This window comes from Yersinia hibernica (assembly GCF_004124235.1).
GTDB lineage: Bacteria > Pseudomonadota > Gammaproteobacteria > Enterobacterales > Enterobacteriaceae > Yersinia > Yersinia hibernica.
Genome location: NZ_CP032487.1, coordinates 113,780 through 344,465 on the forward strand (window position 1 = coordinate 113,780; position 230,686 = coordinate 344,465).

A 230,686-nucleotide genomic window follows, 5' to 3' on the forward strand; every position below is an offset into this window, starting at 1 on the left:
TGACCGGAGGTTTGATGGTCACAGCAGAGCGTGGCACCTGCATACCTTGGTTATAAGGCACCTCTGAAAGCTGCGTCGGTTGCTGGCGCATATCAGCCTGCATCTGCTCAAGCAGTTGGCGTTGCTCATTGGTTAGCTGTGTCTGGGAATTGACTTCGCCACCAGCAGACGGCTCTGTTGGTGTTGGTACGCCAATCTGACGATTTTCCAGCTCTTTAATATAACGCCAGCGTTCTTCCGGTTTCGGCGGTAGCCCATTGCCAGTGCGCGGGTCATGACTGGGCAGTAACGGAAGCTCACCCGGTTTATTGTGGGTGATAAAATACAGTCCGCCAACAAATACCACTAATAGCGCCACGGCCAGTGCCATCACGGTTTTGGATACTGCTGGAGCACTGCGTTTTTTTCGGCTAGTGCTTTTGCGCCGCGCTCCTGAGCGCCCTCGGCTTACATAATCTCTTTGTGCCACTATCGTTTCGCTGCGTCGTGATGATGGAATAAGTCCGTCATGTTACTGAACCCCTGGATATTTGCCTAGCGTTTAGGCGCAGCAGTACTTTCCCTGACAATTAATTCGGTGTCTAACAAGCGGGAGCCACTTTGTACTGAATGCCCTTGTAGCTGCTCAAGTAATAGTAACATGGCTTGCTGACCAATTTGATAACGTGGTTGCGCTACAGTGGTCAAGGGTGGATCACAATACTGTGACAATTTCAGGTCGTCAAAGCCGACGACCGAGACATCCTGCGGGACGCGGAGCCCCATTTTCTTGGCTTGCCACATCGCCCCTATCGCCATCACATCATTGTGACAAAATATTGCGGTTGGCGGATGAGGCAACTCCATCAGTGTCGCAAAGGTTTCGGCGCCAGCCTCATAGCTAAAATCGCCGCGGATAATATAGTCACTGTCAACCGCGATACCATTACGGCGCAGCGCCTGAACATAACCCTGTAGCCGATATTGGCACAGCGGAAAATTCTCCGGCCCGGCAACACAGGCAATGCGTTTGTGGCCTAACTCATGCAGATAATTAACGGCCTCATAGGCGGCGGTCAGATTGTCGATATGCACGGTCGGCAGCTCCAGTTCCGGAGCAAACTCATTTGCCATCACCATCGGCGGCAAATTGCGTTGTTCTTCTTTACTGGCATCAAAAGGAAGATTAGAACCTAGCAGCAACATGCCATCAATTTGCTTGGTGATGATCAGGTTAAGGAAAGTGCGCTCCTGCTGGGTTTGTTGGGCGCAATCACCAATCAATATTAGATAATCTTGCTCGGCTGCGGCATGTTCAATGCCCTGGATGATGTCAGCAAAAAACGGGTCGCTGATATCAGGCACAATAACCAAAATAGTGCGCGACTCGTTACGTTTAATATTGCGAGATAAAGCATGGGGAGAGTAACCGACAGCCAGAACAGCTTGCTCCACTTTTTGCCGAGTCACGGTTGACACCTTTTCCGGGTTCATCAATGCGCGCGATACCGTTGCAGTTGAAACACCCGCCATTTCGGCAACGTCTTTCATGGTGGCCATCGTGAATTCTTTCTTATGTTCCAACGCCTTTCTCCTTGCTCTGGCTCCGAGCCAGCACTCATGCTTGAGATATCCCGTGGCCTGTGGCTCAGAATATTAACGGGTTGCCACACGTAAACCGGTATTTCCGGTCAGCGCGCTCATATCCTTTCAGGGCAGTGTGGTTTCGGTTAAATACAGACTTTCCGTCATTCTATACAGATAGTGGGGGCAATTTGTTACCTAATTTGCAGTAAAAGTGTGACGGAAGTAGGTTTTTTCGAACTGGCTCGCACAAAGCAGGGTAAACGATTGCTTTGAGTGGCAAATCAAACAATAAATTACGTCAATAACCGCAGTGACGACTGCAAGTCAGCTGGGTATTTAGCTGTCGATGGGATCGACATCCAAAGTCCACTTCACTTTTCGCGCCTGCGGCAATGTATTGATAAGTGGCTGAGAAGTTTTCATCAGCCGCTGTAGTAATTGCCGAGAAGGGTGCTGTAACAATAGTTGCCAACGAAAACGCCCACTGCGTTTAGCTTGCAATGCCGGAACCGGCCCCATAATCCATAATGCATCGTCTTTCAGCGGGCTAGCCTCCAGCAAATTACGTAATTGTTGCAAGAACAGCGCCGACTGCTGATTATCATGGTCTTCACTGCGCACGATAATATGGCTGGTATAAGGCGGCAAAAATACGCTTTTACGTTCGGCAAGTGCTTGTTTGGCAAAGGCATCGTAGCCCTGTTGTAGTAAAATTTGCAGCAACGGATGCTCGGGGTGGTGAGTCTGTAAAATAACTTCACCTTGCTTACCCGCCCGGCCCGCCCGGCCAGATACCTGGGTATAAAGTTGTGCAAAACGCTCCGCTGAGCGGAAGTCCGCCGAAAATAGCGCGCCGTCGACATCCAGTAATGCCACCAGAGTAACATCGGGGAAGTGATGGCCTTTTGCCAGCATCTGGGTGCCAATTAATATCCGCGCGCCGCCCTGATGCACTTGCGCCAAATGCTGTTCCAATGAACCTTTACGGCTGGTGGTATCGCGGTCAATGCGGGTTATCGGGGTGTCTGGGAACAGCGGGGCAAGTTCATTTTCTAACTGTTCAGTCCCGACCCCCACGGAAACCAGATGCGTCGAGCCACATTTCGGGCACTGTTGTGGGACTGGGCGCTGGCTGTCGCAGTGGTGGCAACGCAATTGGCGGTGATTCTGATGGAGCGTGTAATAGTGGTCACAGCGCTGGCATTCAGCAATCCAACCACATTCATGGCACAGCAGTGCGGGCGCATAACCTCGGCGGTTAAGGAATAAAATGACCTGATTACCCGCCTGCAAATGAGTTTTCATGCGTTTTAGCAGCGGCTGAGAAAGGCCCACTTTTAATGGCAATCCTTTAAGATCCAGCAAGTGCTGCACTGCCGGCTTGGCATTACCGGCCCGCTTCGACAGTGTTAACTGGCGATATTTGCCCAGTTGCACATTATGCAATGTTTCCAGCGCGGGCGTGGCCGTGCCCATGACGATAGGAATATTTTCTTCACGGGCACGGAACACGGCTAAATCCCGAGCATGGTAACGCCAGCCTTCCTGTTGCTTATAAGAGCTATCGTGCTCTTCATCAATAATGATGACTCCCAGCCGGGAGAATGGTGTAAACAGGGCGGAGCGAGTCCCAATCACAATGGCAGCTTCGCCGTTGCGCGCCCTCAGCCAGACCGCCAAGCGCTCGCTATCATTCAAACCGGAATGGAGCACTTCAACCGGTGCATTGAAGCGCTCACGAAAACGGGCAATAGTTTGCGGGGTGAGGCCAATTTCAGGCACCAAAACTAGCGCCTGACGGCCTTGCGCCAGAATGTTTTCCAGCACACTGAGATAAACTTCGGTTTTACCCGAGCCGGTTACCCCCGCCAGCAACCAGACGGCGAACTGGGTATCTTCACTGCGGATCGCCCCGACGGCAGTGGCTTGCTCGGTGTTGAGCCGCAGGCGTTCGCCCAGCACGGAAAAGCCATGCCGCCAGTCGGTGGCGGCCACTTTTTGTGCTCGCAGGTCAATTAATCCTTTGCTGCGCAATGCTTGCAACGCGCTTTCCGTTAATGCCATTTCATTGACTTGATGGCGATAAATCGGCTTTTGTAATAATGCGGCAAGGGCTTGTTGCTGTTTGGGCGCGCGTTTTAAACTTTCTGGCGGTGTGGCGCGGCCCTGTTCTGTGGCGAACCACTGCCACAAAGGGGCGGATTGTGCGGGTTTGCCTTGTCGCAATAAGATGGGCAAAGCATGAAATAGCACTTCTCCGATGGGATAGTGATAATACTCGGTAGCCCAACATAGAATACGCCACAGGCTGGGTGGAAATAAGCTCTCACTGTCCAAAACGGCATCAATGGTTTTGAGTTGTTCAATAGGGAAAGCACTGGTATCACTGATACTTACCACAATCCCAATGGCTTTGCGTTTACCGAATGGCACACTAACGCGAGCACCCACTACCGGGCAGACCATGGTGCTGTCTAGCCGGTAATCAAAGGTTCGGGTCAGAGGAACGGGTAAAGCCACTTGAACGACGGACATGTGTTTTCATCCTGCATAAAAAGATTGAACAGTTTACACCGCGTGCTGCACAATGTGCGGATTCGATTGCGCAGCTTGGTCAAATTCTGTATTATTCGCCGCCTTTGATATAATTCGATATCAAATCCTGTTAACAGCCATTGCTCACTTTGTCAGCGGTTGTTGGTTAACAATCAAATTGTTATTTATCAATCGTGTGGTGTCTGGCGGTACAGGGCTGGATAGCGACACGGCCTAAATATAGAGGTTTTCCATGAAACAAGGTATCCACCCTAAATACGAATTGGTTACTGCTTCTTGCTCTTGCGGTAACGTTATCAAGATCAACTCAACTGTTGGTCATGATCTGAATCTGGACGTGTGCGGCGAATGCCACCCGTTCTACACTGGCAAGCAGCGTGATGTTGCGACCGGTGGCCGTGTTGACCGCTTCAACAAGCGTTTCAGCGTGCCGGGTGCTAAGAAGTAATTATTGCCCGTCAGACGAAAAAGGCGCCTTAGGCGCCTTTTTTCATTTCTACAGTTCAGATCATGCTAAACCACAAACTAAACGGCTACTGGCAATCAATATTCCCAGGTATCGGGGTCAACACCCAACTCACGCATTAAAATCTTCGCGGCTTCCGGGATTTCATCACTGCGCTCTTTACGCAAGTCTTCGTCATTCGGCAGCGGCTGACCGGTAAATGCATGTAGAAAAGCCTCACACAACAATTCACTGTTGGTAGCGTGGCGCAGGTTGTTCACCTGACGGCGGGTCCGTTCATCGGTGAGGATTTTTAACACCTTCAGCGGAATGGATACCGTAATTTTTTTGACCTGTTCGCTTTTCTTACCGTGTTCAGCGTAAGGGCTGACATACTCGCCGTTCCACTCAGCCATGGGACACCTTAAATTTGTCGGAAAAATACAAAGTTCTGAAAACCAGCCAATTATGCCCGATCTTCGCTGTTCTCACTAAATAAATGTCAATTTTACTAGACTAAAGTCACTGAAATAACCTTTTTTGCTATTTATTGATAGCTATTACCTTGCTATGCCATCTTTGCGGTTAAACAAAGCACTATTGAAACCTGACTGACATCATAAGGATAACTAAAGCCTCTACAATTTTAGCGGTTATTATCCCATTGCTCAATCTATACGCAAAGAAGTTTAGATGTCCAGATGTATTGACGTCCGTAATTTGTGCGTCTACTCTGGCGTAACATTTTCTCGATCCGGCTGGTGGAAATCCATATGACGCGTAAACAGGCAACAATAGCAGTCCGTAGCGGGTTAAACGATGACGAGCAATATGGCTGCGTTGTCCCCCCGATTCACCTCTCCAGTACCTACAATTTTATCGACTTTAATCAGCCACGTGCTCATGACTATTCACGTCGCGGCAATCCGACGCGCGATGTGGTGCAGCGAGCACTGGCTGAGCTGGAGGGGGGCGCGGGTGCAGTCATGACCAGCAGCGGAATGTCAGCGATTCATTTGGTATGCACCACATTTCTCAAGCCGGGTGACCTACTGGTTGCTCCGCACGATTGCTACGGCGGCAGCTACCGTTTATTCGATAGCCTCAGTAAGCGCGGCGCGTATCGGGTGCTGTTTGTTGACCAAGGCGATGAAGTGGCTTTGAGTCGAGCATTGGCTGAAAAACCCAAACTGGTATTGATTGAAACGCCGAGTAACCCACTGTTGCGGGTGGTGGATATCGCGGCCATCTGTAAAGCGGCTCATGCTGTCGGCGCTTTAACCGTCTGTGACAACACTTTCCTGAGCCCGGCGTTGCAGCAGCCGCTCTCTTTAGGTGCCGATCTGGTGGTTCATTCATGTACTAAATATCTGAACGGGCATTCAGATGTGGTCGCCGGCGCGGTGATTGCTAAAGATCCAGCGCTGGCGGTTGAGCTGGCATGGTGGGCGAATAATATCGGGGTTACCGGTGCGGCATTCGACAGTTACCTGTTATTACGCGGGTTGCGCACCTTATCGCCGCGTATGGCGCAACAGCAGCGTAACGCGGATGAAATTGTTCGCTATTTACAGCAGCAGCCTTTAGTGAAAAAGCTGTATCATCCTTCTCTGCCACAACATCCCGGCCACGAAATTGCTTGCCGTCAGCAGTTAGGTTTTGGAGCGATGCTCAGTTTTGAGCTCGATGGTGATGAACAGCTACTGCGCCGTTTCCTCTCTGCCCTGGAGTTATTTACTCTGGCAGAGTCTTTGGGCGGCGTTGAAAGCCTGATTTCCCATGCTGCAACCATGACTCATGCCGGTATGGCGCCAGAAGCGCGCACTGCCGCAGGTATTACTGATAGTTTATTGCGAATTTCCGTGGGTATTGAAGACAGCGAAGATTTGATTGCCGATTTGGAAAATGCCTTCCAATTGGCGGGAACGAGGTAAGCATGAATGCAACAGCGGTAGCAGCGGCGGTGACTGGCCGTCAACTGCATAAGTTTGGTGGTAGTAGCCTGGCGGATGTGAAGTGTTACCTGCGGGTGGCTAATATTATGGCCAACTACAGTCATCCTGGCGATCTTATGGTGGTGTCTGCGGCAGGTAGCACCACGAACCAGCTGATTAGCTGGCTGAAACTGAGTCAAAGTGACCGTCTTTCTGCCCATCAGGTGCAGCAAAATTTGCGGCGTTACCAGCATGATCTGATTAGCGGTTTATTGTCGCCAGAAATGGCCGAGCCGCTGATTAGTGAGTTTATCCATGATTTGGAACGTCTGGCTGGCCTGTTGGATAACAAAGTTGATGATGCCATTTATGCTGAAGTGGTCGGCCATGGTGAGATTTGGTCGGCCCGCTTGATGGCTGCGGTATTGAACAAACTCGATATGGATGCTGCCTGGCTTGATGCCCGCAGCTTCCTGCGCGCGGAACGCGCGGCACAGCCACAAATCGACGAAGGCCGTTCTTATCCGCTGTTGCAGCAATTGATGGCGCAACACCCGCACCAACGGCTCGTGGTGACCGGGTTTATCTCGCGCAATAATACGGGCGAGACGGTGCTATTGGGGCGTAATGGCAGTGACTACTCGGCCACTCAGGTCGGTGCGCTGGCCGGTGTCGAGCGCGTCACCATCTGGAGTGATGTGGCTGGGGTTTACAGCGCTGACCCGCGTAAAGTGAAAGACGCCTGTTTGCTGCCATTACTGCGCCTGGATGAAGCCAGTGAATTGGCTCGTTTGGCCGCTCCAGTGCTGCACACCCGCACACTACAGCCGGTTTCGGGCAGTGATATCGATTTGCAACTGCGCTGTAGTTATCAGCCAGAGCAAGGTTCGACCCGAATTGAGCGCGTACTGGCATCTGGCTCCGGAGCCAAGATTGTTACCAGCCATGATGATGTCTGTTTGATCGAGTTACAGATTGCCAGCCACCATGATTTCTCGCTAGCACAGAAAGAAATTGATTTACTGCTCAAACGCGCACAAATCAAGCCGTTGGCGACCGGTATTCACCCTGACCGCAATCTATTGCAGCTTTGCTATACCTCAGAAGTGGTTAACAGCGCATTAAGAGTGCTGGAAGATGCCACCCTGCCGGGGAAATTATCGCTGCGGGAAGGGCTGGCATTGGTTGCCTTGGTGGGGGCGGGGGTCAGCAAGAACCCATTGCATAGCCACCGTTTCTATCAGCAACTGAAAGATCAACCGGTTGAATTTATTTGGCAGGCTGAAGACGGCATCAGTTTGGTTGCGGTGCTGCGTCTTGGGCCGACTGAACATTTGATTCAGGGCTTGCACCAGTCATTGTTCCGGGCAGAGAAACGCATTGGTTTGATGCTGTTTGGCAAAGGTAATATCGGTGCCCGCTGGTTGGAGCTATTTGCTCGTGAGCAGAAAAATATCTCGGCGCGTAGTGGTTTTGAGTTCGTGCTGGCCGGTGTTGTGGATAGCCGCCGTAGCCTGCTGAGTTATGACGGGCTGGATGCCAGCAGGACGCTGGCATTTTATGATGACGAAGCCCAAGAGCAGGATGAAGAATCGCTGTTCTTGTGGATGCGGGCGCACCCGTTTGATGATTTAGTGGTGTTGGATGTGACCGCGAGTGAGTCACTGGCCGAGCAATATCTGGATTTCGCCAGCTATGGTTTCCATGTTATCAGTGCCAATAAATTAGCCGGGGCATCCAGCAGCAATAACTATCGTCAAATCCGCGATGCTTTTGCCAAAACCGGCCGCCATTGGCTGTATAACGCGACGGTTGGTGCCGGTTTACCGGTAAACCACACCGTGCGCGACCTGCGCGATAGCGGCGACAGCATTCTGGCGATCAGCGGTATTTTCTCCGGCACGCTGTCTTGGCTATTCCTGCAATTTGACGGCACAGTGCCCTTTACTGAGCTGGTGGATCAAGCTTGGCAACAAGGGCTGACAGAACCTGACCCGCGGGTTGATCTCTCCGGCCAGGATGTCATGCGCAAGCTGGTCATTCTAGCGCGTGAAGCGGGTTATGATATTGAACCCAATCAGGTGCGAGTGGAATCGCTGGTACCTGCTGGTGCCGATGTTGGCTCAGTGGACCAATTCTTTGAAAATGGCGAAGCATTGAATCAGCAAATGATTCAGCGTTTAGAAGCGGCCAATGAAATGGGATTGGTGCTACGTTATGTTGCCCGCTTTGATGCCAATGGTAAGGCGCGGGTGGGTGTTGAAGCGGTGCGAGCTGACCATCCATTGGCCTCCTTGCTACCTTGCGACAACGTATTCGCCATTGAGAGCCGTTGGTATCGCGATAACCCATTGGTTATTCGTGGCCCAGGGGCGGGGCGTGATGTCACCGCTGGAGCTATTCAGTCCGATTTAAACCGCCTGTCCCAACTGCTGTAAATCCGCACTTATTTGCCTCCTCTACCGGGCGTCGGGGAGGCAAAATATCACCTAATCCCCGCCATGAATTTTCTACATATTGCGTGTGAACAATAATCATCGCTTAAACTTATTTAAAAGTTGACTCTTTCGCCAACTTCGGTCATTTTCTATTTAGACGTCTAAACGTATAGACGCTTATAAAATAAAAATGACAGATAACATCAGTCATCAACACGATGACAACAGGCCATGGGGTAACAGGGTATGAGTTTTTTCCACGCAAACCAGCGGGAAGCGCTGAATCAAAGTTTGGCAGAGCTGCAAGGCCAAATTAATGTTTCTTTTGAATTTTTCCCGCCGCGTACTAGCGAGATGGAAGACACCCTGTGGAATTCAATTGACCGCCTGAGCACACTGAAACCTAAATTTGTTTCAGTGACTTATGGTGCTAACTCCGGTGAGCGCGACCGCACTCACAGCATCATCAAAGACATTAAAGAGCGCACCGGTCTTGAGGCCGCGCCGCATCTGACTTGCATTGATGCATCGCCAACTCAGTTACGTGATATCGCCACTGATTACTGGAATAGCGGCATCCGCCATATTGTGGCACTGCGCGGTGATTTGCCGCCAGATAGCGGCAAGCCGGAAATGTATGCCTCTGATTTAGTGGGCTTATTAAAAGATGTCGGTGATTTTGATATCTCAGTGGCGGCTTACCCGGAAGTGCACCCAGAAGCGAAAAGTGCGCAAGCTGACCTGATTAATTTAAAACGCAAAATTGATGCCGGTGCTAATCGCGCCATCACTCAGTTCTTCTTTGATGTGGAAAGTTATCTGCGTTTTCGTGACCGCTGTGTGGCGGCCGGTATTGACGTGGAGATAGTGCCGGGCATTTTGCCGGTATCTAACTTTAAGCAGCTGCAGCGCTTTGCCACCATGACCAATGTGCGCGTGCCTAACTGGATGACCACTATTTTTGAAGGGCTGGATGACGACCCAGAAACCCGCAAAATGGTCGGCGCATCGGTCGCCATGGACATGGTGAAAATCCTCAGTCGCGAAGGGGTGAAGGATTTCCATTTCTACACCCTGAACCGGGCAGAATTGAGCTATGCCATTTGCCATACTCTGGGAGTGAGGCCGTAGTTAAAATTAAGCCCGCCGGTTGGCGGGTTGGTTATATCAAACTGAAATAGGCTTTTGTTTTAATTACAATCCTGTCTGTGTGATGGTGTGTTGCTACCTAAGCTTAAACTAGGGCTTACATTTAGATTAAAAGAGTATTTATCGTCTTGTTGTTTAATAGCTTTTATTTCCTTGTCGGAAATTGAAGAAATGCCTTTATTACTGTTTTGTGAAGTAATAGATTTTAATTGGGTTTTTAGCTCAGTCAGTACACCCATTTTTTCTTTATGCATGCCTGAACCCTGTGAGTTCAATGTTTTGATCATGCTGTTGATATTATTAGTAAATTTATCAGCATCTTGTTCGGGGATCTGATTGTCCATCTTCATAAAATTACTACTATTTTTTATTTCTTTCATCTGGCCAGCCAGTGTTTTCATATCTGCTTTATGAAAACGGCCATCCGCATTCGTATGCTTAACCGCCGTAGTAATGGCACTTCGGATGCTCGCTACGTTGAAACCCATATTGACTCCTAATAATTTTAATAAAAATGGTTTGTAAGGCGCAATAGTAAGCTCGCAGCCAATAACTCTCTTGCACAAATCGATGCTAAACATAGTGGCTCGTGATGGAATGAATGCCAGCTATTGATTTAGCAATAAAAAAACGGGCACTTGGCCCGCTTTGTATTTTTATGCCCGATAATTCTACTGGCGCTAGCCGGTATTGCGCATCCCCGCCGCCACACCGGCAATCGTCACCATCAATGCTTGCTCAACACGGGCATCCGGGTGTTCTTGTTGGCGCGAACGGTGCAATAGCTCGGCTTGCAGCACGTTTAATGGGTCGGTATACACGTTACGCAACGCGATAGATTCCGCAATCCACGGCAAATCAGCCATTAAGTGGTCGTCGTTGGCAATGGCCAGTACCACTTTAATGTCCGCTTCTAATTGGTCGCGCAATTGCTGGCCCAGCGGCCACAGTGATTTATCCACCAGACGCTGGTCATAATATTCAGCCAGCCACAAATCAGCCTTGGCGAACACCATTTCCAGCATGCCAATCCGGGTTGAGAAGAATGGCCAGTCACGACACATGGCGGCTAATGTTTCTTTCTTACCGGCATCAACCGCTTTTTGTAAACCGGCACCCGCGCCCAACCAGGCCGGCAGCATTAGGCGGTTTTGCGTCCAGGCGAAAATCCATGGGATGGCGCGCAGACTTTCCACACCGCCATTCGGGCGGCGTTTCGCTGGGCGTGATCCCAATGGCAGTTTGCCCAACTCTTGCTCGGGCGTGGCCGCGCGGAAATAAGGGACAAATTCTGGATTTTCACGTACGTAGCCGCGATACATATCGCAGGACGCATCCGACAGCAAATCCATCACCTCACTCCATTCTTTCTTCGGCTCTGGCGGCGGCAACAAATTGGCTTCCAGCACCGCACTGGCATACAGGGCTAAGCTGCTGATAGTGACTTCCGGTAAACCAAATTTAAAGCGAATCATTTCGCCTTGTTCGGTAACGCGTAAGCCGCCTTTCAGGCTACCCGGAGGCTGAGAAAGCAGTGCAGCATGGGCTGGTGCGCCACCACGGCCGATTGAACCGCCACGGCCATGGAACAGTGTCAGCGAAATACCCGCTTTCTCGCAGGTTTTGATTAGCGCATCCTGTGCGCGATATTGCGCCCAAGACGCGGCCATCACCCCGGCATCTTTCGCCGAGTCAGAATAGCCAATCATCACCATTTGTTTGCCTTGGATCAGGCCGCGATACCAGTCGATATTCAGTAACTGGGTCATCACGTCGTCGGCGTTATTCAGGTCATCCAAGGTTTCGAACAGTGGCGCGACCGGCAGAGTGAATGGGCAACCGGCCTCTTTCAGTAGCAAATGCACCGCCAGCACGTCCGATGGCACTTTGGCCATAGAAATCACGTAAGCGGCGATAGAGCCCTGCGGTGCCTCGGCAATCACTCGGCAAGTTTCCAACACTTCTTGGGTGTCGGCACTCGGTTCCCATTTCAGCGGCACCAATGGGCGTTTGGAGTTCAATTCACGAATCAGGAAGGCTTGTTTATCCGCCTCAGACCAGCTTTCATAATCGCCCAAGCCCAAATAACGGGTCAGTTCAGCAATAGCATCGGTGTGGCGGGTGCTTTCCTGGCGCACATCAATGCGCACCAATGGCACACCAAAACAGCGCACCCGGCGCAGGGTATCCAGTAATTGGCCATTGGCGATGATTTCCATGCCACAGGTTTTCAGCGACTGATAACACGCGTAAAGCGGATCCCATAGTTGGTCATTGCTGACCAGCAAGTCGGTTGGCGGCAATACCCGCTCGCCTTTTAAGCGGCTTTCCAGATAGGCCTGAGTGTTGGTCAACTGGGTGCGCACGCGCTTCATCAGTTCACGGTAAGGCTCGAGCACTTCCTCACCGCCCGCCAGCTCGCGCAGTGCTGGCGTACATTCCGACATGGAAAGCTCAGACACCAACACCTGAATATCACGCAGGAACAAATCGGTCGCTTTCCAGCGGCTCAGTAACAGCACATGGCGGGTAATTTCAGCGGTGACATTGGGGTTACCGTCGCGGTCGCCGCCCATCCATGATGTGAAGCGAATCGGCACCGCCTCTACTGGCAAGCGGTAATCAAGGGAGTTTTGCAGCTGCTCGTTAAATTCACGCAAAAAGGCAGGCACACCCTCCCATAGACTATTTTCAACCACGGCAAAGCCCCATTTGGCTTCATCAACCGGGGAGGGGCGGATTTTGCGAATTTCGTCAGTATGCCATGATTGTGCGACTAACTGCCGCAAACGACGCATGATCTTGTTGCGTTCGTAATCGGCTAAATCATTGTGATCCAACTGGCTCAGGCAAGTATTCACTTCGACCAGTTTATGAATCAGGGTGCGGCGGGTGATTTCAGTTGGGTGAGCGGTCAACACCAGCTCAATGGACAACTCATCAACCGCGCGGCGCATGTCTTTGTCACTCAGCTTTTTGTCTTTTAAGCGGGTGAACAGTTGAGCCAGGGCTTCCGGATTACTTGCGGCTTCACCGTGTGGCGAAATACTGTGATATTGCTCTGCCGTATTCGTCAGATTGAGAAATTGGCTAAAAGCACGGGCTACCGGCAGCAGCTCGTCGTTAGATAAATTTTGCAGCGTTGTCAGCAGTTCTTGACGGCTCGCTTCATTACCAGCACGCGAAGATTTAGATAATTTACGGATGGTTTCTACTCTATCAAGGATGTGTTCGCCGAGTGCTTCCTTGATGGTGTCTCCGAGTAGTTTGCCGAGCATACTGACGTTACTTCGCATTGCGGAATATTGTTCGTTCATATGACCCCTGACCCATATCCCCTTCACCCTTGACGCCGCAGGGTGGTTAGCGGCGCTCACTCAACCAAATGACTGACCAGTGTCAGCGCATCGGGATTCGTTCACTTGCTGCCAACCAGCAACACCAATGACTTTGGGTATAAACTTTTATGGTTTCTTTTTGTAAATTAGTTTCATCTAAAAGGCTAAGATGGACAAATCCACTCGCCACGTTCAATTCCATACCCCAATTGACACTATTTTCAGCAAAAAAACATCATTTTTAGGGATATTGCTGAAATTTAATTACTGCAGCCAGATTATCAGCCTAGCTTATCGGCAATATTGATCCGCCTACCCCATACGAGTTATTTTTGCTGACAGAAATGGTCAACTAACTGGCCAATCAGCTCGCGGGTTGGCTCGATAAAGGCCATATCAATAAATTCATCCGGCTGATGGGCTTGATTGATAGACCCGGGGCCTAACACCAATGTCGGGCAAATTTGCTGAATAAATGGCGCTTCGGTGCAATAGTTAACCACTGCCGTGCGCTCACCCAGTAATTTTTCGATAACTCCGACCATATGATGATCCGTCGGACATTCATAGCCTGGAATTGGCGGATGCAGTTCATCAATACTCAAGCGGCCCGGCCAGCGCGCACTCACTGGTGCCAATGCTTCAGTCATCAATTCATTCAGATCACTTAAGGTCAGGCCCGGTAATGGGCGGATATCCATATGTAATTCACAGCAAGCACAGATGCGGTTTGCGGCATCACCACCATTAATATGACCAAAATTCATTGTCGGATAAGGAATGGCAAATGCCGGATTGTTGTAGCGCTCTTGCAGGGTGGTGCGCAGCTTCATAAGCTCGGTAATTGATTCATGCATCAAATCAATGGCGTTAACACCGCGGGCGGGGTCGCTGGAGTGGCCGGACTGGCCAGTAATGCGGATAGCATTGGAAATATGCCCTTTGTGGGCCCGCACCGGTTGCAGTGAGGTAGGTTCACCAATAATGGCGAAGTCGGGGCGCAGCTGGGTAGACGCGGCAAAATAACGCGCGCCTGCCATGGTGGTTTCTTCATCGGCAGTCGCCAAGATATACAGCGGCTTGCTCAGTTTGCTGGCATCAAGATCGCGCACGGCATCGAGAATAAAGGCAAAAAAGCCTTTCATATCGGCGCTACCCAAACCATACAGTTTATTGTCATGCTCGGTCAGGGTGAATGGGTCGCGTGTCCAGCGCCCTTCATCATAGGGGACGGTATCGGTGTGGCCCGCCAGCAGCAAGCCACCTTGACCTTCACCTATAGAGGCGAGCAGATTAAATTTGTGGCGAGCATCAGGCACAGGCTGGATTTCGACACGAAAACCCAGATCAGCAAACCATCCGGCCAACAAGTTGATTAGCGACTCATTACTTTGGTCGAGAGCACTATCGGTTGCGCTGATCGATGGTGTGGCGATTAATGCCCGATACAGCTCAATAAATGGAGGTAATTTCATCTTCACTGTTGACAGCCTTTGGTTAGGGTAGTATCAATATTCATGCATTAATTGTGAATAAAAATACATTAAGCTTGAGCGTAAGGGAACCTAAAAACACCCTTAAACTTACGAAAATGTCAATGCTCAATCACGTGGGGGAACAGTAAAACCTTGCTGAGAACCCAAATAATGGTTTTGAGTATTTATGTCTTTAAACGCATAAATACAATTAAGTCAGAAGGTAAACTAAACCCATGTTGAATACGCTGATTGTTGGTGCCAGTGGTTATGCCGGAGCGGAGCTTACGGCTTACCTTCATCGACACCCACATATGAACATAACCGGTTTAACGGTTTCAGCGCAAAGTGCAGATGCAGGAAAATTACTTTCTGATCTGCATCCGCAACTAAAAGGTGTAATCGATCTGCCGCTACAACCCTTGGTGGATGTGGCTCAGGCGGCAAAAGGTGTGGATGTTGTGTTCCTCGCCACCGCCCATGAGGTCAGCCATGATTTAGCCCCCCAATTCCTGGCTGCGGGCTGTGTGGTATTTGACCTCTCCGGCGCATTCCGGGTTCAGGATGTCGCTTTCTACAGTCAATATTACGGCTTTGAACATCAACATGCTGATTGGCTGGATAAAGCCGTCTATGGATTAGCGGAATGGCAAGCCGAAGAAATTAAACAGGCGCAATTGATTGCCGTGCCGGGTTGCTACCCAACCGCATCCCAATTGGCGCTTAAGCCATTGGTTGATGGCGATTTACTTAATGAAGCACAATGGCCGGTGATTAATGCCGTCAGTGGTGTGAGTGGCGCGGGCCGCAAAGCCAGTATGGGTAATAGTTTCTGTGAAGTGAGCTTACAGCCGTACGGTTTATTTAATCATCGCCATCAGCCGGAAATAGTCGCCCACCTTGGCACGCCGGTGATTTTTACTCCGCACTTAGGTAATTTCGCCCGGGGTATCTTGGCGACCATCACTTGCCGCCTGAAAGCGGGGGTCACAGCAGCAGATATTGCTGAGGCATACCACCGTGCTTATCAGGATAAGCCACTGGTGCGGCTTTATAAGCAAGGTGTTCCGGCACTAAAAGCGGTGGTGGGTTTGCCTTTCTGTGACATCGGTTTCTCGGTACAGGGCGAACATTTAATTATTGTCGCGACAGAAGATAACCTGCTGAAAGGGGCCGCAGCTCAGGCCGTGCAATGCATGAATATACGTTTTGGCTTTGCGCAAACTCAGTCCCTGCTGTAAGTCACAGCAGGGTTTGTCACCGAGTCGAAACTGACATTTTTATCCAATTATATTGAGGCGAAACATGATGAACCCGTTGGTCATTAAATTAGGTGGCGTGTTGCTGGACAGCGAAGAAGCGTTGGAGCGCCTGTTTACTGCATTGGTGACCTATCGTGAGAAACATGAGCGCCCGCTTGTGATTATGCACGGCGGTGGTTGTCTGGTGGATGATTTGATGAAAAAACTCGCCCTGCCGGTAGTGAAGAAAAACGGCCTGCGCGTGACCCCAGCCGATCAGATTGACATTATCACTGGTGCATTAGCGGGCACAGCCAATAAAACCCTGCTGGCTTGGGCGGTAAAACACCAAATTAATGCCGTCGGTTTATGTCTGGGTGATGGTAATACGGTTGAGGTCACACCATTAGATGCCGAGCTGGGCCACGTAGGTAAAGCTTTGCCCGGCTCTGCCGCATTGGTGCAAACCTTACTGGCAGCAGATTACATGCCAATCATCAGCTCTATCGGTATTACTGTTGATGGCAAATTGATGAATGTGAATGCCGACCAGGCGGCGACGGCTTTGGCGGCGACACTGGGAGCAGATTTGATTTTACTGTCGGATGTCAGCGGCATTTTAGATGGTAAAGGCCAGCGCATTGCGGAAATGACAGCACAAAAAGCCGAGCAACTTATTGCTCAGGGCATCATTACTGACGGCATGGTGGTTAAAGTGAATGCGGCGCTGGATGCGGCTCGTTCATTGGGCCGCCCGGTGGATATCGCCAGTTGGCGTCATGCAGATCAGTTGCCAGCATTGTTTAATGGGGTACCGATTGGTACGCGCATTCTGGCTTAATACTGTTCAAACAGACTATTATGAATTTCTATTTAGCGATCTAGGGAAGCAAAATTATGGCATTGTGGGGCGGACGGTTCAGTCAGGCAGCAGATCAGCGTTTTAAGCAATTTAATGATTCTCTGCGGTTTGATTACCGGTTGGCAGAGCAGGATATTATCGGTTCTGTCGCTTGGTCAAAAGCACTGGTCACGGTTGGCGTTTTAACCGCCGCTGAACAGCAACAACTTGAGCAGGCACTCTCTGTCTTATTAGAGGAGGTACAGGCTGACCCACACGCTATTTTAGCCAGTGATGCGGAAGATATTCACAGCTGGGTTGAAACTAAACTGATTGATAAAGTCGGTGATTTGGGCAAGAAATTGCATACTGGGCGCAGCCGTAATGACCAGGTGGCAACTGATCTGAAATTGTGGTGTAAATTTCAGATAACTGAATTACAAACCGCGGTGCAGCAGTTGCAGCAGGCGCTGGTTATCACGGCTGAAGCTAATCAGGACGCAGTCATGCCGGGTTATACCCATTTGCAGCGCGCCCAACCTGTGACCTTTGCACACTGGTGCCTGGCTTATGCTGAAATGCTGGCCCGTGATGAAAGCCGCCTGCAAGATACACTGAAACGCCTTGATGTTAGCCCGCTAGGCAGTGGTGCATTGGCCGGGACGGCCTATGCTATCGACCGCGAACAACTGGCCGGTTGGCTAGGTTTTGCATCGGCAACGCGTAATAGTCTGGACAGTGTTTCTGATCGTGACCATGTGTTGGAATTACTGTCTGACGCCAGCATTGGCATGGTGCATTTATCCCGTTTTGCTGAAGATCTGATTTTCTTCAACAGTGGTGAAGCGGCATTTGTCGATTTATCTGACCGCGTAACATCAGGCTCTTCCTTGATGCCGCAAAAGAAAAACCCAGATGCACTGGAATTAATCCGTGGGAAATGTGGCCGGGTACAAGGTGCATTGACCGGGATGATGATGACGCTGAAAGGCTTGCCTCTGGCCTATAACAAAGACATGCAAGAAGACAAAGAAGGGCTGTTTGATGCGCTCGATACTTGGCTCGACTGCCTGCATATGGCGGCGCTGGTGTTGGATGGCATTCAAGTGAAACGCCCGCGTTGTCAAGAAGCAGCCGAGCAAGGTTATGCCAATGCCACTGAATTAGCTGATTATCTGGTCGCAAAAGGGGTGCCTTTCCGTGAAGCACACCATATTGTCGGCGAGGCTGTTGTTGAGGCGATTCGTCAGGGTAAAGCGCTAGAGGCTTTATCACTCAATGAGTTGCAGAAATTCAGTGCAGTTATTGGTGATGATGTATACCCAATTTTGGCGTTGCAATCTTGTTTAGATAAGCGGGTAGCGAAAGGTGGGGTTTCACCACAGCAGGTAGCATCGGCGATTGCGGAGGCTAAAAAGCGCTTATTTTAATTCGCAGGATATTCTTTAATATTGAAAACGGGCCATATCCAACCTGGCCCGTTTTGCATTATAGCGGTTTAAATATATTGAATTCGTTACTCATCTTATTTATAAAATTTCAATTCACGTAACAGCAACCGCTGTGTGTTGATTATTTATATTTTCTATAAAATCAATATCATTAATTACATGCTGCTTTATCCTTAATAGAGAGTTGAGTTTATAACCAGAGATGATTATAATAATTATTATCAAATAATGGCGGAATGGTAAAATATCAACTAGCATTAATAAATAAAAATACCCAGGTAAAATAACGATAAATCTTACTCGGATATATTAATTTATTGTCTAACAAGGTATTCAATTTCCTTGAGAATTTACACTCTACTTATTTGATAAAGTAACTTACTTCTCTAATAGAAAACAACGTCATTTTAGCTACCGGATATTTTCTGTTATTTGGTAGTAATGCTATGACTAAATTATATTGTACGGTAATGGCTAATAGTTAATGGATATATTGCTTTTATATTAATAAGGATGAAATCTCATAAATGGATAGTATAGCTAGAGATAGGAAGAGAATAATAAATTCAATGAAGAAAGTTGCATTTGGCATATGTGTGGCGCTGACGGCACAAGGCTATTCAGAGAGAACTCAAGCTGACACCAGAGTAATATCTGCTAATGAGCAAGACATGGTATTAGATGAACTCAAAGTTGAAGGTACCCGCCATTCTCATGAGGGGGATTGGGTCTATGATGAGCCCCGCTCAGTGAGTGAAATATCACGCGAGCAAATGGATAATCGGCCAGCCCGCCATGCAGCAGATATCTTGGAGCAAACGCCGGGTGTGTACTCTAGTGTGAGCCAAAACGACCCGGCGCTTTCGGTTAATATCCGTGGCATACAAGATTATGGCCGTATCAATATGAATATTGATGGTATGCGTCAGAATTTTATGAAAAGTGGCCATGGGCAGCGCAATGGCATGATGTATATCGATCCGGAAATACTGGATAATGTGGTGATTGAAAAAGGAGTGAGCAGCGGTATTGGCGGGGCCGGAGTCATTGGCGGGATTGCCACATTTAATACAATTAATGCCAGCGATTTCCTCGAACCAGGGAAAGAAATTGGTGGTAAAGTCCGCGCACTAACAGGTGATAACGGCACTCAGTTTATTGGTAGTGCCGCACTGGCACTGGGTAATGAATATGGTGATATCTTAATCGCCGCCAGTGAACGTAATCTAAAAGATTATTGGCCGGGTAATAAGGGGTATCTTGGTGAATTACGCATGGGGCGGAGAAAGAATAAATTTGATAGTGATGTCAAAAATAATAAAGTTGCCTTTACGTATTATAAAATGCATACACGATTAGCAAAAATAGGCTGGAATTTATCCGCCAATCAACGGCTAGCACTCAGTTATTTACAAACACAAGTATATGCCCCCAATGCCGGTATGTACACCATTTTAGATGATAAAGCGACACCACGTACTTTTAGATATGGCTGGTTAAGTAAAGGTGTTAGTAATGTGATGAACCGTAATATTGGATTGGATTATAGCCTAAAACCGGAACATATTGCTTGGATAGATGCCACTGCCAAAGCCTATTACGTCGATACCGATGATTACACTGATACCCATAATGCTAATGCCGTTTTCCGCAAACAATATTGGACTCAAACCCGCCTCACCACCCATGGTTTACAACTACAAAATACCAGCTTATTAAATTTTGCCGATCACCATCAATTACGTATTAAATATGGCCTTGACTGGTTTAGTGATAACTCCCGTGGGCGTACAACTAATGACTATCTGGATGCGCTAACGCCAGTGGATAAAAGAGTCAATGGACTGACACCCGCGGGTCAGCGCGCCATTACCAGCACCTTTGCTCAGCTTAATTACGATTATAATGATTGGCTGCGGTTAGAGGGGGGGCTGCGGCATGATAAATTTCGCATACAGGGGAATACCTGGATGCTAATAAGTCGCTATCGCCATGCTTATACCCGTGAAAATCCTTGTGATCCAATAATACATGAGCTCGAAGAGAAAGAATATACGCGATGTTCTAGTAATGTAAACTTCCCAATGGCATGGGAGGTCAATCGTCGCGAACAGCGATTATCACCCACCGCAGGTATTGGGATAAAGCCCGGGGTTCCTTGGTTAGAGTTTTTTGGTCATTACGGTAAATCCTGGCGGCCACCGGCGCTGACGGAAATGTTGGCGACCGGTAGTCCGCATGGTCATGGCTGGATTTTACCGAATCCTTTGGCGCAGGGAGAGAATGCCAAAACCTGGGAGGCGGGCCTGAATATTCAGCATACCGGCCTGTTTATTAATGAAGATCGTCTGGCGGCAAAGTTAGCGTATTTTGGGTCGTGACGCAAACTTAGTGTTGGTGTACTCTTTACCCTTTGGATGATTGATGGCAAAGATTGATGTGGTTTGTCCTCGCTGTTCTGAAACTCATGGGGTTATCCGAAACGGCCACTCCGGCTCAGGGGCGCAGCTCTATCGCTGTAACCAATGCCTGAAGACCTTCCAGCTCAGCTATCGCTACAACGGAGCTAAACCCGAAACCCATCAGGCCATCGTTGATATGGCGATGAACGGCTCCGGATGCCGCGATACAGCACGGGTTCTACGGATAAGCCTCAATACCGTTCTGCGTCATCTAAAAAACTTACGCCGCACCAGGTAGCGCAAAACGTAGAGCCTAGCGCAGAGGTGGTTATCTGCTGTGAAGCCGATGAGCAGTGGTCATATGTCCGCTGTAAAGGCAATCAACGCTGGCTGTTTTATGCCTATGACCGCATCCGAAAGCGCGTTATCGCCCATGTATTTGGCCCGCGAAATGCTTTGACATTAAAGCGTCTTCTGGTTTTGCTGAGCCAGTTTAGCATTGCCTTCTACATGACCGATGCCTGGCCGGTATACCGCACTTTATTGTCCTCAACCAGTCATGTTATCAGCAAGAAATACACCCAGAGGATAGAGCGACATAATCTGAACTTGCGAACCCATCTCAAACGGTTAGCCCGCAAGACTATCTGCTTCTCAAAATCAGAAGAAATGCACGATAAGATCATCGGATGGTATCTGACAATTAACCATTACCACTAAATCTGCGGCACGACCGTATTTTGATACTCGGGTAAAAAATTATATTAATCTTGAATTAGCCAAACTAAAACCAAAGTTTGGCGGCGGATCTTTTACTAACGCTACCTATATTAATAACTTGCTGGCTACGCATTTTCGTGGGCTGGAATATCAATTAAGTTATGATGCTGGGGTGTTTTATAGCACAATAAATTATACCAGAATGATTGGTGTCAATGATTTTTGCTCAAAACGGGCGTGGCTAGGTGGTGTACAAAAGCGTGTTACTGTAGGTTATCGGTATATTTCTAAATATCCTTATGCGCGTACTATTGGATATCCCACTGATGATGATTATTCAAATAATAAGATAGAGTGCCTCAGGGGCCGTAACTTATTTGGCTCTTCAGCCTATTTACCGGGGGATAGAGGCAGTTTGGTTTTAGGCGGTAGAATATTTGATCAAAAGCTGGATTTCGGCACCACTATCCGTTATAACAAAGGACATCAAGACCGATCTGCGATAGGTAGACATGGATATCCTACTACCGCCTATGTCGCTGACTGGCCAAAATATATTATATATGATATTTACGCCAGTTATAAGGCAACTAATAATTTAATCTTGCGAGGTACTATTGAGAATATAACCAATCGTGCTTATTTGGTTAATTATGGTGACTCACTCTCGATGACCCCAAATCGGGGGCGAACTATTCAGGGGTCTATTGAATATAGGTTCTAAAGATATTAAATAAATATTTATCATGGTAGGTTTTAATTTTTGGTATTGAATTTAATGTGTTGAATTTAAAGAATTCAGGTGGAATAATTATTTTCATCTGAGGTCACTGTGATTCAATGATGAATCACAGAGTAATTGTTAATTAAAAGGATATTATTATGACAGTAACTATCAAATATAAATATAGAAGTGATTTTGCTGATAGCACCATTTCCTCCGTCACCAAATACTGGGCAACTGAACATGGTGATATAACCACAGCAGAGACCAAAGAATATGGTTTTTTTGCTGGTGGTGACTACTTTGGTGGCACGCAATATGCCTTACCCAGCTCCCATAATATATATACGGGGATGATTATCGAAGGGAATCTAAATTACTCCTTTACCCCCCAGCATACTCTCTCCGGAAGAATCGACAGTTTGGTGCTAGGTCGAGAATTGGTGGAGAATACCACCGGCCTGGGTAGGAAACTTAAAGATCCATTTTTGGAGTTCAGTGGGTTAGATATTACTGGTAAGTTTGATCCCCTTAAAACACAAGCTGAGAACCACCAAGGTGAAACGCATAAGGCGGCTTATGGTTTTATGCGCGGCAATGCCGATCCATTCCTGGATATCCTGAAAGCCAAAGGTATTGATGTCGACACACCGCTTAAGGATATGGCCATCGCCAGCCAGTTTGATAATAATAATGAAATGGTATCGGATGCGCCAATGCCAGTCATTGATGTTATTGGTTCATATGATGAAGCTGAAGTATTAATGGCTGCATGATATCTCGCTTGAAATAGTAATTTTATAAAATAAATGGTGTTATGCCACCACTATTAATTTGGCTATCAGATTTGGTGGTGGCCTCAATAAATTCGTTATGGAAATTTTGAGAAATTAAATTACTAACGCGAACAAGATAATTGCCAGTCATTGATGTTATTTAATGATGGATTTGGCCTTAATGCTAAATATAAAAGGATATTATTATGGCGGTAGAAATATGGTATCAAGCACAAATTGGAGATGAGACCATTTCCTCTTATACTCATAAATGGGTTGCTGGTTTTGGCAATATGATGTCAAGTGATAGTGACAATGAGTATATGTTTCAAACTGGGGCTTACGCTTCTGGGTCGGGTAATTTATATGGATTTAGCCGAATTAACTCGCAACAGGATAGTATAGCAATATCTGTGGGCTATAGAGCCATAATTAAAGAAGTAAAAAACGATTTGTTAGAGCATAAAGTCGTCCCTGGAATAAGTGGTAGTGTGGAATTTGGTGAGCGAATAATACCTCTTGCTGATGTTGATTTATTAGATGAATGCCAGAATGGGGATGAAGTCTATTTTCAAATTGATAATGTGCAATTGGAAATTAACGGGTTGGAAACCGCAGATGATACCGAAAATTCGCTAAGTATGTTATTTCATTTATCCCATCATCGCAATTATTCAGATGATCTGGAAGGGAAAAACCTTGCTATGTTTGGTTTACTCAGAGGAAATGCTGGCCCTATATTGGCGAAATTTAAAAGTCAGGGTATTGATATAGATACTCCCCTTAAAGATATGATTACGGCTAAACAGTTTTATGTCACTAGTGGTGATGTCATGTCCGAACCCATAGTGATTGAAACTGTGGGTGTGATTGAAGGGGGCGAAATATTATCAGCCGCTTAATCATGGTCGCTAAAAAATGATTTTTGGCAAACGAAATAATATTAACACCACCGCCCTGATTTTTTATTGCCTACCGAGTCATAGTGGCGGTGGACAAAATGAGTATTGTTATTGAGAAATAAAATAATACGAACTCAGGTGACAATGCGACTTTCAGTATGGAAATTGATGCCATGGAATCATATAAAACCTCTGAGCTAACACCGATCACGGTTCTCTCTGTGCTCGCTGGGCACAAAAAAATCCTCTGGGGAATCGGGTTATTCACCGCAGTAATTAATATTTTGATGTTGGCTCCGGCTATTTACATGCTGCAAGTTTATGATCGCGTTCTGGTATCAGCCAATACCATGACATTGCTGATGCTGACGATTCTTGTCCTCGGAATATTTGTATTTATTGGCTTACTTGAATGGGTTCGTAGTGCGATAGTTATTCGGCTCGGAACTCGCATTGATATGCAACTTAATCAACGGGTATTTAATGCGGCATTTGCATCCCAGCTTCGCGGACATAAAGTACCTGCCGCCCAAGCTTTGAATGATTTAACATCTTTACGCCAGTTTGCGACCGGCAATGCCCTGTTTGCTTTTTTTGATGTCCCCTGGTTTCCACTGTATTTGCTGGTTATTTTTGTCCTCCATCCTTGGTTGGGTGTTTTGGCCACGGTAGGCGCATGTGTGCTTATTTTTCTGGCCTGGTTTAACCAGTGGGTATGTAAAAAACCCTTGAAAGAAGCATCAACCATCACTTCCCAAGCAACTCAGCAAGCGAATGCCAATTTACGTAATGCCGATGCCATCGAAGCGATGGGCATGCTAGATGCACTGCGCCAGCGCTGGCTCACGCAACATTCACATTTCCTTTATCAACAAAATATCGCCAGTGACAAAAGTAGCCAAGTGACCGCAGTATCTAAATCCAGTCGCCAAGCTTTGCAATCAATGATGCTTGGGCTGGGTGCATTGCTGGTTATTGACGGCGCAATTACGGCGGGGGTGATGATCGCGGGGTCGATTTTAATTGGCCGGGTCTTGAGCCCAATTGATCAGTTAATTGCCGTCTGGAAACAATGGAGCCAGGCGCGGCTGTCTTATCAGCGCCTTGCCCATTTATTGGCTGAGCATCCACCGGTGCCGGTGGGGATGGTTTTGTCTGCGCCAACAGGGAAACTCAGTGTAACGCAGCTCACTGTTTGTCAGCCTGGCACTCATACCCCAATTTTATATTCCATCAACTTTGAACTACATCCTGGCCATGTTTTGGGTGTTTTGGGGCCATCGGGTAGCGGCAAATCTACATTGGCGAAACTATTGGTGGCGTGTAAACCGGCTTTCAGCGGTTCGGTGCGCTTGGATAGCGCCAATTTATCTCAATGGGACAAAGCCCATTTGGGGGAGTTTATTGGCTATCTGCCGCAAGATATTCAGCTATTTCGTGGGTCGATTGCGGAAAATATCGCCCGTTTTGGCAACATCGAGACGGCAAAAGTGATTGCCGCGGCTCAGATGGCGGGGATACACGACTTAATCCTCCATCTGCCACGGGGTTATGACACTCAGCTCGGCGAGGGGGATGAGGTGCTTTCTGGTGGTCAGCGCCAGCGTATTGCTTTGGCCCGGGCGATGTATGGTGTGCCGCGCCTTATTGTGTTGGATGAGCCGAATGCCAGCTTGGACAAAGAAGGTGAAAAAGCGTTGTTGGAAAGCATTCTGCGTCTTAAACAGCAGGGGTGCACTATCGTGATGATCACCCATAAGCCGGAGCTGTTATCGGGTAGCGACTACTTATTGCTACTCAATCAAGGGCGGATGGAATTGTTTGACAGAACCGAAGCCGTTTTGCGGCAGGTTCAGGGGCCGGATAAGTCCGCAGTTAAAACGCCAGTCAAAGTGCCTGCAAGTAAAAAGTCTTGGGATAGCAGCATGTCCTATGGGGTTGCCCCAGCCCGTACAGCATCACAAAAATCATAATATTTAATCACCCAAGGATGGAGAAATAACCGATGTTACCTGAATCAGGTCGTTGTGCGGCTAAGAACTTGGGCTACCCCCCACCGCGGCTACAGACCAATAGTGGCAGATACCTTAGCCTTGGTGGATTATTGGTTTTGGCGGGTTTTATTGGTTCTTTATTTTGGGCTGGGTTGGCTCCGCTGGATAAAGGGATTGCGATTATGGGGCATATTGTCGTCGCCGAAAATCGGAAATTGGTTCAGCCGTTGCAAGGCGGGCGTGTGCAACAATTGCATGTTTCTGAGGGCGATGATGTCACCGAGGGGCAATTACTTATCACGCTGGATGATACCGCAGTGCGTAGCCATCGGGATAACCTACGGCATCAGTATTTAGGCGCACTGGCTCAGGAATCACGTCTTAGTGCCGAACAGCATGAATTACCGGCAATTATCTTCCCGCCCATCTTGCTCCAACACCCGGTGCAATCTTCCGTTGAGCGTAATGTTGTTTTGCAGCAACAGCTTTTTCATCATCGTCGGCAGGCGCAAGTCAGTGAAATTGCTCGATTGTCCGCACAAATTATTCGTTACGAGAGCCGGTTGGATGGGTTACAAACAATACGAGGCCATAACCAGCGCCAATTTGACTTATTTCAGCGGCAATTACAGGGGATCCAATTACTGGCGAAAAATGGGCACGCTTCGGCAAACCAGCTGTTAGAGATGGAGCAGCAAGCGATTTCACTGCGTGCCAATATAGAGAGAAATAGCAGTGAAATATTAGAACTTCATAAGCAAATTAGTGAAACAGAGCAGCATATCTTACAACGCCGTGAGCAGTATAAAAGTGAGAATCGCGAACAACTGGCCACCGCGCAGCAAAGCACTCAGGAGTTAGAGCAGCGTTTGCAGGTGGCAGAATATGAATTAGCCAACACACGTATTTATGCCCCGGTCAGTGGCACAATCATCGCGCTTGCTCAGCACACTATTGGCGGGATAGTCAGTAGCGGGCAAATATTAATGGAGCTGGTTCCCAGTGGTCAGCCACTCTTAGCGGAAGCCCAACTTCCCGTATCGTTAATTGATAAGGTGATGGTCGGGTTGCCGGTAGACCTTAATTTTTCTGCTTTTAATCAAAGCCATACACCGCGATTACAAGGTTCTGTATTACACGTTGGCGCAGACCGTATACAACATCCGCATACTTTAGAGCCTTATTATCCCTTAACTATCGCAATTGATATCACGCAAACTGAGTTGGAAATCCGGCCCGGTATGTCCGTTGATATTTTTATCCGCACGGGGGAAAGGTCGTTACTGAACTATCTGTTTAAACCACTCACTGATCGCCTGCATATTGCCTTTGCTGAAGAATAATTAATTGAGGGTAACTTATTAAAAATAAAGGAATATGGCGATTTAATTTATGAAAAAACGGCAGAATGATTCTAGCACCATCCTTTGGTGGGTAAGTGCCACTTTAATGAGTGGCATTCATATTTATTTAATATGGTTACTGAGCCATACCCATACGCCCCCACTCGATGCCGATATCTCCCCTGTGGCGATGATGCTCGCGTTGTCGACAGAACCGGAGTTTAGCCAAAATGTGGAGCAAGAGTCGGTAGTGGGCATCAGCCAAAATATCAATGAACCGCCGGTCGAGCCGGTGGAACATCAACCCGAAGCAGCGAATCAGCTTGTGGTGGCTCCCGAGCACTCTAATGCTTCATTGATTGTCGAAAAAAAGGTCGATACCAGCCCAAAAGAGCCGACCAAAGCAGAGCGGCGACCACAGAAAGTCACGAAACCGCGCCAACCTATTAAGGAGCCGCCGCCGGAGAGCAGTACACCAGCGATGCCCGCAGTGGCGACCAGCACGCCTTTATCTGGAGAGAGCCACCAAGTTGCGGCGGCGGCGAACAGTGATTCTTTGCAAAATCAACAGAGTCATATGAATTGGAGAAGCCGCTTGCAAGGGCATCTGGCGGGGTTTAAACGTTACCCGCCCACGGCGCGAAAGCAGCGCCAACAAGGCACTGCGATTGTCCATTTTGCGGTCAATCAAGAGGGATACGTATTAGCGACTAAGCTGATTAAGAGCAGCGGAGTGGCGGCCTTAGATCGCGAAGCATTGGCCGTGATTAAACGCGCCCAACCCTTGCCCCAACCACCCGCCGAGTTGTTATTGAATAAACAGATAACATTGATTGTGCCTGTTGTTTTTGATCTCAAAAACAATAAACGATGAATTAGAGGGGCTGGCAGCGGTTCTGAGAAATAAAACAAAAAACCGGGCTTTATGCCCGGTGCAATAATGCGGTCAATATGACGGAGGAATATTATTCGCCTGGGCAGCGCAGGCAACGTTCAGCCTCGTCAGTGCCCAATTTTAATTTGGACTGCAAATCACGCAATGCGGTACGCAAGCCTTCCTCAATAACCGGGTGGTAGAATGGCATATCCAGCATTTGATTAATCGTCATTTGCTGTTGATGAGCCCAAGCCAGCAGGTGCGCAATATGCTCCGCACTTGGCCCCATCATCTCGGCCCCCAGGAAGCGGCCGGTTCCCTGCTCACCATAAACCCTTAAAATACCTTTGTTTTTCAGCATGACCCGTGAACGGCCTTGGTTCTCAAAAGAGACTTCGCCGATGTCAAAACAACCGCAGGCACTGAACTTCTGTGATAATTCACGGAAAGTAGAACCGACCATCGCGATTTGCGGATCAGAAAACACCACAGAAATTGGGCTACGGCGTAACCCCGGCACCACTTCAGGGAAGCCGCCAGCATTGCCCCCCGCGATACGGGCCTGATCACTGGCTTCGTGCAGTAATGGCAGCTGGTTACTGGCATCACCGGCAATAAAAATGTGGGGCACACTGGTCTGCATTGTCAGCCGATCGGCGGTTGGAACACCGCTATCATCAAGGGCCAATGAGGTGTTTTCCAATCCCAGATTGTCGACATTCGGCCGGCGGCCGGTGGCGGCTAAAACATAATCCACCATAATTTCTTGTGATGAACCGGCTTCATCCAGATAGCGGATAAAGACTTTATCGCCCTCGCGCTGCATCACTTCAACTTTTACATCAGGATTGAGATAGAACTCTTCACCCAGCGTTTTGGCAGCATAATTGCGGACAATACTGTCAGTTAGCGGGCCGACACCGCCACCTACACCAAACATTTTGACCTGAACACCAAGCCGATGCAGTGCTTGGCCCAGCTCCAGCCCGATAACCCCAGGGCCGAAAACAGCGACTGATTCGGGCAGGTCATCCCAGTTAAAAACGTCATCATTGATAATGAGCCGATCACCCAGCGCATTCCACGCCGCAGGCCAAGTTGGGCGCGAACCGGTCGCAATCACAATGCGCTGCGCAATAATCTTAGTATGCCCATCAACTTGTAACGTGTTGTTATCAATAAAGCGGGCATAACCCTGAATTTTATCATTGGCTGGAATGCTGTCGACACCCTCCAGGACAAAACCGACAAAACGGTCGCGTTCGCGCTTCACACGACTCATGACTTCACGGCCATTAATCAGGATGTTACCTTGCGGATGGATACCAAAACCGGGGGCTTTTTCAATCTGATGTACAGCTTCAGCCGCCGCAATCAGCAGTTTGGATGGCATGCAACCGACGCGCGCACAGGTGGTACCGTATTCGCCACCTTCAATCATCACCACATTTGGGGTGGATAGTTTGGCAGCGCGGTAAGCGCCAAGCCCAGCAGTACCGCCGCCAATCACGGCGACATCAACGTTTAAGGTTTTCATGGCTACTCCTAGCTGAAAAAAAAGGTAGGCCGAAGCCTACCAAGCATACCCTTTGTACTTGATATTGCAGCGGCGTTCACTTGCGGCCTGGCTGCAATTTCAATGGCTCGGGGTATATTGACTTTATCTTCGTTTTATTAATGTTATTAAGCGGATAAATAGCTTTCTAAATCATCACTGCCACCGATGTGACGGCCACCAATAAATACTTGTGGCACAGTCCCACGGCCGCTCACTGCGCGCAGGCTGACGGTGGTGGCATCTTTGCCCAGCACGATTTCTTCATACTGAACCCCGCGCTCTTGCAACATTTGTTTCGCTTTGGCGCAGAATGGGCAACCTGGTTTGGTAAAGACAGAAACAGATTCCTGTACTTTGAAGTCAGGAGCCAGATATTTCAGCATCGTGTCGGCATCAGACACCTCAAACGGGTCGCCTGGTTTGTTGGGTTCGACAAACATTTTCTCGACCACACCATTACGCACCAGCATGGAGTAGCGCCATGAGCGTGGGCCAAAGCCTAGGTCAGCTTTCTCAACCAGCATATCCATGCCTTTGGTGAATTCACCGTTGCCATCTGGAATAAAAGTAATATTTTCAGCATGTTGATCGGATTTCCATGCATTCATCACGAAAGTATCATTGACTGATACACACAGAATGCTATCAACACCGTGCTGTTTAAATACCCCGGCCAGTTCGTTATAACGTGGCAAATGGCTGGAAGAACAGGTTGGGGTAAAGGCACCCGGCAGCGAGAATACAATTACAGTTTTATTATTGAACAAGTCATCGGTGGTTACATCAGCCCACTGGTCGCCTTGGCGGGTATGGAAAGTGACGTGTGGAATTTTTTTACCTTCGTGATGAGTAAGCATCTGTAACTCCTTAATTAAAAAATGAAATATTTCAATTTTTCTAGGTATCTTTTCGTTGGGACACATTATTCATTTTATCACTTGATAGTTCTAATCACTGATTGCTATCTTATCTATCGTTAATGGCTATCATAAAGCGGAGCAGCGATGAATATTCGTGATTTAGAATACTTAGTGGCGCTGGCTGAATTCAGGCATTTCCGGCGCGCCGCCGACTCTTGTCATGTCAGTCAGCCCACGTTAAGTGGCCAGATTCGTAAGTTGGAAGATGAGCTGGGCGTGATGTTATTAGAGCGCACTAGCCGTAAGGTACTGTTTACACAGGCTGGATTGTTGCTGGTGGAGCAAGCCAGAACAGTATTGCGTGAAGTCAAAGTGCTTAAAGAGATGGCCAGTTTACAGGGCGAGAGTATGTCTGGCCCGCTGCATATTGGGCTTATACCCACGGTTGGGCCTTATTTGTTGCCGCAAATCATTCCTATGCTGCATCAAACATTCCCAAAACTGGAAATGTATCTGCACGAAGCGCAAACCCAAAATCTTCTGGCTCAGTTGGATAGTGGTAAACTGGATTGTGCGATTTTGGCGCTGGTCAAAGAAACCGAGGCCTTTATTGAAGTTCCGCTCTTTGATGAGCCGATGCAATTGGCGATTTATACTGATCACCCATGGGCGGGTCGTGACAAAGTGCAGATGCATGAGTTGGCGGGCGAGAAGTTGCTGATGCTGGAAGATGGTCACTGTTTGCGAGATCAAGCCATGGGTTTCTGCTTCCAGGCAGGCGCTGAAGAAGACACGCATTTCCGTGCTACCAGTTTGGAAACACTGCGCAACATGGTTGCCGCGGGGAGCGGAATTACGTTATTGCCATCACTGGCGGTGCCAAATGAACGAGAACGTGATGGTGTCTGTTATCTTGAATGCTACAAGCCTGTGCCAAAGCGCACTATTGCATTGGTGTACCGCCCCGGTTCCCCATTGCGTGGCCGCTATGAGCAACTTGCCGAGGCGATACGTGAACACATGCAAGAGCGCATGAATCCCACCTTAGAACAGGCGGTTTAATCCATTCAGTGCTGCCACTCGGTAGGCTTCAGCCATGGTTGGATAGTTGAAGGTCGTATTAACGAAATATTCGATAGTATTACCTTCTCCTTTCTGTTCCATGATGGCCTGGCCGATGTGGATAATTTCAGCAGCGCGTTCACCAAAGCAATGAATACCAAGGATCTGCTTGGTTTCTCGATGGAACAGGATTTTTAAACTGCCGGTATCCATACCTACGATTTGCGCCCGCGCGAGGTGTTTAAATTGCGCCCGGCCAACTTCGTAGGGGACTTTCATTGCCGTCAAATCCTGCTCGGTTTTACCTACCGAGCTGATTTCCGGAATAGTATAAATCCCGGTGGGAATATCTTCGATCAGGTGAGCATTTGCTTCGCCTTTGATCATCGCTTGCGCTGCAATTCGTCCTTGGTCATAAGCGGCAGAGGCCAAACTCGGGTAGCCAATGACATCACCCACCGCATACACATGAGACAGTGCCGTCTGATACATGCTGTTGACCTTCAACAAACCCCGGCTATCGGCTTCCAGCCCGATATTTTCCAGCCCCAAACCATGGGTATTTCCGGTGCGGCCATTGGCATATAACAAGCAATCCGCTTTAACTTTTTTGCCTGACTTCAGATGAACAATAACTCCATCAACAGTGCCCTCAATCTGCTCAAATTCTTCGTTGTGGCGGATAACCACGCCGTTATTCCAGAAGTGATAAGAGAGCGCGTCTGACATTTCCTGATCCAGAAAAGCCAGCAGACGGTCGCGGGTATTGATTAAATCAACTTTGACACTCAGCCCACGGAAAATTGACGCATATTCGCAGCCAATCACCCCTGCGCCGTAGATTATAACGTGTTGTGGTTCATGGCTGAGTTGTAAAATAGTATCACTGTCGTAAATACGTTCGTGGGTGAAATCAACGTTTACTGGGCGATAAGGGCGTGAGCCTGTCGCTATCACGATGTTGTCGGCCCGCAGTGTATCGTTGGTGCCATCTGCATAACGTACGTTAATAGTATTGGCGTCTATAAAGCTGGCATCACCAGAGAACATTTGGCAGTGATTGCGATCATAAAAGCCTTGGCGCATACGGGTTTGCTGACTAATAACGCGATCCGCATGGTTTAAGATATCAGCGAAAGAAGAGCTGATGGTTCTGGCATTGTCACTGTAGAGTGGGTTTTGGTTGAATTCGATAATACGGCTAACGGCGTGGCGCAAAGCTTTGGAAGGGATGGTGCCCCAATGGGTACAGCCACCGCCCACATTATTATACCGTTCGATCACGGCAACGCGGGCACCTTGCTTGACCAACCCCATAGCGGCACCTTCACCGCCAGGACCCGAGCCAATAACAATGGCATCAAAATGGAAGTGCTGTTGCATGTAGGAGAGACCTATTATTATACAAAATTACAACGCTATATTAACATTATCCTCAGTATAACCCAATAAACAATGGGTAAATCACCGTGATGTGTGCTGTAAAGTAGCAATTCCGTATTGGAATGATACGTTTATATAACGGTTGTTACTATAAAGTTTGGTATATTGTTGACTATATGTCTTAGATTGAGAATTTGGATATCCCTTGGGTACGATTATGGGCGTCAGAGCACAACAAAAAGAGCGGACTCGTCGTTCCCTTATCGAAGCGGCGTTCAGCCAGCTGAGTGCTGAGCGGAGTTTCGCCAGCCTGAGTCTGCGGGAAGTTTCCCGCGAGGCGGGTATCGCACCGACTTCTTTTTACCGGCATTTCCGTGATGTCGATGAGCTTGGGCTGACAATGGTCGATGAAAGCGGCTTGATGTTACGCCAACTTATGCGCCAGGCGCGTCAACGGATTGCCAAGGGCGGCAGTGTCATCCGCACCTCCGTGTCCACATTTATGGAATTTATTGGTAATAACCCCAATGCGTTCCGCTTATTGTTACGGGAACGTTCCGGGACTTCCGCTGCATTTCGTGCAGCTGTAGCACGTGAAATACAGCATTTTATTGCTGAACTGGCTGACTATCTAGAGCTGGAAAATCACATGCCGCGCAGCTTTACTGAAGCCCAAGCTGAGGCCATGGTCACAATTGTTTTCAGTGCGGGTGCAGAAGTGCTGGACGTGGATATCGAACAACGGCGACAGTTAGAAGAACGTTTGGTTTTGCAACTGCGGATGATCGCCAAGGGCGCTTATTATTGGTATCGTCGCGAGCAGGAAAAACTCGCAGTGGCCCGTGCTTAATAAGATAAGGAAAATGATGGAACAATCTTGCTCTGAAAAAAAGTCTCACCGTGAAGCCGGCACGCTACTTTTGGCCTTGGTAACGGGGCTGGCAATAAACGGCTCATTTAACGCGTTATTTAGCGGGTTTGTCCCCTTTTCCGTCTTTCCGCTGCTGACATTAATCTTAGCGGTTTATTGCCTGCATCAGCGCTACCTTAATTTTGCCATGCCGCAAGGCCTGCCAGTGTTGGCTTCTGCGTGTTTTTTACTTGGCATTTTATTGTATAGCGCGATTGTTCGGGTTGAGCATCCGGCGATTGGCTCTAACTTTGTGCCCTCGATTCTGAGTGTGGTGTTGGTGTTTTGGATTTTATTTAAGTTGAAAGCACGTAAATCGGTACAGACGGATACTGACTCAGATACCGATAATCAACAGCCGCAATAACTTTCTTATTGATTAATATCACTTAATATAGAGGGCAACATCGTGTTGCCCTTTTGTTTATCTACGATTTTTGCTTTTTGTTAGCCGCGTTTTTCCAGTAAAACGCCACACTCCATATGATGGGTGTAAGGGAACTGATCAAAGAGCGCTAATCGGCTGATTTTATGGGTGTGTTGCAGTTGCTCGAGATTGGCACACAGTGTTTCTGGATTACAGGAGATATAAAGGATACGCGGATAAGCCTGTACCAGTTTGACCGTTTCATCATCCAACCCGCTGCGCGGTGGGTCGACAAAAATGGTTTCGCAGTTATAGCTGCTTAAATCAATACCTTTCAATCGGTTAAACTCGCGAACACCCTGCATTGCCTGAGTAAATTCTTCTGCAGACATCCGGATTATTTGCACATTGTCGATATGATTGGCGGCAATGTTGTATTGCGCCGCTGCCACTGACGGTTTGGCAATTTCAGTCGCCAGCACCCGCTCGAAATTACGTGCTAATGCCAGCGAGAAGTTGCCATTGCCGCAGTACAGCTCCAATAAATCACCGCTAGCCTGTTGAGTGACGTCAATCGCCCATTCCAGCATATGAATATTCACCGCAGCATTAGGTTGGGTGAAACTATTCTCGACCTGACGATAAATCATCTCGCGCCCGGCGACCGGCAACACTTCGTCAATATAGTCGTGATCCAGCATGATTTTGGTTTTTGATGCCCGGCCGATGAGTTGCAGATCAAAACCTTGCTGGCGCAGCTGGTCACGTAATTGCCGCGCTTTTTGCTGCCATTCTTCATCTATTTGCCGGTGATATAGCATGGACGCGATCAGTTTACCGCTCACAGTCGATAAGTAATCAATTTGGAACAGTTTGTAGCGCAAGATGGGCTCAGCTCTGATGGCGGCCATCAGGGCACTCATCAGACGATTGATTAGCAAACTAGCCACCGGGAATTGCTCGACCCGAATTCGCAACTTGGTCTGCGGGTCAAACATGATGTGGTACAGATCATCGCCATCGTGCCAAATACGGAACTCGGCCCGCATGCGGTAATGCTGTGCTGGGGAGCGAAATATTTCCGCGGTAGGGGCTTGAAACGGCGACATCATCGCCTGAAGACGGGCAGATTTTTCCGCTAATTGGTGGTCGTAGCTATCTGTCGGCAGGATGTCGGGCGTCATGATTTTTCTCGTCTGGCCAGTATAAAAGAGAGTTGCTGCTGCGGATTGTAGGGAAAGTGGAAGTGATGTCCAGTTTTGTTATATATATTCCACGTTCTAACGTTGGAAGTCTAGACATCTATTTGACTTGATCGTAGCATGGCGGTCCGGCCTCATGTTGTGACTTAAACACTTAAGAGTTAAAAGGGAATCCGGTGTAAATCCGGAGCTGACGCGCAGCGGTAAGGGGAAGTTAAGGCGATAGGTTTCAATCAGACACTGTCCGTAAGGATGGGAAGTCATCGCCGGCTCTGTTTAGCAGAGATCCCAAGCCCGAAGACCTGCCGGTATACGTCGCAATATTCGTGGTCGTCGCGTAATACCGGCCATGGCACTGCGGCATCCGCTATGTGTGTTTGGATGCTATTTCTAATGACAATTAAAAAATATTCGCTGTTCACAGCCCTTTCTGTGACGGCATTTTCTGGCTGGGCGCAGGACACCACCACCACCGGTAATAAAGATGAAATGATGGTGACCGCCAGCCGTTTTAAACAACCGGTCTCGACGGTATTAGCTCCCGCTGATGTTGTTACCCGCGATGATATTGACCGCTGGCAGGCAAAAAGCCTCAATGAAGTGATGCGCCGGTTACCGGGGGTGGATATCTCTCAAACCGGGGGGCTGGGTCAGGGCTCTTCTATGTATATCCGCGGCACTGAAGCTCGGCATGTTTTGGTCTTAGTTGATGGCATTCCTCTGGCGCGCACCGGTATTGTCAACAGTGTCAGTCTTAATCAGATTCCCATTTCCTTAGTACAGCGAGTGGAATATATCCGCGGGCCGCGCTCCGCCGTTTATGGTTCTGGTGCCATTGGCGGTGTTATCAACGTGATTACCCAATCTGACCAAGAAGGCGCGCAGATTAATGCCGGGGTCGGCTCTAAAGGCTACCAGCAATATGATGGCAGTGTTCGCCAACGTTTTGGTGATACCTTGGCAACATTGGCGGGTGGCTATCAAACCACCAATGGTTTCAATATCAAACCTGACTCTAATTATTCGGTGGACAGTGACCGAGACGGTTTTCGTAATAAAAATTTCTGGGCAGGATTGGATCATCAGTTCAACCAAGAGATTTCGGGATTTGTTCGCGGTTATGGTTACACCAATAGCACCGATTATGACGTCGGCAGTACCCCTTATCTGCCGGAATACAGTGGTGATAAAGAGCGTTTGTATAACCACACTTATGATGCTGGCTTGCGTTATGCTTCAGGCGCTTACTCTTCTCAGTTCATTGCGAGTTACCAAAAATATAAAGATTACAACTACAGCAGCCAATTAGGCCGCTATGGGGTAGCCACTACGCTCGACGATATGGATCAGCGTAATCTGCAATGGGGCAACACTTATAGCTTTGAAAATGCGACGCTAAGCGCAGGGCTTGATTGGCAGCAGCAACGTTTGGCTTCATCCAACACTACTATTTCTGATACCTACAAGCGCGATAACACCGGCTTATACCTGACTGGGCAGCAGAAAATAGGCAATGTGACATTAGAAGCTTCTGGTCGTGAAGATAAAGATGAACAATTTGGTTGGCATGAAACTTGGCAAACCGCGGCTGGCTGGGAGTTTGTTCCCGACTATCGTGTGACCTTATCTTATGGTACCGGCTTCTTGGCACCATCATTGGGTCAACAGCACGGAGCGCAGCGCTTCAGCCCACGGATTGAACCCAACAGTAACCTTAAACCGGAAGAATCGCGCCAATGGGAAGCGGGATTGGAAGGCATCACCGGGCCGGTTGACTGGCGCTTGTCTGCTTATCACAACAAAATTGACAACCTGATTGATTACTACTCTGCCCCGCTGACCTACATTGGGCAATATTACAATGTTAATTCAGCGACGATAAAAGGCGTGGAATGGACTGGGAACCTGACTACCGGCATATTTACCCACGCGGTCACATTGCAATACATTGACCCACGTAATGATCTTAATAATGAGGTCTTAGCTCGCCGCTCTAAGCAACAAGCTAAATATCAGTTGGATTGGACGATGTTCAATATTGATATGGACGTTTCTTATCAGTACTTCGGCAAACGCTATGATAATAGCACCTCGATGTATAACTCGACCCAACGTGAATTGCCGAGTTATAGCACACTAGACGTTTCAGCTGGTTATCCGGTTACTTCTCATCTAACAGTTCGTGGTAGAATTGCTAACCTGTTTGATAAAGAATACGAAACGGCTTATGGCTATAAAACCGCTGGACGAGAGTATTACCTCACAGGAAGTTATAACTTCTAACAAGGTTGATGCTGCGCTTCGCCCGACAGCGCTGATTTTTGATTCCGGTGTTGGCGGGCTATCTGTCTATCAAGAGATTCGGCAATTGCTGCCGGATCTCCACTATATATATGCGTTCGACAATGTCGCATTCCCTTATGGTGAGAAGTCCGGCGAGTTCATCGTCGAGCGCGTATTGGACATTGTCACTGCGGCACAACAGCGCCATCCGCTGGCGATTGTCGTTATCGCCTGTAACACTGCCAGCACGGTTTGCCTTCCCGCACTACGCGAACGTTTTACTTTCCCTGTTGTGGGGGTTGTCCCGGCTATCAAACCTGCGGTGCGCCTAACCCGTAATGGCGTGGTCGGCCTATTGGCCACCCGTGGCACAGTTCATGCTTCTTATACTCGTGATTTGATTGAACGCTTTGCGACAGACTGCAAAATTGAGTTACTGGGATCATCTGAGCTGGTGGAGTTGGCGGAAACCAAGTTACATGGTGGTGTTGTTCCGAAGGAAGCCTTAAAGAAAATCCTTCATCCTTGGCTGGCGATGCGCGAACCACCGGACACCATTGTATTGGGTTGCACTCATTTCCCTCTATTAACAGAAGAATTGGCTCAAGTATTACCGGAAGGTACCCGGATGGTTGATTCTGGTGCAGCCATCGCGCGCCGTACTGCCTGGCTCATATCTTCCCAAGAAAATGTGATTTCTTCCGATGAAGAAAACATCGCGTATTGCATGGCGTTTAATGCTGGCACTGATGCTTTATTACCCGTTTTACAGGGCTACGGCTTTCCATCGCTGGAAAAACTGCCAATTTAATGGCGTTTTGACTAAAGAATCAGCGGTTGAAAAGTTTTTTCAAATTAGGGGTTGCAGGCTGTCAGGAACTCCCTATAATGCGCCTCCACTGACCGGGAACAACGAAACACATCTCGCCGGGTCAGGAAGAGAAAAGAACGGTTTTGACTTCGCAAGAAACAAAATAATTCCTTGACTCTTCAGCGGGAAAGCGTATTATCTGCCTCCCGCGTTACCGTAAGATTCGCCGCAAGGCAAACGGGTAACGAACGCTCTTTAACAATTTATCAGACAATCTGTGTGGGCACTCGCAAGACGATATCAAAGCCTGTTTCGACAGGCAGAAATAATCAAAGTCTTGAAGAGTGACCAAAGCAGTACACATTTGAACTTCGGTTCGAATGCATATTTGCAGAAAGTAATCTTTGAGCATCGCCATTTCGGTGGCAAATCAAACAAATCTTAAATTGAAGAGTTTGATCATGGCTCAGATTGAACGCTGGCGGCAGGCCTAACACATGCAAGTCGAGCGGCAGCGGGAAGTAGCTTGCTACTTTGCCGGCGAGCGGCGGACGGGTGAGTAATGTCTGGGAAACTGCCTGATGGAGGGGGATAACTACTGGAAACGGTAGCTAATACCGCATGACGTCTTCGGACCAAAGTGGGGGACCTTCGGGCCTCACGCCATCGGATGTGCCCAGATGGGATTAGCTAGTAGGTGGGGTAACGGCTCACCTAGGCGACGATCCCTAGCTGGTCTGAGAGGATGACCAGCCACACTGGAACTGAGACACGGTCCAGACTCCTACGGGAGGCAGCAGTGGGGAATATTGCACAATGGGCGCAAGCCTGATGCAGCCATGCCGCGTGTGTGAAGAAGGCCTTCGGGTTGTAAAGCACTTTCAGCGAGGAGGAAGGCATAAAGGTTAATAACCTTTGTGATTGACGTTACTCGCAGAAGAAGCACCGGCTAACTCCGTGCCAGCAGCCGCGGTAATACGGAGGGTGCAAGCGTTAATCGGAATTACTGGGCGTAAAGCGCACGCAGGCGGTTTGTTAAGTCAGATGTGAAATCCCCGCGCTTAACGTGGGAACTGCATTTGAAACTGGCAAGCTAGAGTCTTGTAGAGGGGGGTAGAATTCCAGGTGTAGCGGTGAAATGCGTAGAGATCTGGAGGAATACCGGTGGCGAAGGCGGCCCCCTGGACAAAGACTGACGCTCAGGTGCGAAAGCGTGGGGAGCAAACAGGATTAGATACCCTGGTAGTCCACGCTGTAAACGATGTCGACTTGGAGGTTGTGCCCTTGAGGCGTGGCTTCCGGAGCTAACGCGTTAAGTCGACCGCCTGGGGAGTACGGCCGCAAGGTTAAAACTCAAATGAATTGACGGGGGCCCGCACAAGCGGTGGAGCATGTGGTTTAATTCGATGCAACGCGAAGAACCTTACCTACTCTTGACATCCACAGAACTTAGCAGAGATGCTTCGGTGCCTTCGGGAACTGTGAGACAGGTGCTGCATGGCTGTCGTCAGCTCGTGTTGTGAAATGTTGGGTTAAGTCCCGCAACGAGCGCAACCCTTATCCTTTGTTGCCAGCACGTAATGGTGGGAACTCAAAGGAGACTGCCGGTGATAAACCGGAGGAAGGTGGGGATGACGTCAAGTCATCATGGCCCTTACGAGTAGGGCTACACACGTGCTACAATGGCAGATACAAAGTGAAGCGAACTCGCGAGAGCAAGCGGACCACATAAAGTCTGTCGTAGTCCGGATTGGAGTCTGCAACTCGACTCCATGAAGTCGGAATCGCTAGTAATCGTAGATCAGAATGCTACGGTGAATACGTTCCCGGGCCTTGTACACACCGCCCGTCACACCATGGGAGTGGGTTGCAAAAGAAGTAGGTAGCTTAACCTTCGGGAGGGCGCTTACCACTTTGTGATTCATGACTGGGGTGAAGTCGTAACAAGGTAACCGTAGGGGAACCTGCGGTTGGATCACCTCCTTACCTAAAGATACGCATTGCGCAGTGTCCACACAGATTGTCTGATAGAAAGTAACGAGCAAATAAAGCCGGACTGAGAAATTAGTCGGGCTTTAGTACCTTGTTGGGTCTGTAGCTCAGGTGGTTAGAGCGCACCCCTGATAAGGGTGAGGTCGGTGGTTCAAGTCCACTCAGACCCACCAACTCACCATTCCCTGTTGAGTTGCAGCAATAAGGTGATTTTGCTTTTTATATGGGGCTATAGCTCAGCTGGGAGAGCGCCTGCCTTGCACGCAGGAGGTCAGCGGTTCGATCCCGCTTAGCTCCACCATATAAAAAACTATTTCAAAACGTACTGCGGTCGCAAGACTCAGTGGGTTGTGAAATATTGCTCTTTAACAATCTGGAACAAGCTGAAAATTGAAACATGACAGCTGAAACTTATCTCTCCGTAGAAGTGCTGAGATAAGGATTAACCTGTCATAGAGTCTCTCAAATAATCGCAATGCGACGATGTCGAAAGACACCTTCGGGTTGTGAGGTTAAGCGACTAAGCGTACACGGTGGATGCCTAGGCAGTCAGAGGCGATGAAGGGCGTGCTAATCTGCGAAAAGCGTCGGTAAGGTGATATGAACCGTTACAACCGACGATACCCGAATGGGGAAACCCAGTGCAATTCGTTGCACTATTGCATGGTGAATACATAGCCATGCAAGGCGAACCGGGGGAACTGAAACATCTAAGTACCCCGAGGAAAAGAAATCAACCGAGATTCCCCCAGTAGCGGCGAGCGAACGGGGAGGAGCCCAGAGTCTGAATCAGTTTGTGTGTTAGTGGAAGCGTCTGGAAAGTCGCACGGTACAGGGTGATAGTCCCGTACACAAAAATACACTTGCTGTGAACTCGATGAGTAGGGCGGGACACGTGACATCCTGTCTGAATATGGGGGGACCATCCTCCAAGGCTAAATACTCCTGACTGACCGATAGTGAACCAGTACCGTGAGGGAAAGGCGAAAAGAACCCCGGCGAGGGGAGTGAAATAGAACCTGAAACCGTGTACGTACAAGCAGTGGGAGCACCTTCGTGGTGTGACTGCGTACCTTTTGTATAATGGGTCAGCGACTTATATTTTGTAGCAAGGTTAACCGAATAGGGGAGCCGTAGGGAAACCGAGTCTTAACTGGGCGTCTAGTTGCAAGGTATAGACCCGAAACCCGGTGATCTAGCCATGGGCAGGTTGAAGGTTGGGTAACACTAACTGGAGGACCGAACCGACTAATGTTGAAAAATTAGCGGATGACTTGTGGCTGGGGGTGAAAGGCCAATCAAACCGGGAGATAGCTGGTTCTCCCCGAAAGCTATTTAGGTAGCGCCTCGTGAACTCATCTTCGGGGGTAGAGCACTGTTTCGGCTAGGGGGCCATCCCGGCTTACCAAACCGATGCAAACTCCGAATACCGAAGAATGTTATCACGGGAGACACACGGCGGGTGCTAACGTCCGTCGTGAAGAGGGAAACAACCCAGACCGCCAGCTAAGGTCCCAAAGTCATGGTTAAGTGGGAAACGATGTGGGAAGGCATAGACAGCCAGGATGTTGGCTTAGAAGCAGCCATCATTTAAAGAAAGCGTAATAGCTCACTGGTCGAGTCGGCCTGCGCGGAAGATGTAACGGGGCTAAACCATGCACCGAAGCTGCGGCAGCGACGCTTAGGCGTTGTTGGGTAGGGGAGCGTTCTGTAAGCCGTTGAAGGTGAACTGTGAGGTTTGCTGGAGGTATCAGAAGTGCGAATGCTGACATAAGTAACGATAATGCGGGTGAAAAGCCCGCACGCCGGAAGACCAAGGGTTCCTGTCCAACGTTAATCGGGGCAGGGTGAGTCGACCCCTAAGGCGAGGCTGAAAAGCGTAGTCGATGGGAAACAGGTTAATATTCCTGTACTTGGTGTTACTGCGAAGGGGGGACGGAGAAGGCTAGGCTAGCCGGGCGACGGTTGTCCCGGTTTAAGCATGTAGGCGGAGTGACTTGGTAAATCCGGTTGCTTATCAACGCTGAGGTGTGATGACGAGCCACTACGGTGGTGAAGTAGTTGATGCCAAGCTTCCAGGAAAAGCCTCTAAGCATCAGGTAACATTAAATCGTACCCCAAACCGACACAGGTGGTCAGGTAGAGAATACTCAGGCGCTTGAGAGAACTCGGGTGAAGGAACTAGGCAAAATGGTGCCGTAACTTCGGGAGAAGGCACGCTGGCATTAGGTAAAGAGACTTGCTCTCGGCGCCGAAGCCAGTCGAAGATACCAGCTGGCTGCAACTGTTTAATAAAAACACAGCACTGTGCAAACACGAAAGTGGACGTATACGGTGTGACGCCTGCCCGGTGCTGGAAGGTTAATTGATGGGGTCAGCCGCAAGGCGAAGCTCTTGATCGAAGCCCCAGTAAACGGCGGCCGTAACTATAACGGTCCTAAGGTAGCGAAATTCCTTGTCGGGTAAGTTCCGACCTGCACGAATGGCGTAATGATGGCCAGGCTGTCTCCACCCGAGACTCAGTGAAATTGAACTCGCTGTGAAGATGCAGTGTACCCGCGGCAAGACGGAAAGACCCCGTGAACCTTTACTATAGCTTGACACTGAACATTGAGCCTTGATGTGTAGGATAGGTGGGAGGCATCGAAGCGTGGACGCCAGTCTGCGTGGAGCCAACCTTGAAATACCACCCTTTAATGTTTGATGTTCTAACTCGGCCCCATAATCTGGGGTGAGGACAGTGTCTGGTGGGTAGTTTGACTGGGGCGGTCTCCTCCCAAAGAGTAACGGAGGAGCACGAAGGTTAGCTAATCACGGTCGGACATCGTGAGGTTAGTGCAAAGGCATAAGCTAGCTTGACTGCGAGAGTGACGGCTCGAGCAGGTACGAAAGTAGGTCTTAGTGATCCGGTGGTTCTGAATGGAAGGGCCATCGCTCAACGGATAAAAGGTACTCCGGGGATAACAGGCTGATACCGCCCAAGAGTTCATATCGACGGCGGTGTTTGGCACCTCGATGTCGGCTCATCACATCCTGGGGCTGAAGTAGGTCCCAAGGGTATGGCTGTTCGCCATTTAAAGTGGTACGCGAGCTGGGTTTAGAACGTCGTGAGACAGTTCGGTCCCTATCTGCCGTGGGCGTTGGAAGATTGAGAGGGGCTGCTCCTAGTACGAGAGGACCGGAGTGGACGAATCACTGGTGTTCGGGTTGTCATGCCAATGGCATTGCCCGGTAGCTAAATTCGGAAGAGATAACCGCTGAAAGCATCTAAGCGGGAAACTTGCCTCGAGATGAGTCTTCCCTGGGGCTTTAAGCCCCCTGAAGGAACGTTAAAGACTATGACGTTGATAGGCTGGGTGTGTAAGTGCAGCGATGCATTGAGCTAACCAGTACTAATGATCCGTGAGGCTTAACCTTACAACACCGAAGGTGTTTTAGAGAGAATTTTGATTTTCAGCGATGTTTACAGATTGGATTGACTGGCTGCGTGATGATTATCATGGAGCGGGTTGATTGAAACAGAATTTGCCTGGCGGCCATAGCGCGGTGGGACCACCTGAACCCATGCCGAACTCAGAAGTGAAACGCCGTAGCGCCGATGGTAGTGTGGGGTCTCCCCATGCGAGAGTAGGACACTGCCAGGCATCAAACACGCATTATCAGAGTGACATCTGGTGATGGACAAAATCGCCAGAGGCGGTTTTGCACAGCGAGGAGCGCTGGCCCTGAAGAGGGTAAGTATCGGGAAGATACACGTAAAAGAATCGGTGGAGCGGTAGTTCAGTTGGTTAGAATACCTGCCTGTCACGCAGGGGGTCGCGGGTTCGAGCCCCGTCCGTTCCGCCACTTATTTAAATTATGCCTGCTAATTTTAGCAGGCATAATGTTAAGCGTAATCTAGGGGCGTAGCTCAGTTGGTAGAGCACCGGTCTCCAAAACCGGGTGTCGCGAGTTCGAGTCTCTCCGCCCCTGCCATATAAATAACCCTTCGTGAAAACGAAGGGTTTTTTTATGCCTAAAATAATCATTTGGCCGATTTCCTATACATTTAACAACCCGCTAGACCAGCCTTTCCCTTCTATCTTCTTCTCTATGTAGCTCCTTGTGATATTTTTCTACATAGAAAATACTGCTCACTTTATGCATTCAAACAATATCTCTCGCTCAATTAATAATCTCTAATTGTCTGTATTTTTGTTAAATCACCATGAAAATGTAGAAGGTAACGTTCCCAACTCATACCTATTTAGCTGAATTTATGTACAAAACGATTGTAATTCTATGGTGTGATATTGCTCATTATTACTTTCACAAAATGTACTAAAACTAATTAACATTTTAGCTATCAGGAAGCTCACCTTAAAAAACACCATGTGCTTTTAGCACAATATTATCTGCAAATTGGCCGAAGTTCAGGGCAATCAATGACCTGAATGATCATATTAACTGTTCTTCGTAATAGTAGTAGGTCAGCGGCTCGACTATGGCAAGTGAGGAGATAAATATGTACAGGCGTTTACTGTTAGCAGCAGCGGTGACAGCCGCAATGTGGAGTACAGCCCAGGCAGCTCCACTCGTCGTGGGTTTTTCTCAAATAGGTTCAGAGTCCGGTTGGCGATCTGCGGAAACCAAGGTTTCTAAACAAGAAGCGGAGAAACGCGGAATAACATTAAAAATCGCGGATGCTCAGCAAAAACAAGAGAACCAAATCAAAGCCGTCAGATCGTTTATTGCTCAAGGTGTTGATGCCATTTTCATTGCTCCGGTGGTCGCTACTGGTTGGACACCAGTATTACAGGAAGCTAAAGAAGCCAAAATTCCGGTATTCCTACTGGACCGTATGATTGAGGTGAATGACCCCACTTTGTATACAGCGGCAGTCGCTTCGGACAGCGTATATGAAGGTAAAGTTGCCGGTGAATGGCTGCTGAAAGATGTGGCGGGCAAGCCTTGTAATGTTGTTGAACTCCAAGGTACGGTTGGCTCCAGCGTCGCGATTAACCGTAAAAAAGGGTTTGCTGACGGGATAGCCTCCGCGCCTAATGTGAAAATAATTCGCTCCCAGTCCGGCGATTTCACCCGCAGTAAAGGCAAAGAGGTTATGGAAAGTTTTATTAAAGCGGAACAAAACGGTAAGAATATCTGTGCCGTCTATGCTCATAACGATGATATGGCAATTGGTGCCATTCAAGCTATTAAAGAAGCCGGTTTGAAGCCAGGTACAGAAATAAAAATCGTTTCTATCGATGGTGTGCCAGATATCTTCAAAGCAATGAGTAGTGGTGAAGCAAATGCAACTGTTGAATTAACACCGAATATGGCCGGCCCTGCTTTTGATGCCTTAATTGCACTCAAGAAAGACGGAACCCAACCTCCTAAATTTATCCAGACAGAATCCCGCCTGCTACAGCCAGATACAGCTAAACAGGAATATGAATCCAAGAAGAGTCTAGGTTATTGATTCTAAAGGCGGGGGAAACCCCGCCTGCTTTCGTCACCTGTATTTAGGCAATATATGAGCCGTTTTTGAACGTGGGTACATTTGATGGAAACACTGCTAGAGGTTCGTGGCTTATCAGTTGAATTTCCTGGTGTTAAAGCATTAGATTCTGTGAATTTCTCTCTACATCGTGGTGAGGTCGTCGCTTTGTTGGGGGAGAATGGTGCGGGAAAATCGACTTTAATCAAGGCATTAACTGGGGTCTATAAGCGGGCCGCCGGTGAAGTTTATTTAGAGGGTGTTGCCATTTCTCCTATTGATACCGCTGATGCCCAAAATATGGGGATTGGTACTGTTTATCAAGAGGTGAATTTACTGCCGAATATTTCTATTGCAGCGAATCTCTTTATTGGCCGCGAGCCATTACGTTGGGGGTTTGTTGACCATCAAACCATGAATCGGCAGGCAGAAAAATTACTCAAAGGTTATGGTTTAATACTGGATGTTCAGCGCCCATTAGCTGACTTTTCTATTGCAATACAACAGATTGTCGCAATCGCGCGGGCGGTTGATTTGTCTGCAAAAGTGTTGATTCTGGATGAGCCAACGGCGAGTTTGGATGCTAAAGAAGTCAGTATGTTATTGGATATTCTGCGGCAGTTGCGTGACCAAGGTATTGGCATGGTTTTCGTGACCCACTTTCTCGACCAAGTCTATCGGATCAGTGATCGCATTACTGTTTTGCGTAATGGCAAACTCGTCGGCACGAAAGCCACAGCTGAACTTCCCCGCATTGAATTGGTTCAGATGATGCTGGGCCATAGCTTTGATGAGCAATTACTGAAACGCAGTGAGCATAATATTGCAGTAAGTAACCCATTGGTTGAATTCAAGAACTATGGTCGGCGAGGGGTTGTGGATAACTTTGATTTATCGGTTTCTCCTGGTGAAATTGTTGGGCTCGCGGGGTTATTGGGGTCTGGCCGTACTGAGACGGCACAGTTAATTTTCGGCGTGACCACACCTGATACTGGCGAAGCTAAAATCCAAGGCCAGCCGGTGAAGATTAGAACGCCACGTAAAGCATCAAAATACGGTTTTGGTTATTGCCCGGAAGATCGCAAAACCGATGGCATTGTGGGGGCCGCAACGGTCCGAGAAAATATTATTTTGGCCCTTCAGGCTCAACGTGGCTGGCTGAGGCCAATTTCTATGCGCGAACAGACTCAAATTGCAGAGGATTTTATTCAGCAATTAGGTATCCGTACCCCTGGCCCTGAACAGCAAATTCAGTATCTGTCCGGCGGAAATCAGCAAAAAGTATTATTAGCCCGCTGGCTGGCGACAAAACCCCGATTTTTAATTTTAGATGAGCCGACGCGGGGGATTGATGTCGGAGCACATGCTGAAATTATTCGCTTGATTGAAAAACTGTGTGACCAAGGGTTGGCGCTGCTGATTATCTCCTCCGAATTAGAGGAGTTGGCTGGTTATGCCGACCGCATCATTGTCCTGCGAGATCGTCGGCATATTGCACAACTCAGTCACGATGAGATTTCAGTTCCCGCCATTATGCAGGCGATCGCGGTGCAATAAGGAGTTATCTCATGGGAAACAGGAGCCTATCTATGCCGCAAAGGCCGCGTAAAGTTAAATGGGTCTTGCCAAAAGGAGCCACTCAGTTTGCTGCTCTGGCGGTCATTTTATTGATTGATAGCTTAGTCGCTCCACACTTTTTCTCCATTCATATTCAGGATGGACGGCTATTTGGCAGTGTCATTGATATCTTAAACCGGGGTGCACCCGTTGCTTTATTAGCTCTGGGAATGACATTAGTGATTGCAACCGGGGGCATTGATTTATCTGTTGGGGCGGTAATGGCAATCGCCGGTGCCACGGCGGCGACCCTGACCAGCGCAGGGTATCCTTTTTTCACGGTATTGGTTGCAGCGCTTGCCGTTGGGGCACTGTGCGGGTTGTGGAACGGTTTTTTAGTTGCGGTGTTACAGATTCAACCGATTGTCGCCACATTGATGTTAATGGTTGCCGGGCGAGGTATAGCTCAGCTTATTACACAAGGGCAGATTGTCACATTTGATAGCGGTGGGTTGGCTGAGTTAGGCAGCAGCACGTTGATGTATATGCCAATGTCTGTCGTCATAGCATTCAGCATGCTGATTATTGTGTGGTTATTGACGCGCAAAACAGCATTAGGGCTATTTATTGAGTCAGTTGGTATCAACTTGCGCTCCGCGCGCAATGCGGGGGTAAGTACCCGGCTGGTGCTGATTGCGGTGTATGTGATTTGTGGCATCTGTGCCGCGGTGGCGGGCATTATTGTGACGGCCGATATTCGGGGGGCTGATGCTAACAATGCCGGTCTATGGCTGGAGTTGGATGCCATTCTGGCGGTGGTTATTGGCGGCGCATCCTTAATGGGAGGGCGTTTTAATCTTTTACTCTCGGTGATCGGCGCTTTGATTATTCAGGGTATGAATACTGGGATTTTACTTTCAGGTTATCAACCGGAATTTAATCTGGTTCTTAAAGCCATCGTCGTATTAGCCGTATTGGTGGTGCAGTCACCGATGATTTCATTAAGTCATCTCTTCCGGAGGCGAAAATAATGTTAAAGCGTAATATTCCTTTGCTGATGACTATCGCCGTTTTTATTCTGGGCTACGCCTTTTGTCTCAGCCAATTCCCCAGTTTTTCTTCCACCCGTGTTTGGTGTGACTTACTGACTGATAATGCTTTTCTCGGCATTGTTGCTGTCGGGATGACCTTTGTTATCTTATCTGGTGGTATCGATTTATCTGTCGGTTCAGTTATTGCGTTTACTGGCGTATTACTGGCAAAGCTAATCGGAACTTATGGTATTCATCCTATGTATGCGTTTGCTATCGTCTTGGCTATGGGGGCGATGTTTGGCGCATTCATGGGCTGGATTATTGACTCACTGAAGCTGCCAGCATTTATCATCACTCTTGCTGGAATGTTTTTTGTCCGTGGTATGAGCTTTATTGTATCGGAAGAGTCGATTCCCATTAATCACCCACTTTATAGCCAGCTGGCGAATTATGCCTGGAAAGTTCCCGGTGGTGGGCGATTTACCCTACTGGCGCTGATTATGCTATTGGTTGTGGCGTTTGGTATTTTGCTGGCCCATAGAACCCGCTTTGGTCATAACGTCTATGCTATCGGTGGCAACAGTGTGTCAGCCGCCCTAATGGGGGTTCCGGTTAAACAAACCACGATAAAAATCTACATGCTGTCGAGTACCTTGGCAGCCCTATCCGGGATTGTTTTCTCTCTCTACACCTCGGCCGGTTATGCATTGGCGGCCAGTGGGGTTGAGCTAGATGCAATAGCCGCCGTCGTGATTGGTGGCACTTTGCTTACCGGCGGTATTGGCACCGTTTTTGGCACTCTGTTTGGTGTGCTGATTCAAGGCCTTATACAGAGTTACATCACGTTCGATGGCACACTTAGCTCGTGGTGGACCAAGATTGTCATCGGGATCCTACTATTTAGCTTCATTGCTATTCAAAAGGCGATGAGTGCTTTTTATTTAAATCGCCGTGCTCGCTCCTCAACCGCCACCACTTAGTCCTGTATAGCGCTTTGAGCTGCGTTATTCATGGGGGTTTTTAATAGCTGGCGGATTAAGGTTTGTTGGTCACTGTTTTGCAACCAAACGGCATACAGTGGCCGTACTATCGAGGGAATCTCAGTGTTGATAATCAACTCTGGGTACTCTTTTTGCCAATGTTCAGGTAGAAAAGCGCAGCCGCCGGTAGTTTCCAGCAGTTGCCGGGTTAAATGGGCTGAAGTTGTCGTGAGCACTGGCATTTGCTCGCTATTGAGTAGACGATTTTCTTGCTGATGAAAATCTGCCCCCCATTCAAGTTTGATGTATGGCACTTCATTTGCATTTTTATGCTGGGTTTCGTCGTCAATTTCCGCTGATAGCGACAGGGGAATTGAAGAGAACAAACGCAATGAAAAATGCCCTAGCAGCAGGCTGGCTAACTCATCCATTTTGGGGGGCTCGGTCGTTATCAATAAATCGAGTTGCCGTTCGTGCAACTGCTTGACCAGCGATTGTCGTAAGGCAATGCGCGCCTCAAGGCGTAATGCCTCTCGTTGTTTATATAACTGTTGCAACCAAGGAGAGAGGTAAGCCTCCCAAAGCGAGGCGGTTGCACCAATCGACAACTCGGTGTGTTGCAGCGAATGTACGACTTCTTTTTTGGCTAGCTGCCAAGTACTCATCAGTGTTTCAGCATAAGGCACCAGCCGTTCACCGGCCGGGGTCAGGCGAATATTATTGCGATGACGAGTGAATAAATTTGCACCTAATTGATTTTCCAACTGACGGATACGAAAACTCACCGCCGACTGCGTTAAGTACAAAGATTCAGCTGCGCGACCAAAGTGGCGAGTTCTACTGACCTCCAAAAAGGTTTTCAGTAATTCGGTATCCACACCCATCTCCAATTTTTTTTGTCGTTAAGATTTAAATGTTTTGTTTTACACGATGTCAAGCCTATCTAATACTCCGCGCCATAAACAGCACGACCATGAGAGAATTAGGAGCGTGTCAGATGGCGGATAGCTTCATCACGACCAATCGTTTTTTTGATAATAAACATTATCCTCGCGGGTTCTCGCGTCACGGCGATTTCACCATTAAAGAGGCGCAATTACTAGAGCGCCACGGTTACGCTTTCAACGAACTTGATCTTGGAAAACGCCAGCCTGCAACGGAAGAAGAACAGCTGTTTGTGGCTGTTTGTCGCGGCGAGCGTGATCCAGTCAGCGCTGAGGAGAAAGTCTGGTCCAAGTATGTGACTCGGACTCGTCGCCCTAAACGCTTCCATACGTTATCTGGCGGTAAACCGCAGATGGACGCAGTGGAAGATTACACGGATAGCGATGACTAATATCTTTTGTTCTTGAAGTCGCAGGCTCTGTAATCACTGACCTGCGACTCTCTCGTTACTCAGGGTATGCTATTGCACTTAGGTATTATGGCTTTTTTGCTCTATTTTAGTTTTTATATCAGGCTTTTGTGTAATTGCAAAAGCAAGCGGTCTATACAACGATAGCTCAGAGCCTCTGAAAGATGATTTTTTTGAATGTTATCTTCCAGAGCCAGATCTGCAATGGTTCGCGCCACCTTCAAAATATGGTGCCAGGCGCGCACTGACAGCCCCAGTTTTAGCAGTGCCTGCTCTAAAAAAACAGCATTCTCAGTGACTAAATAGCAATGCTCAGCTATCTCTTGACTATTCAGCCGTGTGTTTATCTTCCCCGCTCTATCCAATTGTTTTTTTCTAGCTTGTAGCACCCGTTGCCTGACCGTTTTGCTACTCTCCCCCTGAAGTTTCTGTGCCCCTAGCATTCCAGCAGGAAGTAAGGGTACTTCGATCGATAAATCAAATCTGTCCAAAAATGGGCCTGATAATTTTGCTAAATAACGTAAGATTTGTTGTGGCGGTGCCCGATTATGCGTGCCTTGATAATGACCACTGGGGCTGGGGTTCATCGCCGCTATCAACTGTACTCTTGCCGGGAAACAGACTTTTGCGGTTGCGCGGGAAATGATAATTTCACCTGACTCCAGCGGTTCGCGTAGTGAATCCAGAACCCGGCGTTCAAACTCCGGCAGTTCATCCAGAAAAAGTACCCCATTGTGTGCCAGTGATATTTCGCCGGGGCGAGGAATTGACCCTCCGCCAATTAACGCGGCCATCGATGCGCTGTGATGTGGTGCCCGAAAAGCTCGACAGCGCCATTGAACCGGCAGTTCATTGCGGTGCGATAAGCCATTAATAGCTGCAGCCTCAAGGGCTTCTTGATCCGTCAGCGGTGGCAATAACCCCGTGAGCCGATTCGCCAGCATAGTTTTGCCCGTACCTGGCGGCCCGAGCAACAGCAAATTATGCCCACCGGCAGCAGCTATCTCCAGAGCACGTTTGGCTTGTGATTGGCCGATGATATCTTGCAGGTCAAGACTGTCATCCCAATCTGCAATAGCACTCAGGCGTTGGCCTTGAGCAAGCGTATTCTCACCTTGTAAAAAGCCACATACTGCTAATAAGTGGTCTGCGACCCAGCTGTCATTTTGTGCAATTAACCCAATCTCCGCACTGTTTTCTGACGGCAAAATTAATTGCCGCTGGGCTTGGCTGCTGGCGAGCGCTGCTGGAATTGCGCCGCTAACGCGCCTTAGCGCCCCTGATAGGGCAAGTTCACCCAAGAACTCATAGTGCGCTAATTTATCCGCAGGAATCTGCTCTGACGCGGCTAATATTGCTAAAGCGATAGGCAGGTCATAACGCCCACCTTCTTTGGGTAAATCTGCCGGCGCAAGACTGACTGTGATCCGTTTGGCTGGATAGGTAAAACCGCTGTTGATTAATGCGCTGCGAACTCTGTCCCGCGCCTCTTTTACCGTCGTTTCCGGTAGCCCCACCAAAATTAACCCTGGTAGCCCGTTGCTGATATGAACTTCAACGGTAACTGAGGGGGCCTGAATACCTAATGTGGCACGGGTGTGAATAGTTGCCAGAGACATGTTGCTTTCCTTTGCTGTCGTGTGTCCTTGATGTTGGGGTGTTACCGCAGAGTGCCTCAAATTTTTTTTTAGCACTTAGAAAAAGCATTGGTTTGCGAAAGCTCACGAGAAGTTTCGCTGCAATGGATGTATCAAAATCAAAAATTGCGATGTAGGGCGCAGAAAAAAGACCTAAGTGTCGATTTGAGTTTTACTGATTGATAAATAATATATTTATTGTGTTTTATTTAGATGCCAACAAAATAATAATTTAAATAAATATTGTCAGATAACTGATAACTGTGGTAACTCTGTAGGTATTCGTTCGACACTAGACAGATGAACAACCTAATTATGAAAGCGATTGTCCAAGTGATTAACCTAGTCCTAATTAGCGTGGTGGTGATTATTATCCCACCGTGCGGGGCTGCACTTGGACGAATAAAGGCATAAAAATCAAGCCTTAATCTCAAGAGAACCCCCGCACCGAAAGGTCCGGGGGTTTTTTTATCGGTACGTTACAAGACGTGAGGAACATAAAATGTACAACAGAATAAAATCCTGCTCCTCCCGCAAAAGGTCGGGGAAATAACTATGAATGGTGCTCAGTGGGTGGTTCAAGCGTTGCGTGCGCAGGGAGTTGATACGGTATTCGGCTATCCAGGTGGGGCAATAATGCCTGTCTACGATGCTTTGTATGATGGTGGTGTCGAGCATCTGCTCTGCCGCCATGAACAGGGCGCTGCTATTGCCGCTATTGGTTATGCGCGTGCCACCGGTAAAGTCGGGGTGTGTATCGCCACCTCAGGCCCCGGAGCCACTAATCTGATCACCGGTTTGGCTGATGCTTTGCTAGATTCGGTGCCGGTAATCGCCATCACCGGTCAGGTTGGCTCTGCTTTAATCGGCACTGATGCTTTTCAGGAAATTGATGTTCTGGGCCTATCTCTGGCCTGTACCAAACACAGTTTTTTGGTCGAATCACTGGATGCATTGCCGGGTATCATGGCAGAGGCTTTTACTATCGCCACCAGCGGCCGTCCTGGGCCAGTTTTAATCGACATTCCAAAAGATATTCAATTGGCCGTGGGCGAATTGACCCCGCATTTGATGCCAGTTGAAGAGTATCCCGTTGATTCTGCTGCGGAGTTACAACAAGCTTGGGATATGCTGGCAACAGCTAAAAAGCCGATGCTGTATGTCGGTGGTGGTGTTGGGATGGCGCAGGCGGTCGCAGCTTTACGCGAGTTTATTGCGGTCACCGGCATTCCTGCGGTGGCGACATTGAAAGGTTTGGGCGCACCCGACACTGAGCACCCTTGTTATCTGGGCATGTTGGGCATGCACGGCACCAAAGCGGCGAATTTTGCGGTGCAGGACTGTGACTTATTGATAGCTGTGGGTGCGCGTTTTGATGACCGCGTGACTGGCAAGCTGAATACATTCGCTGCGAAAGCCAAAGTTATCCATATGGATATCGACCCGGCAGAGTTGGGTAAATTGCGCCAAGCACACGTCGCGCTGCAAGGGGATTTAAAAGTCTTGTTGCCCGCCTTGCAACAAACGCTGAATATTCAGCCGTGGTGTGATGAGGTTATGGCGTTAAAACAACAGCATAGCTGGCGTTATGACCACCCTGGCCAGGCGATTTATGCCCCATTGCTGCTTAAGCAAATCTCAGAGCGGAAAGCCCCACAAACCGTGGTGACCACCGATGTCGGTCAGCACCAGATGTGGACGGCGCAGCACATGAGCTTTACCCGCCCGGAGAATTTCATCACCTCCAGTGGCTTGGGCACGATGGGTTTTGGCATCCCAGCCGCCGTTGGCGCACAGATGGCCCGCCCAGATGATATGGTTATCTGTGTCTCCGGCGATGGCTCATTCATGATGAATGTGCAGGAATTGGGCACCATAAAACGAAAACAGTTACCGCTGAAAATCGTTTTATTGGATAACCAGCGATTAGGGATGGTTAGGCAGTGGCAACAACTGTTTTTTGATGGACGTTATAGCGAAACCAATCTTTCTGATAACCCCGATTTCATCACTCTGGCCAGTGCTTTCAATATCCCCGGCCAACGTATCACCCGCAAAGACCAAGTCGATGCCGCCCTGGATGCGCTGTTTAACAGCGATGGCCCTTATCTGCTCCAGGTTTCCATCGACGAACTCGAAAACGTTTGGCCGTTAGTGCCGCCAGGCGCAGGCAATGAAACCATGTTGGAGAAAATCTCATGATGCAACATCAGCTCTCTATCCAAGCCCGCTTCCGCCCTGAGATGTTAGAGCGCGTATTGCGAGTGGTGCGGCACCGCGGCTTTCAAGTTTGTGCTATGAATATGTCGCCAATGATTAATGCCGAGAATATTAATATTGAATTGACCGTTGCCAGCGGGCGACCTGTCGATTTACTGTCTTCTCAGCTGAGTAAGCTGATGGATGTCGCCTGCGTCGAGATCCTACAACCTAATACATTACAAATACGCGCCTGATGCGCCACAAGGAAAGAAAAGAATGACGAAGAAAGCTGATTTTATTTGGTTTAACGGTGAAATGACTCCGTGGGCAGAGGCTAAAGTTCACGTAATGTCTCACGCGTTACACTATGGCACGTCAGTCTTCGAAGGTGTTCGTTGCTACGAATCCCATAAGGGGCCGGTCGTTTTCCGTCACCGCGAGCATATGCAGCGCCTGCATGATTCTGCCAAAATTTACCGTATGCCGGTTTCCCAGACGGTTGACGAGCTGATGGAAGCTTGTCGCGAAACACTGCGTAAAAATAATCTGACCAGCGCCTATATTCGCCCATTGGTCTTTATCGGTGATGTCGGTATGGGGGTGAATCCACCCGATGGTTATAAGACGGATGTCATCATTGCCGCCTTCCCGTGGGGGGCTTATTTGGGCGCAGAAGCGCTGGAGCAAGGGATTGATGCCATGGTTTCTTCATGGAACCGTGTTGCGCCGAACACCATTCCAACCGCGGCTAAAGCCGGGGGCAACTATTTGTCTTCCTTACTGGTGGGCAGCGAAGCACGCCGCCACGGTTATCAGGAAGGGATTGCCCTGGATGTTCACGGTTTCCTGTCTGAAGGTGCCGGTGAAAACCTGTTTGAAGTGAAAGATGGCATTCTGTTCACCCCGCCATTTACCTCTTCTGCTCTGCCAGGCATCACGCGCGACGCCATCATCAAACTGGCTAAAGATATGGGGCTGGAAGTCCGTGAGCAGGTGCTTTCGCGTGAATCTCTCTATCTGGCCGATGAAGTCTTTATGTCTGGTACTGCGGCAGAAATTACCCCAGTGCGCAGTGTTGATGGCATTCAGGTTGGCATTGGTAAACGTGGCCCGATCACGGCAAAAATTCAACAAGCATTCTTCGGCCTGTTCACCGGTGAAACGGAAGATAAATACGGCTGGCTGGATCCTATCAATCCATAATAAAAATAGACAGACAGAATCAGCAGGTGGTTCGTTCGCCACCTGTAACACAGAATAACCTGGAGTGAATAGACAATGCCTAAGTACCGTTCCCATACCACCACTCATGGCCGCAATATGGCTGGTGCCCGCGCATTGTGGCGCGCAACCGGTATGACCGATGATGACTTCGGCAAACCGATTATTGCCGTCGTTAACTCATTTACTCAGTTTGTACCGGGCCACGTTCATTTGCGCGACTTAGGCAAGCTGGTAGCAGAGCAAATTGAAGCGTCTGGCGGTGTGGCTAAAGAGTTCAACACTATTGCGGTGGATGATGGGATCGCGATGGGCCACGGCGGCATGCTTTATTCACTGCCTTCCCGTGAGTTGATTGCTGACTCGGTTGAGTACATGGTTAACGCCCACTGTGCCGATGCCATGGTGTGTATCTCTAACTGTGACAAAATTACCCCAGGGATGCTGATGGCGTCTCTGCGTTTGAATATCCCGGTTATCTTTGTTTCCGGCGGCCCGATGGAAGCCGGTAAAACCAAATTATCGGATAAAATCATTAAGTTGGATCTGGTCGATGCCATGATTCAAGGGGCAAACCCCAATGTCAGTGATGCTGACAGCGAGCAAATTGAGCGCTCAGCCTGCCCAACTTGCGGTTCTTGTTCTGGCATGTTTACCGCCAACTCGATGAACTGTTTGAATGAAGCGCTGGGGCTGGCGCTGCCGGGTAATGGTTCATTGCTGGCCACCCATGCAGACCGCAAGCAACTGTTCCTCGATGCGGGCAAGCATATTGTCGCGCTGACCAAACGCTATTACGAACAAGAAGATATCAGCGCGTTGCCACGGAGCATTGCCAATAAAGCGGCATTTGAAAATGCCATGACACTGGATATCGCCATGGGCGGTTCCACCAATACGGTGCTGCATTTGCTGGCGGCGGCGCAGGAGGGGGATATTGATTTTGATATCAGTGATATCGACCGTCTGTCTCGTAAAGTGCCACATTTGTGCAAAGTGGCGCCAAGCACTCAGAAATACCATATGGAAGACGTGCACCGCGCTGGTGGGGTTATCGGTATTTTAGGTGAGTTGGATCGCGCCGGGTTGCTAAATCGCGAGGTGCGCAATGTGTTGGGGCTGAGTTTGCCACAAACGCTGGCTGCTTATGATGTGATGCTGACCGGTGATGAAAAGGTCAAAAGCATGTACGCCGCAGGCCCGGCCGGTATTCGTACCACCAAAGCTTTCTCACAAGATTGCCGTTTCCCATCACTGGATACTGACCGCAAAGAAGGGTGTATCCGCACGCGCGAACATGCTTACAGCCAAGACGGTGGTTTGGCGGTGTTGTATGGCAATCTTTCAGAGAATGGTTCAATCGTCAAAACCGCAGGGGTGGATAAAGACAGCTTAACCTTCCGTGGCCCGGCTAAAGTCTATGAGAGTCAGGATGATGCTGTTGCCGCTATTTTGGGTGGCAAAGTGGTGGCGGCTGATGTGGTTGTTATCCGTTACGAAGGGCCGAAAGGTGGGCCAGGGATGCAGGAAATGCTGTATCCAACCACTTATCTGAAATCGATGGGATTAGGCAAAAGCTGTGCGTTGTTAACCGATGGCCGTTTCTCGGGCGGGACGTCGGGGTTATCCATTGGTCATGCTTCGCCGGAAGCCGCCAGCGGTGGGTTGATTGCACTGGTTCAAGATGGCGACATTATTGATATTGATATTCCCAACCGTGCGATGAAACTGGACGTCAGTGAAGCAGAATTGGCGGCGCGCCGTGAAGCAGAATTGGCGCGCGGTGATGCAGCATGGACACCGAAAGCCCGCGAACGTCAAGTTTCTTATGCGCTGCGCGCTTATGCATTACTGGCGACCAGTGCCGACAAAGGTGCTGTGCGCGACAAAAGTAAGCTGGGAGGCTAATACCCATGGCGGAATCACAACCCTTATCTGCTGCCCCCTGCGGGGCAGAATATCTGCGGGCGATACTGCGCGCGCCGGTGTACGAGGTGGCGCAAGTTACCCCACTGCAAGAGATGGAAAAAATCTCTTCCCGCCTGGCGAATACCATTTTAGTGAAACGCGAAGACCGGCAACCGGTACACAGCTTTAAACTGCGCGGTGCTTACGCGATGTTGGCCGGCCTGACAGCAGAACAAAAAGCCTGCGGTGTAATAACGGCTTCAGCCGGTAATCATGCTCAGGGTGTGGCGTTGTCGGCGCATAAGCTTGGCATCAAAGCGCTTATCGTGATGCCCGTGGCCACCGCGGATATCAAAGTGGATGCGGTGCGTGGTTTTGGTGGCGAGGTGCTGCTATTTGGTGCCAATTTTGATGAAGCCAAAGCCAAAGCTATCGCGCTGTCCCAGCAGCAGGGTTATACCTTTGTGCCGCCGTTTGATCACCCCGCGGTGATTGCTGGGCAAGGAACATTGGCGATGGAGTTACTCCAGCAAGATGCACATCTCGACCGGATATTTGTTCCTGTCGGTGGCGGTGGTCTGGTGGCCGGTGTCGCGGTGCTTATCAAGCAATTGATGCCGCAGATTAAAGTCATTGGTGTCGAGGCGGAAGATTCTGCCTGTTTACGCGCTGCATGGGATGCGGGGAAACCGGTTGATTTAGCCCGTGTCGGATTATTCGCTGAGGGCGTAGCGGTTAAGCGCATTGGCGATGAACCTTTCCGCCTGTGTCAGGAATATCTGGACGAAGTTATCACTGTTGATAGCGATGCCATTTGTGCGGCAGTAAAAGACATATTTGAAGATGTGCGCGCCATTGCCGAGCCTTCCGGTGCGCTGGCGCTGGCCGGGTTGAAAAAATATGTACAGCAGCACAATATTCAAGGCGAGCGCTTGGCTCATGTGCTGTCTGGCGCGAATGTTAACTTCCACGGTTTGCGCTATGTGTCAGAGCGCTGTGAACTTGGCGAACAGCGCGAAGCCTTGCTGGCGGTAACCATTCCGGAGCAAAAAGGCAGTTTCTTGCGTTTTTGTGAGTTGCTGGGCGGGCGTTCAGTCACCGAGTTTAACTACCGTTATGCCGATGCCGATAACGCCTGTATTTTCGTCGGGGTGCGTTTGACGCGCGGTTATGCCGAGCGGGCAGAAATTTTGGCCGAATTGCAGGACAAAGGTTATCAGGTGGTGGATTTGTCTGATGATGAAATGGCCAAGTTGCATGTGCGCTATATGGTCGGTGGGCGGCCCTCCAAACCACTGCGCGAGCGGTTGTTCAGCTTTGAATTCCCGGAGTCCCCCGGCGCATTGCTGAAATTCCTGCACACCTTGGGCACGCATTGGAATATTTCTCTGTTCCACTATCGTAGCCATGGTACCGATTTTGGTCGAGTGCTGGCCGCATTTGAATTATCAGCCACTGAACCCCAATTTGAACAGCATCTAACCGCACTGGGCTATGATTGCCACGATGAAACCAATAACCCGGCGTTTAAGTTTTTTTTAGCGGGTTAAATTTTGGTGCGAGTCAAGTGGCTGCTTGAGGATGGCAAACTAAAGCAGCCCCCAAAATGCTTCAATTAGCGGCTCATTGAGCCGTTTTTTTGGTACGCACACTCCCAATTCAAAGGGTTCAACCAGCGAAATATCATCCAATAGCGAAATACGGTTTCGCACCGGCTCCGGGCTGTTATCGACCACCACCGATGGAATTAACGCCACACCACACCCCAGCGCCACCATTGATACTATGGCCTCGTGGCCAGAAACTGTAGCGTAAATCAACGGGTTAGTGATGCGCTGGCGGCGGAACCATAAATCAATACGTTTCCGTGATGGGCCGTGCTCCGGCAGAATAAACGGGATTGTTGCCCAATCCGGTTGCTCCACGGAGATTTGAGATCGCACCGCGCAAGGGAGCGCCGGAGCAATCAATACCAGTGGGATCTCGCCAATTTGGGTAAAGGCCACGCTGGTGGGCAGCACTTCAGGGCGGCCTGCAATCCCCAAATCAGCTTCATTAGATTGCACTTTATCGACCGCATCGGCCGCATCACCGGTAGTGAGTTTGATTTCAACCAGTGGATGGCGGGCGCGAAAGCGATCCAAAATCGGCGGTAAGTGGCTGTAGGCGGCGGTAACTGAACAAAACAGCCGCAGTTCACCACTGAGTGATGGCCCGTGTTGACCTAATGCATGGCGCAATTGCTGATATTGCAGCAAGGTTTGCTGAGCAAAAGCTTTCAACTGCGCGCCAGCATCAGTCAGTTGTACCGTGCGGTTATCGCGTAAAAATAGCGGCTGGCCGATAGTTTCTTCCAGCCGCTGGATCTGGCGCGAAAGAGTGGATGGACTGACGTGCATTGCTTTGGCGGTGCGGCCAAAATGGCGGCTTTCAGCCAAATGAAGGAATAATTTCAGGTCGCGTAAATCCATCACAGACAGCCTCTTGAGTAAGATTACCCAGTGTATTCCATAAGAAATAAAGAGTATTGCAGAATTTGCAATGTCACATTGTTAATATATCAATTTCAGCAATGTGTTTCCTATCATATAGTGAATCCAAGGTCATCCTCGGCACCGCCAGTGGGATGTGATAAAAACAGTAGCAATACACCAACACAATATTCGTTTGCAGTAATAGAAAAATAGCTGCATCCACAAAACAGAACCCGAACGGAGTAATACCATGGCTAACTATTTCAACACATTGAACCTGCGTCAGCAGCTGGCGCAATTAGGTAAGTGTCGCTTTATGGCACGAGATGAATTCGCCGATGAAGCAGGCTACCTGAAAGGGAAAAAAGTGGTGATTGTCGGCTGTGGCGCACAAGGTCTGAACCAAGGCTTGAACATGCGCGACTCCGGTTTGGATGTGGCTTATGCCCTGCGCAAAGAAGCGATTGCGGAAAAGCGCGCTTCATGGCGTAAAGCAACTGAAAATGGTTTTAAAGTAGGCACTTACGAAGAGTTGATTCCACAAGCAGATTTAGTGGTTAACTTGACACCAGACAAACAACACTCCGCGGTTGTTAAAGCTGTTCAGCCACTGATGAAACAAGGCGCGGCACTGGGTTATTCTCATGGTTTCAACATTGTTGAAGTCGGCGAGCAAGTGCGTAAAGACATCACCGTGGTGATGGTTGCGCCGAAATGCCCTGGTACTGAAGTGCGTGAAGAATACAAACGTGGATTTGGTGTACCGACACTGATTGCGGTTCACCCAGAAAACGACCCTAAAGGTGAGGGTATGGCCATTGCCAAGGCTTGGGCGGCGGCGACTGGCGGTCATCGTGCTGGCGTGTTGGAATCCTCTTTCGTGGCTGAAGTTAAATCTGACCTGATGGGTGAGCAAACTATCTTGTGTGGTATGTTGCAGGCCGGTTCACTGCTGTGCTTTGACAAACTGGTTTCTGAAGGCACTGATGCCGCTTATGCTGAAAAACTGATTCAGTTTGGTTGGGAAACTATCACTGAAGCCTTGAAACAAGGCGGGATTACGCTGATGATGGACCGTCTGTCCAACCCAGCTAAACTGCGTGCATATGCCCTGTCTGAGCAATTGAAAGAGATAATGGCACCCCTGTTCCAGAAACATATGGATGACATTATCTCTGGTGCATTCTCCAGCGGAATGATGGCTGACTGGGCTGAAGATGACGTTAAATTGCTGAACTGGCGTGAAGAGACCGGCAAAACAGCATTTGAGAATGCGCCGCAGTATGAAGGCAAAATCTCTGAACAAGAATATTTCGACCACGGCGTGTTGATGATTGCCATGGTGAAAGCCGGGGTTGAGTTGGCATTCGAAACAATGGTTGATTCTGGTATCATCGAAGAATCCGCTTATTACGAATCTCTGCATGAATTGCCATTGATCGCCAATACTATCGCGCGTAAGCGCCTGTATGAAATGAACGTGGTTATTTCTGATACCGCAGAATACGGTAACTATCTATTCGCTAATGCAGCCGTACCATTGCTGAAAGGCAAGTTTATGGATTCTCTGCAAGCGGGTGATTTGGGTAAGAGCATTGCCGGTACCGCAGTCGATAATGCCCAGTTGCGCGATGTCAACGAAGCTATTCGTAATCACCCAATCGAAGCTGTAGGCCATAAGCTGCGTGGCTATATGACTGATATGAAACGCATTTCTGTTGCGGGTTAATACCAACTCTAGTTTGTGATTTCATACTAAACCTCTCTGCCAAGGGAGGTTTTTTTTATCTGAATGACTGCTATTCCACTGCAAAAAATTTATTAAAATAATGCTACCACGGCCCGAAAAAACTCTTGTAAGGTGCTAATCGTGGTTTAACATATCGCAGAAAAACTCAATATATAAACTATATTAATCACAATATTCTTATGAGGATAATAAAGCACCTCGCTAATTAGCGGGGGTGTTTTTGTTTGTGGGTATTGCAAAGCTTAATAATAAAACCAATCACATTTAAATAATATTAAGGAGGTGAAGAAGATAAATATATTTATCAGGAAATATTCTCGTTAATTATAAAAATTAAATAAGGAAATAAAGTATGGGAAAGGGACATAGTAATGTATCGGGTCACGGTAGCCGTGGCCCAACCGGAGGCGTTAAAGGTGGGGCTACTGGGTTCGGTGGCGGGAATCCTAATAGTGGCAATGGCTGGGGAGTTTCGCAAACACCCTACGGCCCAATTCACAACTACAATCCGAGTAAATTTAGTCATGGTAGTCAAGGAGGCAGAAATCGTGGTGGAATTCAAGGTAACAAGGCGACTGCTGCGAATCTTGCACAAAATCCAGAAATACAGACCTATATGGCAGTGGGCGGTATGCCAGCTGTCATCACCTTAATAGATGGAAATTGGGGAGTCACCTTAAGCCGGCTTCCTGCCGTGGCGGCATATGTCGAGGGCCATTTAGCCCGAGTGGGATCATGGTTAATGCGCAGCAGCCCAGTAGGTGTTGCTGTTTTGGGCATGATGCCGTCAAGTATAGCGCCTGACCCGCCGATGGGGCAGTTCTTTACCACCCCGACACTTCCCGCCGACAGAGTGACAAATATACCGAAAGAAACCTTAAAGACAGTCACTGATGTTGCGGTCAATATTCGGGTCCGTGATGTGACAGAAGACGGAGTGCAGAAAGTTTTTCTGATTAAATCTCCGATAGCAATACAACAAGTCCCTGTCATTAAGGCGGTTACCACGACCAGACCCAATGTCTTTATCGCGGCGGTTCCTGGTATCACATCGATACATGTTCGCGTAACCGATACTGTTACGCCCATAGATGTATCAGCGGTAAAACAGCTGGCAGCAAAACCCAACATAAATCCGATTGAGAATGCTGATATTCAGGTGTTAATACTTCTGTAGGCCGAAATACTCATGATGCCATCATTGTTTTCCCCGACAGCACTGAAATCGAACCTCTGTATCTCTCTGTCATTCGCATAATCAATAATGATGAACTAATGCAGGAAGCGCGCAGGACCTATGAAATAGCGCGGAGTGAACGGGAAGCTGCTGAGAGGGATGCCGCGAAACCATTTCATTCAGTGCCAGGCGCATTGAAGCTAAAGAATACGCTGCTTGAGAAACAAGTTACAGAAACAGTAGTGCACATCACATTGCTTGAAAGCAACATTACTTATTGAAACAAGCAGAGGCGCAGCTATGGCAGCAACGTGAGGCGCTGAGGTGGCATAACGGCAGGCAGACATGTATGCACAAGAATAAACGGCGTGAGTTAGAGGTATCAGCTCTCGCTAAACAAGGGGAGATGAATACATTAAATCAGGGAATTGCTGAACTAAAAGCCAAATATGAAACGCTACTCGTGCTGCAACGTGATCTTGAAGTAGTGAAAACCGCAGAGCAAAAGCGCATTGAAGATATACGATTGGCAGCAGAAGCAGCAGAAAGACAACGTGTTGAAGATGCCCGGCTGGCAGCAGAAGCAGCTGATGACCTGGCCAGACAGCAGGCTGTCACTCGTCAAAATACTTTCTCCTTTCGCGCTCACCCTATAGGGATCCTACCTCTACCCAGTTTTGCGGCGGGCGAAATGAGTTCTGTCACCTTGAGTTCTCAGGTTGCTACTCAGTTAGGTGCTTCATTACGGCGAGTATCAGAGCAATTTCGCAGCATTGGCACTCCTCCATCTGCCGAGTCACAGGCTGCCATTATTGGTGTCGGCAGCTCTCTAGCTGATGATGGAGCGGCGTCGGAGCAACCGCTATTAGCCGGTAGTTTCCCTCTCAGTGATATTGGGATATTCCTTGGAACCGCGTTATCGCAGCAAGCTGAGGTAGATTTACCTGTCAGGATTTTAATGGCGGACAAGGATGATCACACCCGTATTTATGCCGTCAAAACTGACACTGTGAATGTTGCCACCAAGGTTAAAGCAGGTGAAGCGCAATTTGATAAGTCAAAAAATGTTTATATTTTCACCACTGATAGCCAGCCGCCACGTACTTTTATCTTTACTCCGGCGCAGCCGCCCGGTATAGAAACCGGTTCGATATTACCGCCCCCAGCCAGTGTACCTGTCTTCCCGCAGCATACAGGAACGGATATCTGGTTACTGGTAACCAAGCCAGAGATGATATTTTTGGCGCTAGAAGAGGGTGATTTCCACGATTACATCATTTGGTTCCCGGCAGATTCTGGGCTGGAACCGGTGTATGTTTATCTTAAAACGCCGCGGGATGAACCGGGAATAGCCACCGGTCATGGGCAGCGAATTTCAGGGATTTGGCTGGCAGAGGCAGGTAAGGGGCTGGGAGCTCCCATCCCAGTACAGATTGCCGATAAATTACGTGGCAGGGAGTTCAGTAGTTTTGATAGATTTAGAGAAGCGTTTTGGCAGGAGGTTGCCAATGACCCTGAACTGTATGGGCAGTTTTCACCTTTGAACCAGAAGAGAATGAAACGCGGTTATGCTCCATATCCAATACCAATCGAACAGGTAGGAGGACGAGAGAAGTTTGAGCTTCATCATGTGAAACCTCTCAGTAAAAATGGTGCCGTTTATGATATTGAAAATATAAGAGTAATGACACCCAAAAGACATTTAAGTATTCACTCAAAAAATGGAGGTGAGTAATGGAATTAAAGAATAGTATAACTGAATATACTGAAAGTGAGTTTTTGGAACTTCTAAATAAAATTTGGGCTGTAGATGTTTCTGAAAATGAACATGATGCTCTTATTCATCATTTTGTAATGCTCACTGAGCATCCTCAAGGGAACGGAGTACTATTTTATCCCGAGTCCGGAGTTGATAATAGCCCAGAAGGTATTCTTGATTTCATTAAGAAATGGCGAGCGGAGAATGGCAAGCCCGGATTTAAAGAATAAACCAGATCGCTAAAAAATAATATAAGCTGATTTTATTTTGGTTTACATCATCTTAATTTATTATTCTATAAATAATATGTTAATTACGCCAAGAAAAATCCATAAATTCGGGTTGAGGTGTATTGATTTTTATGTCTACATGCAGATTTATTAAATTAAGACTACCTCGGCCCGAAAAAACTCTTGTAAGGTATTAATCTTGGTTAACACATTATAACTCAATATTATTAATATAAATTTCTGTAACTTCCTATAATTCTCTATAACTTATAAATAGACCTCACTAATTAGTGAGGTTTTTTTATGAGTAATATTAATAAAATAAATAAGAAGACGTTCAAATGCAAAAAGGAGATTATTAATGAGTGACATTCAAACTGTTTTGACTCGTTGGGGCGTATGGGCTAAAGATCACTCCCATTTGGATTATCCCCATATTGCTAGCGGATTTAAGGGGGCGGTAACAAGAAATAAGTCAGTTGGCTCTTGCTGCGATAATGATGGTTTGGTCATTGATAAAGTAATAGGGAATCTACAGCGGGCCTCGCGAGAAAAAGAATTAGAGCTTATCCTCCGTCATTATGTTTACGGGCAATCGAAAGCTTCTATTGCCCGATTAAAAAAGTGTAATGAACGGGAAATTAGGCGTCAGTTACAAGTTGCTGAAAGTTTTATTGAGGGCTGCATAACACAATCGGATATTTTATTGGAAATGCAATGAATTAATGTATTTTCTAAATTTAAATTAATGACAATTAAACAGAGCCATGGGCAGACTCTGTCTTTCGGCTAAAACCTCAACCACCTTATTCATCGCCGTCCTTTATTTTAGCCCACGGCTAAAAGCCTTGCGGTTACCTAAATCATCAATTAAGACAAAATTGACCGTTTTGCTGTCTGCTGTTGGGACTCGATTGAGGGGAAAGTCCAGCTTGGAAAAAGGGGCGACCATATCCGGCAATCCTTCAGCCGAACCCAATGTCAGAGCGGAGATTGAGGCATAATAAGGTGTAGGATTATCCACTTTAACCACGGCGGTATTGCCGTTACGTTCTAAGACAAAAGTTAATGCCTTGCTGACGGTGTCCGCCGGTGCGGGCAAATTTTTCGGGCGATAAAATACTTTGTATTGCATGCGCAAAGCCAGTGTGACGGAAGATTCATCATCAGCTTTAGTGGTGGCTTTAGGCGGGATTTCGTAAACATTGAGCCAGAAGGCAGATTCTCTATCCAGCGGCAATTTACTGGCACCAGATAAAATCAAACGCAAGCTGCGTTGAGCTTGTGGCTGCAACCGAAACAATGGCGGCAATACTAATACTGGCGAGATTGCTTTCTCCGGTGTGGCCATCAAATCGCCATCATCCACCCACACCTGCACTGCCACCGGGTAGTCATTGCTATTAACCAGTTGCAGTGATTCTTCAGTGCTACCATCACTGAAGAGAATACGAGTTTTCTCGGCCACCACACTTGCCATGGCCGGGACACTACAGGTCATGATGAGTAATAATAGCAACCCACTGATTTTGCTTTTAAAATGCAGATTATTGCACCCGGATAACCACTTGCGCATGCGCATTCACAGCTCCTGCTGTCACAGTTTGCCCGCTGATTTTGCTTAACTCAGCCCGAAAGTTCTCAGTGTAACTATTCCCCCCACTTACCGTGCCGGTGAGTTCTTGAGCCCCTTGGAAGATGCCATACCAGCCTCCGTTATTACCGGTTTGAGTGACATTTTTTGATAGCAAGTAAATTGGGCTGTTATTGCGGTAGATTCGGATCCCCACGCCGCTGGCCATTCCGGCAGCGCCATAATTATCTGAAACTAAATGACTAATACCGCCACTGCCATTCATTAATCCCAAAGCCTGTGCTTTAGCGGCGTTGGCTGCTGGCACCAAAAAGCCCATCGCCACCGCACCGGCATTGACGCCGGAGGTAATACCGGTCTGGCACTGGAAATCCACACTGAACTCAGCCGAGCTACTACTGCCGCTGTTCAGTTCTGCCACAGAAATTCTGGGTAATATCACCGTTGGGGTAAAATTGGTGACCGCGCAAATGGTGGTTCGGCGGAAAGTCACATAGTTATATAACCCAATAGAGGCCGGCCAGGTGGTATACCAGCCGGGCCAATTTGATACTGAGTCAGTTCCCTCAATCGGGCCGCTAATGCCCGGCCCTTTAAAGGCGATATAAGCATTGGGCTGAGTATAGGCATAGGTATAAGATGCTGCGTTGTTAGTACCCGCGCGGGCATAATCAATACGAAATAGCTCGGTATACAGATTACTGAAATTCTTAGCTTTGACCAAAATACGGCCAGTGCTGTCAGTATCCAATCCGGTTAAACGGCGTCCTTTCCATAAGCGTGAGTAATACTCGCCAGTGGATAGATTTGTAAGCCTGATAACCACATTGCGGACATAAGTCGCAAAGCCGGAGGGAACATTGCCAGCAATCGCGCCATCTTCATTTTTACCACCATAGTCATTGTCCCCATTAGTGGCATACATTTCAAAGAGTTGGTCAACATCAGCTGCGGCACAGCGGAATAGCACGCGGTCCGGGTCATAGCCGGTATTCAGGGCAAAAGTGGTAAAGTCAGATGTCGCTGCGGCTAATAATGTTCCGTCAGGTTGGAAGTTAGCCGCAGTGCTGAGGTCGATCACACCCGGTAAGCCGAGTGACCCATTATTATTATCCAGAGAACCAGACCACGCGCTGGCCGTACCATCACCGGCACTCAGCTGACTTTGCGCGGTAATTCGGGTACAAGCCGACCATGCTGAGGTACTAAATAACCCGATCAGCAGCATCGTTCCCGCCACAATATATGGGCGACGGGAATGAACAGGCATTGTTGGCCGTGAGACTTCACAAGATATTAACTGCTCTGTTGGTCTTAACATTATTTTTCTCATAATGGTTAACGGCGGCAACTGCCTGTTAAATGGATAATATCTTGCTCAGTATCTTGGCTAGCAAAGTCATAAGGTAATTCACATTGCTCATTGCGGTTTTCACCCCAGCGAACATAAAGCGAGCCTTTATTATCTTTCACTCGCGCATAGATCTGATTCCCCTGACCCACCATACCGACCAATTCATCTTTGCTGTTATAAACATCAGCACCCAATGGTAATCCTTCACCATCAACTGTTTGGGTTTGAATTAATACTGCATAACCGGTCAAGGTTTCGAATTTCACTTTCACGGCGGCCCCGGCATAAGGAACAACACGCCCCTGATTTTCTTTCAGTTCAGTATTGCGATTAATACCTTTGGTATCCAAACCGACCGTATTGTAATTATAAGGCGTTAATGACGGCACCAGCGCAAAGCCATTTTTATCAATCCTGGCACCTTGTGCATTTCGTACTGTTGCGCCCTGAGCACCATCGGCTTCAATTAAACCGAAGGTATCGCCCAAATAAGGGCCGAGTGTCACACCTTTACTGTGTATTACCGCCGCACCGCGAGCTCCCGCGCCATATTGGGTATAGTTATTCCCACGAGAATAACTACCATTGACGGTGGCGTTAGGGAATTGCTTCTGCGCATTCGCCCCCCAACTATTCGAGCTGCCACTGACATTACTATCGTCATAACCCGCATTGACTGAATAATTTAAAGTATTACGTTCACCGGCGGTGCCGGATAATGATGTTTGATAGTTATTACCACTTTTCGGATTACGGTTGGCAGACATGGATAAATATTGATTTCCGCTCCCAATATTCAGTGGAATAGACACAGTTAATGACGCGATATTTTCGGTATTACCGTAGCGCGTTGTGGTTGTCGTTTCGTCTGTATCACCCGCATCCCAACCAAACTGGGTTGAGGTATAAATGGTGCGCTGGCGGCTCAGTGCCACGTTATAACTAATATCTTTATAACTATTTGAATAGTTTAGCTGTAACTGCGTATCTCTCTGGGTATCGTTATAATAATCACTGGTCGATGCTGAGGCTGAAAGTTGCCCATAGCCAGCCAGAGTTTGGTTTATTGTGGTGGTAAATTGGCTACGCTGTTTATAAGTCGATGAATCCCAGGTGCCGCCATTCTTTTGCACTGAACGCACACCAAATACATCATTTAAATCACGATACCCTTTGGTTGAATAGCGATATCCAGCCAGTGAGAATGAGGTGCCAGTTTCATTAAATGTCTGGCTATAGGTTGCCTGCATCCGCCAACCATTTTGAGTTTGATTTTAGCATGTGAATAGGTGGTATTAAGGCCAAACGCGCCGAGTGGCGTCCCTAATACACCGCCTGCGAGTAATGCAGTATAATCTTGCGCTAAACGAAGCCCACTGTTGGCGGTTAATTGATTCGTCAGACCACGCTCATAGGTAAAGTCGGTAAAATAGCTATCAATATTGGTAAAATCACGTGATTCCCCGACCACGGCATTATAACGGCTCACTCCTGGGCGCATTGAATCTGGTACGGCACTGAAAGGCACCGTAAATGTCGAGCGGCTGCCATTAGCCTCTATGACTTCAACATTAAGGTCACCCTGGCTGGTGGTACTATATAAGTCGTTAATAACGAATGGGCCTGGGGCGACATTTGTTTCATAAATTTCCCGCCCATTCTGGCGAATAACGACCCGCGCGTTACTGGTGGCTACACCACGAACTTCAGGAGCGAAGCCGCGCATTGATTGTGGCCACATACGTTGGTCTGTCGCCATTTTAACACCACGAAATGACATAGTGCCGAATAAGGTACTGTCGGTGAAAGTTTCACCCAGTGTTAATTGGCTATCCAATGATGAAATAGGGCGCTGCACATAAGTGCGGATATTATTCCATTGAGTATCGCTGTTATTATTGTTACTGGCATAACGCACATTTGATTGCTGGCGTAATTGCCACAAACCGAGATTGAGGCCACTTTTTAGGCCCACAAAGCCATAATCAGAAGTATTATTTTGCTGGGATTGCGTATCGCTACGATAAAAGTTTGCGCTGTAGTTAACGAATGCGAGTTTTTCGCCCTCTACCTATTCAGTTCGGTCAATATAGTCCCGCGGCCGTTTTTGTAATAATGCTTGGGGAATAGACAGATCCAAGCGCAATTTGGCCTGATCAAAATGAAAAGATGCTCCTTTGACTCGCTCCGCCAGTGGCACACATTTCTCGGTGGCCGAGGGGGGCGTAGCCGCAGATTCTGAAGGTATAGCTTCTCCCTCAGTGGTATTAGGTGCGGCAGTATTTTTGTCGGCCAGTTCAATTCCCGCCGCAGTTAAGAGCTCATCACTTAGGCAGGGAAAAACCTCCGATGAATCGGCATTCTTAATAAACTGCACGGTGGTACGTTTGAATGATTTGTTATTAATCAGGATATCGACAGCATCGTAATTTCCCGGCGTGACGGCATTCTCTTTATTCAGTTGATTCAAACCTGAAGCAAAATTTGTTCCTAAAAAGAGTGATTCATCAAATTCGAGATTTTGTGGCTCTTCCTGAGCCGAAACAGTATCGACATATAAAACTAAAGTTATACACAGCGTTAATGCTTTTTTACGGCTAGAGAACTTATTTTTTAGAACAACTTGTGAAAATCCCATAAATATTCCTTCGCCGAAAGCCACTACTGAGTTTTATAGCTACCGGTATCCTGCCCACCAAAATCATTTACCAATAGGAAGTTAACAATAGCATTTGAAGGTGCAGTTGAATTCGGGATTACCCACTGAGCCTGAGACATTGGAGAGATCATCTCTGATTTCATTTTGAGTTTTTTGCCCCCGCCAACGACTTCACCACTGGCGATGGTGGCATAGAACCCAGTTGGGTTTTTACCCGTAACAACAACATCTTTACCTTGTTGGCGTACATCAAAAGTTAGTGCGCTGGCGACTTGGTCGACACGGCCCGCAATACTTTCAGGGCGATAGAACACTTTAATGCGATTACGCATCAACACTAACATTTTATTATTTTTTTCTGCTTTATTTACCGGTGGAACCTGTAAGAAATTAAGATAGAACACGGATTCTCTATCTGTCGGCAAACCGCTACCGGTATATTTCAGCCGTAATGTTTGACCTGCATTCGCTTCAATACGGAAGAAAGGCGGAGTTACAATAAACGGCGCTTTGCCTGTCTCTGGTGTTGATTGAGCATCACCACTGTCTAGCCAGACTTGGACAGCATTAGGAAAGTTATCCTTATTCGTTAATTGGACACTATGCTCTTTTTCTCCTGCCGTATATATAATTCGGCTGCCGCTCATGACTACGCTAGCATTAGCAAAAGACATACCCATAAGAATTAATAAAGTGATAAGCAGATAACGGTAGCCATTTATATTAAGCATGATGGGAATATCCTCTGAAAGAAACTGGCGGAATAGTTAAACTTTTTGGTGCATAAAGTTGTAGGGGGCTCGCTGTGTTATCACCCAAATGGCTTACCGAAGCAATCACATTGAGATCTCTTTGCTGCCCACCTACAACTCCAATTACTTAAAGTATATCCTATCCTACGATACTAATATTACAGGTAGGAAACTGCATATTGTACAGAGGCGATCACAGAACCAGGGCCAGCTTGCGCGGTTGCATAATACTGTACCGCAAAATCATGCTCAGCTGATGTATCACCTGCTTTTAACACGATACCATCTTGTGCCACGCCACTATTTAGATTGATACCTGTTGTTGTTACTGCATCTTTCAGTAATTGAAGTTCAACATTTGTTGCTGTGCCGCTATTTTTTAAGTTACCGGCAGTTGTGACTTGGTTACCAACAAAAACAGTTTTGACATCAATATCATCAGCACTTGCTGCACAGCCTGATACACCCAGAGTAAAGGTTGTCTTACCCGCAGTTTTACCAGAAGCATTCAAATCGCTACTTGATACTGATGGCAATAATACTGTTGGGTTTGCATCAATACCATTGACGGTAACAGAACAAGTTTGTGCTGTTACTTCCCCTTGGAAAGTAATTGTATTATTGCTAGCTGCCATTGCTACAGTTGTAGATGCTGCGAATAAAGCCATAGCCAAAGTAATCTTATTCATTTAAAACTCCAATATAATAATTAGAAATGTGCCAAACGCTCGTTGCATTTAAATGCGGGTGAGTATTTAACTTATTAAATAGAAAGTGGGTTAATGACTATATGTGCGAATGTTATTCGATTATACTCGTCAGCTTTCCACATGTTGCTTCATTAAAGTAATTTGGTAGTCATTATTTCGACTGCGTCCGTCACTTGATGATGAGATAATATATAAAGTGATGCGGGCTGCACATAAGATAAACAAACCAATTGATGTGGTGAAATTCCTACCAAAGTAAAATTTATCCCAGCGAAATTTCAACCAGTTGTATTTAAAGTGTTTTTATTCTAAATGAGAATCAATTAATAAGATCTTTCTTGTTGTTTTTTGTTGTCAGTTGGTTTTCGCCATGCTTTTGGCCATTTAAAGGTAATTGGTGGGTATTATTGTATACCCATTTGTAAAGTTGTATGGGTATTTTGTATGGATATTATTAATGGGCAGGTTGAGTGCCGGGAATATTAATATGCTTTTAAAAAATAATGACTATAGAATACGCATTGTGACAGAAATAAATAGATGAGTTATTTGCGCCGCCGGTAAGGCGGCGCATGGCTAACTTAATTACGATATAAAACTTTAATAATATGATAACCGAACTGAGTTTTTACCGGGCCATAAGGTTGCAGCAATTCGCAGCTAAATACGGCTTTATCGAATGCTGGAACCATATCCCCTTTATTGAACTCACCTAGGTCGCCACCATTACGTTTTGACGGGCAGTTAGAGAATTTTTTTGCTAACTCTTGGAAATTAGCACCGTTATTTAGCTGTGCCAGAATCTCGTTTGCCTGTTTTTCATCATCAACCAGAATGTGCAGCGCGGAAGCTTTGTTTGCCATAGTAACAATCACCACTAATTTATTGAGTCTTGAAGGAGGGTTATCTTCAATAGGGTTCCGAAGCGCGCCAGTGTAGCTTATTTTGGTGGTGATGGGAGCCTTGTCGGCAGTGTTTTACAAATCAAAACCGCAGGTGGTTTTTTTTCATTGGCCGCTTTCTGCTACAATCCTGTTCCCCTGTTTACCTACAGAGCTTCCGAGTGCTATGCGATTAAATCCCAGCCAACAACAAGCCGTCGAATTTGTTACCGGCCCCTGCCTGGTGTTGGCCGGTGCGGGGTCGGGTAAAACCCGGGTCATCACTAATAAGATTGCGCATCTGATTCGTCAATGTGGTTATCAGCCCAAACATATTGCGGCGGTAACTTTTACGAATAAAGCCGCGCGCGAGATGAAAGAGCGCGTGGCTCAGACTTTAGGGCGCAAAGAAGCACGGGGTTTGATGATTGCGACCTTCCATACCTTGGGATTGGAAATCATCAAAAAAGAGTACAAAGCGCTGGGGATGAAATCTAATTTCTCACTGTTTGATGCGCAAGACCAACTGGGTCTATTGAAAGATTTAACCCACAAATGGTTGGAAGACGATAAAACGTTATTGCAACAGTTAGTCTCCCAGATCTCAAACTGGAAAAATGATCTGCTGGATCCCGCTGCTGCTGCGGCACAGGCCCGCTCTGAGCGCGATAAATTGTTTGTCCATTGCTATGGCTTATATGATGCCCATTTAAAAGCGTGCAATGTATTGGATTTCGACGACCTTATTTCCCTGCCAACTCTGCTGCTGCAACATGATTTGGAAGTGCGCGAACGTTGGCAAAATCGGCTGCGCTACCTATTAGTAGATGAATATCAAGATACCAATACCAGTCAGTATCAAATGGTTAAACTGCTGGTAGGCAGTCGGGCGCGCTTCACCGTGGTGGGTGATGATGACCAATCCATCTATTCATGGCGCGGTGCGCGACCACAGAATTTAGTTTTACTGAATGAAGATTTCCCTCAGTTGCAGGTGATTAAGCTGGAGCAAAACTACCGCTCTTCGGGCCGAATTCTGAAAGCGGCGAATATTTTGATCGCCAATAATTCTCATGTTTTTGAAAAAAAGCTGTTTTCTGAATTGGATTATGGTGATGAGCTCAAAGTGATTACCGCCAATAATGAAGATCATGAGGCTGAAAGAGTGGTCGGGGAGCTGATTGCCCACCATTTTGTGAAAAAAACGCAATACAGCGATTATGCCATTTTGTATCGCGGTAACCATCAGTCGCGGTTATTTGAAAAACTGTTGATGCAAAACCGCATTCCTTACCGTATCTCCGGCGGGGATTCATTTTTCTCGCGCCCAGAAATCAAAGACTTACTGGCCTACTTGCGGGTATTGACCAACCAGGATGATGACAGCGCATTCTTACGTATTGTGAATACCCCTAAGCGCGAGATTGGTTCAGCGACGATTCAAAAATTGGGTGAATGGGCGAATGTGCGTAATAAAAGTCTGTTTCGGGCCAGTTTTGATTTAGGGCTAGGCGAGCATCTGAAAGGGCGCGGTTTGGAGTCATTACAGCGCTTTACGCATTGGATGGAGGGTATTATCCGCTTAGTGGAACGTGAACCGGTGGCGGCAGTGCGGGATTTGATCCACGGCATTGACTATGAGAGTTGGCTGTTTGAAACCTCTCCTAGCCCGAAAGCGGCTGAAATGCGGATGAAAAACGTCAATTTATTATTTAGTTGGATGACCGAGATGTTAGAAGGGTCAGAACTGAATGAACCGATGACACTGACTCAGGTTGTCACGCGCTTTACCCTGCGCGATATGATGGAACGTGGCGAAAGTGATGAAGAGCTGGACCAAGTTCAACTCATGACGTTGCATGCTTCAAAAGGATTGGAATTCCCTTACGTATTCTTGGTTGGTATGGAAGAGGGCTTATTGCCACACCAAAGCAGCATTGACGAAGATAATGTCGATGAGGAGCGGCGGCTGGCCTATGTGGGCATCACCCGTGCTCAGCGCGAACTGTTTTTCACCTTATGCAAAGAGCGGCGTCAGTATGGTGAATTGATTCGGCCAGAACCTAGCCGTTTCTTGCTGGAATTGCCGCAGGACGATCTCAAATGGGAAAATGAGCGCAAAGCAGTTAGCCCAGAAGAGCGGATGCAAAAAGGCCAGAGCCATCTGGCCAATATTCGCGCGCAATTAGCGAATGCTAAAAAGCCGCAGTAAATGTGAAAAACCACAATGGGCAGGTTGTGTTAACGGCACAGTGCCTGCCCACTCGCGACTCATTTAAGGTGCGACGGGTTTACCATCAACCTTGACGTTTTGCACCTCGCTGAAGTGCCAAGGTGTTTCACCGCGCAATTCAGTGAAAGTGACTTGATTAAATTCACTATCACGTAAGTCACTGATAGCCGTCGGGGTGACATTGTTAAGCTGCACATTATTAACATGTACCAACCGGTGCCAGGCTTTATTTGCTGTATCCCCTTTGATTTCAATGGAGGCATTCTTGCCGCTGGTGTTATCCACCGTCACATTTTTAACTGTGAAATCATAGAACTGGGCTGGAATTTTGGCGGGTGGATAATCAATGTTGGCGTTACTGTCAGCATAATCCAAAGTCATCACCATCACTTGTTTTGCCAAATCCCGCATGGCGTTATTGCGGAAAGTCACATTACGCGCCCCGCCGCCAATAGTGCTGGTGCTCTTGGCGCGCAGGCCGATATCAGTCAGATACATGACGTTATTTTCAGCCAAAATATCTTCAATCCAAGCCCCTGTATGGCTGCCAGTGACCACGGCACCATGTCCCATGCGGAAATAGTTATTAAATAACCATGCGCCTTTCATTGGTTCTTGCTGCTGAGCTTTTTCCCCAGTGCCGGCCGCAAAGTTGATGCAGTCATCGCCAGTATCAAAAAAGTTATTAAATACCATCACATTCTGGCTGTTACCGAACTCAATACCGTCGCCATTATTTGCGTCATAGGTTTGGTGAATTAATCCATTGGCAACAACATTATGGTTTTCCAAATTCATAATGCCGTGGAAAGCTGGGTTACGTACGGTAAAACCGGCCAGATACACGTTTTCTACGCCGCGTAATGTCATTAAGCTGGAGCGGCGCTGTCCGTAGGCATTTTTCAAATCCATACCATCGGAAACCGCTTTCTCAACCTGATTTTTGGCTAAGATGCCATCTTCATGCACTTTGCTATTTTTGCTGGCGACATATTGCGGTAATGGGCGGCCTAACTCATCAGTAATGTCAGCGGTTTTGGCCCGCAACCAGCCATTACCGTCAATAACCCCAGAACCAGTAATCCGGATATTGCGGAAGGTACCGGGTTTGCTGTTATTGGGATCGATAGCATTGATCAGCGATGCTGGGCGCTCAATCGTGGAATAAGGGTATAGACGGTAGCCCGCAGGATAATCCTCTGGATTTTCTGAGCCTAATAATGTGGCCCCAGCCTGAAGGTTAAGGGTCATATTACTTTTCAGCCAAAATGCGCCACTTTTATAGATACCGGCGGGTATCTCAACACGACAACCTGGCTTGCAGCTATCTATCGCCTGCTGTATGGCCTTGGTATTCAATGTTTTTCCATCATCGACAGCACCAAAATCACGTATATTTACCATCTGTGGTTTGGCACTGGTTTTTGCGGTGATGGGCTTGCTGGCAGCTGACAATGATCCATCGGCATATTGTGCTTTCACTGTAAATTGGTAGCTGGTTTCAGGTTTTAGGCCGGTGGCTGTAAAATTTTGCATCACGATTTTATGCTGGAAATTATCTTTATCATTGGCATAAAAGTGATTGATATAGGGCTTGGCCGGGGAAAATTTATCATTATTATCACTGGCTTTGCCTAACAATTTTCCCGCAGAGAAAATCTGGTAATCAACAATTTTGCGCGTATCTTCCGGCGCTTTCCACACCAGAACAATACTGTTCTCATCATAGGCGAGAGTTGGAACTTGTAGTTGCTGAGGGGCATCGGGGCGACTTGATTTTGCTGCTATAGCCATAGGGCTGCCCACCATTAGGCTGGTCATTATTACCAACATACTGGTGGTGTATGGACGTCGAAGCTGTACTTGCATTATTAACCCTTCTCAATAAAGAAACAGTGTTTTATAAAAATACATACAATGTTTCTTTTTTAAACTGAGGACGATCACAATCTGATATTTTTATGAGGGTTTACCGTGGGAATGAAGCAGAAGAAAGGCGACCAAGGCCGCCCAATTGCAAAGAATTTAGTGAAATTCTTCTAATAAAAGTGGCCACTGAACATAGCTCTGCCAATGACTCTCTTGTTCTAATGCTTCTGCGCGATAAGGATGCTGTTGCAGCCAGCCCTGAGGTAGCAGCACATAAAGTGCTTCACCATTGGCTCGCAGCCTGACTGCGGGTAGTGTGTCATCCCGGCGACGGCTGGAGAATATAATTGCCAGGCGCAATAACCGGCACAAATGCTGGGCCATATCCACCGGCAAGGCATTTTGTTGATTTAGCAGTGAGAGGTCGAGAGTATCACTCTGATTTTGCAGCAAAGCTGCCAGTAGGCGTTTTTGTGCAGGAGTAAAACCGGGTAGATCCAGATTGCGTATCAGATAAGCGGCATGTTGCGGAGCTCGTTTAAAATCGATGCTTAGACCAATTTCATGGATCAAACACGCATTTTGCAATAACTCACGACATCGGCTGTCGAGATGCCACTCTTTTTCTACTTGCAGCAAAAAGTTATCAGCCAATTTACTGACACGCTTGGCTTGTTCTGTATCCAGTGAGTAACGGCGCTGGATATTTCGCACGGTTCGGCTGCGAATATCCTGCTCTACCGGTAAATGCAGCATGCCATAGACTAGACCTTCGCGTAGCGCCCCCCCAGCCAGAGTCATGCTTTCAATCGCCAGTTCTTGGAATATCGCCATTAAAATAGACAGACCACTGGGGAAAACCAGTGCGCGCTCCAGTGTTAACCCGGGGATTTCCAGCTCTTCCAGTTTGCCACACTGAATGGCTCTTTGTTTGAGCTGCTGTAATTTGGCTAAGGTGATCAGTTCGTCCATACCTTGGGCGACCATAATCTCTTGCAGGGCCTGAACAGTGCCAGATGCACCCACACAGATTTGCCAACCGTGCGCACGAAACCGCTGCGCGACAGGTTTGAGCATCTCTCGGGCTGCTAATTCCGCACGGTCAAAATTATCTTTTGCCAGATTGCGGTCACTGAAGTAGCGTTCCAGCCAAGTTACGCAACCCATTGATAAACTGACTAGAATATTGGCCTGCGCGCCATTTCCGGTCACCAGTTCTGTGCTGCCACCCCCAATATCGACCACCAGACGCTGCTCTGGCCCACCGGTGGTATGTGCGACGCCGTGATAAATCAGACGAGCTTCTTCTTCACCACTGATAACCTGAATCGGGCAGCCGAGGATCTCGGTCGCAGTTTGCAGGAACTCTTCGGCATTCGAGGCCAGGCGCAGGGTTGCTGTTGCAACCACGCGAATCTGATCCAAAGGAATGTCCTGCAAACGCTCAGAGAAAAGCTTCAGGCATTGCCAGCCACGCTCCATCGCCTCTTGCGATAGATGATTTTGGCTATCCAGACCGGCGGCCAAACGGACTTTCCGCTTGATTCGGGCCAGTGTTTGGATACTGCCTGCCACCTCACGTACTACCAACATGTGGAAACTGTTGGAGCCAAGATCGATGGCAGCATAAAGTGAGGTGGAACTTAGCATCATTTATCAGCTCGGTCGCTTACGGTTATTCCGCGGTGCACCACTATTACGGCGTGGGGCAGAGTTACGGCGTGGGCCATTCCCAGTGCGGGGACGGGCCAGACGTTTTGGCGCCGGCAAATCTGTTAATAGCGCATCGCTATTATATTTACTTACCGGAATGCTATGACCGGTGTAGGCCTCGATAGCCGGTAAGTTTAAAGCGTATTCTTCACAGGCCAAACTGATGGAATGACCACTTTCGCCAGCACGACCGGTACGGCCAATGCGGTGAACATAGTCTTCACAATCATCGGGTAGGTCATAGTTGAAGACATGGGTTACCAGTGGAATATGTAAACCACGGGCGGCTACATCGGTGGCGACCAGAATATCCAAATCACCTTTGGTGAAATCTTCCAGAATTCGCAGGCGTTTTTTCTGCGCGACATCACCGGTCAACAGGCCAACACGATGACCATCAGCAGCCAGGTGGCCCCAGATTTCTTCACAGCGATGTTTAGTATTGGCAAAAATAATGCAGCGGTCTGGCCACTCTTCTTCAATTAACGTCTGCAATAGACGCATTTTTTCTTCATTTGAGGGGTAGAACAGCTCTTCCTGAATGCGGTGGCCGGTTTTTTGCAACGGTTCCACTTCAACATATTCGGCGTTATTCATTTGTTCGAATGCTAATTCACGTACTCGGTACGAGAGTGTGGCAGAGAACAGCATGTTTAAACGCTGATCAACGGAAGGCATGCGGCGGAACAGCCAGCGGATATCTTTGATAAAGCCGAGGTCATACATCCGGTCAGCTTCATCTAAGACCACAACCTGAATTGCCCCGAGATTAATGTAATTTTGTTTTGCGTAATCGATTAAACGACCCGTGGTACCGATCAGAATATCAACGCCACTCTCCAGCACTTTAAGCTGTTTATCGTAGCCATCTCCACCGTAAGCCAAGCCTAATTTCAGCCCGGTTATCTGGGAAAGTGATTCTGCATCGGAGTGAATTTGCACCGCCAATTCACGTGTTGGTGCCATAATCAATGCGCGCGGTTGATTAGTCTGGCGACCCTCTGGTGCCGGGTGAGAAAGCAAATAATGGAAAGTAGACGCTAGAAATGCCAGCGTCTTGCCGGTTCCTGTTTGCGCCTGACCCGCTACATCACGCCCAGAGAGGGTGAGTGGCAATGCTAACGCCTGGATCGGCGTACAATACTGAAACCCTTTGTTTTCAAGAGCTTCAATAACTAGCGGGTGCAGGGCGAAGTCGGAAAACTTCTGTTCGGTCAAGTGTGTTTTGCTCATAGTGTGGTAGAATATCAGCTAACTATTGCTTTACGAAAGCGTATCCGGTGAAATAAAGTCATCCTACTGTTGGTTAATGCTACACCAACGAGGTAGACACAATCCTTTGGAGTAGAACATGAGCGATAAAATTATTCACCTGAGTGACGACAGCTTCGACACTGACGTGCTGAAAGCCGAGGGCCTGGTTCTGGTCGATTTCTGGGCTGAATGGTGTGGGCCGTGCAAGATGATTGCTCCGATTTTGGATGAAATTGCTGAAGAGTATGAAGGCCGACTGACCATTACTAAATTGAACATTGATGACAACCAGGGCACGGCACCAAAATACGGTATCCGTGGCATCCCTACGCTGTTGTTATTCCGTGATGGTGAAGTTGTGGCAACCAAGGTGGGGGCCTTGTCTAAAGGTCAACTTAAAGAATTCTTGGATGCAAATCTGTAAGTGACGTTAGCGGGTTAGTACCTTAAAGCCATTGAAGTTGCAGCCGAGAGCAAGTGCTGGCCCGAAGGGGGAGCCTCGTCAGAGGCTCACTATCCCGCTGAGTTGACTCAGGTCAGTGATCCGGGTGAGCCAGGGCTGCTAACAGCGCTGTAGCGTCAAGGTTATCGTGGATGTTTAGCGGCAGTTGTGATTTCTCACACTGACCGCTAGACGCCTGCAAAGAAGCGTGTTAAGTTTACCTCACTGCATATAGAACATTCCTGTGTATTGAGTCCGGGTCTGTGGCATCTAGCTTATTCTTTAGTATCTAATAAATAGTCTGTAGCATCTAAATAGTTTGAATCTGAAGTTTTACTCTATGTCGAAATAATTTGCGTTGAGAATATGTATGAACTCAATCGGTTTTTGACAGTCTAGTGTTTTACAAAATCAGTCTAAGGCACTTTCAATCTTTACACCGTTGTGTCGCGCATTCTTGTGTAAGTCATTACTTGCGTAGTTTGGCCCAAGGCCGGTGATTGAATGTCCCATTAAACAGGCACGGATGACGCTGCCATACCATTCACGACCATAGTTCGAGACATACCCCGAGTTTAAGAACCCACCATTATGAATCTTACCGAATTAAAGAACACGCCGGTTTCTGATCTGATAACACTTGGCGAAAATATGGGGCTGGAAAACCTGGCCCGGATGCGTAAACAAGATATTATTTTCTCTATCCTTAAGCAGCATGCGAAAAGTGGAGAAGATATCTTCGGTGACGGTGTGTTGGAGATATTGCAGGATGGGTTTGGTTTCCTCCGTTCTGCAGACAGCTCCTACCTCGCCGGCCCTGACGACATCTACGTATCCCCAAGCCAAATTCGCCGTTTTAACCTCCGCACAGGTGATACCGTTGCCGGTAAGATTCGTCCACCTAAAGAAGGTGAGCGCTACTTTGCATTGTTGAAAGTTAACGAAGTTAACTATGACAAACCGGAAAACGCCCGTAACAAAATCCTATTCGAAAACTTAACGCCATTACATGCCAACTCTCGTCTGCGCATGGAGCGTGGTAATGGTTCGACTGAGGATTTAACTGCCCGTGTACTTGATTTGGCATCGCCAATCGGTCGTGGCCAGCGTGGGCTGATTGTTGCTCCGCCAAAAGCGGGTAAAACTATGCTGTTGCAGAATATTGCTACCAGCATTGCTTACAATCACCCTGATTGTGTATTGATGGTATTGCTGATTGACGAACGTCCAGAAGAAGTCACCGAAATGCAACGTTTGGTGAAAGGTGAAGTTATCGCTTCCACTTTCGACGAGCCAGCATCTCGCCACGTTCAAGTCGCTGAAATGGTTATCGAGAAAGCGAAACGTCTGGTTGAGCATAAAAAAGACGTTATCATTTTACTGGATTCGATTACCCGTCTGGCCCGCGCCTACAACACCGTGGTACCGGCTTCAGGTAAAGTTCTGACCGGTGGTGTGGATGCTAACGCCCTGCATCGTCCGAAGCGTTTCTTTGGGGCTGCACGTAATGTTGAAGAGGGCGGTAGCCTGACCATCATTGCCACGGCATTGGTTGATACCGGTTCTAAAATGGATGAAGTTATCTATGAGGAATTTAAAGGTACCGGCAACATGGAACTGCATCTGTCGCGCAAAATTGCAGAGAAACGGGTGTTCCCAGCCATTGATTTCAACCGCTCAGGTACACGTAAAGAAGAGCTGCTGACGACCACGGAAGAGCTGCAAAAAATGTGGATCTTGCGTCGTATTCTTCATCCAATGGGTGAAATCGATGCAATGGAGTTCCTCATCAGCAAATTGGCAACAGCAAAAACCAACGATCAGTTCTTCGATAACATGAGACGTTCGTAGGTTTTTTACCCACCGAAATTGGCGTTGTCGTGAATACATGGCATAGCTTCAAGTTCGAGAAGGTAGCGAAATTAAGCAAAACGCCACGCGCAGTCGTGGCGTTTTTTGTATTTGGAATATACGATAGCCGAAATTGTTAGCTACTCAGTGGATGATGTCTTCGAACCAACCTATATTTCGGTCGTTATTCTCATGAGTGACGAGAAAAGACTAAAAATAGAGTTGGGAATAACAACCAAGGCTGTCATCATATTCAGAAATAACTGAAAGCATGGGGAAGGCATGATATACGCCAAGCCACATGTTAAGCTGTCGTATCTTTTTGCAGAGAGCGGTTAAACGTGAACCTACTCACTATGAGTACTGAAATATTTATTATTTTCCTGTTTTCTCTGGCATTTTTATTTGTTGCTCGCAAAGTTGCCAAGAAAATTGGTTTAGTCGATAAGCCTAACTATCGCAAACGTCACCAAGGGTTGATTCCACTAGTGGGTGGAATATCCGTGTTTGCAGGTATTTGCTTTACTTTTCTGATTACGAATCAGCATATCCCACATTTCCGTTTATATCTTGGGTGTGCCGGTTTATTAGTGTTCGTAGGTGCTTTAGATGACCGTTTCGATATCAGCGTAAAAATTCGTGCTTTTGTTCAGGCGCTAGTTGGTATCGCGATGATGGCATTCGCCGGGCTTTATTTACGCAGCTTGGGACATGCTTTTGGCCCGTGGGAAATGGTGTTAGGGCCGTTTGGTTATGTCGTCACATTATTTGCCGTGTGGGCGGCAATCAATGCTTTCAATATGGTTGATGGCATTGATGGTTTACTCGGCGGGCTTTCCTGCGTCTCTTTTGGCGCCATGGGTATTTTGCTGTATCAAAGTGGGCAGATGGCATTAGCACTGTGGTGCTTTGCGATGATTGCCGCCATTCTGCCGTATATCTTGCTGAACCTTGGGCTATTAGGGCGTCGTTATAAGGTCTTTATGGGGGACGCAGGCAGCACTCTGATTGGTTTCACCGCCATTTGGATGTTATTGCAGAGTACTCAAGGGAATGCGCACCCTATTAACCCAGTGACTGCATTATGGATTATTGCCATTCCATTGATGGATATGATTGCCATCATGTATCGGCGCTTACGTAAAGGGATGAGCCCTTTCTCGCCTGATCGCCAACATATCCATCATTTAATTATGCGTGCTGGTTTTACTTCACGGCAGGCATTTGTCTTAATCACCTTGGCGGCGGCGTTGCTAGCTGCTGTAGGTGTCATCGGCGAACGGCTGACATTTGTCCCTGAATGGGTCATGTTGGCACTATTCTTGCTTGCATTTCTGTTATATGGCTACTGCATTAAACGGGCATGGCGAGTGGCGCGTTTTATCAAGCGTATCAAGCGCCGGATGCGCCGTGCATCGCAAAATAAGCATGAATCTTAACCAGAGGCTTTTAGGCAGTGATGAAACCAGAATCTATGTCGACTGATAAAACTGAGTCCACCAATAATGAGCCCGTTGTGGATAACGAGCTAGATATTCGCAGCCTGTGCCGCACTCTTTGGCGTGGTAAAGTGTGGATTATCGGTATGGCAATTCTTTTTGCTGCAATAGCGCTGGGTGTTTCCTATTTGGTGAAGCAGCAGTGGAGTGCCACCGCGATTACAGACAAACCAACCGTCAATAATTTGGGTGGTTATTATTCTCAGCAGCAGTTTTTGCGTAATTTGGATAGCCGTGTAAATAGCGGTGTTGCCAGTGAGCAACCCGGTATTGCTGATGAAGCATACAGTGAGTTTATTACTCAGTTAGCGGCTTACGATACCCGCCGTGAATTTTGGCTACAAACTGATTACTACAAACAGCGCCTAGAAGGTGATGCGAAGGCGGATGCTGCATTGCTGGATGAGCTGGTCAATAATATTGTTTTCACCCCGCGTGATGACAAAAAAATACTGAATGACAGCATCAAGTTGACAGCAGAAACCGCCTCTGACGCCAATAAATTACTGCGCAACTACATTGATTTTGCGAGCCAACGTGCCGCCAGCCATTTGAATGATGAAATTCAGGGCGCATGGGCTGCGCGCACTCAGTCAATGAAAGCTCAGGTCAAACGCCAGGAAGCCGTAGCTCAGGCGGTGTTCGACCGCGAAGTGACGGCGGTGAAACAAGCTTTGAAAGTGGCTAGCCAACAGGGGATTAATCGCAATCAAACTGACACCCCGGCGGAACAATTACCTGATTCTAAAATGTTTATGCTAGGTAAACCGATGCTTGAAGCCCGCTTGGAAACATTGCAGGCTACCGGCCCAAGTTTTGATATTGATTACGACCAGAACCGAGCAATGCTGGCAACATTGAATGTCGGCCCGACACTGGATAAAACATTCCAGGCTTACCGTTACTTACGTACACCAGAAGACCCGGTTACCCGTGATAGCCCGCGCCGTGTATTCCTGCTGATTATGTGGGGAGCGATAGGGGCATTGGTTGGCGCGGGTGTGGTGTTGGTTCGCCGTACCAGTACGCCAGCATAACCGTGCGGTTAAGTGCTAAGTAATATTGACTATAAAGTAATGGGCGCATTGTGCGCCCAACTTGCAGGCGTTGTCTGCGGCTAACTGACCTTAAAGAGATTCACTGTGAAAGTGTTGACTGTTTTTGGCACCCGGCCTGAAGCCATTAAAATGGCTCCTCTGGTGCATGCCTTGGCTCAGGATGAAGCCATTGAATCAAGAGTTTGTGTCACTGCTCAGCATCGTGAGATGCTGGATCAAGTGCTGCGTTTATTTGAGATTCAACCGGATTATGATTTAAATATTATGAAGCCGGGACAGGGATTAACGGAGATAACTTGCCGTATTCTGGAAGGGCTAAAGCCCGTTCTGGCGGAGTTTAAGCCGGATGTAATCTTGGTGCATGGCGATACCACGACAACCCTGTCGACCAGCTTGGCCGCGTTTTATCACCGCATTCCTGTTGGGCATGTCGAAGCGGGCTTACGCACTGGGAATCTCTATTCTCCGTGGCCAGAAGAAGCCAACCGCCAACTGACCGGCCATCTTGCTATGTATCATTTTGCCCCGACGGAAAACTCGCGGCAAAATCTGTTGCGCGAAATGGTGCCGGAAAGCCGTATCTTTGTGACGGGCAATACCGTGATTGACGCGCTGTTCTGGGTGCGGGACCGGGTGATGAATAACCCGGAATTACGTGCCAGTTTAGCCGAGCGCTACCCCTTCCTTGATGCCAAGAAAAAGATGATTCTGGTCACTGGCCACCGTCGTGAGAGTTTTGGCGGTGGTTTTGAGCGGATCTGCAGTGCATTAGCTGAAATTGCGCGCCAACATCCTGATGTACAAGTAGTTTATCCGGTGCATCTCAATCCTAACGTCAGTGAACCGGTCAATCGTATCCTGAAAGGGATTGATAATATCATTCTGATTGACCCGCAAGATTATCTGCCATTCGTTTATCTGATGAACCATGCCTACCTGATCCTGACGGATTCCGGTGGTATTCAGGAAGAGGCGCCGTCATTAGGTAAGCCGGTATTGGTGATGCGCGATACCACGGAGCGCCCGGAAGCAGTCGATTCCGGTACAGTTTTGCTGGTTGGCACTAATATTAATAAAATTGTCGATGCTGTGACCCGCTTGCTGACTGATGAAACTGCCTATCATCAAATGACGCGGGCACATAATCCTTACGGTGACGGGCATGCCTGTCAACGCATCCTTGAAGCTTTAAAGAATCATCAGGTGACGCTATGAGTTTTGAAACTATTTCTGTTATCGGTCTTGGGTATATTGGCCTGCCAACTGCCGCTGCTTTCGCGTCGCGCAAGAAGAAAGTGATTGGTGTTGATGTCAATGCCCATGCGGTTGAAACCATTAATCGCGGTGCTATCCATATCGTGGAGCCGGATTTAGACAAAGTGGTAAAAATTGCGGTTGAAGGGGGTTACTTACAAGCGGTAACCAAGCCACTGCCCGCCGATGCGTTTCTTATTGCCGTCCCAACACCATTTAAAGGCGATCATGAGCCGGATATGGTTTTTGTTGAGTCCGCGGCTAAATCTATTGCCCCGGTGTTGAAAAAAGGCGATTTGGTCATTCTGGAATCGACTTCCCCGGTCGGCGCGACGGAGCAAATGGCCCAATGGCTGGCTGAAGTTCGCCCTGATTTGAGCTTCCCACAGGCCGCCGGTGAAGAGGCGGATATTAACATCGCGTATTGCCCTGAGCGCGTATTGCCGGGCCAGGTGATGGTGGAACTGATTCAAAATGACCGTGTTATTGGCGGTATGACACCAAAATGTTCTGCTCGCGCCAGTGAGTTGTACAAAATTTTCCTCGAAGGTGAATGTGTGGTGACTAACTCCCGCACCGCCGAAATGTGTAAGCTGACGGAAAACAGTTTCCGTGACGTGAACATTGCTTTCGCCAATGAATTGTCTCTGATTTGTGATGAGCAGGGAATCAATGTGTGGGAACTGATTCGCCTGGCGAATCGTCATCCGCGTGTGAATATTTTGCAGCCCGGCCCTGGTGTGGGCGGCCACTGTATCGCTGTTGACCCGTGGTTTATTGTCTCTCAAAACCCGCAATTGGCTCGCCTAATCCACACCGCCCGTCTGGTAAATGATGGTAAACCGCTGTGGGTTGTTGACCGGGTTAAAGCCGCGGTGGCAGATTGTCTGGCAGCCACGGACAAACGCGCCTCTGAAGTGAAAATTGCCTGCTTCGGTCTGGCATTTAAACCAAATATTGATGACCTGCGCGAAAGCCCCGCGGTTGAAATTGCCCATTTGATTGCCGAATGGCACACCGGTGAAACTTTGGTGGTGGAGCCGAATGTTGAGCAATTGCCGAAATCTCTGGCCGGCCACGTGACTCTGAAAGACACGGCAACAGCCTTGCAGCAAGCTGATGTGCTGGTGATGTTGGTCGATCACAGCCAATTTAAGGCGATTAAACCGGAAAATGTGAAGCAATCGTGGATTGTGGATACGAAAGGAGTATGGCGTTGAGACGTATTCTGGTCACCGGTGGGGCCGGTTTTATCGGCTCCGCAGTGGTAAGACATATTATCAATGGCACCTCAGACAGTGTGGTGGTGGTGGATAAACTCACCTATGCCGGCAATTTGGAGTCACTGGCGGTGGTCGCGCAAAGTGAGCGCTATGCTTTTGAACAGGTTGATATCTGCTCTCGTGCTGAGTTGGATCGGGTTTTTGCGCAATATCAACCAGATGTCGTGATGCATCTGGCGGCAGAAAGCCATGTTGACCGCTCAATTGATGGCCCCGCGGCCTTTATTGAAACTAACGTCGTGGGCACTTACCAGATGTTAGAGGCGGCGCGTCATTACTGGTCGCAACTGAGTGCTGAGGCAAAACTGGCATTTCGTTTCCACCATATCTCAACTGATGAAGTATATGGCGACCTGCATGGTACGGATGATTTATTCACCGAAACCACACCTTACGCGCCAAGTAGCCCTTACTCTGCCTCCAAGGCCTCTAGCGACCATCTGGTTCGCGCCTGGTTGCGGACATATGGTTTACCGACCTTGGTGACCAATTGCTCAAATAACTACGGCCCGTATCATTTCCCTGAGAAATTGATCCCGCTGGTTATTCTGAATGCGCTCGCGGGAAAACCGCTGCCAGTGTATGGCAATGGTGCGCAAGTTCGCGATTGGTTGTTTGTGGAAGATCACGCCCGGGCGCTGTATCAGGTGGTGACCGAGGGTGTGGTGGGCGAAACTTACAATATCGGCGGGCATAACGAGCGCAAGAATATTGAAGTGGTTGAAACCATCTGCACCCTATTGGATGAGCTGGTTCCGCAAAAACCGGCAGGAATTGCCCACTATCGTGACCTGATAACTTATGTCAAAGACCGCCCCGGCCACGATATGCGCTATGCCATCGATGCCAGCAAAATTGAGCGGGAACTGGGCTGGCGGCCACAGGAAACATTCGAAAGTGGTATCCGTAAAACCGTGTTGTGGTATTTGAATAATGAATCTTGGTGGCGTCGTGTGCAGGATGGTTCTTACGCTGGTGAGCGTTTGGGTTTAAGTGAATGATTCAGTAGTCTCTTGCCCATTGTAAGGCACCCCGCCAAAGGCTAAAAAAATCGATTTATCATAAGAATGGCACGATTAATTGATTTTAATCGTGTCTTAGCTTGATGATTTTGGGAGTAAATATGAAAGGCATAATTCTGGCTGGTGGCTCCGGTACAAGGTTGCATCCCATCACCCGTGGCGTCTCCAAGCAACTGCTTCCCGTCTACGATAAACCGATGATTTACTATCCGCTGTCAGTGCTGATGCTGGCCGGGATCCGCGATATCCTGATTATCTCAACACCAGAAGATTTGCCGTCATTCCAGCGCTTGCTGGGTAATGGCGCAGAATTTGGTATCAATCTGAGTTATGCCGCGCAGCCCAGCCCTGATGGCCTAGCACAAGCATTTATCATCGGTGAAGAGTTTATCGGCCATGAGCCTTGCTGTTTGGTACTTGGCGATAATATCTATTTCGGTCAGGGGTTTAGCCCGAAACTGAAAGCAGTTGCAGCACGTGAGCACGGCGCGACAGTTTTCGGCTATCAGGTTATGGACCCAGAGCGCTTTGGCGTCGTGGAGTTTGATGACAACTTCCGCGCGTTATCTATTGAAGAGAAGCCGAGCCAGCCGAAGTCTAATTGGGCGGTGACTGGGCTTTATTTTTATGATAATCAAGTGGTTGATTTTGCAAAGCAAGTTAAACCCTCCTCCCGGGGTGAGCTGGAAATTACCAGTATCAACCAGATGTATTTAGAGCGCGGTGAGTTGACGGTGGAATTATTGGGTCGTGGTTTTGCTTGGCTCGACACCGGCACTCACGACAGTCTGATTGAAGCCAGCACCTTTGTTCAAACTGTTGAAAAACGTCAAGGTTTCAAAATTGCCTGTCTGGAGGAAATCTCCTGGCGTAATGGCTGGTTGGATGACGACGGCGTCAGGCGCGCAGCGACCGCATTGGCGAAAACTGGCTATGGCAAATATCTGTTGGACTTACTCCATGCCCGTCCACGCCAGTATTGAGCCACTGGCCTGGGAGAGTGAATTTTTCCAGCGGCCGAGTGCAAAACTGATTTTCTCCGACTCAGCCCCGCAAATTAACCCGGCTGAGTTGGATGCTTTTACCCTTATCCAAGCGAAAGTGCCTACCCATCGCCTTGATCTTATTGACTCTCTTGGACAGCTTGATTTTAAACTCGTCGAAGGGGAAGTTGATCTGGCATTGTCAGTGGAATGTGCGGTTGGCACGGAAAATGCTACATCTGAACAAGATGCTAAAACCGGCCAACAGCGGGTTGCAACCATGGCTGATATCCCACTGTTGCGCCGTGTCGCGGCCCAAGCTTTTGCGCTGAGTCGTTTTCGCGCGCCGTGGTATGACCCACAGGACAGCGGACGATTTTATGCGCTATGGGCCGAAAAGGCGGTGCTGGGCATTTTTGATCATCAATGTTTGTTGGTGATGGATGCCACGGGGCAGCCAGCGGGGTTTGTGACATTACGCGATTTACAAGATGGCAGCGCGCGTATTGGCCTATTGGCGGTATTTCCTGAGGCGCAGGGCAAAGGCATTGGTTCATTATTAATGTCGGCGGCAAAGCAGTGGTGCCAGAGTCATGGGTTACACCGATTACGGGTAGCCACACAGATGAGCAATATTGCTGCTTTACGTCTTTATATTCGCAGTGGTGCCTCGATTGAGAGCACCGCGTATTGGTTATGCAGGGGATGAGATGATTCCATTTAACGCTCCACCGGTAGTCGGCACTGAACTGGATTATATGCAGGCGGCAATCACCAGCGGCAAATTATGCGGCGATGGTGGGTTTACCCGTCGCTGTCAGCAGTGGATGGAGAAACGTTTCGATTGCCCGAAAGTCTTGCTGACACCGTCTTGTACCGCCTCTTTGGAAATGGCCGCGTTGCTGCTGGATATCAAGCCCGGCGATGAAATTATCATGCCAAGTTTCACTTTCGTGTCTACCGCCAATGCTTTTGTGCTGCGTGGCGCGAAAATGGTGTTTGTGGATATTCGCCCAGATACCATGAATATTGACGAAACCAAGATTGAAGCGGCCATCACCGACAAAACCAAGGTTATCGTGCCAGTCCATTATGCAGGTGTGGCCTGTGAAATGGACACCATCATGGCGCTGGCAAAAAAACATAATTTGTTTGTGGTTGAAGATGCCGCGCAGGGCGTGATGTCGACTTACAAAGGCCAGGCGCTGGGCACCATCGGCCACATTGGTTGTTTTAGCTTCCATGAAACCAAGAATTACACGGCGGGTGGTGAAGGCGGTGCGACGCTGATTAATGACCCGTCACTGATTGACCGTGCTGAGATCATCCGCGAAAAAGGCACTAACCGCAGTCAGTTCTTCCGTGGTCAGGTAGATAAATATACCTGGCGTGATATTGGCTCCAGCTATTTGATGTCTGATTTACAAGCAGCTTACTTATGGGGTCAGTTGGAAGCGGCAGAGCAAATTAATGAGCGTCGCCTAGCGCTGTGGCACACTTATTATAATGCTTTCAAACCGTTGGCCGCGGCTGGTCGCATTGATTTACCGGTTATTCCGGACAATGTGGCACAGAACGCGCACATGTTTTACATCAAACTGCGTGATATTGAAGAGCGCTCAGCATTTATCAGCTACTTAAAAGAAGCTGAAATCATGGCGGTATTCCACTACATTCCGCTGCATGCATGCCCGGCAGGTGAAGAATTTGGCCGCATGGATGGCGCAGACCGCTTTACCACGAAGGAAAGTGAACGTCTGGTTCGCTTGCCAATCTTCTATAACCTGACTGATGTGAATCAGAGCACGGTCATTAATACTGTTCTCAGTTTCTTCGCCTGATATGTCTCTGGCAAAAGCATCGATTTGGACTGCTGGCTCTACGCTGATTAAGATCGGCGTAGGGCTGTTAGTGGTTAAACTGCTGGCGGTGACCTTTGGCCCCAGTGGTGTCGGGCAGGCGGGTAACTTCCGCCAGCTTATTACTGTCTTGGGCGTGCTCTCTGGCGCGGGTATCTTCAACGGTATTACTAAATATGTGGCTGAATACCATCAGCAGCCTGAACGTTTGCGAGCGGTGTTGGGAACCTCATCGGCCATTGTGCTGGGGTTCTCTACTTTACTGGCATTCATTTTCCTGTTGGCGGCCAAACCTGTCAGCATCGCGTTATTTGGTCATGCTGATTATCAGAATGTGGTGCGGGCGGTGGCGTTTATCCAACTGGGGATTGCCTATGCCAACCTATTTCTGGCGATCCTCAAAGGTTATCGCGATGCCATGGGGAATGCGCTGGCAGTCATCGGCGGCAGTCTGATTGGTGTGGCCGCGTACTATCTCTGTTTTCGGATTGGCGGTTATCCCGGTGCGCTGGTGGGTTTGGCATTGGTGCCCGCGTTAGTGGTGATTCCCGCCGCCGCCATGCTCATTCGGCGCAAGACTATTCCCTTAAGTTACCTTAAACTTAGCTGGGATAAAGCCTTGGCGAGCCATTTGGGTAAGTTTACCATCATGGCGTTGATTACCTCGGTGACCTTGCCGGTGGCTTATGTGATGATGCGTAACTTGCTGGCTGACCGTTATGGCTGGGATGCGGTGGGGATCTGGCAAGGGGTGAGCAGTATTTCAGATGCTTACCTACAATTTATTACTGCGTCATTTACTGTCTATTTGTTGCCAACACTTTCAAGGCTTAAAGCGAAAGCAGATATTTCCCGTGAAATTCTGCGCTCATTGAAGTTTGTGTTACCGGCAGTGGCAACCGCCAGTTTTATGGTCTGGTTATTACGTGATTTTGCTATCTGGCTGCTATTTTCTCACCAGTTCACGGCCATGCGCGACCTGTTTGCCTGGCAGTTGGTCGGCGATGTGTTAAAGGTTGGCTCGTATGTGTTCGGCTATTTGGTGATTGCCAAAGCATCTTTGCGTTTTTACATTCTGACGGAAGTCAGTCAGTTCTTACTGTTGACCGGGTTTGCCCATTGGTTAATTCCAATGAATGGTTCTTTGGGAGCGGCACAGGCCTATATGGCGACTTATATTGTCTATTTTGTGCTCTGTAGCTGCGTATTCCTTATGTATCGCAGACATTCATCACCGTAAACACTCTGTACAGTAGAAAAAAATGACAACCCTGATTCATGTACTGGGATCTGATATCCCGCACCATAATCTGACGGTATTGCGCTTCTTTAATGATGTGCTAATGACTCGCGTGCCCGCAGAGCAGGCCCGCCATTTTATGGTCGCGGCAAAAGAAACGGCCCCATTTTCATCATTTCCTCAGTTGGATATAGCGGCGCACAGCAATAAGAAAGCATTGGCTGAGGCGGTTATAGCCCGCGCCCAGGCTTCGCGCGATACCCGCTTTTTCTGGCATGGGCAATTTAATGCCACTTTGTGGCTAGCGTTGCTGAGTGGGAAAATCAAGCCGCACCAAGTTTATTGGCATATTTGGGGAGCAGATTTATACGAAGATGCCAAAAGCTGGAAATTCCGCTTATTCTACCTGTTGCGCCGCATTGCACAGGGGCGGGTGGGCCACGTTTTCGCGACCCGTGGTGATTTAATTCACTTCCAACAGCGCCACCCTCGGGTGCCGGCGTCACTGCTCTATTTCCCAACGCGGATGGACCCAGCATTAACGGGCATCAATATTGAGAAGCCGCTGGCGGGACCAATGACGATTCTGGTTGGCAACTCTGGTGACACCACCAACCGCCATATTGAGGCGCTAAAGGCGATTCATCAGCAATTTGGCCCTGATGCTAGGGTTATCCTGCCGATGGGGTATCCGGCTCATAATGAGCTGTATATCGAGCAGGTGAGGCAGGCGGGTCTGGCGCTGTTTGCACCAGATAACCTGCGCATCCTGACAGAGCAGATCCCGTTTGATGATTATCTGAATATCCTGCGCGAATGCGATTTGGGCTATTTTATTTTTAACCGCCAGCAAGGTATTGGCACGCTGTGTTTATTAACGCAGTTTGGCGTACCGTTTGTTTTAAGCCGTAAGAATCCCTTCTGGCAAGATTTGGCTGAGCAGCATATTCCAGTGCTGTTCTATGGCGACTCATTGGACGAACCATTGATCCGCGAGGCGCAGCGGCAATTAGCGGGGTTAGATAAGCACGATATCGCCTTCTTTAACCCTAATTATATTGAGGGTTGGCAGCAGGCGCTGGCACTTGCTGCAGGAGAACATTCATGACGCTGGGGCAATTTGGCGGGCTTTTCAGCGTCTATCTGATAGCCGTTATTTTTATCCTGACATTGACGTATCAGGAGTTTAGGCGTGTGCGCTTCAACTTCAACGTCCTGTTTTCAATGCTCTATTTGCTGACTTTCTACTTTGGTTTCCCGCTGACTTGCATGTTGGTATTCCAGTTTGGGGTGGCGGTGGTGCCGGTGGAGTACTTACTGTATGCCATGCTGTCAGCCACGGCATTCTATGGCATTTACTATGTGAGTTATAAAACCCGCTTGCGTAAGCCGCGCAGCCAGCCGAGAGCGCCGATATTTACCATGAATCGGGTAGAAACCAACCTGACCTGGATACTGCTGGCGCTGGTGGCCATCGGCACTGTCGGCATCTTCTTTATGCAAAATGGTTTCCTGCTCTTTAAGCTCGACTCCTACAGCAAAATCTTCTCCAGCGATGTCTCTGGTGTGGCACTGAAGCGCTTTTTCTACTTCTTTATCCCGGCGATGTTGGTGGTTTATTTCCTCAAGCAAGATATGCGCGCCTGGTTTTTCTTTTTGGCCAGCACGGTGGCGTTTGGCATCTTGACCTATGTTATTGTCGGTGGGACTCGCGCGAACATCATCATCGCGTTCTCATTATTCCTGTTTATTGGTATCGTGCGCGGCTGGATAACCTTGTGGATGCTGGCAGCGGCCGGGGTCTTTGGGATTGTCGGCATGTTCTGGCTGGCGCTGAAACGTTATGGCCTGGATGTAAATGGCGCGGAGGCGTTTTATACTTTCCTTTACCTAACGCGGGATACTTTCTCGCCGTGGGAAAACCTGGGCTTGCTACTGCAAAATTACGATAAAATTGATTTTCAGGGCTTAGCGCCGATTATCCGTGATTTCTATGTGTTTATTCCAAGTTCCTTGTGGCCCGCTCGGCCGGATTTGGTGCTGAATACCGCCAATTACTTTACTTGGGATGTGCTCGATAATCACTCAGGGCTAGCTATTTCCCCGACTTTGATTGGGTCTTTAGTGGTGATGGGCGGGGTGCTGTTTATCCCGCTGGGCGCCATCGTGGTGGGGTTAATCATTAAATGGTTCGACTGGTTGTATGAACAAGGCAAAGCAGAGAAGAATCGCTACAAAGCGGCCATCCTGCAAAGCTTCTGTTTTGGCGCGGTATTTAACATTATCGTGTTGGCTCGCGAAGGGTTAGATTCCTTTGTCTCGCGGGTGGTATTTTTCTGCGTGATTTTTGGTGCCTGTTTGATACTGGCGAAATTGTTGTATTGGTTGTTCGATACGGCGGGTTTGATAAAGCAACGGGTACAGCGTCGTGTTGGTAAACCGCAGCCGTCATCCATGTCTCAAGCGAGCAGCCAACTGTAAGGGTCGTGATGGAACAGAATACTGCTACTCCAAAATTTATTGATATTCCCAAATACCGTGTCCGTGGTTTTGACATCTGGGGTTTTCGTGACATGACTCAGGCACTGGATCATCTGCTGAGTAGTGGCCCGGTAAAGACGGGGACGTTAGTGGCGATGAATGCCGAGAAATTGCTGAAAGCCGAAGACGATGCTGCACTGCGTGAGCTGATCGGTGAGGCGGAATATCTGTATGCCGATGGTATCAGCATGGTACGCGCCATTCGCCGTAAATACCCGCAGGCGAAGCTGTCAAGGGTTGCGGGTGCTGACTTATGGGAAGCTCTGATGCAGCGCGCGGGCCAGCAAGGGACGCCAGTATTTTTGGTCGGTGGCAAACCTGACGTTTTGGCCGAAACTGAAGCCAAGTTGCGCGCGCAATGGAATGTGAATCTGGTGGGGAGCCAAGACGGTTATTTCACGCCAGAACAACGAGAAGCTCTGTTTGCACGGATTGCTGCCAGCGGTGCGGCCATCGTCACAGTAGCCATGGGGTCACCTAAACAAGAAATGTTTATGCGAGACTGCCGTAAAATATACCCGAACGCCCTGTATATGGGGGTTGGCGGCACTTACGACGTCTTTACTGGGCATGTAAAACGCGCGCCCAAGATATGGCAGAACTTGGGGCTGGAGTGGCTTTATCGCCTGCTGGCGCAACCAAGCCGTATTCGTCGCCAATTCAAGCTGCTTAAGTTTGTCGGCTATTATTACAGCGGCCGCTTGTAATCACCATTATAGCATCAGGGTTTTACTGGCCCTGATGCTATAAAACCTTCTCCACTCATTCCACAGATTAATACCATCCCGCCTTAATTCAATTATGGAATCAATTTTATAATTTTTATTCCATAAAGTTTTAGTTTCTTGTTTGCTTATCTGGCCCAGATACGGAACGATACCGGCCGGTTACGGTTTTGTGGTTATCAGCGCGGTTTTTGGTCGTGACGCAAACTTAGTGTTGGTGTACTCTTTACCCTTTGGATGATTGATGGCAAAGATTGATGTGGTTTGTCCTCGCTGTTCTGAAACTCATGGGGTTATCCGAAACGGCCACTCCGGCTCAGGGGCGCAGCTCTATCGCTGTAACCAATGCCTGAAGACCTTCCAGCTCAGCTATCGCTACAACGGAGCTAAACCCGAAACCCATCAGGCCATCGTTGATATGGCGATGAACGGCTCCGGATGCCGCGATACAGCACGGGTTCTACGGATAAGCCTCAATACCGTTCTGCGTCATCTAAAAAACTTACGCCGCACCAGGTAGCGCAAAACGTAGAGCCTAGCGCAGAGGTGGTTATCTGCTGTGAAGCCGATGAGCAGTGGTCATATGTCCGCTGTAAAGGCAATCAACGCTGGCTGTTTTATGCCTATGACCGCATCCGAAAGCGCGTTATCGCCCATGTATTTGGCCCGCGAAATGCTTTGACATTAAAGCGTCTTCTGGTTTTGCTGAGCCAGTTTAGCATTGCCTTCTACATGACCGATGCCTGGCCGGTATACCGCACTTTATTGTCCTCAACCAGTCATGTTATCAGCAAGAAATACACCCAGAGGATAGAGCGACATAATCTGAACTTGCGAACCCATCTCAAACGGTTAGCCCGCAAGACTATCTGCTTCTCAAAATCAGAAGAAATGCACGATAAGATCATCGGATGGTATCTGACAATTAACCATTACCACTAAATCTGCGGCACGACCCGGTTTTTTATGGGCGTTTTTCTATTCTTTAATCCGTATTAATTATTAGGCTAAATATTATTATTTGGTCGTTAATTTTATTTTTAAAACAACAACAACCGGGAAATCCGGAGCAGACACAGCATTTGGCTTAAGAGGATATATGGCAGATAACGAAGGGAAAAAAGGGTTGCATCGTGGGCTGGAAGCCCGGCATATCGAACTGATAGCATTGGGTGGAACTATTGGTGTCGGGTTGTTTATGGGCTCGGCCAGTACATTGAAGTGGGCGGGGCCGTCAGTCTTACTGGCTTATATTATTGCCGGTTTGTTTGTGTTCTTCATTATGCGCTCAATGGGGGAAATGCTGTATCTGGAGCCAGTTGCCGGCTCTTTTGCCGTGTATGCGCATAAATATCTCAGCCCCTATTTTGGCTATCTGACCGCATGGGGCTATTGGTTCATGTGGATTGCGGTGGGGATATCTGAGATTACCGCGATTGGTGTCTATGTTCAGTTTTGGTTCCCGGAAATTCCGCAATGGTTGCCCGCCATTGCTGGGGTGGCGATAGTGGCACTGGCTAACCTGGCAGCGGTCAGGTTATATGGCGAACTGGAGTTCTGGTTTGCAATGATCAAAGTAACCACCATCATTGTGATGATTTTGGTGGGCCTGGGTGTCATTTTCTTCGGCTTTGGTAATCATGGTCAACCCATCGGTTTTGATAACCTGACGGCCCATGGCGGCTTCTTTGCTGGGGGTTGGAAAGGTTTTATGTTTGCGCTGTGTATTGTGGTGGCGTCCTATCAGGGGGTTGAGTTGGTGGGAATTACTGCCGGCGAAGCCAGAAACCCGAAAGTCACATTAAAGCGTGCCATCAATAATATCCTCTGGCGCATTCTGATTTTCTATGTCGGGGCGATTTTCGTGATTGTGACTATCTTCCCGTGGGATGGTATTGGCACCGGCGGCAGCCCGTTTGTATTGACCTTTGCCAAGATAGGGATAGTTTCAGCCGCGGGAATTATCAACTTTGTGGTGCTCACCGCCGCGCTATCGGGCTGCAATAGCGGCATGTACAGTGGCGGGCGCATGTTGTATGCCTTGGCGAAGAATCGCCAGTTACCCGCGTGTTTGACCAAGTTGTCCTCCAGCGGTGTTCCGGTCTATTGTATTGCCGTCACGATTTTATGTCTGATGGTCGGCTCTAGCCTCAATTACATTATTCCGAATCCACAGCAGGTGTTTGTGTATGTTTACAGCGCCAGTGTGTTGCCGGGGATGGTGCCCTGGTTCGTGGTCTTAGTCAGCCAATTGCGTTTCCGCCAGGCCCATGTTGAGGCATTGAAGCAGCATCCGTTCAAATCTATTATGTTCCCCTATGTAAACTACCTGACCATTGCTTTCCTGATTTGTGTGTTAGTGGGGATGGGGATCAACCCGGATACCCGTTTATCTTTATTGGTCGGGGTGATTTTCTTGGGGTTGGTGACGGCATGCTATTTTGGTTTGGGAATGCATAAAAAAGTGCCAGCTGAAGCATCACCAGTGGTTGCAAGCCCAGAGGGACTAAAACGGCCATAAAACCAGCGAATAAGGCGGAGTGGGGGCTATCAAGAGCTGACTTTTGTGGCAGAGTGAGCAAAGCGTAAGCAAACGCATCATTTCTTCTAAAAAAGCACTAGACAGCCAAGCATTAAAACCGTAGTATCCCCACCCGCAACGGCGCTAAGCGCCCGTAGCTCAGCTGGATAGAGCGCTGCCCTCCGGAGGCAGAGGTCTCAGGTTCGAATCCTGTCGGGCGCACCATTAATTTTGTGTGCAAGAGCTGCGGTGGTAAGATTGCCGCGTAGGACGAAGTAAGCTGTATGAAGTGATGGTGGCTATAGCTCAGTTGGTAGAGCCCTGGATTGTGATTCCAGTTGTCGTGGGTTCGAGTCCCATTAGCCACCCCAAATTTTTGTGGAACATGCGATGGTGGCGGAATTGGTAGACGCGCTAGCTTCAGGTGTTAGTGTCCTTACGGACGTGAGGGTTCAAGTCCCTCCCTTCGCACCACACAAAACATGTAAATTTTATTAATATTTACATGGACATAGGTCGAAAGACCATGTAGAGTACGCAGTAAGAAATCGGCGAGTAGCGCAGCTTGGTAGCGCAACTGGTTTGGGACCAGTGGGTCGGAGGTTCGAATCCTCTCTCGCCGACCAATTTCAGAAGAAACCCCGCAATGCGGGGTTTTTTTTCGTCGGTATTTTGTCTCCGTCATCGTGATTTACGCGCCATCCCCTCTGCTTGTTAACGGCTTTCGCACTCTCTGGCTAGCTCCTGCTACTCGAACGCGATATTGGCCTCCTTTGATCAAATTGGCCTGATGACATCAATAACTCTGCGGTTTATTGGGCTAAAACGTGGGTGTTAGCTTTTTGCGACAACAGACCAATACTTTGTCTCTAATAAGAGACATTTAACACATTGATAAATATCAATAAAATTATTGGTCAGTGATAGCGTCGTTTTGTAGCGACAGATCACTTCAGATATCGACATATTCGTGCCACAGGAGAGATGCATCAGGTGGTGGGGAAAGTTAAAAATAAAATGATTATTTATCAAATAATTAAAAAAATATTGATGTTTGGCGGAATAAAATCACGGCTAAAAGTGTGATTTGGCACGCTAAGTGCAATATCTATGACGTAGATGCTCATCCCACTTATTATGACAGCTTGGTTTTGATAACCAATTATGCTTCATAAACCCAGGGATGATGCAGAGCCGATTTTAGGGTGCCTATTGTCCATGTAAACGATGTTGAATTTCTTCATCACATACCGGGCATAACGTTGAGTGAGGCATCGACATTGTTGTCTGTAGACCTGAAAATTTTAGACGCTTGCCCTTGTCGGCAAGCGTTTTTTTTGGCAAAAAATAAATAATATAAAGGCCCCCGAAGGAGCCTATAGATTGCAGTTTAAGTTGCACCAAGGGGAAACGTGCCGTAGGGGTCGAGAGCGGCCTAAGCCGCCGGAGTGCCCCTAGGTGCTCAGCGCAGGTTAGCCATCAAAGTGACTCGCCATTTTGCTTCAGTGTCAGCAGTAACCCTTCACGGCGGGCCTGTGCCGCATCCTCTGGGCGGTGTAGTTTATCCAGAGCATCAGCCAGCCAAGCATAATCATATCCATCAGGGCGCTGCTCAAGTGCGGCTTTAAAAGCCTCACTGGCTTTCTCCCATTCGCCATGTTTCAACATCAACTGGCCCAAAGTGCTATTAAGCAGCGGTGTGGCACCATGCTGTTTGATGTGCTGGCGTAATGATTTCTCCAATGGCTCCGGATTGCCGGACTTCAGGCGCGGTATCAGTAGCACCAACCGCTCATCATACTGGCGTTTCAGGCCATCCAGAATGATTTGCTGGGCCACATCACTATCATTACATTCAATCAGATGTTCCGCCAAGGCCACTTGCAGCGGGATTTCATTGCGCACTTTACGGCTTTGATCCTTCCACCAGCGTTTGAGGCCATCACTTCCCTCTTCTGCCATACACTGATTCATCATGCCAATATAGGCTTGCTGCTCCAGCGCGGCTATCTCGTCAGCCGTGTGTACCTGGACTTTGCTCATTGCGGGTAAAATCTCCAGTAATGAGCTGTAAGCGCCGGAGCGCAGATAAGCTTGTTCTGCTAAACGCAGGACTTCCGGATGGCGTGGTGCTTGGTCTAACAGCCGATCAACACCATGACGTGCGGCATGAACATGCCCCTGCGCCAACTGAATGCGTACCCGCGTGATATCAACCGGCAATTGGTCAGTATCAGCCACTTCGGCCGCCCGCTCCAGGTACTGATTAGTGCGGAATTCATCACCGCGTTGCTGAGCGGCTTCAGCGGCCAGTAGGTAGTTCACCATCGGCTGCTCCGCGTGATCGGCATTGCGGGTCAGTAACTTCTCAACTTGCTTGAAATCACCTTCAGCTAACTTTATCAGCGCTGCTTTGGTCTGCTTGCGGGCACGGGTGCGTTTACGGCCCAGGAACCAGCCACGGGTACGCGCGCCGGTGCGGAAGATACGGCGCAATATCCATTCCACAATCAGGAATGCCACCAGCAGCAAGACCAACATAATGACCAAACCGGTCACACTGGTTTCGACGTTATAGTTGTCGGTCTGGATCAAGACATAACCTTGATGACCGGCCAGCATGGGGCCAAGGACAATACCGGCGGTCAGGATGAGGAATAACAGTAATACTCGCAGCATACTTATTCCCCCTGAGCGGTGACTGGCGCTTGTGCCAGTAAGTTACGAACCCGGGTTTGCATCAATTTTTCTAGCATCGGCTGGCTCTTCAATTGATCAGGTACGTCCATTGAAATTGACTGCTGACTTAGGCTCTCGAGTTCATCGAGGAAAGCTTTGGTATTGGGGTCGTTAACATCAAAATAAGCACGAACCCAAGTGGATATGGTCTCTAGCGACTGTTTATACACCTCTTCCTGATGGCGAGGCACCGCCTGAGCCGCCACCAGCAGGCGAGAGCGGATATTTTCCCGTAAATAAATATCCTGATTCGGTGCTAACAGCGGCTCAGCGCTACTATCACGGCGGCGGATAGTAATAAAGTCAGACATAAAGCTGTGCCAGCTTTTGGTCAGATTTTGCCGCCACTCGGCTAACGAGCTAGACAGCTCATCGCTGTTGGCATCCATGGGGGAATCATCGATATTGTTATCCGCCAGCCGCAGGTTATCGACTTGATTTGACAGTTGATTCAGTTTGAGAATAATGCCGTCGAAGTCGACCTGAGTGACCGCAGAAAGGGCGCTGATATCTTCGGTTAATGCCCGGCGCACATCAATAAGGCTCGGGTCATTCATATCTGCCAAGCTGGCATCGGCACTTTTCAGTAATGTGGCTGCCGTGGTGACATCTTGATCACTCCACAGTTTACGGCCGGCCATTTTCACCAGAAAGTCAGCTTGGGCCAGTAACCAGGTTTTGGCGTCACTTCCTGAAATGGTGGCGACTTTCTCTTGTAACTCGTTAAGTTGGCGCGTCAGGGATGTTTGCTGGCGATCAGCGGCTTCCAGCGCTTTGCCCTGTTGTTGTAATAGTGACTCAAGTTGCTGTTTTTCCTGCAACTGACTCTGTTTTAATGCTGCTAACTGTTCTTGCAGCGCAATATTCGCCGCATCTTGTAACTGAGCCTGTTGGTGTCCGTGATAATAAAGCCCGGCACCCAGCGCGATGGCCAGTGCAATAGCAATGGCTCCCAGAATCGGGCCGGTTTTTTTCTCCCGGCGGATTTCTGGGTTTGGCTGTTGGTGCCTCTCAGCCGCGGTGGTTGTCTCTTCCACTGGTGCGGATGGGGTATTTTGTTCCGTCATATTGGGCATCCCATAGTCAGGTTTCAGGTTTATTGAAAATCTTGTAGTGCGCGGATCAGCGCGTCATTATCAGCATTCTCCGCGACCCGGATGTGGCTCCAGCCCATTTGGGCCGCCACAGTTGCCAAGCGCTCACTCACGACCACTAAGCGGCAGCGAAGCAACCAGGAAGAACGATAATAATCAGGAACTAAAGTATAGGTCTGTTGTAACATTTCGCCGCTGGTAATGACCAGAATATCGACTCCGGAACGTTGCCAATGCGCACTTTGTTCACTGCCATCATAAAAGATGGGGCTGCGTTGATAACATTCGCAAAAAGTCACTGTGGCTCCGCGCTCAGTCAGGCTTTCACCGAGCAGTTCTCGTCCGCCATTACCGCGCAATAACAGTGCCTTCTTACCCGCCAGCTTTTGTAGGTCAGGCAATAATAGCAGCATCTCGCTGGTCTCTCCCGTTGGGGGGTAAGTGACGTGCAAGCGGCTGGCGGTATGCAATGCTAAAGCAGTGTTACGACCAATAGCATAATAAGATAACTGTGCCGGCCATGACAGGTTATTTCTTTTTAACAGCGGGTTAGCGTAGCGAATCGCGTTCTGCGACAAAGCAAAAACCAAGTCGCCTGCTTGCATGTTTTGCAGCAATGCGGGCAATTTTGGCAGGTCATCGCCGGGTGAGAAATCAATCAATGGGGCATGATAGGCAACCCGGCCCAGCGCACGCAGGCGGCTGACTAACTGCTCCCCAGCAGGGGACGGACGGGTCACCAGAATCGTCATGATGGCAGATTATCCTGATAAACCTCAGCCAGAATTTCGCGCGCTCCCCGTGATAGCAGTTCATCGGCCAGCTCAATGCCCATTTGCTCTGCATTTTCAGCAGGGCCGCGGCGCTCACCCCGAATAATTTCACTGCCATCGGGGGCACCGACCAATGCGCGAAGCCACAATGTAGCGCCGTCCAATTCGGCATAGCTGCCAATCGGCACCTGACAGCCCCCTTCAAGGCGAGTATTCATGGCGCGTTCCGCACATACCCGTAATTCAGTCTCGCGATGATTCAGTGGGGCCAGCAGTTGACGGGTAAAATCATCCTCCAGGCGACATTCAATGCCAACCGCCCCTTGACCGACAGCGGGCAATGACTCTTCTGCGGGCATGGCATAGCGAATTCGGCTTTCGAGCCCAAGGCGCTTGAGACCCGCCACTGCCAGAATAATCGCGTGGTAATCACCGTTATCGAGCTTGGCCAGGCGCGTGCCGACATTACCGCGCAGATCCCGAATAATCAGGTCAGGGCGGCGTTCGCGCAACTGACATTGGCGGCGCAAGCTTGAAGTCCCCACAATGCTACCGGCTGGCAAATCATCCAGATGTGCATAATTTATTGATACGAAAGCATCGCGCGGGTCATCACGCTCACAAATTGAGACCAGACCCAGCCCGTCAGGAAAAGCGATCGGGACATCTTTCATCGAATGAACGGCAATATCTGCCCGCCCTTCCAACAGCGCCAACTCTAATTCTTTGACGAACAAACCTTTACCGCCGACTTTGGCCAGTGGTGTATCCAGAATGATGTCCCCGCGGGTCACCATGGGAACCAACTCGACCTGCAGACCAGGATGATTGGTTTGCAGTAAATGTTGAACATAATGTGCTTGCCATAAGGCGAGCGGGCTTTGTCGCGTGGCAATTCGAATAATTTTGTCTAACATTGCTTGTTACCGTTTTTATATTTTACGGCCCATCCTACCATTGACCGGAGAAGACTGTCAGTGTGGTAGCCATATCAACAGGGCGGATAATAGTATAAGAAAGCAACTATTCTAACAAATGCCTGTCTGGATCAGGGGTTTATCCCCCAGACTGACAATAGCCTGCGTTGTGGGTTGATTGGCGCGATACCGGCTGCTGCACCCATGATTTTGGCTCGAAATAGGCGTTATAATGGTGGGGATAGCTTTACTTTCTTTACGGTCAATCGGCAAGGTGTTAGATTGATCACGTTTCCAGCAATAATTCGTTAAATATTCTTCAAACAAAATGTTTTTTGGTCAGTTCAACAAAAAGTACATTTTGCGATGAAGTTAGAAAACAATAGACGAATCTGGGACACGGGTTTCTTTCTAAGCACCGGAAAACAATCAGGCGAGACGTCTTGTACCTCTACATCGAGACACTGAAACAGCGACTGGATGCGATCAACCAATTACGAGTCGATCGCGCCTTGGCGGCCATGGGGCCAGCCTTCCAAAGGGTCTACAGTCTGCTACCGACCCTATTACATTGTCATCACCCACTGATGCCGGGTTATCTTGATGGTAACGTTCCCCATGGCATCTGCCTTTTCACGCCCAATGAAACGCAACAAGATTATTTGTCTGAGGTTGAAGCCAAATGGGGCCAGCCTTTGCAACAGAGTGTGGGCGGGGAGCTGCCAATTACTGGTGTCTACTCAATGGGTAGCACTTCATCTATTGGTCAGTGTCATACATCTGATCTGGATATTTGGGTCTGTCACCAAGCCTGGCTTGATGCTGAAGAACGCAGCCGTTTACAAAAAAAATGTAGTCTGCTGGAAAAATGGGCTGCATCAATGGGTGTTGAAGTTAACTTCTTCCTTATTGATGAAAACCGCTTCCGCCATAACGCTAGTGGCAGTTTGAGTGGTGAGGATTGCGGCTCAACTCAACATATTTTATTGCTGGATGAATTTTACCGCAGTGCGGTTCGTCTGGCCGGGAAACGTATTCTGTGGAATATGGTTCCGGTCGAAGAAGAAAATAATTACGATGATTACGTGCTGTCGCTCTACGCGCAGGGCGTATTAACGCCGAATGAATGGCTGGATCTGGGTGGCTTGAGCACCCTGTCAGCGGAAGAGTATTTCGGCGCTAGCTTGTGGCAATTGTACAAAAGTATCGATTCGCCTTATAAGGCGGTACTGAAAACCGTCTTGCTCGAAGCTTATTCTTGGGAATACCCCAATTCTCAGCTGTTGGCGATGGAAATCAAACAGCGCCTGCATGCCGGCGAAATCGTGGCGTTTGGCCTTGATGCTTACTGCATGATGCTCGACCGCGTCACTCGCTATCTTACTCAAATCAATGACACCACTCGGCTGAATCTGGTGCGCCGCTGTTTCTATCTTAAAGTGTGTGAAAAGTTATCTCGTACCCCTGCGAGTGTCGGCTGGCGGCGTGAAATTCTCAGCCAACTGGTTAGTGAATGGGGCTGGAGTGACGAGAGTCTGGCGGTGCTGGATAATCGCGCCAACTGGAAGATTGAACGGGTACGCGAAGCACATAACGAGCTGCTGGATGCCATGATGCAAAGCTATCGTAACTTGATTCGCTTTGCGCGGCGCAACAACTTGAGTGTCAGTGCCAGCCCGCAGGATATCGGGGTTCTGACCCGTAAACTGTATGCGGCATTTGAAGCTTTACCGGGTAAAGTGACTCTGGTTAACCCGCAAATTTCCCCGGATCTTTCTGAAGAGCATTTGACTTTTATTCATGTCCCGGCGGGCCGAGCCAATCGCCCCGGCTGGTATCTGTATAATCAAGCGCCGTCGATGGATGCCATCGTCAGCCATCAGCCGCTGGAATATAACCGCTATCTGAATAAATTGGTGTCGTGGGCTTATTTCAACGGCCTGTTGACCAGCAAAACTCGCTTGCATATTAAAAGTGCCAATCTGTGCGATACCGTGAAACTGCAAGAACTGGTGACTGATATTTCTCATCACTTCCCGCTACGCCTACCAGCACCCACACCTAAAGCGCTGTATAGCCCGTGCGAGATTCGCCATTTGGCGATTATCGTCAATCTGGAGCATGACCCCACGGCGGCTTTCCGCAATCAAGTGGTGCATTTTGATTTCCGTAAACTGGATGTTTTCAGCTTTGGCGAGCAGCAGCAGTGCCTGGTTGGCAGTATCGATTTGTTGTACCGCAACTCATGGAATGAAGTGCGAACCTTGCATTTCAGTGGTGAGCAGGCGGTATTAGAAGCACTGAAAACCATTTTAGGCAAAATGCATCAGGATGCAGCTCCGCCTGAATCAGTGGATGTATTCTGCTATAGCCAACATTTGCGTGGCTTGATTCGCACCCGTATTCAACAATTGGTTTCTGAATGTATTGAACTGCGCTTGTCCAGTACCCGTCAGGAACCGGGCCGTTTTAAAGCGGTGCGGGTGTCCGGCCAGACTTGGGGGTTGTTCTTTGAGCGCCTGAGCGTCTCGGTGCAGAAACTGGAAAATGCCGTCGAATTCTATGGTGCAATTTCCAATAATAAATTGCATGGGTTATCGATTCAGGTCGAAACTGATCAAATTCATCTGCCGCCGGTGGTTGACGGCTTTGCCAGCGAAGGGATTATTCAGTTCTTCTTCGAGGGTACTGCAGATGAAAAAGGCTTTAATATTTACATTCTGGATGAGACAAACCGGGTTGAGGTTTATCACCATTGTGAGGGCAGTAAAGAGGAGTTAGTGCGGGATGTTAGCCGTTTCTATTCATCTTCTCACGATCGTTTTACCTACGGCTCCAGCTTTATCAACTTCAATTTGCCACAATTCTATCAAATTGTGCAGTTAGATGGCCGGACTCAGGTAATTCCGTTTCGCAGTAACACCTTATCTCATCTGCATATTGCAGAGAAAGAAGCCAACCCGCCAGCGCAGCAGTTTCAGCTACATTAATTTCCCCTGCGTCTTTGACGCCGCAGGGGAGTTAGCGGCGTGTTTTTGCCCGAATCATTGACTAGATAAAGCTAACATCTTCACCCGCTTGGGCGGTGGCTGCTTCGGATAGTTTGGTCAAGAATTCTTCGCCGCTGCGCGAGCAATACCAGTGCCCTGCGCGGTAATCAAAATGGTATCCGCCCGCTTTGGTTGCCAGCCATACCTGATGTAATGGCTCTTGACGGTTGATAACAATCTTGCTGCCATTGTCGAAAGTCAGGGTCATCACCCCGCCATTGGTTTCATAATCGATATCGCTATCGCCGCTAAAACCATCCAGTGTCTCTTCAATGTAAAGCATCAATTGATCGGCTAACTGATGAAACTCGCTGTCGTTCATATTCAATTCCTATTGCTTTTCATGATCCACCTGCGATTATAGATACCTTGGACGCGTGAATCACAGGCATTAATACATTTACCGGCGTCAAAACAATTTACAGGCGTTAAAAAATGAAAAAAAAATTACATTGGCCACTGACGGCGATAATGGTGTTGGCACTGGCCGGGTGTGGCCTGAAAGGCCCGTTATATTTTCCTCCGTCAGATAAACCAACCGTCGAAACGACAAAACAAGACAGCGGTCAGGTCAATAAGAATCAGCAGGGTGTACCGGGTGAGAGCAAACCGACCCAAACTATCGCTGGGCCACAATAATTATCTTTATCGCAGCCAGATTGAGTCAGTACCGAACATTTAGCCGGTAAATAAAAGTCAGCGGAGTATGAAATGCAGTTCTCCAAAATGCACGGTCTTGGCAACGACTTTATGGTTGTCGATGCGGTCACCCAAAATGTTTATTTTTCGCCGGAGTTAATCCGTCGATTAGCAGACCGGCACACGGGCGTGGGCTTTGATCAGATGTTGGTGGTAGAGCCGCCTTATGATCCTGAACTGGATTTCCATTATCGTATTTTTAATGCTGATGGCAGTGAAGTTTCTCAGTGTGGTAATGGTGCTCGCTGTTTTGCCCGTTTTGTCCGCCTGAAGGGGCTGACCAATAAGCGTGATATTAGTGTGAGTACCCAAACCGGCCGCATGATCCTGAGTGTCACTGAAGACGAGCTAGTTTGTGTCAATATGGGGGAGCCTGATTTTGAGCCGCAAAATGTCCCTTTCCGTGCCGCCAAAGCAGAGAAAACCTATATTTTACGCGCCGCAGAGCACACCGTACTCTGTGGTGTCGTTTCAATGGGAAATCCTCACTGTGTGATGCAGGTTGATGATGTTTCGGTTGCCAACGTTGCATTGCTGGGCCCAGAATTAGAAAACCATGAGCGCTTTCCTGAACGGGCGAATATCGGCTTTATGCAGGTTGTGAGCCGCGAACATATCCGTTTGCGGGTGTATGAGCGCGGAGCCGGTGAAACTCAGGCCTGTGGTAGTGGGGCTTGTGCCGCAGTAGCGATTGGCATCCAGCAAGAGTTGCTCGGCGAAGAGGTGCATGTTGAATTGCCGGGGGGCAGCTTGCATATTAGTTGGCAAGGGCCGGGTCACCCACTGTATATGACCGGGCCTGCGACCCATGTTTACGACGGATTTATCCATTTATAATATCCTTCGTACTTGAAATTGCAGGGTTATTAGCTGCGCGCACTCACCCGAATCACTGACTTAAGTAATTCGGGATTCGTTTGTTGGCTGCCTACCTACCTGCAATTCCAATTACTTTGGCTATAGGAACGGGTGTTACATGAAAAGTTATGAGGAGCAGGCGCTAGCGGCTATCGAATTAGACGACGACGCCGTGATGCAGTATTTATTGCAAAATCCCGACTTCTTTATCCGCAATGCTCGTTTGGTTGAACAGATGCATATTCCCCATCCGGTAAGGGGCACCGTCTCGCTGGTGGAATGGCAACTAGGCCGCCAGCGTAACCAGATAGGTCAGTTGGAAGAAGAAATTACCTTGCTGATGGAGCAGGCGGGCCTGAATGAAGTGCTGTTCAGCCGCTTACTGCAACTGCAAAGCAATCTTGCCGCCGCCAGTAGCTTGCAAGACATGCTCAACCGTTTACAGCGCTGGGCCAGAGATTTCGGCCTGGCCGGGGCCAATATCCGGCTGTTCACCGATCGCTGGCAAATAGGCGCGCCGTCTGACTTCACCCACTTGGGCCTGTCTCGCCATGCTTTTGAACCCATGCGCATCCAGCGGTTGGGTAATGAGCGCCATTATCTTGGCAGTTTAAATGGCCCGGAATTGTTGCTGTTATTGCCCCAAGCTAAGCAAGTGGGCTCGGCTGCACTGTCATTGATGGGCAAAAACGGCGATCTGGGCGTGATTATTTTCAGCAGCCGCGATACACAGCATTATCAGCAGGGCATGGGCACCGTGATGCTTAATCAGCTATCTATGTTGTTGCCAAGCCTGCTGGAGCGCTGGATAGCGCCGGTATGACCGAATTCAGTGCCTCACTTGCCCCGCAGGTAGAGGCTTTCCTGCGTTATCTCAAAGTTGAGCGTCAGCTCAGCCCATTGACCATCACCAGCTATCGGCGTCAGCTACAGGCGCTGATAGAGATAGGCGAGCAAATGGGCCTTGCGCACTGGCAAACGCTGGATGCCGCCCAGGTTCGCTCTTTCGTTTCCCGCAGTAAGCGCGCCGGTTTACACTCATCAAGCTTGGCTTTGCGGCTCTCGGCGTTGCGCAGTTTCCTTGACTGGTTGGTCAGTCAGGGCGTACTGCCAGCCAACCCCGCCAAGGGCGTCGCTACCCCGCGCTCTGGCCGCCATTTACCGAAAAATATTGATGTTGATGAAGTCGATAAACTGCTGGATATCGACTTGAATGACCCGCTAGCTGTGCGCGACCGGGCGATGCTGGAAGTGATGTATGGCGCGGGTTTGCGTTTATCTGAACTGGTGGGCATGAACTGCAAACATGTCGATTTAGCCAGCGGCGAAGTCTGGGTGATGGGTAAGGGCAGTAAAGAGCGCAAAGTGCCCATCGGCAAGACGGCGGTGACATGGCTGGAACATTGGCTGGAACTGCGCGAATTGTTTGAGCCGCAGGATGACGCCATCTTCTTAGCCAACACCGGTAAGCGAATTTCCGCGCGAAATGTACAGAAGCGCTTTGCTGAGTGGGGGATAAAACAAGGGGTTAGTAGCCATATTCACCCCCATAAATTGCGCCACTCTTTTGCTACCCACATGCTGGAATCCAGTGGGGATTTGCGCGCGGTGCAGGAGTTATTGGGCCACGCCAATCTGACCACCACACAAATTTATACTCATCTAGACTTTCAACATCTGGCAACCGTGTATGATGCTGCTCATCCACGGGCCAAACGAGGCAAATCCTGATGCATTTTTATCGTCCACTTGAGCGTATTTCCGCTATTACCTTCGATTTGGATGACACCCTGTATGACAATCGGCCGGTAATCTCCCGAACAGAACAGGAATCTGTGGCATTTTTACAGCAGTACCACCCCAATTTGGCACAGTTACAAGCCGCTGATTTACATGGTTTTCGCCGTGAATTACTGGCGCAAGATCCTGATATTTATCACGACGTCACTCAGTGGCGCTGGCAGGCAATCGAGCTGGGCCTGATGCGCCATGGCCTGAGTAAGTCAGAAGCGCAATGTGGCGCCAATGCAGCCATGGAAAATTTTGCCCTATGGCGCAGCCGTATTTATGTGCCGCCGGCCACCCATGACACGCTGAGCGCATTAGCCGAACATTATCCATTGGTGGCTATCACTAATGGCAATGCTGACCCCAAAGCCTGTGGTTTGGACAGTTACTTCCAGTTTGTGTTGCGCTCTGGCCCCCATGGCCGCGCCAAACCTTTCCGTGATATGTACCATAAGGCGGCCAATCACCTGGATATACCGCTGAAACATATTTTGCATGTCGGTGATGATTTAACCACTGATGTCGCCGGTTCGTTACGTTGCGGCATGCAAGCATGCTGGATTAACGACCGGCAACAAAACCTGATGACCGCCCGTGATAGCCGGTTATTGCCACATATTGAGATTGCGCAGTTGGCTTCCCTGACAGCATTGCTATAATCCTTCACAATAACTCTGTATAAATTCACAGTGGAATGGTGGTAAAATAGTCGGATAACCGGCGATTAAGCTATTTTCCCTTACCCGATAAACGGTGCCTATGGACGTCTCTGACCTGCTCGACAGCCTGAATGAAAAACAACGCGAAGCCGTGGCCGCACCACGTTGCAACCTGTTGGTACTGGCCGGTGCGGGCAGTGGTAAAACTCGGGTGCTGGTGCACCGTATTGCTTGGCTGTTATCGGTAGAAAATGCCTCGCCGTACTCCATTATCGCCGTCACCTTTACCAATAAAGCGGCGGCTGAAATGCGCCACCGCATTGAGCATTTGATTGGCACCAGCCAGGGCGGGATGTGGATTGGCACTTTCCACGGTCTGGCGCATCGGTTGCTGCGCGCTCATCACATGGACGCCAATCTGCCACAGGATTTCCAAATCCTTGACAGCGACGACCAACTGCGTTTATTGAAGCGGCTGGTTAAGGCATTGAATTTAGACGAGAAACAATGGCCGCCGCGTCAAGCAATGTGGTATATCAACGGCAAAAAAGATGAAGGGCTCCGCCCACAGCATATTGAGAGCTACGGCAACCCGGTCGAAGCCACGTGGCTGCGTATCTACCAAGCCTATCAGGAGGCTTGTGACCGCGCGGGTTTAGTGGATTTTGCCGAGCTATTATTGCGCGCGCATGAGTTGTGGCTGAATAAGCCGCACATTCTGAATCATTATCGCGAGCGCTTTACCAACATTCTGGTGGATGAGTTCCAGGATACCAATAACATCCAATACGCCTGGATTCGCCTGCTGGCAGGGGATCGCTCCAATGTGATGATTGTCGGCGACGATGACCAGTCAATCTATGGTTGGCGCGGGGCGCAGGTGGAAAATATCCAGCGTTTCCTGAAAGATTTCCCCGGTGCTGAAACCATCCGGTTGGAACAAAATTACCGCTCGACCAGCAACATCCTGACCGCGGCGAATACTTTGATTGCCAATAATGATGGCCGCATGGGGAAAAACCTGTGGACTGATGGCGCTGAGGGTGAACCCATCTCACTCTATTGCGCCTTTAATGAATTGGATGAAGCTCGTTTTGTCGTGAACCGCATTAAAGCTTGGCAGGATAGCGGTGGCGCGCTGAATGATTGCGCCATTTTGTATCGCAGTAATGCCCAATCGCGCGTGCTGGAAGAGGCCTTATTACAGACCGCGATGCCATACCGCATATATGGTGGTCAGCGCTTCTTCGAACGCCAGGAAATTAAAGATGCATTGGCTTATTTGCGCTTAATTTCCAATCGCAATGATGATGCGGCTTTTGAGCGGGTGGTTAATACGCCAACGCGTGGTATTGGCGATCGCACTTTAGATGTTATTCGCCACACGGCCCGTGATCGCCAATTAACCTTGTGGCAGTCAACTCGCGCTATGTTGCAGGAGCAGGTGCTGGCGGGCCGTGCGGCTTCGGCGCTGCAACGTTTTGTCGAGCTGGTGGATTCACTGGCACATGAAACCGCTGATATGCCGCTGCATGTGCAAACTGACCGAGTGATTCGTGACTCCGGTTTATGGGCGATGTATGAGCAGGAGAAAGGCGAAAAAGGTCAGGCACGGATTGAGAACCTTGAAGAACTGGTGAATGCGACTCGCCAATATAGCTATCAGGACGAAGATCAGGATCTGATGCCATTACAGGCATTTCTCTCTCATGCGGCACTGGAGGCCGGAGAGGGGCAGGCCGATGCCTATCAGGATGCGGTGCAGCTGATGACGCTCCATTCAGCAAAAGGGTTGGAGTTCCCACAGGTATTCATAGTGGGTATGGAAGAGGGCATGTTCCCCAGCCAGATGTCACTGGATGAGGGCGGGCGTTTGGAGGAAGAGCGCCGGTTGGCCTATGTGGGGCTGACCCGTGCTATGCAGAAACTCACTCTTTGCTATGCGGAGAGCCGTCGTCTGTATGGCAAAGAAGTGAATCATCGGCCATCACGTTTTATCGGCGAATTGCCGCAGGAGTGTGTCGAAGAAGTGCGGTTACGTGCGACGGTCTCTCGTCCAGTAAACCACCGCAGCATGGGCACGCCGATGAATGAAAATGACAGTGGCTTCTCACTGGGTCAACGAGTCCGTCACCCTAAGTTTGGCGAGGGCACTATCGTTAATCTAGAGGGCAGTGGTGAACACAGCCGGTTACAGGTGGCTTTCCCCGGCGAGGGGATTAAGTGGCTGGTGGCTGCTTATGCCAGGTTAGAGGCGGTCTAAATTTACCCTGCGGCCCTGCGCCGCAGCGAGATTAGCGGCTTTCACTTTCATCTTGGGCGGCTTGGCGCACGTCGGCCTCCGCCTGCAATAAAATGGCCTTACCCATCCACTGAGTGACATCCTGAATACCAGCCTCATCCAAATGCCAAATATCTTTTAGCACCATAAAAACTTCTGACCCATAAATTAATGAAAAGGCATGGATCACTCTTTGCAGTGCTTCCGGCTCCAGCTTCCCTTCCAATGGCTCAACCGCCAATTTTAACAGCCGCTTACGGTTGCCACGGACTAACTTTTCATCATTATTGGGATGACTACGGTTGTTGGCCCATTGTTCTAAGGATAAATGCAGCGCGGCTCGTAGCACTCCTTCGTGTTGCAACATCCGCGGATAAGCAAAAGACAGTAATTCAGCAATGCGTTGGCGTGCATCGGGCTGAGTCGGCTGCCATTCCAGTATTGGCCCAAGGCTTTCATCGACCATGGCAGAGACCAGCGCACTTTGCGTCGGAAAATAACGGTAAGCTGTAGCACGGGAAAGTTGAGCCGCATTTGCCACTTCGGTGATTGATGGAAACGCCCCTTGCTCATACATCGACATCGCGGTGTCGATAAGTAACCGCCGGGTTCTGGCCCTAATGGTGGTCAACGATGGAGAGGCGCTTTCCTGTTTATCCTGATTATTCACGGTCACTCCAGGGCTGCAGATTGTATTTGTGCCCACTATAACAAACCGCCTGCACAAATCGCCATGAAAGCACGCGGTATCCCAACTAATTTTGAGACTACAGTCTCATATTTAAACTGTGCTCTTTGCGTAAATGATACGGCAGTCTCAATATGATCCCATCTTAACCAACTTGCTTCATTATTGGGCAGTAAGCCAAAAATCAATTCCCAACAAAATGCAGTGAGCGGCTTAATTTTTTGTGACATTCCGCATTCATAGAAGGATGTTCAGATGCCTCGTCATATTTATATTGCTACCACGACAGATACCAAAGGCGCAGAACTGGCTTATGTCAGTGACTTGATTAAAGCAACCGGGCTAACGACGGTCACAGTTGATTTATCGACGAAAGAGGGTAAACACGCCAGCGGCACAGATATCACGGCAGAAATGGTGGCAAGCCATCATCCGGATGGGCATCAGGCAGTTTTCTGTGGTGACCGGGGCCGGGCGATAAGTGCGATGGCGCTGGCTTTTGAACATTTTATTGCTAGCCGTGATGATGTCGCTGCCCTGCTAGGGCTCGGCGGATCTGGCGGTACGGCACTGATTACGCCCGCGATGCAAAGTTTGCCCATCGGTATTCCTAAACTGATGGTGTCAACTATGGCTTCCGGTGATGTTTCCGGTTACATCGGCGCGAGTGATATCGCCATGATGTATTCAGTCACTGATATTGCTGGCCTAAACCGCATTTCCCGCCGCGTATTGAGTAATGCAGCCCATCAAATTGCCGGTGCGGTTTATTTTGCCAAAGAAGAGCTAGCCGCTGATGACAAACCCGCGCTGGGTTTGACGATGTTTGGGGTCACCACCCCCTGTATTCAGGCGGTTAGCGCTGCGCTATCGGCAGAATATGATTGTCTGGTGTTCCACGCCACCGGCAGTGGCGGCAAAGCCATGGAGAAATTGGCCGAAAGCGGTTTGCTGGCCGGAGCGCTGGATCTGACCACTACTGAAGTCTGCGACTGGTTATTTGATGGTGTATTGGCCTGCGGGCCAGAAAGATTTGATGCTATTGCTCACACCAATATTCCTTATGTCGGTTCCTGTGGCGCATTAGATATGGTCAATTTTGGTAGCCCGGCGACTATTCCGGCGAAATATGCAGATCGCTTATTTTATAAGCACAATGCGCAAGTCACACTGATGCGCACCACTGAACAAGAGAATATCCAAATGGCGCGCTGGATTGGCGAGAAATTAAATCGTTGCCAGGGAGAAGTGCGTTTCTTAATTCCAACGGGTGGGTTCTCGGCATTAGATGCGCCAGGCCAACCTTTCTGGGATGAAAAAGCACTCAGCGCCTTTATCCGTACGCTGGAAGACACCGTGATTCAAACTGAAAAACGCCGCTTGGTGCACTATCCATTCAATATTAATGACCCGCAGTTTGCCCAAGCAGCAGTAGAAAACTTTAAAGAAATAGCAAAGAGCCCATCCCATTAGGGCCATTTTATTCGTGGAGAAGCAGATGCCAAAATTTCAACGCCAGGCCATATTGGCCAAATTCCGGGAAATGATTGCCCGCCGTGAGCCGATTATCGGCGGTGGTGCGGGGACGGGGCTGTCGGCTAAATGTGAAGAAGCTGGCGGTATTGATTTAATCGTTATCTATAACTCCGGCCGCTATCGTATGGCGGGGCGGGGGTCGCTGGCGGGTTTGCTGGCATATGGCAATGCGAATGAAATTGTAGTCGATATGGCCAAAGAAGTGCTGCCCGTCGTCAAAAAAACGCCGGTATTGGCCGGGGTTAACGGCACTGACCCTTTCTGCCAGTTTGACCACTTTTTGGATCAATTGAAGGACTTGGGCTTTTCGGGGGTACAGAATTTCCCAACCGTCGGCTTAATCGACGGTAATTTCCGCGCCAATCTGGAAGAAACCGGCATGGGCTATGGTTTGGAAGTGGATATGATTCGTCTTGCCCACGAAAAAGACCTGCTGACGACGCCGTATGTTTTCAGTGCTGCAGATGCTGTCGCGATGACGCAAGCGGGGGCCGATATCATTGTTCCTCACATGGGGTTGACCACCGGCGGCAATATTGGCGCTGATACCGCCCTGAAGCTGGCGGATTGTGTTCCTCTGATTAATGCGTGGGCCGCAGCGGCAAAAACAGTGCGCGAAGATATTATTGTGCTGTGCCACGGCGGGCCGATTTCGACCCCAGCAGATGCTCAATACATCATGGATAATTGTCCGCAATGTGATGGTTTCTATGGGGCCAGCTCAATGGAGCGGTTACCGACAGAAATCGCACTGACGGACACCACTAAGCAGTTTAAAAATATAAAACGTTGATTATTTTGCCAATACCTAGGGAAAGCCTGTTTGTGCATTTTGCTAAGTCATCGGCGAAATAAAGATGCAGGATACACAAAACCGAAGCCGAAGTTGGCTTCGGTTTTTTATGACATTATTGGTGATAATGTTGCCCCAATATCGGCCACGGCATACCATGCCATCATTTGATTGACTTCAGGTTCGCCCTCCGCCGGTGACCAATGGGCCAAATCTTCACGAGCCACTGGCTGATAAGGGCCGTGTTTCACTTCAAAAATAACCGCCCCTTTTTCCAGTGACAGCACGGCGTGCCATACATTGGCGGGGATTTCCAGAATAGCGGTGTCTTGGCCCAACATTGCCCGCTGTGTCACTTTGCCGCCCTCATCAAATAACAGCACGATAAAGTTGCCTTGTAATGCAGTCAGTAATTCCCATGTATGGGGGTGACGATGAGGGCGGACATAGGTCTGTGGCTCCATCGCGATAGCCAGGCGTTGTATGGCATCATCGAGTTGCGGATGGAAGTTGAGATTGGCCCGTTGACGCGGTGATTGTTGGGCTTGCTGGCTCAGTTGCATCAGCGATTGCTGGGTAATTTGCTTCATTGTGGCTAAATATCCTTAAGAGTGGCTAAGGCTAATCTAGCGTAAACAGGGTGATGTTGGGGAGGAATTTACCGACTTTATTATCGCGTGCTGCCAGATAAAAAATCTTGCCGCTCAGCACGAAAAATTGTCCTCACGAATTAACATCTTTTAACCGGTTGACAGCCTTTTTCTTCTCGGCGTAACATGCGCGCACTATTCTTGATGAGGACATTCGCCTTGGACACACCCAGTAGATACTGGCTCAATAACCTGTTCATATGGTGCAACTTCTAAGGCTATCCTCTTATTCGCTGATAGCCTTCGTGGTTGTCAGCGACCTCGTTAAACCGTCGCTGTGAGTCAGATCTCCTTATGGTCTGAAACAAACGGTATTTCAATACTCACCTGTTTCTGTGCTTCAATGCGTTTCCCCTATCCATCACCGCAAGGGAGTTTTGGCACATGCTGAGCGCATTTAAATTAAGTAACAATCGCTTATCCCGTTTGGAGCTGGATGAATCAGATGACCTGACTACCTCACTTTGGGTCGATTTAGTCGAGCCAGAAGAGGGTGAGCGGGAGCGCGTCCAGAATGAACTCGGGCAAAGTCTGGCGACCCGGCCAGAGTTGGACGATATCGAAGCTTCGGCGCGATTTTTTGAAGACGAGGATGGCCTGCATATCCACTCCTTCTTCTATTACGAAGATGCTGAAGATCATGCTGGTAACTCGACCGTGGCATTTACCATCCGCGATGGCCGCCTTTATACCCTGCGCGAACGCGAATTACCGGCCTTCCGTTTGTATCGGATGCGCGCGCGCAACCAGACACTGGTTGATGGCAATGCTTATGAATTGCTGCTGGACTTGTTTGAAACCAAAATTGAACAGTTGGCGGACGAAATCGAGAACATTTACAGTGACCTGGAAGCCTTGAGCCGCGTTATCATGGAAGGCCAGCAGGGTGATGAATATGATGCGGCCCTCTCGACGTTGGCAGAACAGGAAGATATTGGCTGGAAAGTGCGGCTGTGTTTGATGGATACCCAGCGGGCGCTGAATTTCTTAGTACGCAAGGCCCGCTTGCCAAGTGGCCAGCTGGAGCAGGCTCGTGAGGTACTGCGGGATATCGAGTCCCTGTTGCCGCATAATGAATCTCTATTCCAGAAAGTTAACTTCCTGATGCAAGCGGCGATGGGTTTTATCAATATTGAACAGAACCGTATCATCAAGATTTTCTCGGTCGTGTCGGTGGTCTTTCTGCCGCCAACATTGGTGGCATCCAGTTACGGGATGAACTTTGAGTTTATGCCGGAGCTGACTTGGTCATTTGGCTATCCGGCGGCGATAAGTTTGATGATTGTTGCCGGTTTGGCTCCGTATCTCTATTTCAAACGCAAAAATTGGCTCTAGTCTTGGGGCTTGGAGTTGCAGGGGTGAGCTGCAACTCCAGTGCTTGGGTGACAATAATGGCTAAGTGCGCAACTTGCGCTGGGTATAGAGCGCATCCAAGGTGAACAGCAACAGCGCCGCCCAGATAAAGGCGAAAGTCACCATTTTATCGTTGCCGATAGTTTCACCATAGAAAGTGACCGCCAGAATAAACATCAATGTCGGCCCCAAATACTGGAAGAAGCCCAAGGTCGATAGCCGTAAACGGGTGGCGGCGGCAGTGAAGAACAGCAGCGGAATCGTGGTAATCACCCCCGCTGCAGCTAATAGAAGATTCAATGACCAGGCATTTGCCCCCATGTGGCTAGTTGGGCTGTCGGCAATAAAGAACAGATAGACTGCCGCGATGGGCAGCAACCACATGGTTTCCACCAACATCCCTGTTTGGGCATCAATCCCCAGTTTTTTGCGTATCAAGCCATATAGTGCAAAGGTAATCGCCAGACCCAGACCAATCACTGGCAGTGAACCAAATTGCCACAGCTGAATTAACACCCCGCCGAATGCCAGTGCCACCGCGACCCATTGCATGCGGCGAAAACGTTCGCCAAGAAATAGCATACCAAATAACACATTGACCAATGGGTTGATAAAGTAACCCAGACTGGCCTCCAACATATGGTTGTGGTTGACCGCCCAAATGAACAATAACCAGTTACTGGCAATTAATACGGCGGTGACAGCCAGCAAAAGTAGGCGTTTACGATGTCTACAGGCACTGCGAACCTGCGGCCAATTACGGCTGACAGTCAGCAGAATCAGCATAAAGAAAAATGACCAGATAATCCGATGAGTCAAAATTTCATCAGCCGGCACCTGTTGGATGAGTTTGAAGTAAGCGGGGGCGATACCCCAAATAAAATAGGCGGCCAGAGCAAAGAAAATGCCCTGACGGGTTCGTTGTTTATCCATGGTGTGGCTCAGAACAAGAAAGGAGATGCGGTGAGTGTACTTAACTTCGAGCGACTAATCATCACCGCTGTCAATCACATCAGCCAACCAGATAGGTCGCGGTTGCGCTGGCGATATGCATTTGGCTCTCATTATGCAGCTCAACTCTGGCAACTGAGACCTTATTACCACTACGTAAAATACGGCTGCTGGCAATAAAGTGCTCCCCCCTGCCAGGGCGTAAATAGTCGACTCGCAGGTCAATTGTCCCCATTTTTGCCAGCTTCATTTGCAGTTGTTCTTGGATTAACGGCTCATGGCGCACTAAGCTGTTCCCGACACACACTAAACCCGCCGCAACATCCAGTACCGCGGCAATAACACCACCGTGTAAAATGCGTTGCGCGATATTGCCAACCAGTTTGTCACTATTATCAAAAGTAATTTCAGCATAATCTTGCTCGAAACGAGTTAATTTTAATCCTAATTCACGATTAAATGGCATGTGATAAACGAAAATTTCACCGATGAGGTTGCGAGCGCTCTCCAGAGTTAACGGGGTAACAGGCATTTTTTGTCTCTTAAAAGATAATTTCTCATGTTATTAGTTTGTTTATTTTATGCTCCTATTTTGTTGATTTCCAGTCGTTAAATCATAAATATAAACAACACTAATCCCAGATAACATTTGTGTGTAGAATGAGCTGTTTTCATTACAAATAGAAATAATTCGTAAGGTGATGGGGGAATGATGGGTAGATTTTGGCGGGTTTTAATCGCTTTATTGTTGGTGCCGACGTTGGCACAGGCAGAAGAAGCAACGGTAGAGAAGATTCATGACGCACCGACGGTGCGGGGCAGTATTATTGCGGCGATGTTGCAGGATCACGATAACCCGTTCTTGCTTTATCCATATGAAACAAACTATTTGCTGTACACCTATACCAGCGACATCAATAAAGAGGCGATAAGCGCTTATGATTGGGCTGAAAATGCCAAGAAAGATGAAGTTAAATTCCAACTCAGTTTAGGTTTCCCTATCTGGCGTGGTATTGCGGGTGATAACTCACTGCTGGGGGCGTCTTATACTCAACGTTCCTGGTGGCAGGCATCTAACAGTGACGAGTCCTCGCCATTTCGTGAAACCAACTATGAACCTCAACTGTTCCTAGCATGGGCGACCGATTATGAACTGGCGGGCTGGACATTCCGCGAAGTGGAATTTGGTTTTAACCACCAGTCTAATGGCAAGGCAGACCCAACATCACGTAGCTGGGATCGTGTTTATACTCGCCTGATGGCACAACGCGGTAACTTGGAAATTGACCTGAAGCCTTGGTATCGTATTCCTGAAAGTGATGGCAAAGACGATAATCCAGATATCACCAAATATATGGGTTATTACCGTCTGAAAGTCGGTTATGCCTTGGGGGAAAGTGTGTTCAGTATTGATGGGCGCTATAACTGGAATACCGGTTACGGCGGCGCTGAAATGGGCTGGAGCTACCCCATCACGAAACACGTACGTTTCTATACCCAAGTGTTTAGTGGCTATGGTGAGTCAATGATTGACTATAACTTTAGGCAAACACGGGTAGGTGTGGGTATCATGTTGAATGATGTCCTTTAACGTCATCCGGCGTTAGAAAAGTTTTAGATACAGGCCGGTTAGCCGGCCTGTGTAGATCTCATAGTTGGGGAAAAGTGTGTCAACCGCAGCAGTGATAAATCGGGAGTTACTGGCAGAGAAGGTATTGCGCGATACTTTCGGCTACCAGCAATTCCGGCCCGGACAACAAGAAATTATCAATGCCACCTTATCAGGGCAAGACTGTTTGGTCGTGATGCCAACGGGTGGGGGTAAATCCTTGTGTTATCAGATTCCGGCCCTGGTGACGGATGGCTTAACACTGGTGGTCTCCCCCTTAATCTCTCTAATGAAAGACCAAGTCGACCAACTGCTGGCCTATGGCGTGGGGGCGGGGTGCTTGAACTCGTCGCAAACACGCGAGCAGCAATTGGCGGTGATGGATGGGTGTCGCAGCGGCCAGATTAAACTGCTGTATATCGCCCCAGAACGGCTGGTCATGGAGAGCTTTCTTGACCAACTGCATCAGTGGCGGCCAGCGCTATTGGCTGTGGATGAGGCGCATTGCATCTCCCAATGGGGCCATGATTTCCGCCCGGAATATCGAGCCCTTGGCCAGCTAAAGCAACATTTTCCCAATTTACCGGTCATTGCACTGACCGCCACGGCGGATGAAGCGACGCGCGGTGATATCGTGCGCTTGCTCAATCTGGACAAGCCCTTGATTCAGGTCAGCAGCTTTGACCGCCCCAATATTCGCTACACCTTGGTCGAGAAATTCAAACCGCTTGATCAACTGTGGCGTTTTGTTCAAGACCAGCGCGGCAAGAGTGGCATTATTTACTGCAATAGCCGGGCAAAAGTGGAAGACACCACCGCCCGTTTGCAAAGCCGTGGCTTGAGTGTCGCGGCCTACCATGCCGGGCTGGACAATGAGCGGCGCGCACAGGTGCAAGAAGCCTTTCAGCGCGATGATTTGCAAGTGGTGGTCGCCACCGTGGCATTCGGCATGGGGATTAACAAACCCAACGTGCGCTTTGTGGTGCACTTTGACATTCCGCGCACTATCGAGTCTTACTATCAAGAAACCGGCCGTGCTGGGCGTGATGGCTTACCCGCGGAGGCCATGTTGCTGTATGACCCGGCCGATATGGCGTGGTTGCGCCGCTGTCTGGAAGAGAAGCCGGCAGGCGCACAGCAAGATATTGAGCGGCATAAACTCAATGCGATGGGCGCTTTTGCACAAGCGCAAACTTGCCGCCGATTGGTTTTGCTGAACTATTTTGGTGAGGGCAAACAGCAATCTTGTGGTAACTGCGATATCTGCCTTGATCCGCCCAAGCGCTACGATGGGCTGGCGGATGCACAAAAAGCACTGTCGTGTGTGTATCGAGTCGGGCAGCGCTTTGGTCTGGGGTATATCGTCGAGGTACTGCGTGGGGCTAATAATCAGCGCATTCGTGAATTGGGCCATGACAAGTTATCCGTGTATGGCATTGGTCGCGAGCAAAGCCATGAGCACTGGGTCAGTGTGTTGCGCCAACTGATTCACCTTGGATTATTGAGTCAAAATATTGCCCTGTTTTCCGCCTTGCAATTGACGGAAGCGGCACGCCCGGTATTGCGCGCTGAATTGCCATTGCAGTTGGCGGTGCCGCGTATTCAGAGCTTGAAAGAGCGCAGCAGCGCCAATCAAAAATCCTATGGTGGCAATTACGATCGCAAGTTGTTCGCCAAATTACGCAAGTTGCGCAAATCTATTGCTGATGAGGGCAATATTCCGCCTTATGTGGTGTTTAACGATGCCACTTTGCTGGAGATGGCTGAGCAAATGCCGATCACCGCCAGCGAACTATTGAGTGTCAATGGCGTGGGGCAACGTAAACTGGAGCGCTTTGGCGCACCGTTTATGGCGATGATCCGCGACCACGTAGATAATAATGACGACTAATAGGTCGCCTTTCCTGTAGAGAGAAATTCTTCATGCTAATGCTATTTCTGACTGTCGCGCTGGTGCACTTGGTGGCTTTGATGAGCCCAGGGCCTGATTTCTTTTTTGTCTCGCAAACTGCGGCCAGCCGTTCGCGCCGCGAAGCGATGATGGGGGTGGTGGGGATTTCGCTGGGGATTGTTATCTGGGCTGGCGTGGCATTGATGGGGCTAAATCTCATCTTGCAGAAAATGGCGTGGTTGCACGAAATTATTATGGTTGGTGGTGGGCTATATCTGTGCTGGATGGGGTGGCAATTGCTGAAATCCGCTCGCGCCAAACGCGCGGCTCCAGAGGATGAGATGCCGGTTGTGCTTGCCTCGCGTGGCCGGACTTTCTTGCGCGGTTTTCTGACTAATTTATCTAACCCTAAAGCGGTTATCTATTTCGGCAGCGTATTTTCACTGTTTGTTGGCGACAATGTCAGTGCTGGCGCGCGCTGGGGCTTATTTGTCCTGATTGTGGCCGAAACTTTCGTGTGGTTCAGCATTGTGGCCTGTGTTTTTGCCCTGCCAGTGATGCGCCGTGGTTATCAGCGGCTAGCCAAATGGATTGATGGCTTGGCCGGGGTGCTATTCGCCGGTTTTGGCATCCACCTGATATTGTCGCGCTAATGCATTTCCCAACTGACGAGTGACTCAGTTGGGGCGTGTCCGGCTGTTTTATACTTTGCGGGCGGTGGCCAGTAGCGCGCCGACCAGCATAAATAAGCCACCAAAGATCCGATTTAATAATTTCATTTGCTGCGGTGATTTAATCCAGCCAGCAATTCGTGTTGCCAGAGTGGCATAGCCAATCATCACAATGATATCGACAATCACACTGGTGCAACCAAGAATCAGATATTGCGCCACCTGCGGTTGATGTGGCAGCACAAATTGCGGGAATAGCGCGGCCAGAAAAACAATACTTTTCGGATTCGTCAGGTTAACAAACACCGCGCGTTTAAACAGTTTGCGCCGTGGCATACTGTTCGCCAGTGCATGCAGGTCTAATGCCCCCGCAGCGCGCCATTGTTGAATGCCAAGCCAGATTAAGTAAGCCGCACCAAGCCATTTTAATATTTCAAATGCCAGTAGCGATTGTGAAATCAGTGCGCCAAGGCCGACACCGACCAGCACAATATGCACCGCGAGGCCAAGCTGTAATCCGCAGATTGAGGCAACCACTCCGCGCGTACCATGGCTAATGGCGGTACTCATGGTGTTAATTGCACCTGAACCGGGGGACAGACTGAGGATAAGTGTCGTCAGCAGATAAGTTAACCACCAGTCTAAGGTCATTGGCAAAGTTCCCTGAATGCGTAAATTTATGCCACAATACTCTATTGCTAATAGTTGTGCTATGGCTCACAGAATGACTATTTGTTCACTGAACAGCGAGCGACGTTATGCCGTTAGATAATCATATGAATAACTGGTTGACCCGCGAGGAGCAGTTTGCTGCTTTTGTTAACGGCCCATTGTTAGATTTCTGGCAGCAGCGGGAGGAAGATGAGTTTATCGGGGTTGATAATATCCCTATTCGCTATGTCCGTTTTTGCGCGCCACAGCATACTCGCGTGGTGGTCGTGGTGCCTGGCCGCATTGAAAGTTACGTCAAATATCCTGAAGTGGCTTATGATCTCTTTCAGCAAGGCTATGATGTTATAGTGTTGGATCATCGTGGTCAGGGCCGATCTGGGCGGATGCTGGCGGATCATCATCGCGGGCATGTGGTAAAATTTGACGATTATATTCAGGATTTTGCGCAGCTCGTGCGGCGCGAAATTACCGATAGCCATTATGAGTCTCGTTTTGCACTGGCCCACTCTATGGGCGGCGCGATTCTGACGCGTTTTTTGGCCAGCGAGCCAACCGCGTTTGATGCTGTGGCGCTCTGTGCTCCTATGTTTGGCATCCATTTGCCGATGCCGGGCTGGCTGGCTCACCAGATTGTTGACTGGGCGGAGGGGCACCAAAAACTGCGGGATTATTACGCGATAGGCACCGGCCAGTGGCGGCCGCTACCCTATCTGGTCAATATGCTGACTCATAGCCGCGAGCGCTATCGCCGCTATCTGCGCCAATATGCTGATACTCCTGAAATCCGCGTTGGTGGGCCAACCTATCATTGGATTCGTGAAAGCCTGCTGGTGGGGGAGCAAATTATCGCCCAAGCAGACAAAATTACGACACCGGTTCTGTTATTACAGGCCAGTGAGGATCGGGTGGTACATAACCCGGCCCAAGATGCATTTTCTCAGGCAATGACTCTGGCGGGGCACCCTTGTGAAGGGGGGCAGCCTAAGTTAATTAAAGGCGCACGCCATGAGATCCTGTTCGAGCGGGACACCCTGCGTGCCGAGGCGTTAAGCGCAATATTGCACTTTTTTGCGCAATATTAACCTTCTTTGCAACATAAAATATTGTCTGCAACATAAAACAATCCGTCGGCCCTTAAACCCCGACGTCACCAGAGGTTAGAACATACCGCTATGTATCATGTTGTTGCTTCCGATTTAGATGGCACTCTGCTATCACCTGACCATATTCTGACGCCTTATACCAAAGAGACACTTAAGCTGCTGACGCAGCGTGATGTGCACTTTGTGTTCGCGACTGGCCGCCACCATATTGATGTCGCGCAAATCCGTGACAACCTGGAAATCAGCGCTTTTATGATTACCTCCAATGGCGCGCGCGTGCACAACACCGCCGGGGAGCTGATTTTCAGTCATAACCTTGATGCGGATATTGCGCGTGATTTGTACAATATCGAACATTACAATCCTGATATTCTGACCAACGTCTATCTGAATGATGAATGGTACATGAACCGCGAAAGCCCCGCACAGGAAGAGTTTTTCCGCGAATCGGTGTTCAAGTATCAGGTGTTTGAACCGGCATTGTTGCCGACAGATGGGGTATGTAAGGTTTATTTCACCTGCGAAGATCACGATAAGTTATTGATTTTGGAAGAAGCCATCAATGCGCGTTGGGGCGATCGAGTGAATGTCAGTTTCTCCTTCCCAACCTGCCTGGAAGTGATGGGCGGTGGTGTTTCCAAAGGCCATGCGCTTGAGCAAGTGGCGAAAATCATTGGCTATTCATTGAAAGAATGCATCGCATTTGGCGATGGGATGAATGATTTGGAAATGCTGTCTATGGCGGGCAAGGGCTGCATTATGCGCGATGCCCATCAGCGCCTGAAAGATATGTTGCCGAATCTGGAAGTTATTGGTTCGAATGCTGATGATGCAGTCCCCCATTATTTGCGAAAAATGTTCTTAGGGACTGATAAATAAAATATTTCTATTAATAATAACGTGGCGCACAGTTGCATTGTGCGCCATTTTATTCAGTTATTTCAGACAACTCACTTACTGGTGTTGCCCCTGTTTTTGCAGGAACTGCACACCTTTATCCGGGAAGTCGGTGAAGACTCCGTCAACCCCAGCCTGATTATAGATAATATCGAACAGCTGATTCACATCCGTGGCGTATTTCGGCAGCTTATCCGCACGAATGGTGTATGGATGCACCATCATATTATTAGCGTGCGCATCTTTGACCATCCCGGTCAGCTTGATGTTATCCGGTGTTGAAGTCTCCACGACCAGCATATGATAGTCAGGGCCGATGCCGTCAGCATACTGTGCCACCTGTTTCATCGCGCCGGGTTTGAACATCCAGTCATAGCTATAATTAACCCACTGACCATCAGGTTTCTGCTCGTAGGTTTCGTTCCAGTCGGTATAAGCCACCAGTTGAACCAGTTTCAGGTTCATGCCCATCTTCGGTTCCAACTCATTCTTGATGCGCTTTAATTCATTGGCATCAAAGCATTGCAGATAAACTTTATCGCCTTTGGTGGTGTAACCGTACTGTTTCAATACTTCCAGCACTTTGGTGGAAATATCTTTCCCTTCCTGTTTATGGAACCATGGTGCTTTGATTTCAGGATAGATACCGATGTTTTTACCGGTTGAATGATTCAGCCCCTGAACAAATTCAATCTCTTCCTGGAAAGTGTGTACACGGAAGTCAGATTTGCCCATGGGGAAACGGCCCGGGTAGCTCTGTACTTTGTTACCATCTTTACCAATATCAAAGCCTTCGGTAAATTTCAGTGACTTGATTTCCGGTAAAGTGAAGTCAATGGCGTAATAGCGGCCATCTTTACGGGCGCGGTCTGGGAAGCGCTCGGCGACATCTGTCACGCGGTCGAGATAATGGTCATGCAGCACCACTAACTCATTATCTTTGGTCATCACCAAATCTTGTTCAAGGTAATCAGCACCTTGCGCATAGGCCATGGCCTTGGCGGGCAGCGAATGCTCAGGCAAGTAGCCACTGGCACCGCGGTGCGCGATAACCACTTTATCGGCTGAGGGTTTGGTGAGGGGAGATTTTTCCGCCGTAGGTGACTCTGCCGCGTAGGCCATACCAGCGACTGAAGATGCCAAAATCATACTCGCTACCAGTGATTTTATGTGGGTTTGCATTGATAGTGCTCCATTTATCAATTTCAGGGTATGAAAAAGGCCGTGTCGCTATTAATCCATAGATAACGGCACAGCCCAGGTATAACTTAACTAGCGAAACTTATAAATCCTGCTTTCTCGCCATCTCTTCGTGATGTTTTTTCTCACTAAGCATCACCACGAGCAACAACAACACCGCTAAGATACTGCCGCCAATCATCACCATAAAGCCACCGTCCCAACCGAAGTAGTCAACGGTATAACCGACGATAGCACTGGCCGCGACCGAGCCGCCCAGATAACCGAATAAACCGGTGAAACCTGCTGCGGTACCGGCCGCTTTTTTCGGCGCTAATTCAAGGGCATGTAAACCAATCAACATGACCGGGCCATAAATCAGGAAGCCGATAGTGATCATACACGCCATATCGATACCGGGGTTCCCGACTGGGTTCAGCCAGTAAACAATGGTGGCGATAGTCACTAACGTCATAAAGAACACACCGGTGGCACCACGGTTGCCTTTAAACACTTTGTCGGACATCCAACCGCACAGCAGTGTTCCTGGAATACCAGCGTATTCATACAGGAAATAAGCCCATGAGGATTTATCCAGCGCGAAGTGTTTCACTTCTTTCAGGTAGGTCGGTGACCAGTCGAGGATGCCGTAACGCAGTAAATAAACAAAAACGTTAGCAATGGCGATATACCACAGCAATTTGTTAGGGAATACATACTGCATAAAGATTTGCTTGGCGGTCAGCTCTTCTTCGGCTTCTTTGGTGTAGTCATCTGGGTAGTCGTTTTTGTACTCTTCAATGGGTGGCAAGCCCACGGATTGAGGAGTATCACGCATCAGACCAAAGACAATTAATGCCACCAAAATGGCACCAAAAGCAGGCATATAGAGTGCGGCTTTCCAGTCATTGAACCAGGCCATCCCCAGCAGGAACAGCAATGGCGGCAAACCGCCACCCACGTTATGGGCGCAGTTCCAAATGGAAACAATTCCGCCGCGTTCTTTCTTCGACCACCAGTGCACCATGGTACGGCCACATGGCGGCCACCCCATCCCCTGGAACCAGCCGCACAGGAACAGCAGCACAAACATTATGGCGATACTGGATGTTGCCCATGGCACAAAGCCCATAAACAGCATCACGGCCGCAGAGAGAATCAAACCGGCAGAGAGAAATACTCGTGGGTTAGACCGGTCAGAAACCGAACCCATGATGAACTTTGAGAAACCATAAGCAATAGAAATACCGGATAGTGCGAAACCCAGATCCCCGCGCGAGAATCCTTGTTCGATCAAATACGGCATGGCCAGAGTAAAGTTTTTACGTACCAAATAGTAGGCAGCGTAACCGAAGAAGATACCCATGAAGATTTGCCAGCGTAAGCGGCGGTATGTGGGGTCAACCTGGTCTGCGGGGAGCCTTGCCACATGTGGCGCGGGCTTAAAAATACTCAACATGAGTGCCTCCGATGGCTTTTTGTTGTTTTTTTGACTCCGGGATAGCCTGGTATCTATCCGGTGGTTAAACGGTATTCGCTAGCTAAATAGCAAAGCGACTGTCGTTTATGTTCCATAACGAGCGCCATGCTAGATAAATTTGCGTAACTTATCTGTGAGTGATGGCGCATTTGTTACAGTTATATGAAAGCGGCGGCAATTTTGAGCGATTGGTTAACATTTTGAAACTGGTAATGACAAATTACCTGTGACTTTGATCACAATCATGGTTTTTAAACACCATGTTACTTTCGTTTTTGGTTCGTTTTTGTTCCTTATCAAACAATACCCCTAAAGACTGTGGCTCAATAGACTCATAATTAGCCGCCTGGCGGCTGTCTGATAATGTGGGGTCTTTCATGACGAACAGTTCTCCTTACACAGAAACGGATGTCATCATCATTGGTGGTGGTGCGACCGGGGCCGGTATAGCTCGAGACTGCGCCCGCCGGGGTTTAGCGTGCACACTGCTGGAGAGACATGACATTGCCACCGGGGCAACGGGGCGCAACCATGGCTTATTACACAGTGGTGCGCGTTATGCAGTGACCGATGGTGAGTCCGCCCGTGAATGTATTGAAGAAAACCGGATTCTGAAACGCATCGCCCGCCATTGTATTGAGCAAACAGATGGTTTGTTTATCACCTTGCCGGAAGACGCGCTGGAATATCAGGAACAATTTATTGCCCGCTGCCAGGAGGCGGGGATCGAGGCCGAAGCCATTGATCCGCAACAAGCATTACGGCTCGAACCTGCGGCCAATCCAGCACTGATTGCCGCCGTGCGGGTGCCGGATGGCACGGTAGACCCCTTCCGCCTAACCGCAGCCAATATGCTGGATGCCCGTGAGCACGGGGCTAATGTACTCACTTATCATGAAGTTATCGGTTTATTGCGCCAAGGTGATCGGGTGAGTGGGGTGCGTGTTTTCGATCATAAAAATCAGCGCCAATATGAGATTCATGCCCAAATCGTGGTTAACGCGGCGGGGATCTGGGGTCAGCACATTGCAGAATACGCTGATCTGCGAATTCGCATGTTTCCAGCCAAAGGCGCGCTGCTGATCCTCGGCCATCGGATCAACAACATGGTGATCAACCGCTGCCGCAAACCGGCGGATGCCGACATCTTGGTGCCGGGCGATACCATTTCATTGATCGGCACCACCTCCACACATATTGAATATGATCAGATAGATAATATGGTCGTCACGGCGCAAGAGGTGGATACCTTAATTCGTGAGGGGTCAAAACTTTCACCGCAACTGGCGCAAACGCGCATTTTACGCGCTTATGCTGGGGTTAGGCCGCTGGTGGCCAGTGATGATGACCCTTCCGGGCGCAATGTGAGCCGCGGCATTGTATTACTCGACCACTCCAGCCGTGATGGGTTGGAGGGCTTCATCACCATTACCGGCGGGAAATTAATGACTTACCGGCTGATGGCGCAATGGGCCACTGATAAAGTCTGCGAAAAACTTGGCGTGACGGCGGCCTGTACCACGGCCCAAGAACCCCTGCCCGGTTCACAGCAGTCAGCGGAACAGACGCTCAGCAAAGTTATTTCCCTGCCGGCCAGTATTCGCGGCTCGGCGGTTTATCGCCATGGTGACCGCGCGACACAATTGTTAGCTGGAAACCGCTTGGATAACAGCTTGGTCTGTGAGTGTGAGGCAGTGACGGCCGGTGAAGTACGCTATGCCATTGAATCTCTTTTCGTCAATAACCTGCTGGATTTACGCCGCCGCACCCGTGTGGGCATGGGGACTTGCCAGGGCGAGCTTTGCGCTTGCCGCGCGGCGGGTTTACTCAGCCGCTTTAAGGTGGCGACCCCACAACAATCCCGCGAACAACTGGTGCAGTTCCTTAATGAGCGCTGGAAAGGTGTGCGGCCAATAGCCTGGGGTGATGCTTTACGCGAAAGTGAGTTTACTCATTGGGTTTATCAGGGTCTTTGTGGCCTGGACGATAGCCCAAGCATGACCAATGTTCAGGAGAAACCAGATGAAATTTGATGTGATTATCATCGGGGGTGGGCTGGCTGGCCTGGCCTGCGGTATTCGCCTGGCTGAGCAAGGTAAATATTGCGCCATTGTCAGTGCCGGTCAAAATGCGCTGCATTTTTCCTCTGGCTCTTTGGATCTATTGGCAAAATTACCGGATGGGCGGGCAGTGAGCCAGCCGCTCTCGGCACTGGAAATGTTAGCGGAGTTAGCTCCTGAGCATCCTTATAGCAAAATGGGGCAAACCGCTCAGGTGGGGCAGCTGGCACAACAAGCGGAATCCCTGTTACAGCGATGTGGCCTGAATCTGGTCGGTAGCGCGACGAAAAATCACTTGCGCCTTACGCCATTGGGCAGTTGCCGCCCCACTTGGCTCAGCCCGGTGGATATCCCGGTGGCACCCTTGGCAGGCCCACTGCCGTGGCACAAAGTCGCGGTGATTGGAATTGAAGGTTTCCTCGACTTTCAGCCACAAATGGTTGCCAGCGCCTTGCAGGAGCAGGGGGTTGAAGCCACTGCGGATTATCTGCATTCACTGGCGCTGGATCGCCTGCGGGATAATCCCAGCGAATTTCGGGCGGTGAACATTGCTCGGGTGCTGGATCAACCAGAAAATCTGCAACCGCTAGCTGATGAGTTAGTGCGTTTGTCAGCTGCTGCGGAAATGATTTTACTGCCCGCTTGTATTGGGCTGGATGAATCGGCCCCATTGGATGCCCTGCGCGCGGCGGTGGGCAAGCCCATTCAGTTGTTGCCAACTCTGCCGCCATCATTACTCGGCATGCGCCTGCATCAAGCTCTGCGCCAGCGCTTCCAGCAATTAGGCGGCATGGTTATGCCCGGTGATGCTGTCTTGCGCGCTGAATTGGTGGGGAATCGGATTACCGGGCTGTATAGCCGCAACCATGGTGATATTCCACTGCGGGCCACCCAGATGGTGCTGGCGAGTGGCAGTTTCTTCAGCAATGGGCTGGTGGCCACTTTTGAGCAGGTCTATGAGCCAATACTGGATCTGGATATTTTATCACTGCCGAATCGGGCGGATTGGAGCCGCAGCAATATGTTTGCGCCGCAACCTTATTTGCAATTTGGCGTACACACCGATAACCAGCTGCGGGCGCTACGCGGCGGGGTGGCCTTGGATAATTTACACGTGATTGGCGCAGTTCTCGGCGGATTCGACCCGCTGCAACAAGGATGCGGTGCTGGGGTTTCGCTGACCAGCGCATTGTTTGTCGCACAGCAGATTGTCAGCGCCATGGAGGTAACATTATGACGTGGCTGCCACAGCACCAAGACATTCAGGATAAACATGTATCACGGGATAACAGCTTTGAAAGTTGCATCAAATGCACGGTGTGTACCACTTATTGCCCAGTGGCGAAAGTTAACCCGCTTTATCCGGGGCCAAAACAAGCCGGCCCCGATGGTGAGCGCCTGCGCCTGAAAGATCCGGCCCTCTATGATGATGCATTGAAGTATTGCACTAACTGCAAACGTTGCGAAGTCGCCTGCCCGTCAGATGTAAAAATCGGCGACATCATCCAGCGCGCTAAAGCCAGTTACAGCAGCAATAAGCCCAAACTGCGCGATGCTATCCTCAGTCACACCGATATTATGGGCACACTTTCGACGCCGTTTGCCCCGGTCGTCAATGCCGTCACGGGGTTAAAACCGGTGCGAGCTTTGCTTGATAAAGCATTGAAAATTGACCATCGGCGCGAGTTACCCAAATACTCGTTTGGTACTTTCCGCCGCTGGTATCGCCAACAAGCTGAGAAACAACAGCAATATACTGAGCAAGTGGCGTTTTTCCATGGCTGCTTTGTTAACTACAACCATCCGCAGCTGGGTAAGGATTTAATCAGTGTATTCAATGCCATGAACATTGGTGTTCAATTGCTTAAACGCGAGAAATGCTGTGGTGTGCCGCTGATTGCCAATGGGTTTATTGCACAGGCGAAAAAACAGGCGCGGGTGAATTTGGCGTCTCTCACTGACGCGGTGATTGATCGGGATATCCCAGTGGTCGCCACCTCCTCAAGTTGTACTTTTACATTGAGAGATGAATATCCGCATCTGCTGGATGTCGATACCGCGCCAGTGCGCGACAGAGTGGAGCTGGCGACGCGCTATCTCTACCGCTTATTAGACCAAGGGCGTGAGTTGCCGCTGAAAGCCTTATTCTCTTCAGAAAACAAACCGTTACGCATTGCTTACCATACCCCTTGTCACATGGAAAAAATGGGCTGGACGGCTTATACCCTGGCCTTGTTGCAGCGCATTCCGGGTATTGATCTGGTGGTGTTGGATTCTCAATGTTGTGGAATTGCCGGAACATATGGCTTTAAATCAGAGAATTACGCCACATCCCAAGGAATTGGGGCCTCATTATTCCAACAAATTGAGGGCAGTGGTGTTGATTTAGTGATTACTGACTGTGAAACCTGTAAATGGCAGATTGAAATGTCGACCAGCAAGAAATGCGAGCATCCGATGACCTTACTGGCACAGGCATTGGCATGAGAGTCAAAGATAGAGCGCGGTTGCCCCGCGCCCTATTGAACAAGCCCCCAGACTTACGGGACTGATGGTGAATTTAATTTCAAGGTGCTGATAATAGACTCAGCTTCTGTTTGCGCTTGCTGCTGATTCTCAGCTGGCAGAGTAATTTGTATGGTTATCAGTCTGTTATCAACATTTCCCATTAACACAGAAGAATAAGCTTTCTGGCCACCGCTGGTAATAATACTGTCCAATTGCTGGAAAGGATGCCCATCGACCTTAATGGCTTTGTTCGTCACGACTTGTAGGTTGGCATCACGGGTGCGTTGCTGCTCGGCCAGGCGCTCAGTGAGCACATCCAAGGCTTCATTGCTCTTATCACCTAAAATCACGATAACCGCTTTATCGCCAGTTTTGTTGGCGTAAACGTGCATATTGTTAGCTTGATTACCCATTTTCCCGCTTTGGTCAGATAAGTCAGCAGGCAAACTAAACGCGACTTTACCCTCCAACAGGCTGACTGGCTGGCCGACATTCTTATCATTGCCACCATCACAGGCACTTAATCCTGCAACCAACAGGCCGACGGCGAGAAATTTGGTTATTTTATGCATGGGAATCCCTTATTGATGATTAATCGTCTTATCGCACCTTATTCAGACGCCAAAAGCAATCTATTGTTCAGCAGGATTCATCTGAGAGAGTGCCTGCTGACGGGTTTTTTTAGCAAAATACTTCAGTAACATGTTGAGCATCACGCCATAAGCTGGCAAGAAGAATAACATGCAGATCAATAACTTGAAGCTATAATCCACCAAGGCGATTTCCACCCAGTTTGCCGCCATAAAAGGGTCGGAACTGCGGTAAAAGGCAATAAAGAAGAACGCCATGGTGTCACTGATATTGCCAAAGAACATTGCCGCGGTTGGGGCAACCCACCAGGCACTGCGCTGACGAAGGCGGTTAAATACTTGAACATCAAGGATTTGTCCAAGCACATATGCCATAAAACTGGCCACTGCGATGCGCGCCACGACTACATTAAAGCTGGTCAATGCCGGAAATCCTTGCCAGCTTCCCTGATAAAACAGGGCAGAAATGAGATACGAAATAAGCAAAGCAGGCACCATGACGGACAAAATAATTCTGCGCGCCAAAGGGGCACCAAAAATCCGCACGGTCAGGTCGGTGGCTAAGAAGATAAATGGAAAGGTAAAAGCCCCCCAGGTGGTATGAAAACCGAAAATAGCTATCGGTAATTGCACCAAATAGTTGCTGGAGGTAATGATGACAATATGGAATAGCGACAGCCATACCAACGCGGTCATCCGCTGTTGAGCAGTAAACGAAAACATAAATGTGACCTTTTTGGTTATTGGGGTGAGGGAACCCAAACAAAATGTGCCGCAATTTTGCGACGCGGCGGCATAATACGCGTTTGCGCAACGAATGCAATGGTTAATTTTAGCGCAAACGATGGCTTATCCACGGAAATTATTGTGCCACTTGCACCTTAAAACCGGCGGAGTAAACTATCCTGCTGCATAAGCCTGCTGACACTTATATGGCGATTAACCTGTTTACTGACACACAAGAGAACTGCAATGACCGATATTTTTGCCAACCCGGATAAAACACTGGATGCACTGGGCTTACGTTGCCCGGAGCCCGTGATGATGGTGCGTAAAACCGTCCGGCATATGGAAGACGGTCAAACCCTGCTCATCATTGCTGATGATCCGGCCACAACTCGCGATATCCCCGGTTTTTGCCGTTTTATGGAGCACCAGTTGTTGGCGCAAGATACCCAACAGACGCCATATCGCTACTTGGTGAAGAAAGGGGCAAAAGCGCAGTAACTGGCCGCTTTGCCCAGATGATTAAATATCTCTTTTGCGCAATAGTCTCAGCGCATTTGCTGTCACTAATGCTGTAGCCCCTGAGTCCGCTAATACTGCCAGCCACAAACCGGTTAAACCGAGCAAGGTGGTCACCAGGAAAATCCCTTTTAGCCCCAGTGCGATAGTAATATTTTGGCGAATATTGGCGTTGGCCGCCCGTGATAACAGGATGATTTCAGCCAGCCCGGTAAGCCGGTTATGGGTCAGTGCGGCATCGGCGGTTTCCAAAGCAACATCCGTGCCACTGCCCATAGCAATACCGATACTGGCGGCTTTCATCGCCGGGGCATCATTGATACCGTCCCCGACCATCACCGTCGGGTGGCTGGCATTCAGCGCCATAACGGCCTGAACTTTATCGGCTGGCAGTAACCCCGCTCGGTAATCAATCCCTAGCTCGTTGGCAATGGCGGCGGCGGCTCTGGGGTTATCACCGGTTAGCATAACACCCTGAATTCCGATGTTTTTTAGTGAGTCAATGGCTTGTTTGGCATCGGTGCGTAACGTGTCACGCAGCGCCACCAAACCAATAAATTTCTCATTCTCCAGCACCGCGACGGCAGTTTTACCACTACTTTCCAGTTCATCAAGCTGCGCCAACCACTCTGCAGTCAATAATGTCGGTGATATTTTACTGGGTGCACTGACTCGAATAATCAGCCCGTTAACCTGGCCCTCCACCCCAATGCCGGCCAGCGCACGCCGCTCTTCGGCGAGTGGCAACAGCGTGATATTTTGTTGCGCACGTTGCACAATAGCCATGGCCAATGGATGGTGCGAGCCGGCTTCAACCGCCGCCGCCAGTGCGAGCAGGCGGGTTTCACTTACACCAACTATGGGCACGATATCAGTGACTTGCGGTTTCCCCTCGGTCAATGTCCCGGTTTTGTCAAAGGCCACGGTTTGAATGCGCCCCAATTGCTCTAGCGCCGCTCCTCCTTTAATGAGTGCTCCACGGCGTGTTGCCGCAGCCAGGGCCGAGGTGATCGCCGCTGGGGTCGAAATGACCAACGCGCATGGGCAGCCAATCAGTAGCAATGTCAGGCCCCGGTAAATCCAGCTTTCCCAAGGTTCGGCGAAAGCCAAAGGCGGAACCAGCATCACCAGCGCTGAGAGAAACATAATGGCCGGTGTATAAATGCGGCTGAAACGGTCAATGAAGCGCTCAATCGGTGCGCGGCGTTCTTCCGCTAATTCAATGAGTTGCAGAATGCGGTCAATGGCATTATTCCCCGGTTCTGAAATAACCCGCATTTCAGTGGCCCGGTCGACCGATAAGCTCCCGGCGGCAACTTTTTCACCTTTCAGACGTTCAACTGGGATGGATTCACCAGTGAGGGCGCTTTCATCAAAACTGGCAAAAGGAGTCATTAACTCAGCATCAGCCGGCAGCCGGCCCCCTGGTGAGATTTCAATGATATCGCCAGGGCGTAAGCTGGAAACCGCAACTTGTTTGCGTTCACCATTTTTTATCAGCAATGCTTCTTCCGGAACTAACGCCATCAGCGCTGTCACACCACGACGAGCGCGGTTTGCCGCATAAGATTCGAGGAGTTCACCAATCATAAATAGCAGCAATACCATGGCCGCTTCGGCCGTGGCACCAATAAACATTGCTCCGATAGCCGCGACACTCATCAATGTTTCAATCGCGAAGGGGGTACCGGAACGAATAAATTTCCAAGCTTTGGTTGCAATCGGGATCAACCCGACAATCGTCGTCGCGGTAAAGGCGAATTCGCTCAGTTCGCGGCTAAATAAAGAGATTCCCCAACTGATGAGCATTAGCGTGGTTAATAATGCAATGGGTAAGTATTGACGATAGCGTGATTCTGGCGCGGTGGTTTTGCTGGCTGCGGGAGATTGGGTGTCGACCAAACTGAACCCTGCTTGGATAACCGCCTGCTGCACTTGGGGGCGAATGTCTGACTGGGCATCGACAACCAGTTTTTCTGTAGCAAAGAGAACTTTTACCTTTTCAATACCGGCGAGGTTACTGACGGCATTTTCAATTTTACGGGCACAACTTGGGCAATCCATCCCCTTAACTTGCCAACTAAAACGCTGACTACCAGAAGGTAGCTGGCTAGCCAGCCTGTCGCTTTCTTCGTCCCCCTCATCAGTGAGGCTCTGACTGCAGCATGCTTCATGATGTGAATGCTCACTCACTGAAACTGTACCGTCGTTGCTGGCGCTGGCGGCTTGTTGGCTGCTGCAACCGGTTTGTTTTGCCGCATGGGTATGGCCACAGCCACAGTGACGGTGTGCATCTGCTGAATGTTGATGTTCGGTATGTGAATGCATAGTGCCTCCTGGACAGAATGTAAAAGATAGGCAGGATTGAGTAGGTATGGCTGCACTCTACACCTTGGAGTCAACTCCAGAGTCAAGAGGGTAAATGAGAATAATTACTAAACGAGGTGATGCCAAGAGAGGAATATACTGGCAAGGAACACATTTTGTGTGGCGCACCGGCCCCATCCTTGGAACCGTAAGGCCATATGACGACGAAAAATACTGTTTCGTCGCAATGGGTTAATTATAAATATAGTGACCTGACAATCAGGAAATGCCCAACAAAGTAGCATCCCGCGACAATGGCATCTGAGGCGCGGAAAGAAAAACGATAGCGGTTTAGCAGCCAGATAGCATGGGATATCAACAATAACACCGTCCCTGTCAGCAATGAGAAACTCAGGTCAGTGCTACGAGCAAAGTATTGTTCGCCTGCCATCCACACCATGAGCAAGGTCATGCCGATGAATGCAACCACGGGCCAGCGCATTTCTTCCAGCCGGGTCCAAATGGTGGCTAACAGTAATGCACCCACGATAATAAGCACCAGAGGGAGCGGCCAGAACAGAGTGAATGTCATCTGGCTGGCAAAACTGATGGTATACAGTAAATGTGAGAGGAAGAATGCCCCTAGAGCATAAAGTAAGCGCTCACTGGGTAGCAGTAATAAGGCATCGGCAACCAGTGTTGCCAGCAGACCCAAAACAATCAAATAGCCCGCAGGGCCAAGGATAGGCGCTTGCCATGCGAGTAAAAGCAAGAGTAACAGAGTGACAGGCTTGAATACCCAACGTTGCCAACGTGGGCCCCGGTAAGTTGCATCGACAAACAACCAACCAGAAAAGAATACGGCAAGGAATGGCCAGCTCATTATTTATCCTTTTTTCTATACAGGTTTGAATGAAAGTCCCTGTGTTGTAATGATAATCCGCAACGCCAATGACTCTGAGCATACATCAATTAAGTGTAAGGGATGCAAGCCAAGAGTGATAGCAGCACTACAGTGATTTGCATAATTTGTACCACTTAATGCGTAGCACTGCGCATAATCAGAGTTAGCGGAGGGATAGCGCTGCTGAAGTCTTGGTCTTGTCTGGCCCACATGTTATGTTAACGCCGGTTAAATCAAGGGATAGAGGCAATAGCATATGGCCAATGAACAATTGCTTTATCGCATTCAGTTTATAAATAATGGTAAGAATTATCAGCTCTACGTCCGCGAGGTCGGCCCAAGCACTTTATTTGGGTTTATTGAAATTGCTGATTTTGTCTTTGATAGCCAATCGACCTTGTTAGTCGACCCCTCAACTGAAAAGTTAAAGACAGAATTTTCCGGTGTTAACCGCAGCTATATCCCCCTCCATTCAGTGATTCGCATTGACGCGGTGACTGAAAAGGGCAGCGCCCGCATTTCCGAACTGGGCAGTAACGTGATGAGTTTCCCTTATCTGCCGGGTAATAAACCATAAATCTCTCTTATGAGTGAGATTGAATGGGTAAGATTATTATGAATAAACTTCCGTTATTACTTATTGCTGTAGTGGTACTCATTGTGGTGCTAGCCACTCGCCAATACTGGCAAAAGAAGCGGCAAGATGCAGAAAATGACCGTTCACCCGTGCGCAGTTTACAAGTTGAAGTGGTTGATAAACGTGAAGTATTAGCGCCGAATCGCCGTTCACGTCAACGTGAAGAGATTGTTGCTGAAGAGAAGCGCTATGAAGTTTATTTCCGGCCACTACTGAGTGGGATTGAGGTAAGCAAGGGCAGTAACATCAAAATGGTACTGCCACAGCAGGAATATAACCGAATAGAGCAAGGCGTAAAGGGCACTCTACGTTTACAGGGAACCCGCTATATTGGCTTTACTCCTATTTCGTCGCCAAATAAATAGTCAGCTGGCATGATATGCCCACTGGATGACAACATGCAGGACATACCGGCCACTATTACTTCTTAGGTAGCGGTGGTTGCTTCTTTTGCCAGGCCAATAATTCGAAAACGCCGAATATAAAAATTTTCAATTGTTGTAAGCCACTGATCGGCTGGTCTTTGGGCTGGGTGGATTTAAGTAATATCAGTTGTAAGCCATGCATCAAGACCATGAAGATCATCGCGACATCAATAAAATATTTCAAAGGCTTAGGGAACGGCTGGAACAGATTCAGCAATAAGAAAAACCATACTCCTAGCATCAATAGCCGGCCGAGATTAATCCACATGGTGTTGCTCCTGTTCTTCAATTGATATCCGCTCTTGGGGGGTATCTTGACGACGAATATAGAGGCGGTAGGCAACCTGCCCGGCAATTTTTTCTCGATGTAACTGCCAACTGGCGGGCACATCAGCGGCGGTACTCTCAGCTTCAGCTTCCACATAAATCCAGGCATCGGCTGTTAGCCAGTTGAATTGCTCCAATAAATTGATAGTGTCAGTCAGTAGACCTTTACGGAAAGGAGGGTCAAGGAATACCAGATCGAAAGGCTGACCCGGCTGTGCTAGCCATTGTAAAGAATTGGTGTTGACCACTTGCCCATTGTCGGCATGCAATAATGCCAGATTGCTGCTCAGTTGCTTAGCAACATGCCTGTCAGCTTCTAACAGAGTGGCTTCACCCGCATAGCGGGATAGCGCCTCCAGCCCCAAGGCCCCGCTGCCTGCAAAGCAATCTAGGCATCGGGCACCTTGAATCATTGGCGCAAGCCAGTTGAACAATGTCTCCCTGACCCGATCAGTGGTAGGGCGCAGCCCTGGGCTATCCGGTACTGGTAATTTGCGTCCGCGCCATTTACCCCCAATGATCCGGATTTGCCCTGCTGATGCTTGTGTCGCTTGTTTTGCTTTTGCTATAGGTCGCTTTGCCATAGATCGCTTTGTTTGAAAATTGGCCAGTATTACAGCACTGAATAAAAAAGTGAGTCCTTATTCTACCTATGTGTGCTGTGTGGGGGAAACGTTAAACCTTTGTTGATTGAATTCACAATAGAAAGCAGCATAGTGTGCGTGTTGCTGTTCAGGGGAAAGTGATAGACTTGCGAGCTATTATCTTATTTGTGCAAACCCAAAGTAATTAGAGTCCAAAAATGGCAAAAGAGAAAAAACGTGGATTTCTTTCCTGGCTGGGTTTAGGCCGCCAGAATGAAGAACACACAGCAGAGCCATTGGCTACTGAGAGAGACGATGTAGCTGAACATGCTGTAGACGAGCAGGCTATCAGCGAAAAAACGGCTGCAATAGTGCCAGAAGATACAGCTGTTGGGGCAGAAGAGCACGAGCCCATGGCCGAGCGTTCTACCTTGGCCCCTGGCGAATGGGATAGCGCCGCGATTAGCGAAGCCGTAGCCGAAACTCTGCCGGAAGTTGAGGCTGAATCTACTGCGCAGCTGATTGAAGAACCTCGCGATTTCTCTGAAAATAGCCAATATTTACAGCATCACTTCTCGCAAGACCAGAGTGATAAAGACAATATTGACTTATGGGATGACAGCATCGTCAGCGCGCCAGAATTGCCGTTGACCGAAGACAATGTGGTTATTGATATTCCAGAACCACCCGCGATTGCGGCACAACCTCAGGTCGAGGCCATTGAGGAACTTGCTGTTGTAGAAGAAGAAATTGAAGTTGAAGAACAAATCGTGGTGGCTGTGGCTCAAGAGCAAGAGCGGCCCACCAAAGAAGGTTTTTTTGCGCGATTAAAACGCAGTTTAGTTAAAACCAAACAGAATCTTGGCTCCGGTTTTATGGGGCTATTTCGTGGCAAGAAAATCGACGACGATTTGTTTGATGAGCTAGAAGAACAGCTTCTGATTGCCGATGTTGGCGTCGAAACTACTCGAAAAATCATTACCTCTTTGACCGAACACGCCAGCCGTAAGCAGCTAAAAGATGCCGAAGCGTTGTATGGCAAGCTCAAAGAGGAAATGTCTGAAATTTTGTCTCAAGTGGACAAACCATTAGATGTCAGTGGTAAGAATCCATTTGTTATTTTGATGGTTGGCGTGAATGGCGTAGGTAAAACGACGACCATCGGCAAGTTGGCACGCCAATTCCAGGCTGAGGGGAAATCCGTCATGCTGGCTGCGGGGGATACTTTCCGCGCCGCAGCAGTAGAACAGCTACAAGTTTGGGGTGATCGCAACAAGATTGCGGTTGTTGCACAGCATACCGGTGCGGATTCAGCATCTGTCATTTTCGATGCAATTCAAGCGGCTAAAGCTCGTGGTATTGATGTGCTCTTGGCTGATACCGCGGGGCGTCTGCAAAATAAAGCCCATCTGATGGAAGAACTGAAGAAGATTGTCCGCGTGATGAAAAAACTGGACGGCGATGCCCCCCATGAGGTTATGCTGACGTTGGATGCCAGTACCGGACAAAATGCGGTTAGTCAGGCGAAACTGTTTAATGAAGCAGTGGGTCTGACCGGAATTACCCTAACTAAACTCGATGGCACCGCCAAGGGCGGGGTAATTTTTGCCATCGCGGATCAATTCGGTATCCCAATCCGTTATATCGGTGTTGGGGAAGGTATAGAGGATTTACGGCCATTTAAGGCTGACGATTTTATTGAGGCTCTTTTTGCCCGAGAGGATTAATACGGATGATTCGCTTTGAACAGGTCAGTAAAGCTTATCTGGGCGGCCGACAGGCGCTGCAAGGGGTAGATTTTCATCTGCGCCCGGCAGAAATGGCGTTTTTGACCGGCCATTCTGGTGCAGGGAAAAGTACGCTGCTAAAACTGATTTGTGGTATCGAGCGCCCCAGTGCCGGCCATATCTGGTTTGGTGGGCATGACATCAGTCGCCTGAAAAACCGCGAAGTCCCTTTCTTGCGCCGCCAGATCGGGATGATCTTTCAAGATCACCACCTGCTGTTGGACAGAACGGTATATGACAATGTTGCCATGCCATTGATTATCGCCGGTGCCAGCAGCGAAGATATTCGCCGCAGGGTGTCAGCGGCTTTAGATAAAGTGGGGCTGTTGGATAAAGCGAAAAACTTTCCTATTCAGCTCTCCGGCGGCGAGCAACAGCGTGTTGGGATTGCGCGGGCGGTGGTAAATAAGCCTGCGGTCTTACTGGCCGATGAACCGACCGGTAACCTGGATGATGCACTCTCTGAGGGCATTTTGCGTCTATTCGAAGAGTTTAATCGTGTGGGTGTTACCGTGTTAATGGCCACCCATGATACGTCGTTGATTGCCCGGCGGCGCTACCCGATTCTGACGTTAAGTCAGGGGCGGATGTCAGGAGCGCATCATGGCGAATAATAGTGCGCAGAAAGCAAAAACCAAGGCGTTGAAAGGCGGTTGGCGCGAGCAGTGGCGCTATTCGTGGGTTAATGCGATTGCCGATATGATGCGCCAGCCACTAGCGACACTACTTACAGTGATGGTGATTGCCATCTCACTGACACTGCCAAGTGTGTGTTATATCGTGTGGAAAAACGTCAGTCAGGCGGCGGATCAATGGTATCCAACCCCGCAATTGACGGTTTATCTGGATAAAGCGCTGGATGATAACGCGGCGGAAAATGTCGTGACCGCACTGAAAACAGAAGCCGGTGTTGAGAAAGTTAATTATCTGTCGCGAGAAGAAGCGATGGGTGAGTTTCGTAACTGGTCTGGTTTTGGCGGCGCTTTGGATATGCTGGAAGAAAACCCACTGCCAGCGGTTGCCATTATTACGCCTAAATTAGATTTCCAAAGCTCAGGTACGCTCGATACCTTGCGTGACCGAGTTAGTAAGGTCGAAGGGGTCGCTGAAGTTCGTATGGATGACAGCTGGTTTGCGCGTTTGGCGGCATTGACTGGGTTAGTCGGGCAAGTTGCGGCGATGATTGGCGTGTTGATGGTGGTGGCCGTATTCCTGGTCATTGGTAACAGTGTGCGTCTGAGTATCTTCAGCCGCCGGGATACTATCAATGTCATGAAACTGATTGGAGCGACTGATGGGTTTATCCTGCGGCCATTCTTGAATGGTGGCGCGATGCTCGGTTTTGGTGGTGCGGTGTTATCACTGATACTCTCTGAAGCATTGGTATGGAAGCTCGGGTCGGTTGTTACGCAGGTTGCCACAGTATTCGGAACAAGCTTTGTACTACATGGCTTAAGCTGGGATGAGTGCCTGCTATTGGTGTTGATCTCTGCCATGATAGGTTGGATTGCTGCTTGGCTGGCGACGGTGCAACATTTACGCCGATTTACACCGCAGTAAAAAATGTTTGTTATACTCTTTCCCTGCGGTGTCTAGTTTAAAACAGGGAAAGAGCCATTGCTGGCTTATTAATCCCGTAAATACCCTCAGATACGCGCAGTGCGTTATCTGCTAAAATTAGCCGTTGAAACTGTGATCCAGTTTGAACTTTTATGGTAATAATCGGTCAAAGAACACAGTGAAATGATAGGGTGCCCAGCGCTTGAAACTGCTTATGCAGGTGATAAAATAGTGGCGCTGAGAGAATTTGCACTAAACATGCATGCAATGAGAGGGTTTTGAATGACCAAAGAAATGCAAACTTTAGCCTTAGTACCCCAAGGTAGTCTGGAAGCCTATATTCGGGCTGCCAATGCCTATCCAATGCTGACTGCAGAGGAAGAGCGGGAACTGGCTGAACGGCTGCATTACCAGGGCGATCTGGAGGCGGCTAAACAGCTAATCCTGTCTCACCTGCGCTTTGTTGCTCATGTTGCCCGTAACTATTCCGGGTATGGTTTGCCGCAGGCTGACCTTATTCAGGAAGGTAATATTGGCTTGATGAAAGCGGTTCGCCGTTTTAACCCCGAAGTTGGGGTCCGTCTGGTGTCCTTCGCGGTACACTGGATCAAAGCAGAAATTCACGAATATGTTCTGCGCAACTGGCGGATAGTTAAAGTCGCGACCACTAAAGCTCAGCGTAAGTTGTTCTTTAACCTGCGTAAAACTAAGCAGCGTTTGGGCTGGTTCAATCAGGATGAAGTTGAGCTGGTTGCCAAAGAACTGGGTGTGACCAGTAAAGATGTTCGCGAGATGGAGTCACGTATGTCCGCACAGGATATGACTTTTGACCCATCTCCAGATGATGAAGCTCGTGATGGCCAATCTATGGCCCCGGTCCTGTATTTACAGGATAAAACCTCAGACTTTGCTGATGGCATTGAAGAGGATAATTGGGACAACCACGCAGCAGACAAATTGTCTTATGCGCTGGAAGGCTTGGATGAGCGGAGTCAGCATATTATTCGTGCTCGTTGGCTGGATGATGACAATAAGTCTACGTTGCAGGAGCTGGCTGATCAGTACGGCGTATCTGCTGAACGTGTTCGTCAGCTTGAAAAGAACGCGATGAAAAAATTACGTATGGCAATCGAAGCCTGATACAGCGCTAGCGATGCTGCAATACGACAAAAAGGGCGATATTAATATCGCCCTTTTGCTTTTCTGATTTTCACCGCTGCCAGCAATGAGTGCCGCGGCTAAAACCACAGGCGCGCATGAAGCCATCCACCGCTGCCCGGTTTGTAGCTGCCACCTGATCGTCTTTTAATTGCCAGTGTTTCACTTGCGCTAACTGACGCAATGTTTCTTCAATTAGATAGAGCCCCACACCACGCCGGCGCGTAACTTCCCTGACATATAAATCCTGCAGCTCGGCCTGCGGGCCATCTACGCTAACTTTCACTGCCCCTAACAAGCGCTCATTGAATCGCGCAGCAAAGAGCGGTTTACCGTCTTGAATCCATTGCTGCCAGAGGGCCGGCTGTTGCTCAGGCCAAATTTTCGCTAAATCGGTAACATCCTGATGAGTAAGGGTTGTTAATCGTTCAATAGTCAGTTTCATCGTCGATAGACCGCATAGATATAAGGGTTATAGGGTTGTGGTTTATTGTACTAGATCACGGGTCAGAGAGTTGTGTAAGTTTTTCTGTACGTTCACGGGGGAAAATGTTTTTTCGCTACTGCATTTTCCGAGTTTTAACAGAGTAAATGATCACATAACCAGCATAACCCACTATCATTTGTGTGAAATCCATTCAATTTAATCCTAATTTTATGCTGTTTACACCGCTTGTTTCTGCTTGTCTCAGTTGATTTACAGCATAAAACTCCTGTTTAATAGCATGAAAAATAAAGTCTTATTAGAAAAAAGCATGACTTTTGAGACTAAATCATTCTTACTTATGAAGAAAACGTTACGGCGCTATAAAACGTTAAGACCAACACAACAAGCACGTTCACAATGACAGATGGGGAATTCGCGGATGAAATTAACAAAAGGTAAAGTGTTGCTGGCTGGGTGTATCGCGATGGCGATGAGCCATGCTGTACTGGCGAAAGACATTAAAATTGCCATTGTTGGCGCAATGTCTGGCCCGGTTGCCCAATACGGTGACATGGAATTTACCGGTGCTCGTCAGGCTATTGCTGATATCAATGCCAAAGGTGGAATTAATGGCGATAAATTAGTCGGTGTGGAATACGATGATGCCTGCGACCCGAAACAAGCGGTGGCGGTGGCTAACAAAGTGATTAACGATGGCATCCGTTATGTTATTGGCCATCTGTGTTCCTCTTCAACTCAGCCTGCTTCAGACATTTATGAAGATGAAGGCGTGATTATGATCACCCCTGCTGCGACTAATGCTGACCTGACCACCCGTGGTTATAAAATGATTATGCGCACCACCGGCCTGGATTCTGACCAAGGCCCAACTGCGGCAAAATATATCCTTGAAACTATCAAACCTAAACGAATTGCTGTCGTGCATGATAAGCAGCAATACGGTGAAGGTTTGGCGCGCTCTGTTCGTGATAGCCTGAAAAAGCAAGGCACAGAACCCGTGCTGTTTGAAGGTGTGACCGCCGGTGATAAAGATTTTTCCACACTGGTTGCTCGCTTGAAGAAAGAGAACGTCGATTTTGTCTATTTCGGTGGTTACTACCCAGAGATGGGCCAAATCCTGCGTCAGGCTAAGCAAGCTGGCTTGACTGCGCGCTTTATGGGGCCGGAGGGGGTGGGTAACTCCTCACTGTCTAACATCGCAGGTGATGCTTCCGAGGGCATGTTGGTGACATTACCAAAACGCTACGACCAGGTTCCTGCTAACCAGCCTATCGTGGATGCGCTGAAAGCGAAGAAATTGGACCCAACGGGCCCGTTCGTCTGGACGACCTATGCGGCGTTGCAATCACTGACTACCGCCATGGAGCGCAGTGGCAGCCAAGAACCGGCGGATTTAGTCAAAGATCTGAAAACCGGCAAGCCGGTAGAAACAGTGATGGGGCCATTGAACTGGGATGAAAAAGGCGATTTGAAAGGGTTTGAGTTCGGTATTTTTGAATGGCATGCGGATGGTTCATCTACCGCAGTCAAATAACAATAATATTAGAATCATCAAGTTATAGGGTTGCTTTTGCAGCAATCCGGCCCCTTTTACCAACTGCACATCCCCCCACGTTTCGGGGGGATTTTCCGCTCTGCACACAGCAGATTAGATGCAGTGGACTAGGGCCGCCAGGCAAGTGAATCAAAGGGTTAGGGTATGTCAGAGCAGTTTCTTTATTTCCTGCAACAGATGTTCAACGGCGTTACGTTGGGCAGCACTTATGCGCTGATCGCCATTGGTTACACCATGGTGTATGGCATTATCGGCATGATTAACTTTGCCCACGGCGAAGTGTATATGATAGGCAGTTACGTCTCCTTTATCGTGATTGCTGCATTGATGATGATGGGTATTGATGCCAGCTGGTTATTGATTGGCTCCGCTTTTCTTGTCTCGATAGTGATTGCCAGTGCTTATGGTTGGAGTATTGAACGGGTGGCGTATAAGCCGGTTCGTAGCTCTAAGCGCTTGATTGCATTGATCTCAGCAATCGGGATGTCCATCTTTTTGCAAAACTACGTCAGTTTGACTCAAGGTTCGCGGGATCTGGCGTTACCGAGTCTGGTGACTGGCCAGTGGACGTTGGCGCAAGCCAATGGTTTTGCCGCGACCATCAGCACCATGCAGTTGACCATTTGGATAGTGACTTTCCTGGCGATGTTGGGGCTGACTCTCTTTATCCGCTATTCCCGCATGGGCCGCGCCTGTCGTGCCTGTGCCGAAGATTTAAAAATGGCCAGTTTACTGGGCATTAATACTGATCGGGTTATCTCGCTGACTTTTGTTATCGGTGCGCTGATGGCCGCAGTCGCTGGGGTCTTACTGGGGCAGTTTTATGGAGTGATTAACCCATACATCGGCTTTATGGCGGGAATGAAAGCCTTCACCGCTGCGGTACTTGGTGGCATCGGCAGTATTCCAGGGGCGATGATCGGCGGCTTGATTCTGGGGGTTGCGGAAGCATTAACCTCTGCTTATCTCAGCACAGAATACAAAGATGCGGTTTCATTCGCTTTACTGATTGTCGTTTTGTTAGTGATGCCGACCGGGATTTTAGGCCGTCCGGAGGTTGAAAAAGTATGAAGCAGCTCAATTTCCTTAACGCCATTATTTCCAGTATTGTTTTGCTCGTCCTCGCCTCGTTTGTGATGGGATTGCAGTTGCAGTTAGACGGCACCAAACTTATTGTGCAGGGCGCTTCAGAAGTGCGCTGGTTGTGGATTGGCGCAGCTTGTATCGTGGTTTTCTTCTTCCAGTTGGTGCGCCCGCTCATCCAGCAGGGGATGAAAAAAGTCTCTGGCCCAGCATGGGTATTGCCCAGTTTTGACGGCACCACCCCGCGCCAGAAATTATTGGCTGCGGCCATTATTGTTGCCGCCATCGCCTGGCCGTTTTTGGTCTCCCGAGGTTCGGTTGATATCGCGACATTGACCCTGATTTACGTCATGTTGGGCTTGGGGCTGAATGTCGTGGTGGGGCTATCAGGCTTGCTAGTTCTGGGCTACGGTGGCTTTTATGCTATCGGCGCGTATACCTATGCTTTGCTGAATCACTATTACGGCCTAGGTTTTTGGGAGAGTTTACCCCTAGCAGGGATTGTCGCGGCACTGTCGGGCTTCTTGTTGGGCTTCCCAGTCTTACGTTTACGCGGAGATTATTTAGCCATTGTGACATTGGGCTTCGGTGAGATTGTGCGTATTTTGCTGCTCAATAATACTGAAATTACCGGTGGGCCGAATGGGATTAGCCAAATTCCTAAACCGACTCTGTTTGGCTTGGAATTCAGCCGCACGGCAAAAGATGGCGGTTGGGATACTTTCCACAATTTCTTTGGCCTCACTTATGATCCAAGCGACCGCATCATTTTCCTGTATATGGTCGCGCTGTTGCTGGTCATCCTGACTCTGTTTGTGATTAACCGATTGCTGCGTATGCCGTTGGGGCGGGCTTGGGAAGCACTGCGCGAAGACGAAATTGCCTGCCGCTCATTGGGCCTTAGCCCAACAAAAATCAAGCTGACTGCGTTTACCATCAGCGCCGCTTTTGCCGGTTTTGCTGGCACACTGTTTGCCGCGCGCCAAGGGTTTGTTAGCCCTGAATCTTTCACCTTTGTGGAATCTGCTTTTGTACTGGCGATTGTGGTATTAGGCGGGATGGGATCACAGTTCGCCGTTATCCTGGCCGCTGTGTTGCTGGTGGTCTCGCGTGAATTAATGCGCGACCTCAATGCTTACAGTATGTTGCTGTTGGGGGCATTGATGGTGTTGATGATGATCTGGCGGCCACAGGGGCTGCTGCCAATGAAACGGCCGCAATTGAAGCTGAAAGTGGCCGATATCAACGCTAAACAGGGGGAATCAGCATGAGTACGCAACCTTTGTTAGCGGTTGAAGGGCTATCGATGCGCTTTGGTGGATTATTGGCGGTGAACAACGTTGGCTTGCATCTCAAGCAAGGGGAGATTGTCTCGCTGATTGGGCCGAATGGCGCGGGTAAAACCACCATTTTTAACTGTCTGACTGGATTTTATCGTCCGACTGGCGGCACCATTAAATTACGAGATCGCCATATTGAAGGGCTGCCTGGGCAGGTCATTGCTCGAATGGGCGTGATTCGTACTTTCCAGCATGTGCGCTTGTTCCGTGAGATGACGGTGGTAGAGAACCTGCTCGTGGCGCAGCACCAACACCTTAAAAGCGGCATATTTGCGGGCTTGCTGAAAACGCCCGGCTTTCGACGGGCAGAGGCTGATGCCTTAGAGCGTGCGGCCAGTTGGCTCGAGCGTGTTGGATTATTGGAACTGGCCAACCGTCAGGCCGGGAATTTGGCCTACGGGCAACAACGGCGTTTGGAAATTGCCCGCTGTATGGTCACCCGCCCTGAGCTATTAATGTTAGATGAACCCGCCGCGGGCCTGAACCCGAAAGAAACTGATGAATTAAATCAGTTAATTATGGAATTGCGCGACCAGCACCAAGTGTCGGTATTGCTGATTGAGCACGACATGAAATTGGTGATGGGGATTTCTGATCGTATTTATGTGGTGAATCAGGGAACGCCGTTAGCGCATGGCTTACCAGCAGAAATCCGTAATAACCCAGATGTGATCCGGGCCTATTTGGGCGAATAAAAACGGGCGAGGCATAAACATAACATGTTGTCATTTAATCAAGTTTCAGCCCATTACGGCAAAATTCAAGCATTACATCAGGTTAGTCTGCACATCCAACAAGGTGAAATTGTGACCTTAATTGGTGCCAATGGGGCGGGTAAAACCACCCTGCTGGGGACCTTGTGCGGTGAACCTCGCGCCACTGAAGGCAGCATTGTGTTTGGTGAGCAGGACATTACTGATTGGCAGACTGCACGTATCATGCGGGAGGCGATTGCGATTGTGCCAGAAGGGCGCCGAGTATTTTCTCGAATGACGGTTGAAGAGAACTTGGCGATGGGCGGCTTCTTTGCTGATCGCCAGCAATATCAACAACGTATTGAGCGAGTTTACGACTTATTCCCACGGCTGTTTGAGCGTCGTGTCCAGCGGGCTGGCACTATGTCTGGTGGTGAGCAGCAAATGTTGGCGATTGGGCGTGCATTGATGAGCCAACCTAAATTGTTGTTATTGGATGAGCCTTCTCTGGGGTTGGCACCGATTATTATTTTGCAAATATTCGATACTATTCAACAGCTACGGGAAGAGGGAATGACTATCTTCTTGGTTGAACAGAATGCTAATCAGGCGCTGAAACTGGCTGACCGAGGGTATGTACTGGAGAATGGCCGTATTGTTCTAGAAGATACGGGGTCGGCATTACTGGCCAATGAAGCCGTGCGCTCTGCTTATTTAGGCGGTTAAACACGGCATTAATATATTTGTATTTTAATTAAGGCCCGGCTCAGGGCCTTATTATTTAGCTGATAGACTTTATGCCAACGGAGTAATAGTAAAATTCAGCGTATCACTATAACTTCCTTTATCAGTAGTATCAGTATGGTAAAGCTGTATGGTGGGTGACCAACACATTCTTTCCTCACCCGCGCTATTATCCGCGGTCAGCTGTATAAATTTTTTATCGACGGGCAATGAAAAATCTGTTTTGATATTTTCATCATTCTTTAGTGCCACTTGATAATTAATAATATTATTGCCTTGATTTTCTTTTAATTGAAAATACTGACTGTTCGGAGCTAATCCATTTATATTACTCGCACTTATCATATAACGGGTATTGTGTATTCCCATGGCCCGATAGCTGATACAAAAACGATTTGTGGCCGGGTTAACCAACGGAGTATATAGGCCAACTCCGCCAGTGCTTTTATCGAGTAAATTATCCAAATCAATACTTTTTAATTGCCATATCGCCGTCGCTAAGCGGAATTTTGGATCAACTGTTACTGCAGATGGTGCCATGTTTGCTTGAGGATCAAAGAATTCACATTGATCTCCTGAAGGGCTAAATGAAACACCCTTTGATGAAAGTAGAGAATATTGCTGCTCATTAGACATGAGTATGCCACCAACAGTCGCGCCGATTCTGATATTCTTGAGGGCATTCGCATTAGTGGTAAATGACACATAATAGTGCGTATTATTAAATGCAACCTGATGATTGTTAAATTCAATTTCTTTAATATCTTTATTTAAACCCTCACGGCGAATACCATTAAGAGATAGGTCATGAATATGTTGTAGATTAATATCTAAATTTGGTGAGCCATCAGCATTAAAGAAATAGAGTGAAAGCAGAGCCTTGTGTGAGTGTAATGAGGTGTTTTTCAGGTTTTCATCAGGAATATTGATTAATTCTTTCCACTTAATCCGATGTGCATCTGGATTCTGATCAAATAAGCCCTCGACTAGATTTGCCTGAAATGAAACTTTCACACTGCCATCATCTAATAGTGTGGCTGAGCAGTTGGAATAAGATTGGACATAGTCATAAAAATAAGAGTTAGCTATTGCTCCCTGGGGCAAGATTAATAGCAATAATCCCATCAATAATTTTGTTATTTTTACCTTCATTTAGTGTCTCTCCATGACTATCAACGATGATTTTAGCTATTTGTTTCAAATATTAATGTCAGCTGCCCGGAATATTTTCCCGAGATATTCGGCCCACTCGGTGCCAGTGCAGAGATTTGCAATAGATAGTCAGTGCTCATTAAATTGTTTTTTCCACTATTCACCGTGAATGTTTCGGGGGTGGTTGATAGTGGCCGCAAAGTTGCCCTATCCTGCCCCCAACGTATTTCAGCGGGTGAGAATGCCAGTGCAGCGGAATCATTTGTCTGACGCATTAGCACCAGCGGATTTTTAACTGAAATACGGAAATCCTCTTGCCGACGTAGCTTTACTGTTATGGGAATTTCAGATTGATAAACTCTATGATTATCCAAGCGAGGATTGAGTTTGATGCTGGAATACCAGCCACCTTGCGGTTTTTCTACCTCGATTCGAGGCTGGGCGGTGACTTCTAATGTGACGTCAATATTCCCCAACGACGCAGGAATTCCTGCAGAAACGGCTTGCCAGGGGAAGAGTAGTAATATGGCTGCTATTTTTATCATGTTCATAATGCTCCTTATCTATATTCAGCAGGGCACTGCAAGCTAACAATTTTATCGTCAATCATCCCTTGTAGATGACCGACAGATAATTGCCGGCGTTGGTCGGGATAGAGATTAAAATCGGCTAGATCTGCTAATTGAGTTTTAAGCTGATGCCACTGTAGACGGGTATTTCCGGTGTTTTCTAATACTAAATTTCCATCGCGGCAGTGGTGTGCCCATTGCTGTTGAGATGAGGCGGGCAAATGCCGCACCAGCCCCATATAACTGAGTTGTACACCCACAACTGCCCCCGGCCCCCCGGCAACTTTAAGTGTATTTTCAGCCGCGACTGATAATCTATAAACTTGCTCTTTATCTGGCGATCGCAATGCTTTAATTATGATTCTTGCACTTTGTCTTGGGCCGAGTGTTAATTTAGAGGGGGCGGCAAATAGCATTGGTTGAATTTGTTCTCCAACCGGAGTTAATGACTCTTGCTCAGGGGATACGCCGGGATTATTGACCTGAAATAATTGCACCCTGATGTACTGGGTTTTTGTCCCGTGATTAATGACATTGACCACGGCATTGGGTTGCTGTAATTCCAATACATGTGGTTGGATGTCGATGGTAGCAAAGGCATTCATTGGTAATAAACTAGCGGCAATTAATAGTAAAGGTTTCATTATTAGCCCGCCCGCTGAGTTGTTTGACGGATAAAGTTACGGGAGCACCTCGGTACAAATTCAGACTATCTGCCAGCGCGGTATTATCCGGTGATTTTAGTTGTGCAAATTTGCTGTGAACATTACCTGTGGAACTGAGTATTAGCCCATCAGCTGTGCATTGATGTTGCCAATGATGGGTCTGCTCAGCTGCGGGCGGAACATGGTGGATAAGAACACCATAGCCAATACTGATGGTCATTGGCGCGTGGATTTTACTTTTATCCCCATTACCCACCGCTTTAATATTAACGACCGGATCGATATACAAGCGATATAATGTCTCTTGTTCAGGAGACTTTAAGGGAAGTAACTTGATATCCCGTTTTTGTTTCGGCCCTAAAGTAATGCGGCTGGGATTGAAAATTATCTCAGGCTGAGAAATATCGCTAATCGGTGTTTTCTTCTCCGGATTCATTCCCGGGTTTTCTACCCGTTGTAACGCGATATTTAAATAAAGAGGTTTATCGCCGCTATTATAAACCTGTATTGTCCGATGTTGGCTCATGGCTTCTACAGTGGTGCGAGTCGGAATCGCCATTAACTGCCCGTAAGCTGTGGTGACAGGGGCCAGTAATAAAGCAATAATGGGGAGTGAATTTTTATATTTCATGATTGTTTCCGTCTGTATTAATTGGTATCACAAAGGTAAATATGGTTACTCTGCTGGCGCATATCGCAGTGATAACGAAGCGGACCATTTTGGACCGTAATATTTTTCAGCATGACATCAGAATTAATGGCAAATAGCCCATTAGGGTGGACGGTATCGCCAGTTTCTTTCACTACGCCACTAATAGGTTTGCCCTGCGAGTCTTTAAGAAAACCGCTATAAAGCATATCTAGCGTGATATCCGCTTTGCTCATAAAGACTTGCCCAGGGTGAGCGCGGATAATATTAACCGGTAGCTGAATATTCATATCCAGATCACTGCGGTTATTATGTGTTCGGACAAAGAAACGGTCTTGATAGCGTGGAACCGGTATGACGTAGGTACCCCCACCGGTGACCGGATTTCCTTCGGCGTGGAAGCTATAAGGTGTGTCTAGCAACTCTGGTGTTTTTATCAGCAATGCCGAACCGCTATAGCTACTGCGCCCTAATGCCAGCCCTTGGGGGCTGATGGCTAACATGCCGTTATAACTGAAACCCCCGTTGGTTATCTTGTTATCAACACCCATGCGCGCAGAAATATCACCACGGCTAGCGCTGCGTTGTACAAAAGTCCCGATGCTATTGGTTTTTCCGCTGGTGCTGCCATTGATACCCAAAGTGCTGCTGCCGTGGTTATCAATAAACTCTTTTTGATAGCTGGCACTGGTGCTTAATTGGCGCTGTGTATAGGCGCTGTTGAGGCTGGCGCTACTGCGGCGGAAAGATAGCGTGGTATTCATAAATACCCCGTAGTTATTTTGGCTGTGCCATTGCCCGCCTTTCAGTACGCCAAGGGAAAGGTTCAAGCCGAATTGTGGTCGTCGCCAATCCCAACTGCTTTGAATTCGATGTTGTTGATTATTTTGGTATTGATTGAATTGATAACTGAGTTGAGTTGGCCCTAATCGACGGCTATAAGATGCTGATGTACTGCCAGCATTGGCGGCATATAGAGAGACATTGGGGGTTTGATAACGCGCCAGCGCGAAATAGCCCACTGTAGAATTTCCGCCATTTAAGCGTAGGTAACCGCCACTGCGTTTTTCCCCGGACAGCACACCTAAAGCTGGGGTGATATTAAGACTGGAGAAATTCACAGGGTGCGATATATTTCCCTCAGCAGCCCAATTGCGAGAGTCATCAGTTAATAAAGTGAAATTGGTTTGGGCGCTTTTTATCCTCATACTGCGGCCAAATTGGGCCAGATGATGAGACCCGCTTTGGTTGCGCGTTGCTCCTTTTCCCATCGTCATAAACCACCCATTATTGATCTGAGTATCAATATTGCTGACGATTTGGCTTTCTTGGCTGACGACTCGCCCAGTGTTATCCACTAAGCGAATATCAACACTATAATAGCCGCCGGGAAGTTGGTTATAATCAATTTCATTGCGGCCAAGTTGTGCAGGAATTCGGCGAATAAGCTGATTATCACGATAAATTTCATAGTCACCATCGACAGTGGCATATAATACAAGACTACCCGCTGAAGGTTTATCAAGGGCCAAATAGCTCTGGCTACCTAAGGTGATAAACTGATCTAATGCAGGGTTTATCAGGGTATGAATACTGCCAGCATTATTATCCAGATTATCTTGCTTACCCGCGCGTAAATAGAGTGCCTGAAAGTTCTTTTGTAAATACCAACTGCCTATGCCGGCTTGGCTGCTGCGTTGATATTGTGCTTGATTGGCAAACAGATAATTATTTTTTGAGCGGGTGGTATTATAAAACCATTGTAAAAAACCATAAGATTGCAGGGGCAGCCCCACGTAGCCTTGCCCACGCGCCGACATAGCACTGTAATTTCTGGCGGTCATACGGAGGTCAAAAGATTGGTTATGTACTAGCCCCCAAGTGGTGGCGGGCATTAGGTAGCGGTTATTATTATTTGTGATAGTCACAACATGGTTGACTTTATCTAAAATAATGTGATGACCAGATAAGATATAGTCACAACCATTTTTGCATTGCAAATAAGGTATTTCTGGCAAAATACTTTTTAGTAATGAAATTGATTTTTCATTAATATGGTTATCACGATATTGTGTCGAGTCGAAGCTTAATTGCTGCTTTTCTTCGGAGAAAAACAGTGGTCTGGGCAATGTTTGACCGTCTAGTATAGCAAGAAATTGCACCGTTTTATGTTCTTCAGTAGCTGAAAACCCTGCTGGGACCAGATGCTCAATAGTGATACTTTCTTCCGCAAAAATTGAACCGGATGTGGAAAGAAACAAAGTTAATATAATTATATTATTGACTGTTTTGACCTTTGTCATTGGATTCCATTCCATTATTAGTTATGGATTTCAGAAATTGGTTATCTCTGATAAGTATATATTCCATTCCTGGTGTTTATGACTAAATGATTTTTTATGTATTAACTTAGAAGAAGTTACAGCCAATAGCCTAAGTTCTGAGCTGTATAATAAATAAAATATATTTTTATACTTACTGGTATATTAAAATTATACGGTATTTTCCAAAATAAGGTGCAGACGCCCTCCGTACATCTCGCCTCCTCTAACATCCAAAGGCTCGGTTGCTTCTACCACTAAATCGACAGGCTGCTTTATTTCGTCTGCAGTAAATTTAATATTATTAAGACTTAATGCTTTCCCTCCGATGGTTACATTATGATCAGTAAATTTCTTTATATCTGGGTCTGGGTCTGGATCCAGATCAAAAGCATATCTGTTTTCTTGTAGTTCTAGCGGTGAGCCAAGTTTGACATTGACGCCAGTACCATTATTAATGGTTATCTGAATATTCTCACTATGCGAGTGAATGTTTTTATTTTCAACTTTTACTAACTTAATATCATTCAGTGCTTTTCCGTTAGATTTTTTTATTGTTAATGCGGAGGGAATCTCTGCGGAAACATAAATATACTTATCTACTGGTACTGAATGCGCGGCCATGCTACTGGATAATATGGTGGTCGTTATCACGGGAAAAAGTATTTTATTCATTATTAATATCTCCTGTTTATTATCAAAGTTCTTCTTCAATCACAAGTTTAGCTGTGCCAGAGTATATATCTCCTGCTAAAGTTCTTTTTGGGGGAGCAGCATTTATTTTTAACTCAACATATGTTTCGCCACGAGATAAATCAATCGGTGTGTAATCAACCGTATTATAAGGGATCTCTATTAATAATTTATCATCTATTAAAATTTCATGGTCGATAAATTTAGCGCCGTTTTTATTTTTTAAAATGAATTTGTCTGATAGATAAATATTAACACTATTGGCCCCTAATGCTGTTATTTTAATGCATTCAGTATGAGTGTATACATCTGACTTTAAATCATATTTTAATTTGGCATTATCAAATGGAGTACCATTGCATTTAGTCAGGTAGAGTGAATCCAAAATTTCGGCATTAACTTTAATTTCTTTTTTCAAGGGTTGTGCATAAGCATTAATACGACAAAACAATATAGCGATAGCAATAACTAAAAATATTTTTTTCCCCATGATTCTCACCTTTTTTAGAACACAATTTCTCAGTGTATATATTATTGAATTTATTCTTTAAATTACTTCTTCAACAACAAGATTAGCTATTCCTGAATATATGTCACCGACGACAGCATCTCTTGGTTTAAATGCAGTTATTGCTAATTCAAGGGTGGCCTCACCATTGTTCAATGTATGGTCATCGCTACCACGTGCAGATAAAGATAGAGGTCCATGATCTAAAGTAATTCTAGGGTATATGAACTCAATACCATCCTTATTAATCAAGGAGAATTTTTTTGAGAGATAAACTCTAACTTTTTTAGCACCAATAGCTTTTATTGTAATATTCTCAGCATGCGCATATTTTTTGTTTATATTTTTGTATCCCATTCCACCATGTTCGGGCGTGAGATTAATCTCATTAAGTGGCGCGCCATCAGCTTTAGTCAGAGTAATACGCGTTTCGGCCTCTACTTCAATCTGAATATCTTTACTTTGTGATGATGCTGCATGAACATTAGTGCTGCTAATCAGTGTTGCCAGAACTAAAGTTGAAAATAGTACTTTCTTCATTTTCACTCCCTTTATTAAAGGATGGTATTAATGATATTTTAATTTTCATTAAGTTGCATTGGCGCAAACATAAATGTTTTGCGCCAATGTTTTTTTGTTAAAAGGGCAATTAATTTTCTTCTTCAATCACCAGTTTGACAATGCCAGAGTATATGCCAGCAGGGGCGCTATCAGGCTGTTTAGCACTTATGACTAAGTCAAGATCAGTATCATTACTAGCAGTATCTAAATCGAAAGATACAGCCTTCAAACTTGGCTTCATATCTTTACCTCCTAATGTTACTTTATGGTCGGTAAATTCGTGGTTACCATCTTTGTCCTTCAATTCGAAAGTGTCAGGCATGGAAATGTTAACTTTATTCGCAGTTGCTGACTTTATTTTAATATTTTCAGTGTGAGTATAAGTGCCGTCGTTGTTTTGAACGTCATAGTTAAGCTTGATTTTATCGATTGGGGTACCATCGGCTTTGTTCATACTGACGACGGAATGAACTTCCGCTTCAACCTGAATATTTTTTTCTAGCGCTTGTGCATAAACTGCTGCGCTACTAACTAATGCGGCCATAGTTACAATTGATAATAGAGTCTTTTTCATTATGGATACCTAATAGTCCTTTATGTAAAACCCATTCGACATGAATTGGGTTATTATTTTGGTATTTTTTATGGGTATATAACGACAATAATGAGGGTGTTAATATAGTCGTATTAATACCGTGCCCCACAAGGCGAGAGAACAGTAACATGTCTGACAGAAGAGGTTCAATAATGGTATGGCTAAATTAAGGAAAGAAAATTAACTTAAGTTAAATGAGTTAATAACTTTCTAATTATGTTTAAATTTTTATTTCTTTTGTTTGATTATATTTTTTAAATTATCAATGGATTTCTCTAAAGCAGTCACTTAATTCGTCGCTTAAGATAATCACGTATCCTTTTTGATTTTCTTGTCATTTTTCTGCCATCTAAAAGCGATATTTCTGTCATGAAACAGTGTCATGTTTGCTTCCGAACAAAAACTGATTTATTTCGCTCATCCGCCGCAGTTCATTGAGGTGAGCCATACAGATTTATTCAGGGGCAAGATATGTTTAACAACATTATTGGTAAAACATCAATTTGTGTCGCGCTGACCTTGGCATTGAGTGCCAATGCGCTGGCGGTAACTGAAATTCCTTTCTGGCACTCGATGGAGGGTGAGTTAGGTGTGGAAGTGAATTCGTTAGCCGATCGTTTTAACCAGTCGCATGCTGATTATAAAATTGTACCGGTCTATAAAGGTAACTACGAACAGAGTTTGGCGGCGGGTATTGCGGCTTTTCGTTCAGGGAAAGCACCGGCGATTTTGCAAGTTTATGAAGTGGGTACCGCAACCATGATGGCCAGTAAAGCTATCAAGCCGGTATTCCAGGTCTTTAAAGACGCTAATATCAATTTCGATGAATCCGTCTTTGTGCCAACGGTTGCCGGCTATTACACCGATGCTAAAACTGGCCATTTATTATCCCAGCCATTTAACAGCTCCACCCCGGTGCTGTATTACAACAAAGATGCATTTAAGAAAGCGGGTTTGAATCCAGATAAACCGCCTAAAACTTGGCAAGAGCTGGCTGAAGATACCGCTAAATTACGTGCCGCGGGTTCAAGTTGTGGTTACGCCAGCGGCTGGCAGGGCTGGATTCAAATTGAAAACTTCAGCGCCTGGCATGGCCAACCAATCGCCAGCCGGAATAATGGTTTTGATGGCACTGATGCGGTATTAGTGTTCAACCAGCCGGTGCAGGTTAAACATATTCAATTGCTGTCGGACATGAACAAGAAAGGCGATTTCACTTATTTTGGCCGCAAGGATGAATCAACCGCCAAGTTTTATAATGGTGATTGTGCGATTACCACCGCTTCCTCCGGTTCACTGGCGGATATTCGCCACTACGCCAAGTTTAATTACGGTGTTGGGATGATGCCATATGACGCCGATGCCAAGAATGCTCCGCAAAACGCCATTATTGGTGGTGCCAGTTTGTGGGTGATGGACGGTAAAGATAAAGACACTTATAAGGGCGTGGCTGAATTCTTGCAATTCTTGGCCAAACCAGAAATTGCCGCCGAATGGCACCAAAAAACGGGTTATCTGCCAATCACCACCGCCGCTTATGAGCTGACTAAGCAGCAGGGCTTCTATGATAAAAATCCAGGTGCTGATGTTGCGACTCGCCAAATGCTGAACAAGCCGCCTTTGCCGTACACCAAAGGTTTGCGTCTGGGCAATATGCCACAGATTCGTACCGTGGTAGACGAAGAGTTGGAAGGTGTCTGGACTGGCAAGAAGACGCCTCAGGCAGCACTGGATACCGCGGTAACGCGGGGTGATGTGCTGCTGCGTCGCTTTGAGCAAGCAAACAAATAATATTCTTTGGCTATTTTATTCGGCCGTGTGGGGCGGTGCGCTGCCTCGCAAACGGCCGATGTCAGTAACGCCAAATTAGATATGACGTTTTGGTTAACACTGCGGTGGTAATCAATACCCTGTTCGATAAACGGTTAATTTTATGTCATCTTCCCGTCCCGGTTTTTCCTGTCATTGGCTACCTTACCTGTTGGTGTTACCGCAACTGGCCATCACCGCCGTTTTCTTCTTGTGGCCCGCGGGTGAAGCGCTGTGGTATTCGGTGCAAATGTTGGATCCATTTGGCCTATCTAGCGAGTTTGTCGGGCTGAGTAATTTTATTGCGCTGTTTCATGATGAATATTATTTGGCCTCGTTTTACACCACGTTGATTTTCAGTTCGTTGGTGGCGGGTATTGGTCTGACTGTTTCACTGTTCCTCGCCGCGATGGTGGATTACGTCCTGCGCGGCAGCCGTATCTATCAAACTTTAATGATTTTGCCTTATGCCGTTGCCCCCGCAGTGGCAGCGGTGCTGTGGATATTTTTGTTCAATCCCGGGCTGGGGTTGATAACTCACGTCCTTGCCACTCTGGGTTACAACTGGAATCACGCGCAAAACAGTGGGCAGGCGATGTTTCTGGTGGTGCTGGCCTCCGTGTGGAAACAAATCAGTTATAACTTCTTGTTTTTCCTTGCTGCATTGCAGTCGATTCCGCGCTCATTGGTTGAGGCCGCGGCTATTGATGGTGCCGGTCCGGTTCGCCGTTTCTTCAATTTGGTCTTGCCGCTGATTTCACCGGTCAGTTTCTTCCTGCTGGTGGTGAATCTGGTGTATGCCTTCTTTGATACTTTCCCGGTGATTGATGCGGCGACTGGCGGCGGCCCGATGCAGGCCACCACCACCCTAATTTATAAAATTTATCGTGAAGGTTTTGCTGGCTTGGATTTATCCAGTTCAGCGGCGCAGTCGGTGGTTCTGATGTTGCTGGTGATTGGCTTGACGATTATCCAGTTCCGCTTTGTTGAGCGTAAGGTGCGTTACCAATGATTGAGAATCGCCGTGGGCTGGATATTTTCTGCCATGTCATGCTGATTATTGGCGTGTTACTGATTTTGTTCCCGCTGTATGTGGCCTTGGTCGCCGCGTCCTTGGATGACACACAGGTATTTCAGGTGCCGATGACCCTGATTCCTGGCCCGCATCTATGGCAAAATATCAGCCATATCTGGCATGCCGGTGTGGGTAATAATAGTGCGCCTTTTGGACTGATGCTGTTGAACAGTTTTGTGATGGCGTTTGCCATTACCGTCGGCAAAATCACGGTGTCGATGTTGTCTGCCTATGCCATTGTTTACTTCCGCTTTCCGCTGCGCAATCTGTTTTTCTGGTTGATTTTCCTCACTTTAATGCTGCCAGTGGAAGTGCGTATTTTCCCGACTATTCAAGTTATTGCCAACCTGAACATGCTTGACAGCTACACCGGCCTCACCTTGCCGTTGATGGCCTCGGCGACCGCCACATTTTTATTCCGTCAGTTCTTTATGACTCTGCCAGATGAGTTATTGGAAGCCGCGCGAATTGATGGCGCGGGTGCGATGCGCTTTTTCTGGGACATCGTCTTGCCGCTCTCCAAAACCAATTTGGCGGCACTGTTTGTTATCACTTTTATCTATGGATGGAACCAATATCTCTGGCCAATCCTGATTACCAGTGATGCTTCGATGGGGACGGCGGTGGCGGGAATTAGAAGCATGATTTCCACCTCTGGCGCACCAACCCAGTGGAATCAGGTGATGGCAGCAATGATTTTGACTTTAATTCCACCGGTCGCGGTGGTCCTTCTGATGCAGCGCTGGTTTGTTCGCGGCCTGGTAGACAGCGAGAAGTAATCTGATATGGCATGTTTAAAGCTCCAAGCAGTCACCAAATCTTATGACGGCGTTACGCCGGTGATAAAACAGATTGATTTAGATGTTGCGGATGGCGAGTTTATCGTGATGGTCGGCCCGTCCGGCTGCGGTAAATCAACATTACTGCGCATGGTCGCCGGGCTAGAACGCACCACCAGTGGGGATATCTATATTGATAATCAACGGGTAACTGACTTAGAACCCAAAGATCGCGGCATCGCCATGGTCTTTCAGAATTACGCGCTGTATCCCCATATGAGTGTGTTTGACAATATGGCTTATGGCTTGAAAATTCGCGGTTTTGGCAAAGAGCAGATCCGCCAGCGCGTTGATGAAGCGGCCCGCATTCTGGAGTTACAACCACTGCTGCAACGCAAGCCACGCGAACTCTCAGGTGGTCAGCGCCAACGTGTGGCGATGGGCCGGGCTATTGTGCGCGAACCCGCGGTATTTCTCTTTGATGAGCCGCTTTCCAATCTGGATGCCAAGCTGCGGGTGCAGATGCGCCTTGAACTGCAACAATTGCATCGCCGCCTGAAAACCACCAGTTTGTATGTGACCCATGATCAGGTCGAGGCCATGACCTTAGCCCAGCGAGTTATCGTGATGAACAAAGGTGTGGCAGAGCAAATTGGCACGCCAAGTGAGGTTTATCAACGGCCAGCCTCCTTGTTTGTCGCCAGCTTTATTGGCTCACCGGCCATGAATTTGCTAGCCGGAACGGTGAGTCAGGATGGGCGTAACTTTATTTTATCAGATGGTGTGGCACTCCCGTTGGCGGTGCCACGGCCGCAATGGGCTTCCCGGCACTTGACCCTGGGTATCCGCCCGGAGCATATTCAGGCAACAACGTCAGCGCAGGGTATCCCGCTGGCTTTATTAACGCTCGAATTATTAGGGGCGGATAATTTAGCCCATGGGCAATGGGGTGGGCAGGGTGTTATCGTCCGGTTATCTCATGAAGAAATGCCTGCGGCGGGCAGTATACTGTATTTATATCTGCCGCCCACGGCGCTGCACTTTTTTGATTCAGACAGCGGATTACGGATGGAATCATGAGTAAAAACTGGCCTTATCCTACTATTGTTGCCCACCGGGGCGGCGGCTCATTAGCACCGGAAAATACCTTGGCGGCGATTGATGTTGGTGCGCGTCATGGCCATAAAATGATTGAGTTTGATGCCAAATTATCGCAAGACGGCCAGATATTTCTCCTGCATGACGACACCCTAGAGCGCACCAGCAACGGCTGGGGGGTGGCGGGCGATTTACCCTGGGAAAAGCTGCTGCAGTTGGATGTTGGTGACTGGTACAGCCCGGCCTTTCACGGTGAGCGCTTGCCATTGCTCTCAGAGGTGGCCGCTCGCTGCGCCCAGTATGGTATGGCCGCGAATATTGAAATTAAACCGACCACCGGCACTGAAACCCCCACCGGTCGGGCCATTGCGCTGGCTGCTCGGCTATTGTGGCAAAGTCAGGTGATACCGCCGTTATTATCCTCCTTTTCGTTTGATGCATTAGCCGCAGCACAGCAGGCCGCCCCTGAGCTACCGCGCGGTTTATTGCTGGATAAATGGGATGATAACTGGCAGGCAATGACCCGCGAGTTGGATTGTGTTTCTTTGCATATTAACCACAAACAATTGACGGCCGAGCGGGTGGCCTTACTCAAAGCCGCAGGGCTGCATATTTTGGTGTATACCGTCAACCAACCTGCGCGTGCGCAGGAATTGTTAAATTGGGGCGTTGACTGCCTCTGTACTGACCGTATAGATTTGATAGGGACAAATTTTACCGGCTGCTGACCCCATCCTATAAGTTATTCCTGCCCACTATAATAAACCGGTCAGCCATTCTTACATTTACGGGCTCACCTGGCCCGGTTTGACAGGAAGTAAACCATGCCCGCCTTTGTTATTTCGCTCTGGCACCAGATTGTTTTGTCTTCTCCGCTCTTTGTGTTGCTCGCGCTGGGGTACTGTTTGGTGCGATTTGGCAAGTGGCCGTCGACTATCACGGATGGCTTAACTCGGTTTGTTTTCTCCCTTGCTTTACCCGCAATGCTGTTTCGTATGATGTGCGATTTCTCCGAGCGCCCGGCAGTTGATGCGCGTCTGCTGATTGCCTTTTTTGGTAGCTGTTTGGTGGTATTTATTATTGGACGAGTTATCGCCAGCCGGGTGTTTCATCTTGATGGTGTGTCCGGCTCAGTGTTTGCCCTCGGCGGGATTTTTTCCAATAATGTGATGCTGGGGCTGCCCATCGCCACCCTGATGTTGGGCGAAAAAGCTATCCCGGCGGTGGCGCTGGTTTTGGTGTTTAATGGCCTGATTTTATGGACATTAGTGACTATCTCAGTGGAGTGGGCGCGCAATGGTTCACCGACGTTAGCCGGTTTTGCCAAAACAGCCCGCAGTGTACTAACTAACCCATTGATTATTGGGATTATCTCGGGCACCTTATTTAGCCTGACGGGCTTGCAACTTCCGCCGGTTATCGACCAGCCCGTCACCCTGTTAGGGCAGGTGGCACCGCCATTATCATTGATTGTACTGGGCATGGGGCTGGCGGAATACCGGGTGAGTGAAGGTTGGCAAATCAGCAGTGCCATTTGTGTACTTAAGCTAATCGTGCAACCCATGGTGATATGGGCACTGGCGTGGGCCATGAATTTACCGGCACTCGAAACCCAGGTGGTGGTCTTGCTGGGCTCAATGGCCACTGGCGTCAATGTTTATCTGATGTCACGTCAATTTAATGTGCTGACCGGCCCTGCCGCCGCCAGTTTAGTGATGTCTACCGTGCTTGCGGCGGTGACCACACCACTGATTTTGACCATTATTGGTGCCGGGGTGTAACTGCGGGCGCGGTGCGCTCCAGGGGGGCGCTCATTCCATCCCCAGCTTAGCCGCTATAGCATCATTTCAGTCACTGGCTGAGGGGTGAATGTTATTCATGTGGTCAATTGTTAACCTCATGTAAACCCACTTCAGCTGAAAATTGTCTTCCGCTTCCGCTACAATGGCACTTTATCACCTCAAAGAGCCAATTTACTGTGTTTTTACTGGTCATTACCACCCTCTTATGGGCGTTCTCTTTTAGCCTGATTGGCGAATATCTGGCCGGGCAGGTGGATAGCTGGTTTTCTGTGCTGATGCGTGTCGGGTTGGCAGCGCTGGTTTTTTTACCTTTCCTGCGTTGGCGCAACATCCCCTGGCGGGTTTGCCTGCTGTATATGACCGTGGGTGCAATTCAGTTAGGTATCATGTACTTATTCAGCTTCCGCGCCTATCTCTATCTTACGGTGCCGGAGTTTTTGCTGTTCACCGTGATGACACCACTGTATGTCACATTAATTTATGATGTGCTACGCCGCCAGCGCCTGCGTTGGGGTTATGCCCTGAGTGCTTTGCTGGCGGTGCTAGGGGCGGCAATCATTCGTTATGACCATCTCAGTGAACATTTTTGGTGGGGATTGATGCTGGTTCAGGCCGCTAATATCTGTTTTGCCATTGGCCAAGTGGGGTATAAGCGCTTGATGGAAGTCCACCCAATCCCGCAGCATGTGGCGTTTTCATGGTTTTATGTCGGCGCTCTGGTGGTTGCCGTCATCGCCTGGTTTGCTTTCGGTAACCCACAGAAACTGCCAACCACATCATTGCAGTGGGGCGTGCTGGTTTGGCTCGGTGTGGGGGCCTCGGCTTTGGGATACTTCATGTGGAACTATGGCGCGACACAAGTTGATGCCGGCACCTTGGGAATCATGAATAACATGCATGTTCCGGCTGGGTTACTGGTGAATCTGGCCATTTGGCAAGAAAAACCCCATTGGCCCAGCTTTATCATTGGGGCAATTGTGATAATGGCTTCGCTATGGGTACACCGGCGTTGGGTCGCTGTGCACTCTTTACAAATGGCAGATTCTCGCAAGCGTGTTGCCGGGCCGAACGAATAAAAGCTTCTGTGACCGGTTGGCGCTGTTCTCCATCACGGACGGCGGCGTATAACCGGCTCCACAAGCCATTTCCCAGTGTTTTCGTGACTACCAATCCCTGACGTTCGAAGCTCTCGACCACCCAGTGTGGCAGGGCGGCGATCCCCATCCGTGCTGAAACCATTTGAATCAACAACAAGGTATTATCGACATTTTTCAGCGACGGGCTAATGCCCGCGGGTTGCAAGAAATGCCGCCAGATATCTAGCCGCTGGCGCTGTACTGGGTAAATCATCAACACTTCTTGCGCCAAATCCTCCGGTTCAATGCGGGCGTTCTTGGCCAATGGATGGTCTGGCGCCAGCACCAGCCGCACTTCAAAATCAAACATCGGTGAATAGTGCAGACCACTGCGCGGCAAGATGTCAGACGTCAGTACCAAATCCAACTCCCCTTGCTGCAAAGCTGGCTGTGGGTCGAATGTCACGCCTGATTGGAAGTCCATTGCCACTTGGGGCCAGCTTTTGTGGAAACTGTCCAGCGCCGGTGTTAGCCACTGTATACAGCTATGGCATTCGATGGCGATACGCAGCGCGGTTTGGTGTGGTTCATTGCAGGTTTGCAGCGCTTGCTTGATTTGCGGCAGCACTTGTTCTGCTAGCTGCAACAGGATCTCACCTTGTGTAGTGAAACGTAATGGTTGGCTTTTACGCACAAACAGACGGAAACCCAGACGTTGTTCCAAGTCACTGAATTGATGAGATAAAGCTGACTGAGTCTGATGAAGTTGTGTCGCCGCCGCAGCCAGTGAGCCGGTATTGCGCAAAGCTTGTAGGGTGCGTAAGTGTTTCAGTTCGATCATGAGAGTCCTTCACAGTGACAGTGAACAAATTGCGCTTGTGATTAATACAGTACCTGCTGATTATAGATGTGTAAACATCTGGATGGCTAAATGGGAGATAAGACGATGACAATTTTAAATCACACACTGGGTTTTCCGCGTGTAGGTCTGAAACGTGAACTGAAAAAAGCACAAGAAAGTTACTGGGCAGGCAACTCCACGCAAGAAGAATTGCTCAATGTGGGTCGTGAATTGCGCGCCCGCCATTGGCAACAGCAACAACAAGCTGGCGTTGATTTGCTGCCAGTCGGTGATTTCGCTTGGTATGACCATGTATTGACCACCAGTTTGCTGCTGGGTAATGTCCCAGAGCGCCATCAGAATGCCGATGGTTCGATTGACTTAGATACCTTGTTCCGCATCGGCCGTGGCCGCGCACCGACCGGCACACCGGCGGCGGCGGCAGAAATGACGAAATGGTTTAATACTAACTATCACTACATGGTGCCGGAGTTCCAACAGGGTCAGCAGTTCAAACTGGGCTGGACTCAACTGTTAGATGAGGTGGATGAGGCGCTGGCTTTGGGCCACAAAATCAAGCCGGTACTGCTTGGCCCGCTAACTTATCTGTGGTTGGGTAAAGTGAAAGGTGAGCAGTTTGACCGCCTCTCATTGCTAAAAGATATTTTGCCAGTTTACCAGCAAGTCTTGGCCGAATTGGCAAAACGCGGTATCGAGTGGGTACAGATTGACGAGCCGGCATTGGTATTGGAATTGCCACAAGAGTGGCTGAATGCCTATCAACCGGCTTACCAGGCACTGCAAGGCCAGGTTAAAGTGCTGCTGACCACTTATTTCGACAGCATCGGCCACAACCTTGACACTATTCGCACGCTACCCGTGCAAGGCCTGCATGTTGATGTGGTAGCGGGCCAGGATGACCTTGCTAGCCTGAATGCGGAGCTGCCAAAAGAGTGGCTGTTATCACTGGGGGTTATCAATGGCCGTAATGTATGGCGCGCCGATCTGAGTCATTGGTTTGAGCGCCTGCAACCTTTGGTGAATAGCCGCTCGCTATGGTTGGGCAGCTCTTGCTCCTTATTACATAGCCCGATTGATTTAAGTGAAGAAACCCGCCTTGATGCAGAAGTGAAGAGCTGGTTTGCCTTTGCCCTGCAAAAATGTGCCGAGCTGGCGCTGCTAACACAGGCGCTGAATGCCCCGACACCAAGCAAACTGGCTGAATTGGCCGCTTACAGTGCGCCAATTCGTGCTCGTCGTGCTTCCAGCCGTGTTCACAATGTACAAGTAGAACAGCGTTTGGCGGCAATCACCGCACAAGATATTGAGCGCCAACTGCCTTATCAGGCTCGTGCTGTTGTCCAGCGCCAGCGCTTTAACTTACCGGCCTGGCCGACCACCACCATCGGCTCATTCCCGCAAACCACCGAAATCCGTGGCTTGCGTTTGGATTTCAAACAGGGCCGTTTAGATGGCAAAAACTATCGCACGGGCATCAGCGAGCACATCAAACAAGCTATTGCGGAGCAGGAACGTTTGGGTCTGGACGTCTTGGTGCATGGCGAAGCTGAACGTAATGATATGGTTGAATATTTCGGTGAGCATCTGGACGGCTTTGTCTTTACGCAAAATGGTTGGGTGCAGAGCTATGGGTCACGTTGTGTTAAACCACCGGTGATTATTGGTGATATCAGCCGCCCTGAAGCCATTACCGTTGAATGGGCCAAGTATGCTCAATCTCTGACGAACAAGCCGGTAAAAGGCATGTTGACTGGGCCGGTGACTATTCTGTGCTGGTCATTCCCCCGCGAAGATGTGAGCCGTGAAACCATTGCTAAACAAATTGCGCTGGCACTGCGTGATGAAGTTGAGGATCTGGAGAAGGCCGGTATTGGCATCATCCAGATTGATGAGCCAGCGCTGCGCGAAGGTCTGCCTCTGCGCCGTGCTGATTGGCAAGCTTATCTGCAGTGGGCGGTTGATGCTTTTAAATTGAATGCAGCGGTCGCGCAAAACGATACTCAGATTCACACCCATATGTGTTATTGCGAGTTCAATGACATCATGGATTCGATTGCTGCGCTGGATGCTGATGTGATTACTATCGAAACTTCCCGGTCAGATATGGAATTGTTGGAGTCATTTGAAGATTTCGCCTACCCGAATGAAATTGGCCCCGGCGTTTATGATATTCACTCACCGAATGTGCCAAGTGTGGAGTGGATGGAGGCTTTACTGTGTAAGGCGGCGCAGCGGATCCCAGCAGAACGTTTGTGGGTTAACCCAGACTGTGGTTTGAAAACCCGTGGCTGGCCGGAAACCCGTCAGGCGCTGGCCAACATGGTGCTTGCAGCACAGCGCTTGCGGGCAGAACAAGCTTAATAACGGTTTACTCTGTTGTGAGACTTTGGGCGCATATTTTGCGCCCTTTTTTTGGACTATTATTCATCGGCCTCAGGCACTGGATTCGCCGCAACCCCGTGTTCTGCAAACCAGTCTAGCATGCGCTGCCAGCCATCCAGTGCGGACTCGGCGTGATAACTGGGGCGGTAATCAGCATAAAATGCATGCCCGGCATCGGGATAAACAATGATTTCGGCATCGGCATTTGCGGCCCGTAGTGCTTGGCGCATGGTGTCGATATGTTCTTGGGTAATACTGCCATCTTTGCCGCCATATAACCCCAACACCGGTGCGCTGAGGTTGACGGCACTATCAACCGGATATTTCGGCAGCAGTAAAGTTTTCTCGCCGACCAATTTGCCATACCAAGCCGCTGCCGCTTTTAATTGCGGGTTATGGGCGGCATATAACCAGGCTATCCGCCCACCCCAACAAAAGCCGGTAATGGCCAATTTGTTGGAATCACCGCCGTGGCGCGATGCCCAATGCGCAGTATGGTCAAGGTCAACCATCACCTGTCTATCCGGTATTTTGCTGACCAGATTTTTAACTAATGCATTGATATCATCATATTCTTTGGCATCCCCTTGGCGAAAAAATAGCTCAGGGGCGATGGCCAGATATCCCTGTTTCGCCAGCCTGCGGCAGATATCCTGAATGTGTTCATGCACACCAAAGATTTCTTGTACAACAATAACAACAGGATATGGGCCAGTATGTTGGGCTGGCTTGGCAATATAGGCCGGTAACTCATCGCCTTGAGACGGGATAGTGGTTTCTGTGCAGTGAATACCGTGTTGATTGGTATGGCGGGTCGTCGGGGCCAGCGGATTGACTGCGGGGGTGAATCCGCTGGTCGCCATTCTGAGAGTCATAGATTGATCCGTTTTCACTGTGATCTCCTTGCGAAATGAGGAAAGTATGGCTCAATAAAGCCTTATTGGGTTGAGCTATCCATGGCTCTGATATTTGCAGTTCTCGACTTTAACTATAGGTAATCTGTGGGATTAATGAGATCAGGTTTTGCCGTAATTCAGTGTTTTATTGCAACATGGGATCTGTCTGATAAGTCAGCGAATAAAGATAAACACACAACATTAATCAATGAGTTCTATTCTTGTTATTCATATATAAAATGACTAGCTCTGTGGTCTGCTTTGTATGAAAAATAGTCTCAGCGTCTTTGTTTTGTGATTAGAGTCACTAATTTAATGTATGTGGAATTTTCATTTCTTTTATCAAGGTGACTCTCGTCACGAAATAATGTGATGATTTTGAGTAAAATATTCCTTTGTACCTCCCTATAACATCTTTCATGAAAGAGGAGTCTCACACATGGCTAAATCTGACGTTTTTCACTTAGGTCTGACTAAAAATGATCTGCAAGGGGCGACTCTGGCTATCGTGCCGGGTGACCCACAGCGTGTTGAGAAAATCGCTAAATTGATGGATAACCCAGTACATCTGGCGTCACATCGTGAATTTACCTCATGGCGCGCCGAACTTGATGGCAAAGCGGTGATTGTCTGCTCAACTGGGATTGGTGGCCCATCCACCTCTATTGCGGTTGAAGAATTAGCGCAACTCGGTGTGCGGACGTTCCTGCGTATTGGCACTACCGGTGCGATTCAGCCGCATATTAATGTGGGTGATGTATTGGTCACAACCGCCGCAGTGCGCTTAGACGGTGCCAGCCTGCACTTTGCGCCAATGGAATTCCCGGCAGTGGCTGATTTTGACTGCACCACAGCATTAGTTAATGCGGCTAAATCAGTGGGCGCGACGACTCATATTGGTGTCACCGCCTCCTCAGATACTTTCTATCCAGGGCAAGAACGCTACGATACCTACTCTGGCCGTGTTGTCCGCCGCTTCAAAGGCTCCATGGAAGAGTGGCAATCTATGGGAGTGATGAATTATGAAATGGAATCAGCCACATTGCTGACAATGTGTGCCAGCCAGGGCCTGCGTGCCGGTATGGTCGCTGGGGTCATTGTTAACCGTACCCAGCAAGAAATTCCGAACGAAGAAACCATGAAAACAACTGAAAGCCATGCGGTGAAAATTGTCGTTGAAGCGGCTCGCCACCTACTGTAATGCCCGCCACTGGCGGATGAATAACTCGTGGTAAATGAATCAGTGAATGTCATACGAGCAGGTCAGTTTACTGGCCTGTTCTTTATTTCGGCTGATTATCTGTTAATGTCGTAGCTCTTATAATGGACAATAATAAGAGGAAAATATGACAACACCTGCTCTATCTCATCCTTCCCTACTGCCACTGGATGGTGGTATTAACTTTCGTGATCTTGGTGGTAACGTTGTTGCCGATGGCCGACTTATCAAGCGCGGGCTATTATTTCGCTCGGGTTCACTTGACCGTTTGAGTTCCAAAGATTGTCAGGTTCTTAGCGGTGGCTCGGTTGCTCAAATTCTAGATTATCGCGACGCAGATGAAGTTCAGGCCAAACCTGACATTATTTGGCAGGGTGCCAGCTATCACAATATTCCAGCCAATCCGCTCAGCAGTGAAGTTAACGCCAATCTTGAGAAACTGACTAACGAGACGTTAGCGACATTTGATGCCAGAGCCTTCATGCTAGAGCTTTATCGCCGCTTACCATTTAATAATCAGGCTTATAAGCAATTGGTCAGTTTGCTACATAATAGTGCTTCGCCAGAGCATGCCGCGGCTGGTGTAGTGCAGCACTGTGCTGTCGGAAAAGACCGCACCGGAGTGGGGTCGGCATTGGTACTGTTTGCTTTAGGGGCTGATGAAGCAACCGTCCTGGAAGATTACCTGCTAACTGAAACCACACTGGCACCTTTTCGTGAACATATGCTGGCTGAACTGGCGCTTAAATTAAATGAGCAAGCGCTAGGTCAATTTGCTTTTGTACTTTCGGCTCGAGAAGAGTTTATTCAAACCGCCCTGCGCAGTATTCAAGAGCGCTATGGTAGCCGTGAGCAATGGCTACAGCAGGAATTTGGTCTTGGCAGCAGTGAGCGTGAAAAATTGCAGTCATATTTCTTGGAGTAATGGCATACCAAGAGCCTACTTTTGTAATTTCTCATCTATTGGGCCACCACTCGGTGGCTTTTTCTAACCGCTTAATGATGCAAACTACCGCTTAACCAGTTCGCTGATATTTCTCTTAGGGCCAAGCGTATGTTAACGCCTGACAAATTCCCTGGAGAGAATGCTCATGCAACATGCGATTACCTTTGTTATCGCCTCCGCGTGTATCCTTATGATCTGCTACCGTTTATACGGTATCTTTTTTGTTCGTAAGGTGCTGCGAGTCGATGACAGTGAAGTTACACCTTCCCACACCTTTGAAGATGGTAAAGATTACGTCCCAACTAAAAAATGGGTGAACTTTGGTAGCCACTTCGCAGCTATTGCTGCTGCTGGCCCCTTGGTTGGCCCTGTATTGGCAGCACAATATGGCTATTTGCCCGGTTTCCTGTGGTTACTGATTGGCTGTGTTATCGGTGGTGCCGTGCATGACACCGTGGTTCTGTTCGCCTCAATGAAACATCAGGGTAAGTCCCTGTCTGAAGTGGCGAAATCAGAACTTGGGCCAGTCGCGGGCTGGTGTACCGGTCTTGCTATGCTATTTATTATCACTATTACCATGGCTGGGCTGTCGATGGTGGTGGTACATGCCTTGGAGCGTAACCCTTGGGGTACTTTCGCGGTCTTCATGACAATCCCTATCGCAATTTGTGTTGGTTTATGGGAACGCATGACCGGCAGCATGAAAGGGGCTTCTTATGTCGGTATCGCCGCCATTATGGTGTGTGTGTTTGTCGGCCCTTACATTGAAGGCACTTGGCTTGGTGAATGGCTAATGCTGAAAGCCGATACTGTTAGTATTATTCTGCCAATGTATGCTTTCTTCGCGACGGCTTTGCCGGTCTGGATGCTGTTAACCCCCCGTGGCTATCTCTCCAGCTTTATGAAAATCGGCGTATTTGGTGCACTGATTGTTGGTGTTGTATTTATTAACCCTGAAATTCAATTCCCAGCAGTAACACAGTTCATTCACGGCGGTGGCCCAGTTCTGGCCGGCCCTGTCTGGCCGTTTATCTCTATTACCATTGCTTGTGGTGCTATTTCTGGTTTCCATGCCTTTATCGGCTCAGGTACTACACCAAAACAGATTGATAAATGGAGTGATATCTTACCTGTCGGGTTTGGAGCAATGCTGGCCGAATGTATGGTTGGGGTAATGGCCCTGATCGCGGCAACTTCCCTGCATCCTGCTGACTATTTTGCAATCAACTCTTCGGCGGAGGCCTGGAGTGTGCTGGGTATGGAAGTGGTTAACCTACCAAAACTGAGTCAGGAAATTGGCTTAGATTTGTATGGCCGCACCGGTGGCGCTGTTACCTTAGCTGTAGGTATGACAGATATCTTCATTCGAGTGCCGTGGTTTAGTAGTTTAGCCGCTTACTTCTTCCAGTTTGTCGTAATGTTTGAAGCTGTATTTATCCTGACAGCAGTTGACTCTGGTACCCGTGTTGCTCGCTACCTGCTACAAGATTTCTTGGGCGATATCTGGGCGCCATTGAAGCGCACTGATTGGTTGCCTGGTACATTAGCGTGTAGTGTTATTGCTTGTGCGCTGTGGGGTTACCTCCTTAACTCCGGTGATATCAACTCGGTTTGGGCGCTATTCGGCGTATCAAACCAGTTAATGGCTTCTGTGGGGTTAATCATTGGTGCCACTATCATCCTGCGTTTGGCGACCAAACGGGTTTACATGCTGACTTGTGTGATTCCACTGGCTTACTTGTTTGTCACTGTAAACTATGCGGGTTATTGGATGATTACCCATGTGTACTTCAATGCAGCAGCGAAAGGTTACAACCTGTTCAATGGTATTATCTCTATCATCATGATGACATTGGGCGTCATTATCCTAATATCAGCACTGAAAAAATGGCGTGAACTGTGGATACGCAGAGCAGCTGAGATGGCTAGTAATAAAGTGGCCACTGCCAACGCCTGATATCATTGATATTCTGAATTCATTGGTTTATCCCTGATAAACGGTCGGAATCTTCCGGCCGTTTATTTTTTGTTAAGCAAACATGCCGACATTTTGAGTATGCTAATGGCAATTTTGTTAATAACAGGGAAATGCCTGTGACCCTAAATGATGTCATTACTACAGTTACCGATTTTGTTTGCGAACATGAAACGTGGGCAATGCCTATCGTATTCATTCTTGCTTTTGGTGAGTCGCTCGCCTTTCTTTCCTTGTTATTGCCTGCAACAGTGATTTTGCTTGGATTGGGCGCATTAATAGGTGAAAGCGGTATTTCTTTCTGGCCGATATGGGCCGCTGCTGTTGCAGGGGCTTTCTTTGGCGACTGGATCTCCTATTGGATTGGCGATCATTACAAAGATCGCGTCGGTACCCTGTGGCCACTTTCCCGCAACCCCCAAATTCTTGCCCGCGGCCATGCTTTTTTCGAGCGCTGGGGGTTCTTTGGTGCATTTATTGGCCGTTTCTTTGGCCCACTGCGCGCAGCCGTGCCCTTGGTCGCTGGGATTTGCGCTATGCCAAAGTTCTATTTCCAATTGGCTAATATCACCTCCGCTATCATTTGGGCATTCGGCATTCTAGCTCCGGGTGCTTTTGGTATTCAGTGGCTTTCTCACTGGATAGATTAACGCAGCCTGGACTCTGCAATAGGGCTCATATTTGTGGCTGACAGTTTTAACGCATTTCTAGGCGGCAAAGTAAGTGGTTTTTTATCTGTTTATTATCTATGCGTACGGCTTCGCAATATGGCATGTAACGGAAAAACACTCTGGACATCCATACAGTATCCCCTTACCTTGACTGACAATAGGTTAATGAGGAGATAACCGTGGATATCAGTTTATTTTATGGGCTGGGAGGCTGCCTACTAGGTGGGCTCATTGGTTGGCTGATGGGCTGCTTGTATCAGCAGCGAAATAAAGCGCAGCAAGATATTGACCGGCGGTTACTGGAACAGGCGTTACAGCAGTCTCAGCAAAATACCTTGGAATTACAGGCTCTTTTACAACGTAATGAACAGCAATCACGACAAGATGAGTTAGAGCTACGCAATTTGCACAGTCAGTTGGCGGCAAATGCTGAAAAACTGCAGCAGTTGGCTCATTGGCGTAATGAATGTGAGCAGCTCAATCAAGAGTTAAGAGCTCAACGAGAAGTGAATAGTGCGCAAGAAGCAGAGCTGCGCGAGGTCACGATTCGCTTAGAAGAAACTCGACTGACTGCAGAAGAAAAGCAACGTTTACTTCTCAATAGCGAACAGCGGCTCACCACTCAATTCGAGAATTTGGCAAATCGCATCTTTGAACAAACTGGTCGTCGAGCAGACGAACAAAATAAACAAAGTCTGGATAGTTTATTGTTACCTTTACGGGAGCAGTTGGATGGTTTTCGAAGGCAGGTTCAGGATAGCTTTGGGCAAGAGTCCCGTGAACGTCATACTCTGACCCATGAAATCCGCAGTTTACAGCAGCTTAATGCGCAAATGGCGAGGGAAGCTCTAAACCTGACTAAAGCCCTCAAAGGCGATAATAAAACCCAGGGGAACTGGGGAGAAGTCGTGTTAGCGAAAGTGCTTGAAGCTTCAGGGCTGCGCGAGGGTTATGAGTATCAAACCCAAGTTAGCGTAAAAATTGACAGTCATAGCCGTATGCAGCCGGATGTTATTGTGCGCTTACCGCAGGGCAAAGATGTCGTTATTGACGCAAAAATGTCGTTGGTGGCTTATGAACGCTATTTTAATAGTGAAGATGATATTGAACGCGAAGCGGCATTAAGTGAACATTTGTCATCATTACGCGCTCATGTCAGGATGCTGGGCCGCAAAGATTACCAGCAACTTCCTGGTTTACGCTCACTTGACTATGTATTGATGTTTATCCCGGTTGAGCCTGCATTTTTGGTCGCTATTGACCGTCAGCCAGAATTGATCAGCGAAGCGCTACAACACAATATTATGTTGGTCAGCCCAACAACATTGCTGGTGGCTTTACGTACTATTACTAACTTATGGCGTTACGAGCACCAAAGCCAAAATGCGCAGCGTATAGCGGAGAAAGCCGCCAAGCTTTATGACAAATTACGTTTATTTGTTGATGATATGGAATCATTGGGGCAAAGCCTCGATAAAGCACAGCTAAGTTATCGTCAGGCAATGAACAAACTGGCGCAAGGCCGTGGTAATCTGATTGGGCAAGTTGAAGGTTTTCGCACTCTGGGGGTCGAGGTAAAACGACCTATTAGTCCAATATTGGCGGAGAAAGCCAGTATGGAGGAAAGCCCGGAGAGTGATTTAGCGCTATCCGATGATGCAGAGTCTGAGATGCATGATTCTGCACCGCTGAAGTATCAGGGTTAGTTGCATGTTCCTCTTCTGTATGATGTTGAGAAAGCTGCGATTAAGCAGTTGCCTTAATACCAGGTGAGGTGGGGCTTTCATCGGAGTTCTGGTACAATTCCTCGAAAGATTGACTGAAAAGCAGGCATAGAAAATGGTAGATCAGGAGAAGGAAACCACTCATTTCGGTTTTCGCACCGTAGCCAAAGAACAAAAAGAAGGCATGGTGGCAGAAGTTTTTCATTCCGTAGCCGCTAAATACGATCTGATGAATGACCTTATGTCGTTCGGTGTTCATCGTATTTGGAAGCGTTTTACCATTGACTGTAGCGGTGTTCGGCGCGGTCAAAGGGTATTGGATCTAGCTGGTGGTACCGGAGATTTAACAGCTAAGTTCTCTCGCCTGGTAGGTGAGCAGGGTGAGGTAGTTCTGGCTGATATCAATGAATCAATGTTGCGTATGGGGCGTGAAAAACTACGCGATAAAGGTATTGTAGGTAATGTTAGCTACGTACAGGCAAATGCTGAAGCTTTACCATTCCCTGATAATTACTTTGATTGCATTACTATTTCATTCGGTTTGAGAAATGTAACTGAAAAAGAAAAGGCGTTACGCTCGATGTTTCGAGTACTAAAACCGGGTGGACGTTTATTGGTTCTTGAGTTCTCTAAGCCACTGCTAGAACCTTTAAGCAAAGCCTATGATGCATACTCTTTCCATATTTTGCCTAAAATTGGTGAACTTGTGGCACAGGACTCTGAAAGCTACCGTTATTTGGCGGAGTCTATTAGGATGCATCCGGATCAAGAAACATTGAAAGGCATGATGATAGATGCAGGATTTGAGAACGTAACCTATTCCAATTTAACCGGTGGCATTGTTGCGTTACATCGGGGTTTCAAGTTTTAACAGGAATAGGATTATGCCGCTAAAATCACTGATATTTAAATCCTTGCCACTGAAACCAGCGTTGCTATCGCCGCTAATAACAGCCGCTATAGAAACATCACTAAATAGCGTGCTCTTTCGCGATAACAGCCTGAAATCTGCACGTTTACGCTTAACGGGGAAAGTCCTGCGTATCGAATTACGTGAGATGAATTTTCCGCTGTTATTAGTATTTAGTGAGCGGCAGGTTGATGTTTTAAGCCAATGGGATGGTGATGCGGACTGCATAGTGAAAACGGATATTACTGTGCTGGTAAAGTTGCGAGACCGCCAACAATTATCGCCTTTGATGCGCAGCGGTGAACTGGCCGTAGAAGGTGATATTCAGGTGGTTCAACAGCTTGTCACTTTATTGGATCTTGCCGAGTGGGAACCTGCTGAATGGCTGGCTCCCTATATTGGTGATGTCGCTGCGGAAACTATTGGGCAGGCAGTACATAAAAGTAGCCGTTTTCTCAGTAAGCAATTGCAACAGCAGCAACTTTACTTGGCTGAAGCAATAACCGAAGAATGGCAAATGGCCCCAGCACCGCTAGAAGTGGTGTGGTTTAACGAAGAGGTTGATGCTACTGCTCGTGCAACCGAGGCTTTGAGTGCCAGGTTGGCAACCATGGAGACAAAACAATGACGCCAGGAGAACTTCGGCGCCTGTATCTTATCATTCGGGTTTTTTTGAGTTATGGACTGGATGAGTTAATCCCGAAGATACGTTTGACATTGCCACTACGCATTGGTCGCCATCTATTTTTCTGGTTGCCTAATCGCCATAAAGATAAACCGTTGGGTGAGCGTTTACGCCTTGCTTTACAGGAGTTAGGGCCTGTCTGGATCAAATTTGGTCAGATGATGTCCACGCGCCGCGACCTCTTCCCGCCGGCAATTGCTGATCAGCTTGCGTTATTACAGGATAGAGTTGCTCCATTCGATGGTGCTTTGGCACGAAAGCATATTGAAATCGCAATGGGTGGGCCGTTAGAAACATGGTTTGATGATTTTGAGCAGAAAGCTCTAGCCTCTGCTTCTATTGCTCAGGTACATACGGCGCGTTTAAAAGAGAATGGGCAAGAAGTCGTACTCAAAGTTATTCGGCCTGATATTTTGCCCATTATTAAAGCTGACGTACGTTTGATGTATCGTCTTGCTGGTTGGGTACCCAAGCTTTTACCTGATGGTCGCAGATTGCGTCCACGGGAAGTTGTACGTGAATATGAAAAAACACTGCTTGATGAGCTAAATTTGCTGCGCGAGGCTGCTAACGCTATCCAGTTGCGACGTAATTTTGAAGATAGCCCGATGCTGTATATTCCTGAAGTTTATTCTGATTATTGCCGTGAAAGTGTATTGGTGATGGAGCGAATTTACGGCATACCTGTATCTGATATTACCGCTTTGGAAGATCAAGGCACCAATATGAAGTTGCTGGCTGAGCGCGGGGTTCAAGTCTTTTTCACTCAGGTGTTTCGTGACAGTTTTTTCCACGCAGATATGCACCCTGGGAATATATTTGTTAGCTATGAACATCCTCACGACCCACTTTATATCGGTATTGATTGCGGCATTGTCGGTTCACTGAATAAAGCGGATAAACGCTATCTGGCTGAAAATTTTATTGCTTTCTTTAATCGGGATTATCGGCGGGTTGCAGAGCTGCATGTCGATTCTGGCTGGGTTCCTCGTGATACTAATGTTGAGGATTTCGAGTTTGCTATCCGCACCGTCTGTGAGCCTATTTTTGAAAAACCACTGGCGGAAATATCCTTCGGACATGTGTTATTGAATCTTTTTAACACGGCACGCCGTTTTAATATGGAAGTACAGCCACAGCTGGTTCTCTTGCAGAAAACATTATTGTATGTTGAGGGGCTAGGGCGTCAACTCTATCCGCAGCTTGATCTCTGGACAACAGCTAAGCCATTCCTTGAGAGTTGGTTGCGAGATCAAGTTGGTTTGCCTGCGGTTATCCGAGCATTGAAAGAGAAAGCACCATTCTGGGCTGAAAAGTTTCCAGAGTTACCAGAGCTGGTATATGACAGTTTGCAGCAGCACAAATTATTACAGCAAAGTGTCGATAAACTCACCACTCAGATGCAAGGCCAGCAGCGGCGTCAGGGTCAATCACGATATTTGTTCGGGGTTGGGGCTACACTATTAGTCAGTGGTACCATTTTATTCTTGGCTGATGCGGTAGAAATCTCAACAGGATTCATTATTGCTGGAGTATTGGCTTGGTTTATTGGTTGGCGGCGAACCAGTTAATATGCTTATTGCTGAAAGTCTCTGTGGATAATCTATTGTGCGGCTTATGAGTAATGTAAAAGGTATTCAAGAAGTCGCTTATTTGTTCAAGAAGCTATGCGTTAGTTCAAAATGCGGTAAGTTAGATAGGTATTCACAGCGGTTATATGACGTATAATACGACTTTCTGTGAAACAACCCTTGTATATAGAGGTGAATGTAATGGGTGGTATAAGTATTTGGCAGCTATTAATCATTGCCGTAATCGTTGTCCTGTTGTTTGGTACTAACAAATTGCGCACGCTAGGGTCAGATCTGGGGGCATCCATCAAGGGCTTTAAAAAAGCAATGGGTGATGAGCCACAAGCACCACCAACGGATGCTGATAAAACCAGCAACGACGCTGATTTTGCAAAATCGATCGCTGAGAAACAGCAGCCGGTTGTTAAAGCTGAAGAGTCTAAGAGTCACGACAAAGAGCAGGGATAAGCTGTGTTCGACATCGGGTTTAGTGAACTGCTGCTGGTACTTGTGATCGGTCTGGTCGTCCTTGGGCCAGAACGGCTACCAGTGGCTGTAAGAACAGTCGCTGGTTGGATTCGTACATTGCGTTCACTTGCGGCCACTGTACAGAACGAATTAGCACAAGAGCTTAAGATACAAGAGTTGCAAGACAGCCTGAAAAAAGCAGAAGAGGCCGGTTTGCAGAACTTGACCCCTGAGTTGAAAGCCTCCATGGATGAACTCAAAGAGGCTGCGCAAGCGCTGAAGCGGTCTTATCATTCTGACATTGGCTCGGAAGCACCACACACGATCCACAACCCGCTAGTGACAGAACCGGAGGCGATTCATGATGGAGTGACGCCTGCTGAGTCCGCAACAAAGGCTCAAGCATCCCCTCAAGCGCCGAGCTCTAATATTGATAAAGCAGTGACTCCGGTAGTGGCCAAAACCACCTCGGATAGTGATGGAAAACCGGTGATTCAGGATGAGGCATTTTCAGTGTCTGGCTCTGTGTCTGTAGATAGAGAGCCGGTTCCTGTTATGAATGCTCCCGTGACTAAGGCACAAACTGCCACTGCTGACGACATCCATAGCACAGATTCACTTCGTGCTGACCAACCTCGAACTCACCAACCTGGCGGCGATCGGTAAACATGGCTGTTGATGATACCCAACCTCTTATTACTCATTTAATAGAATTGCGTAAGCGGCTATTGAATTGCATCATCACTATTTTAGTGGTTTTTTTCGTATTGGTTTTTTTTGCCAATGATATTTACCACCTGGTTTCAGCACCGTTGATCAAACAACTGCCTGTTGGCTCCAGTATGATCGCGACAGATGTCGCATCACCATTTTTTACCCCGATAAAATTGACCATGATGGTCTCGGTGTTTGTTTCAGCGCCGATGATCCTTTATCAGGTTTGGGCGTTTATCGCCCCTGCGCTGTACAAACATGAGCGCCGCTTGATGGTGCCACTGCTGATATCCAGCAGTTTCTTATTTTATCTGGGAATGGCCTTTGCTTACTTTGTGGTTTTCCCGTTGGCCTTTGGTTTTTTTGCCAAAACTGCGCCGGAAAGTGTGTTAATCGCAACAGATATCACGAAGTACCTTGATTTCGTCATGGCACTTTTTATGGCTTTTGGTATTTCTTTCGAAGTCCCGATTGCGATAATTCTTCTGTGCTGGGCCGGGGTAACAACCCCTGAAGCATTGAAGAAAAAACGGCCTTATGTGTTTGTTGGCGCTTTTGTTGTGGGAATGCTGCTCACCCCACCTGATGTGTTGTCACAAACATTATTAGCAATTCCGATGTATCTATTATTTGAAGTGGGTGTGTTCTTCGCCCGTTTTTACTCCGGTAAACAGCGCCGTACCGATACTGAGGAAGAGGATGAAGAAGTCGATAGCCATCCGAAAGAACCTTAAATTTCTGCTTTGATATTCTAGCCGCCCTCTGGGCGGCTTCTGTTTTGGAACATCTATGTTTGATATCGGCGTGAACTTAACCAGTTCACAATTTGCAAAAGATTGCCCTCAGGTCGTAGCCCGTGCAAAAGAAGCTGGGGTTACCGGTATGCTGATTACCGGTACAAATGCTAAAGAAAGCCAGGCTGCACTTGATGTTGCCATGGCCTATCCAGAATATTGCTGGTCAACGGCCGGCGTTCATCCTCATCATGCGAGCAGTTGGCAAATAGAGGTAGAGCAGCAAATTAGGGCATTGGTAACCAATGACGCTGTCGTCGCCATTGGCGAATGTGGGTTGGATTTTAATCGCAACTTTTCCACTCCCGCAGCACAAGAAATCGCCTTTACTGCACAGCTTGCTTTGGCCGCTGAACTTTCTTTGCCCGTTTTCTTGCATTGCCGAGAAGCTCACGAACGTTTCATCACTCTGCTTTCGCCTTGGCTAGATAAAATTCCCGCGGCTGTGGTGCACTGCTTTACCGGCACTGCTGATGAATTAAATTCTTGCTTGGCATTAGGTCTGTCTATCGGTATTACCGGTTGGGTCTGTGACGAGCGACGCGGCCTTGAACTTAGGGCGTTATTACCGCGTATTCCTGTTGAGCAATTGCTGCTGGAAACCGATGCCCCGTATTTATTGCCGCGAGATATACATCCTAAACCTGCATCCCGCCGCAATGAACCCTGCTTTCTGCCTCATATCGTCCAGCAGGTTGCTGCCTGGCGACAAGAAGACCCGCAATGGCTGGGACAGAAAACTGATGAAAACGCCCGCCGGATTTTCCGGTTGGTTTAAGTTAGGAGAACAATATGAGCTATGCATTTCCGGGCACCTTCCCCGGTCGCCGTATGCGCCGTGTGCGCCGTCACGATTTCAGTCGTCGACTGGTCGCTGAAAATCAGCTAACAGTCAATGATTTGATCTATCCGGTGTTTGTCATGGAAGGAAACAACCATCAGCAGGCCGTTTCGTCGATGCCGGGAGTCTCGCGTATGACGATTGATTTGTTGGTGAAGGAAGCTGAGGCGATTGCCAAGCTTGGCGTCCCGGTCATATCGTTATTCCCGGTTATTGAATCCGGCATGAAATCATTACATGCGGAAGAAGCTTATAACCCGAAGGGGCTGGTGCAACGGGCGGTTCGGGCATTAAAAGACGCGGTGCCAGAATTAGGTATTCTGACTGATGTTGCCCTCGACCCGTACACCACTCATGGGCAAGATGGTGTGATTGATGCTGATGGCTATGTCATTAACGATATTACCAAAGAAATTTTGGTTCGCCAGGCATTGTCACATGCCGAGGCTGGCGCTGAAATTGTTGCCCCGAGCGATATGATGGATGGCCGCATTGGCGCTATTCGCGATCAGTTAGAGCTGCAAGGATGGGTCAATACGCAAATTATGGCGTACTCGGCCAAATATGCCTCGAGCTACTATGGCCCATTCCGTGATGCCATTGGTTCCAGCAGTAACTTGAAAGGCGGCAATAAAAAAACTTATCAAATGGACCCAGCCAACAGTGATGAAGCATTGCAAGAGATTGCTCAGGACTTGCAGGAAGGGGCTGATATGGTGATGGTCAAACCTGGGATGCCCTATCTGGATGTGGTGCGTCGGGTGAAAGATACCTTTGGGGTTCCGACCTTTGCTTATCAAGTCTCTGGTGAATATGCGATGCACATGGCTGCCATCCAAAATGGCTGGCTACAAGAGAAACCGACGGTGATGGAGTCATTATTGTGCTTTAAACGCGCGGGTGCCGATGGGGTATTAACCTATTTTGCTAAGCAAGTTGCCCAATGGTTACATGACGATCAACTGCAGCGTTAATTCTTTTGTCATCGATAGCAGCTGGATATGAGTCATTAAATAGCAAGGTAGGTACTGAGATACCTACCTTGGGTGCAGTGAATTAAGCATTTTACTGTTTTTCGAACTGACGATTATCCAAGCTTTGTAATACCTGACTATTAAGCATATTCAACAGCAACATTGAGCGAGCTTCGCCATCGGGCTCGGTATAAATCGCCTGTAAGCCGGAAAAAATACCCTCTGTAATTGTCACAACATCGCCAGGGGCGGGGACCTCCGGGGCAATGATTTTATCCGCAATATGGGATTGCATCTCAGCAATCACGATAGCCGGGATGACCGCGGGCTGTACACCAAACCGCACAAAGTGGCTGACACCTCGGGTGGCACTTATCGTCGTGGTATGAATATGCTCCGGATCAAACTCCACAAAGAGATAATTCGGGAATAACGCTTCTATTACTTCAGTTCGTTTTCCGCGCGCTATCTTTTCGATAGTGACTACCGGTGTCCAGCAGCTCACCTCCTGCCGCTCTAGATGCTCTTTAGCGCGTAAAAGCTGACCACGTTTACAATATAACAAATACCAGTGTTTCATCATTTCATATGCCTTTGGCTACTAATTGGCAGCATAGCAAAAGTGGAAATATTTATACAGCGAGGAAAACATCCTTTTATATATATCTGTTATATAAGGATTTAGCTTATTTAATATCGCAGGGGTGTTATCTGTACGTGTAAATGTTAATGGTAAATAGCAGCTTGATATTTTTCGGATTATCCGACCCTCATTTTAACAAAAAGACAGCAACTGCTATAAAGACCGCCTATAATGGCGCATCACCTAGCCGTCGAAATGATCAGCATGAAATACCGTGACTTACGTGACTTCCTCTCGTTGCTGGAACAGAGGGGTGAACTTAAACGCATTAGCCAGCCTATTGACCCCTATCTGGAAATGACAGAAATTGCCGATCGCACTTTACGTGCCGGTGGGCCTGCATTACTTTTCGAGAATCCAACAGGTTATAGCATGCCAGTGTTGTGTAATCTGTTTGGTACCGCCAAACGGGTTGCCATGGGAATGGGGCAAGAAGATGTCAGCGCACTGCGTGATGTCGGTAAACTTTTAGCTTTCCTGAAAGAGCCAGACCCTCCGAAAGGTTTTCGTGATCTATTCGATAAACTGCCTAAATTTAAGCAGGTATTGAATATGCCAACGAAATGCTTAAGCTCCGCACCATGTCAGGAGCAAGTGTGGCAGGGCGATGATGTCGACTTGAGTCGCATTCCTGTTATGCACTGTTGGCCTGAGGATGCCGCCCCATTAGTCTCTTGGGGGTTGACGGTGACCCGAGGCCCACATAAAGAGCGCCAGAATCTGGGTATCTATCGCCAACAAGTCTTGGGCAAAAACAAGTTAATTATGCGCTGGCTCTCCCATCGCGGTGGCGCGCTAGACTATCAAGAATGGTGTGAGGCGCATCCTGGCGAGCGCTTCCCGGTTGCCGTCGCGCTGGGAGCTGACCCAGCGACCATTCTGGCGGCGGTAACGCCAGTGCCGGATACTCTCTCTGAGTATGCTTTTGCCGGTTTATTACGCGGCCATAAAACGGAAGTCGTAAAATGTCTTTCCAATGACCTTGAAGTGCCGGCAAGTGCAGAAATTGTATTGGAAGGATATATTGAGCAGGGTGATATGGCACCAGAGGGCCCTTATGGTGACCATACCGGCTATTATAATGAGATTGATAGTTTCCCTGTCTTTACCGTCACACATATTACCCAACGTAAAGACGCGATTTATCATTCCACTTATACTGGTCGGCCGCCCGATGAGCCGGCGGTAATGGGGGTTGCACTGAATGAAGTCTTTGTTCCTATTTTGCAAAAGCAATTCCCAGAGATTGTTGATTTTTATCTGCCGCCTGAAGGGTGCTCGTATCGCCTGGCGGTGGTGACTATCAAGAAACAGTATGCTGGTCATGCAAAACGCGTGATGATGGGCGTTTGGTCATTTTTACGTCAGTTTATGTATACGAAATTTGTTATTGTTTGTGATGATGACATTAATGCGCGTGATTGGAATGATGTTATTTGGGCGATTACGACCCGTATGGACCCATCGCGCGATACAGTATTAATTGAAAATACGCCGATAGATTACTTGGATTTCGCCTCACCGGTTTCCGGTTTGGGATCGAAAATGGGGCTGGATGCCACCAACAAATGGCCAGCTGAGACTCCGCGTGAATGGGGGCGTCCAATTAAGATGGATGACGAAGTCTGCGCCCGCGTTGATGCTATGTGGGATGAGCTCGCCATTTTCAGTGACAAAGAAACGAAACGCTAACCAGCGTCCATTTTGTCCTTAGTTTTGCATTTGATGACCCGACAGAGGGAAGGCATGACAACTTTAAGCTGTAAAGTAACCTCCGTAGAGGCCATTACCGATACGGTGTACCGGGTGCAATTGGTGCCTGCATCTGCATTTTCTTTCCGGGCTGGGCAGTATTTGATGGTCGTCATGGATGAGCGCGATAAACGCCCATTTTCAATGGCATCCACACCACTGCAAAAAGACTCTATCGAGCTGCACATCGGGGCTTCGGAACTGAATCTATACGCCATGGCGGTGATGGACCGAATTCTGAAAGAGAAAACACTGGATGTGGACATTCCTCATGGTGAGGCGTGGTTCCGCGAGGGAAGCCATCGTCCATTGATTTTGATTGCTGGCGGTACCGGTTTTTCCTATGCGCGTTCAGTTTTGTTGGCGGCATTAGCGGAACAACCGGATCGTGAAGTTTCCATCTATTGGGGTGGGCGCGAAGCGGTGCATTTATATGACCTTAGCGAGCTGGAAGCGCTATCGATTAAGTATCCGCAGTTGAAAGTTATTCCGGTGGTTGAGCAGCCGGAAGAGGGGTGGCGCGGCCGTACCGGAACCGTTCTGAGCGCGGTGTTGCAAGACTACGGTTCTCTTGCTGAGCAGGATATTTATATCGCAGGCCGCTTTGAAATGGCCAAGATTGCCCGTGAGCGTTTCTGTGCTGAACGGGGCGCGCAGGAAGCTCACATCTATGGTGATGCTTTTGCCTTTATCTGAGTTGCGGTTTGATTGACTGAAATAATCATTTGGTCGGTCAAAGGATAAAAAGCCCGCCCCTGACAGGCGGGAAAACGGCAACTAAACACCAGGTACAGCGGTTATCAGGGCCTGTATTTAGGCCCTGAATGTTTTTTAAATAAGATATTCAGCAGCTAGACGCGTTCAAAGACGGTCGCGATGCCTTGGCCTAAGCCGATGCACATGGTTGCTAGGCCGAATTGCACATCACGGCGTTCCATCAGATTGAGCAACGTGGTCGAGATTCGCGCCCCAGAACAACCCAATGGATGGCCGAGAGCAATAGCGCCGCCATTCAGATTAACTTTGTCATCCATACTCTCCAGCAGCCCCAAACCTTTCAGGCAAGCCAGTGATTGCGCGGCAAAAGCCTCATTTAATTCAAATAAACCAATATCTTCCAGTTTTAACCCCGCACGTTTTAATGCCAGTTGGCTGGCGGGGACTGGGCCATATCCCATAATCGATGGGTCACAGCCGACGACCGCCATTGAACGAATGCGCGCGCGGGGTGTTAAACCCAATGATTTTGCACGTGATTCACTCATGATAAGCATGGCAGCAGCGCCATCGGAAAGGGCTGATGATGTCCCGGCCGTCACGGTGCCATTCACGGGGTCAAAGGCTGGGCGTAGCGCGGCCAAACCCGCAAGATTGGTTTCTGGGCGAATAACTTCATCGAAATCAAAACGTTTTAAGATGCCGTCAGCGTCATGCCCATTAGTGGCGACAATCTCATTGGCAAAATGGCCCGCCTGTGTCGCGGCATAGGCGCGTTGGTGGGAGCGAACGGCAAACTCATCTTGTGACTGGCGGCTGATATTGTGGATTTTTGCCAACATTTCAGCGGTTAACCCCATCATTCCGGCAGCTTTAGCCACTGTACGGCTCAGGCCAGGATGGAAATCAACACCGTGATTCATGGGCACATGACCCATATGTTCCACGCCACCAATTAAACTGACTTGTGCATCACCCACCATGATAGCTCTGGCACCATCATGCAAAGCTTGCATTGATGAACCACACAGGCGGTTAACGGTAACGGCGGGAACACTGTGGGGAATTTCGGCCAACAAAGAAGCATTGCGGGCAATATTAAAGCCCTGCTCTAATGTTTGTTGCACACATCCCCAATAGATATCGTCGATTTCGGCGGCATTCAATCCCGGATTACGGCTCAGTACTTCCCGCATTAAGTGAGCGGAGAGATCTTCTGCTCGAACCTGACGGAATGCACCGCCTTTGGAGCGGCCCATTGGTGTGCGGACGGCATCAATAATGACTACATTTTCCATGTTTTCAGACCTCATGCCGGTTGACTGGTAGTAACATCAAGCAGCGCTGCTGCCACAGGATAATAGCTTTCGTTATGTTCAGCTTTGGCTCTCAGCCCGGCCGGGATGTGATAGAGCGCACCAAGATGGGCATAGCGCTGGGCCATTTCGACATAATTTGCACTGCCGATGGTGTCAAGGTAACGGAAAACACCGCCGTGGAATGGTGGGAAGCCAAGGCCATAGACTAGCGCCATATCGCCCTCCGCTGGGCTGGCGATAATGCCCTCTTCCAGGCAGCGCACCACTTCATTGATCATCGGGATCATGGTGCGGGCAATAATGTCATCATCGCTAAACTTCTGAATGGGTTGACTGACTTGCGCCAGTAACACATCGACTTGTTCATCGTGCTCTTTACGCGGTTTGCCCTTGGCATCTTGGGTGTAGCGGTAGAAGCCTTGGCCATTCTTTTGACCAAATCGTTGATTATCAAACATCACGTCAACAGCATCGCGATAATCTTTACTCATGCGGTCAGGGAAACCAGCAGCCATCACGGCTTGTGCATGGTGCGCGGTATCAATGCCGACCACATCTAATAGATAAGCAGGGCCCATTGGCCAGCCAAATTGCTTCTCCATCACTTTATCAATCTGGCGGAAGTCCGCGCCGTCTCTGACCAACATGCCGAATCCAGCCAGATACGGGAATAAGACACGGTTAACAAAGAAACCCGGGCAATCATTCACCACAATGGGGGTTTTACCCATTTGTGTGGCGTATGCTACAACGGCGGCGATAGTTTTATCTGAGGTTTTCGCGCCACGAATAATCTCAACCAGCGGCATCCGGTGAACCGGGTTGAAGAAGTGCATCCCACAGAAATTTTCTGGGCGTTTGAGGGAGTTAGCGAGCTGATCAATTGGGATTGTCGAGGTATTCGAGGCTAACACCGTTTCCTCGCCAATCAGTGCTTCAACCTCGGCCAGGACGGCCGCTTTCACTTTTGGATTTTCCACCACGGCTTCCACGATGACTTGGGCGCGCTCAATGCCGGTGTAATCTAATGTCGGCTGGATGGTCGCCAGGATATTCGCCATTTTCAGACCATCTATTTTGCCGCGTTCCAACTGTTTATTCAGTAGCTTAGCGGCTTCATTCATCCCCAATGTCAGAGATTTGTCATTGATATCTTTCATCATGACCGGCACACCTTTCAGTGCCGATTGATAGGCGATACCGCCGCCCATAATCCCAGCGCCCAGTACCGCGGCCTGTTTTGGCGCACTGACACCTTTGGCGAGCTTCTTAGCTTGACCTTTAACATATTGATCATTGAGGAAAATGCCGACTAATGCTCGTGCTTCATTGGAGCCTGCTAAGGGAACAAAACTATTGGTTTCCAGCTTCAATGCTTCGGCTCGGCCAAATTTTGCCGCGGCTTCAATGGTTTTGACGGCAGTCAGCGGAGCCGGATAGTGTTTACCGGCCACTTGCATGACCATGCCTTTGGCAATTGTAAAGCACATGGCGGCTTCGGTCGGGTTGAGCTTCAGTGGCTCTAATTTCGGGCGGCGTGCTGCTTGCCAGTCGAGTTTCTCGTCAATGGCTTGCTTCAGCATGACTAAAGCAGCATCGGCCAGCTTTTCAGGGGCCACAACGGCATCAACCAACCCCACTTTTAAGGCATCTTTGGCAATAATATCTTTACCCGCGGCGATAATTTCCAGTGCACTGTCAGCACCTAATAAGCGCGGTAACCGCACCGAGCCGCCAAAGCCCGGCATGATACCGAGCTTGGTTTCCGGTAGGCCGATACGGGCTTCGGGGGAGGCCACGCGAAAATCGGTCGCCAGAATACATTCACATCCGCCACCCAGCGCATAGCCATTGATTGCCGCAATGGTTGGCACCGGTAAATCTTCTAGACGATTGAAAATATCATTAGCGAAAACCAGCCATTGGTGCAGTTTTTCTGGTGGCTCGTTAAACAGGGACAGAAACTCGGTGATATCGGCACCGACAATAAAGGCTGCTTTGGCGGAGCGCAATAGCAACCCTTTGAGTTCGCTTTGTTTTTCCAACACAGCTAGGGCTTCACCCAGATTGGCTACAGTTTTGGTATCCAGCTTATTAACTGAACCCGGTGCATCAAACACCAACTCGGCAATACCGTTTTCCAACCAGTGAAGCTTTAGTGTTTCGCTTTGGTAGAGCATATCTATCTCCTGAATAAGCGCATGTGATCTGGTATGACCAGATATTCAGGAAGTGTGTATATTTTGTTAATAAATTGCAAACAAGAGATTGATTTTTTGCGGTGAAGATCACAGTCAATCAGGAAGAGTTATTGATTTTTATTGGATTTATTCGCGGCGAATTGAGCAGAAAGCGCTTGAATCTCGCGCGCCAGATAAGGTATTTGGCTGGCTGATAATAGCTCGTCGAAACATGGTGTTGGCGACTATGATAAGATAAAACACTCAGTTCTAATAGCGAAGGGTACTGTGATGGAAACGCTGGCTTCTTTATATAACGAACATTTATCCACCCTACAACAACGCACTCGCGAGGTGCTAGAGCGCCATCAGTTGGACGCTTTACTGATTCATTCCGGTGAGTTACAACGTATTTTCCTTGATGATCGCGACTACCCTTTTAAAGTTAATGCCCAATTCAAAGCTTGGCTGCCGGTGACGCAAGTCCCAAACTGCTGGCTATGGGTTGATGGTGTTAATACACCGAAGTTATGGTTTTACTCCCCGGTAGATTATTGGCACAGTGTGGAGCCGCTGCCAGACAGCTTCTGGACAAAATATATTGATATCAAGCCATTAGCTAACGCCGATGACATTGCACAGCAATTACCGGTGCAGCGCGATCGCGTGGCCTATATTGGCTATGCGCAGCAACGCGCTCAAGCTCTGGGGTTCAGTGCCGAAAATATTAATCCAAAACCGGTGTTGGATTATCTTCATTTCTACCGCTCTTATAAAACAGATTATGAATTGGCGTGCATGCGCGAAGCACAAAAGATGGCGGTTGCTGGGCATCGGGCGGCATATGAAGCATTCCAGTCGGGTATGAGTGAGTTTGATATCAATCTGGCGTATCTGATGGCGACGGGGCATCGTGATACTGATGTACCTTACGATAATATTGTTGCGCTGAATGAACACTCTGCGGTGCTGCATTACACCACATTACAGCACCAGCCTCCGGCTGAAATGCGCAGTTTCTTAATGGATGCTGGAGCTGAGTACAATGGTTATGCTGCTGACCTAACCCGCAGCTATGCTGCTGATAATGAAAGCGATTTTGCCGCATTGATTAAAGATCTTAATGATGAACAGCTGGCCTTGATCAAAACCATTAAAAGTGGCGAGCGCTATACCGATTATCATGTCCAGATGCACCAGCGTATTGCCAAGCTGCTGCGCACTCATAATCTGGTCACGGGCATCAGTGAAGAGGCGATGGTTGAAAAAGGCATTACCAGCCCCTTCTTGCCGCATGGATTGGGCCACCCTCTTGGCTTGCAAGTTCATGATACTGCTGGGTTTATGCAAGACGACAAAGGTACGCATCTCAGTGCGCCATCCCAGTATCCTTACTTGCGTTGCACTCGTATTCTGCAACCTGGCATGGTGCTGACCATTGAGCCGGGCCTCTACTTTATCGAATCTCTCTTGGCCCCATGGCGCACTGGTGAATTCAGACAGCATTTCAATTGGGAACTGATTGATATTCTGAAGCCTTATGGTGGCATTCGTATAGAAGACAATATAGTTATTCATGATAATCGGGTCGAGAATATGACGCGTGACCTGAAACTGGCCTGATGCAGCCTTATTTGATACCTGCGGCTCCGGCCACTGTCAGCGAAGAAATCAAAAAAAGCCGTTTTATCACCTTGCTGGCGCATACCAGTGGGGTGAATGAAGCAAAAGATTTCATTCAGCAGATAAAGCAGCAGCACCCAACTGCCCGGCATCATTGCTGGGCTTTTGTTGCTGGGGCACCAACAGACTCACAGCAATTAGGTTTTTCCGATGATGGCGAGCCCTCGGGCACGGCGGGGAAACCTATTCTGGCCCAATTGATGGGCAGCGGGATGGGTGAAATCACAGCTGTGGTTGTGCGCTATTATGGCGGTATCAAGCTCGGGACTGGCGGGTTAGTCAGGGCCTATGGCAGTGGCGTTCAACAAGCATTAAAACAGATTGAAGTAACATATAAAGTCCCACAGGTAGAATATACTTTGCAGTGCGACTATGCGCAGCTCGCGATGGTCGACACATTATTACAGCAGGTTGACGGCCAGATTTTACAGAGTGAATATGCACAACTCGTGACACTTCATCTCTCTTTGCCAGCAACTCAAGCCAGTCAGGTCGGGGATAAATTGCGAGATCTCAGTCGTGGTACGTTGCAATTGACGCCCATTTCGCAATAATCCCCATCCAAGTGAATTGCTAAGGAACGTGCCGGAATGCATTTTCGTGCCATAACCCGTATTGTTGGTCTGCTGGTCATCTTATTCTCCGGGACAATGTTTATTCCCGGGCTAGTGGCCTTGATCTATCGTGATGGTGCCGGCCGTGCCTTCAGCGAAACCTTTTTTGTTGCTCTGGCGATCGGCCTGTTGCTCTGGCTACCCAACCGAAAACAGAAACATGAGTTAAAGCCCCGCGAGGGCTTTCTCATTGTGGTGCTGTTCTGGACGGTGCTGGGCAGTGTCGGGGCATTGCCTTTTCTATTCTCAGAGCGGCCCAATCTTTCGTTAACTGATGCATTTTTTGAATCATTCTCAGGGTTGACGACGACGGGAGCCACCACTCTGGTGGGGCTAGATTCACTGCCCAAAGCCATTTTATTCTATCGACAAATGCTGCAATGGCTTGGCGGCATGGGGATCATCGTCTTGGCGGTAGCTATTTTGCCTATCTTGGGGGTCGGGGGCATGCAGCTCTATCGCGCAGAAATGCCCGGCCCATTGAAAGACAATAAAATGCGCCCTCGGATTGCTGAAACCGCGAAAACACTGTGGCTTATCTATGTGTTGCTGACCATCGCCTGTGCGCTTTCACTATGGGGCGCGGGGATGTCGGTGTTTGATGCCATTTCTCACAGCTTCTCAACTATTGCGATAGGCGGCTTCTCGACCCATGATGCCAGTATCGGTTACTTCAACAGCCCGACGATTAACACCATTATTGGTATTTTCTTGCTGATTTCGGGGTGTAACTTTGGTTTGCACTTTGCGGTGCTCAGTGGCCGCAGTTTGAAAGTTTATTGGCGTGACCCCGAATTCCGGATGTTTATCTTTGTACAATTGACGCTGGTTATCGTTTGTACCTTGGTACTCTGGCAGCACAATGTGTACAAATCGGGTCTGGAAACCTTAAATCAGGCCTTTTTCCAAGTGGTGTCCATGGCGACCACGGCGGGTTTCACGACAGATAGCATTGCCAAATGGCCGCTGTTCCTGCCGATACTCTTATTATGCTCTGCTTTTATCGGGGGCTGTGCGGGCTCGACCGGCGGCGGATTGAAAGTTATCCGTATCTTGCTGCTTTATCTACAAGGCTCACGTGAATTAAAACGCTTAGTGCATCCCAATGCGGTTTACACCATTAAGTTGGGGCGGCGAGCATTACCAGAGCGGATACTGGAAGCGGTCTGGGGATTCTTCTCCGCGTACGCATTGGTTTTCATCATCAGCATGTTGGCGATTATCGCGACGGGTGTTGATGAGTTTTCTGCTTTTGCGGCAGTCACCGCAACTTTAAACAACCTCGGGCCAGGTTTGGGTGTTGTCGCTGATAACTTCACTTCTATGAATCCAGCTGCTAAATGGATATTAGTGATAACAATGCTGTTCGGCCGATTGGAAGTTTTCACTTTGCTGGTTCTTTTCACCCCAACATTCTGGCGTGAGTAATTCTGCATAAGGAACATTGCTATGAAAGTACTGATACTTTACTCCAGCCGAGACGGCCAAACACAAACTATTGCTTCTTATATAGCTCGGGAATTATCAGCAATAGCGACTTGTGAAATACAAGATTTAGCAGCCGCAGGGCAAATAGACCTGAGCCAGTATCAACAAGTGATGATTGGTGCCTCGGTGCGTTATGGGCATTTCAGCCCAGTATTAAGTCAATTCGTCAATAAACATGTCGAACAGCTCAATCAGATGCCGAGTGCGTTCTTTGCTGTCAATCTTACTGCCCGCAAACTAGAAAAACGTTCGCCACAGACCAACGCCTATGTCCGTAAGTTTTTGCTAAGCACCCCGTGGCAACCCACATTGTGCACGGTATTCGCCGGAGCCCTGCGTTATCCGCGTTATCGCTGGATAGATAGGATTATGATTCAACTTATCATGCGCATGACGGGCGGCGAGACGGATACCAGTAAAGAAGTTGAGTATACCGATTGGCAACAGGTCAGCGGTTTTGCTCAGGATTTCTCTGCACTACAGTACAAAAAGTAACAACAATGGCGGTTATCGCAGCAAATCGTTGAAATAAAACACGGTTGAAAAGTTTTTTCAAATTAGGGGTTGCAGGCTGTCAGGAACTCCCTATAATGCGCCTCCACTGACCGGGAACAACGAAACACATCTCGCCGGGTCAGGAAGAGAAAAGAACGGTTTTGACTTCGCAAGAAACAAAATAATTCCTTGACTCTTCAGCGGGAAAGCGTATTATCTGCCTCCCGCGTTACCGTAAGATTCGCCGCAAGGCAAACGGGTAACGAACGCTCTTTAACAATTTATCAGACAATCTGTGTGGGCACTCGCAAGACGATATCAAAGCCTGTTTCGGCAGGCAGAAATAATCAAAGTCTTGAAGAGTGACCAAAGCAGTACACATTTGAACTTCGGTTCGAATGCATATTTGCAGAAAGTAATCTTTGAGCATCGCCATTTCGGTGGCAAATCAAACAAATCTTAAATTGAAGAGTTTGATCATGGCTCAGATTGAACGCTGGCGGCAGGCCTAACACATGCAAGTCGAGCGGCAGCGGGAAGTAGCTTGCTACTTTGCCGGCGAGCGGCGGACGGGTGAGTAATGTCTGGGAAACTGCCTGATGGAGGGGGATAACTACTGGAAACGGTAGCTAATACCGCATGACGTCTTCGGACCAAAGTGGGGGACCTTCGGGCCTCACGCCATCGGATGTGCCCAGATGGGATTAGCTAGTAGGTGGGGTAACGGCTCACCTAGGCGACGATCCCTAGCTGGTCTGAGAGGATGACCAGCCACACTGGAACTGAGACACGGTCCAGACTCCTACGGGAGGCAGCAGTGGGGAATATTGCACAATGGGCGCAAGCCTGATGCAGCCATGCCGCGTGTGTGAAGAAGGCCTTCGGGTTGTAAAGCACTTTCAGCGAGGAGGAAGGCATAAAGGTTAATAACCTTTGTGATTGACGTTACTCGCAGAAGAAGCACCGGCTAACTCCGTGCCAGCAGCCGCGGTAATACGGAGGGTGCAAGCGTTAATCGGAATTACTGGGCGTAAAGCGCACGCAGGCGGTTTGTTAAGTCAGATGTGAAATCCCCGCGCTTAACGTGGGAACTGCATTTGAAACTGGCAAGCTAGAGTCTTGTAGAGGGGGGTAGAATTCCAGGTGTAGCGGTGAAATGCGTAGAGATCTGGAGGAATACCGGTGGCGAAGGCGGCCCCCTGGACAAAGACTGACGCTCAGGTGCGAAAGCGTGGGGAGCAAACAGGATTAGATACCCTGGTAGTCCACGCTGTAAACGATGTCGACTTGGAGGTTGTGCCCTTGAGGCGTGGCTTCCGGAGCTAACGCGTTAAGTCGACCGCCTGGGGAGTACGGCCGCAAGGTTAAAACTCAAATGAATTGACGGGGGCCCGCACAAGCGGTGGAGCATGTGGTTTAATTCGATGCAACGCGAAGAACCTTACCTACTCTTGACATCCACAGAACTTAGCAGAGATGCTTCGGTGCCTTCGGGAACTGTGAGACAGGTGCTGCATGGCTGTCGTCAGCTCGTGTTGTGAAATGTTGGGTTAAGTCCCGCAACGAGCGCAACCCTTATCCTTTGTTGCCAGCACGTAATGGTGGGAACTCAAAGGAGACTGCCGGTGATAAACCGGAGGAAGGTGGGGATGACGTCAAGTCATCATGGCCCTTACGAGTAGGGCTACACACGTGCTACAATGGCAGATACAAAGTGAAGCGAACTCGCGAGAGCAAGCGGACCACATAAAGTCTGTCGTAGTCCGGATTGGAGTCTGCAACTCGACTCCATGAAGTCGGAATCGCTAGTAATCGTAGATCAGAATGCTACGGTGAATACGTTCCCGGGCCTTGTACACACCGCCCGTCACACCATGGGAGTGGGTTGCAAAAGAAGTAGGTAGCTTAACCTTCGGGAGGGCGCTTACCACTTTGTGATTCATGACTGGGGTGAAGTCGTAACAAGGTAACCGTAGGGGAACCTGCGGTTGGATCACCTCCTTACCTAAAGATACGCATTGCGCAGTGTCCACACAGATTGTCTGATAGAAAGTAAACGAGCAAGAGCACCTGTTGATGTTGTGAGTATTGACTCACAATGACACAAGAAACGATTAAGATTTTATCATTTAGTCGGAATTTCCTGTGTCCCCATCGTCTAGAGGCCTAGGACACTGCCCTTTCACGGCTGTAACAGGGGTTCGAATCCCCTTGGGGACGCCACTCCGATAATGTGTGAAAGACATTATCAACCGGTTCTTTATGAACTGAAAATAACTTAAAGATGACTTTAACAAGTCGTGTTTAAGATATTGCTCTTTAACAATCTGGAACAAGCTGAAAATTGAAACATGACAGCTGAAACTTATCTCTCCGTAGAAGTGCTGAGATAAGGATTAACCTGTCATAGAGTCTCTCAAATAATCGCAATGCGACGATGTCGAAAGACACCTTCGGGTTGTGAGGTTAAGCGACTAAGCGTACACGGTGGATGCCTAGGCAGTCAGAGGCGATGAAGGGCGTGCTAATCTGCGAAAAGCGTCGGTAAGGTGATATGAACCGTTACAACCGACGATACCCGAATGGGGAAACCCAGTGCAATTCGTTGCACTATTGCATGGTGAATACATAGCCATGCAAGGCGAACCGGGGGAACTGAAACATCTAAGTACCCCGAGGAAAAGAAATCAACCGAGATTCCCCCAGTAGCGGCGAGCGAACGGGGAGGAGCCCAGAGTCTGAATCAGTTTGTGTGTTAGTGGAAGCGTCTGGAAAGTCGCACGGTACAGGGTGATAGTCCCGTACACAAAAATACACTTGCTGTGAACTCGATGAGTAGGGCGGGACACGTGACATCCTGTCTGAATATGGGGGGACCATCCTCCAAGGCTAAATACTCCTGACTGACCGATAGTGAACCAGTACCGTGAGGGAAAGGCGAAAAGAACCCCGGCGAGGGGAGTGAAATAGAACCTGAAACCGTGTACGTACAAGCAGTGGGAGCACCTTCGTGGTGTGACTGCGTACCTTTTGTATAATGGGTCAGCGACTTATATTTTGTAGCAAGGTTAACCGAATAGGGGAGCCGTAGGGAAACCGAGTCTTAACTGGGCGTCTAGTTGCAAGGTATAGACCCGAAACCCGGTGATCTAGCCATGGGCAGGTTGAAGGTTGGGTAACACTAACTGGAGGACCGAACCGACTAATGTTGAAAAATTAGCGGATGACTTGTGGCTGGGGGTGAAAGGCCAATCAAACCGGGAGATAGCTGGTTCTCCCCGAAAGCTATTTAGGTAGCGCCTCGTGAACTCATCTTCGGGGGTAGAGCACTGTTTCGGCTAGGGGGCCATCCCGGCTTACCAAACCGATGCAAACTCCGAATACCGAAGAATGTTATCACGGGAGACACACGGCGGGTGCTAACGTCCGTCGTGAAGAGGGAAACAACCCAGACCGCCAGCTAAGGTCCCAAAGTCATGGTTAAGTGGGAAACGATGTGGGAAGGCATAGACAGCCAGGATGTTGGCTTAGAAGCAGCCATCATTTAAAGAAAGCGTAATAGCTCACTGGTCGAGTCGGCCTGCGCGGAAGATGTAACGGGGCTAAACCATGCACCGAAGCTGCGGCAGCGACGCTTAGGCGTTGTTGGGTAGGGGAGCGTTCTGTAAGCCGTTGAAGGTGAACTGTGAGGTTTGCTGGAGGTATCAGAAGTGCGAATGCTGACATAAGTAACGATAATGCGGGTGAAAAGCCCGCACGCCGGAAGACCAAGGGTTCCTGTCCAACGTTAATCGGGGCAGGGTGAGTCGACCCCTAAGGCGAGGCTGAAAAGCGTAGTCGATGGGAAACAGGTTAATATTCCTGTACTTGGTGTTACTGCGAAGGGGGGACGGAGAAGGCTAGGCTAGCCGGGCGACGGTTGTCCCGGTTTAAGCATGTAGGCGGAGTGACTTGGTAAATCCGGTTGCTTATCAACGCTGAGGTGTGATGACGAGCCACTACGGTGGTGAAGTAGTTGATGCCAAGCTTCCAGGAAAAGCCTCTAAGCATCAGGTAACATTAAATCGTACCCCAAACCGACACAGGTGGTCAGGTAGAGAATACTCAGGCGCTTGAGAGAACTCGGGTGAAGGAACTAGGCAAAATGGTGCCGTAACTTCGGGAGAAGGCACGCTGGCATTAGGTAAAGAGACTTGCTCTCGGCGCCGAAGCCAGTCGAAGATACCAGCTGGCTGCAACTGTTTAATAAAAACACAGCACTGTGCAAACACGAAAGTGGACGTATACGGTGTGACGCCTGCCCGGTGCTGGAAGGTTAATTGATGGGGTCAGCCGCAAGGCGAAGCTCTTGATCGAAGCCCCAGTAAACGGCGGCCGTAACTATAACGGTCCTAAGGTAGCGAAATTCCTTGTCGGGTAAGTTCCGACCTGCACGAATGGCGTAATGATGGCCAGGCTGTCTCCACCCGAGACTCAGTGAAATTGAACTCGCTGTGAAGATGCAGTGTACCCGCGGCAAGACGGAAAGACCCCGTGAACCTTTACTATAGCTTGACACTGAACATTGAGCCTTGATGTGTAGGATAGGTGGGAGGCATCGAAGCGTGGACGCCAGTCTGCGTGGAGCCAACCTTGAAATACCACCCTTTAATGTTTGATGTTCTAACTCGGCCCCATAATCTGGGGTGAGGACAGTGTCTGGTGGGTAGTTTGACTGGGGCGGTCTCCTCCCAAAGAGTAACGGAGGAGCACGAAGGTTAGCTAATCACGGTCGGACATCGTGAGGTTAGTGCAAAGGCATAAGCTAGCTTGACTGCGAGAGTGACGGCTCGAGCAGGTACGAAAGTAGGTCTTAGTGATCCGGTGGTTCTGAATGGAAGGGCCATCGCTCAACGGATAAAAGGTACTCCGGGGATAACAGGCTGATACCGCCCAAGAGTTCATATCGACGGCGGTGTTTGGCACCTCGATGTCGGCTCATCACATCCTGGGGCTGAAGTAGGTCCCAAGGGTATGGCTGTTCGCCATTTAAAGTGGTACGCGAGCTGGGTTTAGAACGTCGTGAGACAGTTCGGTCCCTATCTGCCGTGGGCGTTGGAAGATTGAGAGGGGCTGCTCCTAGTACGAGAGGACCGGAGTGGACGAATCACTGGTGTTCGGGTTGTCATGCCAATGGCATTGCCCGGTAGCTAAATTCGGAAGAGATAACCGCTGAAAGCATCTAAGCGGGAAACTTGCCTCGAGATGAGTCTTCCCTGGGGCTTTAAGCCCCCTGAAGGAACGTTAAAGACTATGACGTTGATAGGCTGGGTGTGTAAGTGCAGCGATGCATTGAGCTAACCAGTACTAATGATCCGTGAGGCTTAACCTTACAACACCGAAGGTGTTTTAGAGAGAATTTTGATTTTCAGCGATGTTTACAGATTGGATTAACTGGCTGCGTGATGATTATCATGGAGCGGGTTGATTAAAACAGAATTTGCCTGGCGGCCATAGCGCGGTGGGACCACCTGAACCCATGCCGAACTCAGAAGTGAAACGCCGTAGCGCCGATGGTAGTGTGGGGTCTCCCCATGCGAGAGTAGGACACTGCCAGGCATCAAATCAAGTAAAGACCCCATGCCAAAAGCGTGGGGTTTTTGCTATGTGCGGGATATGAGAAAGAGAAGCCTTCTGCTGTGCAGAGGGCTTTTTTATGTCTGTACTTAAAACAATATACAATATGAGTATTATGATCGGTTAGACTAGCACCAGAGCTAGTTAGAATGAGTATCTAATGTAATGTCGAATCAATGTTCCCCGCTAAAACACCTCAATACTTTTGCACTATCAGCCTATGCGAGCAATGTAATAAGTGCCAGCACAGTGCAAGATTTGATTGATGCGTGGCGTGAATCAGTCTCTAAACATCAACCGGTGCTTTTGCTTGGTGAAGGTAGCAATGTACTGTTCATTGAGAATTACGCAGGAACAGTATTACTCAATCGCATCAAGGGCATCACTTTTACGGAAGATGATACCGCCTGGCACCTGCATGTTGGTGCTGGGGAGAATTGGCACCAATTAGTCTGTTATTCGTTGCAAAACAACATGCCGGGGCTAGAGAATTTAGCTTTAATCCCGGGTTGTGTCGGTTCTGCGCCAATCCAAAATATTGGGGCATATGGTGTTGAGCTGCAAAAGGTATGCGAATACGTTGACTTACTTGATATGGCTGAGGGCACAGTGCTGCGCCTCTCGGCGCGAGACTGCCAGTTCGGTTATCGTGACAGCATATTTAAGCATTGTTATGGGAATGGGTTTGCCATCGTCGCTGTGGGGATCAGATTACTAAAATCTTGGACTCCAACATTGGGTTATGGCGATTTAACTCGTCTGAACCCATTGACGGTTACGGCAGAAGATATCTTCAACTCAGTCTGTGCCATGCGCCGCAGCAAATTGCCTGACCCGACAGTGACCGGCAATGCTGGTAGTTTCTTTAAGAACCCAGTTGTGGATGCAACGGTGGCGGAAGAGATTGTGAAGCACTATCCCAATGCGCCACATTATCCACAACCCGACGGGTCAGTAAAGCTGGCCGCGGGTTGGCTGATTGACCAATGTGCGCTTAAAGGGTATCAGATTGGCGGGGCAGCGGTGCATCAACAGCAAGCTTTAGTCCTGATTAATCTTGCAGGTGCGACTGGGCAGGATGTGCTGGGTTTGGCACGCTATATTCGCCAGCAGGTCGCAAACAAATTTGCCATCTGGCTGGAGCCGGAGGTGCGCTTTATTGCAAGCCATGGGGAAGTTAATGCTGTGGAGCATTTGTCGTGAAAGATATTAAAGTACCCTTGCGATTAATTGGCATACTGGCCGATGGCGCTTTTCACTCCGGTGAGCAGCTAGGTGAAATGTTGGGTATGAGTCGCGCTGCAATTAATAAGCATATGCAGACTATCAGAGAATGGGGATTAGATGTCTACACTGTGCCGGGTAAGGGATATAGTTTGCCGGCACCTATCCAACTACTTGATGAAAAAACAATTTTAAGTTATTTACCTGCGGGCCAAATCGCCGTATTACCTGTTGTTGATTCAACGAACCAATATCTTCTGGATCGCATCACTGAGCTTAAATCTGGCGATGCTTGCGTTGCAGAATATCAGCAAGCAGGCCGGGGTAGACGTGGCCGTCAGTGGCGATCGCCTTTTGGTGCTAACCTTTATTTATCAATGTATTGGCGATTAGAACAAGGCCCTGCGGCAGCGATGGGGCTAAGTTTGGTTGTGGGCATCGTGATGGCTGAAGTGCTGCACAAATTAGGTGCTGAGCAAGTTCGTGTTAAGTGGCCGAATGATCTGTATCTCAATGATAAAAAACTGGCTGGTATATTAGTTGAACTCACTGGGAAGACCGGGGATGCAGCACAGTTGGTTATTGGTGCCGGTATAAACCTGAGTATGCGTGAGTCCGCGACGAATGTTATTAACCAAGATTGGATTAACTTACAGGAAGCTGGCGTTATTATTGATCGTAATAAACTGGCGGCGGAAATATTATCTGAATTACGGCTGGCGGTGGTTAAATTTGAAAATGAGGGGTTATCTGCCTTTATTTCACGTTGGCGAGAAATGGATAATTATCTTGATCGCCCGGTGAAGTTGATTATTGGCAGCCAAGAGATATTTGGGATCGCCCGTGGTATCGATCAGCAAGGTGCATTATTGTTAGAGCAGGAAGGCAATATAAAGGCTTATATTGGTGGCGAGATTTCCCTTCGCGGAGTTTAATTAATAAATTAGGCGGGTAGTGATGGCTACCCGCTATTCATTATTTTCTTAAGCGCACATTTTCAACTGCATGATTGGCACTTTTAGTCATTATTAGGCTTGCTCGTTCACGTGTTGGTAATATATTTTGTTTTAGATTCAATCCATTAATCTCTTTCCATAACTGGGTTGCAATCTTGACTGCTTCAGTTTCTGGCAGTTTGGCATAGTTATGGAAATAAGAATCTGGATTAGAGAATGCACCTTGTCGGAATTTAAGGAACCGGTTGATATACCAGCTTTGCAGTAAATCTTCTGGGGCATCTACATATATAGAGAAGTCCACAAAATCAGAGACAAATACATGGTGAGGATCATGTGGATAATCCATTCCACTTTGTAGAACATTTAATCCCTCTAATATAAGAATGTCCGGCTGTTTGATAACTTTATTACCCTCAGGGACAATGTCATATATTAAGTGGGAATAAACTGGCGCGGTAACATGGTCAGCCCCCGATTTCACTTCAGAAACAAATTTCACCAAGCTGTGCATATCATAGGATTGTGGAAATCCTTTTTTCTTCATCAATCCGCGCTCATTAAGCACTTTATTCGGATAAAGAAAACCATCAGTGGTAATCAGTTCAACACTCCGGTGCTCAGGCCAGCGGCTCAGCAATGCTTGCAGTAAACGGGCGGTGGTACTTTTACCCACCGCAACACTGCCGGCAATACCAATAACATACGGAATTCGTTGACCATCAGTGCCAAGGAATTGCTCTAGAACAGCCTGTCGACGCAAGTTAGAACTAATATAGAAATTAAGTAGGCGCGAAAGTGGCAGATATATTTGTGCCACTTCATCTAATGAAAGGTCTTCGTTAATCCCTTTAAGTTTAACGATTTCTTCTTCTGTTAGTGTCAATGGTACTGAGTCGCGCAAAGCAGCCCACTGAGTACGATCGAACTGTAGATAAGGCGTCGCTAAAGATTGATCTCTTTTTGTCATAAGCCAAATTCTGCCTGTTAACGCAGGTTGGGAAAGGCGCTGGACGCCAACTCCAGATAAGAAACAAGCTGCATATTATAGGCAGCTTGCGCTTTGGCGTAGACATTTTTGTATTTAGTGAGTGATTTCTTTGATGTGTGTTGCTATTCCAATCAATGAGTCAGGTCTTGATCTGATGATTGATTACCTGTGATATCGCTAGCTCGCTATGGCGCTATGTGTCTGATTCACAGCGAATAATCGTTTGAAATAAATAGCCGTTGGGTGATAGTAACCATCAGGTGTGCAGGCATAATCAGGAATCTCTCCCATGCAGCGGTATCCTTGCGCCCGGTAAAAAGATTCCGCCGGGGAGCCCGCTTGAGTATCGAGATAGAGTAACCCACGGCGAAGTTGAACCGCGCTATTCTCCATGGCGGCAACCAATTTATGCCCGATACCACCACGACGGCTACGGCTATGTACCAATAATTTCTGTACTTCGGCTCGATTTAACCCGTTTGGTTTTTGGCAAAGATCTAATTGGATGGTGCCAACAATTCCCATTTCATCGCGTGCTATCCATAACAATAATGTGCCTTTGGCGATGGCAGGACGAAGTCCGTGAAAGTAACTCTCGGCGTCTTCTTGTGAAAGCGCGCGCGTGTTGTAACCTATTGAAGCCCCGTGAGATACCGCATCTATCAGCAAATATGCCAATTCAGCTCGGTATATAGGTAATGTTGCCGCATTAAGTAAGACTATTTTCATGATAAAACTCCTTTCTCACTGCCGGTCTGTGCATATGTTTATTTTTAAGCAATAAATAAGCCAAATATGTAACAAGGAGATTATCAGCGTTGGGGGCACTATCGGTGGCGGCCGATGCACTCTAATGGGGCATTTTTCTCATTTTGGGTGATGGGTTGAAATTATTTTGGTGCTGTAGAGAGTAATAATAATCGGCAATGAGAGGTGAGGCGGATTTTGGAGATGATTTTTATCAGTAGAATTGGTTAGAATAGCTGAAATGTTGGGTGTGAATTAAGCTAACCTTGGTTAATAATACATCTGGCACTTGAAAAGCGGCTGTTTTATGAGCGAAAGGGCAAGTTATGCAATTTTTTTGTTGCATCGTAGGCCCACTCTACCTAGAATGCGCTGCACTTGATGCCGGCATAGCTCAGTTGGTAGAGCAACTGACTTGTAATCAGTAGGTCCCGAGTTCGACTCTTGGTGCCGGCACCATTCAAGTATTAAAAATTAGGTGGGGTTCCCGAGCGGCCAAAGGGAGCAGACTGTAAATCTGCCGTCATCGACTTCGAAGGTTCGAATCCTTCCCCCACCACCATATTTAACCTTGAGTCTCAAGGTGATTCAGAAGACCGAACACCAATACACACTCAAGGCGGGAGCAGCGCTCTCGATGAAGAGTGAAGTGGCCAAGCCCTTCCTTTCAAGTTTCTGCAGATTAAGTCAGGTAGCCGAGTTCTAAGATGCGGGCATCGTATAATGGCTATTACCTCAGCCTTCCAAGCTGATGATGTGGGTTCGATTCCCACTGCCCGCTCCAAGATGTGCTGATATGGCTCAGTTGGTAGAGCGCACCCTTGGTAAGGGTGAGGTCGGCAGTTCGAATCTGCCTATCAGCACCACTTCTCATATTCTCGTCCCCTGATTTTCTTTCTGTGTTATGGATTCAGCAAGCATGCGCTTGGTTGATGTGGTGAAACCACCGATTCCGTGTCTTAGAGGGACAATCGATGTCTAAAGAAAAGTTTGAACGTACAAAACCGCACGTTAATGTGGGTACTATCGGCCACGTTGACCATGGTAAAACTACCCTAACTGCTGCAATTACCACCGTTCTGGCTAAAACTTATGGCGGTAGTGCTCGTGCATTCGACCAGATCGACAACGCTCCGGAAGAGAAAGCGCGTGGTATCACCATCAACACTTCGCATGTTGAATATGACACCCCGTCACGCCACTATGCGCACGTTGACTGCCCAGGGCACGCCGACTACGTTAAAAACATGATCACCGGTGCTGCTCAGATGGACGGCGCTATCCTGGTTGTTGCTGCAACTGATGGCCCTATGCCACAGACTCGTGAGCACATCCTGTTGGGTCGTCAGGTTGGCGTTCCTTACATCATCGTATTCATGAACAAATGTGACATGGTTGATGATGAAGAGTTGCTGGAACTGGTAGAAATGGAAGTTCGTGAACTTCTTTCTGCTTACGATTTCCCAGGCGATGACCTGCCAGTTGTCCGTGGTTCTGCTCTGAAAGCGCTGGAAGGCGAAGCTGAGTGGGAAGCTAAAATCATCGAACTGGCTGGCTACCTGGATTCTTACATCCCAGAACCAGAACGTGCTATCGACAAGCCGTTCCTGCTGCCAATCGAAGACGTATTCTCCATCTCCGGCCGTGGTACTGTAGTGACTGGTCGTGTAGAGCGCGGTATCGTTAAAGTGGGCGAAGAAGTCGAAATCGTCGGCATCATCGATACCATTAAAACCACCTGTACTGGCGTTGAAATGTTCCGCAAACTGCTGGACGAAGGCCGTGCTGGTGAGAACGTGGGTGTTCTGCTGCGTGGTACTAAGCGTGATGACGTACAACGTGGTCAGGTATTGGCGAAACCAGGCTCTATTAAGCCACACACCAAATTTGAGTCAGAAGTTTATATTTTGAGCAAAGATGAAGGCGGTCGTCATACTCCGTTCTTCAAAGGTTACCGCCCTCAGTTCTACTTCCGTACCACTGACGTAACCGGTACCATTGAATTGCCAGAAGGCGTTGAGATGGTGATGCCAGGTGACAACATCAACATGGTTGTTAACCTGATTGCTCCTATTGCGATGGATGACGGTCTACGCTTCGCAATTCGTGAAGGTGGTCGTACGGTAGGTGCTGGCGTTGTTGCTAAAGTCATTGAATAAGATTTGACGCGACATGCGATAAAAGGGCATCATTTGATGCCCTTTTTCTACGTTGTCATACTAGAACCTATCTCATCAGTGGTTTTTTTATCATAATTACTGGTGAGATGGGCTCTGGAAGTACGGCGAATAGTGCTGAATGGTGCCGATTAGAGAGTCTCTAGCACATCCTTCGGCTTGGTTTGCTTTGCGATGCGAAGCAAAGTTGTTTGTTCTGAATCATAGTGACAGGTTGGTTTATGAGTGCGAATACCGAGGCTCCAGGGAGCGGACGCGGCCTGGAAACGGCTAAATGGCTAATCGTTGCAGTACTGTTAGTTGCAGCTATTGTGGGTAATTATTATTACCGTGATTTCAGCCTGCCGCTGCGCGCGTTGGCAGTTGTAGTAATTATCGCTGTTGCCGGTGCTGTTGCATTGATGACGGCAAAAGGCAAAGCCACTGTTGCGTTTGCTCGTGAAGCACGTACGGAAGTGCGTAAAGTGATTTGGCCTACCCGTCAGGAAACTCTGCACACAACGTTAATCGTTGCTGCGGTAACTGCTGTAATGTCACTGATTCTATGGGGGCTGGATGGTATTCTGGTCCGCTTGGTATCATTTATTACTGGCCTGAGGTTCTAAGATGTCTGAAGCACCAAAAAAGCGTTGGTACGTCGTTCAGGCGTTTTCCGGTTTTGAAGGCCGCGTAGCTCAATCGCTGCGCGAGCATATCAAGTTACATGACATGGAAGAGCTGTTTGGCGAAGTCATGGTTCCAACGGAAGAAGTCGTCGAAATTCGTGGCGGTCAACGCCGTAAAAGTGAACGTAAATTCTTCCCGGGCTATGTACTGGTTCAGATGGTGATGAACGATGCCAGCTGGCACCTAGTGCGTAGCGTGCCGCGTGTCATGGGCTTTATCGGTGGTACTTCCGATCGCCCAGCACCAATCAGTGATAAAGAAGTTGATGCGATTATGAATCGCCTTCAGCAAGTGGGTGATAAACCACGTCCTAAAACACTGTTTGAACCCGGTGAGCTGGTACGTGTTAGCGATGGCCCGTTTGCAGACTTTAACGGTGTCGTTGAAGAAGTGGACTACGAAAAGAGCCGCTTGAAAGTGTCTGTTTCCATCTTTGGCCGTGCAACTCCGGTCGAATTGGACTTCAGTCAGGTAGAAAAAGGCTGATTCATTTTTCAGCGCTGGTTGAAACTTGAGTCTTGTCTTAGGCGCGAAATTACACTATAATTTCGCGCCTTTTGTTTTTAGATGTCTTGCTTTTGCCATCCGTGGCAACTTATTTCATAGTAAATGAAAGCGAGACAAAACACGGGGAGCCTCAAACGAGGCGTTACTACCCAAATCGAGGAAATCGTAAATGGCTAAGAAAGTACAAGCCTATGTCAAGCTGCAAGTTGCAGCTGGTATGGCAAACCCAAGTCCACCAGTTGGTCCAGCTTTGGGTCAGCAGGGTGTTAACATCATGGAATTCTGTAAAGCGTTCAATGCGAAGACTGAAAGCATTGAAAAAGGCCTGCCAATCCCTGTTGTTATTACTGTTTATTCTGATCGCTCTTTCACCTTCGTTACTAAAACCCCGCCAGCAGCAGTTCTGCTGAAAAAAGCGGCAGGTATTAAGTCTGGTTCTGGCAAGCCGAACAAAGACAAAGTAGGGACTGTGACCAGTGCTCAGGTCCGTGAAATCGCAGAAACCAAAGCTGCGGATATGACTGGTGCTTCAATTGACGACATGATGCGTTCAATCGAAGGTACTGCTCGTTCCATGGGCCTGGTAGTGGAGGGTTAATAAATGGCTAAGCTGACCAAGCGCATGCGCGTGATCCGTGACAAAGTTGATGTTACTAAGCAATACGATATCAACGAAGCTGTTGCCCTGCTGAAAGAGCTGGCTACTGCTAAATTCGTAGAAAGCGTGGACGTTGCCGTTAACCTCGGTATCGATGCACGTAAATCTGACCAAAACGTTCGTGGCGCAACTGTGTTGCCACATGGTACTGGCCGTTCAGTCCGCGTTGCTGTTTTCGCTCAGGGTGCAAACGCTGAAGCTGCGAAAGAAGCAGGCGCTGAATTGGTAGGTATGGACGACTTGGCTGATCAAATCAAGAAAGGCGAAATGAACTTCGACGTTGTTATTGCTTCCCCGGATGCAATGCGCGTTGTGGGTCAATTAGGCCAGATCTTGGGCCCACGTGGCCTGATGCCAAACCCGAAAGTGGGTACTGTGACTCCTAACGTTGCTGAAGCAGTTAAGAATGCTAAAGCAGGTCAGGTTCGTTATCGTAACGATAAAAACGGTATTATCCACACCACCATTGGTAAAGTTGACTTCGACTCAGAAAAGTTGAAAGAAAACTTAGAATCTCTGGTTGTTGCGCTGAAGCGTGCTAAACCTGCTACAGCGAAAGGCGTTTATATCAAGAAAATCAGCCTGTCCACCACCATGGGCGCCGGCGTTGCTATTGATCAAAGCGGCCTGACTGCAGTAGTGAACTAATCACTATTTGCTTTTATCGCTTTACGTGGGCGTAAGGTTTGTCTAGAATCTTACGCCCATGCTTCTGTTGATAGCGTTTTTAAATCGGCAGAAAAACAGAATTTTTCGGTTGGAGCTTGGCCTTATCCAAGCCTCCGTCCAAGACCGCAGGTGTGTTGTAACAGACACTTAATTTCCTGCGTAGACGGTGACAGAACCTAAAGCATTTTTTCTTTATTTATAAAGAATTGCATTTGCTGGATTCTGCTCACCGTGTTTCAACGCCCATTCATTGCAATTTAGCAATGTTTTGGGCGACGTGAGTTCCGGGGAATCACTCCCCGGTTAATCCAGGAGCAAGAACTAATGGCACTAAATCTTCAAGGCAAACAAGCGATTGTTGCTGAAGTTAAAGAAGTAGCCAAAGGTGCGCTGTCTGCGGTTGTTGCGGATTCTCGTGGCGTTACCGTTGATAAAATGACTGAACTGCGTAAAGCAGGTCGTGAAGCTGGCGTTCACATGCAAGTTGTTCGTAACACCTTGCTGCGTCGCATTGTTGAAGGCACTCCATTCGAATGCCTGAAAGACACGTTTGTTGGTCCAACCTTGATTGCATTCTCTTCAGAACACCCGGGCGCAGCTGCTCGTCTGTTCAAAGCATTTGCTAAAGATAATGCAAAATTTGAGGTTAAAGCAGCAGCCTTTGAAGGCGAGTTAATCCCTGCGGCTCAGATCGACCGCTTGGCAACTCTGCCAACCTACGAAGAAGCAATTGCGAAACTGATGGGAACCATGAAAGAAGCCGCTGCTGGCAAATTGGTTCGTACTCTTGCTGCGCTGCGTGACCAGAAAGAAGCCGCTTAATCGCCTTTTTTCTCCATCGTTGCTTTTTAACGTATAAACTATTTCTGTATTTTAGGAACACTTGTTATGTCAACTATCACTAAAGACCAAATTCTGGAAGGCGTTGCAGCTCTGTCTGTAATGGAAATCGTTGAACTGATCTCTGCTATGGAAGAGAAATTCGGCGTTTCAGCTGCTGCTGTTGCTGCAGGCCCTGCTGCTGCTGCTGAAGCTGCAGAAGAACAAACTGAATTCAACGTTGTTCTGGCTTCATTCGGCGACAACAAAGTTGCAGTAATCAAAGCTGTTCGCGGCGCAACTGGCCTGGGCTTGAAAGAAGCTAAAGACCTGGTTGAATCTGCACCTGCAGTTCTGAAAGAAGGCGTGAACAAAGATGAAGCTGAAAGCCTGAAGAAAGAACTTGAAGCAGCTGGTGCTGCTGTTGAGATCAAGTAAGCTAAGCTTTCAGTTTGCAGCCTAACTTTATAGGCTGATGGCTGGTGACTTTTTAGTCATCAGCCTTTTTGTGCTATAGGGCGTTAGTCGCATTTCACACTGTTTAGTGGCTAACTAACCCCCAATATTCCTTTCTATTGACGACTTAATATACTGCGTTCTCAGCTACGACCCACTCGGGTAGCTCGGTAGTCAAAGTAACGCGATGAAATGGTTTAAGAGTGATAGAAAAGAGTATTCCGAGAAGCGTTTCGGCTTCTCAGTCTAAATAATAGTGTTGCATGACCTGTCCTGATTTTAGGGCGGACAGAGTGGGTCGACTTGTCAGCGAGCTGAGGAACCCTATGGTTTACTCCTATACCGAGAAAAAACGTATTCGTAAGGATTTTGGTAAACGTCCACAAGTTCTGGACATACCTTATCTCCTTTCTATCCAACTTGACTCGTTCCAGAAGTTTATCGAGCAAGATCCCGAAGGGCAGTACGGCCTAGAAGCAGCATTCCGTTCTGTTTTTCCAATTCAGAGCTACAGCGGCAATTCGGAGCTGCAATACGTTAGCTACCGTCTTGGTGAGCCAGTATTTGACGTCAAAGAGTGCCAGATCCGTGGTGTGACTTATTCCGCACCGCTGCGCGTTAAGCTGCGCCTGGTCATCTATGAGCGCGAAGCTCCGGAAGGTACGGTCAAAGACATCAAAGAACAAGAAGTCTACATGGGTGAAATTCCACTCATGACCGAGAACGGTACCTTTGTCATTAACGGTACTGAGAGGGTTATCGTATCTCAGCTGCACCGTAGTCCTGGCGTATTCTTTGACAGCGATAAGGGTAAAACCCATTCATCGGGTAAAGTGCTGTATAACGCACGTATCATTCCTTACCGCGGTTCATGGTTAGATTTCGAGTTTGATCCGAAAGACAACCTGTTTGTCCGTATTGACCGTCGTCGTAAGTTGCCGGCAACCATCATTCTGCGTGCATTGAATTTCACCACTCCCCAGATCCTGGATCTGTTCTTTGAAAAAGTGGTCTTTGAGATTCGTGACAACAAGCTGCAGATGGAATTGGTTCCAGAGCGTCTGCGCGGTGAAACGGCATCCTTTGATATTGAAGCGAATGGCAAAGTTTACGTCGAGAAAGCGCGCCGTATTACTGCTCGTCATATTCGCCAGCTTGAAAAAGACGGCATTGATCGCATCGAAGTTCCGGTTGAATACATTGCCGGTAAAGTGGTTGCCAAAGACTACGTCGATGAGAACACTGGTGAGCTTATCTGTGCAGCCAACATGGAGCTGTCACTGGATCTGCTGGCTAAGTTGAGCCAGTCTGGTCACAAGCACATCGAAACATTGTTCACCAATGACTTGGATCACGGGGCTTATATCTCCGAGACTCTGCGTGTTGACCCAACCAGTGATCGTCTGAGCGCTTTGGTTGAGATCTACCGCATGATGCGTCCTGGTGAGCCGCCAACTCGTGAAGCAGCTGAAAATCTGTTTGAGAACTTGTTCTTCTCTGAAGACCGCTACGATTTGTCTGCGGTTGGCCGGATGAAGTTCAACCGTTCACTGCTGCGTGACGAGATCGAAGGTTCCGGTATCCTGAGCAAAGAAGACATCACAGAAGTGATGAAGAAGCTCATTGATATCCGTAACGGTAAAGGCGAAGTGGATGATATCGACCACTTAGGCAACCGTCGTATTCGTTCTGTCGGTGAAATGGCTGAAAACCAGTTCCGTGTCGGCCTGGTTCGTGTTGAGCGCGCGGTTAAAGAGCGTTTGTCTCTGGGCGACCTCGACACCCTGATGCCTCAGGACATGATCAACGCCAAGCCTATCTCGGCGGCGGTGAAAGAGTTCTTTGGTTCCAGCCAGTTGTCACAATTTATGGACCAGAACAACCCACTGTCTGAGATCACGCATAAACGCCGTATCTCTGCATTGGGCCCGGGTGGTTTGACCCGTGAACGTGCTGGCTTTGAAGTTCGAGACGTACACCCGACTCACTACGGTCGCGTATGTCCAATCGAAACGCCAGAAGGTCCAAACATCGGTCTGATCAACTCCTTGTCCGTGTACGCACAGACCAATGAGTATGGTTTCCTGGAAACTCCGTATCGTCGCGTGCGTGATGGTGTGGTGACCGATGAAATTAACTATTTGTCTGCTATTGAAGAAGGCAACTTCGTTATCGCTCAGGCGAACTCCAACTTGGACGACGACGGCCGCTTCATTGAAGACTTAGTCACTTGCCGTAGCAAAGGCGAATCAAGCCTGTTCAGCCGCGACCAAGTTGACTACATGGACGTTTCCACTCAACAGGTGGTGTCCGTTGGTGCTTCTCTGATTCCATTCTTGGAACACGATGACGCCAACCGTGCCTTGATGGGTGCGAACATGCAACGTCAGGCGGTTCCTACTCTGCGTGCTGATAAGCCGCTGGTAGGTACCGGTATGGAACGTGCAGTTGCGGTTGACTCAGGGGTAACCTCTGTGGCCAAGCGCGGTGGTACCGTTCAGTACGTCGATGCATCTCGTATCGTGATTAAAGTTAACGAAGATGAGATGTACCCGGGCGAAGCAGGGATTGATATTTATAACCTGACCAAATACACCCGTTCTAACCAGAACACCTGTATCAACCAGATGCCGTGTGTGAATCTGGGTGAGCCAATCGAGCGCGGCGACGTGCTGGCAGATGGCCCATCTACAGACTTGGGCGAACTGGCATTGGGTCAGAACATGCGCGTAGCGTTCATGCCTTGGAACGGTTACAACTTCGAAGACTCCATCTTGGTCTCCGAGCGCGTGGTGCAAGAAGATCGCTTCACTACCATCCATATTCAGGAATTGGCCTGTGTGTCTCGCGACACCAAGTTAGGGCCTGAAGAGATAACGGCCGACATCCCGAACGTGGGTGAAGCTGCGCTCTCCAAGCTGGATGAATCCGGTATCGTGTATATCGGTGCTGAAGTAACGGGCGGTGACATTCTGGTCGGTAAGGTAACACCTAAAGGTGAAACCCAACTGACGCCAGAAGAGAAGCTGTTACGGGCGATCTTCGGTGAGAAAGCGTCTGATGTTAAAGACTCTTCTCTGCGTGTACCAAACGGTGTTTCCGGTACGGTTATCGACGTGCAGGTCTTTACTCGCGATGGCGTAGAAAAAGATAAGCGCGCGTTGGAAATCGAAGAAATGCAACTGAAGCAGGCGAAGAAAGACCTGACTGAAGAGTTGCAGATCTTGGAAGCTGGCCTGTTTGCACGTATCCATGCAGTACTGGTTTCTGGTGGCATTGAAGCTGACAAGCTGAGCAAATTACCACGTGACCGCTGGCTGGAACTGGGCCTGACTGACGAAGACAAGCAAAACCAGCTGGAACAGTTGGCAGAGCAATACGACGAAATGAAATCCGAATTCGAGAAGAAGATGGATGCCAAGCGTCGTAAAATCACCCAAGGCGATGACCTGGCACCGGGCGTGCTAAAAATCGTTAAAGTGTATCTGGCGGTTAAACGTCAGATTCAGCCGGGTGACAAGATGGCCGGTCGTCACGGTAACAAAGGTGTTATTTCGAAGATTAACCCGATTGAAGATATGCCTTACGATGAAAACGGTACGCCGGTAGACATCGTTCTGAACCCGCTGGGCGTACCATCGCGTATGAACATCGGTCAGATTTTGGAAACCCACTTGGGGATGGCAGCGAAAGGCATCGGCGAGAAAATCAACGCCATGCTGAAGAAGCAGGAAGAAGTTGCCAAACTGCGTGAGTTCATCCAGAAAGCTTATGATCTGGGCGATAATGTTTGTCAGAAAGTTGACTTGAGCACCTTCACCGATGACGAAGTATTGCGTTTGGCTGAGAACCTGAAAAAAGGTATGCCAATTGCAACGCCAGTCTTCGATGGTGCGAAAGAGACTGAAATCAAGGAACTGTTAAAGCTGGGTGGCCTGCCAACTTCTGGTCAGATTACTCTGTTTGACGGCCGTACCGGCGAGCAATTCGAACGTCAGGTTACTGTCGGCTACATGTACATGCTGAAACTGAACCACTTGGTTGATGACAAGATGCATGCGCGTTCTACCGGTTCTTACAGCCTGGTTACTCAGCAGCCGCTGGGTGGTAAGGCTCAGTTCGGTGGTCAGCGCTTCGGTGAGATGGAAGTGTGGGCGTTGGAAGCTTATGGCGCCGCGTACACATTGCAAGAAATGCTTACCGTCAAGTCCGACGATGTAAACGGCCGTACCAAGATGTACAAAAACATCGTGGATGGCGATCACCGTATGGAACCAGGCATGCCGGAGTCCTTCAACGTATTGTTGAAAGAAATCCGCTCGCTGGGCATCAATATCGAGCTGGAAGAAGAGTAATTCTTCTCCAGACGGCAGACTTTCATAGCCGGGAGTCTGCTGGTGGTTCGCACTGGTCACAGGGGCGCTCGAATTTAGGTTTGAGCGCCTAGCAGGTCTAACTCCGACAGGAGCCAATCCGTGAAAGACTTATTAAAGTTTCTGAAAGCGCAAACTAAGACCGAAGAGTTTGATGCGATCAAAATTGCTCTGGCCTCGCCAGACATGATCCGTTCATGGTCGTTCGGTGAAGTTAAAAAGCCGGAAACCATTAACTACCGTACGTTCAAACCAGAACGTGACGGCCTTTTCTGCGCCCGTATCTTTGGCCCAGTAAAAGATTACGAATGCCTGTGCGGTAAGTACAAGCGTTTGAAACACCGCGGTGTTATTTGTGAGAAATGCGGCGTTGAAGTGACGCAAACCAAAGTACGCCGTGAGCGTATGGGTCACATCGAGCTGGCTTCTCCGACTGCGCACATCTGGTTCCTGAAATCGCTGCCATCGCGCATCGGTTTGCTGCTGGATATGCCATTACGTGACATCGAACGTGTACTGTACTTCGAATCCTATGTGGTGGTTGAAGGCGGTATGACCAACTTGGAACGTCGCCAGATCCTGACTGAAGAGCAGTATCTGGACGCGCTGGAAGAGTTTGGTGATGAGTTCGACGCGAAAATGGGCGCCGAGGCTATTCAGGCTCTGTTGAAAAACATGGATCTGGAAGCTGAGTGCGAGATCCTGCGTGAAGAATTGAACGAAACAAATTCTGAAACCAAGCGTAAGAAGCTGACCAAGCGTATCAAGCTGCTGGAAGCGTTCGTACAGTCTGGCAACAAGCCAGAGTGGATGATCCTGACCGTGTTGCCTGTATTGCCGCCAGATCTGCGCCCATTGGTACCGTTGGATGGTGGTCGCTTTGCGACTTCAGATCTGAACGATTTGTATCGTCGCGTGATTAACCGTAACAACCGTCTGAAGCGCCTGCTGGATTTGGCTGCACCGGACATCATCGTACGTAACGAAAAACGTATGCTGCAAGAAGCAGTAGACGCATTGCTGGATAACGGCCGTCGCGGTCGTGCAATTACCGGCTCTAACAAGCGTCCGTTGAAGTCACTGGCTGACATGATCAAAGGTAAGCAAGGTCGTTTCCGTCAGAACTTGCTGGGTAAACGTGTTGACTACTCAGGCCGTTCGGTTATCACCGTGGGTCCATACCTGCGTCTGCATCAGTGCGGTCTACCGAAGAAAATGGCCCTTGAGCTGTTCAAGCCGTTCATCTATGGCAAGCTGGAATTGCGTGGTCTTGCGACCACCATTAAAGCGGCCAAGAAGATGGTTGAGCGTGAAGAAGCGGTGGTTTGGGATATCCTGGATGAAGTTATCCGCGAACACCCAGTGCTGTTGAACCGTGCGCCAACCCTTCACCGTTTGGGTATCCAAGCGTTTGAACCGGTGCTGATCGAAGGTAAAGCTATCCAGTTACACCCACTGGTTTGTGCGGCTTATAACGCCGACTTCGATGGTGACCAAATGGCTGTTCACGTACCGCTGACACTGGAAGCTCAGTTAGAAGCGCGTGCGTTGATGATGTCGACCAACAACATCCTGTCACCAGCGAACGGCGAGCCAATCATCGTTCCTTCTCAGGACGTGGTATTGGGTCTGTATTACATGACCCGTGACTGTGTTAACGCCAAAGGCGAAGGCATGGTACTGACTGGCCCGAAAGAAGCCGAGCGTATTTATCGCGCTGGCCTGGCATCTCTGCATGCCCGAGTCAAAGTCCGTATTACTGAAGAGATTCGTAATACCGAAGGCGAAAGCACTTCGCGTACCAGCATCATCGATACGACTATTGGCCGTGCCATTTTGTGGATGATTGTCCCGAAAGGCCTGCCTTACTCTATCGTTAACCAGCCGCTGGGCAAAAAAGCTATCTCCAAGATGCTGAACACTTGTTACCGCATCCTGGGCTTGAAACCAACGGTTATCTTTGCTGACCAGATCATGTACACCGGTTTTGCTTACGCAGCACGCTCAGGCGCCTCTGTAGGTATCGATGACATGGTTATCCCAGATGCGAAAGCAGGGATCATCGAAGAAGCTGAAACTGAAGTTGCCGAGATCCAGGAACAGTTCCAATCCGGTCTGGTAACCGCAGGTGAGCGTTATAACAAAGTGATCGATATCTGGGCCGCGGCTAACGAACGTGTTGCCAAGGCGATGATGGATAACTTGTCTGTTGAAGATGTTGTCAACCGTGACGGCGTTGTCGAGCAGCAAGTGTCATTCAATAGCATCTTTATGATGGCCGACTCCGGTGCGCGTGGTTCTGCGGCACAGATTCGTCAGCTGGCTGGGATGCGTGGCTTGATGGCTAAGCCAGATGGTTCGATCATTGAAACGCCAATCACTGCGAACTTCCGTGAAGGTTTGAACGTACTTCAGTACTTCATCTCAACCCACGGTGCGCGTAAAGGTTTGGCGGATACCGCATTGAAAACGGCGAACTCCGGTTACCTGACCCGTCGTTTAGTTGACGTGGCACAGGATCTGGTGGTGACTGAGGACGATTGTGGTACCCATAACGGTATCGTGATGACCCCGGTTATCGAAGGTGGTGATGTTAAAGAGCCACTGCGTGACCGCGTGCTGGGTCGTGTGACTGCAGAAGAAGTTATCAAGCCGGGCTCGGCTGATATTCTGGTTCCGCGTAACACCCTGCTGGACGAAAAATGGTGTGATCTGTTAGAAGAGAACTCCGTCGACAGCGTTAAAGTTCGCTCAGTAGTAAGCTGTGAAACTGATTTCGGTGTGTGTGCTAACTGCTATGGTCGCGACCTGGCACGTGGCCACATCATCAACAAAGGTGAAGCGGTGGGTGTTATTGCAGCACAGTCCATCGGTGAGCCGGGTACCCAGCTTACGATGCGTACGTTCCACATCGGTGGTGCGGCATCTCGTGCGGCAGCAGAATCTAGCATCCAGGTTAAGAACAAAGGTAGCTTGAAACTGAGCAACGCCAAGTTCGTGACCAATGCAGCGGGCAAGCTGGTGATTACTTCTCGTAACACTGAGCTGAAGCTTATCGACGAATTCGGTCGTACCAAAGAAAGCTACAAAGTGCCTTACGGTGCGGTAATGGGCAAAGGCGACGGTGCAGAAGTTCAGGGCGGCGAAACTGTTGCTAACTGGGATCCGCACATCATGCCAGTTGTCACTGAAGTGAGCGGTTTCATTCGCTTCGCGGACATGGTTGACGGCCAAACCATTACCCGCCAGACCGACGAACTAACTGGTTTGTCTTCTCTGGTAGTCTTGGACAGCGCAGAGCGTACCGGTAGCGGTAAAGACCTGCGTCCGGCACTGAAAATCGTTGATGCTAAAGGCGACGATGTATTGATCCCAGGTACAGATATGCCTGCTCAATACTTCCTGCCAGGTAAAGCGATTGTTCAGCTGGAAGACGGCATTCAGATTGGTGCGGGTGATACCCTGGCGCGTATTCCGCAGGAATCCAGCGGTACCAAGGATATTACCGGTGGTTTGCCACGTGTTGCTGACTTGTTCGAAGCACGTCGTCCGAAAGAGCCGGCAATCTTGGCTGAAATCAGCGGGATCATCTCGTTCGGCAAAGAGACCAAAGGCAAGCGCCGTCTGGTTATCTCGCCGTTGGATGGCAGCGATGCATACGAAGAGATGATTCCGAAATGGCGTCAGCTCAACGTGTTCGAAGGTGAAATTGTAGAACGCGGTGACGTGGTTTCCGATGGCCCAGAATCTCCACACGACATTCTGCGTCTGCGTGGCGTTCACGCGGTGACCCGTTACATCACCAACGAAGTGCAGGAAGTTTACCGCTTGCAAGGCGTTAAGATTAACGATAAACACATTGAAGTTATCGTTCGTCAGATGCTGCGTAAAGGCACCATCGTTGATGCAGGTAGCACCGACTTCTTGGAAGGCGAGCAGGCAGAAATGTCTCGCGTTAAAATCGCTAACCGCAAGCTGGCAGCAGAAGGCAAAATCGAAGCCACGTTCACTCGTGACTTACTGGGTATCACCAAGGCATCCTTGGCGACCGAGTCCTTCATCTCTGCGGCTTCGTTCCAGGAAACCACGCGCGTTCTTACTGAAGCTGCGGTTGCCGGTAAACGTGATGAACTGCGTGGCCTGAAAGAGAACGTCATCGTGGGCCGTCTGATCCCAGCCGGTACCGGTTATGCTTATCATCAGGACCGTATGCGTCGTAAAGCACTGGGCGAAGCTCCAGTGGTTCCGCAAGTGAGTGTGGACGAAGCGACGGCTAACCTGGCTGAATTGCTTAACGCTGGTTTTGGTAACAGCAAAGACTAATTTCTTTGTGTGCCACCAACGTAAAAACCGCTCCTCTCGGGGCGGTTTTTTTTGCTTATTTTTCAGGATAATAATGTGGAATCTACTGAAGAGAACGGCCTAAATGACTATCCCAGTCTTTCCAAACCGGTTGTAGCCCAGCCCGCGCCACTGCCTGAGCCACCTGTTCAGGAGTGCGATTATCATGCGGAGCAAACTGCTCAAGTTCCGGATGATTGTCGGCATATCCCCCCGGCTGAGTTTTCGAGCCCGCACTGACATTGTTAATCGCCAGCGGAATCACATTATCACGGAAGAAAGGTGATTCGCGTGTGGATAAGGACAGTTCCACATCCGGTGCAAATAGCCGGAAAGCACAAATCAGTTGCAGCAATTGTGACTCACTCATCAGGGAGGCGGGTGCAATGCCCCCAGCGCAAGGCCGTAAACGCGGGAACGAGATAGAATAGCGACTCTGCCAATAAGTTTGTTGCAGGTAAAACAGATGCTCCGCCAGCATGTAGCAGTCAGCGCGCCAACTGTTCGACAAGCCAATTAAAGCACCCAATCCAATCTTATCAATTCCTGCGCGCCCCAAACGGTCCGGGGTTGCCAGTCGCCAGTGAAAATCCTGTTTATGGCCGCGCAAATGGTGCTGTTGATAAGTCGCCGGGTGATAGGTTTCTTGATAAACCATTACGCCATCCAATCCCAGCGCCTTGAGTTCCGCATACTCTGCTGCTGCCAATGGCTGAACCTCCATCATCAGTGAGCTGAATTGGCGGCGGATAGTGGGGAAATGCTGCCTAAAATAGTCCATGCCAACTTTGGCCTGATGTTCGCCAGTGACCAGCAACAAGTGCTCGAAGCCCAGTGCTTTGATGGCCTCACATTCGCGGATGATTTCCGCCTCATCTAAGGTTTTGCGTTTGATGCGATTACTCATTGAAAAACCACAATAAGTACAATCATTGGCACACAGGTTAGAGAGATAAAGCGGCACATAAAAACTGACGGTATTGCCAAAACGTTGGCGGGTCAGTTGTTGAGCTTTCTGCGCCATGGGTTCCAGATAAGCTGACGCCGCCGGTGATATCAATGCCATCAAATCGTCACGACTGGGTTTCGTGGCATGAATGGCCCGCTCAACCTCGGCGGCGGTTTTGCTGTTAATGCGCAGCGAAATATCGTCCCAATCCAACTGTTGCCAGCGCTGAGTAAAATCTTCAAACATGATTTTCTTCCTCAAGCTGGCTGAGGAAACCGGTCAATGGGCTGGTGGCACTGGCTTGCTGTTGGCTTGCTCCCAAACCGGCCTTGCGCGCTAACTCACCTGATTCGACCGCCAGCCGGAATGCTTGCGCCATGTGTATTGGCGAGTGGGCCACGGCAATCGCCGTATTCACCAAAACAGCATCTGCACCCAACTCTATCGCCTCAAGCGCATGACTTGGCGCGCCAATGCCAGCATCAATAACCACCGGCACTTTGGCTTGTTCGATAATGATTTGCAGAAAATCGCGAGTGCGTAAGCCCAAATTGGAGCCAATCGGCGCTCCCAATGGCATCACCGCCGCACAGCCAGCCTCTTCCAGCCGTTTGCACAGCACCGGGTCCGCGCCGCAATAAGGCAAAACCACAAACCCCTCTTTCACGAGCATCTCCGCCGCTTTCAGAGTTTCTATCGGGTCAGGGAGTAAATATTTCACATCAGGATGGATTTCCAATTTCACCCAATGGGTGCCCAGAGCCTCCCGTGCCAAGCGGGCAGCAAAAACTGCTTCCTGGGCCGTTTTGGCTCCTGAGGTATTGGGCAGTAGGCGCACACCTAACTGGCGCAATGGTGCCAGAATGGCATCGTTACCGGCGTGGAGATCCACGCGCTTCATCGCCATGGTGACGAGCTGTGAACCGGAGGCTTGCAGTGCGGCCAGCATCAATTCAGCCGTGGCAAATTTGCCCGTGCCGGTAAATAAACGCGAGGTAAAAGTGGTGTCGGCAATTTTCAGCATGTCAGCCCCCGGCAATTGCTTGGAATAGCAAAATGTTATCTCCCTCGCGTAATTGACATTTTTCCCAGTCAATTCGAGGGATGATGACTTGATTCACCGCCAGCGCCGTCCCCGGCTGGTGGCGATTTAACTGATTGACTAACTTGTCAGCAGTGATATTGGCCTCTACTACGAATGGCTGGTCATTGAGCACAATGTGCATATGGTTTATCGTCACCATCCACCTCCACAGGCGGGGCAATGTGCTGCCCGCACAAGTTGTAAGGTGCTCCAGCTCTGTTGTTTGCCATCAAATAAGCGCAGTTTGCCGCTTAATGGCGACGGCAATCCCGCTAACATTTTGATGGCTTCCAGTGCTTGCAAAGTGCCAATCACCCCCACCACCGGCCCCAATACACCGGCGGTGCGGCAATTTCGCTGTGGCAGTTCTTTGTCGGGATAAAGACAGGCATAGCAACCATGGGAATAGGGCGGTTCAATCACCAGCAACTGGCCACTGAACCCCACCGCACTGCCGCTAATTAAGGGTTTTTGTGCTTTGATGCAGGCGGCATTCACCTGATGGCGCGTCTCCATGTTGTCACTGCAATCCAGCACTAAATCGACGCCCGCGACGGCATCAATCAATGCTTTACCCACTAACCGCGTATCAACGACGATAGTTTCAATTAATGGATTGAGACTTCGCAGATGGTGCTGTGCGAGTCGGGCTTTATTTTTGCTGGCCGAGGTCTGGTTAAGGTCGGTGCTGCGATACAAGATTTGGCGCTGCAAATTGGTCAGCTCGAGCGAGTCATCGTCAGCCAATAACAATTTGCCCACGCCAGCGGCAGCCAGATAAAGCGCGGCCGGGGCACCCAGCCCCCCGAGTCCGACCATCAGCACACTGGCACTTTTTAGCTGCAACTGACCCGCTGGGCCAATATCTTCGAGTAACAATTGGCGGCTGTAGCGCAAGAATTCACTGTCACTCAGTTCAGGCGTGTCTATCATCGCTCAGCTCCTTACCCTCAATCAGGTGCAGCAATTGTGCGGTGGCTTGCTGCCAATCATCAGCCTGAGTTATGGCACTGACCACCGCCACACTGCCGACACCGGTGGCCAATACCGCAGGGACGCGCGCAATGCTGATGCCACCGATAGCCACGGTGGGGTAATCCGGGGTGTTATCGACCATCTGCTTGAGTACTGCCAACCCTTGGGGGGATGACGGCATCTGCTTGGTTTGTGTCGGGAATATATGCCCCATGGCAATATAAGAGGGCCGCACTGCTTTGGCGATTGCCAGCTCATGCTCATCATGGGTAGAGACGCCGAGCCGCAACCCGGCCCGCTGAATGGCAGCTAAATCAGTGGCTTCCAGATCTTCCTGCCCCAGATGAACACCATAAGCGCCGTGCTTAATGGCCAGCCGCCAATAATCATTGATAAATAAGCGCGCCTGATAACGTTTGCCCAGTTCAATGGCGGCGGCAATATCTTGTTCGACTTGTGCATCGGCTAAATCTTTAATGCGCAATTGAATGGTGGTCACACCCACGGCCAGCAGCCGCTCTATCCACAACAATGAGTCGACAACCGGATATAGCCCAAGGCGCTGCTTGGTGATTGGGAAACCTTGTTCAGCAGAAAATGAAGCATTATCAGATGGGTTCATTATTGGCCTCCGTGGTCAGATGGGCTGGGCGGTGATATAGCTCACTGCCACGGGAGCGGAACTCGGCTGACATCTGCTCCATACCGGATTGTAAAATCTCAATGGGGTGAGCCGCAGTTTCTTGCGCTGCCGCCAATTCTTGCTTAGCCGCATAGTCGCGCACCTCCTGCGAAATCTTCATGGAGCAGAATTTCGGCCCACACATTGAGCAGAAATGCGCCACTTTGCCGGACTCTTGCGGCAGGGTTTCATCGTGATAAGCCCGCGCAGTGTCTGGATCAAGAGCCAAATTGAACTGATCTTCCCAGCGGAATTCGAAGCGGGCTTTTGACATGGCATTATCGCGGATCTGTGCGCCGGGGTGGCCCTTGGCCAGATCTGCCGCATGAGCAGCAATTTTATAAGTGATAAGCCCTTGCTTTACATCATCTTTGTTGGGTAGGCCAAGGTGCTCTTTCGGGGTGACATAACACAGCATGGCGCAACCAAACCAGCCAATCATGGCGGCGCCAATACCCGAGGTGAAGTGGTCATAGCCGGGGGCAATATCTGTGGTCAATGGGCCTAAGGTATAAAATGGTGCTTCGTGGCAATGCTCCAGCTCCTCGGTCATGTTGCGGCGAATCATCTGCATTGGCACATGCCCCGGGCCTTCAATCATCACCTGCACGTCATACTCCCAGGCAATTTTGGTCAATTCTCCGAGGGTATGCAGCTCGGCAAATTGGGCTTCATCATTGGCATCCTGAATAGATCCAGGACGCAGACCATCACCGAGTGATAATGAAACATCATAGGCGGCGCAAATTTGGCAAATCTCGCGAAAGTGCTGGTAGAGGAAGTTTTCCTGATGATGGGAGAGGCACCATTTCGCCATAATTGACCCACCACGGGAGACAATTCCGGTGAGCCGTTTGGCGGTCATCGGCACATAACGCAGCAACACGCCCGCATGAATCGTAAAGTAATCAACCCCTTGCTCGGCTTGTTCTAACAAGGTATCGCGGGATATCTCCCAGCTCAGGTTCTCCGCCACGCCATTGACTTTCTCCAGCGCCTGATAGATGGGCACGGTGCCGATAGGGACCGGACTGTTACGCAAAATCCATTCACGAGTTTCATGAATATAGCGGCCGGTGGACAAATCCATCACGGTATCTGCGCCCCAGCGGGTAGACCACACCAGCTTTTCCACTTCTTCTTCAATGGAGGATGTCACCGCTGAGTTACCAATGTTGGCGTTCACTTTCACCAAAAAGTTGCGACCAATAATCATCGGCTCAGATTCAGGGTGGTTAATATTGGCGGGAATTATGGCCCGACCAGCCGCCACTTCTTGGCGAACAAACTCCGGCGTGATGTTTTCCGGCAAGTTAGCACCAAAGGCTTGCCCGGGATGCTGGTGGCGTAAGACTTCACCGCGAATCCGCTCACGGCCCATATTTTCGCGAATGGCGATAAATTCCATCTCCGGCGTCACTTTACCGGCTCTGGCGTAATGCAATTGAGTCACGCATTTGCCATTAATGGCTTTTTGCGGGCGAGGCAAATGCTCAAAACGTAAATGATCCAAACCCTCATCAGCCAAACGTTGCTGAGTAAAGCCCGAGCTGAGGCTGGTCAGCGCCTCGGTATCCTGCCGGTCGGCTATCCAACTTGTGCGCAACTTGGGTAAGCCGGCATGGACATCCAGTTTAGCGCTCGGGTCGCCATAAGGGCCGGAGGTGTCATAAACCGGAATTGCTTGGTTATCTTCATAACTCGGCGTGTCTTTGCTGCCGCCGATCAATGTCGGGCTGAGCTGGATCTCGCGCATCGGAACTTGAATATCGGGGCGCGAGCCTTGCAGATAAATACGTCGCGAGTTGGGGAAAGTCACCCCTTGCAGGGTGTCGATAAATTGTTGTGCTTCGGCGCGCACTTGTTTTCGTGGGGTAACTTGACGCGCGGGTGATGAGTTTTGAGCAATATTTTTAGACATAGCAAATTCCTACCAGTGTGGTTTATAGGGAAAATTGCTTGTCTGGAGCTTGGCGGGAGTAACGATGTTTGCCAGTGAACGGCCGCCACCGGTAAGGGGAGGACGGGCCTGTAGCGATAAATTACTCTTGTTCCCTTCGCGGGTATTAACCCGATCAGGTTCCGCGGATCCCGAATTAACGGTCTCAGCCTGCGTTTGCTTCCCTAAGAAAGCAGGTGCTAGGCACTCCGACAAGAGCCCTTACTATACGAGGTTGAATTAAAACTACAAGCCCGTGCTGATGTGGGTTATTTGACCTGGCCTGCTTGCCCCACTGGCTGAGCGGCTTGCCATGACTCGGCGGCCCATTGAATTAATTGATCTTCTAGCCTGAATCTGGCATCGAGTGCTTCGCCGATATCGGATAAAGCCTGTTGAAACTCAGTGCAGCTATCTTGGTCTATCTCAATGTTTGTATAACGATCATGAAATGCCATGATAGTTTGAGTGTTATTTTTTAACGCGGGATACACTTTGGTCGTCAGCGCCATTTTTGGGCTGGACGCCCCTTCTACCTGTTTGATAATTCTATCGTAGATATGAAAATGCCCGGAGGAGAGATAATCCACCAGGTTATAGCAAAAGTTCTCCAGCGCTTTCTCATTAAGCGGGGTATGCTTTTCTTTTTGCGGCTTAATACCGATCACTGTGCAATACGAAACGAGCAGTTCTTTACGTGCATGAAGCCATTGATCAATTAATTCATTACTGCCGCCAACGCGTTGAGTCAGGCTTTCCAGTCGGTTTAGCATGAGCGACTCCATGTGTAAGAATACATTAATATGGGTTACAAAAATGTAACAAGCCGGATTCTAGATTGCCAGTGAAGTCGAGGTTGTGCAACAACGATATGGAACTACAACTTACAGGTAAAGAAAGTGGCTGGTGGATTGTCAGTCATGAAAACAAATTATGGCTACCAAAAGGGGAATTGCCGCAAGGTCATGCCGCCAATTGGTCATTACAGGGCGCAACCGCCAGACAGATTGGTGAATGGCAAGGGCAGGATGTTTGGCTTATTCGCCAACAGATGTCCACCGACATGGGATCAGTACGACAATTACTGGATGTCGATCGCGGCTTGTTCCAATTAGCGGGGCGTGGGGTGCAATTAGCGGAGTTTTACCGATCTCACCGCTATTGTGGCTATTGTGGCCATCAAATGCATGCCAGCCGCACTGAATGGGCCTGCCTGTGTAATCACTGTCGTGAACGTTATTATCCGCAAATTGCCCCTTGCGTGATTGTGGCCATTCGCCGTGGCGATGAAATTTTATTGGCGCAGCATGTTCGTCATCGCGGTGGCATTAACACCGTATTGGCCGGGTTTGTCGAAGTGGGCGAAACACTGGAGCAGGCGGTGTCCCGTGAAGTGTTGGAAGAAAGTAATATCCACATTAAAAACCTGCGTTATGTGACATCGCAGCCGTGGCCATTCCCGCATTCACTGATGATGGCGTTTATGGCGGAGTATGCCAGCGGTGAGCTGCGCCATGATCCTAAGGAGCTGCTAAATGCCGGTTGGTATCGCTATGACCAATTACCCTTGCTGCCGCCGCCAGGCACCGTGGCACGCCGATTGATTGAAGATACCGTTGTTTTATGTCGTGAAGAGCGGGAAGATGCCAGCCAATAGCTAAAAACCCTCTTTAGCCCCCGCAGGAAAGTATTATCGGGCATGCTACAATGCGGGCAGATAATCAAGGAGCTTTGTCATGAATGAGTTGAAAAACGATCGTTATCTGCGTGCGTTATTGCGCCAGCCGGTAGATGTCACGCCGGTGTGGATGATGCGCCAAGCCGGCCGCTATTTGCCAGAATATAAAGCCACCCGTGCTATTGCCGGGGATTTTATGTCGCTGTGCAAAAATGCAGAGCTGGCCTGTGAAGTGACGATGCAGCCACTGCGTCGTTATCCGCTGGATGCGGCGATTTTATTTTCCGACATTCTGACCATTCCTGATGCCATGGGGCTGGGGCTTTACTTTGAAACCGGCGAAGGCCCGCGTTTCCACTCGCCAATCACCTGCCGTGCTGATGTTGAAAAACTGCCGATTCCCGATCCTGAACAAGAATTGGGTTATGTTATGAATGCGGTAAGAACCATTCGCCGTGAATTGGCAGGAGCGGTGCCATTAATCGGTTTCTCCGGCAGCCCGTGGACACTGGCGACCTATATGGTCGAGGGCGGTAGTAGCAAGGCCTTCACTAAACTGAAGAAAATGATGTATGCCGAGCCACAAACTTTGCATCTGTTGCTGGATAAACTGGCCGACAGTGTGATTTTGTATCTCAATGCTCAAATTAAAGCGGGTGCGCAATCCGTGATGATCTTTGATACTTGGGGCGGCGTTCTGACTGGTCGTGATTATCTCGAATTCTCCTTGAATTACATGCATAAAATCGTCGACGGCCTGATCCGTGAAAATGACGGGCGGCGGGTGCCAGTGACTTTGTTCACCAAAGGTGGTGGGCAATGGCTGGAGGCGATGGCGGCGACCGGCTGTGATGCTTTGGGGCTGGATTGGACTACGGATATTGCTGATGCACGCCATCGTGTGGGCGCTAAAGTTGCTCTGCAAGGTAATATGGACCCCTCCATCCTTTATGCACCACCGGCGCGGATTGAACAGGAAGTCGGCACGATTCTGGCCAGTTTCGGTCAGGGTGAGGGGCATGTCTTTAATCTGGGCCACGGCATTCATCAGGATGTTCCACCAGAGCATGCGGGGGCTTTTGTTAATGCGGTGCATCATTTATCCAAACCGTATCATCAATAAGTTAGCGAGCAACTAGACTGATGATTGATACGCAAGCGCTACGGGCAGAACAGCGGCAACGGGCATCTGAAGTGCGTCTTCAAGATGATATTGCTAGCAGCTCCGTGCGCTTTATTGCGGGGGCGGATGTAGGTTTTGAGCAGCAAGGGGAGGTCACCCGGGCTGCTATCGCTATCTTACGTTACCCTTCGCTTGAGCTAGTGGAGTATCAGGTTGCTCGAGTCGCAACTGCATTGCCGTATATCCCCGGTTTACTTTCTTTTCGTGAATATCCTGCATTATTAGCCGCCTGGCAGCAGCTACAGCAGCGGCCTGATTTGGTTTTTGTCGATGGACAGGGCATTGCACATCCCCGCCGTTTAGGGGTTGCCAGCCATTTTGGCTTGCTGGTTGATGTCCCGACCATTGGTGTTGCCAAAAGCCGCCTATGCGGGCACTTTGAGCCATTAGGCCACGAGAATGGCGCATTACAGCCATTAGTTGATGCGGACGAACAGCTTGGGTGGGTATGGCGCAGTAAAGCGCGTTGTAACCCGCTGTTCATTTCACCCGGTCACCGAGTGAGTGTTGGCAGTGCATTGGCGTGGGTTCAGCACTGTATGGCGGGTTATCGCTTGCCGGAACCCACTCGTTGGGCGGATGCTATCGCATCAAACCGCCCGCAATTTCAGCGTTGGATATGGAAAAATCCTGATTTTCTTGGCAAACATAGGGATATGATTTAATTTCGGGTACACTGCCGCGCAGATAATGAATAATGAGAACTCATCATGATACGTAATCCGATTCATCTACGTCTCGAAAAGCTGGAGAGTTGGCAACACCTGACTTTCATGGCCTGCCTGTGCGAGCGGATGTATCCCAACTATCAGCAATTTTGTCTGGAGACCGAGTTCGGTGACCCGGCCGTTTACCGACGTATTCTGGATCTTATCTGGGAAACATTGGTGGTCAAAGACGCTAAGGTCAATTTTGATAGCCAGTTAGAGAAATTGGAAGAGGCAATTCCCTCCGCTGATGACTATGCTATCTACGGCGTATATCCGGCTATTGATGCGTGTATTGCATTGAGTGAAGCTATTCATTCGCGTTTGAGTGGTGAAACATTAGAACACGCCATTGCTATCAGTGAGACGTCAATCCGCACTGTTGCGATGTTAGAAATGACATTAGCCGGTAAAGAAATGACCGATGAAGAGCTGAAAATCTTGCCCGCAATTGAAGAAGAGTGGGATATCCAATGGGAGATTTTCCGCTTGTTAGCAGACTGCGAAGAGCGCGACCTTGATCTGATTAAAGGGTTACGATCTGACCTACGGGAAGCGGCTGTAAGTAACATTGGCATAAATTTAACGCAATAAGGCAAGAAAACGTGATTTAACGCCTGATTTGTCACGTCTTAAGGCTTCACATCTGCCCCCTGTCTGTTCTACATTTGGGGGGCGAAAAAAAGTGGCTATCGGTGCGTGTATGCAGGAGAGTGCTGTCAATCGGCATATCCGTCGCACTTGATGCTTTGCAAACGATAAACACACTGTAAGGATAACTTATGAATAAGACTCAACTGATTGACGTAATTGCGGACAAAGCGGACCTTTCTAAAGCACAAGCAAAAGCTGCTCTGGAGTCCACACTGGCGGCAATTACCGAATCTCTGAAAGACGGTGATCCAGTACAATTGGTTGGTTTCGGTACTTTCAAAGTAAACCATCGTAATGAGCGCACTGGCCGCAACCCACAAACCGGTAAAGAAATCAAAATTGCTGCAGCTAATGTGCCAGCGTTTGTTTCTGGTAAAGCACTGAAAGACTCTGTTAAATAATAGTGTGTCAGTGAAAATAATAGACAGGGGGGTGGCAAAGCCCCTTTTGTTTATGCGGCGGGTGCTGATGTCCCTCGGTTTAGCCTTAGGTCTCAGCGCCTGTAGCAATCATTCCAGCCCTCCCCAATTCAGTGCCAGCGGCTATATCGCAGATAGCGGCGTGGTTCGCTTGTGGCGTCAGGATAATGCACAGCAGCAACCACAAGTGCTGATGAGTGTCTACAGCCCCTATTCTGGGGATAACACCCGCGTGACTTTCTACGAATATCAAAATGGTGTGTTACGGGAAATCCGGCGCAATGACTTGGGCTTGGCGCCACAAAGTGTTGAATTACGTTTTGATGAGCAAGGGCAGGTGAGTTTTATGCAACGCCAGTTGGCAACACGGCGCGAGCAACTCTCTGCGGATAATATTGCGGTTTATCAATTGGAAGCCAAGCGAATTCTCGAGTTGAGCAGCGCACTGCGTGCTGGCAAAATCAGCTTAATTCAGGGGCGTTGGCAGGACGGCATAGTGACGACCTGTGCTGGGAAAACGTTACGCCTGAGTCTGGATGATAATGCGCAAGCATGGTTAAGCAAACGCGGCGCAAACAGTGCAGAAGCTTTAGGGGTCGCGTGGTTGGATTCACCGGAAGGTCAGCAATTATTATTGGTGGCTAATCAGGACTTTTGCCGCTGGGAACCTAGCGCGGGCAGTTTGTAATATCAATATAAAGGGCACAGCGCACTGTACCCTTTGAAAGTGATAGTTTTTATCTCTAGCGCGAGTTATTTTCCGCGCGCAATCGCCCGATAGCCAATATCTTTACGGCAGAAAGCGCCATCCCACTGAATACTCTCAGCAAGTTGATAGGCATGTTGCTGTGCTTGAGCGACAGTGGCACCGAGTGCCGTGACACACAATACGCGCCCCCCGCTAGTGACAACATTATGCTGGTCATCCAGCTTGGTGCCGGCGTGGAATACTTTCCCGTCAGTCACTTCTTGCTGGGGTAAGCCATGAATAACATCACCTTGGCGATAATCAGCCGGATAACCACCGGCGGCCAGCACCACACCCAGTGACGGGCGTTCATCCCACTCGGAGGTTTTCTCATTCAACTTGCCCTGTGCCCCGGCGAGACAGAGCTCAACCAAGTCTGAACGCATCCGCAGCATGATGGGTTGAGTTTCTGGATCACCAAAGCGGCAGTTGAATTCAATGACTTTGGGTTGCCCATCAGCAGAAATCATCAAGCCGGCATAGAGGAAGCCGGTATACACATTGCCTTCCGCCGCCATACCGCGCACGGTTGGCCAGATGACCTGGTCCATGACGCGCTGATGAACTTCATCAGTCACCACTGGTGCCGGGGAATAAGCCCCCATGCCGCCAGTATTCGGGCCGCTATCACCATCACCAACACGTT

193 protein-coding genes, 13 tRNA genes, 6 rRNA genes, 4 pseudogenes and 2 riboswitches (2 of these 218 cut by a window edge) are annotated in these 230,686 nt (G+C 48.7%); of the genes and pseudogenes, 147 read left to right on the top strand and 69 right to left on the bottom strand.

Annotated features, from left to right (window positions below):
- From ftsN to priA, 3 genes are all read right to left on the bottom strand, one after another.
- Positions 1-469, bottom strand: partial view of a cell division protein FtsN gene (ftsN, locus tag D5F51_RS00550; RefSeq protein WP_129195321.1) — the 5' portion only. Its footprint begins 395 nt before the window's first position; 469 of the gene's 864 nt are visible here — the first part of the coding sequence; the start codon lies at positions 467-469; its stop codon lies off the left edge, out of view.
- A gap of 65 nt (positions 470-534) precedes the next feature.
- Positions 535-1,563 (bottom strand): DNA-binding transcriptional regulator CytR, encoded by a 1,029-nt coding sequence (cytR, locus tag D5F51_RS00555; protein WP_025379979.1) that lies wholly within the window; start codon positions 1,561-1,563, stop codon positions 535-537.
- Between the two features lie 339 nt (positions 1,564-1,902).
- Complete coding sequence (gene priA, locus D5F51_RS00565; protein ID WP_129195322.1) at positions 1,903-4,101, bottom strand: primosomal protein N'; 2,199 nt, start codon at positions 4,099-4,101, stop codon at positions 1,903-1,905.
- Positions 4,102-4,354: 253 nt separating this feature from the next.
- Here priA and rpmE point away from each other — a divergent pair, with 253 nt between their 5' ends.
- A complete protein-coding gene (gene rpmE, locus D5F51_RS00570) occupies positions 4,355-4,570 on the top strand; it encodes a 50S ribosomal protein L31 (protein ID WP_025379977.1) in 216 nt (71 codons plus the stop codon).
- A gap of 95 nt (positions 4,571-4,665) precedes the next feature.
- Here the strand turns inward: rpmE and metJ are convergent, their stop codons facing one another.
- A complete protein-coding gene (gene metJ, locus D5F51_RS00575; protein ID WP_004392248.1) occupies positions 4,666-4,983 on the bottom strand; it encodes a met regulon transcriptional regulator MetJ in 318 nt (105 codons plus the stop codon).
- Between the two features lie 357 nt (positions 4,984-5,340).
- Between metJ and metB the strand changes: the two genes are divergently transcribed.
- From metB to metF, 3 genes are all read left to right on the top strand, one after another.
- Positions 5,341-6,501 (top strand): cystathionine gamma-synthase, encoded by a 1,161-nt coding sequence (metB, locus tag D5F51_RS00580; RefSeq protein WP_129195323.1) that lies wholly within the window; start codon positions 5,341-5,343, stop codon positions 6,499-6,501.
- Positions 6,502-6,503: 2 nt separating this feature from the next.
- On the top strand, positions 6,504-8,939 hold the full coding sequence (locus D5F51_RS00585; protein ID WP_025379976.1) for a bifunctional aspartate kinase/homoserine dehydrogenase II: 2,436 nt from the start codon (positions 6,504-6,506) through the stop codon (positions 8,937-8,939).
- A 246-nt stretch (positions 8,940-9,185) separates the two neighbouring features.
- Positions 9,186-10,070 carry a methylenetetrahydrofolate reductase gene (gene metF, locus D5F51_RS00590; RefSeq protein WP_129195324.1) on the top strand — a complete coding sequence of 295 codons (885 nt, stop codon included), beginning with the start codon at positions 9,186-9,188 and terminating at the stop codon, positions 10,068-10,070.
- 59 nt (positions 10,071-10,129) lie between these two features.
- Here metF and D5F51_RS00595 read toward each other — a convergent pair whose 3' ends face one another.
- From D5F51_RS00595 to argE, 3 genes are all read right to left on the bottom strand, one after another.
- Positions 10,130-10,669, bottom strand: coding sequence for a hypothetical protein (locus D5F51_RS00595; protein WP_129195325.1), 540 nt, complete (start codon positions 10,667-10,669; stop codon positions 10,130-10,132).
- A 99-nt stretch (positions 10,670-10,768) separates the two neighbouring features.
- Positions 10,769-13,405, bottom strand: a complete 2,637-nt coding sequence (gene ppc / locus D5F51_RS00600; protein WP_129195326.1) for a phosphoenolpyruvate carboxylase — start codon at positions 13,403-13,405, stop codon at positions 10,769-10,771.
- 347 nt (positions 13,406-13,752) lie between these two features.
- Complete coding sequence (gene argE, locus D5F51_RS00605) at positions 13,753-14,901, bottom strand: acetylornithine deacetylase (protein ID WP_162301818.1); 1,149 nt, start codon at positions 14,899-14,901, stop codon at positions 13,753-13,755.
- 236 nt (positions 14,902-15,137) lie between these two features.
- Here argE and argC point away from each other — a divergent pair, with 236 nt between their 5' ends.
- From argC to D5F51_RS00660, 11 genes and pseudogenes are all read left to right on the top strand, one after another.
- Positions 15,138-16,142 carry an N-acetyl-gamma-glutamyl-phosphate reductase gene (argC, locus tag D5F51_RS00610; protein ID WP_129195328.1) on the top strand — a complete coding sequence of 335 codons (1,005 nt, stop codon included), beginning with the start codon at positions 15,138-15,140 and terminating at the stop codon, positions 16,140-16,142.
- Between the two features lie 67 nt (positions 16,143-16,209).
- Entirely contained in the window at positions 16,210-16,983 is a 774-nt protein-coding gene (gene argB, locus D5F51_RS00615; RefSeq protein WP_087769113.1) for an acetylglutamate kinase, read from the top strand.
- 56 nt (positions 16,984-17,039) lie between these two features.
- Positions 17,040-18,413: an argininosuccinate lyase gene (argH, locus tag D5F51_RS00620; protein ID WP_129195329.1), complete on the top strand. Its 1,374-nt coding sequence runs from the start codon at positions 17,040-17,042 to the stop codon at positions 18,411-18,413.
- 548 nt (positions 18,414-18,961) lie between these two features.
- Positions 18,962-20,806, top strand: a pseudogene (locus D5F51_RS00625) (TonB-dependent hemoglobin/transferrin/lactoferrin family receptor); the annotation flags it as partial.
- 52 nt (positions 20,807-20,858) lie between these two features.
- Positions 20,859-21,556, top strand: a protein-coding gene (locus D5F51_RS00630; protein ID WP_100273935.1) for an IS1 family transposase whose coding sequence is annotated in 2 segments (ribosomal slippage) — positions 20,859-21,117 and positions 21,117-21,556 — 699 coding nt in all. Because the reading frame shifts where the segments join, the coding sequence is not laid out codon by codon here.
- 16 nt (positions 21,557-21,572) lie between these two features.
- A pseudogene (locus tag D5F51_RS00635) lies at positions 21,573-22,280 on the top strand (TonB-dependent receptor); the annotation flags it as partial.
- A gap of 158 nt (positions 22,281-22,438) precedes the next feature.
- Positions 22,439-23,056, top strand: a complete 618-nt coding sequence (locus D5F51_RS00640; protein ID WP_129195331.1) for a heme acquisition protein HasA — start codon at positions 22,439-22,441, stop codon at positions 23,054-23,056.
- Between the two features lie 206 nt (positions 23,057-23,262).
- Positions 23,263-23,958: a heme acquisition protein HasA gene (locus D5F51_RS00645; protein WP_129195332.1), complete on the top strand. Its 696-nt coding sequence runs from the start codon at positions 23,263-23,265 to the stop codon at positions 23,956-23,958.
- A 173-nt stretch (positions 23,959-24,131) separates the two neighbouring features.
- Positions 24,132-25,931 (top strand): type I secretion system permease/ATPase, encoded by a 1,800-nt coding sequence (locus D5F51_RS00650; RefSeq protein ID WP_129195333.1) that lies wholly within the window; start codon positions 24,132-24,134, stop codon positions 25,929-25,931.
- Between the two features lie 32 nt (positions 25,932-25,963).
- The gene (locus D5F51_RS00655) at positions 25,964-27,295 is read left to right on the top strand and encodes an HlyD family type I secretion periplasmic adaptor subunit (protein WP_162301658.1); all 1,332 of its coding nucleotides are present in this window, start codon (positions 25,964-25,966) and stop codon (positions 27,293-27,295) included.
- Between the two features lie 49 nt (positions 27,296-27,344).
- Complete coding sequence (locus D5F51_RS00660; protein WP_129195334.1) at positions 27,345-28,169, top strand: energy transducer TonB family protein; 825 nt, start codon at positions 27,345-27,347, stop codon at positions 28,167-28,169.
- Positions 28,170-28,260: 91 nt separating this feature from the next.
- Here the strand turns inward: D5F51_RS00660 and D5F51_RS00665 are convergent, their stop codons facing one another.
- Entirely contained in the window at positions 28,261-29,709 is a 1,449-nt protein-coding gene (locus tag D5F51_RS00665; protein ID WP_129195335.1) for a dihydrolipoyl dehydrogenase, read from the bottom strand.
- A gap of 146 nt (positions 29,710-29,855) precedes the next feature.
- The gene (locus tag D5F51_RS00670) at positions 29,856-30,587 is read right to left on the bottom strand and encodes a glutathione peroxidase (protein ID WP_129195336.1); all 732 of its coding nucleotides are present in this window, start codon (positions 30,585-30,587) and stop codon (positions 29,856-29,858) included.
- Between the two features lie 147 nt (positions 30,588-30,734).
- On the opposite strand from D5F51_RS00670, the gene oxyR reads away from it, so the two are divergent.
- The gene (oxyR, locus tag D5F51_RS00675) at positions 30,735-31,652 is read left to right on the top strand and encodes a DNA-binding transcriptional regulator OxyR (RefSeq protein WP_025379963.1); all 918 of its coding nucleotides are present in this window, start codon (positions 30,735-30,737) and stop codon (positions 31,650-31,652) included.
- Here the strand turns inward: oxyR and sthA are convergent.
- Positions 31,635-33,035, bottom strand: coding sequence for a Si-specific NAD(P)(+) transhydrogenase (sthA, locus tag D5F51_RS00680; RefSeq protein ID WP_129195337.1), 1,401 nt, complete (start codon positions 33,033-33,035; stop codon positions 31,635-31,637). The genes oxyR and sthA overlap by 18 nt on opposite strands.
- Positions 33,036-33,252: 217 nt before the next feature.
- On the opposite strand from sthA, the gene fabR reads away from it, so the two are divergent.
- Positions 33,253-33,885, top strand: coding sequence for an HTH-type transcriptional repressor FabR (gene fabR / locus D5F51_RS00685; protein ID WP_025379961.1), 633 nt, complete (start codon positions 33,253-33,255; stop codon positions 33,883-33,885).
- A gap of 13 nt (positions 33,886-33,898) precedes the next feature.
- Complete coding sequence (locus D5F51_RS00690) at positions 33,899-34,312, top strand: YijD family membrane protein (RefSeq protein ID WP_129195338.1); 414 nt, start codon at positions 33,899-33,901, stop codon at positions 34,310-34,312.
- An 80-nt stretch (positions 34,313-34,392) separates the two neighbouring features.
- Here the strand turns inward: D5F51_RS00690 and trmA are convergent, their stop codons facing one another.
- Positions 34,393-35,496 carry a tRNA (uridine(54)-C5)-methyltransferase TrmA gene (trmA, locus tag D5F51_RS00695; RefSeq protein ID WP_129195339.1) on the bottom strand — a complete coding sequence of 368 codons (1,104 nt, stop codon included), beginning with the start codon at positions 35,494-35,496 and terminating at the stop codon, positions 34,393-34,395.
- A 132-nt stretch (positions 35,497-35,628) separates the two neighbouring features.
- Positions 35,629-35,838, top strand: a riboswitch (cobalamin riboswitch).
- Between the two features lie 69 nt (positions 35,839-35,907).
- Here trmA and btuB point away from each other — a divergent pair.
- The 13 genes and pseudogenes from btuB (at position 35,908) to yjfF (ending at position 49,660) form a co-directional block, all read left to right on the top strand.
- On the top strand, positions 35,908-37,797 hold the full coding sequence (btuB, locus tag D5F51_RS00700; RefSeq protein WP_129195340.1) for a TonB-dependent vitamin B12 receptor BtuB: 1,890 nt from the start codon (positions 35,908-35,910) through the stop codon (positions 37,795-37,797).
- Positions 37,742-38,608: a glutamate racemase gene (murI, locus tag D5F51_RS00705; RefSeq protein ID WP_129195341.1), complete on the top strand. Its 867-nt coding sequence runs from the start codon at positions 37,742-37,744 to the stop codon at positions 38,606-38,608. The genes btuB and murI overlap by 56 nt, the downstream gene beginning before the upstream one ends.
- A 443-nt stretch (positions 38,609-39,051) precedes the next feature.
- Positions 39,052-40,594: ribosomal RNA gene (locus tag D5F51_RS00715) — 16S ribosomal RNA — on the top strand.
- A gap of 102 nt (positions 40,595-40,696) precedes the next feature.
- Positions 40,697-40,773 (top strand) — tRNA-Ile (locus D5F51_RS00720).
- 52 nt (positions 40,774-40,825) lie between these two features.
- Positions 40,826-40,901, top strand: a tRNA-Ala gene (locus tag D5F51_RS00725).
- A 209-nt stretch (positions 40,902-41,110) separates the two neighbouring features.
- A 23S ribosomal RNA gene (locus D5F51_RS00730) occupies positions 41,111-44,017 on the top strand.
- Positions 44,018-44,128: 111 nt separating this feature from the next.
- A 5S ribosomal RNA gene (gene rrf, locus D5F51_RS00735) occupies positions 44,129-44,244 on the top strand.
- The 16S, 23S and 5S rRNA genes sit together here with 4 tRNA genes alongside, the layout of an rRNA operon.
- Before the next feature lie 125 nt (positions 44,245-44,369).
- Positions 44,370-44,446, top strand: a tRNA-Asp gene (locus D5F51_RS00740).
- Between the two features lie 53 nt (positions 44,447-44,499).
- Positions 44,500-44,575 (top strand) — tRNA-Trp (locus tag D5F51_RS00745).
- Between the two features lie 529 nt (positions 44,576-45,104).
- Positions 45,105-46,061 (top strand): galactofuranose ABC transporter, galactofuranose-binding protein YtfQ, encoded by a 957-nt coding sequence (gene ytfQ / locus D5F51_RS00750; protein WP_025379956.1) that lies wholly within the window; start codon positions 45,105-45,107, stop codon positions 46,059-46,061.
- Positions 46,062-46,145: 84 nt separating this feature from the next.
- Positions 46,146-47,636 carry a galactofuranose ABC transporter, ATP-binding protein YtfR gene (gene ytfR / locus D5F51_RS00755; protein WP_025379955.1) on the top strand — a complete coding sequence of 497 codons (1,491 nt, stop codon included), beginning with the start codon at positions 46,146-46,148 and terminating at the stop codon, positions 47,634-47,636.
- A gap of 11 nt (positions 47,637-47,647) precedes the next feature.
- Positions 47,648-48,667 carry a galactofuranose ABC transporter, ATP-binding protein YtfT gene (gene ytfT, locus D5F51_RS00760; RefSeq protein ID WP_129195342.1) on the top strand — a complete coding sequence of 340 codons (1,020 nt, stop codon included), beginning with the start codon at positions 47,648-47,650 and terminating at the stop codon, positions 48,665-48,667.
- A pseudogene (gene yjfF / locus D5F51_RS00765) lies at positions 48,667-49,660 on the top strand (galactofuranose ABC transporter, permease protein YjfF). Before ytfT ends, yjfF begins: the two are co-directional and overlap by 1 nt.
- Here yjfF and hdfR read toward each other — a convergent pair.
- The gene (gene hdfR / locus D5F51_RS00770) at positions 49,647-50,528 is read right to left on the bottom strand and encodes an HTH-type transcriptional regulator HdfR (protein WP_129195344.1); all 882 of its coding nucleotides are present in this window, start codon (positions 50,526-50,528) and stop codon (positions 49,647-49,649) included. The pseudogene yjfF and the gene hdfR overlap by 14 nt on opposite strands.
- A gap of 119 nt (positions 50,529-50,647) precedes the next feature.
- Between hdfR and D5F51_RS00775 the strand changes: the two genes are divergently transcribed.
- Positions 50,648-50,986, top strand: coding sequence for a MaoP family protein (locus D5F51_RS00775; protein WP_025379952.1), 339 nt, complete (start codon positions 50,648-50,650; stop codon positions 50,984-50,986).
- Between the two features lie 113 nt (positions 50,987-51,099).
- On the opposite strand, the gene D5F51_RS00780 is transcribed toward D5F51_RS00775, so the two are convergent.
- Complete coding sequence (locus tag D5F51_RS00780) at positions 51,100-52,623, bottom strand: YifB family Mg chelatase-like AAA ATPase (RefSeq protein ID WP_129195345.1); 1,524 nt, start codon at positions 52,621-52,623, stop codon at positions 51,100-51,102.
- A gap of 333 nt (positions 52,624-52,956) precedes the next feature.
- On the opposite strand from D5F51_RS00780, the gene ilvL reads away from it, so the two are divergent.
- The 6 genes from ilvL to ilvA all read left to right on the top strand — a co-directional run bounded on the left by ilvL (position 52,957) and on the right by ilvA (position 59,522).
- Complete coding sequence (gene ilvL / locus D5F51_RS00785; protein WP_071817873.1) at positions 52,957-53,055, top strand: ilv operon leader peptide; 99 nt, start codon at positions 52,957-52,959, stop codon at positions 53,053-53,055.
- Between the two features lie 141 nt (positions 53,056-53,196).
- Positions 53,197-54,843 (top strand): acetolactate synthase 2 catalytic subunit, encoded by a 1,647-nt coding sequence (ilvG, locus tag D5F51_RS00790; RefSeq protein ID WP_025379944.1) that lies wholly within the window; start codon positions 53,197-53,199, stop codon positions 54,841-54,843.
- Positions 54,840-55,097 (top strand): acetolactate synthase 2 small subunit, encoded by a 258-nt coding sequence (ilvM, locus tag D5F51_RS00795; RefSeq protein WP_025379943.1) that lies wholly within the window; start codon positions 54,840-54,842, stop codon positions 55,095-55,097. The genes ilvG and ilvM overlap by 4 nt, the downstream gene beginning before the upstream one ends.
- Positions 55,098-55,119: 22 nt before the next feature.
- A complete protein-coding gene (locus D5F51_RS00800) occupies positions 55,120-56,046 on the top strand; it encodes a branched-chain amino acid transaminase (RefSeq protein ID WP_025379942.1) in 927 nt (308 codons plus the stop codon).
- Positions 56,047-56,121: 75 nt separating this feature from the next.
- Positions 56,122-57,972, top strand: a complete 1,851-nt coding sequence (ilvD, locus tag D5F51_RS00805; RefSeq protein WP_129195346.1) for a dihydroxy-acid dehydratase — start codon at positions 56,122-56,124, stop codon at positions 57,970-57,972.
- A 5-nt stretch (positions 57,973-57,977) separates the two neighbouring features.
- Positions 57,978-59,522: a threonine ammonia-lyase, biosynthetic gene (gene ilvA / locus D5F51_RS00810; RefSeq protein ID WP_129195347.1), complete on the top strand. Its 1,545-nt coding sequence runs from the start codon at positions 57,978-57,980 to the stop codon at positions 59,520-59,522.
- A gap of 39 nt (positions 59,523-59,561) precedes the next feature.
- On the opposite strand, the gene ilvY is transcribed toward ilvA, so the two are convergent.
- Positions 59,562-60,443 carry an HTH-type transcriptional activator IlvY gene (gene ilvY / locus D5F51_RS00815; protein WP_129199105.1) on the bottom strand — a complete coding sequence of 294 codons (882 nt, stop codon included), beginning with the start codon at positions 60,441-60,443 and terminating at the stop codon, positions 59,562-59,564.
- 253 nt (positions 60,444-60,696) lie between these two features.
- Between ilvY and ilvC the strand changes: the two genes are divergently transcribed.
- The 6 genes from ilvC (at position 60,697) to D5F51_RS00835 (ending at position 66,083) form a co-directional block, all read left to right on the top strand.
- Positions 60,697-62,175, top strand: a complete 1,479-nt coding sequence (ilvC, locus tag D5F51_RS00820; protein ID WP_129195348.1) for a ketol-acid reductoisomerase — start codon at positions 60,697-60,699, stop codon at positions 62,173-62,175.
- 373 nt (positions 62,176-62,548) lie between these two features.
- Positions 62,549-63,373: a colicin-like bacteriocin tRNase domain-containing protein gene (locus D5F51_RS22545; RefSeq protein WP_167480510.1), complete on the top strand. Its 825-nt coding sequence runs from the start codon at positions 62,549-62,551 to the stop codon at positions 63,371-63,373.
- A 47-nt stretch (positions 63,374-63,420) separates the two neighbouring features.
- A complete protein-coding gene (locus D5F51_RS22860; RefSeq protein ID WP_342770929.1) occupies positions 63,421-63,654 on the top strand; it encodes a hypothetical protein in 234 nt (77 codons plus the stop codon).
- A 68-nt stretch (positions 63,655-63,722) separates the two neighbouring features.
- Positions 63,723-65,108 (top strand): S-type pyocin domain-containing protein, encoded by a 1,386-nt coding sequence (locus D5F51_RS22555; protein WP_167480512.1) that lies wholly within the window; start codon positions 63,723-63,725, stop codon positions 65,106-65,108.
- Positions 65,108-65,362: a bacteriocin immunity protein gene (locus D5F51_RS00830; RefSeq protein ID WP_129195349.1), complete on the top strand. Its 255-nt coding sequence runs from the start codon at positions 65,108-65,110 to the stop codon at positions 65,360-65,362. Before D5F51_RS22555 ends, D5F51_RS00830 begins: the two co-directional genes overlap by 1 nt.
- Before the next feature lie 361 nt (positions 65,363-65,723).
- The gene (locus D5F51_RS00835; RefSeq protein ID WP_129195350.1) at positions 65,724-66,083 is read left to right on the top strand and encodes an antiterminator Q family protein; all 360 of its coding nucleotides are present in this window, start codon (positions 65,724-65,726) and stop codon (positions 66,081-66,083) included.
- A gap of 102 nt (positions 66,084-66,185) precedes the next feature.
- On the opposite strand, the gene D5F51_RS00840 is transcribed toward D5F51_RS00835, so the two are convergent.
- The 6 genes and pseudogenes from D5F51_RS00840 to ppiC form a co-directional block, all read right to left on the bottom strand.
- Entirely contained in the window at positions 66,186-66,944 is a 759-nt protein-coding gene (locus D5F51_RS00840) for a fimbrial biogenesis chaperone (protein WP_129195351.1), read from the bottom strand.
- Entirely contained in the window at positions 66,910-68,226 is a 1,317-nt protein-coding gene (gene stbD, locus D5F51_RS00845; RefSeq protein ID WP_186368160.1) for a fimbrial usher protein StbD, read from the bottom strand. The genes D5F51_RS00840 and stbD overlap by 35 nt, the downstream gene beginning before the upstream one ends.
- Before the next feature lie 68 nt (positions 68,227-68,294).
- A pseudogene (locus tag D5F51_RS00850) lies at positions 68,295-70,948 on the bottom strand (fimbria/pilus outer membrane usher protein).
- A gap of 23 nt (positions 70,949-70,971) precedes the next feature.
- Positions 70,972-71,700: a fimbrial biogenesis chaperone gene (locus tag D5F51_RS00855; protein WP_162301660.1), complete on the bottom strand. Its 729-nt coding sequence runs from the start codon at positions 71,698-71,700 to the stop codon at positions 70,972-70,974.
- A 179-nt stretch (positions 71,701-71,879) separates the two neighbouring features.
- Positions 71,880-72,410, bottom strand: coding sequence for a fimbrial protein (locus tag D5F51_RS00860; RefSeq protein WP_129195353.1), 531 nt, complete (start codon positions 72,408-72,410; stop codon positions 71,880-71,882).
- A gap of 602 nt (positions 72,411-73,012) precedes the next feature.
- Positions 73,013-73,309: a peptidylprolyl isomerase PpiC gene (gene ppiC, locus D5F51_RS00865; protein ID WP_087768269.1), complete on the bottom strand. Its 297-nt coding sequence runs from the start codon at positions 73,307-73,309 to the stop codon at positions 73,013-73,015.
- 190 nt (positions 73,310-73,499) lie between these two features.
- Here ppiC and rep point away from each other — a divergent pair, with 190 nt between their 5' ends.
- On the top strand, positions 73,500-75,524 hold the full coding sequence (gene rep, locus D5F51_RS00870; RefSeq protein ID WP_129195354.1) for a DNA helicase Rep: 2,025 nt from the start codon (positions 73,500-73,502) through the stop codon (positions 75,522-75,524).
- A gap of 63 nt (positions 75,525-75,587) precedes the next feature.
- Here the strand turns inward: rep and D5F51_RS00875 are convergent, their stop codons facing one another.
- From D5F51_RS00875 to rhlB, 3 genes are all read right to left on the bottom strand, one after another.
- A complete protein-coding gene (locus tag D5F51_RS00875) occupies positions 75,588-77,414 on the bottom strand; it encodes a glycosyl hydrolase family 28 protein (RefSeq protein ID WP_129195355.1) in 1,827 nt (608 codons plus the stop codon).
- A 156-nt stretch (positions 77,415-77,570) separates the two neighbouring features.
- Positions 77,571-79,064, bottom strand: a complete 1,494-nt coding sequence (ppx, locus tag D5F51_RS00880) for an exopolyphosphatase (RefSeq protein WP_162301820.1) — start codon at positions 79,062-79,064, stop codon at positions 77,571-77,573.
- A gap of 6 nt (positions 79,065-79,070) precedes the next feature.
- Complete coding sequence (gene rhlB / locus D5F51_RS00885) at positions 79,071-80,360, bottom strand: ATP-dependent RNA helicase RhlB (RefSeq protein WP_025379934.1); 1,290 nt, start codon at positions 80,358-80,360, stop codon at positions 79,071-79,073.
- Positions 80,361-80,478: 118 nt separating this feature from the next.
- Between rhlB and trxA the strand changes: the two genes are divergently transcribed.
- From trxA to D5F51_RS00985, 20 genes are all read left to right on the top strand, one after another.
- Entirely contained in the window at positions 80,479-80,805 is a 327-nt protein-coding gene (gene trxA, locus D5F51_RS00890; RefSeq protein WP_025379933.1) for a thioredoxin TrxA, read from the top strand.
- A 609-nt stretch (positions 80,806-81,414) separates the two neighbouring features.
- Positions 81,415-82,674, top strand: coding sequence for a transcription termination factor Rho (gene rho, locus D5F51_RS00895; protein WP_004704159.1), 1,260 nt, complete (start codon positions 81,415-81,417; stop codon positions 82,672-82,674).
- Positions 82,675-83,015: 341 nt separating this feature from the next.
- Entirely contained in the window at positions 83,016-84,113 is a 1,098-nt protein-coding gene (wecA, locus tag D5F51_RS00900) for a UDP-N-acetylglucosamine--undecaprenyl-phosphate N-acetylglucosaminephosphotransferase (RefSeq protein WP_025379932.1), read from the top strand.
- A 20-nt stretch (positions 84,114-84,133) separates the two neighbouring features.
- The gene (wzzE, locus tag D5F51_RS00905) at positions 84,134-85,210 is read left to right on the top strand and encodes an ECA polysaccharide chain length modulation protein (protein ID WP_025379931.1); all 1,077 of its coding nucleotides are present in this window, start codon (positions 84,134-84,136) and stop codon (positions 85,208-85,210) included.
- 105 nt (positions 85,211-85,315) lie between these two features.
- The gene (gene wecB / locus D5F51_RS00910) at positions 85,316-86,446 is read left to right on the top strand and encodes a non-hydrolyzing UDP-N-acetylglucosamine 2-epimerase (protein ID WP_025379930.1); all 1,131 of its coding nucleotides are present in this window, start codon (positions 85,316-85,318) and stop codon (positions 86,444-86,446) included.
- Positions 86,443-87,705, top strand: a complete 1,263-nt coding sequence (gene wecC, locus D5F51_RS00915; protein ID WP_025379929.1) for a UDP-N-acetyl-D-mannosamine dehydrogenase — start codon at positions 86,443-86,445, stop codon at positions 87,703-87,705. The genes wecB and wecC overlap by 4 nt, the downstream gene beginning before the upstream one ends.
- Positions 87,696-88,769 (top strand): dTDP-glucose 4,6-dehydratase, encoded by a 1,074-nt coding sequence (gene rffG / locus D5F51_RS00920; protein WP_025379928.1) that lies wholly within the window; start codon positions 87,696-87,698, stop codon positions 88,767-88,769. Before wecC ends, rffG begins: the two co-directional genes overlap by 10 nt.
- Before the next feature lie 122 nt (positions 88,770-88,891).
- Positions 88,892-89,773, top strand: coding sequence for a glucose-1-phosphate thymidylyltransferase RfbA (gene rfbA, locus D5F51_RS00925; RefSeq protein WP_129195357.1), 882 nt, complete (start codon positions 88,892-88,894; stop codon positions 89,771-89,773).
- A complete protein-coding gene (gene rffC / locus D5F51_RS00930; RefSeq protein ID WP_129199109.1) occupies positions 89,751-90,482 on the top strand; it encodes a dTDP-4-amino-4,6-dideoxy-D-galactose acyltransferase in 732 nt (243 codons plus the stop codon). The genes rfbA and rffC overlap by 23 nt, the downstream gene beginning before the upstream one ends.
- 1 nt (position 90,483) lies before the next feature.
- Positions 90,484-91,614, top strand: coding sequence for a dTDP-4-amino-4,6-dideoxygalactose transaminase (gene rffA / locus D5F51_RS00935; protein ID WP_129195358.1), 1,131 nt, complete (start codon positions 90,484-90,486; stop codon positions 91,612-91,614).
- Position 91,615: 1 nt separating this feature from the next.
- Positions 91,616-92,872, top strand: a complete 1,257-nt coding sequence (gene wzxE / locus D5F51_RS00940) for a lipid III flippase WzxE (protein ID WP_025379924.1) — start codon at positions 91,616-91,618, stop codon at positions 92,870-92,872.
- A gap of 22 nt (positions 92,873-92,894) precedes the next feature.
- Positions 92,895-93,980 carry a TDP-N-acetylfucosamine:lipid II N-acetylfucosaminyltransferase gene (locus D5F51_RS00945; protein WP_129195359.1) on the top strand — a complete coding sequence of 362 codons (1,086 nt, stop codon included), beginning with the start codon at positions 92,895-92,897 and terminating at the stop codon, positions 93,978-93,980.
- On the top strand, positions 93,977-95,353 hold the full coding sequence (gene wzyE / locus D5F51_RS00950) for an ECA oligosaccharide polymerase (protein WP_025379922.1): 1,377 nt from the start codon (positions 93,977-93,979) through the stop codon (positions 95,351-95,353). Before D5F51_RS00945 ends, wzyE begins: the two co-directional genes overlap by 4 nt.
- An 8-nt stretch (positions 95,354-95,361) precedes the next feature.
- Positions 95,362-96,120 carry a lipopolysaccharide N-acetylmannosaminouronosyltransferase gene (gene wecG / locus D5F51_RS00955; protein WP_025379921.1) on the top strand — a complete coding sequence of 253 codons (759 nt, stop codon included), beginning with the start codon at positions 95,362-95,364 and terminating at the stop codon, positions 96,118-96,120.
- A gap of 262 nt (positions 96,121-96,382) precedes the next feature.
- Positions 96,383-97,080 (top strand): IS1 family transposase gene (locus tag D5F51_RS00960; RefSeq protein ID WP_100273935.1). Its coding sequence is split into 2 segments (ribosomal slippage): positions 96,383-96,641 and positions 96,641-97,080, totalling 699 coding nucleotides; the frame shifts between segments, so codons are not numbered across the junction.
- Positions 97,081-97,237: 157 nt separating this feature from the next.
- Positions 97,238-98,659, top strand: a complete 1,422-nt coding sequence (gene thrP, locus D5F51_RS00965) for a bifunctional threonine/serine APC transporter ThrP (RefSeq protein ID WP_129195360.1) — start codon at positions 97,238-97,240, stop codon at positions 98,657-98,659.
- 148 nt (positions 98,660-98,807) lie between these two features.
- Positions 98,808-98,884: transfer RNA gene (locus D5F51_RS00970), tRNA-Arg, on the top strand.
- Positions 98,885-98,954: 70 nt separating this feature from the next.
- Positions 98,955-99,030: transfer RNA gene (locus tag D5F51_RS00975), tRNA-His, on the top strand.
- Between the two features lie 16 nt (positions 99,031-99,046).
- A tRNA-Leu gene (locus tag D5F51_RS00980) sits at positions 99,047-99,133 on the top strand.
- 75 nt (positions 99,134-99,208) lie between these two features.
- Positions 99,209-99,285, top strand: a tRNA-Pro gene (locus D5F51_RS00985).
- An 853-nt stretch (positions 99,286-100,138) separates the two neighbouring features.
- Here D5F51_RS00985 and hemY read toward each other — a convergent pair.
- From hemY to D5F51_RS22940, 5 genes are all read right to left on the bottom strand, one after another.
- Positions 100,139-101,338, bottom strand: coding sequence for a protoheme IX biogenesis protein HemY (gene hemY / locus D5F51_RS00990; protein ID WP_129195361.1), 1,200 nt, complete (start codon positions 101,336-101,338; stop codon positions 100,139-100,141).
- Between the two features lie 2 nt (positions 101,339-101,340).
- Positions 101,341-102,465, bottom strand: a complete 1,125-nt coding sequence (gene hemX / locus D5F51_RS00995) for a uroporphyrinogen-III C-methyltransferase (protein WP_129195362.1) — start codon at positions 102,463-102,465, stop codon at positions 101,341-101,343.
- 29 nt (positions 102,466-102,494) lie between these two features.
- The gene (hemD, locus tag D5F51_RS01000; RefSeq protein WP_129195363.1) at positions 102,495-103,244 is read right to left on the bottom strand and encodes a uroporphyrinogen-III synthase; all 750 of its coding nucleotides are present in this window, start codon (positions 103,242-103,244) and stop codon (positions 102,495-102,497) included.
- Positions 103,241-104,182, bottom strand: coding sequence for a hydroxymethylbilane synthase (gene hemC, locus D5F51_RS01005; protein WP_129195364.1), 942 nt, complete (start codon positions 104,180-104,182; stop codon positions 103,241-103,243). The genes hemD and hemC overlap by 4 nt, the downstream gene beginning before the upstream one ends.
- A gap of 111 nt (positions 104,183-104,293) precedes the next feature.
- Positions 104,294-104,509: a hypothetical protein gene (locus D5F51_RS22940; protein WP_087768272.1), complete on the bottom strand. Its 216-nt coding sequence runs from the start codon at positions 104,507-104,509 to the stop codon at positions 104,294-104,296.
- 116 nt (positions 104,510-104,625) lie between these two features.
- Here D5F51_RS22940 and D5F51_RS01015 point away from each other — a divergent pair, with 116 nt between their 5' ends.
- Positions 104,626-107,172: a class I adenylate cyclase gene (locus D5F51_RS01015; RefSeq protein WP_025379915.1), complete on the top strand. Its 2,547-nt coding sequence runs from the start codon at positions 104,626-104,628 to the stop codon at positions 107,170-107,172.
- Between the two features lie 61 nt (positions 107,173-107,233).
- Here the strand turns inward: D5F51_RS01015 and cyaY are convergent, their stop codons facing one another.
- Positions 107,234-107,554 (bottom strand): iron donor protein CyaY, encoded by a 321-nt coding sequence (cyaY, locus tag D5F51_RS01020; protein ID WP_129195365.1) that lies wholly within the window; start codon positions 107,552-107,554, stop codon positions 107,234-107,236.
- A 113-nt stretch (positions 107,555-107,667) separates the two neighbouring features.
- Between cyaY and lptM the strand changes: the two genes are divergently transcribed.
- The 6 genes from lptM (at position 107,668) to uvrD (ending at position 113,499) form a co-directional block, all read left to right on the top strand.
- Positions 107,668-107,871: an LPS translocon maturation chaperone LptM gene (gene lptM, locus D5F51_RS01025; protein ID WP_129195366.1), complete on the top strand. Its 204-nt coding sequence runs from the start codon at positions 107,668-107,670 to the stop codon at positions 107,869-107,871.
- A 72-nt stretch (positions 107,872-107,943) separates the two neighbouring features.
- Positions 107,944-108,768, top strand: a complete 825-nt coding sequence (dapF, locus tag D5F51_RS01030) for a diaminopimelate epimerase (RefSeq protein ID WP_025379912.1) — start codon at positions 107,944-107,946, stop codon at positions 108,766-108,768.
- 139 nt (positions 108,769-108,907) lie between these two features.
- The gene (locus tag D5F51_RS01035) at positions 108,908-109,612 is read left to right on the top strand and encodes a DUF484 domain-containing protein (RefSeq protein WP_025379911.1); all 705 of its coding nucleotides are present in this window, start codon (positions 108,908-108,910) and stop codon (positions 109,610-109,612) included.
- Positions 109,609-110,520: a tyrosine recombinase XerC gene (gene xerC / locus D5F51_RS01040; RefSeq protein WP_129195367.1), complete on the top strand. Its 912-nt coding sequence runs from the start codon at positions 109,609-109,611 to the stop codon at positions 110,518-110,520. The genes D5F51_RS01035 and xerC overlap by 4 nt, the downstream gene beginning before the upstream one ends.
- Positions 110,520-111,236: a 5-amino-6-(5-phospho-D-ribitylamino)uracil phosphatase YigB gene (yigB, locus tag D5F51_RS01045; protein WP_129195368.1), complete on the top strand. Its 717-nt coding sequence runs from the start codon at positions 110,520-110,522 to the stop codon at positions 111,234-111,236. Before xerC ends, yigB begins: the two co-directional genes overlap by 1 nt.
- Before the next feature lie 100 nt (positions 111,237-111,336).
- The gene (uvrD, locus tag D5F51_RS01050; protein ID WP_025379908.1) at positions 111,337-113,499 is read left to right on the top strand and encodes a DNA helicase II; all 2,163 of its coding nucleotides are present in this window, start codon (positions 111,337-111,339) and stop codon (positions 113,497-113,499) included.
- A 31-nt stretch (positions 113,500-113,530) separates the two neighbouring features.
- Here uvrD and D5F51_RS01055 read toward each other — a convergent pair whose 3' ends face one another.
- A complete protein-coding gene (locus D5F51_RS01055) occupies positions 113,531-114,187 on the bottom strand; it encodes a TetR/AcrR family transcriptional regulator (RefSeq protein ID WP_025379907.1) in 657 nt (218 codons plus the stop codon).
- 35 nt (positions 114,188-114,222) lie between these two features.
- A complete protein-coding gene (locus D5F51_RS01060; RefSeq protein ID WP_129195369.1) occupies positions 114,223-114,435 on the bottom strand; it encodes a hypothetical protein in 213 nt (70 codons plus the stop codon).
- 25 nt (positions 114,436-114,460) lie between these two features.
- On the opposite strand from D5F51_RS01060, the gene D5F51_RS01065 reads away from it, so the two are divergent.
- Positions 114,461-115,678 (top strand): Tm-1-like ATP-binding domain-containing protein, encoded by a 1,218-nt coding sequence (locus D5F51_RS01065; protein ID WP_129195370.1) that lies wholly within the window; start codon positions 114,461-114,463, stop codon positions 115,676-115,678.
- A 25-nt stretch (positions 115,679-115,703) separates the two neighbouring features.
- The gene (locus tag D5F51_RS01070) at positions 115,704-116,534 is read left to right on the top strand and encodes a phosphoenolpyruvate hydrolase family protein (RefSeq protein WP_087768275.1); all 831 of its coding nucleotides are present in this window, start codon (positions 115,704-115,706) and stop codon (positions 116,532-116,534) included.
- Between the two features lie 107 nt (positions 116,535-116,641).
- On the opposite strand, the gene D5F51_RS01075 is transcribed toward D5F51_RS01070, so the two are convergent.
- Positions 116,642-117,124, bottom strand: coding sequence for a WbuC family cupin fold metalloprotein (locus D5F51_RS01075; RefSeq protein WP_129195371.1), 483 nt, complete (start codon positions 117,122-117,124; stop codon positions 116,642-116,644).
- 444 nt (positions 117,125-117,568) lie between these two features.
- Between D5F51_RS01075 and corA the strand changes: the two genes are divergently transcribed.
- Positions 117,569-118,519 carry a magnesium/cobalt transporter CorA gene (gene corA, locus D5F51_RS01080; RefSeq protein WP_025379903.1) on the top strand — a complete coding sequence of 317 codons (951 nt, stop codon included), beginning with the start codon at positions 117,569-117,571 and terminating at the stop codon, positions 118,517-118,519.
- Positions 118,520-118,579: 60 nt separating this feature from the next.
- Here corA and rarD read toward each other — a convergent pair whose 3' ends face one another.
- Both rarD and D5F51_RS01090 read right to left on the bottom strand, forming a co-directional pair.
- Positions 118,580-119,470 (bottom strand): EamA family transporter RarD, encoded by an 891-nt coding sequence (rarD, locus tag D5F51_RS01085; RefSeq protein WP_025379902.1) that lies wholly within the window; start codon positions 119,468-119,470, stop codon positions 118,580-118,582.
- A gap of 79 nt (positions 119,471-119,549) precedes the next feature.
- A complete protein-coding gene (locus D5F51_RS01090; RefSeq protein ID WP_025379901.1) occupies positions 119,550-120,020 on the bottom strand; it encodes a thioesterase family protein in 471 nt (156 codons plus the stop codon).
- 180 nt (positions 120,021-120,200) lie between these two features.
- On the opposite strand from D5F51_RS01090, the gene pldA reads away from it, so the two are divergent.
- The 3 genes from pldA (at position 120,201) to rhtC (ending at position 123,641) form a co-directional block, all read left to right on the top strand.
- The gene (pldA, locus tag D5F51_RS01095) at positions 120,201-121,079 is read left to right on the top strand and encodes a phospholipase A (RefSeq protein WP_025379900.1); all 879 of its coding nucleotides are present in this window, start codon (positions 120,201-120,203) and stop codon (positions 121,077-121,079) included.
- Positions 121,080-121,155: 76 nt separating this feature from the next.
- A complete protein-coding gene (gene recQ, locus D5F51_RS01100) occupies positions 121,156-122,988 on the top strand; it encodes an ATP-dependent DNA helicase RecQ (protein WP_129195372.1) in 1,833 nt (610 codons plus the stop codon).
- A 32-nt stretch (positions 122,989-123,020) separates the two neighbouring features.
- Positions 123,021-123,641 carry a threonine export protein RhtC gene (gene rhtC, locus D5F51_RS01105; protein ID WP_129195373.1) on the top strand — a complete coding sequence of 207 codons (621 nt, stop codon included), beginning with the start codon at positions 123,021-123,023 and terminating at the stop codon, positions 123,639-123,641.
- Between the two features lie 48 nt (positions 123,642-123,689).
- Here the strand turns inward: rhtC and rhtB are convergent, their stop codons facing one another.
- The gene (gene rhtB, locus D5F51_RS01110; RefSeq protein ID WP_025379897.1) at positions 123,690-124,310 is read right to left on the bottom strand and encodes a homoserine/homoserine lactone efflux protein; all 621 of its coding nucleotides are present in this window, start codon (positions 124,308-124,310) and stop codon (positions 123,690-123,692) included.
- A gap of 107 nt (positions 124,311-124,417) precedes the next feature.
- On the opposite strand from rhtB, the gene pldB reads away from it, so the two are divergent.
- Positions 124,418-125,413 (top strand): lysophospholipase L2, encoded by a 996-nt coding sequence (pldB, locus tag D5F51_RS01115; protein ID WP_087768277.1) that lies wholly within the window; start codon positions 124,418-124,420, stop codon positions 125,411-125,413.
- A 90-nt stretch (positions 125,414-125,503) separates the two neighbouring features.
- Entirely contained in the window at positions 125,504-126,313 is an 810-nt protein-coding gene (gene yigL, locus D5F51_RS01120) for a sugar/pyridoxal phosphate phosphatase YigL (RefSeq protein WP_025379896.1), read from the top strand.
- Positions 126,314-126,388: 75 nt separating this feature from the next.
- Here the strand turns inward: yigL and glpQ are convergent, their stop codons facing one another.
- From glpQ to D5F51_RS22560, 3 genes are all read right to left on the bottom strand, one after another.
- Entirely contained in the window at positions 126,389-127,513 is a 1,125-nt protein-coding gene (gene glpQ, locus D5F51_RS01125) for a glycerophosphodiester phosphodiesterase (protein ID WP_129195374.1), read from the bottom strand.
- Positions 127,514-127,613: 100 nt separating this feature from the next.
- Positions 127,614-128,969 (bottom strand): glycerol-3-phosphate transporter, encoded by a 1,356-nt coding sequence (glpT, locus tag D5F51_RS01130; RefSeq protein ID WP_129195375.1) that lies wholly within the window; start codon positions 128,967-128,969, stop codon positions 127,614-127,616.
- A 241-nt stretch (positions 128,970-129,210) separates the two neighbouring features.
- Positions 129,211-129,369, bottom strand: coding sequence for a hypothetical protein (locus D5F51_RS22560; protein ID WP_167480514.1), 159 nt, complete (start codon positions 129,367-129,369; stop codon positions 129,211-129,213).
- On the opposite strand from D5F51_RS22560, the gene glpA reads away from it, so the two are divergent.
- From glpA to glpC, 3 genes are read left to right on the top strand one after another with little or no spacing between them, the layout of a single operon-like run.
- Positions 129,368-131,023: an anaerobic glycerol-3-phosphate dehydrogenase subunit A gene (gene glpA, locus D5F51_RS01135; RefSeq protein WP_129195376.1), complete on the top strand. Its 1,656-nt coding sequence runs from the start codon at positions 129,368-129,370 to the stop codon at positions 131,021-131,023. The two genes, D5F51_RS22560 and glpA, sit on opposite strands and share 2 nt — an antisense overlap.
- Positions 131,013-132,287 (top strand): glycerol-3-phosphate dehydrogenase subunit GlpB, encoded by a 1,275-nt coding sequence (glpB, locus tag D5F51_RS01140; RefSeq protein WP_129195377.1) that lies wholly within the window; start codon positions 131,013-131,015, stop codon positions 132,285-132,287. Before glpA ends, glpB begins: the two co-directional genes overlap by 11 nt.
- Positions 132,284-133,537 carry an anaerobic glycerol-3-phosphate dehydrogenase subunit GlpC gene (gene glpC, locus D5F51_RS01145; RefSeq protein WP_129195378.1) on the top strand — a complete coding sequence of 418 codons (1,254 nt, stop codon included), beginning with the start codon at positions 132,284-132,286 and terminating at the stop codon, positions 133,535-133,537. Before glpB ends, glpC begins: the two co-directional genes overlap by 4 nt.
- Positions 133,538-133,590: 53 nt before the next feature.
- Here the strand turns inward: glpC and D5F51_RS01150 are convergent, their stop codons facing one another.
- Positions 133,591-134,130: a DcrB family lipoprotein gene (locus D5F51_RS01150; protein WP_025379891.1), complete on the bottom strand. Its 540-nt coding sequence runs from the start codon at positions 134,128-134,130 to the stop codon at positions 133,591-133,593.
- A 60-nt stretch (positions 134,131-134,190) separates the two neighbouring features.
- Positions 134,191-134,871 (bottom strand): 7-cyano-7-deazaguanine/7-aminomethyl-7-deazaguanine transporter, encoded by a 681-nt coding sequence (locus D5F51_RS01155; RefSeq protein WP_025379890.1) that lies wholly within the window; start codon positions 134,869-134,871, stop codon positions 134,191-134,193.
- A 249-nt stretch (positions 134,872-135,120) separates the two neighbouring features.
- Here D5F51_RS01155 and tusA point away from each other — a divergent pair, with 249 nt between their 5' ends.
- Positions 135,121-135,375, top strand: coding sequence for a sulfurtransferase TusA (gene tusA, locus D5F51_RS01160; RefSeq protein ID WP_025379889.1), 255 nt, complete (start codon positions 135,121-135,123; stop codon positions 135,373-135,375).
- A 21-nt stretch (positions 135,376-135,396) separates the two neighbouring features.
- Here tusA and D5F51_RS01165 read toward each other — a convergent pair whose 3' ends face one another.
- Positions 135,397-137,721 (bottom strand): zinc/cadmium/mercury/lead-transporting ATPase, encoded by a 2,325-nt coding sequence (locus D5F51_RS01165; protein WP_129195379.1) that lies wholly within the window; start codon positions 137,719-137,721, stop codon positions 135,397-135,399.
- A 235-nt stretch (positions 137,722-137,956) separates the two neighbouring features.
- Entirely contained in the window at positions 137,957-138,583 is a 627-nt protein-coding gene (locus D5F51_RS01170; protein ID WP_129195380.1) for a lysoplasmalogenase, read from the bottom strand.
- 277 nt (positions 138,584-138,860) lie between these two features.
- On the opposite strand from D5F51_RS01170, the gene D5F51_RS01175 reads away from it, so the two are divergent.
- Complete coding sequence (locus tag D5F51_RS01175; RefSeq protein ID WP_004710182.1) at positions 138,861-139,181, top strand: DUF1820 family protein; 321 nt, start codon at positions 138,861-138,863, stop codon at positions 139,179-139,181.
- A 38-nt stretch (positions 139,182-139,219) separates the two neighbouring features.
- On the top strand, positions 139,220-139,606 hold the full coding sequence (locus D5F51_RS01180) for a DUF2500 domain-containing protein (protein ID WP_129195381.1): 387 nt from the start codon (positions 139,220-139,222) through the stop codon (positions 139,604-139,606).
- A gap of 55 nt (positions 139,607-139,661) precedes the next feature.
- On the opposite strand, the gene D5F51_RS01185 is transcribed toward D5F51_RS01180, so the two are convergent.
- Together D5F51_RS01185 and rsmD are read right to left on the bottom strand one after the other, a co-directional pair.
- A complete protein-coding gene (locus D5F51_RS01185) occupies positions 139,662-139,934 on the bottom strand; it encodes a DUF1145 family protein (RefSeq protein ID WP_025379885.1) in 273 nt (90 codons plus the stop codon).
- A complete protein-coding gene (gene rsmD / locus D5F51_RS01190; RefSeq protein ID WP_129195382.1) occupies positions 139,924-140,577 on the bottom strand; it encodes a 16S rRNA (guanine(966)-N(2))-methyltransferase in 654 nt (217 codons plus the stop codon). The genes D5F51_RS01185 and rsmD overlap by 11 nt, the downstream gene beginning before the upstream one ends.
- 218 nt (positions 140,578-140,795) lie before the next feature.
- Between rsmD and ftsY the strand changes: the two genes are divergently transcribed.
- The 4 genes from ftsY (at position 140,796) to rpoH (ending at position 145,064) form a co-directional block, all read left to right on the top strand.
- Positions 140,796-142,304, top strand: a complete 1,509-nt coding sequence (gene ftsY, locus D5F51_RS01195) for a signal recognition particle-docking protein FtsY (RefSeq protein ID WP_129195383.1) — start codon at positions 140,796-140,798, stop codon at positions 142,302-142,304.
- A 5-nt stretch (positions 142,305-142,309) separates the two neighbouring features.
- Complete coding sequence (ftsE, locus tag D5F51_RS01200; RefSeq protein WP_002211504.1) at positions 142,310-142,978, top strand: cell division ATP-binding protein FtsE; 669 nt, start codon at positions 142,310-142,312, stop codon at positions 142,976-142,978.
- Positions 142,968-143,924: a permease-like cell division protein FtsX gene (ftsX, locus tag D5F51_RS01205; RefSeq protein ID WP_129195384.1), complete on the top strand. Its 957-nt coding sequence runs from the start codon at positions 142,968-142,970 to the stop codon at positions 143,922-143,924. The genes ftsE and ftsX overlap by 11 nt, the downstream gene beginning before the upstream one ends.
- Before the next feature lie 282 nt (positions 143,925-144,206).
- Positions 144,207-145,064, top strand: coding sequence for an RNA polymerase sigma factor RpoH (rpoH, locus tag D5F51_RS01210; protein WP_025379881.1), 858 nt, complete (start codon positions 144,207-144,209; stop codon positions 145,062-145,064).
- Positions 145,065-145,134: 70 nt separating this feature from the next.
- Here the strand turns inward: rpoH and panM are convergent, their stop codons facing one another.
- Entirely contained in the window at positions 145,135-145,527 is a 393-nt protein-coding gene (gene panM / locus D5F51_RS01215) for an aspartate 1-decarboxylase autocleavage activator PanM (RefSeq protein WP_025379880.1), read from the bottom strand.
- Positions 145,528-145,948: 421 nt separating this feature from the next.
- Here panM and D5F51_RS01220 point away from each other — a divergent pair, with 421 nt between their 5' ends.
- The 5 genes from D5F51_RS01220 (at position 145,949) to livF (ending at position 150,929) form a co-directional block, all read left to right on the top strand.
- On the top strand, positions 145,949-147,064 hold the full coding sequence (locus D5F51_RS01220) for a branched-chain amino acid ABC transporter substrate-binding protein (protein ID WP_025379879.1): 1,116 nt from the start codon (positions 145,949-145,951) through the stop codon (positions 147,062-147,064).
- A 165-nt stretch (positions 147,065-147,229) separates the two neighbouring features.
- Entirely contained in the window at positions 147,230-148,156 is a 927-nt protein-coding gene (livH, locus tag D5F51_RS01225; protein WP_025379878.1) for a high-affinity branched-chain amino acid ABC transporter permease LivH, read from the top strand.
- Positions 148,153-149,439, top strand: coding sequence for a high-affinity branched-chain amino acid ABC transporter permease LivM (locus D5F51_RS01230; protein ID WP_025379877.1), 1,287 nt, complete (start codon positions 148,153-148,155; stop codon positions 149,437-149,439). Before livH ends, D5F51_RS01230 begins: the two co-directional genes overlap by 4 nt.
- Positions 149,436-150,203, top strand: coding sequence for a high-affinity branched-chain amino acid ABC transporter ATP-binding protein LivG (gene livG / locus D5F51_RS01235; protein ID WP_129195385.1), 768 nt, complete (start codon positions 149,436-149,438; stop codon positions 150,201-150,203). The genes D5F51_RS01230 and livG overlap by 4 nt, the downstream gene beginning before the upstream one ends.
- A 24-nt stretch (positions 150,204-150,227) precedes the next feature.
- The gene (livF, locus tag D5F51_RS01240; RefSeq protein WP_025379875.1) at positions 150,228-150,929 is read left to right on the top strand and encodes a high-affinity branched-chain amino acid ABC transporter ATP-binding protein LivF; all 702 of its coding nucleotides are present in this window, start codon (positions 150,228-150,230) and stop codon (positions 150,927-150,929) included.
- 69 nt (positions 150,930-150,998) lie between these two features.
- Here the strand turns inward: livF and D5F51_RS01245 are convergent, their stop codons facing one another.
- The 9 genes from D5F51_RS01245 to D5F51_RS01285 form a co-directional block, all read right to left on the bottom strand.
- Positions 150,999-152,099 (bottom strand): hypothetical protein, encoded by a 1,101-nt coding sequence (locus D5F51_RS01245; protein ID WP_129195386.1) that lies wholly within the window; start codon positions 152,097-152,099, stop codon positions 150,999-151,001.
- Positions 152,100-152,131: 32 nt separating this feature from the next.
- Positions 152,132-152,650 (bottom strand): CS1 type fimbrial major subunit, encoded by a 519-nt coding sequence (locus tag D5F51_RS01250; RefSeq protein WP_129195387.1) that lies wholly within the window; start codon positions 152,648-152,650, stop codon positions 152,132-152,134.
- Positions 152,651-152,658: 8 nt separating this feature from the next.
- A complete protein-coding gene (locus D5F51_RS01255) occupies positions 152,659-153,312 on the bottom strand; it encodes a hypothetical protein (protein ID WP_129195388.1) in 654 nt (217 codons plus the stop codon).
- Positions 153,284-153,964 (bottom strand): fimbria/pilus periplasmic chaperone, encoded by a 681-nt coding sequence (locus tag D5F51_RS01260; RefSeq protein WP_129195389.1) that lies wholly within the window; start codon positions 153,962-153,964, stop codon positions 153,284-153,286. The genes D5F51_RS01255 and D5F51_RS01260 overlap by 29 nt, the downstream gene beginning before the upstream one ends.
- A 17-nt stretch (positions 153,965-153,981) precedes the next feature.
- The gene (locus D5F51_RS01265) at positions 153,982-156,285 is read right to left on the bottom strand and encodes a TcfC E-set like domain-containing protein (protein ID WP_167480515.1); all 2,304 of its coding nucleotides are present in this window, start codon (positions 156,283-156,285) and stop codon (positions 153,982-153,984) included.
- 189 nt (positions 156,286-156,474) lie between these two features.
- Positions 156,475-156,978, bottom strand: a complete 504-nt coding sequence (locus tag D5F51_RS01270) for a CS1 type fimbrial major subunit (RefSeq protein ID WP_129195390.1) — start codon at positions 156,976-156,978, stop codon at positions 156,475-156,477.
- 22 nt (positions 156,979-157,000) lie between these two features.
- Complete coding sequence (locus D5F51_RS01275; protein ID WP_129195391.1) at positions 157,001-157,486, bottom strand: CS1 type fimbrial major subunit; 486 nt, start codon at positions 157,484-157,486, stop codon at positions 157,001-157,003.
- A gap of 57 nt (positions 157,487-157,543) precedes the next feature.
- Positions 157,544-158,044, bottom strand: coding sequence for a CS1 type fimbrial major subunit (locus D5F51_RS01280; protein WP_129195392.1), 501 nt, complete (start codon positions 158,042-158,044; stop codon positions 157,544-157,546).
- Between the two features lie 109 nt (positions 158,045-158,153).
- Positions 158,154-158,639, bottom strand: coding sequence for a CS1 type fimbrial major subunit (locus tag D5F51_RS01285; protein WP_129195393.1), 486 nt, complete (start codon positions 158,637-158,639; stop codon positions 158,154-158,156).
- Positions 158,640-159,131: 492 nt separating this feature from the next.
- On the opposite strand from D5F51_RS01285, the gene ugpB reads away from it, so the two are divergent.
- The 7 genes from ugpB to D5F51_RS01320 all read left to right on the top strand — a co-directional run bounded on the left by ugpB (position 159,132) and on the right by D5F51_RS01320 (position 166,299).
- Positions 159,132-160,451, top strand: a complete 1,320-nt coding sequence (gene ugpB, locus D5F51_RS01290; RefSeq protein WP_129195394.1) for a sn-glycerol-3-phosphate ABC transporter substrate-binding protein UgpB — start codon at positions 159,132-159,134, stop codon at positions 160,449-160,451.
- 142 nt (positions 160,452-160,593) lie between these two features.
- Positions 160,594-161,481, top strand: coding sequence for a sn-glycerol-3-phosphate ABC transporter permease UgpA (gene ugpA / locus D5F51_RS01295; RefSeq protein ID WP_129195395.1), 888 nt, complete (start codon positions 160,594-160,596; stop codon positions 161,479-161,481).
- The gene (ugpE, locus tag D5F51_RS01300; protein ID WP_129195396.1) at positions 161,478-162,323 is read left to right on the top strand and encodes a sn-glycerol-3-phosphate ABC transporter permease UgpE; all 846 of its coding nucleotides are present in this window, start codon (positions 161,478-161,480) and stop codon (positions 162,321-162,323) included. Before ugpA ends, ugpE begins: the two co-directional genes overlap by 4 nt.
- A 6-nt stretch (positions 162,324-162,329) precedes the next feature.
- The gene (locus D5F51_RS01305; RefSeq protein WP_129195397.1) at positions 162,330-163,403 is read left to right on the top strand and encodes a sn-glycerol-3-phosphate import ATP-binding protein UgpC; all 1,074 of its coding nucleotides are present in this window, start codon (positions 162,330-162,332) and stop codon (positions 163,401-163,403) included.
- Positions 163,400-164,149, top strand: coding sequence for a glycerophosphodiester phosphodiesterase (gene ugpQ / locus D5F51_RS01310; RefSeq protein WP_129195398.1), 750 nt, complete (start codon positions 163,400-163,402; stop codon positions 164,147-164,149). The genes D5F51_RS01305 and ugpQ overlap by 4 nt, the downstream gene beginning before the upstream one ends.
- A gap of 96 nt (positions 164,150-164,245) precedes the next feature.
- Positions 164,246-165,202 carry an AEC family transporter gene (locus D5F51_RS01315; RefSeq protein WP_025379861.1) on the top strand — a complete coding sequence of 319 codons (957 nt, stop codon included), beginning with the start codon at positions 164,246-164,248 and terminating at the stop codon, positions 165,200-165,202.
- Between the two features lie 197 nt (positions 165,203-165,399).
- Positions 165,400-166,299, top strand: coding sequence for a carboxylate/amino acid/amine transporter (locus D5F51_RS01320; RefSeq protein WP_025379860.1), 900 nt, complete (start codon positions 165,400-165,402; stop codon positions 166,297-166,299).
- Here the strand turns inward: D5F51_RS01320 and metR are convergent.
- Complete coding sequence (gene metR / locus D5F51_RS01325) at positions 166,187-167,140, bottom strand: HTH-type transcriptional regulator MetR (RefSeq protein ID WP_087768282.1); 954 nt, start codon at positions 167,138-167,140, stop codon at positions 166,187-166,189. The genes D5F51_RS01320 and metR overlap by 113 nt on opposite strands.
- Positions 167,141-167,245: 105 nt before the next feature.
- Between metR and metE the strand changes: the two genes are divergently transcribed.
- A complete protein-coding gene (gene metE, locus D5F51_RS01330) occupies positions 167,246-169,522 on the top strand; it encodes a 5-methyltetrahydropteroyltriglutamate--homocysteine S-methyltransferase (protein WP_025379858.1) in 2,277 nt (758 codons plus the stop codon).
- A 59-nt stretch (positions 169,523-169,581) separates the two neighbouring features.
- Here metE and D5F51_RS01335 read toward each other — a convergent pair whose 3' ends face one another.
- Entirely contained in the window at positions 169,582-170,436 is an 855-nt protein-coding gene (locus D5F51_RS01335) for a dienelactone hydrolase family protein (RefSeq protein ID WP_145507587.1), read from the bottom strand.
- 442 nt (positions 170,437-170,878) lie between these two features.
- On the opposite strand from D5F51_RS01335, the gene udp reads away from it, so the two are divergent.
- The 13 genes from udp to hemB all read left to right on the top strand — a co-directional run bounded on the left by udp (position 170,879) and on the right by hemB (position 183,931).
- Complete coding sequence (udp, locus tag D5F51_RS01340) at positions 170,879-171,640, top strand: uridine phosphorylase (protein ID WP_005163896.1); 762 nt, start codon at positions 170,879-170,881, stop codon at positions 171,638-171,640.
- Positions 171,641-171,785: 145 nt separating this feature from the next.
- On the top strand, positions 171,786-172,583 hold the full coding sequence (locus tag D5F51_RS01345; RefSeq protein WP_025379856.1) for a tyrosine-protein phosphatase: 798 nt from the start codon (positions 171,786-171,788) through the stop codon (positions 172,581-172,583).
- Between the two features lie 166 nt (positions 172,584-172,749).
- Positions 172,750-174,561 (top strand): carbon starvation CstA family protein, encoded by a 1,812-nt coding sequence (locus D5F51_RS01350; protein WP_162301663.1) that lies wholly within the window; start codon positions 172,750-172,752, stop codon positions 174,559-174,561.
- Positions 174,562-174,698: 137 nt separating this feature from the next.
- A complete protein-coding gene (locus tag D5F51_RS01355) occupies positions 174,699-175,229 on the top strand; it encodes a DedA family protein (RefSeq protein ID WP_129195400.1) in 531 nt (176 codons plus the stop codon).
- Positions 175,230-175,429: 200 nt separating this feature from the next.
- Positions 175,430-176,956 carry a DNA recombination protein RmuC gene (gene rmuC / locus D5F51_RS01360; RefSeq protein WP_162301664.1) on the top strand — a complete coding sequence of 509 codons (1,527 nt, stop codon included), beginning with the start codon at positions 175,430-175,432 and terminating at the stop codon, positions 176,954-176,956.
- Positions 176,957-177,089: 133 nt separating this feature from the next.
- Positions 177,090-177,845: a bifunctional demethylmenaquinone methyltransferase/2-methoxy-6-polyprenyl-1,4-benzoquinol methylase UbiE gene (ubiE, locus tag D5F51_RS01365; RefSeq protein ID WP_025379853.1), complete on the top strand. Its 756-nt coding sequence runs from the start codon at positions 177,090-177,092 to the stop codon at positions 177,843-177,845.
- Between the two features lie 13 nt (positions 177,846-177,858).
- Positions 177,859-178,512, top strand: coding sequence for a ubiquinone biosynthesis protein UbiJ (gene ubiJ, locus D5F51_RS01370; RefSeq protein ID WP_162301665.1), 654 nt, complete (start codon positions 177,859-177,861; stop codon positions 178,510-178,512).
- Positions 178,509-180,140 carry a ubiquinone biosynthesis regulatory protein kinase UbiB gene (gene ubiB / locus D5F51_RS01375; protein WP_025379851.1) on the top strand — a complete coding sequence of 544 codons (1,632 nt, stop codon included), beginning with the start codon at positions 178,509-178,511 and terminating at the stop codon, positions 180,138-180,140. The genes ubiJ and ubiB overlap by 4 nt, the downstream gene beginning before the upstream one ends.
- Before the next feature lie 201 nt (positions 180,141-180,341).
- A complete protein-coding gene (gene tatA / locus D5F51_RS01380; protein WP_129195401.1) occupies positions 180,342-180,608 on the top strand; it encodes a Sec-independent protein translocase subunit TatA in 267 nt (88 codons plus the stop codon).
- A gap of 3 nt (positions 180,609-180,611) precedes the next feature.
- Positions 180,612-181,274 (top strand): Sec-independent protein translocase protein TatB, encoded by a 663-nt coding sequence (gene tatB, locus D5F51_RS01385; protein WP_129195402.1) that lies wholly within the window; start codon positions 180,612-180,614, stop codon positions 181,272-181,274.
- Positions 181,275-181,276: 2 nt separating this feature from the next.
- Positions 181,277-182,056 (top strand): Sec-independent protein translocase subunit TatC, encoded by a 780-nt coding sequence (gene tatC / locus D5F51_RS01390; RefSeq protein ID WP_087768285.1) that lies wholly within the window; start codon positions 181,277-181,279, stop codon positions 182,054-182,056.
- Between the two features lie 55 nt (positions 182,057-182,111).
- Positions 182,112-182,894, top strand: coding sequence for a 3'-5' ssDNA/RNA exonuclease TatD (gene tatD, locus D5F51_RS01395; protein WP_129195403.1), 783 nt, complete (start codon positions 182,112-182,114; stop codon positions 182,892-182,894).
- A 14-nt stretch (positions 182,895-182,908) separates the two neighbouring features.
- Complete coding sequence (gene hemB, locus D5F51_RS01400; RefSeq protein WP_129195404.1) at positions 182,909-183,931, top strand: porphobilinogen synthase; 1,023 nt, start codon at positions 182,909-182,911, stop codon at positions 183,929-183,931.
- A gap of 91 nt (positions 183,932-184,022) precedes the next feature.
- Here hemB and rfaH read toward each other — a convergent pair whose 3' ends face one another.
- Entirely contained in the window at positions 184,023-184,511 is a 489-nt protein-coding gene (gene rfaH / locus D5F51_RS01405) for a transcription/translation regulatory transformer protein RfaH (protein ID WP_025379846.1), read from the bottom strand.
- 258 nt (positions 184,512-184,769) lie between these two features.
- Between rfaH and ubiD the strand changes: the two genes are divergently transcribed.
- Together ubiD and fre are read left to right on the top strand one after the other, a co-directional pair.
- The gene (ubiD, locus tag D5F51_RS01410) at positions 184,770-186,266 is read left to right on the top strand and encodes a 4-hydroxy-3-polyprenylbenzoate decarboxylase (protein WP_129199119.1); all 1,497 of its coding nucleotides are present in this window, start codon (positions 184,770-184,772) and stop codon (positions 186,264-186,266) included.
- A 54-nt stretch (positions 186,267-186,320) separates the two neighbouring features.
- A complete protein-coding gene (gene fre / locus D5F51_RS01415) occupies positions 186,321-187,022 on the top strand; it encodes an NAD(P)H-flavin reductase (RefSeq protein WP_025379844.1) in 702 nt (233 codons plus the stop codon).
- Between the two features lie 155 nt (positions 187,023-187,177).
- Here the strand turns inward: fre and fadA are convergent, their stop codons facing one another.
- Together fadA and fadB are read right to left on the bottom strand one after the other, a co-directional pair.
- Positions 187,178-188,341 carry an acetyl-CoA C-acyltransferase FadA gene (gene fadA, locus D5F51_RS01420; RefSeq protein WP_129195405.1) on the bottom strand — a complete coding sequence of 388 codons (1,164 nt, stop codon included), beginning with the start codon at positions 188,339-188,341 and terminating at the stop codon, positions 187,178-187,180.
- Positions 188,342-188,352: 11 nt separating this feature from the next.
- On the bottom strand, positions 188,353-190,542 hold the full coding sequence (gene fadB, locus D5F51_RS01425; protein WP_129195406.1) for a fatty acid oxidation complex subunit alpha FadB: 2,190 nt from the start codon (positions 190,540-190,542) through the stop codon (positions 188,353-188,355).
- Positions 190,543-190,833: 291 nt separating this feature from the next.
- Here fadB and pepQ point away from each other — a divergent pair, with 291 nt between their 5' ends.
- From pepQ to birA, 10 genes are all read left to right on the top strand, one after another.
- On the top strand, positions 190,834-192,165 hold the full coding sequence (gene pepQ / locus D5F51_RS01430; protein WP_129195407.1) for a Xaa-Pro dipeptidase: 1,332 nt from the start codon (positions 190,834-190,836) through the stop codon (positions 192,163-192,165).
- Entirely contained in the window at positions 192,165-192,779 is a 615-nt protein-coding gene (locus D5F51_RS01435; RefSeq protein ID WP_129195408.1) for an IMPACT family protein, read from the top strand. Before pepQ ends, D5F51_RS01435 begins: the two co-directional genes overlap by 1 nt.
- A gap of 36 nt (positions 192,780-192,815) precedes the next feature.
- Positions 192,816-194,267: a Trk system potassium transporter TrkH gene (trkH, locus tag D5F51_RS01440; protein WP_025379839.1), complete on the top strand. Its 1,452-nt coding sequence runs from the start codon at positions 192,816-192,818 to the stop codon at positions 194,265-194,267.
- Between the two features lie 21 nt (positions 194,268-194,288).
- Positions 194,289-194,822 carry a menaquinone-dependent protoporphyrinogen IX dehydrogenase gene (gene hemG, locus D5F51_RS01445; RefSeq protein ID WP_129195409.1) on the top strand — a complete coding sequence of 178 codons (534 nt, stop codon included), beginning with the start codon at positions 194,289-194,291 and terminating at the stop codon, positions 194,820-194,822.
- Positions 194,823-195,283: 461 nt separating this feature from the next.
- Positions 195,284-196,826 (top strand): 16S ribosomal RNA (locus tag D5F51_RS01455).
- A 143-nt stretch (positions 196,827-196,969) separates the two neighbouring features.
- A tRNA-Glu gene (locus D5F51_RS01460) sits at positions 196,970-197,045 on the top strand.
- A 241-nt stretch (positions 197,046-197,286) separates the two neighbouring features.
- Positions 197,287-200,193, top strand: a 23S ribosomal RNA gene (locus D5F51_RS01465).
- A 111-nt stretch (positions 200,194-200,304) separates the two neighbouring features.
- A 5S ribosomal RNA gene (gene rrf / locus D5F51_RS01470) occupies positions 200,305-200,420 on the top strand.
- Between the two features lie 183 nt (positions 200,421-200,603).
- Positions 200,604-201,641, top strand: a complete 1,038-nt coding sequence (gene murB, locus D5F51_RS01475) for a UDP-N-acetylmuramate dehydrogenase (RefSeq protein WP_129195410.1) — start codon at positions 200,604-200,606, stop codon at positions 201,639-201,641.
- A complete protein-coding gene (gene birA / locus D5F51_RS01480) occupies positions 201,638-202,597 on the top strand; it encodes a bifunctional biotin--[acetyl-CoA-carboxylase] ligase/biotin operon repressor BirA (protein ID WP_129195411.1) in 960 nt (319 codons plus the stop codon). The genes murB and birA overlap by 4 nt, the downstream gene beginning before the upstream one ends.
- Positions 202,598-202,637: 40 nt before the next feature.
- Here birA and coaA read toward each other — a convergent pair whose 3' ends face one another.
- On the bottom strand, positions 202,638-203,588 hold the full coding sequence (gene coaA / locus D5F51_RS01485) for a type I pantothenate kinase (RefSeq protein ID WP_025379835.1): 951 nt from the start codon (positions 203,586-203,588) through the stop codon (positions 202,638-202,640).
- Between the two features lie 198 nt (positions 203,589-203,786).
- Positions 203,787-204,338, bottom strand: a complete 552-nt coding sequence (locus tag D5F51_RS01490; RefSeq protein WP_025379834.1) for a GNAT family N-acetyltransferase — start codon at positions 204,336-204,338, stop codon at positions 203,787-203,789.
- Positions 204,339-204,739: 401 nt separating this feature from the next.
- Between D5F51_RS01490 and D5F51_RS01495 the strand changes: the two genes are divergently transcribed.
- From D5F51_RS01495 to rpoC, 13 genes are all read left to right on the top strand, one after another.
- Positions 204,740-204,815 (top strand) — tRNA-Thr (locus tag D5F51_RS01495).
- A gap of 18 nt (positions 204,816-204,833) precedes the next feature.
- A tRNA-Tyr gene (locus tag D5F51_RS01500) sits at positions 204,834-204,918 on the top strand.
- Between the two features lie 147 nt (positions 204,919-205,065).
- A tRNA-Gly gene (locus D5F51_RS01505) sits at positions 205,066-205,140 on the top strand.
- A 6-nt stretch (positions 205,141-205,146) separates the two neighbouring features.
- A tRNA-Thr gene (locus tag D5F51_RS01510) sits at positions 205,147-205,222 on the top strand.
- 108 nt (positions 205,223-205,330) lie between these two features.
- Positions 205,331-206,515, top strand: a complete 1,185-nt coding sequence (tuf, locus tag D5F51_RS01515; RefSeq protein ID WP_100273993.1) for an elongation factor Tu — start codon at positions 205,331-205,333, stop codon at positions 206,513-206,515.
- Between the two features lie 239 nt (positions 206,516-206,754).
- Positions 206,755-207,138, top strand: a complete 384-nt coding sequence (gene secE, locus D5F51_RS01520; RefSeq protein WP_004704671.1) for a preprotein translocase subunit SecE — start codon at positions 206,755-206,757, stop codon at positions 207,136-207,138.
- A gap of 1 nt (position 207,139) precedes the next feature.
- Positions 207,140-207,685 carry a transcription termination/antitermination protein NusG gene (nusG, locus tag D5F51_RS01525; protein WP_002210671.1) on the top strand — a complete coding sequence of 182 codons (546 nt, stop codon included), beginning with the start codon at positions 207,140-207,142 and terminating at the stop codon, positions 207,683-207,685.
- Positions 207,686-207,875: 190 nt separating this feature from the next.
- Positions 207,876-208,304: a 50S ribosomal protein L11 gene (rplK, locus tag D5F51_RS01530; RefSeq protein WP_004393384.1), complete on the top strand. Its 429-nt coding sequence runs from the start codon at positions 207,876-207,878 to the stop codon at positions 208,302-208,304.
- A gap of 3 nt (positions 208,305-208,307) precedes the next feature.
- Positions 208,308-209,012, top strand: a complete 705-nt coding sequence (gene rplA / locus D5F51_RS01535) for a 50S ribosomal protein L1 (protein ID WP_025379832.1) — start codon at positions 208,308-208,310, stop codon at positions 209,010-209,012.
- Between the two features lie 345 nt (positions 209,013-209,357).
- Positions 209,358-209,855, top strand: coding sequence for a 50S ribosomal protein L10 (gene rplJ, locus D5F51_RS01540; RefSeq protein WP_004712405.1), 498 nt, complete (start codon positions 209,358-209,360; stop codon positions 209,853-209,855).
- 66 nt (positions 209,856-209,921) lie between these two features.
- On the top strand, positions 209,922-210,290 hold the full coding sequence (rplL, locus tag D5F51_RS01545) for a 50S ribosomal protein L7/L12 (RefSeq protein WP_025379831.1): 369 nt from the start codon (positions 209,922-209,924) through the stop codon (positions 210,288-210,290).
- A gap of 344 nt (positions 210,291-210,634) precedes the next feature.
- Positions 210,635-214,663 carry a DNA-directed RNA polymerase subunit beta gene (gene rpoB, locus D5F51_RS01550; protein WP_025379830.1) on the top strand — a complete coding sequence of 1,343 codons (4,029 nt, stop codon included), beginning with the start codon at positions 210,635-210,637 and terminating at the stop codon, positions 214,661-214,663.
- A 120-nt stretch (positions 214,664-214,783) separates the two neighbouring features.
- Entirely contained in the window at positions 214,784-219,004 is a 4,221-nt protein-coding gene (gene rpoC / locus D5F51_RS01555; protein ID WP_025379829.1) for a DNA-directed RNA polymerase subunit beta', read from the top strand.
- Positions 219,005-219,086: 82 nt separating this feature from the next.
- Here the strand turns inward: rpoC and thiH are convergent, their stop codons facing one another.
- The 7 genes from thiH to rsd form a co-directional block, all read right to left on the bottom strand.
- Positions 219,087-220,217, bottom strand: coding sequence for a 2-iminoacetate synthase ThiH (gene thiH / locus D5F51_RS01560; RefSeq protein ID WP_129195412.1), 1,131 nt, complete (start codon positions 220,215-220,217; stop codon positions 219,087-219,089).
- Entirely contained in the window at positions 220,210-220,995 is a 786-nt protein-coding gene (locus D5F51_RS01565; protein ID WP_129195413.1) for a thiazole synthase, read from the bottom strand. Before D5F51_RS01565 ends, thiH begins: the two co-directional genes overlap by 8 nt.
- Position 220,996: 1 nt before the next feature.
- Positions 220,997-221,215: a sulfur carrier protein ThiS gene (gene thiS / locus D5F51_RS01570; RefSeq protein WP_391592422.1), complete on the bottom strand. Its 219-nt coding sequence runs from the start codon at positions 221,213-221,215 to the stop codon at positions 220,997-220,999.
- Positions 221,209-221,988 (bottom strand): HesA/MoeB/ThiF family protein, encoded by a 780-nt coding sequence (locus tag D5F51_RS01575; RefSeq protein WP_129195414.1) that lies wholly within the window; start codon positions 221,986-221,988, stop codon positions 221,209-221,211. Before D5F51_RS01575 ends, thiS begins: the two co-directional genes overlap by 7 nt.
- Positions 221,972-222,652 carry a thiamine phosphate synthase gene (thiE, locus tag D5F51_RS01580; RefSeq protein ID WP_162301666.1) on the bottom strand — a complete coding sequence of 227 codons (681 nt, stop codon included), beginning with the start codon at positions 222,650-222,652 and terminating at the stop codon, positions 221,972-221,974. Before thiE ends, D5F51_RS01575 begins: the two co-directional genes overlap by 17 nt.
- Positions 222,639-224,633 carry a phosphomethylpyrimidine synthase ThiC gene (thiC, locus tag D5F51_RS01585; RefSeq protein WP_162301667.1) on the bottom strand — a complete coding sequence of 665 codons (1,995 nt, stop codon included), beginning with the start codon at positions 224,631-224,633 and terminating at the stop codon, positions 222,639-222,641. The genes thiE and thiC overlap by 14 nt, the downstream gene beginning before the upstream one ends.
- 114 nt (positions 224,634-224,747) lie before the next feature.
- Positions 224,748-224,873, bottom strand: a riboswitch (TPP riboswitch).
- 47 nt (positions 224,874-224,920) lie between these two features.
- The gene (rsd, locus tag D5F51_RS01590; RefSeq protein ID WP_129195415.1) at positions 224,921-225,424 is read right to left on the bottom strand and encodes a sigma D regulator; all 504 of its coding nucleotides are present in this window, start codon (positions 225,422-225,424) and stop codon (positions 224,921-224,923) included.
- Between the two features lie 98 nt (positions 225,425-225,522).
- On the opposite strand from rsd, the gene nudC reads away from it, so the two are divergent.
- The 6 genes from nudC (at position 225,523) to D5F51_RS01620 (ending at position 229,980) form a co-directional block, all read left to right on the top strand.
- Complete coding sequence (gene nudC / locus D5F51_RS01595) at positions 225,523-226,308, top strand: NAD(+) diphosphatase (RefSeq protein ID WP_129195416.1); 786 nt, start codon at positions 225,523-225,525, stop codon at positions 226,306-226,308.
- 79 nt (positions 226,309-226,387) lie between these two features.
- Positions 226,388-227,452 (top strand): uroporphyrinogen decarboxylase, encoded by a 1,065-nt coding sequence (hemE, locus tag D5F51_RS01600; RefSeq protein WP_129195417.1) that lies wholly within the window; start codon positions 226,388-226,390, stop codon positions 227,450-227,452.
- Between the two features lie 20 nt (positions 227,453-227,472).
- Positions 227,473-228,177, top strand: coding sequence for a deoxyribonuclease V (gene nfi, locus D5F51_RS01605; RefSeq protein ID WP_129195418.1), 705 nt, complete (start codon positions 227,473-227,475; stop codon positions 228,175-228,177).
- 45 nt (positions 228,178-228,222) lie between these two features.
- On the top strand, positions 228,223-228,813 hold the full coding sequence (locus D5F51_RS01610; protein WP_005166074.1) for a YjaG family protein: 591 nt from the start codon (positions 228,223-228,225) through the stop codon (positions 228,811-228,813).
- A 188-nt stretch (positions 228,814-229,001) separates the two neighbouring features.
- Positions 229,002-229,274, top strand: a complete 273-nt coding sequence (hupA, locus tag D5F51_RS01615) for a nucleoid-associated protein HU-alpha (RefSeq protein WP_025379818.1) — start codon at positions 229,002-229,004, stop codon at positions 229,272-229,274.
- 52 nt (positions 229,275-229,326) lie between these two features.
- Entirely contained in the window at positions 229,327-229,980 is a 654-nt protein-coding gene (locus D5F51_RS01620; RefSeq protein ID WP_025379817.1) for a DUF1481 domain-containing protein, read from the top strand.
- A gap of 65 nt (positions 229,981-230,045) precedes the next feature.
- On the opposite strand, the gene purD is transcribed toward D5F51_RS01620, so the two are convergent.
- A protein-coding gene (gene purD, locus D5F51_RS01625) for a phosphoribosylamine--glycine ligase (protein WP_129195419.1) crosses the window boundary here: on the bottom strand, positions 230,046-230,686 show its 3' portion. It continues 646 nt past the right edge of the window; the window shows 641 of its 1,287 coding nt (coding positions 647-1,287); the start codon falls outside the window, past its right edge — the gene reads right to left on this strand; its stop codon occupies positions 230,046-230,048.

Coding starts and splice junctions, on each gene's coding strand:
- metJ (WP_004392248.1), bottom strand. CDS start 4,983: ATGGCTGAGTGGAACGGCGAGTATGTCAGCCCTTACGCTGAACACGGT.
- D5F51_RS01150 (WP_025379891.1), bottom strand. CDS start 134,130: ATGCATAAAATAACCAAATTTCTCGCCGTCGGCCTGTTGGTTGCAGGA.
- livF (WP_025379875.1), top strand. CDS start 150,228: ATGTTGTCATTTAATCAAGTTTCAGCCCATTACGGCAAAATTCAAGCA.
- rplJ (WP_004712405.1), top strand. CDS start 209,358: ATGGCACTAAATCTTCAAGGCAAACAAGCGATTGTTGCTGAAGTTAAA.
- fadB (WP_129195406.1), bottom strand. CDS start 190,542: ATGCTCTACCAAAGCGAAACACTAAAGCTTCACTGGTTGGAAAACGGT.
- rffG (WP_025379928.1), top strand. CDS start 87,696: ATGGCGTTGAGACGTATTCTGGTCACCGGTGGGGCCGGTTTTATCGGC.
- rplA (WP_025379832.1), top strand. CDS start 208,308: ATGGCTAAGCTGACCAAGCGCATGCGCGTGATCCGTGACAAAGTTGAT.
- hemG (WP_129195409.1), top strand. CDS start 194,289: ATGAAAGTACTGATACTTTACTCCAGCCGAGACGGCCAAACACAAACT.
- trmA (WP_129195339.1), bottom strand. CDS start 35,496: ATGACGCCCGACATCCTGCCGACAGATAGCTACGACCACCAATTAGCG.
- D5F51_RS00780 (WP_129195345.1), bottom strand. CDS start 52,623: ATGTCTCTGGCAACTATTCACACCCGTGCCACATTAGGTATTCAGGCC.
- rplK (WP_004393384.1), top strand. CDS start 207,876: ATGGCTAAGAAAGTACAAGCCTATGTCAAGCTGCAAGTTGCAGCTGGT.
- D5F51_RS01610 (WP_005166074.1), top strand. CDS start 228,223: ATGATACGTAATCCGATTCATCTACGTCTCGAAAAGCTGGAGAGTTGG.
- thiE (WP_162301666.1), bottom strand. CDS start 222,652: ATGAACCCATCTGATAATGCTTCATTTTCTGCTGAACAAGGTTTCCCA.
- fre (WP_025379844.1), top strand. CDS start 186,321: ATGACAACTTTAAGCTGTAAAGTAACCTCCGTAGAGGCCATTACCGAT.
- D5F51_RS22545 (WP_167480510.1), top strand. CDS start 62,549: ATGGGAAAGGGACATAGTAATGTATCGGGTCACGGTAGCCGTGGCCCA.
- hupA (WP_025379818.1), top strand. CDS start 229,002: ATGAATAAGACTCAACTGATTGACGTAATTGCGGACAAAGCGGACCTT.
- D5F51_RS01490 (WP_025379834.1), bottom strand. CDS start 204,338: ATGAAAATAGTCTTACTTAATGCGGCAACATTACCTATATACCGAGCT.
- D5F51_RS00640 (WP_129195331.1), top strand. CDS start 22,439: ATGACAGTAACTATCAAATATAAATATAGAAGTGATTTTGCTGATAGC.
- D5F51_RS01075 (WP_129195371.1), bottom strand. CDS start 117,124: ATGAAGCAAATTACCCAGCAATCGCTGATGCAACTGAGCCAGCAAGCC.
- D5F51_RS00585 (WP_025379976.1), top strand. CDS start 6,504: ATGAATGCAACAGCGGTAGCAGCGGCGGTGACTGGCCGTCAACTGCAT.
- D5F51_RS00855 (WP_162301660.1), bottom strand. CDS start 71,700: ATGCTTAATATAAATGGCTACCGTTATCTGCTTATCACTTTATTAATT.
- ytfT (WP_129195342.1), top strand. CDS start 47,648: ATGGGAAACAGGAGCCTATCTATGCCGCAAAGGCCGCGTAAAGTTAAA.
- livG (WP_129195385.1), top strand. CDS start 149,436: ATGAGTACGCAACCTTTGTTAGCGGTTGAAGGGCTATCGATGCGCTTT.
- hemD (WP_129195363.1), bottom strand. CDS start 103,244: ATGACGATTCTGGTGACCCGTCCGTCCCCTGCTGGGGAGCAGTTAGTC.
- D5F51_RS00875 (WP_129195355.1), bottom strand. CDS start 77,414: ATGCAAGTACAGCTTCGACGTCCATACACCACCAGTATGTTGGTAATA.
- D5F51_RS00670 (WP_129195336.1), bottom strand. CDS start 30,587: ATGCTTACTCATCACGAAGGTAAAAAAATTCCACACGTCACTTTCCAT.
- fabR (WP_025379961.1), top strand. CDS start 33,253: ATGGGCGTCAGAGCACAACAAAAAGAGCGGACTCGTCGTTCCCTTATC.
- D5F51_RS01270 (WP_129195390.1), bottom strand. CDS start 156,978: ATGAATAAAATACTTTTTCCCGTGATAACGACCACCATATTATCCAGT.
- ilvY (WP_129199105.1), bottom strand. CDS start 60,443: ATGGATTTACGCGACCTGAAATTATTCCTTCATTTGGCTGAAAGCCGC.
- murI (WP_129195341.1), top strand. CDS start 37,742: ATGGCTATAAAACCGCTGGACGAGAGTATTACCTCACAGGAAGTTATA.
- D5F51_RS01305 (WP_129195397.1), top strand. CDS start 162,330: ATGGCATGTTTAAAGCTCCAAGCAGTCACCAAATCTTATGACGGCGTT.
- D5F51_RS01280 (WP_129195392.1), bottom strand. CDS start 158,044: ATGAAGAAAGTACTATTTTCAACTTTAGTTCTGGCAACACTGATTAGC.
- stbD (WP_186368160.1), bottom strand. CDS start 68,226: ATGCCTGTTCATTCCCGTCGCCCATATATTGTGGCGGGAACGATGCTG.
- rffC (WP_129199109.1), top strand. CDS start 89,751: ATGCCCGTCCACGCCAGTATTGAGCCACTGGCCTGGGAGAGTGAATTT.
- D5F51_RS01230 (WP_025379877.1), top strand. CDS start 148,153: ATGAAGCAGCTCAATTTCCTTAACGCCATTATTTCCAGTATTGTTTTG.
- D5F51_RS00835 (WP_129195350.1), top strand. CDS start 65,724: ATGAGTGACATTCAAACTGTTTTGACTCGTTGGGGCGTATGGGCTAAA.
- argH (WP_129195329.1), top strand. CDS start 17,040: ATGGCATTGTGGGGCGGACGGTTCAGTCAGGCAGCAGATCAGCGTTTT.
- D5F51_RS00595 (WP_129195325.1), bottom strand. CDS start 10,669: ATGTTTAGCATCGATTTGTGCAAGAGAGTTATTGGCTGCGAGCTTACT.
- thiH (WP_129195412.1), bottom strand. CDS start 220,217: ATGTTTGAAGATTTTACTCAGCGCTGGCAACAGTTGGATTGGGACGAT.
- coaA (WP_025379835.1), bottom strand. CDS start 203,588: ATGACAAAAAGAGATCAATCTTTAGCGACGCCTTATCTACAGTTCGAT.
- rsmD (WP_129195382.1), bottom strand. CDS start 140,577: ATGGCAAAGCGACCTATAGCAAAAGCAAAACAAGCGACACAAGCATCA.
- D5F51_RS00830 (WP_129195349.1), top strand. CDS start 65,108: ATGGAATTAAAGAATAGTATAACTGAATATACTGAAAGTGAGTTTTTG.
- D5F51_RS00650 (WP_129195333.1), top strand. CDS start 24,132: ATGGAATCATATAAAACCTCTGAGCTAACACCGATCACGGTTCTCTCT.
- thiC (WP_162301667.1), bottom strand. CDS start 224,633: ATGTCTAAAAATATTGCTCAAAACTCATCACCCGCGCGTCAAGTTACC.
- rhtB (WP_025379897.1), bottom strand. CDS start 124,310: ATGACCTTAGACTGGTGGTTAACTTATCTGCTGACGACACTTATCCTC.
- D5F51_RS01350 (WP_162301663.1), top strand. CDS start 172,750: ATGCAACATGCGATTACCTTTGTTATCGCCTCCGCGTGTATCCTTATG.
- rho (WP_004704159.1), top strand. CDS start 81,415: ATGAATCTTACCGAATTAAAGAACACGCCGGTTTCTGATCTGATAACA.
- rarD (WP_025379902.1), bottom strand. CDS start 119,470: ATGGATAAACAACGAACCCGTCAGGGCATTTTCTTTGCTCTGGCCGCC.
- D5F51_RS00840 (WP_129195351.1), bottom strand. CDS start 66,944: ATGCGCATGCGCAAGTGGTTATCCGGGTGCAATAATCTGCATTTTAAA.
- fadA (WP_129195405.1), bottom strand. CDS start 188,341: ATGGAAAATGTAGTCATTATTGATGCCGTCCGCACACCAATGGGCCGC.
- dapF (WP_025379912.1), top strand. CDS start 107,944: ATGCAGTTCTCCAAAATGCACGGTCTTGGCAACGACTTTATGGTTGTC.
- metB (WP_129195323.1), top strand. CDS start 5,341: ATGACGCGTAAACAGGCAACAATAGCAGTCCGTAGCGGGTTAAACGAT.
- rpoB (WP_025379830.1), top strand. CDS start 210,635: ATGGTTTACTCCTATACCGAGAAAAAACGTATTCGTAAGGATTTTGGT.
- oxyR (WP_025379963.1), top strand. CDS start 30,735: ATGAATATTCGTGATTTAGAATACTTAGTGGCGCTGGCTGAATTCAGG.
- murB (WP_129195410.1), top strand. CDS start 200,604: ATGTCGAATCAATGTTCCCCGCTAAAACACCTCAATACTTTTGCACTA.
- rhlB (WP_025379934.1), bottom strand. CDS start 80,360: ATGAGCAAAACACACTTGACCGAACAGAAGTTTTCCGACTTCGCCCTG.
- wzyE (WP_025379922.1), top strand. CDS start 93,977: ATGACGCTGGGGCAATTTGGCGGGCTTTTCAGCGTCTATCTGATAGCC.
- sthA (WP_129195337.1), bottom strand. CDS start 33,035: ATGCAACAGCACTTCCATTTTGATGCCATTGTTATTGGCTCGGGTCCT.
- metF (WP_129195324.1), top strand. CDS start 9,186: ATGAGTTTTTTCCACGCAAACCAGCGGGAAGCGCTGAATCAAAGTTTG.
- nusG (WP_002210671.1), top strand. CDS start 207,140: ATGTCTGAAGCACCAAAAAAGCGTTGGTACGTCGTTCAGGCGTTTTCC.
- wzzE (WP_025379931.1), top strand. CDS start 84,134: ATGAAACCAGAATCTATGTCGACTGATAAAACTGAGTCCACCAATAAT.
- D5F51_RS00690 (WP_129195338.1), top strand. CDS start 33,899: ATGATGGAACAATCTTGCTCTGAAAAAAAGTCTCACCGTGAAGCCGGC.
- ftsE (WP_002211504.1), top strand. CDS start 142,310: ATGATTCGCTTTGAACAGGTCAGTAAAGCTTATCTGGGCGGCCGACAG.
- ilvM (WP_025379943.1), top strand. CDS start 54,840: ATGATGCAACATCAGCTCTCTATCCAAGCCCGCTTCCGCCCTGAGATG.
- glpB (WP_129195377.1), top strand. CDS start 131,013: ATGAAATTTGATGTGATTATCATCGGGGGTGGGCTGGCTGGCCTGGCC.
- lptM (WP_129195366.1), top strand. CDS start 107,668: ATGAAAAAAAAATTACATTGGCCACTGACGGCGATAATGGTGTTGGCA.
- D5F51_RS01285 (WP_129195393.1), bottom strand. CDS start 158,639: ATGAAAAAGACTCTATTATCAATTGTAACTATGGCCGCATTAGTTAGT.
- ppc (WP_129195326.1), bottom strand. CDS start 13,405: ATGAACGAACAATATTCCGCAATGCGAAGTAACGTCAGTATGCTCGGC.
- ubiD (WP_129199119.1), top strand. CDS start 184,770: ATGATCAGCATGAAATACCGTGACTTACGTGACTTCCTCTCGTTGCTG.
- D5F51_RS00645 (WP_129195332.1), top strand. CDS start 23,263: ATGGCGGTAGAAATATGGTATCAAGCACAAATTGGAGATGAGACCATT.
- D5F51_RS01170 (WP_129195380.1), bottom strand. CDS start 138,583: ATGAGCTGGCCATTCCTTGCCGTATTCTTTTCTGGTTGGTTGTTTGTC.
- ilvG (WP_025379944.1), top strand. CDS start 53,197: ATGAATGGTGCTCAGTGGGTGGTTCAAGCGTTGCGTGCGCAGGGAGTT.
- cyaY (WP_129195365.1), bottom strand. CDS start 107,554: ATGAACGACAGCGAGTTTCATCAGTTAGCCGATCAATTGATGCTTTAC.
- ugpA (WP_129195395.1), top strand. CDS start 160,594: ATGTCATCTTCCCGTCCCGGTTTTTCCTGTCATTGGCTACCTTACCTG.
- D5F51_RS01575 (WP_129195414.1), bottom strand. CDS start 221,988: ATGATAGACACGCCTGAACTGAGTGACAGTGAATTCTTGCGCTACAGC.
- btuB (WP_129195340.1), top strand. CDS start 35,908: ATGACAATTAAAAAATATTCGCTGTTCACAGCCCTTTCTGTGACGGCA.
- corA (WP_025379903.1), top strand. CDS start 117,569: ATGCTGAGCGCATTTAAATTAAGTAACAATCGCTTATCCCGTTTGGAG.
- wecC (WP_025379929.1), top strand. CDS start 86,443: ATGAGTTTTGAAACTATTTCTGTTATCGGTCTTGGGTATATTGGCCTG.
- glpT (WP_129195375.1), bottom strand. CDS start 128,969: ATGTTGAGTATTTTTAAGCCCGCGCCACATGTGGCAAGGCTCCCCGCA.
- nudC (WP_129195416.1), top strand. CDS start 225,523: ATGGAACTACAACTTACAGGTAAAGAAAGTGGCTGGTGGATTGTCAGT.
- D5F51_RS00660 (WP_129195334.1), top strand. CDS start 27,345: ATGAAAAAACGGCAGAATGATTCTAGCACCATCCTTTGGTGGGTAAGT.
- ugpE (WP_129195396.1), top strand. CDS start 161,478: ATGATTGAGAATCGCCGTGGGCTGGATATTTTCTGCCATGTCATGCTG.
- ilvD (WP_129195346.1), top strand. CDS start 56,122: ATGCCTAAGTACCGTTCCCATACCACCACTCATGGCCGCAATATGGCT.
- ilvA (WP_129195347.1), top strand. CDS start 57,978: ATGGCGGAATCACAACCCTTATCTGCTGCCCCCTGCGGGGCAGAATAT.
- D5F51_RS00655 (WP_162301658.1), top strand. CDS start 25,964: ATGTTACCTGAATCAGGTCGTTGTGCGGCTAAGAACTTGGGCTACCCC.
- panM (WP_025379880.1), bottom strand. CDS start 145,527: ATGAAACTGACTATTGAACGATTAACAACCCTTACTCATCAGGATGTT.
- argE (WP_162301818.1), bottom strand. CDS start 14,901: ATGAAATTACCTCCATTTATTGAGCTGTATCGGGCATTAATCGCCACA.
- yigL (WP_025379896.1), top strand. CDS start 125,504: ATGTATCATGTTGTTGCTTCCGATTTAGATGGCACTCTGCTATCACCT.
- hemB (WP_129195404.1), top strand. CDS start 182,909: ATGAGCTATGCATTTCCGGGCACCTTCCCCGGTCGCCGTATGCGCCGT.
- metR (WP_087768282.1), bottom strand. CDS start 167,140: ATGATCGAACTGAAACACTTACGCACCCTACAAGCTTTGCGCAATACC.
- D5F51_RS01265 (WP_167480515.1), bottom strand. CDS start 156,285: ATGACAAAGGTCAAAACAGTCAATAATATAATTATATTAACTTTGTTT.
- D5F51_RS00775 (WP_025379952.1), top strand. CDS start 50,648: ATGGCGGATAGCTTCATCACGACCAATCGTTTTTTTGATAATAAACAT.
- hemE (WP_129195417.1), top strand. CDS start 226,388: ATGAATGAGTTGAAAAACGATCGTTATCTGCGTGCGTTATTGCGCCAG.
- tatD (WP_129195403.1), top strand. CDS start 182,112: ATGTTTGATATCGGCGTGAACTTAACCAGTTCACAATTTGCAAAAGAT.
- ytfQ (WP_025379956.1), top strand. CDS start 45,105: ATGTACAGGCGTTTACTGTTAGCAGCAGCGGTGACAGCCGCAATGTGG.
- D5F51_RS01245 (WP_129195386.1), bottom strand. CDS start 152,099: ATGAAGGTAAAAATAACAAAATTATTGATGGGATTATTGCTATTAATC.
- rhtC (WP_129195373.1), top strand. CDS start 123,021: ATGCTAATGCTATTTCTGACTGTCGCGCTGGTGCACTTGGTGGCTTTG.
- glpC (WP_129195378.1), top strand. CDS start 132,284: ATGACGTGGCTGCCACAGCACCAAGACATTCAGGATAAACATGTATCA.
- pepQ (WP_129195407.1), top strand. CDS start 190,834: ATGGAAACGCTGGCTTCTTTATATAACGAACATTTATCCACCCTACAA.
- D5F51_RS01565 (WP_129195413.1), bottom strand. CDS start 220,995: ATGCTGAAAATTGCCGACACCACTTTTACCTCGCGTTTATTTACCGGC.
- ppx (WP_162301820.1), bottom strand. CDS start 79,064: ATGCTAAGTTCCACCTCACTTTATGCTGCCATCGATCTTGGCTCCAAC.
- trkH (WP_025379839.1), top strand. CDS start 192,816: ATGCATTTTCGTGCCATAACCCGTATTGTTGGTCTGCTGGTCATCTTA.
- ftsX (WP_129195384.1), top strand. CDS start 142,968: ATGGCGAATAATAGTGCGCAGAAAGCAAAAACCAAGGCGTTGAAAGGC.
- D5F51_RS01060 (WP_129195369.1), bottom strand. CDS start 114,435: ATGTCACAAAAAATTAAGCCGCTCACTGCATTTTGTTGGGAATTGATT.
- udp (WP_005163896.1), top strand. CDS start 170,879: ATGGCTAAATCTGACGTTTTTCACTTAGGTCTGACTAAAAATGATCTG.
- ugpB (WP_129195394.1), top strand. CDS start 159,132: ATGTTTAACAACATTATTGGTAAAACATCAATTTGTGTCGCGCTGACC.
- D5F51_RS01250 (WP_129195387.1), bottom strand. CDS start 152,650: ATGAACATGATAAAAATAGCAGCCATATTACTACTCTTCCCCTGGCAA.
- D5F51_RS01315 (WP_025379861.1), top strand. CDS start 164,246: ATGCCCGCCTTTGTTATTTCGCTCTGGCACCAGATTGTTTTGTCTTCT.
- D5F51_RS22555 (WP_167480512.1), top strand. CDS start 63,723: ATGCACAAGAATAAACGGCGTGAGTTAGAGGTATCAGCTCTCGCTAAA.
- pldB (WP_087768277.1), top strand. CDS start 124,418: ATGCCGTTAGATAATCATATGAATAACTGGTTGACCCGCGAGGAGCAG.
- D5F51_RS01435 (WP_129195408.1), top strand. CDS start 192,165: ATGCAGCCTTATTTGATACCTGCGGCTCCGGCCACTGTCAGCGAAGAA.
- hemX (WP_129195362.1), bottom strand. CDS start 102,465: ATGACGGAACAAAATACCCCATCCGCACCAGTGGAAGAGACAACCACC.
- xerC (WP_129195367.1), top strand. CDS start 109,609: ATGACCGAATTCAGTGCCTCACTTGCCCCGCAGGTAGAGGCTTTCCTG.
- uvrD (WP_025379908.1), top strand. CDS start 111,337: ATGGACGTCTCTGACCTGCTCGACAGCCTGAATGAAAAACAACGCGAA.
- D5F51_RS01180 (WP_129195381.1), top strand. CDS start 139,220: ATGAATAAACTTCCGTTATTACTTATTGCTGTAGTGGTACTCATTGTG.
- ugpQ (WP_129195398.1), top strand. CDS start 163,400: ATGAGTAAAAACTGGCCTTATCCTACTATTGTTGCCCACCGGGGCGGC.
- argB (WP_087769113.1), top strand. CDS start 16,210: ATGAACCCGTTGGTCATTAAATTAGGTGGCGTGTTGCTGGACAGCGAA.
- rep (WP_129195354.1), top strand. CDS start 73,500: ATGCGATTAAATCCCAGCCAACAACAAGCCGTCGAATTTGTTACCGGC.
- rplL (WP_025379831.1), top strand. CDS start 209,922: ATGTCAACTATCACTAAAGACCAAATTCTGGAAGGCGTTGCAGCTCTG.
- D5F51_RS01255 (WP_129195388.1), bottom strand. CDS start 153,312: ATGAAACCTTTACTATTAATTGCCGCTAGTTTATTACCAATGAATGCC.
- tatC (WP_087768285.1), top strand. CDS start 181,277: ATGGCTGTTGATGATACCCAACCTCTTATTACTCATTTAATAGAATTG.
- ytfR (WP_025379955.1), top strand. CDS start 46,146: ATGGAAACACTGCTAGAGGTTCGTGGCTTATCAGTTGAATTTCCTGGT.
- D5F51_RS01070 (WP_087768275.1), top strand. CDS start 115,704: ATGCCAAAATTTCAACGCCAGGCCATATTGGCCAAATTCCGGGAAATG.
- glpQ (WP_129195374.1), bottom strand. CDS start 127,513: ATGCAAACCCACATAAAATCACTGGTAGCGAGTATGATTTTGGCATCT.
- D5F51_RS22560 (WP_167480514.1), bottom strand. CDS start 129,369: ATGAAAGACCCCACATTATCAGACAGCCGCCAGGCGGCTAATTATGAG.
- argC (WP_129195328.1), top strand. CDS start 15,138: ATGTTGAATACGCTGATTGTTGGTGCCAGTGGTTATGCCGGAGCGGAG.
- D5F51_RS01035 (WP_025379911.1), top strand. CDS start 108,908: ATGAAAAGTTATGAGGAGCAGGCGCTAGCGGCTATCGAATTAGACGAC.
- D5F51_RS01185 (WP_025379885.1), bottom strand. CDS start 139,934: ATGTGGATTAATCTCGGCCGGCTATTGATGCTAGGAGTATGGTTTTTC.
- D5F51_RS00800 (WP_025379942.1), top strand. CDS start 55,120: ATGACGAAGAAAGCTGATTTTATTTGGTTTAACGGTGAAATGACTCCG.
- ilvC (WP_129195348.1), top strand. CDS start 60,697: ATGGCTAACTATTTCAACACATTGAACCTGCGTCAGCAGCTGGCGCAA.
- wzxE (WP_025379924.1), top strand. CDS start 91,616: ATGTCTCTGGCAAAAGCATCGATTTGGACTGCTGGCTCTACGCTGATT.
- D5F51_RS01175 (WP_004710182.1), top strand. CDS start 138,861: ATGGCCAATGAACAATTGCTTTATCGCATTCAGTTTATAAATAATGGT.
- nfi (WP_129195418.1), top strand. CDS start 227,473: ATGATTGATACGCAAGCGCTACGGGCAGAACAGCGGCAACGGGCATCT.
- D5F51_RS01345 (WP_025379856.1), top strand. CDS start 171,786: ATGACAACACCTGCTCTATCTCATCCTTCCCTACTGCCACTGGATGGT.
- thrP (WP_129195360.1), top strand. CDS start 97,238: ATGGCAGATAACGAAGGGAAAAAAGGGTTGCATCGTGGGCTGGAAGCC.
- rsd (WP_129195415.1), bottom strand. CDS start 225,424: ATGCTAAACCGACTGGAAAGCCTGACTCAACGCGTTGGCGGCAGTAAT.
- ubiE (WP_025379853.1), top strand. CDS start 177,090: ATGGTAGATCAGGAGAAGGAAACCACTCATTTCGGTTTTCGCACCGTA.
- D5F51_RS01165 (WP_129195379.1), bottom strand. CDS start 137,721: ATGCATTCACATACCGAACATCAACATTCAGCAGATGCACACCGTCAC.
- D5F51_RS01065 (WP_129195370.1), top strand. CDS start 114,461: ATGCCTCGTCATATTTATATTGCTACCACGACAGATACCAAAGGCGCA.
- pldA (WP_025379900.1), top strand. CDS start 120,201: ATGGGTAGATTTTGGCGGGTTTTAATCGCTTTATTGTTGGTGCCGACG.
- secE (WP_004704671.1), top strand. CDS start 206,755: ATGAGTGCGAATACCGAGGCTCCAGGGAGCGGACGCGGCCTGGAAACG.
- tatA (WP_129195401.1), top strand. CDS start 180,342: ATGGGTGGTATAAGTATTTGGCAGCTATTAATCATTGCCGTAATCGTT.
- ilvL (WP_071817873.1), top strand. CDS start 52,957: ATGAAAGCGATTGTCCAAGTGATTAACCTAGTCCTAATTAGCGTGGTG.
- yigB (WP_129195368.1), top strand. CDS start 110,520: ATGCATTTTTATCGTCCACTTGAGCGTATTTCCGCTATTACCTTCGAT.
- rpoH (WP_025379881.1), top strand. CDS start 144,207: ATGACCAAAGAAATGCAAACTTTAGCCTTAGTACCCCAAGGTAGTCTG.
- thiS (WP_391592422.1), bottom strand. CDS start 221,215: ATGGTGACGATAAACCATATGCACATTGTGCTCAATGACCAGCCATTC.
- trxA (WP_025379933.1), top strand. CDS start 80,479: ATGAGCGATAAAATTATTCACCTGAGTGACGACAGCTTCGACACTGAC.
- tusA (WP_025379889.1), top strand. CDS start 135,121: ATGACCGATATTTTTGCCAACCCGGATAAAACACTGGATGCACTGGGC.
- rfbA (WP_129195357.1), top strand. CDS start 88,892: ATGAAAGGCATAATTCTGGCTGGTGGCTCCGGTACAAGGTTGCATCCC.
- D5F51_RS01260 (WP_129195389.1), bottom strand. CDS start 153,964: ATGAAATATAAAAATTCACTCCCCATTATTGCTTTATTACTGGCCCCT.
- hemC (WP_129195364.1), bottom strand. CDS start 104,182: ATGTTAGACAAAATTATTCGAATTGCCACGCGACAAAGCCCGCTCGCC.
- D5F51_RS01220 (WP_025379879.1), top strand. CDS start 145,949: ATGAAATTAACAAAAGGTAAAGTGTTGCTGGCTGGGTGTATCGCGATG.
- livH (WP_025379878.1), top strand. CDS start 147,230: ATGTCAGAGCAGTTTCTTTATTTCCTGCAACAGATGTTCAACGGCGTT.
- glpA (WP_129195376.1), top strand. CDS start 129,368: ATGACGAACAGTTCTCCTTACACAGAAACGGATGTCATCATCATTGGT.
- D5F51_RS01620 (WP_025379817.1), top strand. CDS start 229,327: ATGCGGCGGGTGCTGATGTCCCTCGGTTTAGCCTTAGGTCTCAGCGCC.
- D5F51_RS01090 (WP_025379901.1), bottom strand. CDS start 120,020: ATGCCTGTTACCCCGTTAACTCTGGAGAGCGCTCGCAACCTCATCGGT.
- ftsY (WP_129195383.1), top strand. CDS start 140,796: ATGGCAAAAGAGAAAAAACGTGGATTTCTTTCCTGGCTGGGTTTAGGC.
- ubiB (WP_025379851.1), top strand. CDS start 178,509: ATGACGCCAGGAGAACTTCGGCGCCTGTATCTTATCATTCGGGTTTTT.
- hemY (WP_129195361.1), bottom strand. CDS start 101,338: ATGCTGCGAGTATTACTGTTATTCCTCATCCTGACCGCCGGTATTGTC.
- priA (WP_129195322.1), bottom strand. CDS start 4,101: ATGTCCGTCGTTCAAGTGGCTTTACCCGTTCCTCTGACCCGAACCTTT.
- ubiJ (WP_162301665.1), top strand. CDS start 177,859: ATGCCGCTAAAATCACTGATATTTAAATCCTTGCCACTGAAACCAGCG.
- D5F51_RS01155 (WP_025379890.1), bottom strand. CDS start 134,871: ATGTTTTCGTTTACTGCTCAACAGCGGATGACCGCGTTGGTATGGCTG.
- D5F51_RS00860 (WP_129195353.1), bottom strand. CDS start 72,410: ATGAATAAGATTACTTTGGCTATGGCTTTATTCGCAGCATCTACAACT.
- rfaH (WP_025379846.1), bottom strand. CDS start 184,511: ATGAAACACTGGTATTTGTTATATTGTAAACGTGGTCAGCTTTTACGC.
- metE (WP_025379858.1), top strand. CDS start 167,246: ATGACAATTTTAAATCACACACTGGGTTTTCCGCGTGTAGGTCTGAAA.
- tuf (WP_100273993.1), top strand. CDS start 205,331: ATGTCTAAAGAAAAGTTTGAACGTACAAAACCGCACGTTAATGTGGGT.
- rffA (WP_129195358.1), top strand. CDS start 90,484: ATGATTCCATTTAACGCTCCACCGGTAGTCGGCACTGAACTGGATTAT.
- rpmE (WP_025379977.1), top strand. CDS start 4,355: ATGAAACAAGGTATCCACCCTAAATACGAATTGGTTACTGCTTCTTGC.
- D5F51_RS00945 (WP_129195359.1), top strand. CDS start 92,895: ATGACAACCCTGATTCATGTACTGGGATCTGATATCCCGCACCATAAT.
- wecG (WP_025379921.1), top strand. CDS start 95,362: ATGGAACAGAATACTGCTACTCCAAAATTTATTGATATTCCCAAATAC.
- D5F51_RS01275 (WP_129195391.1), bottom strand. CDS start 157,486: ATGGGGAAAAAAATATTTTTAGTTATTGCTATCGCTATATTGTTTTGT.
- D5F51_RS00665 (WP_129195335.1), bottom strand. CDS start 29,709: ATGAAAACCTTAAACGTTGATGTCGCCGTGATTGGCGGCGGTACTGCT.